The organism is Streptomyces sp. E-08 (assembly GCF_049913095.1).
Lineage (GTDB): Bacteria > Actinomycetota > Actinomycetes > Streptomycetales > Streptomycetaceae > Streptomyces.
This window is the reverse complement of sequence record NZ_CP183971.1, coordinates 281367-507565: the sequence shown is the minus strand read 5'-3', so window position 1 is coordinate 507565 and position 226199 is coordinate 281367. Positions and strand designations below refer to the sequence as shown.

The window sequence follows — 226199 nt, the reverse complement described above, 5'->3', positions numbered from 1 at the left end:
TCGGCTCGCGCGGCAGCTGCCGCGGGCGATCCCGCGTCTGCACGCGCCTTGGTGGCGGAGATGTACGACGACGCCCGAGAAGCTGGCCTTCCCTGGGCTCCCGTGCCGCCTGACCCCTGCGCGGCGGACCGGCAGGCGCGCGACTACGCCAAGGATGAATTGCGGCAGGTGCTTCCTGTGGACCTGCGCGAGGATCTCGATAGCATCGCGATCTACCTGAGCGTCACGGGTCGCCGCCTCCAGACCGTCCCCGGCCTGGACGCCGCCACCTGCCAGGACATCCTCTACATCTCGTCCCGCGCCGGGATGGCCCTTGATCTCGCCCATCCGACAGCAGCGCGACGGGAACTCGAACGCCTGAAGTCAATTGCGCGACGCTGCGGTGTGGAGCCCTGAGAACCGAGCGACAACGGCCTCAGTTGACGCGCGATGCCGACTCGGGCGCCCAGTCACATGAGATGATCTTGGTGGGGCTGGTGTGATCACGGCGTCGGAGCCGTCTTGGATAGCCGCGTTCACCGGGCTGAGCGCAGCTTCGGCAAGCTACTGACCGCCCTGCGGCGGCAAGGCGCGGATGCGGTCCACAAGGGTCGGCCGTGGAGCCTTCCGCTGGAGGGCAGGGCCCTGTTGGTCGGGCGTACTGGCGCACGAACTTGACGATGCGCCGGCTTGCTCCGCTGTTCGGGGTCTCGAAGTCGGCGGCGGACCGCGTCATCGACCACCTCGGACCCATGCCCCGCCTCGTTGTGGTGGTCGGCCGGCCGCTGGCGGGCAACCGGCACGGCTCCCGCGGCTGAGAGGAATCCGGCGCCAAGGCCGCCGTCGGCAACACGATCACAATCGCCGACGGCGGCTACCAAGGCACCAGGCTGGTCATCCCTCACCGTCGGGCGCCCGGCCAGACTGAACTTCCGGACTGGAAAGAGAAGCACAACCGTTCCCACAAGCAGGTCCGGGCCTGTGTTGAGCACGTCTTCGCCCGGATGAAAACCTGGAAGATCCTCCGCGACTGCCGTCTCAAGGCGACGGTGTTCACCACGCCATGCTCGGCATCGCACGGATGCACAACCTCGCACTCGCCGGGTAGGAGAGTGGCACGCACGGCGGGCGCCCAGGCCGACGTGGGCCTCGTGATCGGCACCGGCACCAACGTCGCCATCGAGTTCGCCGACATCACCCTCGTCTCCGGCTCCCTCGCCGGAGTTGTCACCGCCATCCGCCGGTCATGGTGCCGCCTCTTGTCGGTCGGCAGCGCGTCGAGCGGTGCCGTCTGTCAGATCGCCGGCCTCCCGCCGGGGCGGGCAGCGGGCGCGGTGGGTCAGTCGTCGTCCTGTTCCGCCGGACCACGGCCGAAGGTGGGCTCGTCGACCTCGGCGCGGTAGGCCTCCATGAGCGCGTTCGACCACGTCGCGCCCATCGCGGGGGCGCTGTCGAGATACTCGGAGACCTGCTCACCCCACTCCTGACTCGTCTTGCCGCGAGAGAGTGCTCCACGCTCCGGTGCACTCGTGGACCAGTCGGCGTCGCCTGCCGACTCATGGGCAGTGTTGACGAAGTCCGTGACGTCGGCCTCGGTCAGGGTCCACTCGAGCGCGCCACCCCGACCGCCGCTGTTGTCGATGCCCGTGGTCCGGGCGGCCTCCGAGAGGAGGCTCGGAACCACGTCGCCCACTTCGGCGGCCAGTTCCCGTACGAGGGAAGGGTGCCCCGTACGCTCCCGACGTTTCAGCCGGTCGGTCGCCACGATCACGGCGGCCCGCAGCTCCTGGGCGTGAGCCGACCCCTCCGCACCGGACCGACGGTAGATCCTCAGTTGAGCGACACTCGCCTGTAGCCACGCCACCCGACCGGTCGTTGTTTCGGCGGCCTTCCGGGCCTGGTCCAGCAGGTCGAGCGCCTCACCGTACGCTCCCAGGTCCTCGGCTATCCGCGCCCCCAGCACCGCCACGTCCGCGAAGGCCTCGGCGTCTCCCCGTTCGCCGGCACGCTCCAGCGTCTCGGTCACGAGACGCCGGGCCTCCGGCGCTCGCCCTTGTGCGGCCAGCGCCTCGATCTCCAGCGCGATCACCTTGGACGGGAGGAATCTCGCGGGACGTTCCCTGATGAACGCCAGCGCCGCGGCCGCCTGTCCCGCGTCGAGCAGCGTACGTGCCTGGCGGACCACCTGCCGGGCCCAGGCCTCGGTGTCCGCCTCGGCCAGCACCGCGGGGTCGATCGCGATGCCCAGCCGGTCGGCGAGGTAGGCCTGGCCGGATGGCGGCAGCTCTTCCAGCGCCGACTCGAGGAAGAGGCTTGCCTCGGGCACCCAGTGCTGATCCAGCGTGTCCGTGGACTGTCCGAGGGAGAGCCGGTGATAGAGCTCTTCGGCCCTCGCCTGCGGGCCGTCCGATGCGGCGTAGTGGCGGACGGCGCGACGGTGGATGCGGCGCGACGTCTCGGGATGCTCTCGGTAGAGCAGGGGCAACGACGCCTGCCGGACGTCCGCTCGGTGCACGAGCACGTCCTCGTCTTGTGCCACGTCGACGAGAGCCGCCTCCGTGGCGAGGAGGTGGAAGAGCCGCAGCGCTTCGTCCTCGGATATCTCGCCCAGGCCGCACGGCACCGCCAGCACCGTCCGGATCAGTCGAGGGGTGATGCGGCGGAGAGTCAGCCCCGGACTGGCGATGCGCTGCAGATCGGGGTCCTCCAGATCGTCAAGGATGCGCCGGTACAGCACGGCCTGCACTTCGGCGTCGCCGAGACGGAACAGGATGTCGCGGAGCTTCTCCGCGTCGCGCAGCGCGTCCTTCCCTTCGCGCCGGATCAGTTCGGCGGCCAGCTTGAGGCTGAGGGGGCTCGAGCCGACCTTGTGCGTGACCGAGATCAGGAAGGTGTCGTCCGAGGTGATGCCCGCCTCGGCGAGCCGCATACGAAGAAAGTCCAGCGCCAGGTGGGGTTCGAGGCCGACGAGGGCGATCTCGCGCGTCGGCCGGTGGACGGGAGCCCGTCCCGCGAACACCACGCGCGTCACCGGACAGGCGCGCCGAAGGGCTTCGACGAAGTCCCACAGCCGATCGATGACGTCCTTGCCGTGGCGCTGGGCCCGCTCCAGGGTGTCGAGCACGAGGAGCAGGGGACGCGGCCGGCCCTCCGACACCGCCCGTACCAACTGTGCGAAGCGGCGCATCAGGACCTCGTCGTCGGCGTCCATGACCGCGGGCAGGAGTCCCTCGTTCGCTTCGAGGAGCACCGCGGTCTGAGCCGTGACCGTCGAGCGGACGGCGTGCTCCAGCCGCTTCGCCTGTTCCGCGTACGCCGGGTAGAGCAGTCCGAGCTGGCGCGTCGCCTCGGCCAGCAGCGTGAGCGGTTGTTGCGGCAGGAGGTCGGCACGGTCGAACGTCAGGTAGGCGAAGGGAAATTCTCGTCCGGCAGTCGTCCCGGCATGGTTGAGCAGGTAGCGGGCGACCAACGTGGATTTCCCGACCCCACCGGGTCCGTGGACGAGGAGGGGCCGTCGGCCGAGCGTGCCGTGCTCGCTCCCGGCCGCCCCCTCCACGTAAGCGGCCAGATCTGCCAGCTCCTTCCGCCGGCCGACGAAGTGCTCGCCGGCGAGAAGGCGGAGGGGCTGGAACACGGTGGCCAGGTCGACCGTGTTCCCGACCTCTTCCGCTGCCGGCAGGAGGACGCCCTGCCGGCACAGTGCCTCCGCGGCGCGCCGTGCGGGTATCAGCCACTGGACGACGTGCAGGGTTCCCGTCAGCTGGTCCATGGTCTGCTCGTCGAGACGGGGCGCCTCTCCGCGCAGGTAGGCCTCCGCCATGGCACGGTCGATGTCGAGCGGGTCGGGTTCGATGGCGGCGAGGGTGTCGAGCAGCCGGTGCCGGTCACGGATCCGTTCCAGGACCGTGGTCCGTACGCCGGAGGTCAGCCTCCATCGGCTGCCCATGGCCGTGCTCACCCGCTCGCAGTCCTGGACGACGAACGTACGGAGATCCTCGGCGTCGAGGGAGCCGCTGGAGGCTGCCAGTGCGCCGGCATGGAACGAGCCGAGGAGCGTGGCCGCTTCTCGCAGCCTCCACCGGGCGGGAGAAACCGCCGGTGCCGGAGGTGCGGCCGCGAGGGCACCGCTGTCGTGTGCCGCCTTGAGGCGTTCGGCCACCTCCTGGGCGGACATCGGCCGGAGCTCAGCCATTGAAGTCCTCCGGAAGTCCGAAGGTCTCCCGGGCGATCTTCACGGCGTAGGAGGAGAGCCGTCCCAGAGGCGGAGGGGAGGGGAGCGGTCGGTGTTCCAGGAGTTCCTCGACCAGAAGGGTCACCGCTTCCTCGTCGACCGACTGACCGGCGGCTGCCGACACGCGCTCGAAGAAGGCTCTCAGGTGGCTCGTCTCGATGGGCGCGATGGGCTCGCGCAGCACGGACGGCTCGACTTCGGGCCGGAGCGGCTCGCGGAGGTCCGCGAGCACCACGCGCAGACCGGCTCCCACCTCGTGGCGTTCGGCCACGACGGCGATCTCCTTGACGAGGCTCACTGCGGCCGGGGTGAGGTGCTTCTCCCGCGGGCGGTCGAAGAAGATCCAGAGTCCCTCCCCCTGCGCGCGGACCTTGCCCTTGAACCACGCGAGCAGCACGCGGGCCTGGGTGTCCTCCGGCTCGTCGACGACGGGATCCCGCATCGGCCAGTCGAGCTGATAGCAGATGTCCCGCATGACATCGGCCGGTGTCGCCGCCGTCCCGGCCCATCGCTCGCAGTCGACCAGGACGGGCGAGACGCCGAGGCCCTGGAGTACATGGGAGATGAAGTACCAGGAGTAGCTCTTCCCGCATCCGTCGTCGCCGGTGAGGATCAGCACACCGCCTCCCTCTTCACGGGTGAGCTCCTTGAGGTGGGCACGGAGAGCGGCTCTGTCGAACAGGGCCCTCGATCCCGATTTTCCGAAGAGGCTGAGGTTGAACGCATCCGTCGTGGACTGCTGCGGAATCCTGAGAAGCCGCCCGAAGACGGGGTAGGCGGCGCTGCTCCGGTCCCTTTCCACGTAAGCGACCAGTGCGCGCAGGCGCCCCTTCGTGGCGGCGCGTTCCAGGATCCTCGGCCAGGTGTCCGCCATGCTGGCGGTCCATGCGTAATCGGAGGGATCCAGCCCCGCCCCCTGCACCACGACGGTCGCGCCGTCGGCCTTCCAGTAGATGTCGAGCAGGCTTGCCAGAAGTTCCTTTCCCTCGTCGTCATCGAACGGGAACACCCGCTGGTCCAGGATGTTCATCGCCGCCTCACAGCACCTTGGCAGCCGTCAGTCCGTCGAGCACTCGCCCTATCCGGACGCCTTGGTTGCGGTACTCCGGTGCCCCGGTGGTGCCACAGCGAACCCAGCGGTGGTGGAGGGCGACCAGGCGCCAGTTCTCGTCGAACACCGGGGAACCGGAGGAACCACGCTCCGTATCGGTCCAGTACTGGACGACGTCGTCGTCCGCGTGCCGCACCACGTTGTGGTGCACGCCGATCTTCTTCTGTCCTCCGCCGGGGTGCTGGATGATGTAGACCCGGTCCCCGGTGGCCACCTCGGCGGCGGCGTCGAGTCGGATCGCCGGAGGGTCGCCGGGCATGGGGGAGTCGGTCCGGATGACGGCCCAGTCGTACGCGCGCACGCCCTGGATGGTCTCGGGTCTCCCCATGACCACCGTGTGGGTCAGGTCGCGTCCGGCGAGGTCCCGCTCGTATCCGAACCACACCTCGACCCGGGTGGCCGGCTCGCCCCCGTGGTCGTCGTCATGGAGCACGTGGTGGTTGGTGAGCAGGACGTCCGGCGCGATGCGGAAGGCGGTTCCGTAGTAACGCCCACTGGGAAGGGTGACCAGTAGCCTCGCCACCGACGGCGCGAGTTCGACCCCGCGCCGGAGGAATGCCACATCGAGCAGCGAGTACTCCGTGAACATCTGGCGCTCCCGGGCACCCGGGTCGCTGAAGTCCTTCCAGACGCCTGCCGCCGCTGTCGGCGCCGGGGCCTCCACGACCGGTTCCGCCTGCATGAGCTCCTGCAGACGGATCGCCACCGCGCTGTCGGCACCGGCCACGATCTGGGCGAGGAGCGCTCTGAGCTTGTCCTGCTTCCGTGCCGCGTCGATCAGGTCGTGCCACACCAGGGACATCGGCCTTCCCCAGCCGATCGTTCCCGGCGGTATCCCGGCCTGCGTCACCTGGACGATGACACTGTCCTCGCGAAAGTAGGTGTCGCTGAGATAGTCCCTCAGCTCGCGGGCTGCCGGGCGCGTCCAGTCGAAGGGAAGCGTGTCGAGGAAGTGAGTCATGAGCGTCCTCCAGCACCAGGCCTGTCGCCACCCGCTCACACGCGCGCGGCACGCGACGCCCCACAAGCACCATTTTAGAACGGGTGAACGCCTTCAGCTCGTGGTCCTCCGATGCGGTCGAGGCGTCGCCGGAGGAGTATGAGAGGAGGGACGGAGCGGAGCCAGGGGAACGGCCCGCACATCGACCCGGCCGGGACGGTGGTGTCATGGGTGAGGAGAGCCGACTTCCCGACATCCCCGGATGGGTGCTCCGGAAGGAGTTGGGCCGGGGCGGCATGGGCGTCGTGTACGAGGCCGTGGAACCCACGACGGGCCGGCGCCGCGCGCTCAAGGCCGTCCACGTCCCGACACCCGCTCCCTCCCCGGACGCGACCGCGCTGTTCGAGCGCGAGATCAGAGTGTGCGGGCGACTGCGCCATCCGCACATCGTCCGCGTGGACGACGTCGGCCGGACGAGCTCCCTGTCCTACTTCGTGATGGAACTGTGCGAGGGCGGTTCCTTGATGGACCGCGTCGCAGCGGACGGTCCGATGCCCGCCGAGGAAGCGGTACCGCTCTTCCTCCAGGTGCTCGACGCCCTCACGTACGCACACACCTCGGGCGCGACCGTACACCGTGACATCAAGCCCCAGAACATCCTGCTGACCCGTGGCCAGGACGGCGGCCACATGGCCAAAGTGGCCGACTTCGGCCTGGCCAAGGCCTACCAGGCCGCCGGAACGAGCGGGCTCACCCGGACCGGCGCGGTCGCGGGAACGCCGGCGTTCATGCCACGCGTGCAGGTCGTCAACTACAAGTACGCGAAGCCGCCCGTCGACGTCTGGTCGGCTGCCGCATCCCTCTACTTCGTCGTCACCGGCCATACTCCTCGCGATTTCGTCCCCGGCCGCAACCCCTGGCTGACCGTCACCACATCCTCGGCGGTTCCGGCGCGAGACCGGGGCATCCCGCTGCCGGAGGACCTCGGCACCCTGTTGGACCGGGCTCTCACGGACGAGCCGGACAGGATGTTCCTCACGGCCGAGCAGCTCGCGGGTGAACTGAGAGGCCTGGACGTCCGGAAGGACAGGTCCGGTCATGCGAGCTGACTGGCTGCCCGGCACCACGGTGCTGAAGGAGTTCACCGTCGAACGGGTCCTGGGAGCCGGAGGCTACGGCCACGTGGCACTCGTACGCAGCCTGAGATCGGGGGAGCCCTATGCGGCCAAGCGACTGCACAGCGACGATCTCGCACAGCAGGGACACCTGATCGCCGAAGCACAGCGCTGGATCATGCTCCCGACCCATCCGCACATCACCCAATGCCGCTTCACACGGACCGTCGGCGACCAACTGGTGGTCTTCAGCGAGTTCGTGCCCGGCGGCTCGCTCGCGGAACGGATCCGGTCCGGACGACTGTACGACGACGACGCAGCGGCCACCCTGCGCCGGATCCTCGTCGTGGCGGCCCAGGTGGCGTACGGCCTCGACGCCGCCCACGCGACCGGGCTCCTGCACCTGGACGTCAAGCCGGACAACATCCTGTTCGGCGAGGACGACACCGCGAAGCTCACCGACTTCGGTCTCGCGGACATCCCACAGGAGAGCATGAGGGTGAGAACCGAACTGCGGCTGGTCGTCGACCACATCGTCGACGACGCGCGCGTGGACTCGAAGCAGATCCGAGCGATGAAGGCGGCGCTCAGCGAGAAGCTGATGCCCGAGTACCAGCAGCTGCCCGGGCTGACGGCACCGCGGCCACAGGGCCACAGTCCCGCCTACGCGTCGCCCGAACAGTGCGACGGTCTTCCGGTCGGACCGGCGGCGGACGTGTGGAGCTGGGCGCTCACGCTCCTTGAGATGCTCGTGGGGGAGCGGACCTGGCCGAACGGGGCCGTCGCTCCCTTCGTACTGCAGGAGGATTGCCGCACACGCATGACAGCCAACTCCGTGGACATACCCGTGAGTCTGGCCGAGCTGATGGAGGCCTGCTTCCACGAGGAACCCAGGGCCCGGCCCGCGTCGCTGCGCCGACTGGCGGCGCGCATACGCGACATCGCGGAGCAGGAGACGGGACCATGGACCGCGGGCGACGCGCCGCCCCGGCCGTCCCTGATGTCGTCGCTCAGGATGCAGGCGGACGCACGCCGCTCCGTGGACGGGGCGACGCTTCAGGATCCGGCGGGGTTCCTCCGCTACGCGTACACCACGGCCGGGCTGGACGAGAGCGAGACCGTCGCCTACTGGCCCAGCGGTTCGGGAAACCACAAGGCCCGACTCCTCGAGGACCTGCGGGGGCTGTCCGAGGCGTGGCGGGTCCTGGCGGACATACCCGACGGAGCCCGACCGGACCTGGGGATCATGCGGGCCCGGTGTGCGGCGGGGATGGGCGAGGTCCAGTCCGCGCTGGGAGATCTGGCCGGTGCCATCGAGCACTACCGCACCTCGGTCCGCGTCCTGGAGACCCTTCCGGAGACGGAGTCCCGTGAAGATCTGCCCAGGATCCTGAACGGTCTCGCGATCCTGTTGCGCCGTGACGGCGAGGTCGAGGAGTCGCTGCGGGTGGCCGACCAGGCCATCGAGGCCTCGAAGGCGCTGAACGACGGAACAGAGGCGAACGGTGTGCTCGGCATGGCTCTGATGACCAAGGCGAACACCCTGGTCGCCACCACCACAGACGCGGCCGAGTCGCTGTACGCGGCATCCCTGAGGGCCTGCCATGGAGCGGGCAGGGAGGAGCTCGAGGCGAAGGTCGTCGCGAACCTCGCCATCTGTCTCGAAGCGAAGGGCGCGAGCGATCGGGCCGCGGAGCTATGGGGCCGTGGCGATCGCATGCTCGCCGCATTCGACCCGACGGACCGCCCGGATCTGCAGGCCGTGCGTGCCTCGCTCTGGCTCCAGAGGGCCGAACTCGCCCCTGGTGACTCCGACGCCGTATGCCAGTACGCGCTGAGGGCGGCGAAGCTGTTGGCCCCCGTCGTGCGTGCCGGACTGCATTCCTACGCAGGGGAAATGGGCCGTGCGTTCTTCCTGCTGGGGTGGTGCGCGGAACGCGAGGAACGGATCCACAAGGCCCTCTCGGGTTACCGTCAGGCATCCCGGCTACTGGTTGCGGCAGTGCTGCGCGACGGGCGATCGGAACTGACCTCGCAGCTCGCGCAGTCGTACAGCAACGAGGCGACTCTGATCGGGACGGTCGAAGGCGCGGAGTCGGCTGTTCACCCGGCGCGGCGAGCGGTCGACATCTGGCGCCTGGCCGTTGACGGGGAGGGGGTGGGAGAGCGCGGAAGAGGACTGGCCGAAGCACTGCTCACCCTTGCGCAGATCCTCCAGGACCTCGGGCGCCTTGACGAGTCCGACTCCTGCACGGAGGAGGGCCTCCGCATCGTCGAAGACTCCCGGTACCGAGTGGCGGGCGGTGGCGCCGTGACCAAGGCCCGCCTCTACCGGAACCGAGCGGTGGTGCACCGACGGCGCGGCCGGCTCGACGAAGCGCTCCGCTGGTGCCGGGGCGCCCTCGGCGCACTGCCCGATGCAGAGGACCGCCCCGAGGTGCGGACACGAATCCTCACCCTGCAGACGATCGGAATCATCCACACGGACCGTGGTGCCTTCCGCTCGGCGTGGGAGGTGTGCGAGGCCACGACGGCTGTGATCGAGCACTACGTGCGGAGCGGAGTCCTGGCCGCGCCGGATCTGGCGGACGGTCTCCACCGGGTGGCTACGTCCCGGATTCGCTACGGTCTCGGCGAGGAGGGCGCCGAGGCTGCGCGCATGGCCCTGAGCGTGTACGAAAAGCTCGTCGCGCAGGGACGTACCGATCTCAGACTGGAGACGGCCAGGACGAGGACGGCATTGGCCTCCGCCCTGACGCGGATCGGCGCACTCGAAGACGCGGCGCTGGAGTGGGAGAAGGGAATACAGGCCTATCGGGAACTCCCCGACTCGGACGTGGCGTTGGAGGTGGCCACCAGGGAGGAATCCGGTCCGGGTCTCGGGGGCGTGGGAGAGGAACCCCCGAATCCCTCCGGCGCGCAATGGAGGGACCGACTCGTCCATCGCTTCTCCGAACGGCTCGCGGACCTGCGGAGAACGCTCGAATCCAGCCCCGACGACATGAAGGACCACCTGGCCTGGCACGAGTCCGTCCACTCCACGGCAGCGGCGCTTGCCGCCGCCGGCCACCCTGAGGAGGCCAGTGCTCTGTTGGAGATCAACGGCGGCGAAGTCGCCTGGCTGGCACGGAAGTTCCCCAGTGATGAAGTGGAATGGCTACGGGGAAGGAGCGGTCAACTCCTCGGCCTGTATTCCCTGCAGTGCGGTCGTGGAGGGGCAGCGGTGCGGGGATTCCGTACCGCGGTGGACAGTTTTCGCATCCTGCGGTGGGAGCGCGAGCGAGACGAGTTCGCCGAACCCTGGCTCGAGGCGTACATCGGCTGGGCGGCCGCGCGCGCGGCTGAGGGGGACGATTCCGGAGCGGAGGCGGTCGTCCAGGAGATGCGGCAGCGCGCGGGACGCATCCGCCCGCTCCAGGCCCCCGCCTGGGACCGGCGGACGGCCGAAACGCTCCGCTTCGTCAGGGAGCGCCGCGGCTGACGCGGTGATGGCCACCGAGTGGGGCTCCCCAGGCACGGCCCACCAGTGAGCGGTTGCCGGAGGCCGCCCGCAGGCCCTTATGGGGGCGCCATGACCGCCCCCCGGTCTGCTGCGGTTGCCTCCGGGCGGCTGGTGCGCGGTCGTGCTCTGCGCCGACCCCCGCCCGAGGGTCCCGTCTTCGACCCCTGGGTGGCTTCCCGGTGCGAGGCCGACGACCCGCTCCCGGGCCACGATGCCTGGCTGTCGGGACCGCGTCCCGAGGGATGCCCGACCCGCGAGGGGCCCGGACTACCGCGCCTACCGCGTGCGCGAACTCAAGGAGTGGTACGAGGACCAGTGCCAGATGTGCGCGGCTGTGTTGGTACTGCCCTCACCTCGGCACCCGTACGGCGAAGCCGCCGCCAGGGCCGTGGACATAGACGTCATGGAGCACGACATCACTGAGCCGGTCGCCGGCACCTACCCGGGCGAGTGCTGCCTCGCCCTGCTCACCGACACCGAGGCTCGCGGGGCGATCGAGTACCTCCAGCTCCTGGAGCAGCTCGACCCCGATGGGCGCGGCCCGGCCGCCGGGCAGCTCGCCGCAGACCTCGCCCGCCGCCTGCCAGCCCGGTAGCAAGGCTGGCCGTCTTGCTGCTGTGCCTGGCAGGGACGGCAGCACCTAGCCGCCGGGGCGCGGTCCCATCTGTGACTGAATGCGGACATGGTCGCTGACGGTTCGTAACTGACTGCGCGGTACAAATAAGTACGCACCACGGCATCACCCAGACCGCACAGATCGCACCGCATCCCGGGGGAATCATGCTGCACACCCGCAAGGCCGTCGCCGCCGCCATCGGCCTCGTGGCCGCACTTTCGCTCACCGCCTGCAACGGTGACGACAACAACGCGTCGGGCAGCACGCAGCCCAGCCCCACCGCGTCGGCGGACAAGGCGGGCGGCACCAGCGGGGCGGACCAGGCGGACCAGAGCGCTGGCACCGGCACCGGCGGGAGCGGCCAGGGCGCCGACACCGGCACCGGCGGGGCGGACCAGGGCACCGGCGGGAGCGACCAGAGCGCCGACACCGGCACCGGCACCGGTGACAACAGTGACGGCAAGGTCGGCATCTGCCGCACCGACGAGCTCGAGGTCGCCGCCGCCGACAACACCACGGACAAGACGGAAGGCGTCGTCACCGTCTCCTTCAAGAACAGCGGCGGCAGCACCTGCCGCATCAGCGGCTTCGCGGGTGTCGACCTGAAGACGTCCCTGGGCGACACCTTCTCCGTGGACCGCAACGGCGAGCAGGCCCTGCCGCAGATCCTCAAGGAGGGCGAGACCGCCGCCTTCAACATCACGTTCCCGGTCAACAACAGCGGCGGCTCTGGCGTGCAGCCGACCGACATCGTGGTGACACCTCCGAACGAGACGAAGCACGTCACCCTGAAGTGGCCGGCGGGCACGCTCCCCGTCACCGACGGCGAGGACAGCGGGAAGCTGGAGATCAGCCCGGTGGGCAAGGTCAGCGACTCACCGGCCGGCTGACCCCGTCCCCGCCCCGCTGGCCCCCACTCTGGAACTGCTGCGGGGAGGCGCCACCGTGATGTTGAACGCGTGCGCCCCCACCCCCTCCGCCACCCCGGAGAACAGCAGCGCGAAGTGCTCCTGCCGCGTGCGGTCCCGATGCCTCCCAGGTCGAACCGGGAGGCATCGGGTCATCCCAGGTCGCCGAGCAGACGCCCCGTGATCTCCTTGGTGCCGGCGTCGTCTCCCGAGAGGAAGATGGTGCTCGGCCCCTCTCCCAGGTTCTTCATCACGGTCGGTGTGCTTGCCGCTGCGAGGGTCGCTCCCGAGATCCGTACTGAGGCGATCGGTGCCTTCCTTCCTGAGCCGCCGCACTACGCAGGTGTCGGCGCTGACCAGTCGTTCCAGCTTGTCCCGAACCAGGGAAAGGGGCAGTTCTCCCAGGCCCGCTCGGCGTCGATCGCGCCCTCAACTCGAGCCAAGGTATCTGTCGTCTTCACCGCTCTCGCTGCCGGTATCGGGCTGCTGGTCACCGCTACACCGGCTCACGCCGCCGAATACACGATCAGCAACAGCCCGGATCTTGGTCGGCACAGGGTGGCCCCCTGGCCGATTGGCCCGTGGTGGCGGCCAGTCGGCACGCAAACGAGGGGTGGGCCGGCAGGTCTCCATGGAGCACGCCTCGATCCAACGAGCCACGAGGCAGAGTCGCCAGTGCTTGGACCGCGGAGCGGGCAGCCAGTCGGCTGCTGCGAAGCAGCAGAAGGCTCTCGAGTGGATGTCATGGCACAGCGAAGGACGAGGTCACCTGCGCGGGGACCGCCTGCGGGGATCAGCTTGGTGCGCTCCTGCCGACGGAACACCCCCGCTCGCGCGGGGAGCACGCTTCTCTGCACTCGGCTGGCCGCTGATGCCCTGGCGCGAGAGCTCACTCTTGGCCTTGCTCGGTATCGGGGCCCCCGGGCGCCGGAGGGCTCGAACCGGGCGACGGCGCCCGGCGGCGTGGGACCACAGTCCGGTCACGCGCGGGCGGTTGGCGAGAAGGAAGAATCCCTGGGAGCACGGGATTCGCCCGTAGGCGCCGCTGCTGTCGTTGACGATGACGGCGACCCGCAATCCCTCCCGGTGGCCGAGGACGTGGTTGAGCAAGGTGGTCTTCCCCGCTTCCCCGCGCCGAGGAAGCCGGCCGGGACGGTCACGGGCAGTCGGCCGTGCGTTCGTCACGGGGCGGGTCAGCCGTCGGGGCGGTGCAGGTCGCGCTCGTACGCCTTCGCCAGGCGCTGCCGCGCCGGGGCGGGCCGCGCGTGGGCTCGGCGGGTCCCGGGCGATCACCTCTCGCCGGGGGACTGCACCGCCGCGCCGAAGACCTCCTCGCGGGCGTCCGTGAGAGCCAGGTCCAGAGCGCCGCTCAGGACGGGATTGCTCTTGACGGCTGAAAGGCGGATGCGGGCCCGGGAGTGGGCCAGTACACGCAGTTCGCGCTCGACGAGCTCCCGCAGGTGGTCGCCGCCCGCAGCGCTCAGCCGGCCGGCGAGCACCACGAGCCCGGGGTCGACGACCGTGACGATGGAGGCGAGGCCGACGGCGAGCCGGGTCGCCACGGCCCGGAGGCCTGCCTCCGCCTTCTCGGCGCGGGTCCCCGAGGTCCTCGTGGCCAGACGTACCGCTTCCGCCACCACGTCGGGGAAGTCGGCGCCCGCCACGCCGTACGTGCGGAGGAGCGCGCACACGGCGTCGCCACCCGCAAGTTCCTGGTAACCGTGGTGACCGTAACGTCCCGCGTCACGGGCCGTGGCCGCGCCGGGGAGCGGAAGGTACCCGACCTCCCCGGCGCCGCCGAAGAAACCGCGGTGCAGACGTCCGCCGATGACGAGGGCGGCTCCCAGGCCCTCGTCCGCCCACAGCAGTACGAAGTCGGGGCAGTCGGCCGCGGTGTGCGCCTGCTCGGCCACGGCGGCGAGGTTCACGTCGTTCTCGACGCGGACGGGAATGCCGAGTCCTTCGCTGAGAAGCCGGTCCAGGTCGGGGACCAGCCATGCGGCCATGTCCTCCTCGCTGGCGTACTCGAGCCGCCCGGTCGTCGGATCGACGGCCCCCTGGACGCCGATGACCACGCTCCTCGGCGGCTCCGGAGTGGGCACCCGCGCGAGGGCCGAGCGCAGGGCCTCCACCAGCGGCTCCACGCCGGCGTCCCGGGGCTGTGCCGGTGCGCTCGGGACCGGCGACTCCGCTTCGCCGACGACCGTGCCGGTGATGTCCGCCGCCCGCACCGCGATCCACTCGGGGGTCACGTCGACGGCGGCGACGTACGCCGCCGCCGGGTTGATCCGGTAGGTCTCCGGCACGCGGCCAGGCTGCCCGGTCCTGAGGCCGTTGCCGACCACGAGACCCGATTCCTCCAGGCGGGCCAGCACCTGGGAGACGGTGGGTTTGGAGAGGCCGGTCAGCTTGCTGATCTCCGGGCGCGTGAGCGGTCCATGCCGGAGCAACAGGTGCAGTGCGGAGCGGTCGTTGATGGCGCGCACGAGGCGCGGGGTCCCGCGGACGGGCTCGGTCACTTGCCCTCCGCAGGCAGGTCAGGTCAGGTGGCGCTTCGCTCGGGCAGCCTACAGGCTTGGGAAACCTTCCTTACATGGGTTTTCGGGTTCGCGGTACGACATGGGGAAAGGCCGCCGGGCGCGGTGCCCGGCGGCCCTCCCTTCCGTCGTCCGGTCAGCGCGAGATCGAGAACGACTCGCCGTACACACTCCACGACAGAGGAGTGTTGAGGTGAAGGTTGCCCTCGTTGAGGAACTTGCGCTGTGCGGTGCTGACGCGGGTGGTGTCGCTGTGGGCCTCCTCCTTGCGCATCTCCTCCTCGCGGGCGTCGAGGAACGCGTGCAGGTAGGTGGTCTCGTTGCCGCCACGGGAGGGCGGGGTCGCCCGCGACAGCGCCACCTGGCGGATGCTGCGGAAGCCGTCCTCGCCGTGCATCACGGCCGCGTCGTAGTAGGCGAACTGGCCGAGCGCCTTGAGGCCGTCCAGCTTGGCCTGGGACACCGCCGGGTTGAAGTACACCCGGTCGCGCTCCTCCTCCTGCGTCTGCTGGAACACCGAGTCCTGGGCGGCCTGGCGCCAGGCATTCTCGAACGAGGTGCCCAGACCGGCGTGGGAGTCCGTGCCGTTGACGTTGCGCAGGGCCGGCAGGTAGGGCGCCAGCGGGTTGCTCGGCTTCTTCGCGGTGTACCGCTCGACGAGGTCGAGCATGTCGCCGGTGCCGGAACAGAAGCCGATGATCCCGGCGGTGTAGCCCCGGCCGTCACCGATGTCCTCGATGTAGGAGAACTGGGCCCGCCAGTCGAGGGAGGAGTTCTCGAAGGTCGACACCAGCTTCATGGCGACCTCCTTCTTCGCCGGGTCGTCGAGGTTGGTGCCGGTGGTGGGCGGCGGGGTGGTCGAGCCGCCGCCGTACGCCTCGACCTCCCAGAGCGAGTAGCCGTACGAGGTACCCCGCTGGGTGCCGTAGACGCGCAGGTAACGGCCGGTGCCGTTGACGGTCAGGTCGTCCGTGCCACCGTCGCCGCTGGTCGTCGAGTAGAGCCGGGTCCAGGTGGTGCCGTCGTTCGACACCTCGACTCGGTACGCCTTGGCGTAGGCGGCCTCCCACTTGAGGACCACCCGGCTCAGCGCGGTGCCCGCGCCGAGGTCGATCCGGATCCACTGGTTGTCCACGCCTTCGGCGCTGGCCCAGCGGGTCGACGTCGAGCCGTCGACGGCCTTGGCGCCGGTGAGCGTGCCGTCCTCGCTGGAGGAGACGCTGACGGGCTTGTTCAGGGCGAGGTTGCCGGTCGCGGCGGTCGCCGGAGTGAGGACGACAAGCGCGGGCAGCAGCGTCCCCGCGGTCACGGCGGCGGCCGCGATGATCGCGCGACGCCGAGTTCTGCTCAGGGGCATGGGATTCCTGTCGGTGTGGAGGGACGGGCGGGTCACCAGGCTTCTTGCGTGAGTCGCACGGCTGCCGTTAGGAAAGCTTCCTAACGATGCGGGGATGGTAGAGCCGCCCCTCCCCGTGCCGCAATGCCCGGACGCCCGAGCGATGCATTCTTTGCCAAGTGCCGTTGAGATCGCGTGAGTTGCCCAGGTAAAGGCGGCCGAGGAGATGGAGGCGATCGTCGCCGACTTCGGGCCGATCGCCGCCCGGTACCTCGCTGGCGACGCCGCTCGGGAATCGTGTGCGGTATGCCCCGGCGGCGGAGCCAGGCGCGGATCGCCTTCGAGCTGTAGGCCTTGTCGCCCAGGACGTGATCGGGCCGGACGCGGGGCCGTCCCGGTCCGGTCCGGGGCACCCGGATCGCTTCCATCACCGCGGTGAACCGGGTGCAGTGGTTGGTGTTGCCGCCTGTGACGACGAAGCCCAGCGGACGGCCCCGGCCGTCGCAGGCCAGGTGGATCTTGCTGGTCAGCCCGCCTCTGGACCGCCGAGGGCCGGGTCGTGGAGCCCCCACCGCACCCAGAGCGGCATCCAGGAGAAAGCTCTGGACGGCGGGTACGCCGGCGGACGCCCTCGCTACGAGTACCGGATCGAGAGCAAGGGGCAGAAGGGCGAGTCCACCCAGGTCGTGGACGAGTGCACCTGTTCTGGCAACTGCGCAACACTTCACGAGGCCGAGGTGCTGCCTGAGGGACGACGGCTCGTCGTCACTACGAGGGCAACTGGGTCAAGGCGGCGCTCACGCTCAACGCCGCAGGCCTGATGACCCGTTCGGGCAAGCCGTGGCCCGGCGACAACCTGCGGGCCAAGCTGAGGTGCCTGGAACTCTTGGAGCCCAGGGTGATCTGGCGCAACCCCGCCAACGCCAAGCGCGGCAGGCATCGCGGCGTGACACTGGGCGTCGATGGGAATTCCGCTTTCGGTGAGACCATCGAGATCCCGCTGCCGTCGATCTTCTCCTTCGAGGAGGTCATGGAGCTGAGGCGGGTCACGGTCACCCGCCCTCCAGTGACCAAGGGGCGCACGTACACGTTGTCCCGACGCCTCCAGAGCCCCTGCGGGAAGCACTACACCGGCGGAGGCGGAGCCGAGAGGGAATACCGCTGCTCCGGCAAAAAACCGGAGTACGCAGGCGCTCCGCGTTGCTCCTGCCCCAGCATGGATGCCGAAGCGGTTGAGGCGTACTTCTGGGACCAGATCCGCGCCATGCTGGGCGACACCGAGCGCCTGCGTCACCTCGCCTCCCTCCAGGCGGCCAGGCACGCCGGCAACAAGGTGGACTACGAGAAGCGGATTGCCGACTTTGAGCAGCAGATCGAGGAACAGCAGGAGTCGATCGATCTCACGATGACCGTGGCCGCCCGGCAGGCGGCCCGCAAGGGCCTCAGCCGCGCCGAGGCTGACGCGCACGTGGAGCGCGCCGTACGGCGACTCGAAGAGGAGCTTGCCGAGACGGAGAAGCTGCTTGCTGGATGGCATCCTCCACAAGGCCCGTACGGGCTCCAGCTGGCCTGAGATCTTTGCGCAGTTCGAGTCCAGGTCGGTGAAGACCTGTTGGGACCGCTGGCGGATGAACGGCCGCTGGGAGGCCGTCATGGCGATCCTCTCTGCCGATGGCGACGCCGTACACGCGGAGCCTGCGCGGGTGCCGCTTCTGGAGATCGAGGGGGCGATCAAGCCCGCCCCGTTCTTGTTGACCCCCATCGCGACATGCTCAAATCATGCGCTTCAGTTTCGTTGCCACGTCGCCGACCCTACGGTGCCGGACCACGGATGATCGAACGGTTTTCCCGCGGTCGTACCCCTGGTGAACCGTGGTGAATTCGGCAAGGCGCCGTCACAGAACCGTGAAGGACGCGCGCGAACCTGGTGTTCACCACAGCGCGGTTCGTGCGCTGACATCGGGGGGAGTACCGCCATGAGTACCGTTCGCAGAGCCGCAGTCGTCCTCGTCGCCGTGTCCGCACTGGCGCTGACCGCCTGCGGACCTTCCGAGGACGGAGCCGCGGGCGGGCCCGCCGCGCCGACCGCGACGCCCTCGGCCACCACCTCCCCCTCGTCGCCCGCGAAGCCGACGACACCGCCCGCGAAGCCGACGGCGCCGCCCACCGCGCCGTCGAAGCCGTCCACGCCCGCCAAGCCCCCGACGCCCGCCAAGCCCCCGACGCCCGCCACGTCGGTCCCGCCGTCGACCGATCCGGATTACGACGTCTTCCCCTGCAGCACCTACGACGTGACGTTCACCGCGAGCCTCGCCGAGCCGACGACCAGCAGCTACCTCCTGAAGATCACCAACAAGACCGGCAAGCCGTGCCGGGTGATCGGCCACCCCGTGGTGACGTTCGGCGGCCTCGACGGACACGCGACGGCGCGCGGCGCCGCACCGGCCCTTGAGGACGCCATCAAGCTCGCTCCGGGCCAGACGGCCTACGCGGGCTTGATGGGCGGCCTGAAGGGTGCCACGAGCAAGACCGTCTCCTCGATCGCGATGACCATGGAGACCGACTCCGACCTGAAGCAGGTGCCGCTCAAGGCCTCGACGCCCGGCTTCAACGTCTCCGGCGACAACTCCGTCACCGCGTGGATGGACAACGCCGAGGACGCGCTCAGCCTGTAGAGGGTCGCGTTCAGCCGCCGCCCACGACCGTCTCGTACGCCGCCTCGCGGACGTCCGGCTCCGGGTGGCGGCGCAGTTCCACGACGGCCGCGCGCCAGGCCTCCGGCCAGTCCAGGCGTGTGCCGAGAGCCGTGGCGAGGCCGACGGCGAGGAGGCCCTCCACGAGGCCGCCGTCGCGGCCGAGGACCCGGACCGCGGCCAGGGCGGGGCCGGGGTCGGCGAGCGGACGGCCGTACCGGTGGGCCTCCTCCATCTCCTCGGCCACCCGGGCCGCGAGGACGGGCCGGCCGTCGACCGCCGCGGTCAGCTCGCGGAGAGCGAGCAGCAGTTCGGGTTCCGTCGCGTCCAGATCGATCGCCCGTACGAGGAGGCTGGTGCGGGCGGTGACGACCGCGGGTTCGGACGCCAGCTGCCGGGCCAGGGCCGCGCACATCGCGTGGTCCCGGTTCGCATGGTCGAGGAGCGACCGCAGACGCCGGCGTGCCGGCAGGTCCCCGTCCCGCCCGCCGCCCTCCGGCTCTCCGGCCGCGACCGACGCCAGAAGCCGGTCCACGACACCGTGCAGCAGGCTGCCGGGCGCCACGCCACCGAGCGGGTGCGGCAGCCCGGACCGGGCGAGCTCGGTCAGTTCGTAGCCCGCCCGGTGGACGTTCCGGGGCTGGGCGAGGTCGACGTAGACGGCGGCGAGCGCCGTGCCGGCCGCGGGCGAGAACCGCGCCCAGTTGCCCAGTCCCGCCAGGGCCTGGTTCGCCGTGCCGTCCCCGGGGGCGAGGGCCAGCCGGGTGACGAGCGCGCCGTACCGCGACCGGTGGGCCGGGGCGAGGTCCGCCGGGCTCACGCCCAGGAGCGCGTCCCGCGCGGCGTCGGGACCGTCGGCGGCCGCCGACTCCAGCAGCGCCCACATCGCCTCGTCGGGCAGAAGCGTCGTGGCCAGACCGACGACGGTGGCGTGGACGTCCGGATGGATCCCCGGGGTGCGGGCCACGGTGGACAGGAGCGCGGTGGCGGCGCCCGGGGGCAGATGACGGGCGGCGAGCCGGGCAGCCGTCTTCCTGACGGTGACCTTCACTCCCGTCTCGCGGGTCAGGACGTCACGGAGCAGGGCGGCGACGTGGCTGGGCCGGGCGTGCGCGGCGGCCCGGCCGGCGGCGGACCAGGCGGCCGTGGCCCGGTCGTCGCCGGCGTGGTCGAGCAGGGCACCCAGGGCCGAGGCCGGGTCGTCGGTGCGGGCGGCCGCGTCCAGAGCGGCTGCCGCGAGAGGGGCGTCGGAGTCCCGGCCCGCCTCCTGCTGCCCGGCCACGGTCGGTGCAGCGGCGGTGTACCGCTTGAGCAGGGCCCTGCCGTACCGCGGGACGGGGGCCACCGCGCGGAGCAGCGCGGCGCGTTCGTCGAGACCCCGGCCCGCGTCGGCGACGACGGCCTCGGCCAGCCGGACGGCGGCCTCCTGCTGCCGGGGCAGCCACCGGTCGGCGTACCGGAAGGGGGGCAGCGGCCGGGGCGCGCCGACCGCGGGGAACCGGCTGCCCGGGGGAGGGCTCGCGGGCAGCGCGAGGTCCAGCAGGTCCGTGCGTTCCGCGGCGAGTATGGCGAGCACCTGGGGCACGAACGCCGCGGACGGCTCTTGCGCCAGCAAGGTGCCCACGCGCTCGCCCCGGGCCGCCGGGTCGGCCAGCCAGGCGGCGGCGACCTCGCCGAAGCGCTCGTCCGGGCAGGTGAGCAGGGCCAGTTCGAGCCGCTTCTGGAGATCCGGGATGCGGTGCGCGCGGCGTCCGGCGGAGCCGACCAGCGCGAGCAGGGGCCCGGGATCGCCGGAGGCGGCGGCCCGGTCCAGCCACGGTCCGAGCACGTCGAGCACAGCGCCCGCACCACCGCCGGCCAACGTGGTTCCCAGGGCGCCGAGTTCCATCGTGCCGGTGTGAGCGGTCAGCGCCTCGACGAGGCGCACGGCGGTCCGAGGGGCGGTGGAACCCGCGTCGCCGGAGAGCAGCGTCACGGCCAGTCTCCGGATGGTGTCCCGGGTCTCGTCCGAGCAGTCCCGGGCCCGCAGGGCGTCCAGGCACAGCCGTTCCACGGACACGGACACGGACACGGAGTCGGAGTCGGAGTCGGACACGGAGTCGGAGTCGGACACGGAGACGGAGTCGGACACGGAGTGGGGCGCGGACATGGATACGGACGGGGACACGGAGCGTGGCGCGGTGGAACCGGCGGAGGACGCCTCGGCCGCGAGCGCTGCGGCGAGCAGCGGAGCGGGCAGTTCCGCGACGGCGGACAGGGCCTCCCCGCGCACGGGGTCGCGCTCGTTGGCGAGCCGTCCGGCGGCCAGTGCCAGGACCTCCGCGATCTCCTTCGGATCGCGGGAGTGACGGGCGTTGGTGATCAGGTGGTCCCAGACCGCGCCGCGCTCCTCGGCGTTCCGGGTGCCGAGGGCGGCGAGCAGCTCGGGGCGGGCCTCGGCGGGCGGCAGCAGGGCGAGGAGGCCCCAGAGGTCCCAGCCCGAGTGGGGCTCGGCACGCACCGCCCCGATCCGGGTACGGGTCCGGGCGTGCCGTTCGACCGGCGGCAGCAGGGCGAGCAGCCCCTCGTGCACGCGGACGTTCCTGTCCTGGCTTGCCGCGGCGACGACGGCGTCCGCGAAGCGGGCCCGGCGCGCCGGGGGCACCGACCGCAGCAGGTCGCGGAAGGCCTCGCGGTGGAACCACCGGACGCCCAGCAGGGGGAGGGACGGCGGATCCGCCGCCACCAGCCGGCGTATGACCGCCCGGCCGGGTGTTCGTTCCCACCGCGCGGCGGCCCGGTCGGGGTCGGCGAACCAGCGCGCGACGCGCTCGGCGTCGACCGTGACGAGGTCGCCGAGGCGGTCGAGCACCGGACCGGGCGGGTTGGGGGGTCCGTACCGCTCCAGCAGGTCGAGTACGCGTTCCGGGGCGGCGGGCAGGGCCGCGGCGATTCCGGTGGCGCGCCGCCGCCACCAGAGATCGCGCAACCGCTCGGGCATGTCCTTGAGTTCCCGTTCCACCTGGTCGAGGACCGTGACGGGATGGCGTACGGCCAGCGTGCTCCAGTCCTCGGGGGCGAGCGCCCCGGCGAGTTCGGGCAGGAGTCGTGCGGTGAACTCCGTCGAGCAACCCGGTAGGAGGAGGGCCGCGTCCCGGTCGCCGTACTCCGTGCGCACCCGGAGCGCCAGCCGCTCGGCGAGTGCGGGCCGCCGTCCGTCCCTCAGGAGACGCGCGAGGTCGGCGCGGACCACGGCGGGTGCGTCGTCGTAGGCGGCCTCGACCGCGGCGTCCGCGACGGGCAGGCGCCGGGCCCCGCGGCGCGCGTACCGGCGGACCACGGGGTCCGGATCGCCGAGCCGTGCCGCGAGGTGGTCCAGCTCCCCGGCGGTCAGGGCCGCCAGCGCGGCGAGCCGGCGCTCGTACGGGCCGCGCGCGTCCAGGGCGGCGAGGAGGGGCCGCAGGTGATCGGATGCGTCGGGCCCGTCTGGTCCGCCCGGTCCGTCTGGTCCCGCTGATCCGCGCGGTCTGTCCGGTCCGCTTCGGGTGGCGAGCCGGTGGGCCGTGACGGCGGTGAGCCGGAGCCGGGCGGCGTGCGGCAGAGGTTCGAGGGCGGTGAGCAGCTGTTCAGCGGTCGAGATCATCGCGGGCATTGTGCCTGACGGCGTGACCCCGGCCCCACTGAATATCGCCGATACCCAGAGGGATGTCGATCAGGGGCCTGCGGTGGATTCCTTCCAGGACCGCCACGTCGTGCCGCTCCGGAGGGAACGCGTCGACGACCAGCGATTTGCCGGACCGGCAACAGCGGTGGCGTGCGCCGGACGCGGTGCGCGACCGTGGGTCCGTGACCGAGAACATCGCAGCGGGAGCGCCCGCGTCCGAGATCCCCCCGCCCGTCGACGGATACGTCGGAGACCCCGCGGTGCGGGCGAAGTGGGACGACCTGTACGCCGACCGGCACCAGCTGTGGAGCGGCCGGCCCAATGGAGCGCTCGTGGCCGAGGCCGCCGGCCTCGCGCCCGGCCGGGTGCTCGACGTCGGCTGCGGTGAAGGCGCGGACGCCGTCTGGCTCGCACGCGGCGGCTGGGACGTGACCGCGCTCGAGGTGTCGGGCGTGGCCCTCGAACGGGCGGCCGGGCACGCGCGGGACGCCGGTGTCGACGTGCGCTGGGTGCACGCCACCCTGACGGAGGCCGAGCTCCCGCCGGGCACCTTCGACCTGGTCTCCGCGCAGTACCCCGCCCTGCTCCGTACGCCCGAGGGCAGCGCCGAGCGCGCGCTGCTCTCGGCCGTGGCGGTCGGCGGTGTGCTCCTGCTGGTCCACCACGCAGGGATGGAGACCCGGCAGGCGGACGACGGCTTCGACCCGGCCGACTACGTGTTCCCGAAGACGGTCGCGGCGCTGCTCGACGACGACTGGGTGGTGGAGACCGACGAACAGCGCCCCCGGGTGTCCCCCGAGGGCGGAGCAGGCGCACACCACACCGACGACCTGATCCTCCGCGCCCGCCGCCTCCGCTGAACGCCCAGGCCCGGCGGCGCCGCCCGGCGCACCGGCGTCGAGCGGTCGACGGCCGGCGGTGAACCCTGTGATCGTGCCCGTGCGCGGGGCCGTGCGGCAGTATGAGGTGATGGATCATCGCTTCCTCGGCATACCCGAGTTGACCTCCGTTCCCCGCGTCGCCGTCGTCATCGACGTCATGCGCGCCTTCACCGTGGCCGCCTGGGCCTTCTCGCGTGGCGTCGAGAGGATCGTCCTGGCCCCGACGGTGAGTGGGGCGCTCGCTCTCAAGGAGAGCCACCCGGGCTGGCTGGCGCTCAAGGACGGTGCCCCGGCGGCCGGGTTCGATGCGGTGAACTCGCCCGGGCAGCTCAGGACCCGCGACTTCGCCGGACGCACACTGGTGCAGAAGACGACCGCGGGAACCGTGGGCGCGCTGGCCGTCGCGGACGCGCCGCTGGTCCTGTGCGCGAGCTTCGTGGTGGCCGGAGCGACGGCGCGGTTCCTGCGGAGCGAGGACTCCGGTCCGGTGACGTTCGTCGTCACCGGCGAGGAGGGCCGCGCCGACGAGGACCTGGCCTGCGCGCAGTACATCGGTGAACGCATCGCGGGAGAGGGCGTCGACGCGGCTCCGTACGTCCACCGCGCGCGGAACTCGCTCGCGGCGGCCGAGCTCTCCCGCGGGCAGCGGAGCGGATGCCACCCGGACGATGTCGAACTCTGCCTGGAAGTCGACCGGTTCCCCTTCGCGATGGTGGCCCGCAGGGAGGACTCTCTGACGGTGCTGCGGCCCGTCGCCGTGCCCGGGACGGCGGCACGCTGAACGGATGGAGCGCGGGTCAGGCGCCCGCGCCGAGATCCCGCGCGAGCAGTGCGGCGGTCTCCGCCACCAGCGGGTTGTCGGCCGCGGCGTCCTCCTCCGGCCGGGTGGTGAGCACGGCGAGGACGATCGGCGTGCCGTCGGGCCGCCACGCGATGCCCACGTCGTTGGCGCCGCCGTAGCGTGCCGAGCCCGTCTTGTCGGCGAGGCGCCAGTCGGCGGGCAGGCCGCGGCGGAACCTCTCGGCGCTCGTGGTGTTGCGCAGCAGCCAGTCCGTGAGCCGCTCGCGGTCGTGGGGCTCCAGCGCGTCGCCCAGCACGAGACGGGCGTGGTCGAGACCGATGGCGTACGGCGTGGTGGTGTCGGTGACACGCCAGGGCTCCGCCGAGTTGAGCGCGGGCTCCCAGCGGTCCAGCCGGGTGACGCGGTCCCCGATCGAGCGACAGAAGCGGGTGACGGCGGTCGGGCCGCCCAGTTCCTGGAGGAGCAGGTTGGCGGCGGCGTTGTCGCTGAAGCGGAGGGCCGCGTCGCAGAGTTCGGCGACGGTCATGCCGCGCGCGACGTTCTCGGCCAGGCCCGCGATCGGCGCGTACCCCGACGCGGCGGCGTACTCCGCGGTGTAGTGGACGCGCCGGGCGAGGAACTCCCCGTCGCGGTCCCGCAGTACGGCCGCGACGGCGAGCGTCTTGAACACGGAGGCCATCGGGAAGCGTTCGTGCGCCCGGTATGCCACGGTCCTGCCCGTGCGCATGTCACGGGCGAACACGCCGAGCCGTGCCGTGTGGGCCCGCTCCAGACGTCTCAGCCGCGCGACGACGCCATCCGCCCCGGGAAAGGCCTGGGCGGGTCCGCCGCCCAGGGCGAGCGCGGCGGTGAGTGCCGTACCGGCGCCCAGGGCGAGCGCCGTACGACGGGACGGGGCAGGTCGGTTCGCGCGCAAGGGTGTTCCTCCGTGAACGTCGATCGTCACTGTCGTACGTGTACACGCCCCGCCCGCCCGAGCGGTTGAGCGTGCGGGCCCGGGCGTGGCGCAGGACGCACCCGCCGGTCCGGCGCACGCGCTCACGGATGCCGGCGCCGCCGCGCGAACGGCCGGCGTCAGCCCAGCTGGCGCCGGACCAGCTCGTGGAAGAGTCCGGTCGTGTCGGCGAGGAGTTCGGCGGGGGTGCCTTCCTGGACGACGCGCCCGTCGGCCAGGGCGATCACCCGGTCCGCGTCCATGATCGTGGAGAGACGGTGGGCGATCACGACCCGAGTCGCGTTCAGGGCGCGGGTCGACTCGATGACGGTCCGCTGCGCCTCGTTGTCCAGCGCGCTCGTCGCCTCGTCGAAGAAGAGGACGCGGGGCCTTCGGATCAGCGCCTGGGCGATCATCAGCCGCTGGCGCTGGCCGCCCGAGACCGTGCCGCCGCCGTCGGACAGCATCGTGTGCATGCCCATGGGCATGGCCTTGATGTCCTCGGCCAGGCCCGCCATCGCGGCCGCGGCCCACACGTCCTCCAGGGGATACGTTCCGGCGCCGCGGATGCAGTCGAGGACGGAGCCGGAGAACGGCTGCGCGTTCTGGAGGACGACACCGCACTGCCGGCGCACGGCCGCCTGGTCGAGGCCGGTGAGGTCCTGTCCGTCGTACCGCACGACCCCGGAGACCGGCCGGTCGAAGCCGATGAGCAGCCGCAGGAGCGTGGACTTGCCGCAGCCGCTGGCCCCCACGACCGCGACGAACTCGCCCGGCCGCACCCGCAGACTGACCCCGTCGAGGACCAGCGGACCGTCCTCGTCGTAGCGGTACGAGAGGTTCTCGGCCTCGATCGACCCGGTCAGCTCGCCGGGCGGGGCGCTGGAACCGCGCACCTCCGGCGTCGCACGGAACACCGGCCGGATCTGCTCGAACATGGGCTGGACGGCGGCGGCGGACAGCAGCGCGCCGGTCAGCTGCGTGACCGAGGACAGCATCATCGTGACGGCGGTGCTGAACGTGAGGAACTCGCTCGCGGACAGGGTGCCGCGGGCCGGACCGGCCAGGAGCGCGAACATCACGAGCGTGCACAGCGGGAGACAGACCGCACCGAGGACCGCCAGCACGTTCTTGATCCGTCCCACGCGCCGGTGCAGCTCGCGGGTGCGGGCGAACCGCCCCGCCCAGGCCGCGTACGCGAAGCTCTCGGCCGCCGCGACCCGCAGCTTCGGCAGACCGCGCAGGGTCTGGTAGGCCTGGTTGTCGAGCTCGTTGCCCAGCCGGATCAGCCGCCGCTGGTAGCGCAGCTGCCACAGACCGAGGCCCAGGAAGAGCGCGGCCGTGGCGAACAGCAGGGCGAGCGCGACGAGAGCCAGGGGCACGCTGTAGACGAGGAGCAGCACCAGGTTCACCGTGCCCACCGTCCCGGCCTGGACGACGACCGGGCCGATGCCGGACAGGACCCGCCGGATGGCGCTGATGCCCATGGCGGAGGCGGCCAGTTCACCGGTCGAGCGGCCGCTGAAGAACGTCGTCGGCAGGCGCAGCAACCGGTCCCAGACGGCCGGCTGGAGGGTGGCCTCGACGCGGCCCTCCATGCGGAGGATCGCGGTGTTCTGGAGCAGCATGAACGCGGCGGACACGATGCTCGTCGCGATGATCGCGAGGCCCGCCTGGACGATGAGTCCGGTCTCGGCCGCGGGGACGTACGTGCCGAGGACCTTGCCGGTCGCCACGGGCACCAGCGCGCCGAGGGCGACCGCGACGAGCCCGCCGAGGAGCAGGTCCCGGAGCTCCGCCCGGGTGCCCCGCACGCTGAACCGGACCAGGTGCGCCAGACCGAGCGGCCGCTCGGGCAGCGGCCGGTAGAGCATGACCCCGCGCGGGGCGAAGGCCGCGGCACCGGTCCTGCCGAGGCGCTCCCGCTCGCCGGTGGCGGGGTCGAGGGCCACGTACCGGCCGCGTCGCCACAGCAGCGCGACGGGTGTCCCGTCCGTGCGGTGTCCCACGAGGGGGCCGCTGTCCTCGCGCCACCAGCGGTCGCCGAGCCGGACGCCCCGGGTGCGGATCCGGGAGGCGAGCGCGATGCGTTCGACGGGGTCGAGGTGCCCGGGACCGGCTTCCGTGCCGGTCGGATCCGCCAGGGTGATGCGCGCCTCGTGGGCGACGGCGCGGCACACGGCGTAGGTCGCGTCGTCGCCGGCGCGGTCCGGCGACGGCGCGCCGCCGGAGCGGCCGATGGAGGCGAGCAGGGTGCGGTCGGCCCGCGTCCGGGCCGCGCGCCCCGCCTCGATCCCCGCGGCCGCGCGGTCCTCGTGGTCGCGTTCGAGCTGCTCGATCCAGCCGTCCAGGGCGTACAGCAGCCGGTACTGCTGGTCGACCATGCCCTGCCAGGTCTCGGGGGCGACGAGGAGGGTGCCGGCGCCGTGGCCCGGATCCTGGGGGCTCGCGTACGCCGCTCCGTACGCGAGGGATCCCGGAGGGACCCGCATCCAGAGGACGTCGTCGTCGGCCGAGCCGGAGGCGCCGTCGTCCAGGGCCGCCTGGTACAGGACGCGCAGCCCGCGCCCGATGCCGAGCGCGAAGGCGTGTTCCAGGGGGCTGGGGGCGGGTTCGGCGGGGACCCCGCCGTACGCGCTCCGGTCCTCGTGCCACTCGTGCCCGTACCCCTGGTCCTCGTACCACCGGCCCTCGTGCCACTCGTGTACGTACCCCTGGTCCTCGTACCACCGGCCCTCGTGCCACCGGCCGCCCGGGCCGGGATGGCTGTATCCCTGCTCTCCGTACGATCCGCCGGCGACGTACTGCAGTTCGCGCAGCTCGACCCGGCGCAGCAGGCAGCCCTGCGCCGGCCGGCCGATCAGGGTGTGCGCCGCGCCGTCCACCGGGCCGAGCAGCAGCGTGCCCGGCCCGAGGCGGCCCAGGAAGTGCCAGGGGCCCAGCCGCGCCGTGTCGACGGCGAACAGGTCCATCGCGCCGTCGACGACGAGCCAGAGGACGTGCGGGCCTTCGAGGGCGAGGCTGCGGGATCCGGCGCAGTCGAGCGCGGTGCCCAGGGCGCCCAGGGCCGCGACGACCGGGTCCGGGGCACCGCTGCTCCGCCGTACACCGGCGAGGTCGGCGGGCGCGTGCGGGACGTTCACCTCAGTGCTCCTTGACCAGGGCGGCGTACGGGCCCCGTGCCGCGACGAGTTGCTCGTGACGCCCGCGTTCCACGACCGTGCCCCGGTCGAGCACGACGATCTCGTCGCTGTCGCGCACGGTGCTCAGGCGGTGGGCGATGACGACGCAGGCACAGCCGCGCCGCCGCAGGTTGTCGATGACGATCTGTTCGGTGGCCGCGTCGAGGGCGCTGGTCACCTCGTCGAGGATCAGGACGTTCGGGCGGCGCACCAGGGCGCGGGCGATCTCGAGGCGCTGGCGCTGGCCGCCGGAGAAGTTGCGGCCGTCCTGCTCGACGCGGCAGCGGATGCCGCCGGGGCGGCGGGCGACCTCGTCGTAGACCGCCGCGTCCCGGAGCGCGGCGACGACGGCCTCGTCCGGCACGGAGGGGTCCCAGAGCGCCACGTTGTCGCGGACGGTGCCCTCGAAGAGGAAGACGTCCTGGTCGACGAAGGAGACGGAGGTCGCGAGGGAGCCGCGGGGGATGTCCTCCAGGCGCATCCCGTCGATGCGGATCACGCCCTCCCACGGCGTGTAGAGGCCGGACATCAGCCGCGAGACGGTGGACTTGCCGCTGCCGGAGCCGCCGACCAGGGCGACCTGCTGCCCGGGGCCGACGGTGAGTGAGAAGTCCTTGAGCATCGGGGCGTCGAGGGGGCTGTAGCCGAAGGTGACGCCCTCCAGTTCGACGTGGCCGGTGAGACGGCGGGTGGGCGCGTGGGGGGTGCGCCGGGCGTGGACCGGATCGACGGGGAAGTCCTCGACGTCCCTCAGCCGGGCGACGTCGGCGGCGAAGTCCTGGATCCGGCCCGCGACGCCGTTGAGCCGGGTGATCGGTGCGGTGAAGCCGGTCACGAGGGCCTGGAAGGCGACGAGGAGCCCGACGGTGAGGTGCCCCTCCACGGCCCGCAGGCCGCCGATCATGAGGATCAGCGCGCTGTTCAGGGCGGCGAGGGTGGGCGCGACGACCGCCAGCCAGGCGCTCGGCACGCCGAGCCGCTGCTGTACGTCGAGGGTGGTGGCGTGCTGTCCTGCCCAGCGGCGGAAGAAACCGTCCTCGCCACCGGTGGCCTTCATCGTCTCGATGAGCTGGAGCCCGCTGTACGCGGTGTTGGTGAGCCGGGCGCTCTCGGCGCGCAGCTTCTGCGTGCCCGTGGCCCGCACGTGGACGACGACGCGCAGGGCGAGGACGTTGAGCAGGGCGATCAGCACGCCGACGACGGTGAGTTGGGGGTCGTACGTCCAGAGCAGTACCGCGTAGAGCAGGACGACGACGGCGTCGACGGCCGCCGCGGCCAGGTCACGGGCGAGGGTCTCGGCGACGGCGTCGTTGGACTGGAGGCGCTGGACGAGGTCGGCGGGGTTGCGCTGGGCGTAGAAGGCGAGCGGGAGCCGGAGCAGGTGCCGCAGGAAGCGGGCGCTGCCCAGGGTGGAGGCGATGATGCGCCCGCGCAGCAGATTGGCCTGCTGGAGGGCGGTGAGGATCGCGGTGAGGACGAGGGCGCCCGCCATCGCCGCGAGGACGACGCCGAGCAGCGAGGTCTGGTTCCCGATGAGGAACATGTCGATGTACGTACGGCTCAGGGCAGGCACCCAGGCGCCGACGCCCACCAGGAGCAGGCTGGCGACGACTGCGGCGGCCATCGTGCCCGAGGTGCCGCGCAGCCGGGCGGGCAGGGCGGCGAGGACGCCCGGCCGGCTGCCGCCGCGACGGAAGCCGGGGCCTGGTTCGAAGGTGAGCACGATGCCGGTGAAGCTGGTGTCGAACTGGTCCATGGGGACGAACCGGCGGCCGCTGCCGGGGTCGTTGACGTAGACGCCGGGACGGCCGAGGCGCCGGCCCGTGCCCTCGTAGACGACGTAGTGGTTGAACTCCCAGAACAGGACGGCCGGGGCGGCCACCTCGGCGAGCGCGGCCAGGTCCATCTGCATGCCCTTGGCCCGCAGTCCGTAACCGCGGGCCGCCTTGAGGAGGTTCCCGGCGCGGGAGCCGTCGCGGGAGACACCGCAGGCGATGCGGAGCTCTTCCAGCGGGACGAAGCGGCCGTGGTGTCCGAGCACCATCGCGAGCGCCGCGGCACCGCACTCGACCGCCTCCATCTGGAGCACGGTGGGGGTGCGGACGGTCCGCGGCCGCCGGCCCTTGACGGCGGGCGTGCGGCGGCGGCGCCGGTCGGCGGGGGCGCGGCCTTCGGACGTTCGGCTTCCGGACGGTCGGCCTCCGGGCACACGGCCCTCGGGTATGCGGCCTTCGGGGATGCGGCCTTCGGGCATACGGCCTTCGGGCATACGGCCTTCGGGTGTACGGCCCTCGGGTATGCGGCCCTCGGACATCCGGCCTTCGCGCGTACGGCCCCGGGGCGCGCTCATGGCAGCAGCCAGTCGACGGGGTGCTGGGCGGGGAGGTGTACGGAGCCGGTGACGGGTGTGCCGGACGCGGGGGCGTGCGGGGGGCCGTCCGGGGAGGACCAGGCGTAGCCGGAGGCGGTGGCGGGGGAGCGGTCCAGGGTCACGAGCACCGCGACCGGATCGCCCTGGCGGGAGAACCGCGCGGCGAGCCCGGGATCCCCGAGGAACGAACCCAGCTGCGCCTGCGTCTGGGGCGTGCTGCCGATGGCCGTGACACGCCCGCGGAGCACGCCGAACCGGTCGCGCGGGGCGGACTGCACACCGAGGTCGACGGGGGCTCCCACGCGGAGGGTCGCGGCGGTGTCGCCCGGCAGGTACAGGACGGCCACCAGCGGCGCCTTCGGGTCGGTCACGCGCTCGACGGTCGCCACGTCGGCTCCGGTGGTGACGACCGAACCCAGCCTGGCGTGGATCGTGGTGACGCGACCGCCGGCGACGGCGCGGACCGGCCGGTCGCCCCGGTCCGTGCGGACGGTCAGCAGGGGCGCGCCGGCCGCGACGGGCCGGCCCTCGTCGGCGAGGACCTCGGTGACCTGCCCGGCGACAGGGCTCTGGAGCAGGTAGGTGCCCTCGGCGTGGGTGAGGAGACCGGGCGCGTTCACCTTGGACGTCACCGTGCCGGTGAGGGCCCAGAAGCCCGCGGCGGCCATGACGACGACGGTGACGGCAAGCACGAGGCGGCCCTGGGGGCGCGCGAAACGCACGGGCACGTCGAGTTCTTCCGGTGATTGCAGCTTGGAAAGCGCATTGCGGCGGAACTGCACGGACTATTCCTTCTGCTGCGTTCTCTCACATGAGCCGCGGTGGGGAATTCCGCGGTCGGTGTCAGGGGTGGCCGTGAACCCCGGAACCGGGGTGGTTCCGGGGTTCACGGTCGGCGTTCGGCTCAGATGCCGGCGATGCCGGTGACGCCCGCGGTGTTCACCGAGACACCGGTGATGCCGGAGGCCAGGCCGGGGACGCCGCCGACGAGGCCCTCGACGCCCTGGACCGTCTGGAGAGAGCCGACGGTGCCGAGGAGGTTGGTGACGTCGCCGGTCAGAGCGCCGGCGAGGCCGCCGGAGACGGTGACGAGACCGCCGGAGACGGCGTCGAGGTCGGCGTCGGAGATCTCAGCGGTCTCAAGGTCGTGACGCATGATGCGCACCTTTCGTTACATGGGGGGAATCCGTCTTCTGCGGCCGCAGCGGGATTGATCCAACCATGTGAACGGGAGAGCGGAGAAATTTCGATCGGCGCTTTGTCGTAGGTGTTTCTGCACCGTGGCAGGCGGTCGTGCATTCAATTTCACCGAATGCCGACACCTTCTCCTCGGAACCGGGTAACAGATTCGGCCGTCCCGTCTCGCGCGCGGAACGTAAAGGGGCAGATGGGTACCCTCCGGGCGCCTTCGGTACCGCTCGTGTCGGCGAACGGTGAAGGCGCCGCCCCTCCACACGTACACGTTGTGCAGGTTTGCCTCAGGGAGTGACGGGCTTCGCCTCGGGGGCCACGCCGAGGACCCGGTCGAGGTAGGCGTTGGCGAAGACGCCGGAGGGGTCGAGGGTGTCGCGCAGGGCGGTGAAGTCGTCGAAGCGTGCGTAGCGCGGGCGCAGCTCCTCGGCGTCGAGGCCGTGCATCTTGCCCCAGTGCGGGCGTCCGCCGTACGAGCCGAGGATGGACTCGCACGCCCGGAAGTACGTGTCATGGGGCATGCGGTGGTACTGGTGGAAGGCGATGTAGCAGCTCTCGCGGTCGTACGCGGTGGAGAGCCAGATGTCGTCGGGCGCGGCGAAACGGACCTCCAGCGGGAACGACACCTTCGCGTCGTGCGTGTCGATCCAGCGCCCGATCTCGCGGAGCGCGTCCACGGCGTGCTCCTGCGGGACGGCGAACTCACCCTCGTGGAACCGTACGTCGCGGGGCGAGGCGAAGATCCGGTACGACAGGTCCGACCACTCGCGGGTGGACATCGCCCGGGCCGCGAAGCGCGTGATCGGCGGCACGAGCCCGGGGAAGCGGGTGCCGATCCGGTTGAGGCCCTCGAAACCGAGGCCGCTGACGGTCTCGTCGAGGCGGCGCGCGAAGGCGCCGATGGGCTTCAGCGGGGTGTCGGCCGGCGTCCGGCGGAAGCGGCGGGTGAGGGTCGTCGTGCTGTGGGGGAACCAGAAGAACTCGAAGTGGTCGTTGGTGTCGGCGAGTTCATGGATGCGGTCGAGGGTCTCCGTGACGGGCATGGCGGCGTCGCGGGCGTGCAGGGCGAACAGCGGCACGCACTGCAGGGTCACCGCGGTGATGACGCCGAGCGCGCCGAGACCGACGCGGGCGGCGGCGAAGAGCTCCGGCCGCACGTCGGGGGAGCAGGAGGTCACCGACCCGTCGGCGAGGACGAGTTCGAGTACCCGGATCTGCGTGGCGATGCCTCCGAAGCGGGTTCCCGAGCCGTGGGTGCCGGTCGAGACGGCGCCGGAGACGGTCTGGCGGTCGATGTCGCCGAGGATCTCCATGGCCAGGCCGTGTTCGGCGAGCAGCGGGTTCAGCCGCCACAGCGGCATGCCCGCGTCGACCGTGACGAGCCCGGTCTCGCGATCCACCGACCGCAGCCCCGACAGGCGGTCCAGGCGCAGCTGGACACCCGGGGCGACGGCGACCGGGCTGAAGGAGTGGCCGGCACCGATCGCCTTCACCCGGTGCCCGTCCGCGGCCGCGGTCCGCACGGCGTCGGCCACCTCGGCGGTGTCCGCCGGATGCAGAACGCGCACGGGGCGCGCCTGCTCGTTTCCCGCCCAGTTGCGCCACGAGCTGGTCATGACCGGAGTCCTCTCGGGTGGATCGACGGCGGCCGCGGCCCCGGTAGGCGGGCCGCGGTTCCCGGGCAGAGTGGACTTGGTCAGCCGTCCAAGTCAAGAGTCGGGGACGCTTGACTTGGACGAGTGACCAAGAGACCGTTGCGGGGCCGAGCAGGTCTGGAGAGAGGCCACAGGGTCATGACACAGCAGCCGTTTGCCGCAGGTACGACGACACCCGCTCCGCACCGGCCGGGAGGTGCGGCCGCACCCGCGGTGTTCCCCGGTCCCGCCGGGGTCCCGGGCCTCCAGGAAGCGACGGCCGGCCTCCAGCCGCCGTTCGCCGTCGTCGACCTCGGCGCGCTCCGGGCCAACGCCACGCAGATGACCCGGCGCGCCGGCGGCAAGCCGATCCGGCTCGCCAGCAAGTCGCTGCGCTGCCGCGCGCTCATCGGCGACACCCTCCGGCTCCCCGGGTTCAGCGGCATCCTCGCCTTCACCCTGCCCGAGGCCCTCTGGCTCGCCGAGGAGCACCACGACGTCCTCGTCGGCTATCCCTCCGCCGACACGGACGCCCTCGCACGGCTGGGAGCGGACGAGCGGCTCGCCGCCCGCGTCACCGTCATGATCGACTCGATCGAGCACCTCGACCTCGTGACCGCCGCCCTCGGCCCGGCCGGTGCCCCGGTCCGCGTCTGCCTCGATCTCGACGCCTCCCTGCGCCTCGTCGGCGGCCGCCTCCACCTCGGCATGCGCCGCTCGCCCCTGCATACGCCCCGCCAGGCCCGGGACCTGGCCCTGGCCGTCACCGCCCACCCGCGCCTCCGGCTCGTCGGCGTCATGTCGTACGAGGGCCAGATCGCCGGCATGGGCGACAACCAGCCCGGTCCGCGGGCCGCCCGCGCCGCGGTCCGGCTCATGCAGCGGCTCTCCACCCGCGAACTGCGCGAACGGCGCGCCGCCGCCGTCCGCGCCGTACGGTCCGTGACGCCCCTGGAGTTCGTCAACGGCGGCGGCACCGGCAGCCTGGAGAACACCTCCGCCGAACCGGCCGTCACCGAACTCGGCGCAGGATCCGGCCTCTACGCCCCGGCGCTCTTCGACCACTACCGCGGCTTCCGCCCGCACCCCGCCGCGTACTTCGTCCTTTCCGTCGTGCGCCGCCCCGGTCCGCGCCACGCCACCGTCCTCGGCGGCGGCTGGATCGCGTCCGGCGCTCCGGGAACCGACCGGCTCCCCGTGCCGGTGTGGCCGGCCGGCCTGCGGTTCCTCGCGCAGGAGGGTGCGGGCGAAGTGCAGACCCCTCTCACCGGCGACGGAGTGGCCGGCCTGCGGACGGGCGACCGGGTGTGGTTCCGCCACGCCAAGGCGGGCGAGCTGTGCGAGCGGGTCAACGAGCTCCACCTCGTGGACGGCGACCGGATCGTCGACGTCGTCCCGACCTACCGGGGCGAGGGCCGGGCCTTCCTGTGACCGCCCGTCCGGGAGACCTCCCTGCTCACCGGTCGGCGCCGGCGCTGGGATACGTTGATCCGGTTCACCGCCCCACCCCCGCCAGGGAGACGCCATGACCCGCCGCTCAGCCGACGAGCGCCGCGAGCAGCTGGTCGAGGCGGCCATCCGCGTCATGATCCGCGACGGGGTGGCCAGGACCACGACGCGCGCCGTCGTCAGCGAGGCGGGACTCCCCCTGGGAGCCTTCCACTACTGCTTCCGCTCCAAGGAGGAACTCCTGCACAGCGTGATCGAACGCATCACGCTGAGGAGCGTCGCCCCCGCCACCGCGACGCGGGCGGGCGAGGCGGAGGCCTCGACGCGCGACATCATCTTCCGCACCCTGCACGCCTACTGGGACCAGGTCCGCGAGCGGCCCGCCGAGCACATGGTCACCTACGAGCTCACCCAGTACGCGCTGCGCCAGCCCGGCCTGGCCGACGTGGCCCGCCGTCAGTACCAGCACTACCTCAAGGTCTACAGCGACCACCTCGAAGCCATCGCCCGCCTCGCGGGCTTCGGCTGGACCGTCCCGCTCCCGGCCCTGGCGCGCTACGGCCTGAGCGTCATGGACGGACTCACCCTGAACTGGCTGATCGACCGGGACGACGACCAGGCCCGAGCGGCCCTGGACGAGTACGCCGAACACCTCACCACCGTGGCCGCGCCGGGGACGCGCGGAGCCGGCGGCGTCGGCGCCCGGGAAGGCGCACCGGCCTGAGGGCCTGTCTTTCGGATCGTGCCGGGCCCGCAGGGCATCGCACGCGCGCTCGCCGCGTGGTGGTCGGGTGACCCCCGTGCCGGGTATGTCGCGACGCTTTTCGGACGTTCAGGCGACATCTGCACCTTGGTGTCATTTCGCGACGAAGCTGAGCGAAATCCGGTCATAGGCATGCGACGTCGTGTCGCCATGTGAACGAACTGCGTAGGTTCTGGGATCTGTTCGGGACGTTCTGTGACGCCCCGGGCCGCAGGGTTCTTCCACCCGAACCGGAGGGGACATCGCATGGCTGACATCGATCTCGGAGTGGCGTCGGACTGGGACGAGGGAGACACGCACGGCCGCGTCAAGCTGCGGCAGAACCAGGTCTACCCGGGCTCGCCGAAGAAGGACGTGCTCATCAGCTCCCCGGTGAGCATCGAGCTGTCCGTGAACACGAACCACTCCTCCTCCCAGGAGGCGGACAAGATCTACTTCACGACCCACCACGGCTCCACCAAGAAGATCATCGCGGTGCTCGACTCGGACGGGAACCTGCACATCGCCGGCCGCCTGATCACCGAGCAGAAGGACCTCGGGTACTAGGACGCCTGCGGGGTACGGCCGACACGCGCGGCCGTACCCCGGACGGAGCAACGGCCGTCCCCCTCGGACCGCCGCGCCGATCAGGTGCAGACCGGCGGGGTGGAGGGGCACGGCCGTCCGTCGACTCGCGGGCAGGGGCGTTCCGGACCAGGATGGCGAATCGTGGATCAGAACACGGCGCGCGGCGGCACGGTACCGAGGACCTTCCTCGGCGGTGGCGCCGGGCATCGGCCGACGGGTACCCCGTAGCGCCCCGCCGTCCCCCGCGAAACCTGCGAAAGGTGCACCCATGTACCCCGCGCTCAGTACCGACGCGCTCGCCAAGCTGCGCCAGCCCCGGCCGTACCCCGCCGTGTCGCTCGTCATGCCGACGCACCGCCGCGAGCCGGACGACGCGCAGGACCCCGTGCGCCTGCGCAACCTCCTGGCCCGGGCCGAGAAGGACCTCCAGGACGACCCCGCCGTGACGCGGGAGCGGCGTGCGGACGTGCTGAGCCAGCTGGAGCGGGCGGTCGCCGAGGTCGACCTGGTCCACGCGGAGGACGGCCTCGTGATCTACGTGGCGCCGGGCGAGCACCATGTGTGGACGGTGGCCAGGACCGTACCCGAACGGGTGGTCGTCGCCGACACGTTCCTCACGCGCAACCTCGTCGCCGCGCGCTCCGCCGAACGGCCCTACTGGGTCCTGACCGTGGCGGCGGACCGGGTCTCCCTGTGGAACGGTTCACCCGAGCGGGCCGCCGAGCACACCGGCGACGGCTTCCCGCTGACGCGGAGCCTGGCCGACCGGGACGCGGAGCGCAAGGAACGCGTCGGGGACCTGCCGAGCACCTTCCGGGACGAGGACACGCGCACCTTCTTCCGGGAGGCGCACCAGGCCCTCCGGACCGTCCTCGCCTCCGAGTCCCGCCCGCTGTACGTGATCGGCGAGCCGCCCGCGGTCTCCCTCCTCGAAGAGACGGGATCCCTGCCGCAGGGCACGGCCACCCTCCACCAGGGCGGTCTGGGACACGGGCCCGAGGAGGCCGTACGGAAGGCCGTGGCGCCCCTGCTCGCCGCCCACGAGGACGCCGTGTCGACCACCGTCCTGGCCGAACTGGACGCGGCCCGGGGCCGGCGCGAGTACGCGGGCGGTCTCGACGAGGTGCACGAGGCGGCGAAGGCGGGCCGGATCCGGCTGCTCGCCGTCGAGGAGCACTACCGCGCCGTCGTCCGCGACTACGGCGACCACCTCGAACCCGCGGAGGCGTCCGACCTGGACTCCCGCGACGACATCGTGGACGAGATCGTCGAACAGGCCCTGGAGACGGGCGCCGAGGTGCGGTTCGTCCGCGACGACACCCTGACCGAGGCGAACCGCATCGCCGCCGTACTGCGCTACTGACGACGACCGCACGCCCGGGAGGAAGCACCGTGAGCAACCCATCCCCCCGCGGGAGCCGCCCGGTCCGCACCCGGGCGGCGAGTGCCGCCCTGGCGGTCGTCGCGACCGCCCTCGGCGCCGTCGCCCTCGTGTCCTGCGGGTCCGACGGGGACGACACCGGACAACCCGCGTTCAGCGAGCGTCCCACCGCGCCCGACACCGCGTCGTTCTCCGGCGAGCACCCTTCCTCCGTCGCCTCGGCGGCGGAGTCGCGGATCGCGTCCGCGCAGGCCTCGGCATCCTCCGCGGCGGCCTCGGCCTCGGCTCGGGAGGCCGAGCGCAAGGCCTCGATCGGAGCCGAGATCGAACGCTCCCGGCAGGCCGCGGAGAACGCCCTGAAGGACGTCGAGGGCAGAGGGAACGCCCTGGGCGAGGTCGGTATGACCGGCAAGCCGAGGGCCGACACGAACGGCCTGCTCACCGTCGTCGTCACCATCACCAACAAGACGGACGCGACGGCCTCCTACGCCGCGCAGGTCGACTTCCTCGACTCCTCGGGCAAGGTCGTCGAGACCCAGTTCGTCGGCGCCGAGGACCTCGCGCCCGGTGAACGGAAGCAACCCCTGGTCATCAGCCGACAGCCTGCCGAGCCGGTGCTGACCCCGAGGCTCACCAAGGCGCAGAGGTACTGAGAGAGGATCACCGCATGTCCGAGCTCATCGTCATCGGCTACGACGACCACGCGGTCGCGACCAAGGCTTTCAGAGCTGTCCAGAAACTCCGCGCCGACCACGTCGTCGAGCTGAACGGCCTCGCCGTCGTCAGGGTCGACGAGGACGGCGACACCCATGTGGACACCCCCGCCCGGCAGGAGGAGATCGCCGTCTCCGCCACGGCCGGCGCGCTCTGGGGGATGGTCTTCGGCATCCTGATCCTCACCCCGGGCATCGGCGTCCTGGGCGCGGCCCTCGGCGGTCTCATCGGCAAGCTGATGCAGATGGGGGTCGACAGCGGGTTCCGCAAGAAGGTCAGCGACCTGCTGGTGCCCGGCTCGGCCGCCGTCGTGATCATGGCCTCCAAGATCACCGAGGATCGGTTCGCCGCCGCCCTGGAGCCCTTCGGCGGGACCGTCCTCAAGACCTCCCTGTCGGACGAGAGCGAGCGGGAGCTCGCCGAGCAGCTCGCCGGACCCACCCCCGGGACCTCGGGCTGATCCCGACCGCACCGCCGACCGGGGGCCGCCGAAGGCCACGGTCCACCGCAGCCCACGGGCCGCCGGCTTCCAGAGAGGAGCCGGCGGCCAGTGGGCGTCCGGAGGAACGGACGCGGCGGCCTCAGAAGTCGACGGCGTCGCGGATCAGCGGGCAGGTCATGCAGTGGCCGCCCCCGCGTCCGCGGCCGAGTTCGGCGCCCACGATGGTGATGACCTCCACTCCCGCCTTGCGGAGCAGGGTGTTGGTCTGGGTGTTGCGGTCGTACGTGAAGACGACACCGGGTTCGAGCGCGACGGCGTTGTTGCCGCTGTCCCACTGCTGGCGCTCGGAGGCGTAGACGTCCCCGCCCGTCTCGATCACCCGGAGCCCGGACAGACCGAGGCCCTTGGCGACGACGTCGACGAACGCGGTGCTGCCCTCGTCGGTGATCTGGACGCCCGTCGCCCCGTCGCCCGGCCGGAGCGAGAAGGTGTGGACGGCGTCCATGATGGTCGGATAGAGCGTGACGATGTCGCGGTCGGCGAAGGTGAACACGGTGTCGAGATGCATCGCCGCGCGCAGCTTCGGCATCCCCGCCACGATGACGTGCTCGGCAGCGCCGTTCCTGAAGAGGGAGGCGGCGACCTGGGTGATGGCCTGGCGCGAGGTGCGCTCGCTCATGCCCATGAGGACGACCCCGTTGCCGACCGGCATGATGTCGCCGCCCTCGAAGGTGGCCTGGCCCCAGTCCTGCTCGGGGTCGCCCCACCAGACGGTCGCGTCCTTGAAGCCGGGGTGGAACGTGTAGACGGCCTTCATCAGCAGGGTCTCGCCGTGACGGGCCGGCCAGTACAGCGGGTTGAGGGTGACGCCGCCGTACAGCCAGCAGGTGGTGTCGCGGGTGTAGAGCGTGTTCGGCAGCGGCGGCATGAGGTACTCGCGCGCCCCGACGCCTTCCCGGGCGAGGGACACGTACCCGGAGCGGTACGCGTCGGGCAGGTCGGCCGTGGACAGCCCGCCGATGAGGAACTCGGCCAGCTCCCGCGGGGCGAGGGAGTCGAGGAACGCACGGGTGTCGTCGACCAGTCCCAGACCGACCTCGTTGGGCACGATCTTCCGGTCGAGGAGCCAGGTTTTCGCCTCGGGGATCGCCATGGTCTCGGCGAGCAGCTCGTGCAGCTCGACGACCTCGACACCGCGCTGGGTGAGTTTGTCGACGAAGTCGGCGTGATCGCGCTGGGCGTTCTCCACCCACATCACGTCGTCGAAGAGCAGATCGTCGGAGTTGGTCGGGGTCAGCCGCCGGTGTGCCAGGCCGGGAGCGCAGACCAGGACCCTGCGCAGCCGTCCCACCTCGGAGTGCACGCCGAGCGGGGACGCGGAGGAGCGGGTCTCGGTGTCTGTCATGGTCAACCTTTCCGAGGGAAGCCGGACACGTGTCCCGACGGGTTCAGAGCTCGATCCAGCCGGCGGCGAGGGCGATCACGCCGATGACGGCCCCGACGACGGAGACCGCGCAGATGACGGCCTCGGCCGGGGAGAACGGGCGCCGGTTCTGCTCCCGCCTGGCCTTGACGAACAGGAAGGTGGCGGGGGCGTAGAGGATGAAGGAGACGAGGACGAACTTGAGCCCGGCCGCGAAGAGGAGGAACGCGGTGTAGAGGGTGGCGACCACGGCGACGGTCAGCTCGCCCCGGGTGGAGAGCCCGACGACCTGCTCCGTCCGCGGTCGCAGCGCGATCTTCATGGCGAACGCGGCGGCCAGGAAGAAGGGGATGAGGCTCAGGGCGCTCGTCAGGTCGAGTGCGAAGTTGAACGCGTCGTCGGAGAAGGCCGTGACGACCAGGACGACCTGGCTGAGGCACGTCGTCATCAGCAGGGCCGGGACCGGGACGTCGTCGCCGCTGGAGCGCCCGAGGAAGCGCGGCATGTCCTTGTCCTTGGCCGCCACGAACAGCACCTCGGCGGCCATCAGCGTCCAGGCGAGGTAGGCGCCGAGGACGGAGACGATGAGCCCGACGCTCACGAAGGCCTTGCCCCAGGTGCCGACGGCGGCCTCCAGCACGCCCGCCATGGAGGGCTGCCGGAGCTCGGCGATCTCGGCCATCGGCAGGATGCCGTACGACACGATGGTCACCGAGGCGAAGATCGCGAAGACGCTGAGGAAGCCGAGGATCGTGGCCCGTCCGACGTCCTCCCGGCGCTTGGCGTGCCGCGAGTACACGCTCGCGCCCTCGACGCCGAGGAAGACGAACACGGTGGCGAGCATCGTGCCGCGGACCTGGTGGAACAGCGAGCCCGCGTAGTCGGCGCCGGCGAAGTTGTCGGCGAAGACGGAGGGGTCGAGGTAGAAGAGCGCCAGGATGATGAAGACGATGATGGGGACGATCTTGGCGACGGTCACGATCCGGTTGATCGCGGCGGCCTCCTTGACTCCCCGGCGGATGAGGAGGAAGAAGCACCAGAGCCCGACGGAGGACAGGACGATGGCGAGGGCGGTGTCGCCGTCGCCGAGCGCTGGGGCGATGGCGCCGATCGTCGACATGATCAGGACCCAGTAGGTGACGTTTCCGACGCAGGCGCTGGCCCAGTAGCCGAACGCCGAGAAGAAGCCGAGGTACTCGCCGAAGCCGGCCTTGGCGTACGCGTAGACACCGGCGTCCAGGTCGGGGCGGCGGACCGCGAGGGTCTGGAAGACGAAGGCGAGCATCAGCATGCCGACGCCGGCGACCGCCCAGGCGATCAGCGCGCCCGCGACACCGGTCTCCTGGGCGAACCGGCGCGGCAGGGAGAAGACGCCCGCCCCGACCATGGAGCCGACGACCATGGTGGTGAGCGTCAGCAGCGTCAGCTTGGCCGTGGGAGGGGACCCGTCGGAGGAGGTCTCGGCCCGCCCGTACTCGTCGGTCTCCACCGATGCCCCCGCTCACTCTGATGTATCGACCCGCCTGCTGACACGGGAATCTAACGCCACGTAGGGGATTTTGTCCTGATTTGCACGCGCCTTCGTTCGGGCGGGCCGCCCCAATGGCCGAGTGCCGTGTGAGACTCTCCGCATGGACATGGGGCGAGAATCGCGGTGGGAGAAGGACGCGATGACGGTGGAGATCATGTTCGCGCTGGTGACGGCGGGCTTCCTGGCCGCGATCGTCTTCGGTGCGTTCCTGGTGCCCGCACTCGCCGTCGGTACGTCCGGGCCCGCCGGCAGGAGCCTGCTCGTCGTCGGGGCCGTCCTGGCCGCCGGCGCCGCCGTATGGCGCGTGGTGCGCGTACTGCGCCGGTTCGACGGGCGTCGGCACCAGGGGCGTTGACGCGCGGCAGGGTGAAGAAGAGAGCTGCCTCCCGCGGAACGGGAGGCAGCTCGGGGGCTGACCGGCGCCGTCGGGCGCCGAGAGTCGTGGGTTACCTTGCGAAGCCGTAGTCCAGCAGCTTCTTGACGTCGGTCGCCCTGTTCGCCTCGGACGGCGAGGCGAGCACCGTACCGATGACCGTCTTGCTGCCGCGGGTGGCCGCGAAGACGAGGCAGTACTTGGCCTGCGGGCCCGAGCCGGTCTTCACGCCGATCGCGCCGCTGTAGGTGCTCAGGAGCTTGTTCGTGTTGGTCCACGACATGTACCGGTAGCCACCGGTCTTCGTGGTCACCTTCTGCTTCGTCGACTTCGTCTTGACGACGGTACGGAACGTGGCGTTCTTCATCGCGCTGCTGGCGATCTTCGTCAGGTCGCGCGGAGTCGAGTAGTTCTGGCCACTCCCTATTCCGTCGAACGAGTCGAAGTGGGTGTTCCGCAGACCGAGCTTCCGCGCCTCGTCGTTCATCTTGCCGATGAACGACTTGACCCGGGCCGCACGCGTGGTGCCCGTGCCGAACTTGTCGGCCAGCGCGTAGGCGGCGTCACACCCCGACGGCAGCATCAGGCCGTAGAGGAGCTGACGGACGGTCACCTTGTCGCCGACGATGAGCCGGGCCGACGAGGCGTTCTTGGAGACGATGTAGTCGCTGTAGGCCTTCTGGATCGTGACCTTGGCGTCGAGGTTCAGGTTGCGCTGGGACAGCACCACCTTCGCGGTCATGATCTTCGTGGTGGAGCCGGTCGACCGGCGGGTGTCCGCGGCCTTCCCGAACAGCGTCGTACCCGTCCCGTTGTTCATGACGAAGCCGCCGGGGGCGGTGATCGACGGGACGGCCGGCGCGGCGTACGCCTGGCCGGCGAACAGGCCGCCGGCCAGCACGGCCGAGGCCGTCAGCGAAACGGTCACGGCGCTGCGCAGGCCGAGTTTCGGAGTCAGCAAAGTGTTCTGCCCTTGGTTGGAATCGATGTCGTCCGGGTCCGGACACGGACCCGGTGCATAGAAGACGCGCGACAGGGCTCCAGGGATGCACGGTGAAGGGGGTGATCTTTTTCGCGTTCAGGTGACGCGCGACACAGTCAGGGCCAGGAGGCCGGCCGAGCGTCAGGAACGCGGGCCGACCGTCGGATAGTACGGGCGGTGGTGGGCGGCCACCGGCGGCGACTGGTAGGTCCAGGCGCCGGTGGCCGGCGTGCCGTCCGGGAGTAGGGAGCGGACGTCGCGGCCGAGCTCGCCGTCCGGGGCGCGCACCTCCAGGCAGGTGCGCCCGGAGTGCTCGGGCGCGGTCAGGTCGTACCAGCCGTAGGGCTGGTACACGTTCATCGGGCCGGCGAGCAGGCGCCCCTCGCGGTCGGTGCCGTAGCCGGTGACGGGCGCGGAGCAGGCGGGGACGGCCGGGAGCCCGTCCAGCCTCACCGTGAGGTCGAGCAGCGGGTCCGGGGCCTTCTCCAGGGTGTCGTCGGGGGCGACCCCGGCGGCCTTGCAGCGTACGGTCCACGTCTCTCCCGCGGGCCCGTTGAGCGACGGCAGGCCGACCTCGAACCACCCCGGGTGCTTGGGCTCCGCGTAGAGCTCGCGCCCGGCCCTGATCGCGAACGGGTTGTCGCACACGACGTGGAGGCGGGCGATGCCGAGCAGTTTCGTCTGGTCCCAGCCCCGCGCGTACTCGGCGTAGGTCAGCCGCGGGAGGCGGTGCGCGTCCGCCGTCGGGAAGGCGATGACGTTGAGCTCGATCTCCTGCGTGACGCCGCCGCCGAACGCGTACTGCGCGAAGTACAGCTGGTAGTTGAGGGAGACCAGCGCTCGTCCGTCGTCGAACGTGGCCGCGGTCAGATCCGGGTGGTACTTGTCGAGGAGCCGGTGAACGGGCTCCGGGTCGACCAGCCAGTCCACACCGACCTGGTGCAGCGCCCCGTAGTGGAACGGGAGCTGGAAGGGCTCTGCCACGGGCGGCAGGGGAACGGGGCTCATGCGGGGGCTCCTGGGTCGGTGGGGGCGAGGTGGGCGGGGCGGTCGCGGGCCGTCAGGTCCGCCTCGACGCGCTCGGCGCTGCGCAGCGCCAGCGCGGCCATCGTCAGTGTCGGGTTGGACGTGGCGACCGAGGGCATGCTGCCGCAGCCGACCGCGTACAGGCCGGGGTGGTCCCAGCAGCGCTGCCAGGCGTCGACGACCGACGTGGCGGGGGAGTCGCCCATGATGTGGGTGCCGGCGGCATGACCGGCCCCGCGATAGCCGTACGCGCGCCCGCGGTGCTCGAAGCGTCCGGGCCAGGCCGCCGCCGGCGCGTAGTCCGTGTGGTCCTCGGCCCCGAGCAGCGCGAAGAGCTGGTCCGAGACGGACCGGGCCGCGGCCATCCCCTCCTTGACGTGCTCGTCGAGGTCGTAGGTGACGAGCGGCAGGGGCAGCCCCAGAGCGTCCCGCTCGCTCGGGTGGAGCGAGACCCGGTTCGCGGGGTCGGCACCCTGCTCCATCTCGAACTGGAGGGCGAACTGGCGGCGGATCCGGTCTCCGACCGCCCGGCGCAACTCCACACCGGACAGGCCCCGTTCGGTGAGGAAGTGGTCCACGTCCGACTCGACGGGACCCTGCGCCCAGATCCACCCCCAGGTCCCGAACTCGACGCGGAACGGTGCCCGCATCTTCCGTGCCGGGCCGGACCGGAAGCCCTCGAAGCCGGAGACGGAGCCGGGCCCCCGGTACACGCCGGCGTCCTGGCCCTCGGGCAGCAGCCCCCAGGTCAGCAGGACGGGATGGTCCATCAGATTGCGGCCGACCTGGCCGCTGCGATCGGCGAGCCCGGACAGGAGCAGCAGCCGCGCGTTCTCCACCGCGTGCGCGGCGAGCACCACGACATCGGCGCGCGCCACGGACACCGCGCCGTCGTACGACCGGTACTCCACGCCCGTCGCGCGCCCCCGCCCGTCCACGAGGACCCGGCTCACCACGGACCGGTCCCGGAGCGTGACCGAACCGCCCCACCAGCCCTGGGTCTTGAGCGGGGTGTACTTCGCGTACGAAGGGCAGTGCGGGATGCAGCTCGCGCTGCCCACGCACCGGCTGTCCGGGTCCGGCCGTCCGTCCCGCCCGCGGGGAACGTAGCCGCGACCGCCGTCGTACCGGGGATCGGGGACGCCGTTGCGCGCGTGCGGCGTGCCGATCACCCTCAGCTCCACCTCGCGCAGGGCGACGGGATCCTCCACCCGCCGCCCGTCGAGACGCGCCGCGAGGAAGCGGTCCAGGCGTGCGGCGGGCAGGGGCCGCATCGGGTACGCGTAACCGTCGGGGAAGCGCAGACCGAGGTGCGCGCGCTGCTCTTCGGCGTCGGCGGCCACACCCAGGTGCTCCTCGGCCGACCGGTAGTGGGGCTCCAGGTCGTCGTAGGTGAGCGGCCACCGCCGCCCGTATCCGAAGGGCTCGGTGTCGAAGTCCTCCGGCAGCATCCGGGGCGCGAGACCGGTCCAGACGGTGCCGGTGCCGCCGTTGGCGCGGACGTACCCGCTGGCGTACGGGAGCGGCCCGTCCTGGCGCAGATGGCCCGCCGCCCGGAAGCCGGGCGTCCCGTCCGTGCCCGCGAGGTCCGCCATCCCGGGCGACGCGGCGGCCGGGTGGGGCCGGTCGGGGGAGCCCGGCAGTCTGCCGGCGGCCGTCAGGTACGCGGTGAGAGGGTCGGCGGCCTCGTCCCGGCCGCCCCGGGCCGTCGCGCCCGCCTCCAGGACGAGCACGCGTCGGCCCTGCCGTCCCAGCCGGTGCGCGACGAGCGAGCCGGCGACTCCCGCACCCACGACGATCACGTCGTACCGCGTCATCGCCCGCTCCCCTCCGCCCAGCTCCCGTACCCTCCGGGCGCGGCGGCGGGAGCCGTGACACCGGCCGCCTTCCACACGAGCCCCTCCGCGTACGCGCGCGGGGACACCAGCCTCGGCGGCGGACCCGGCCAACTCCCGGTGTACCAGAGGTACGTGACGGCACGGGCCCCCGCGCTCAGCTCGCCGCCGGGGGCGTCCTCGGCCGCCCCCGGCGCGAGCGGGTCCCCGAACTCGCGCAGCAGCAGCTCGTACCGTTGCGCACCGAGCTCCTCCGCGGCCACGTCCCGGTACACCTCGACGAGCCCGGTGGCCGCCAGGTCCGCCGCGTCGAAACCGGTCAGCCGCACCGACAGGGCGGCGAATCGCTGTGTGTCGTCTGTGAGAGCCACGCGGGCATCGGTGCCCCGCCGCCCGCCGGGGCATGCTCCGCGCCCCCGGATCGGCTTGATCACGACGACGCGTGCTCCCACGGGCGGCTGGAGTCGCTCGCCGAGACGTTCACTGTACGAGCGGGCGTTCGCATCCGTCTCGGTGAGGACCCTTCGGCGGCCGCGTAGCACTTGAGGAGGACACGGAGCCCCCACGCAGACGGACATTGCGGCCGAGGCGGAACCCGCGCGCGTGCTCGACGTCTTGATCCCCGCGTCGGCTTGATCGTCGAGTCGACATGAGGAGGTTCTGATGGCAGGTCAGGTGAGCGAGCGGACGGCGAGGGCGTCCGCGCCGGAGTACCAGGGCACCCTGGGGTCGATGTCGGTGAACTCCTCCCTGCCCGACGTACTCGCCCGGGGAAGGGAAGGGCTCAGGGAGGCCGAGCGCTCGGGGGACCTGCGGGAGGTCGCGCGCTGCGCACTCGCCGTGGCGGAGGCGTGCCGCAGGCTCGGCCGGATCGCGGAGGCCGACCGGGCCTGGAAGACGAGCCATCGGGCGGCGCGCGAGGCCGGCCACGAAGGGGCGATGGCGTGGGCGCTGTGGAGCGGCGGCACGCTGGCCCGGCAGCGCGGCGAACTGAGGCTGGCGTACCGGTTGCTGAAGCTCGCGGCCGACGCGGGCGAGCGGGGCGGGGACGTCGTCGCGCGGGGCTACTCGCTGGCGGGCCTCGCCGAGACGGGGCGCATCCAGGGCGACTACGAGGCCGTCGGCAGGCTGCACGAACAGCTGCTGACCGAGGCCCGCCGCCGCGGCGAGGCCCGGCACACGGTGTGGGCGCTGGAGGGCATAGCCCAGATGCACCGCAACACCGGCCGCTACGACGAGGCCCTGACCCTGTTCGAGGAGGCGGCGGAGACCGCGTCGCGCGCCGAGGACCGGCGCGGCTGGGCGTGGGCCCTGCGGGGCATCGCCGACGTCGTGTCCGTACGGGACGGGGACGTGGAGCGCGCACTGACGCTGCTCTCGCAGGCGGAGGACGCCTGCCGGGCGATCGGTCTTTCGAGCGCGCTCGCCTACAACCACAAGATGCGCGGCAACGTGCTGTACCGCGCCGGGCGGTACGAGGAGGCGCGTGAGCTCTACGCGCGGGCCCTGGAGGAGTTCCGCGAGATGGACGAGCCGCGCGGGACGGCGCTGTCGAGGCTGGGCCTGGTGAAGTCCGAGGCCCGACTGGGCCGCGACGCCGCGCACACGGCCGCGGACCTTGCCGCCCTGCGCTCGACGCTCGACCGCATCGGGTTGCGCCACGCCCGGGACATGGTGGACAAGGCCGCGGCCGAACTGCAGGTCGGACAGCTGCCCGACCACGCCGGAGGCCGCGGAAGGGAGCCGGCCGACCCCGTACTGCCGGCGGGGGGCGCGGAGGCCCTGCGTGCGGCGGACGTGGAGGCGTTGCGTGCGGCGGACGTGGAGGCGCTGCGTGCGGCGGACGTGGAGGCGCCGCGCGCGCCCCACGCCGACGGGCTTCGGGCCGTCGCGGGGGAGGGGTCGCGGTGAGTGCCGTCCTCCCCACGCACACCTCGCCGGTCCGCCCGCCCGTCGCCTCGCCCGGGGGCACGGCCCCCGCCGCGCCGCGTACCCCTCCCGGTCACGCGGCACCGGCGGCCGGTGTCCTGGAGCGCTGCCGCGTACTCGTCCGGCCCGCCCTGGTCGAGGCGGTGGGCCGGCTCCACCCCTGGACCGGGGAGATGGCCGCGTACGCGCTGGGCTGGACCGATGCGTCGGGGCGCCCGGACCCCGCCGGATCCGAGGGCAAGGGAGTGCGCCAGGCACTCGCCGTGCTCGGCGCGGAATCCGTCGGTGCCGACGGAGCCGACGCCGTCCCGGGAGCCGTGGCCGTCGAACTCGTGCACACCTTCTCCCTGCTCCACGACGACATCATGGACGCCGACGCCCTGCGCCGGCAGCGACCCGCCGTCTGGAAGGCGTACGGCACGGGCCCGGCCGTCCTGGCCGGCGACGCTCTCCTCGCCCAGGCCGTGGGGACCCTGGCCGAGGCCGGGGGCGGCCACGCCGCCGCCGCGGTCCGGTGCCTCTCCGCGACCCTGAACACGCTGGTGTCGGGCCAGGCGGAGGACCTGCGCTTCGAGCACCGTCCCTGGTCGGGACCCGGCGCGGTCGCGCCGGAGGAGTACCGGTCGATGGCCGCCCACAAGACCGGAGCCCTGCTGGGCTGCGCGATCGCGCTCGGCGCGGTCCTCGGCGGCGCCCCGGAGGCGACCGTGGGCGCGCTCGATCGCGCCGGACGCCACCTCGGCCTCGCCTTCCAGGCCGTCGACGACGTCCTGGGCATCTGGGGCGACCCGGCGGTGACCGGCAAGCCCGTCCACGCCGACCTGCGCCGGGGCAAGAAGACGTACCCGGTCCTCGCCGCACTGGCCGGCGGAGGCAGGGCCGCGCGGGAACTGGAGGCGCTGCTCGGCTCCGCCCTGCCGATCGACGGTGAGGCCGCCGCACTCGCGGCGATGCTGGTGGAGGAGGCCGGCGGGCGGACCGCGACCCGTGAGGAGGCGCTCCGCCAACGGGACCTCGCCCACCGCGCGCTGCGCGAGACACCGCTGACGCGCGCCGCCGCCCGGGAACTGGACGCGCTGTTCACGCACGTGCTCGACCGCACCTGGTGAGCCGCGCCGCACGACCGGCCCCGCCGCGGAACGGCGGCTAGTCGGTGCCCGACGACGCGCGCTCGGCCCTGAAGCCCGTCACGACCACGGTGACGAGGCAGAAGGCGATGACGGTCTCGGCCCAGAGGAAGGCGAGGTAGTCCATGAGGCTGCCGATCGGCGGCGAACCCGGGGCCGCGTTGCGGAAGGCGGCGAGCGCGAAGAGCGTGGCGGCCATCCAGCCGAGGGCCGGCCAGGTCAGTCCCTTGCGGCGGGTGACGAGGAACCAGGTGCCGGTGAGCACCGAGACGGCGAGGGCCCACATGGCGGTCATCATGAAGACGGCGAAGACGAGCACGCTGCGGGAGCGCGCCAGACCGACGTCGAAGACCGCCGTCCCCATGTCGTCCGAGGCGTCCACGTCCGCGGCGAAGAGGGCGTCGCTGTTGGACAGCGTCATCCGGACGGGAACCTTCTCGCCGCCCTGGGTGGCGCTGAACTCGACGGCGGCGTCGTACGCGTCGAAGGGATAGTCCGTGATGGAGCCGCCCGTCAGAGTGACGGGCAGGTCCATCGTCGCGATGCGGCTGTGCGCCTTGAACGACAGGTCGCCCCGGGTTGAGGTGGGCGTCTGGAGCGTGAGGTCCTCGGTGGGCGAGACCCCGCCGGCCTCGGCCAGCTCCCCGCGGGGGGTGACCAGGACGCGCAGGATCAGCTCCCGGCCGGCGGCGTCGACGCGTTGGACCGAGGCGTCGACGTCCACCCGGTCGGGCGCCGAAGTCCCCGTGGTGTAGACGGTGTCCAGGGCCTGGCGTTCGCCGAACTGGAGCCACGTCCCGAGGACGATGGCCGCCAGGATCGCGAGGCCGGCCAGTACGGCGGGGAGGACTCTGCCCCGGCTGGGTGTGCGGCGTCGGGGGTCGGGCACGGAGGCTCCTGGGTTCGTGGTGCGGTCAGTCGACCGGCCGGCCGGGCTGGTCGTGGGTGGCGCAGTGGATACCGCCGCCTCCGGTGGCGAGGGTGTCGATCCTCACCTGGACGATGTCGCGCCGGGGGAAGAGCTCCTGAAGGATTCCCCGCGCCCGGTCGTCGGCCCTGCGGTCGCCGAACCGGGGAACGAACACGGCGTCGTTGCCGATGTAGAAGTTCGCGTAGGTCGACAGGAAGTCGTCGTCGTAGCCCCGGATCCGGTCGGGATCGGGCTGCGGGAGGTCGATGACCTCGAAGGCGCGCCCGCGTGCGTCGGTCGTCCCGCTCAGTACGGACAGGGCCTCGTCCGAGGAATGCGACCAGGAATCGGCGGGCATCCCGGGGAAGGCCCGGTCCAGGAGGATCACCCCGGGAGCGGCGAACCGCACGAGGCTGTCGACGTGCGCGTCGGTGATGTCCTCACCGCGTACGCCCCGCAGCCAGATCACCTTCTCCACGCCCAGGAGGGCCTTGAGCTCGGTCTCGATCCGGTCGCGGCTGCGGCCCGGGTTGCGGTTGTCGTTGACGATCGAGCTCTCGGTGACGAGGAGGGTGCCCTCGCCGTCGGTCTCGAAGGAGCCTCCCTCGGCGACGAGCGGGGCCTGGATCCACGGTGTCCCGTACGCCGGGAGGAGACTCCGCCCGACCAGGGCGTCGTTGTCGTGCACCTGTTTGGCGCCCCAGCCGTTGAAGTTGAAGTCGACCCCGAGGACGCGCCCGTCCTCCTCGACGAAGACGGGAACGGTGTCGCGGGCCCACAGATCGTCGACCGCCAGGGGGATGACCTCGACCTCGGAGCCGCACGCCCGCTGCGCCGCCGCGAGCTGGTCGGGCCGGGCCATCATCACGACGTACTCGTACTCCGCGACGGTCCGGGCGAGACTCGCGATGTCCTTCCGTACGGAGCGGAGGTCCTCCTCCCAGACGGACTCCAGCGCGGGCCACGACATGAAGGTGCGGGCGTGGCTCTCCCACTCGGCGCCCAGGCGGCGGGAGGGACGGGGGAGGGACATCGGGGTCTCCGATCGTGTGGGGGCACCGCGCGGGACTCACAGGGTGCATGCGCGACCGGCTGAACCGACGGCACCGCCTGGGTGAGCCCGCAGGGCGTGTCACCACTCTGACATTGACTGAAAATCCAGTCAAGCTTGGCGGGAAGTGGGCGCCTTTCGTGGTTCCCCCGTGGTGCTTCCGGCTCGCAGCGGTTCGTGCCCGAAGTACTTCCGGCCCGCGGTGGTTCGCGCCCGCGGTGGTTCCCGCCCTCAGTGGTTCCCGTCCTCAGTGGTTCAGTCGCTCGACCTCGACGGAGATCGCCTCCCGGACCAGCTCGCGGGCGTGGGCCAGGGGGAGCGCGCCGCTGAGCCAGCGGGTGCTGAGTCCTTCCAGGAGGCCGGTGAGCCGCTCCGCCGACGCCGTGAGCGTCGGGGCGGGCGCCATCGGCCGGACGCCGCTCAGCAGGTCCGCGACATCGTGGATCCAGGCGAGGGTGGCCCTGGCCAGATCTCCGCGCAGCTCGGGTTCGAAGATCGCGCTGGCACGCAACTCGCCCCAGGCCGTGCTGTTCTCGCGCACCTCGGGGACGTCCTGGAACTCCAGGAGCAGCGTTCTCTCCAGCTCCGTCCGGGCGTCGGAGGGTCCGTCGGCGCCGTCTCCGTCGGAGGTGTACCGGTCGGCCCGGTCGCTGATGAACTCCAGGGTGTGGCGCAGGATGCCGGCGCGGTCCTTGAAGTGGTAGTACAGCAGTGCGGTCGACACCCCGGCCTCGGTCGCGAGCTCTTCCATGCGCAGCCCGCGGACCCCTCGCCGCGCGATGACGCGCGCGGCGGCTTCCAGGATGGCGTTTCGGCGGTCCGTCGCCACGTGGTCCCCCTCGTGTGTGGTCTGAACCATCAGTGTCACATATTGACTGAAAATTTAGTTATGAACTCTGATCATTGACTGAATTTTCAGTCTGCGGCATCATGCCTGGAACACCCGCCTCCCTCCCTTCAGGCAGGAGTCCCATGGACGCCCCCACGGACACCCCCACGACGTCCCGACGCCGACTGCTCAAGATCGGCGCGGCGGCCCTGCCGCTCGCGGTCCTCGGGTCGGCACTGCCCACCGTCGCCCGTGCCGCCACCAGCCCCTCAGGCGCCACGCTGCGGATGCCCGCGGAGACCGACCACCACGTCCGGACCTTCATGGCCTGGCCCGCGCTGTCCTCCATCTGGCGCACGCAGCTCGACGGCGTCCGACGGGACATCGCACGCGTGGCCGACGCGATCTCCCGCTACGAGCCGGTCGTGGTGCTCGCCCGCCCCGGACAGGCCGCGGACGCCCGCTACGCCTGCGGAGCCGGCGCCGCCTACGGGATCGACGTCGTCGAGATGGCCAACGACGACCTCTGGATCCGGGACTTCGGCCCCACCTTCGTGGTCGCCCCGGGCGCCGTCGCGGGCGTCGACACCAACTTCAACGGCTGGGGCAAGACCGGCACCACGTACGCACAGCCCTACGCGAACGACGCCGCCGCGGCCGCCACCCTCCTCGAACAGTACGGCGTCCCCCGGGCGCGGGCCGGATTCGTCGGCGAGGGCGGTTCGCTGGAGACCGACGGTCAGGGCACCGTGCTCGCCACGGTCAGCTCGCTCGTCAACGACAACCGCAACCCGGGCATGAGCCAGGGCCAGGTCGAGCAGGCCATGAAGGAGGCGCTCGGCATCGACAAGGTGATCTGGGTGCCGGGCCTCGCCGGCCAGGACATCACCGACTGCCACATCGACTGTCTGGCCCGCTTCGTCGGACCGGGCCAGATCATCCTGGACCAGCCGGGGCCCCGCACCGACAGCAAGTGGGTCGCCGTCTACAACGAGACCAAGCAGATCCTGCAGGGCGCGACCGACGCGCAGGGCCGCCGCCTGAACATCACCGAGCTCCCCGGCCCCGACCGCGAGCGCATCCGCGGCAAGGACATGGGCAGCGCCTTCCTGTCCAGCTACACCAACTACTACACGACGAACGGGGCCGTCCTCGTGCCCCAGTTCGGCCACGCCGACGCGGACGCCGCGGCCTACGCGATCCTCCAGGCCGCCTACCCCGGCCGGACCGTCGTCCAGCTGAACATCGACAACATCGCGAGCGGCGGTGGCGGCATCCACTGCGCCACGCAGTCGCAGCCGGCCGTCCCCCCGGTCCTCTGACCGGCCGACACCGAACGACGCGCCGGTCGCCGCCCCTCGGCGCCGGCCGGCCCTGCTGGGAGAGTGGTATGCGGCGCCGGACGTTTCCGTGGGTGGCCGACCTCGCGCTGATCACTCGTGTCGGTCGGCCCGGCCGACGCAACGAAAGGTGCCCGCGCCCCGGATCGGCCGTCCCCCGGCGGCGCACCCGCCGGTGATCAGGTCAGTGATCCCCCGCCGGTGAGCGCCCGGTAAGGTTCGGGCCATGGCGTCTCGCAGCACTCAGATCCTGGAAGCCGCCGCCCGGGTGATCGCCCGGCGCGGGGTCCGCGGCCTGCGCGTGGAGGAACTCGCGGCCGAGGCGGGCGTGTCCACGGCGCTGATCTACTACCACTTCAAGGACCGCGCCGGGATCCTCAGCAAGACGCTGGAGTTCATCAACGACCGCGCCGAGCGCTACACCACCCACCGTGACCCTGACGCCGAACCGCTCAGCCCGCGCGAGGAACTGGACCAGACGCTCCTCCTCGAACTCCAGGACTCGACCGAGGTCAGGGAGAACAGCAGCGCCTGGGGCGAGTTGAGGGCGAGCGCCGTCTTCGACGACCTCCTGCGCGAAGACCTGGCGCGCGCCACCCTGGTCTGGGTCCAGGAGGTGGCGGCGCTGCTCGGCCAGGTCCGTCCGATGGCGACGGCCGTCGCCCTCACGGCCTCCGCCGAACGGCTCACCGCGCTCCTGGAGGGCCTGAGCATGCGCTGGCTCAGCGGAACGCTCCAGATCGCCCACGCCCGGACCCTGATGAGCGACGCCATCGCCGCCGAGATCGACCGGCTCGGCCGCTAGGGCCTGTCGTAGGGCGTCCTGTCGATCAGGCCGGGCTCACGGCGTGATCGACAAGCGTCCCCAGGGCGCCCACGGCAGCTCGACCCGCACGGCGAGGCCGCCGTGCGGGCGCGGCGTCGCGGTCAGCTCGCCGCCATGGGTGACGGTGATCGCGCGCACCACGGCGAGTCCCGGCCCCAGGCCCTTGCCCCGTCGTCGACCTGCTGCGCGCCCTCGACGACGGCGGCACCACCGTCGTCGCCACCACGCACGACCGCGATCTCGCCGCCTCCTTCCCCCGGCGCATCGGCATCCATGACGGACACGTCGACTTCGACCGGCCTCGTCCTCTCCCTCGCCGCGGTCGCCCGGTCCGTCCTGGTCGCGGCCGTCGCGGGCATCCACCAGGCCCTGCGCTCGGTGCGGGCGTCGCCGACGGACGCGCTGCGCTCGGCCTGAGGTCACACCCTCGGTCTTGACTGACATTTCAGTCAGTGCCACAGTGAGCCGCATACCCACTTCCGGCGTTCCGGAGAAAGGAAGGGACTTCATGCGTGCGAACAGACCCGTCCGTCAGGGGGCGACATGCCTCTGACGCCCACCGAGCGGGACCGGCTGCTGCTCTTCACCGCGGCCCAGCTCGCGCGGACGCGCCTGGAGCGCGGTCTGCGGCTCAATGTGCCGGAGGCGACCGCGCTGATCGCCGACACGGTGTGCGAGGCCGCGCGCGACGGCCTCCACCTGGCCGAGGCACTCGACCGGGGGCGCGGCGTCCTCGGACCCGACGACGTGCTTCCCGGCGTCACCGACGTCGTGACGGAGATCCAGGTCGAGGCGGTGTTCGACGACGGTACCCGGCTGGCCGTCATCAGTGCCCCCTTCGGCGACGTGGAGCACGACGACGGCGCCCCCGGGGCCGTCCTGCCCCACACGGACACCCTGCCGGAGCCGGCGCCGGTGACGACCCTCCGGGTCCACAACACCGCCGCCGTCCCGGTCAGCGTGACCTCCCACTTCCACTTCTTCGAGGCGAACCCGCGCCTCGACTTCGACCGGACCGCCTCCTACGGCATGCGGCTCGCCGCCCCGGCCGGGTCGTCCACCCGGTTCGACCCGGGCGCCGTCGTCGAGGTCGGGCTCGTCCCGATGGGCGGAGACCGGATCGCCATCGGCTTCGCCGGCCTGGTCGACGGGCCGCTGGACGCGCCCGGCGCGAGGGCCGAGGCACTGAAGCGCGCCGCCTCCTGCGGCTACCCCGGAGCGGAAGGGGCGGAGCGATGAGCAGGCCCACCAGACACAGCGACCACTGCGCGCCCGGCGACAGTCGGCACATCGACCCGCACGAGTACGCCACCGTGCACGGCCCCCGCGCCGGTGACCGGGTCCGGCTCGGGGACTCCGGTCTCGTCGTACGGGTGGAGTCGGACTCGCAGGCGTACGGCGACGAGTTCCTCGCCGGCTTCGGCAAGACCGCCCGTGACGGCATGCACCTCAAGGCCGCGGCCGTCCGCGAGACCTGCGACGTCGTGATCACCAACGTCCTGGTGATCGACGCGGTGCTCGGCATCCGCAAGGTGTCGATCGGCATCCGCGAGGGCCGCATCCACGCCGTCGGGCGGGCCGGCAACCCCGACACCCTCGACGGCGTCGACGTCGTCGTCGGCACCGGCACCACGATGATCCCGGGCGAGGGCCTGATCGCCACCGCCGGGGCCATCGACACCCATGTCCACCTGCTCTCCCCGCGGATCATGGAGGCCTCGCTCGCGAGCGGCGTCACCACGATCATCGGCCAGGAGATCGGGCCGAGCTGGGGTGTCGGCGTCAACTCGCCCTGGGCCCTGAAGCACGCCTTCAACGCCTTCGACGCGTGGCCGGTCAACATCGGCTTCCTGGCCCGGGGGTCCGCCTCCGACCCGGCGCCGCTGGTGGAGGCGCTGGCCGAGGGCGGGGCGTCGGGCTTCAAGGTCCACGAGGACATGGGCGCCCACACGCGGGCCCTGGACACCGCCCTGCGGGTCGCCGAGGAGCACGACGTCCAGGTGGCGCTGCACAGCGACGGCCTGAACGAGTGCCTGTCGGTGGAGGACACCCTCCGGGTCCTTGAAGGCCGTACGATCCACGCCTTCCACATCGAGGGCTGCGGCGGCGGACACGTGCCCAACGTCCTGAAGATGGCGGGCGTGCCGAACGTCATCGGCTCCTCGACGAATCCGACCCTCCCGTTCGGGAGGGACGCCATCGCCGAGCACTACGGGATGATCGTCTCCGTCCACGCGCTCAAGACCGACCTCCCGGGCGACGCCGCCATGGCGCGCGACCGGATCCGGGCCGGGACGATGGGCGCGGAGGACGTCCTGCACGACCTCGGCGCGATCGGGATCACCTCCTCCGACGCGCAGGGCATGGGCCGTGCCGGGGAGACGGTCCGGCGCACGTTCGCGATGGCCGGGAAGATGAAGGCCGAGCTCGGGCCCCTGGAGGGCGACGGCGCCCGGGACGACAACGCGCGCGTGCTCCGCTACATCGCCAAGCTCACCATCAACCCGGCGATCGCCCACGGCCTCGCGCACGAGGTCGGCTCGATCGAGGTCGGCAAGCTCGCCGACATCGTGCTGTGGCGGCCGCCCTTCTTCGGGGCCAAGCCGCAGATGGTCCTCAAGGCCGGATTCCCGGCCTACGGCGTCACGGGCGATCCGAACGCTGCCACCGACACCTGCGAGCCCCTGGTCCTTGGCCCGCTGTTCGGTGCCCACGGTGCCGCTCCGGCGGAGCTCTCCGTCGCGTTCGTCGCACAGGCCGCCGTCGACCTCGGCTCCGACACGATGAGGACGCGCCGCCGTAGGGTGGCCGTCCGGGGCACGCGCGGCATCGGCCCGGCCGACATGCTGCACAACGCGCGCCTCGGTCAGGTGGACGTCGATCCGCGCAGCGGGCTCGTGACCCTCGACGGCGATCCGATGCGTTCGGAGCCGGCGCAGCAGGTCTCGCTGAGCCGGCTGTACTTCCTCTGACCCGGTCGGCACTTCCTCTGACCCCGGTCGGCCGACCGGGCCCCGGCCCGGCTGACTGAACTTTCAAAACCCATGCCCCTCCTCTTGACTGAATTTTCAGTCGAGAGGAGGATGCTGTTCACACCGCGTACCCGTCCTGTACGACCGCCAGGCTGAGCCGGCCGCCGCCGACGGGTACTTCTGGCGAAACGAAGAGAGACCCGTGATGACTGCATTCCGTATGCCTGCCGAGTGGTCCGCGCACGAGGGGTGCCTGATGGCCTGGCCCGTACGGGAGGACCTGTGGGGCGGCGTGCTCGACGACGTCAAGGAGGAGTACGCGAACGTCGCCCGCGCCATCGCCGCCTTCGAGCCCGTGACCATGGTCGCGCCGCCCGGCCACGGCGACGACGCCCGCAAGAGGTGCGGCGAGAAGATCACCGTGGTGGAGCTGGCGCAGGACGACTCCTGGTTCCGCGACTCCGCCCCGCTCTTCGTGCTCGACGGCGACGGCCACCGCGCCGGAGTCGACTTCCGCTTCAACGCCTGGGGCCGCAAGCACAGCCCGTACGACTCCGACGACCGGATCAGCGGCCTCCTCCTGGAGCACCTGGGCGTCGAGCGCATCGCCTCCGACATGATCCTGGAGGGCGGGGCCATCACCGTCGACGGCGAAGGCACCCTGATCACCACCGAGCAGTGCCTGCTCCACCCCAACCGGAACCCCGGCATGAACCGCGACGAGATCGAGACGGAACTGAAATCCCAGCTCGGCGTCGACAAGGTGGTCTGGCTTCCGTACGGCGGTCTCCTGGACACCGAGACCGACGGGCACGTCGACGGCGTCTGCGCCTTCGCCGCTCCGGGCAAGGTCGTCGTCTCCCTGCCCGACGACCCCGCGCACCCCGACTACGCCCGGATGCGGGCCAACCGCGCGGTGCTGGAGGCCACGACCGACGCCCACGGCCGGCCGTTCGAGATCGTCGACGTCCCGCAGACCGCGTACGCCGACATCGCCGGCGGCCGGGTCGAGGTGTCGTACCTGAACTACTACGTGGCCAACGGCGGCGTCGTGGTCCCGGTGGCCGGCGTACCCCAGGACGACGACGCGCTCGCCGTCATCGCCGCGGCGTACCCCGGCCGCGAGGTCGTCGGGGTACGGGCGCCCGCGATCGCCTACGGCGGCGGCGGGGTCCACTGCATCACGCAGCAGGTCCCCGCCGTGCCCGCCACCGCCTGACCGAGAACGGACCGCTCCCGGAGGGCAGCTCCCTCTGCCCTCCGGCCCCCGCACCCCTCACGGAAAGAGAGCGCGACGATGACCACACCCCTGCCTCCCGGCAGCGGACGCCCGCGCGGCAGGCGCGGACGGATCGCCGTGACGACGGTCGCCCTGACCTCCCTCGTGGCCCTCGCGGCCTGCTCCGGCCCGCCGAAGGACGCCGGCATCGGCGGCTCCGAGGCCGAGCTCTCCGCCTCCACGCCGCCGGCCCGCGGAGAGATCGACTCCTTCACCTGGGCCCTCTACGCCGAGCCGCCCACCCTCGACTACACCGTCGCGTTCGACTACCCGCAGAACACGGTCCTCTCCAACGTGTGCGAGAGCCTGATGCGCTGGACGCCCGGCCTCACCCTGGAGCCCGGCCTCGCCCGCAAGGCGTCGAACCCGGACCCCACCACCTGGGTCTACGACCTGCGCGCCGGCGTCCGCTTCCACGACGGCAAGGTGATGAGCGCCGACGACGTGGTCTACAGCCTCGGCCGGCAGCGCGACCCGGACAACGCCGCCGCCTGGGCCCAGAACTTCCAGAACGTCGCCTCCATAGCGAAGACCGGCCCGCTCCAGGTGACGGTCAGGCTCAAGAAGCCCGACTCCCAGTTCCCCCAGTACATGGCGACCGCCGCGGGCGTCGTCGCCTCCAAGGCGGGCGTCGAGGCGGCGGGCAAGAACTACGGCACCACCGGCGACCTCGCCTGCACCGGACCGTTCAAGCTCGGCAGGTGGAGCAAGGGCCAGTCCATCGAACTCGAACGCTTCGACGGCTACTGGGGCACCAGGGCCAAGGCCGAGAAGGCCGTCTTCCGCGTCCTGACCGACCCCTCGGCCCGTACCAACGCCATGCTCAGCGGCGAGGTCGACGGCGGTTACCTCATCCCCACCGAGAGCTACGGCCGGCTGCGCGACAGCGGCCTCGGCACCCTGTACTTCGGCGAGGGCCTCAGCACGGTCAACGTCAACATCACCACCATGCACGGCCCGCTCGGCGATCTCCGGGTGCGCAAGGCCCTCTCCCTGGCCCTTGACCGGTCCGGGTTCGTCAAGGCCGGACTCGGCGGCGCGGGCACCGTCACCACCTCCCTCACCACCCGGGCGGCCTGGGCCGGCGCCTCGGAGAAGACCCGGCAGGCCGCGTTCGGCTCGCTGCCGCCCGCCGCCCAGGACATCGAGAAGGCCAAGGCGCTGATCAAGGAGGCGGCCGCCGAGGGCAAGACCCTGACCGTCGCCACCAGCTCCATCGGCCAGGACGTCTCCCTCCTCGCCACCGCCGTCCAGGCCGCGGGCACCCAGATCGGGCTGAAGATCAACCTCAGGACGATCGCCCCGAACGCCTTCACGGCGCTCTTCACCGACCCCGAGGCGCGCGAGGGCATCGACATGCTCCCGCTCACCTACTACGACTCGATCACCGACCCGCTGGACCTGCTGACCAACTTCAAGACCGGCGCCTACCTGAACTTCGCCGACTTCAGCGACAAGGGCTACGACGCTCTCGTCGACCAGGCCACCGCCGTCTACGAGCCGGACCAGCGCCTGAAGATCGAGGCCGAGCTGCAGAAGCGGGTGGCCGACCAGCTGCCGTGGATCCCGGTCGCCGAGTGGCCCACCGCCGTCTTCCTCAACAAGAGGATCACCGGCGCCCCCACCACCATCGCGTACATGTACTACCCGTGGGCCGCGGACGTCGGTGCGGCGGGCGCGGGGGCCGGCAGGTGAACTTCGTGAAATTCGCCGTACGCCGGGTGGCGGAGATGGCCGCCACCCTGCTCGCCGCGTCGTTCGTGGTCTTCGGCGCCATGTACCTGGCACCGGGCAACCCGGCCGGCTTCCTGCTCTCCGGCCGCTCCGCCTCGCCGGAGGCCCTCGCCGCGATCAACGCCCAGTACCACCTCGACGACCCGTTCTTCGTCCGCTACCTCAGCTGGCTCGGCGACATCGTCCAAGGGGACTTCGGGCGGTCCATCACCTACCGCACCGACGTCTCCAGGCTCCTCGCCGACCGCCTCCCCACCACGCTGCTGCTCGTCGCGATGGCCCTGGTCGTGGTCGCGGTGGTCGGACTCGCCCTCGGCTGGATCGGCGCCGTACGCGGCGGAGGCACCGACTCGGCCATCCTGGTCGGCACCACGCTCGCCGTCGGCACCCCGTCCTTCGTCGCGGCCGTCCTCCTCCAGGGCCTCTTCGCCGTCAACCTCGGCTGGTTCCCCAGCAGCGGATCCGGCGACGGCCTCCTCGACCAGGTCTGGCACCTCACCCTGCCGGCCGTCGCCCTCGCGCTCTACCTGATCGGCATGCTCGCCCGGGTCACCCGCTCCGCCATGGTCGAGGCCCTCGACAGCGAGCACGTCACGGTCGCCCGCAGCCGGGGCGTCCCCGAGCGCCAGGTCATCCGCCGCCATGTGTTCCGCAACTCGCTGGGCACCGTCCTCACCACCGGCGGACTCATCGTCTCCACCCTCCTGGTCTGCACGATCCTCGTCGAGACCGCGTTCAGCATCGGCGGCATCGGCCAGCTCCTGGAGCTCTCCACCACGACCAAGGACTTCCCGACCGTCCAGGCCATCTCCTTGATCATCGTCGCTCTCTTCATGACCGTGAACCTGATCGTCGACCTGCTGCTGCCCCTGGTCGACCCGCGGATCACCCTCGGATCGAGGAGTTCCTCCGTATGACCGCCGTCCTGACCCGCAGGCCCGGCCTCGCGAAGATCCGCACCGCCCGGTCCCCGCTCCACCTGGTCTGCCTCGGCCTCGTCGCCCTCGTCACCGCCGCCGCGCTCCTCGCACCCTGGCTCGTGCCGTACGACCCCAACGCCGTCGACCTCGGCAACGCACTGGCCGGGCCTTCCCCCGAGCACCTGCTCGGCGTCGACGCCGCAGGCCGCGACACCCTCTCCCGGCTGCTCCTCGGCGCCCGCACCTCACTCCTCGGGCCCCTCGGCGTCGTGGTCTTCTCCACCGTCGCCGGCGTCGCCGTCGGCATGGCCGCGGGCTGGCGGGGCGGCTGGCTCGACTCCGTCCTCTCGCGCAGCACCGAGCTGGTCTTCGCCTTCCCCGGCATGCTCCTCGCCATCCTGATCATCTCGATCTACGGCGAAGGACTGCTCGCCCCCGTCATCGCCCTCTCCGTGGCCTACCTGCCGTACGTCAGCCGGCTCACCCGCTCCCTCGTCCTGGCCGAACGCAAACGCCCCTACGTCAGCGCCTACCAGGTCCAGGGACACTCCGCCCTCCAGATCAGCCTGCGCCACATCCTGCCCAACATCGCCCCCGTCGTCCTCGCCCAGTCCACCATCAACTTCGGCTACGCACTGATGGACCTCGCCGGCCTGTCCTTCCTCGGCCTCGGCGTCCCCGCGCTCACCCCCGACTGGGGCCGCATGGTCTTCGACGGCCAGACCGCGATCCAGCACGGCTACCCGCTGTCCGCGATCCTGCCCTCCGTTCTCATCGTGCTCACCGTCGTCGCCTTCAACGTGGTCGGAGAGCGCTGGGCCGACCGCGTCGCCAGGAGAGACCGATGACCACCGACACCTCCCCGCACACGCTCCACGTCCAAGGGCTGCGCATCACGCTGCCCGGCACGGCCCGCCCCGTCCTCGACGGCGTCGACCTCCACGTCGCCGCCGGCGAGACCGTCGCCCTCGTCGGCGAGTCCGGCTCCGGCAAGACCCTCACCTCGCGCAGCGCCCTGAACCTGCTGCCGCCCGGAGCCGTCGTCGAAGGCGCCGTCCGGGTACGCGGCGAGGACGTGCTCACCATGGACGCCGACCAGCTGCGCGCCCTGCGCACCGGCACGGTGTCCATGATCTTCCAGGACCCGCGCGCCGCCCTGAACCCCCTGCGCCGGATCGGCGACTTCCTCACCGAGAGCGTCACCCTGACCGGGAGCATGAGCCGGGCGGACGCCACCGCCCGCGCCGGCGAACTCCTCCGAGCGGTCGGCCTCGACGACTCCGCCCTCGTCAAGTACCCCGGCCAGGTCTCCGGCGGCATGCTGCAGCGCGTCATGATCGCGGCCGCCCTGATGGGCGACCCCGCCCTCGTCCTCGCCGACGAGCCCACCACCGCGCTCGACGTCACCACCCAGGCCGAGGTCATCGCCCTCCTGGCCGAACTCCGCGCCCGCTTCGGCACCGGCCTGCTCTTCGTCACCCACGACCTCGACCTCGCCGCCGCCATCAGCGACCGCGTCTACGTCATGTACGCCGGACGGATCGCCGAGAGCGGCCCCGCCGAGACGCTCTTCGGACGCCCCCGGCACCCGTACACCGCGGCCCTGCTCGCCTCCACCCCCCGCCTGGAGGCACCCGCGGGGAGGCTCGCCGCCATCGACGGCCAGCCCCCGGACCTCCGGCAGGAGCTCAACGGCTGCCCGTTCGCCGCCCGATGCCACCTGGCCACCGAGATCTGCGACCAGCAGGCCCCCGAGCCGAGGCCCACACCCGGCCGACCGCACCACCAGGCCGCCTGTCACCACAGCGACCGTCTCGAAGGGAGCCCCGTCGATGCCTGAGCACGTCCTGGAGGCCGTCGGTCTCCACCTCACCTACGGGAGCGTCCGCGCCGTCGACGACGTGTCCTTCGCCCTGCCCGAGGGCGGGTCCGTGGGCATCGTCGGCGAGTCCGGCTCCGGCAAGACCACCACCGCCCGGATCGTCGTCGGTCTGGAACGGGCCGACTCCGGCGACGTCCTCGTACGGGGACGGGCCCGCGGCACTCGGCACCGCGGCCGGGCCGCCCGCCTGGCGCGGGCGCGCGAGGTCCAGATGGTCTTCCAGGACCCGTACCTCTCCCTCGACCCGCGGACCAGCGTCGAACAGGTCCTGCGCGAGACCCTGAGCCTGCACTTCCCCGGCACCGACCACGACCGGCGCGTCCGGGAGCTCCTCGACCAGGTCGGCCTGGGCACCCGCGCGGCCGACGCGCGGCCCCGGCAGCTCTCCGGCGGGCAGCGCCAGCGCGTCGCCATCGCCCGCGCGCTCGCCGTCGAACCCGCCGTCCTCGTCCTCGACGAGGCGGTCGCCGCCCTCGACGTCTCCGTGCAGGCGCAGATCCTCAACCTGCTCGCGGACATCCGCGAGGAGACCCGGATCGGCTACCTGTTCATCACCCACGACCTCGGCGTGGTCCGGTGCGTCACCGACGACGTCATCGTCATGCGCCGGGGCCGTGTCGTCGAGGCGGGACCCACGGCCGAGGTCCTCGCGGCACCCCGGCACCCCTACACACGGCTCCTGCTGGAGTCCGTGCCCCGCCCCGGCTGGGACCCCGAGGCGATCGCCTCGGCCCGCCGGGCGCTCTGACCGCACCCCCCACCGCACAAGCAAGCACGTTGACACAGGAGGTCACACCATGAACGAACGCACCGTCGCCCGCCACGCGGGCCCGGGCCTCAACCGGCGCCGGTTCCTCGCTGCGGCCGGCCTCACCGCCGCGGGCGCCGCCCTCGCCACGACGGCCCTCCCCGACAAGGCCACCGCGGCGCCGGGCACCTTCCGGGTGCCCGTCGAGGACGTCCGGCACACCCGGACCTGGATGGCCTTCCCGGACAGCGGCGCGATATGGGGCGGGAAGCTGAGCGGCGTCCAGGCGGACATCGCGCTGATCGCCCGTACGATCGCCAAGTACGAGCCCGTGGTCCTGTGCGCCAACTCCGCGAGCGCCGCCAAGGCCCGGACGATGTGCGGCCCCACCGTCACCGTCGTCAGCTCCATCCCCGTCGACGACTGCTGGATGCGCGACACCGGCCCCGTCTTCCGCACCGACGGCTACGGCGGCCTCGACACCATCGGCCTCAACTTCAACGGCTGGGGCGACAAGCAGGCCCACAACCGGGACGCGCTCGTCGCGGAACGGATCGCCGCCCACGTGGGCGTGCCGTTCACCTACGCCGACCTGGTCGGCGAGGGCGGCGCCATCGAACAGGACGGCGCCGGCACCCTGATGGCGACCCGCAGCAGCCTGGTGAACCGCAACCGGAACCCCGGGATGTCGGAGCGTCAGCTGGAGGCGGCGATGTGCGACGCGTACGGCGCGTCCAAGGTCATCTGGTTCGACGGCGTCAAGGGCCAGGACATCACCGACGACCACGTCGACGCGACCTCCCGCTTCCTCGCCCACGGCGAAGCACTGGTCCAGATGCCCGTCGCCGCCGACAACGACGCCTACGCCCGCGACGCCCGCCTGCAGTACAGCACCCTGTCCGCCTCGACGACCGCCAAGGGCCGGGCCATGGACGTGATGCGCCTCCAGGGCCCCGACTACAACAGGATCCGCTCCACCAACCGGGACTTCCTCGCCTCCTACGCCAACTTCTATCTCTGCAACGACGCGGTCATCTCCGCCCAGTTCGGCGACACGAGGGCGGACGAGGCGGCCCGGGCGACGCTGCAGCGCCTGTACCCCGACCGGTACATCGAGCAGCTGAACATCGACCGTCTGGGCACGGGCGGCGGCGGCATCCACTGCGTCACCCAGCAGCAGCCCGTCGCGTGACCACGCAGCTGAAATTCTCGTCAGAGAGTTGCGTCCCAGTCATTGACTGAAATTTAAGTCAATCCCTAGGGTGAGCGCACCGTACAGCGCGGCGGTTCCCGCGGCGCTGTACGGATTCATCGACGCACCCCTGAACAGGAGCCCACATGGGGCCAGTTGACTCGCCGGCGTATGACTCCGCACCGCACGCGGGCATCGAACAGCACTCCATCGACTGGGTGCCCCTCTCGGAACGGCACGGCAAACCGTCGAGCGTCGGGGCCATCTGGTTCGTCGGCAGCCTCAACCTCACCGGACTCGCGACCGGCGTCGTGACGCTGTCCATGGGGGCCTCGCTCATGTGGACGGTGGTCGCCACCGTGCTCGGCTCGCTCTTCGGGACGTTCTTCATGGCGTTCCACTCGGCCCAGGGGCCCCAGCTGGGCCTGCCCCAACTCGTCCAGTCCCGGCCCCAGTTCGGCTACCTGGGCGCGGCGCTCACCGTGTGGGTGTTCGCCCTGGTCAACTACGTCGCCTTCAACACCTCCGACGCCCTGCTGTCGGGGCAGGCCATGAACCTGCTCACCGGGATGCCCAACACCCTCGGGTACCTGCTCGCCGCCGCGGTGGCCACCGTGATCGCCCTCTTCGGGTACGCGTGGATCCACCGGCTCAACAAGTGGCTCACCTGGCCCTTCGTCGTGATCACCGCGGCCGTCACCGCCTCCGCGCTGTTCGGCGGCGGGCTGCCCGAAGGCGTCTGGGAGGCCGGCCCTTTCGAACTCGCGCCGTTCATGCTCGTGTTCGTCTTCGTCGCCGGCTTCCAGCTGGGCTGGGCGCCGTACGTCTCGGACTACTCGCGCTACCTGAGACCCGACGTCCCGGTGCGGAGCACCTTCTGGTGGACGTACCTGCCGAGCGCGGTCTCCGGGACCTGGGTCTTCGTCCTCGGTGCCGTGGTCTCGGCCGGCGCCCCCGGGGGCACGGATCCGGTCACCGCCCTGAAGCTGTCGGCCGACCGGCTGTTCGGCGGGTTCGGCACGGTCGCGGTCGTCGTCCTGCTGGTGGGACTGCTCTCCATCATGGCGATCAACCAGTACGGCGGCAGCCTCACGATGATCTCGATCGTGGACTCGTTCCGACCGGTCAAGCCGACGCGGACCATCCGGGTCGCGACGATCGGGATCATGCTGGCCGCCGTCGGGACGGTGTCCACCCTCGTCGGCATCGACCAGTTCAACTGGTTCTTCGCCAACGTGGTGGTGGTCCTGACGTACCTGTTCATCCCCTGGACGGCCATCAACCTGGTCGACTTCTTCTTCGTCCGCCGGGGGCAGTACGTCGTCAAGGAGATCTTCAACCCGCGCGGAATCTACGGCCGATGGGGCTGGCGCGGAAACCTCGCCTACGTGATCGGTCTGGCCTGCATGGCCCCGTTCATGGTCATCACGGGCCTCTTCGTCGGGCCCGTCGCGGAGCGCCTCGGCGGTGTCGACTGCTCGGTTCTCGTCGGCCTGCCGGCGGCCGGAGGCCTCTACTGGGCCTTCGCCCGAACTCTCGATCTGGCCACCGAACGCCGGATGGTCCGGGAGGAGGGGCTGCTGGACCCACTCCACTGAGCGACCCCGCGCCTGCACGTACAGAACCTTTGAGAGAAGGAGCACCACGTGAAGTCAGAGCACGACGGCGAGCGCCCCGGCATCAGCCGCAGAACCCTCCTGGCCAGAACCGGAGCGGCCGCGGCCGCCCTGGCGGCCGGGCCCGTCCTCGGCGGCATCCAGCCGGCGATGGCCGCGTCCTGGCGGGTCCCCGGTGAGGACGCCCCGCACCTGCGGACCTGGATGGCCTGGCCCTCCAGCTCCACGATCTGGGGCAACCTGCTGTCCAGGATCCAGGCCGACATCGCCAAGCTGGCCAAGGAAGTCGCCAAGTACGAACCGGTCATCATGTGCGCGGACGGCTCGTCGGCCGCCTCGCAGGCGAGGGCCGCGTGCGGCTCCACCGTCACGGTCATCAGCTCCATCCCCGTCTCGGACTGCTGGATGCGGGACACCGGCCCGCTGTTCCGGGTCGACGGGGCGGGCGGCATGGACGCCTTCGGCCTGAACTTCAACGCGTGGGGCGAGAACGCCACGACCTTCTACGGCCTCCCCGCCTCCGCGTACGCGAAGGACCGCACGGTCGCCCCGAAGGTCGCCGCCTACGCCGGCGTCTCCTTCGCGAACGCGTCCGTGGTCGGCGAGGGAGGTGGCATCGAGTACGACGGCGACGGCACCCTGATGGCCACCGAGAGCTGCTGGGTGAACAACAACCGGAACCGCGGCAAGTCGCGCGCCCAGATCGAGGCGGAGCTCCTGTCCCGCTTCGGCGCCTCGAAGATGATCTGGCTGCCCGGGGTCAAGGGGCAGGACGTCACCGACGGGCACATCGACGGGACCGCCCGCTACATCAGGCCGGGCGTGGTGATGGTGCAGCTGGCGGGCGCCGTGCGTCCCGACGTCTGGACCGCCAACGCGCAGGCCATCCGTGACGTCCTGGTCAACGCCACGGACGCCAGGGGCCGCCGGCTCCAGGTCCTCACCATCCAGGGACCCGACATCCTGCCCCGCATCCCGTCGGGCCAGCGGGCGGACTTCCTCAGCTCCTACATGAACTGGACGGTGACCAACCAGGCGATCATCACCACGCAGTTCGGCGACACCGCCAAGGACGCGGCGGCCAAGTCGGCGATCGCCGCCGCGTACGGCCGCCCCGTCGTCCAGCTCAACCTCGACAACCTCTACGGCAACGGCGGCGGTGGGGCCCACTGCGTGACGATGCAGGAGCCCAACCGCTGATCCTCGCTGATGCACCGCTGATCCCCGGACGAGCCCGGGTCTCTCCTCCGAGATCCGGGCTCGTCGTATGTGTGCCTGACGGACGTGGTCCGCTGGATGTCCGAGGCCCCGGCTCGCCTCGCGGGTCTCGGCCGCAAGGGTGCGATCGAGGCGGGCCGGGACGCCGACTTCGGGGTCCTGGCCCCGGACGCCGCCTTCACGGTCGACCCGGCGGAGCTCCAGCACTGCGACCGGATCACCGCTTACGCGGGCAGGACCCTCAACGACGTCGTCACCTCCACCTGGCTGCGCGGCGAGAAGATCGCCGACCACGGCACCCTCGCCGAACCCTCCGGTCGCCTCCTGGAGCGACGGGTCTCACAGGTGTCGGCCTCAGCCGCGTTCCCGCTCGCGGGCGGTGGCCGCCGCTCGCTCGGCGGCCTCGGCGACCATGACGGCGGCGCGGACGGCGCGCCCGCTCGCATGCCAGTCGGCGATGAGCGGGACGGTGGGGCCGGGGGGAAAGACGCCGAGCTGCCCGAGCAGGGTCAGGTCGTCGCGGATCGCCTCGTGCCGGACGATCCTGCCGTCCCGCAGGTGCAGGACGTGCACCTGCTCGGAGTCGATGTCGGCCCCGGTCGGCGGGATCGCCTCGCTGAGCACCCCGTCGCGGTATCGGACGAACGGGCCGGTGTGCCGGCCCCGCATGTGCAGCCGTATCCACACCTGGTCGCCGTCGTGGACCACGTCGGTGACGGGGAAGCTCAGGTCGGTGAACGCGGAGCGCAGCCACGCGCCCGACGCCAGTACGCCCGCCGGTCCGGGGAGCGAGCAGGCGGCGGGGGAGACGACCGCCTCGCGGTTGGTGAACTCCTCGTGCACGACCTCCGCGGCCAGCGCCGCGTCGCCGGTCGCCAGGACCGTGAAGAGTCCGCGGGCCACGTCCTCGGCCGACATTCCCATGGGGTGGTTCCTCTCAAGTGTGAGGCTGGATGGGGCGATTGGCCGCCCTGATCGATATTCAGGTTACATGTCGCCTATTGAATAGGTCAGTGGTTTCCGTGAAGGGGCTGCCCCCTCCGGACGCCGTGCCCCCTGTGTCCGCCTGCTGAGCATCGAGATCACGGCGCCCTCCTTACGGCGTGCGCCGACCGCACCTCCGCGGCGCCGGCGGCCGGCCCGGCGTCGCCCGGCCGCCCCACGGCGGCCGCCCCGGCGAAGTGGGCCGTCGCCAGGAGCGTGCCGTCCGCCGCCAGCAGGCGCGCACCGCTCAGCGTGGCGGGGTCCACGGTGGTCGGGGCACCCCAGTAGCCGTAACCGGCCCGGACGGTGAACGAGCCGAGCGGTACGGCGGAGCCGTCGGCCCGTACCAGGAGACACCGCACCGGACCGTCGGCCGCCCGTCCGTCAAGGAGGTCGACGGACATGTACACCCAGCCGTTCCCGCCCGTGGCGTCCGCCGGGTGCGCGTAGATCCGGCCCACCTCACGCCCGCCCCCGGGCCCGTCCGGGGCGACCAGCGCCGCCTCCAGGACGCGCGCCGCCGGGGCCACCACCGCCGGAGCGCCCTCCACCACCGTTCCCACCGCCCAGCCGCCGAACCCGAACGCCAGGGCCGCCGCCACGCCCGCCACCGCGATCCGGAAACGGCGCCCCCGCATCCGGTGCCGCGCCACCGCGGGTGCCGCCGCGTCGCGAGCGGACGGGGCAGGGGACGCCGTGCCCGGCGCCATCGCCCGTACCACCCGGCTCTCGAACCCCACCGGCGGCTCCGCTCCGGGAAGCAGCCCGAGCAGCCCGTCCCCGACCGCCGTCAGGCGCTCCACGTACGCCCGGCAGTCCGGGCAGTGGTCCAGGTGGGCCACCGCCTCGGCCCGCTCGCGCGCGGGAAGGATCCCGAGCGCCAGCTCGGCACCCGCTTCACGCAGCCGCTCGCACTCCATGCCGCTCACCGCGTCCCCTCGCTCTCCAGGAGCGCCCGCACCTTGATCGTCCCCGCCCGGATCCGGGTCTTCGCCGTGCCCAGCGGCACGCCCTCGAAGGCGGCGACCTCCCGCGCCGTCATCCCGTAGATCCCAGCCATCACCAGCGCCCGCGCCTGCTCCCGGGGGAGTGCCGCCACCGCGCGCCGGACCCGCTCGGCATCGTCGTCCGCGATCGCGCGCCGCTCCGGGGTCTCCGACACGATCCCCACCAGCGCCTCCAGGTCGTCCGGGGCCACCGGGGTCGCGCGCCGCGCCCGTACCGCGTCGATCGCCAGGTTGTGCGCGATCGCGGTCAGCCACGTCCGTACGGAACCGCGCCGGCCGTCGTACACCTGGGCGTGCCGCCACGCCCGTTCGAAGGTCTGCTGGGCCACGTCCTCCGCGAGCCGCGGATCGCCGACCACGGCGACGGCCACGCCGTACACCGAACGCTGGAAACGGCGTACGAACGCCACCGCGATCTCCGGATCGCCCGTGGCGAGACCGGAGAGCAGTGCCTCGTCGGGAACCCGCTCCAGCGGAAGGCCCATGCGTCCCACACCCGGGATACGTCCGACGACCCCGAAAGGATCGCCCGGACCCATTGTCCGTCCCGGCCCGCAATCCCCGCGCGGTCTCCCGCCGTACCCCCTGTGGGGGACGATCAGGAGGACCGAACGATGAGGGAACCACGGACCCGCGCGCTGCTCGCCGTGTCGGCCACCGCACTGGCCGGCCTCCTCGCCGCCTGTGGAGGCGGCAGCGGAGGCGGTTCGAGCAGCGGTACGACCACACCGCCGCCGCCCGCGCAGAAGAGCACGGCGCCCGCCGGCGCGACCCGGGTGACCGCGGACCTGGCCGACTTCAGGATCACGCTGTCCCGGCAGACCTTCACACCCGGCACGTACGCCTTCGTCGCGACGAACACCGGGCACCACGAGCACGCCCTGGAGGTCGAGGGGCCCGGCGGCGAGAACCGCTCGAACACCATCTCTCCGGGTGAGTCCACCACCCTCACGGTGACCCTCAAGGACGGAAAGTACGAGATCTACTGTCCGGTCGACGGGCACAAGGACCTCGGCATGAAGACCGAGATCACGGTGGCCGGTGCCCCGGTCAACACGTCCGGCACCACCCCGGTGACCCCCGCCACTCCCACCTCTCCCGGCAATGGTTACTGACCGGACCCGCCGCGTCGCCGCGCTCGTGCTGCGGGTGGCCGCCGCGGGCCTGACGGCGACGATGGGCGCGATCCACCTCTACCTGTGGGCCGACGGCTACCGGGACCTGGCCACCATCGGTGGCCTGTTCCTGCTAAACGGCGTCGTCGGCGTCCTCCTCGCCCTGGCCCTGCTCGCCGTCCCGTACTGCTGGCTCGGACCCGTCGCGACCGTCACCGCGCTGTTCACGGCGGGCACCCTCGGCGCGCTCTTCCTCAGCCTCACCACGGGTCTGTTCGGCTTCGAGGAATCGTCCGACGGGGAGCTGGTCCGCCCCACCGTCGCGGTCGAGGCGGCGGGCATCCTCGTCCTGACCACCCTCGCGGTGGCCGCGCTCAGCCACCGCCACCACCCCCGCGGGCAGGGGCAGGAGCGGAGCGCGGTCGACGGGGGAGCGGCCCGTACGAGCGCCGACTCGTAGGCACCGGCCACCCGTTGCGCACAGCGGCCCGGTGGCCGGATTACGCCTGCCGTGTGGACGTTGTGCGTGGCGGAGGAGGGGTACGAGGGGGACGCGGGCGGGAGCCGTAGCCTCGGGCCCCCTGATCAGGGGGTGGACGCCCCGCCGCACACCGACCCGAGGACCGGACAGACATGACCGCACAGGACACCGCCCCGCCCCTCCTCACGCTCGACCGGCTCGACGAGGTCGAGGGCTGGTTCTTCGCCGCCGACCGGTTCCTCTTCGACTGGCTCCTGACACACCAGCGCGACCGCGGCCCCCGCGGCGACCTGCTGGAACTCGGTGTCTACAAGGGCAAGAGCGCCATCGTCCTCGGCCACCACGCCGCCGACGGCGAACGGTTCACCGTCTGCGACCTGTTCGACGCCGGCGAGGCACCCGACGACTCCACGGCCACCGAGATGCGGGTGTACTACCCGACCCTGACCCGCCAGGTGTTCGAGGCCAACTACCTGCGCTTTCACCGCCGCCTGCCCATCGTGGTCCAGGGCTCCTCCTCCGAGATCACCCGGCACGTGCCGGCCCGCAGCTGCCGCTTCGTCCACATCGACGCCTCGCACCTGTACCACCACGTCCGCGCCGACATCGCCGCCGCCCGCGAGCTCCTGACCGAGGACGGCGTGGTCTCCCTCGACGACTTCCGCAGCCCTCACACCCCGGGGGTCGCGGCGGCCACCTGGGAGGCGGTCCTCACCACCGGCCTCAAGCCGGTGGTGCTCACCGAGAGCAAGCTGTACGGCACCTGGGGCTCGGCCGACGGCCTGCGCGACGCCCTCGCCGCCCACCTGACCACCCACCCCACCCTCTGGGGCGTGACCGAGGAGGTCGCCGGCCACACCCTGCTGCGGGTCCACTCCCGCTGACGCGGGTGGGGGGCCTCGACCGTCAGGACGGCGCTCCGTACCGCGCCGCGATCGCTGCGGCGCGGCCGTGCAGGGAGTCGCGCAGCCACTGCGGCGCCAGGGCTTCCGCGTCCGCGCCGAGCTGCCACAGCGCCCACTCGGCGTGCCTCGCGTCCTGGAAGGTCACCTCCAGGCGCGACCAGTCGTCCGCCCCGGACTCCTCGGAGCGTACGGCCAGTGCCGTGCCCACCAGCTCCTCCCGCCGGGCGGCCCGCATCCGCAGGCGTACGGTCACCTGGTCGCCGCCGTTCCGGAACCGCGCGCCGCGTTCCTGCCAGGCCCGGGCGAGATCGACCCGCTCCGGTCGCTGCGCCGGTTCGGCGAGCTCCTCGGCGGCGAGGACGCGGGACAGCCGGTACGTGCGGTCGTCACCGGACCGCGCCGCCAGCAGGTAGCCCTGGCCGCGGACGGTGACCAGCCCCATCGGGTCCACCGTGCGCCACGTGGCCCGTTCGCCGACGGCCGCGTAGTGGATGCGCAGCTTGTGCCCGGAGAACACCGCGCGCCGGACCTCCGCCACGACCGCGTCGGGCACCTCCTCGGTCTCCTGTCGCCGTGAGAGCAGGTCGGTCTCCGGGTCGATGAGCAGGCGCCGTACCGCGCCGGCCGCGGTGGCCCGATGGCCCTCGGGCAGGGCGTCGACCACCTTGCGCATGGCCGAGGCGAGCGGCGGTCCGAGGCCGAACGCCTGCGCGCCGCGGCGCGAACCGGCGACCAGCAGGGCGAGCGCCTCGTCGTGGTTCAGCCCGGTGAGTTCGGTGTGGAAGCCCGGCAGCAACGCGAAGCCGCCGTTCCGGCCGCGCTCGGCGTAGACCGGCACGCCGGCCGCGGAGAGCGCCTCGATGTCGCGCAGCACGGTGCGGGTGGAGACCTCGAGCTCGCGGGCCAGCGCGGTGGCGGACAGCCGACCGTGCTGCCGCAGCAGGAGCACCAGCGAGACCAGCCGATCGGCACGCATGCGGGAACTCTAGCGAGATACATGACACAGGGTGTCGCGTATGGGTTGCGAGGCTTCAGCACGACACAGGCCCCACCACTCGCATGAGGTGACTCGCATGGCACACACCCTCGTCAATCCGGACGGTCTGCACGACCCGGTCCCGTTCGGCTACAGCCACACCGCCGCCGTCCCCGCCGGTTCGGAACTGGTGCTCGTCGCCGGTCAGTACGGATCGGGTCCGGACGGCGCCGTGGTCTCGGCCGACTTCGCCGAGCAGGTCCGCCAGGCGTTCCGCAACGTCGGCGTCGCGCTCTCCGCCCATGGGCTCGACCTCGGTCACGTGGTCCAGCTCAGGACGTACGTGGTGAACCACGACGTCACCAAGCTGGCCCCGATCGCCGCCGCCGTGCAGCAGGCCTGGGGCAAGGAGCCGCCCACCCAGACCCTCATCGGTGTCGCGAGCCTGGCGGCGCCCGACGTGCTGTTCGAGGTCGAGGCCCTCGCCGTCCGTCCCTGAGGTCAGTGAGCGCGGGCCCGGGCGAGAGGGCGGCCCGGGCCGCCGGACCCAGAAGCCTGTCGACAGTTTTAACTGTCCTTCTCGACTCAAGACAGCTACGCTTGTCGCATGAGTGAGATGTCCGGGATCCCGACCCCCGAAAAGAGCGACGAGGACTTCTGGAGCTCCGTCGCGAACCTGGTGGAGCCCCCCTGGAACGAGCCCACCGCGGACGACGCGTGCACCATGGACGAAAGGGTCCTCGACGCCGTCCGCGCCCTGGCCGAGCGGATCTCGACCCGCGCGCTGGCCTACGGCGCCGCCGGCAAGCCCTTCGACCCCGTGCTCATGGCGGCCCCCGATGTGCAACTGGCCCTCCTGCGGGCGCTGTACGAGGCCAAACTCGCCGTGGACCGGCTGGCGGAGAGCGCCGCCACCGTCGCCGGCCGCAGCGGGGCGAACTACGCCCAGCTCGGCGCCGCCTGGGGCGGGATCAAGCGCCAGTCCGCGCGTCTCAAGTGGCCCCACGCCGTGGTCAGGAAGTCCGCGAAGGAGTCCATCCCGTTGCGCTACGCCGGCGGCACCGCCGTCGTGCACCACGATGTCGACGCCGACGCCTGGTGGTACACCGCCACCGGCGCCGACCAGCAGGGCGCGGAGTCCGAGCCCGTGCACGGCACCTACGCCGAGGCCATCGCGGGAGCCACCGAGTTCCTCTTGGCGCACGCCCTGCCGGGCAGGCCCTAGCCCGGGTGGACCCATCCCTGTCCACTCCGTGGACAGGCGTTTGGGACGCCTTCCGCCCGGTGCTAGCCTGCCGTCCATGCAGCGCACCACCACCCTCGCCATGATGCGAATGATGCCCCGACCTTCGGAGGCGCTTCGCTAGCGAAGCCGTGCGCGCACAGGATGCGACGGACCCTCCGGAAACGGAGGGTCCTTTTTTGTTGTCCCGGCAGCCGTGATCACCGCCGGCCCCAGCCCGGACCCCGTCCCACCCCCACTCGACAGAAGGCGAAGTACCCGCCATGACCCGTCCACCGGTCGTCTCCCTCACCGACTGTGCCGACCCCAACGCCCTCGCCCGGCAGTCCACCCGGATCGCCACCCTCTTCGGCGCCACCCCGACCGTCCTGCCCCTGGGCGGACCGGACCCGGAGGGCGCCGCCGCCCTCACCCTGCTCGACCTGCTGCGCTCCACGGATCTGATCGGCGGGCCGACACAGCCGGTGGTGGTCCTGGTGAACATCGCTCCGCGCGACGGGCACTGGCCCAACGGCGTGCCGTTCTGCTACTTCCGGCACGGCGACCACCTGGTCATCAGCACGTTGAGCCACCGGGTCCTCGCCCCGCTGGTCACGTACCTGGGTCTGACCGAGGTCCACGTCACCGACGTCCGCGAGGTCCTGGAGGCCGCCGCCGCCGGATGGGCGGAGCTCACGCAGGCCGAGATCGAGGAGATGGCGCGGACCCAGTTCCGGAGCCTGTGGTACGTGCCGCTGCTGGCCCGCTGGCTGGCGGACGGCCGCGAGGTCCCCGCGGTTCCGACGGCGGTGGACCAGATCGTCGCCGACGACGTGCGGGTCGCCGTCGTGGACAACTTCGGCAACTGCAAACTGGATCGGCCGGCCACCGAACTGCCCGGCTACGACACCGCGAAGGCGCTGCTCGTCCACAACCGGCTCCAGGGCCGGGACGTCCAGGTGCGCTGTTACGACCGGCTTCCCGACGTCCCTTACGGCGAGCCCGGAATCACCGTCGGCAGCTCCGGGATCGGTTTCGCCGAACTCGTGGTCCGTGGTGGTTCCGCGGCCCAGGTATTCGGTCTGAACCAGGGCGACCAGGTATTCCGTCTCACCAGCTGACATGTTATCAACGCGTTACGCAGGCAGTGACGTTCGAGATTGACGCGGCTGTCCGCGAACCGGAATGCTGAAAGGTATGTCCGGAAGTCTTTCGCTGGTACGCCGCCGCCACGTGGACCACGTGCGCTGTGCCGCCGACCTCTGTCGCTGATCCGCCTCGCCGACCTTCTCGCCGAGCGCACAGCACCAGCTTCTCCCTCTGTTCCTTTCCCGGACTCCCTTTCGAAGGACCCCTGATGTCCCGTACCCGAATAGCCCTTTCGGCTTCCGCCGCCGCTGCCGTCCTCCTGGCGGTGGCGGCCTGCGCCCCCCAGCCGCAGAGCACCCCCGGAGCCGCCGGCACCGGCAGTGCCGACTGCACCACCGACAGCCCGAGCCTCCACAAGCGCGGCCAGTTGACCATCGCGACCGATTCCCCGGCCTACGAGCCGTGGTTCGACAGCAACACCCCGTCCAACGGGAAGGGCTTCGAAAGCGCGGTGGCCTACGCGGTGGCCGACAAGCTCGGCTTCGGCCACGACCAGGTGAAATGGGTCGTCGAGCCCTTCGCCCATTCGTACGCCCCCGGGGCGAAGGCTTTCGACTTCGACATCAACCAGATCTCCATCACCCCGCAGCGCGCGAAAGCCGTTGATTTCTCGACCAGTTATTACACGGCCAACCAGGCCGTCCTGACGCTGGACAACTCGAAATTCGCGAAGGCCACCTCCCTGAGTGAGCTGAAGGGCGCGAACATCGGTGTGCAGGTCGCCACGACCAGCTACCAGGCCGTGCTCGAACGGCTCAAGCCCTCGGGCAAGCCGAGCGTCTTCAACACCACCAAGGACGAGGTCACCGCACTGACGAACGGTCAGATCGACGCCATCGTCACCGACCTGCCCACCGTCTTCTACCTGGCCGGTGCGGAGCTGGACAACGGCAAGATCGTCGGCCAGTTCGGGTACGCGGGCGGCACCCCGGAGGAGTTCGGGCTCCTCCTGCCGAAGAACAGCGGGTACACCTCCTGCGTGAACCGCGCCCTGAGCTCCCTCAAGGCCGACGGGACCATCGCCGAGCTCACCGAGAAGTGGCTGTCCGCCTCGGCGAACGTCCCCGAGCTGAAGCAGTAGCGGGCCGACCGTGGAACTCACGAAAACCACCGTGTCGCCGCCGCCGGACGACACCTACCGGCCCAGCGAGCACGAGCAGGAGCGGCAGCGCTTCCGTCGCTCCCGCAAACGGCGCCACACCTGGATCTCCTCCCTGTGCACCGTCATCGGCCTGGTGGCACTGGGAGCGGCGGCGGTCGCCTCGCCCGGCTGGGAGCGCGTCGACAGCCTGTTCCTCGACGGCGCCGAGTTCCGGGCCGCGTTCCCCGAACTCCTGCGCGGCTTCTGGCTCAACATCCAGATGTTCCTCATCGCCGAGGTGCTCATCCTCGTCCTGGGGCTGCTCATCGCCCTCGTACGCGTGACCAAGGCACCGGGACTGCAGCCGCTGCGGCTCGCCGCGACCGTCTACGTGGACGTCTTCCGCGGCGTACCGACCCTGCTCCTCGTCTTCCTCGTCGGATTCGGACTGCCGGCGCTGCAACTCCAGGGCACCCCCTCCTCGCCCTGGGTACTCGGCGTGATCGCCCTCGTCCTCTCCTACGCCGCCTACGTCGGGGAGGTGCTCAGGGCCGGACTGAACTCCGTGCACCCCGCGCAGCGCAACGCCGCCCGGGCCCTGGGCCTCAACGAACGGCAGACCCTGCGCCACGTGGTGCTGCCCCAGGCCGTCCGCAACGTGCTCCCGCCCCTGCTGAACGACTTCATCGCCCTGCAGAAGGACACCGCGCTCGTCGCCGTCCTCGGCCCCCTGGAGGTGCTGCGAGCGGCACAGATCAAGGCGGACTACGACTTCAACTACACCCCGTACCTGGGAGCGGCTCTCTTGTTCATCGCGGTCACCATCCCCCTGACCCGCTTCGCCGACCGGCTCCAGCGGCGAGCGGCGAAGCGCACCTGGGCGGAGACGGGCCGATGAGCGAGCCGCTGCTGCGCATCCGCGGCCTCCGCAAGCAGTACGGGTCCCGTCTCGTCCTGCGCTCCATCGACCTGGACGTCGCGGAGCACCAGGTCGTGTGCCTCATCGGCGGCTCGGGCTCGGGCAAGTCGACCCTGCTCCGGTGCGTGGACCTGCTGGAGGTCGTCGACGACGGCACCGTCCACCTGGGCGACAGCGAACTGACCGACCCCCGCCTCGACCCCGACATCGCCCGCAGACGGATCGGCATCGTCTTCCAGGCCTACAACCTGTTCCCGCACCTGAGCGTCCTGGACAACATCACGCTCGCGCCGCGCCAGGTCCACGGCGTCCCGCGCAGGCAGGCCGAGGCACACGCCCGCGAACTGCTCGCACGGCTCGGACTCGCCGACAAGGAGCGGGAACACCCCGACCGGCTGTCCGGCGGACAGCAGCAGCGCGCCGCGATCGCCCGCGCCCTGGCCACCGAACCGGAACTTCTGCTCTTCGACGAGATCACCTCGGCACTCGACCCCGAACTCGTGGGTGAGGTCCTGGACGTCGTCGCGGACCTGAAGCAGCGCGGCCTCACCATCCTGATGGCCACGCACGAGATGGACTTCGCCCGGCAGGTCGCGGACCAGGTCTGTTTCCTGGAGGACGGGGTCATCGTGGAGCAGGGCACCGCGGAACAGGTGCTCACCGCACCGCGGGAGCAGGCGACGCGGCGCTTCCTCGCCCGGGCGCTCGACCGCTCCTAGACCTGCTGCGCGGGCTCGCCCGTATGCCGGGCGGGCTCAGCCGTCGGCGGCGCCGAACCACGTGGGCAGCCGGCCGTACAGGCTCTCCTGCTCGTCACCGACCCACGCCACGTGCCCGTCCGGACGCAGCAGTACGGCGGGGACGTCGAGCTCGTCGGCTGCGTCCACGACGTGGTCGACACGGTCCGACCAGCGAAGTCCATCAGCTCCGACAGGAGACGGCGCACCGCCCGGGGGCCCGGCCCGTCGGACTGGAGCTCGACCTGCGCGCGGGTGGTGTCCAGTACGGCGGCGGCCACCGGATGCCGCTCGCTGTGATAGCTGTCCAGCAGCCCCTCGGGCGCCCAGCCCGCGACCGCGGCGGCCAGCTTCCAGCCGAGGTTGAACGCGTCCTGGATGCCGAGGTTCAGGCCCTGCCCGCCGTGCGGCGGATAGATGTGCGCCGCGTCGCCGGCCAGGCACACCCGGCCGACCCGGTGGGTCTCCGGCGGGACGGCCACCTCCGCCTCGCCCAGCAGCCGTTCGCGCCTGGCGGGTTCGCCGGGGAAGCCGACGCCGAGCAGCTTGCGCACCGCGCTGCGGCCGCCGTCGCACCCGACGAGGTGGCGTGCCCGCAGCCGGGTCCCGTCCGCCGGCTCGGCGGTCACGCCCTCGACGTCCTTGTCCAGTCCGACCAGGGCGCATCCGCGCCGGATCTCCGTGCCGAGCTCGACGGCGTGCTCGGTCAGCAGACGGTCGGTGGCGGTCTGGGGGATGCCGAGAACGTAGGCATGAGCGGTGTCCAGCCGGTCGGGCCGGGGTTTCCGGATGCCGGCGAAGGAACCGCCGAGCGGGTACTGCCTGCCGAGCGCGAGGAACCGGTCCAGGAGCGCCGGTCCATCACCTCGATGCTACGCGCGTGCAGGCCGCGCGAGCGGACCACCTCGGTCGGCTCCGTGTCCTACGGCCGGAGCATGGCCGGCCTACGACACCGACCTGACCACGACCGCGCCCGAAAGGAGACGGCCCCGGCGGAGGGCACGTTCCGGTCGCAGGTGCCGCGCCCGCCCACCGGCGAAGGCGTCGACTTCCCGGGTCCGCTCCGCCCCTTGCGCGACCGCACGCGGCGCTCCCGTCCCGAGGGACGGCGGTGACACCGGGCTGCACGGCGACACCGCGCCCCGGCGGCGAGGCGTCCGGGGGCGGGGCGTTCACAGGTGTCAGAGGGCGGAGACCCAGTATCGGTCGAAGGTGAACCTGCCGTTGCCGCCGGCTCCGTCCCGGGTGCCGGTGGTCTCCCGGGACAGGGTGTACCAGGCGTCCACGAAGTCGGCGTCGTCGGTCCAGAAGGAGGACGGGATCGCGTCGACGACCGGGTCGACCAGCGGGATGTACGCGCCGAGGTCGGCGATGGTCAGGAGGGCGGTCGCGATGGCCTTGGCCAGCGCCGAGTAGTTGGTGTCGCCGTCGTCCTCCATCATCACGACATCGGCCAGGTTGTACTTGTACTGCGACCAGTTCACCAGGATCTGGTTCGGGTAGTACGTGGTCCCGTCGTTGTTCAGGTACGGGTGGGTCACGGTGTCGACGCGGACCTTGCCGTCGAGTCCGAAGCCGCTGACGACGCTGAAGATCTCGGCATCGCCCTTGATCCAGGGCTCCTTGTCGTCATTGAGGCGCACCGAGGTGATGCGGGAGGTCCAGAAGCCGGTGCCCGCGGCCGTGGCCGCGGCCGGGGTGGCCGCCGTGGCGACTCCGCGGGCCGCGAGTTCACGGTCCAGGACCTTCATCCCGGCCTCGACCGCCTTGTCGCCGTCGATGCCGATCACGTACACCGGCACGTCAGGAGTCCGGGACGGGTCGAGGGCGTGAGCCCGGCCCTGCGTGTCGTACGCGGTGACGGCCGCGGCCTCGTCGTCGGACGGGGCGACGGCGACCAGCGGGGCGCGGCGCGAGTCCACGGCTCCGGTCAGGGTCACGGTGAGCAGCCCGCCCGCGCTCGCCGTCAGGCCCTTGGCCGCGAGCACGGAACGGTCCGCGGCGGCGACGTCGCCGCCCAGCGATGCGGCGGCCCTGGTACGGGACGTGTCGGCCAGGGCCTTCAGCCCGATCTCCTTGCCGCCCGCGACGGCTCGGCCGGCCTCGGCCCGCCAGGCGGAGTCGGCGAGCGAACGGGCCATCGAACGGGCGGCCGCGTCCTCGGCGGCGGCCACGGCCGACACCTTCGCCGCACCGTCCACCACGGGCGTCGCGGCAGCGGGGCCCTGGGTGGTGGTCACCACGACACCGGTGAGCGCGAGGCCGCACAGAGCTGTGCGGAGCTGCTTTCTGACGGACAAGACATCCTCCAGCGGAAGGGGGACGGCAAGCCCCGGTGTGCCGGGGCATGCCGGAGACACCGGCCACGGGTGTGCGGCCGGCGCGGTGGTGCCGGGGTGGAGCGCGACCATGATGGGGCATGGGGGGTCTACGCGTATAGAGCACGCCAACGACCGTGCGGTGTAGGGGTGTTGGTCGACTCCGCATGATTGCGAGCTTTGTCTTGTCGGCTCGGCCGCCTACCGTACGGCTGTGAGTAGCTCTTTTCAGACAGTCGTCGACCTGGACGCGACCGCGGAGGACGCCGTCGCGCACGGGGCGCGCGTGGCGGCGTGGCTGGTCGGCGAGGCGATCGTGGAACTCCCGCAGTACGGTCCGGGGCCCCGCTGGGAGCGGGCGACGGGGTTCCGGGAGGCCAGGGGGAGCGAGGGGCTGAGCGTCGTCACCGGCAGAACGGTGTTCTTCTCGCCACAGCACGTCGGGCCGCCGGTCTGTCCGCACTGCGCGGCCGTGTACGGGGAGGGGCACCGTGAGGTGTTCTCTGCGGTCATGGACGCCTGGTGGGAGACCGGACGGGCCGACGTCTCGTGTCCCGCGTGCGAACGGGTGGTGCCGCTGGCCGCATGGGAGTGGGCGGGCGACGGGTTCGCCTTCGCGTACCTGGGCTTCGAGTTCCGGGACGGACCCGCGCTGCTGCCGGAGTTCGTGACGGAGCTGGGCCGGCTACTGGGGCACCGGACGCGGCTCGTCCGGGGAAGGATCTAGGTCCCGCTCCGTCGCTCGGACCCTCGGCCCCGACAAGCCCATGGGGCCTCACCCGTCGTCAGGGCCGGCTCGTGCAGGTCGGGTCGTGGGCGGGGAGGTGTCCCGTGCTCAGGTAGGCGGTGACCTGCCGGTCGACGCAGGCGTTGCCGTACTCGCCGTACAGACCGTGCTGGCGTGCGCCCTTCACGGTGAGCAGCCGGGAGCTCGGCCACTGCTCGCGCAGGGTCTCTGCGCCGGCGTAGAGCGTGCGGGGGTCGCCGGTGGCGTTGACCAGCAGGGCCGGGACGTCGTTGTCGAGCACGGTCGGTGCCTCCACGGGCCGGTCCCAGAACTCGCAGGGCGTGATGTTGTTGGCGAGGGGGCCTGCGAGGGGGAATCGCTCGCGGGACTCCTCGACGGCCCGCCAGTAACTGCCCGTGCCCCGCCGCTCGGCCACGTCGCCGCAGATGATCGCGGTCATCTGGCTGGAGGGAGCCCCGCCTGCCTCGGTCAGCAGGAAATCCAGCTGCCCGGCGAGCGCCGGGGAGGGCTTGACCGGTTTCCGGTCCGCGGCGCGCGCCAGGAGCCGTACGGTCTCGGCGAGGTCGGCCCGCCGTGCGTCGAGGTCGCTGCCGAGGCCGCCTATGAAGAGGGACGGGAGCACGTGCTCGTCCAGCTCGTACGTCTTCCCGATCCGCAGCGGCCGGTCCTCGGCGGCGCCGAGAACGTGGTTCACCGTCTCCAGGACCTCCCCGCGCGTCCTGCCGAGCCGGTAGGTGTCGTGCCGTACCGCGGCCCACGACGCCCACGCGCGCAGGGCACCCTCGTTGGCCGCCTCCGCGCCGCGCAGCAGGGTCTGGCTGTAGTGCTCCGGGGAGTTGACGCCGTCGAGCACCATGCGGTTCGTGCGGCCGGGGAAGAGCTGTGTGTAGGTCTCGCCGAGATAGCTGCCGTAGGAGTAGCCGAGGTAGGAGAGGGTGTTCTCGCCGAGGGCGGCGCGGATGACGTCCATGTCCCGGGCGGTGTTGCGGGTGGTGACGTACGGCAGCACGGCGCCGTTGGTGCGCTTGCACTGGTCAGCCAGGCGGCGCGCCAGGGCGACCTCCTCGCGGTACGCCGCCCGGTCGGCGCCCGCGGAGCGGGCGAGGGCGGAGCCGAGGTCCCAGCCGCAGTCCAGCGGCGTGCTCCGGCCGACGAAGCGCGGGTCCATGCCGATCAGGTCGTAGTGGCCGGCGACCTCGCCCAGCACGCCCTTCTTGGTGAGCGGCATGTGGAGGCTGGGGCCGGCCGGCCCGCCGTCGTTGAGCAGGAGCGCGCCGATGCGGTGGGAGGTGTCGGTGGCCTTCAGCCGGGACACGGCGACGATGAGGGTACGCCCGGCCGGCTGGGTGTAGTCGAGGGGCACGGTGATGTCGGCGCAGTCGACGCCCGCGGCGTCCAGGGATCGGCCGAGCTCGTCGTCGGCGCCGAGCGCACAGGCGTGCCAGTCGACGGCCTGGCCGTGGAAGCGGGCCAACGGGTCCGGGGCGGTGGCGGAGACGGGTGCGGCGGCGGTGCTCGTCGCCGTGGCGGCCAGTATCATCGCGCAGGCTGCTAAGGCCTTGATCAGGCGTGAAGTTGACATGCCTTCACGCTAGGACGGCGGGCGACTCGTCGGCCTCGGGGAAGGCCCTGAATCCAGCTGGGGATGTCCCTGAGAGAACCCCGGTCCCACCCGCCCCTCGGCGTCCAGGGGATACCTGGACATAATTCGCGGGCGTGCAGCGGTGGTCAGTACCTAACCTGCCTGTCATGACTGACTGGAAGAGTGTGGAAGCCGCAGACTGTGCCGTGCCCGCCGAACGAACCATGGACGCCCTCGTAGGCGAGTTGTCCCTGGCCCTGGCCGATCCCGACCCGCTCGTCCGGGACGGCGAGCCCTACGCCGTCCTCGCGACCTGGATCGCCCGCGGCACGATAGGGACGTCCCGACGGCTGGAGTTGGGGGACGAGATGGCCGTACGGTTCACCGACCCGCGCATCGAGGCCCGTACCTTCGCACCCCTCGTTCTCGACATGCTGGTGACCGCGGGGGACTTCAAGGCGGGCTGGGTGGACGCCTTCGAGCGCTGGTATCCGGCGGAGCGGGACCTGCGCGGCCACGACGAGACGCTCGGCTGGCTGCACGCGGTGGCGCACGGCGCCGACCTGCTCGCCGCCTTCGGCCTCCACCCGGAGGTCGCTCCGGCGCGGATGCTGGAGATCGCCGCCGCGCGGCTGACGGCGCCCACCGACCACGTCTACGACCAGTTGGAGGACGACCGGCTGGCCCGGGCGATCGCCCGGGTCCTCACCCGCGCGGATCTGAGCGAACGCGACGCCGTCGGCTGGCTGGACCCGATCGGGGACCGCTTCGGGGCTGACCGCGTCAGCACTCCGGTGCCCGCCCACCTCAGCAACTGCCTGCGCACCCTGCGCCTGCTGTACGTGCTCGCCGACCGGGGTGTGCGTCCCACGAGCGAACGGCCCGCGGAACCCCTCCACCATCGCGACGCGGTCAAGGCCGCCGTCGCCGCCGTCCTCGACCGGATCGTCAGGCGCTGACCGACGGCTCCCCCTCCCGCCCGGCCCTGTCCCGACGCGTTCCCGCATCGGGCGGGTGCACGAGCACGCGGACCCTGGTGCAGGCGGCGGCATCCTCCCGCCTAGGCTGCTGCCATCGGCGAACTCGGCGGCTGACCAGGGGATTCGGGGGACGGTTACGCATGGACAACGCGACTGAGGTGTTCCAGCCGCTGGAGGCGGACGATCCGCCCCTCGTGGCGGGCTACCGCCTCGCCGCCCGGATCGGAGCCGGCGGCATGGGCCGGGTCTACCTGTCGCACACACCCGGTGGCCGCCCGGTGGCGATCAAGGTCGTGCGGCCGGAGCTGGCCGACGCGCCGGCCTTCATGCACCGGTTCCGCCGGGAGATCAAGGCGGCCCAGCGGGTCCGGGGCGCGTACACCGCCGAGCTGATCGACGCCGACGCGGACGGAGTGCCGCCCTGGCTGGCGACGCTGTACGTGCCCGGGCCGTCCCTGACCGAGGCCGTCGAGCGGCGCGGGCCGCTGCCGGTGGCGGCGGTGCTGTGGCTCATGGCGGGCGTCGCGGAGGCGCTGCAGGCCATCCACAGCAAGGGCATCGTGCACCGGGACCTGAAGCCGTCCAACGTACTACTGGCCGCCGACGGGCCGCGGGTGATCGACTTCGGCATCTCGCTCGCCTCCGGCGTCACCTCGCACACGGAGACGGGTGCCACGATCGGCACGCCCGCGTACATGGCCCCGGAGCAGGCGTCCGCGGGCGAACTCACATCGGCGACCGACATCTTCGCGCTCGGACAGACCGTCGCCTTCGCGGCGCTCGGCGAACCGCTGTACGGCGAGGGCCCGTCGGTCAGCGTGCTCTACCGCATCGTGCACTCCGAACCCGACCTGTCCCGCCTGCCGGTGCAGCTCCGTCCGCTGGTCGCCCGCTGCCTGGCCGCCGATCCGGAGGACCGGCCCACCCCGGAGGAGGTCGTCGAGTGGTGCCGGCGGCAACTCGGCCCGGACGCCGACGCGGGCGCGGGTCCGGCCGTCTGGCGGGAGGTCACGGGCCCGGAGCTCATCGTCCCCGGTCCTGTCCCCGAACCCACTCCCGTGCCCACACTGCCGCTGGTCCCCTGGCCGCTGCCCGCGGAGCCCGCCGTGCGGCGGCGGTCCGGGAGACGGCGCACCACGCTCGTCACGGCCGTCGCCGTCACGGCGGGAGCCCTCCTCCTGACGGGCCTGACATGGACGGTCATGGACGCCGTGGACCGGCTCCGCGACCGTGCGGCGTCGGCCTCCGGGACGCCCGGTCCGAAGGCGTCCTCCTCCGTCTCCGAGGGCGGCGGCCGGACCGAGGGGAAGGTGCGCAGCTCCGTGACCCCGACTCCCTCCGCCACCCCGAGCAAGGCACCTCAAGCCGTCGCGTACCCCTGGCAGATGCTGAGTGAGAAGAACTCCTTGAGCATCAAGGAGCCCGTCGAGCGAAAGAACCGCAACGGGGACATCCGCTTCGTCTGCGGGCAGACCTGCAGCCTGGAGAGCCGTACGAGCGTGATGAGCATGCACATGGGCAAACCGGGAGCCACCCTCGACGCGTGCCGTACCGACCTCGACATCACGCCGAGCCACCGGCTGACGCTGACCTTGGTGGCGGCCGGCAGCGAGATCTGCGTCAAGCATCCCTCCGGAGACATCGCACTGTTCGTCGTCCAGGTGAAGTCGACCGCCCTGCCGGACAGCGGGGTCAGCTTCCTGGCCGGGGACCTGACGGTGTGGCGGGCGCCCTGAGCACGCCCGCGCCCGCGGTCACTGGGCGTTTTCAGCGTTGACGCTCCAGAGTGAGGACCGCAGCGGCGATGGCGGTCATGCGATTGGGACTGCAGCGGGCCCGGCGGAAGATCCGCCAGGACTTCAGTCGCGCGATACTTCGTTCGACCGGTGCCCGTGCCGCCGACAGGGCCCGGTTGATCGTCCGCTGGGTCGTGGTGAGGTCCCGGCCGGGAAGCCGCCTGATAGGCGTGGTCACCCAGGATCCTGCGCCGATGTAGGCACGGTCGGCGAGAACGGGAACACCCTGGCGTTCGCAGATCCGCATGATGCGGTGGGTGCGGGCCGCGGTCAGGTCATGGGTGCGGCCGGGCAACGTGGGCGAGATCCATAGCAGCTCGCCCGCGGGATCGGCGACGACCTGCACATTCACGCCGTGAGGGCGGTGCTTCTGCGAGAAGTCGGCCCGGCTGTCGCCGACACGATCGCACTCGGCGAGGGTCCCGTCGAGCGATCTGCGTGAGCGTGTCGTGCCGGCGAAGGTAGACCAAGCCGACGAGGGCACGCTGGTGAGGCGGGAGTTTGCAGCGGCGGTCACCCTCAAGGGTGACGATGAGCATGGTTACCCACTCGACCAGGGCGTGCGGCAGGTCGAGTGCGGCAGGATAGGGAACCAACGAGGCACCTACGCCCATGAGTTCAGACCGTGTCCTATGTGGTGAGGCGGGCGAAGCGCTTGCAGCACAAAGGGCGGCGGCGACCCCAAGGAAGGACAGGTAGCTGCGGCGGTCCCGGGTTGCGGCCGGCCGCATCGGCGCGCCGGCCGCAGACCGGCCGAGGCGCTGGCTCATTCGGTCGCGGGGTACACATTCATGTCGATGCCCGCGGCGGCGTACTCGTTGATCACGTACGTGCTCGCGCCGTCGTAGAGGCCACGGTCCTTGCCCGTGCGGGCGTCGAGGACGACGCCGTCGGCGTCGGCGGTGGCGTAGACGGCGCCGTGGAAGGCGTTCTTAACCTCGGGCTTCTTCCGCGAGGGGTCGTCCTCGGAGATGGTCCAGAGCACCTTGCGGCTCTGGGCGTCGATGGCCCGAGCGGTCTCCTTGGTGTCGCAGACGATCACGGACCGCTGGTCGTTGAAGCAGTGGATGAAGCTGCCGTCCGGTGCGCTGGGGACGGGCTGGCCCGTGCGGCTGTCGCGCAGCGAGCCCGCGACGAAGAAGCCGCCGCCCACCTGCTCGACCTCCACGCCGGTACGGCCGTCCTGCTTCCAGCGCGGGGAGCCGTCCGTGAGGGCCAGGCCCGCGAGGGCGAGGTCATCGTCGTTGGCGTGCCAGCCGTCGATCGCCTGGAAGGTCGCGTCGTCGCCGAGCTGGGCACCGATGACGACGCCGCTGTCCAGCACGCCGCCCGCGAAGCCGTCCTTCTGCCAGGTCACCTGGCGGCTCTTCAGGTCGACAGCGTAGGTGGTGGCGCTCTGGCCGCCGTCACTGCCGGAATCGTCCGTGCGGGTGATGACTCTGACGGCCGCTGTTCCGTCCTCGGCGCCGATCACCGCGGGCTCCAGGTCCCCGACGGTCGCCCCCTTCGGCGCGGGCAGCCGGACGGTCCAGGACACCTTGCCGCTGTCCGCGTCGACGGAACGCAGGTAGACGTCGGTCCGGTCGTGTTCGGTGCCCGAGCCCTTCGTGTAGTCGGCGTACGCGAAGAGGACGCCCGTGTGCCCGTCCTGCTGGGCAAAGACCGGGGGGATGGTCTGGTCGTCACTCGGCACGCCCTCCTTGCCGGTGTACCAGTCCTTGCGGCCCAGGGCGGACGACCAGAGCTTCCGACCGGAGTGGGTGTCGTAGGCGTCGAGAGCCTCGGAGGTCCGGTGGTACAGCGTGGGCCCGAGAAGGGCGAACCCCCAGTCCTTGATGTCCTCGTCCACGGGCAGCGCGATCTCCTTGCCGAACTTCGCAGGAGGATCGAAAGCCTTCGCCTTCGCCGCAGCCGGAGGCTTGGCGCCGGAGGCCGCACCCGAGCCCCCGGCGTCCGCGTCAACCCCAGACGCACCATCGGAACAGCCCGCCAAACCGGTCAGCACGGCCACGAGAGTCAGATGCATGACGTGCCGGTGCGTCGCTCGCACAGTGATCCCCTCCGTTTGGACAACTCCGCGGCATCCTAGTGTCGTTGTCCTCGCGGCGCGTTCGTCGAACACCTCTCTCAACGGCACAGGAGCCTCGTGCGTTGCGACGCATCGGTCCGTCACCCGATCAGTGGCCCCTCTGAAAGAGCTCACTGACTCCAGCGGGCGGCGCTTGCCGCACGGCCCTCCGAGCCTCACGGAATCGAACAACCGCCACAAGGGGAGCTTCGGTCGACGTGCTCGTGAAGACCGTCCCTGAAATGTGGAGGACGTCTGGGAACTACGTGAGTCTTCCGTCGGTGAATCGCGTGCGGATTCGGGCCGCAGAGGTCGGCATGACCGGGCGACTCGCGAGTAACAATGCGCTGACCTGCAGATACGTGAATTTCGTGAGTGCCCGGCAGGCTCAACAGTGTGTTCGTTCAAGCGGGGTATGGTCGGCCCCGTTCACCTGACCGGGTGAATGAGGAGGGGGCGATTCAGCTCTTTCGGGCCCCGCGTGGCGGTCGGCCCGGGACGGAAGACCGACAGCACACGTTCGAGGCGAGGCAGACCGATGGAAGTTCCGGCCACCGCTTCGGCCGACGGCGACCGAACCGATGGAGGGGCGGACGGCGGAGGCTGGTTCGCACGCACTCCGGGCGGGGCGGCCTCGGTACCCGCACCTCGCAACGGCCACGAGTCCGCGTCCCGCTCCGTACCACCGCGGCACCACCCCCAGAAGCCGCCCGCCGCGCACGAGGACACCTCCGACGCCGCGCTGCTGCGCCGCACGATGGCCGAGATCGAGCCGATCGCCGACACCGTCACCTCGTACTTCTACGCGCTGCTCTTCCTCCGCCACCCCGATCTGCGGGCGCTCTTCCCCGCGGCGATGGACACCCAGCGCGACCGGCTGTTCAAAGCGCTGCTCACCGCCGCCACCCACGCGGACGACCCCGTCACCCTGACCACGTACCTGACCCACCTCGGCCGGGGCCACCGCAAGTACGGCACCCGGCCCGAGCACTATCCCGCCGTCGGCGAGGCCCTGATCGGCGCCCTCGGCCGATACGCGCCGTCGACCTGGGGGCCCAGGACCGAGGCCGCGTGGGTCGGTGCCTACACGACCATCTCCCAGGTCATGATCGACGCGGCGACCGCGGACGAGATGCACGCGCCCGCGTGGTGGCAGGCAGAGGTGGTCGCCCATGACATGCGCACGAAGGACATCGCGGTCGTCACCGTCCGGCCCGACCAGCCGTACCCCTTCCTCGCCGGGCAGTACACCGCCCTGGAGACGCCCTGGTGGCCGCGGGTGTGGCGGCACTACTCGTTCGCCTCGGCCCCGCGCTCCGACGGCCTGCTCTCCTTCCACGTCAAGGCCGTACCGGCGGGCTGGGTCTCCAACGCCCTCGTCCACCGCGCCCGTCGCGGGGACGTCCTCCGGCTCGGTCCCCCCACCGGCTCCATGACCGTCGACCACACCACCGACAGCGGGCTGCTCTGCCTCGGCGGCGGTACCGGGATCGCGCCCATCAAGGCCCTGGTGGAGGACGTGGTGCAGCACGGCAGGCGCCGCACCGTCGACGTGTTCTACGGCGCCCGCCGCAACGACGACCTGTACGACTTCGAGACCATGCTGCGGCTCCAGCAGACGCACTCCTGGCTCTCGGTCCGGCCGGTCGTCGACGACGGTCCGGCGGGGCTGTCCGGTGGACTCCCGGAGGCGGTGCGCGAGTACGGCTCGTGGCACACCCACGACGTCTACCTGTCCGGCCCGCCCGGCATGATCCGGCGCGGCGTCGACACCATGCTGGGCATGGGCGTCCCCTCCCACCGCATACGGCACGACTCCATCGAGGGACTGGTCGGGGCAACGACGTGAGCACATTCGAACAGGCCGAGCAGCGCCATGCGCTGACGGCGCCCCTGCGCACCGACCGCCCCGGCAGCGGTGGCGAACACCTGGTCCAGCAGCGCATGGGGACCGCGGAGCGCGCCGACCGCTTCTACGCCGAGCAGGTCCTCGATCGACTCAACCCGCGCATGCGGGAGTTCGTGGCCCGGCAGGAGATGTTCTTCCTCGCCACCGCCGACCGGCACGGCGAGTGCGACAACACCTTCCGCGCCGGCCCGCCGGGCTTCCTCCACGTCCTGGACGACATGACGCTCGCCTACCCCGAGTACCGGGGCAACGGCGTCCACGCCAGCCTGGGCAACATCGAGGAGAACCCGCACGTCGGCGTCCTCATGGTGGACTTCCTCCGCGACCGCATCGGGCTCCACGTCAACGGCCGTGCCGCGATCGTGGCCGACGAGGACATGCGGCGTGCCCACACCATGCCCGCCGCCGACCCCGTGCCCGGCCGCCGGGCCCTCGTCTGGGTGGTGATCACCGTCGAGGAGGCGTACATCCACTGCGCCAAGCACATCCCGCACCTGCAGAGGGTCCCCGCGCGGGGCTCCGGCCGCTCCTGGGGAACGGACGACGTGAAGCGCAAGGGCGGCGACTTCTTCGGAGCGGCCGCCGACGCGCCGGAGCGGGGACCGTTCCTGCCGCCGCCCCGTGCGAACGCGGCCAGCTGGCGGGCCGAGGCGGAGCGGGTCCTGGCGAGGGCGGTACGGCGCGACTTCGGCACGGACACGGGCGAGGGCACCGGTACGGGCTCCGACGCGGCGGAGACCGGCGCGGGCGCCGCGGCCGGACCGCGGGCCCGATCCGCGGCCGGGACTCCCGACTTCAGCGGCTGGTTCAGCAGAGGCGGCCCCGCCTGACCACAGGCCGTGGAGCCTCCGACGCGCCGAGCCCATCGCCGAGAGCCGAGAGCCGAGAGCCGAGAGCCGAGAGCCGAACGCCGGGCGCCGAACGCCGGGCGCCGGGCCGTCGGCCTGCCCGTACGCCCGCCCGCTCAGGCCGGGACGCCCGGCCCCCAGTACGGGCCGTCGTGCTCGCGGACCTTGCCGTCGTCGTCGAGGACGACGAACCGGTCGAAGGTGCGCGCGAACCAGCGGTCGTGGGTGACCGCAAGGACCGTGCCCTCGAACCGTTCGAGCGCGGCCTCCAGCGCCTCGGCGCTGTGCAGGTCCAGGTTGTCCGTGGGCTCGTCCAGCAACAGCAGGGTCGAGCCCTGGAGTTCGAGCAGCAGGATCTGGAAGCGGGCCTGCTGCCCGCCGGACAGCGAGTCGAAGGTCTGGTCGGCCTGCGTCTGGAGTTCGTAGCGCCGCAGCGCCGACACGGCCGCCCCGCGCTCCCGGCCGTCCCGGTCCCCGTCGCCCCGCCCCAGGATCTCCACCAGGGTGCGTCCGATCAGGTCGGGCCGCTGCTGGGTCTGCGCGAACCAACCGGGCCTGACCCGCCCGCCGAGCCGGGCGGTGCCCTCGTGGGCGACAGGCTCGCCGTGCCGGTCCGGGTCGTGGAGCTCCTGCTCGCTGCCGCCCGCCGCGAGCAGCCGCAGCAGGTGGGACTTGCCGGTACCGTTCGCGCCGAGCACGGCGACCCGCTCGCCGAAGTACACCTCCAGGTCGAACGGCTGCGTCAGGCCCCGGAGTTCGAGGCGCTCGCAGCGGACCGCGCGGACCGCCGTGCGGTCGCCGCGCAGCCGCATGCGGACGTTCTGCTCGACCGGGCGCTCCGGCGGCGGGCCGGCCTCCTCGAAGCGGGCCAGCCGGGTCTGTGTCGCCCGGTACTTGCCCGCCATCGACGCGGAGATCTTCGCCTGCTGCTGGAGGGTGCGGACGAGGTCCTTGAGGCGCTGGTGCTCCTCGGACCAGCGGCGGTGCAGTTCGTCGAGGCGTTCGAGACGCGCCTCGCGGGCCGCGTGGTAGTCGCGGAAGCCGCCGCCGTGCACCCATACGCCCCCGGCCTCCAGGGTGAGCACCCGGGTGGCGGTCGCGGCGAGCAGTTCGCGGTCGTGGCTGACGTAGAGCACGGTCTTCGGGGAGGCCGCCATGGTCTCCTCCAGCTCCCGCTTGCCCGGTACGTCGAGGTAGTTGTCCGGCTCGTCCAGGAGGAGCACCTCGGCGCTGCCCCGGAACAGGGCCTCCAGGGCGAGCCGCTTCTGCTCGCCGCCGGACAGGGTGCGCAGCTCACGGAACCGCGCCCGGTCGAAGGGAAGCCGGAGCGCGGCCTCGGTGACGAGATCCCATTCGACCTCCGCGTCGTAACCGCCGGCGTCGCCCCACACGGAAAGGGCCTCGGCATAACGGAGCTGGACGGCCTCGCTGTCCGATTCCATCATGGCGAGTTCTGCACGCTCCATGTCCGAAAACGCGCGCCGCAATTCCGGACGTGCGAGAGAGACGAGGAATTCGTGCACCGTGGTCGAATCCCGCACCGAACCGATGAACTGGGGCATCACTCCCAGTCCGCCGACCACCCGGACCGTTCCGGATTCCGGTTTCAACTCGCCTGTGACCAGGCGCAACAAGGTCGTCTTGCCCATTCCGTTGGCGCCGATCAGGGCAACCTTGTCGCCGTCCCCGACCCGGAAGGACGCATCGTGAAAAAGCATCCGACCATCGGCCAACCAGTATTCAAGACCGGAAACCTCCAGAAATCCCATCGATCTCCCACCCCTCGCCGACCGGTGTGCCGCACCTGGATCCGATCAATCTCTCACGGCGGTCTTGAGCGAGAGAAATTGGCATGACACCGTCGCCACCGACCGCCCGTTCGGGGAACCTCCCGTCCGGGTCGGCGGCCACTGGGTGGCCGGCCGCGGGCAACCCCCGCGTCCCCTGCCACCCGTCCACTCGATGAGAGGGGAACCACCATGGAGTCCAACGCACAGCGTCCGGAGACCGAGGAGACCGCCGAGCTGCGCCAGCAGGACACGGCCGGCACGCCGGAGCTCGAGACCGACGGTCTCGTCTTCAAGCGCGAACTGCTCAACGAGTTCCTCGGAAACCGCGTCCGCAGCTGATCACCGTCGCCGGACCCCGGGACCGAGCGCGGCCCCGGGGCCCGGTGGCTCAGCCGAAACGTCCGGCGCACCGCCGCCGACAGCCGACCGACCGGGGGGAGTTGTGGCCGAAGTGGGGAACCAGCGGGCCCGTGCCGACGGGCGCGACACCACCCTCGTCGTCGACCTCGACGCCTGGCCGCTCAGCCTGGACCCCTTCCACGTCGTGGACTTCAACCAGGCCCTCGTCCTGGACGCCCTCGTCGACCCGCTCACCCGCGACCGCGCCGACGCCCCCGGCACGGCACCGTCCGCGCTCGCCGCGCTCACCCCGCTCGACGGGGACCGGGTCTGGTTGCTGAGGCCCGCCCCCGGTCAGCACTGGGACGACGGCAGCCCGGTGCGGCCGGAGGAGATCGCCGCCGGAGTCCACCGGGCCTGGGGGCCCACCTGCCTGCCGCTGCCCGCCGCGTACGACCCCGAGGGCACCGGCTCCCCGGTCACCACCCACGTCGTCCCCGACCCGGCCGACGGCGCTCCCGTCGTCGAACTCCGGTCCCCGCTGCCGCTGCCGTACCTGCCGCAGCTCCTCGCCTTCCCCGGCGCCGCCCCGGTCCGGGAGACGCCCGACGGCGGTTGGACCGCGAGCGGCCCCTTCCGGCCGGTCCGGGCCGACCGGCCCCGGGGCCGGATCGAGCTGCTCCGCAAGCCGTCCCGCCGCACCGGGCCCGGGACCCCGGAACGGCTCGCCTTCCAGGTGCACGCCGACCGCGCCGACGCCTTCGCCGCCCTGGCGGACGGCCGGCTCGACCTCTCGCTCAACACCGGCCTCACACCGGACGAGTTCACCGCGGCCGCCGCGCGACCCGGCGCGACCGTACGCGGACTCTCCATGGCCTGCCAGCTGTGGGTGCGCCCCGGCCTCGACAGTCCCCTCGCCGGCGCGGCCGGACGCCGAGCCTTCTCCGCCGGCTTCGACCGGCACGCGGCGAGCACCCGCCTCCGGCAGGCGGCTCTGCCACTCCCGCGCTACTCGGACCTGTGGGAGCCGCGGGGGAGGGAGCCGGGCGACGACGGCCGGCTCGCCGGCCCACCCCATCCCGGCCACCTCCCACCACCGGGGCGACGGGCCGAACTCACCCTGACCTACGCCGACTTCCCGCCGAACGGCCACGCCGCCTCCCTCGTCGCGGCGGACATCGGCGAGCGCTTCGGCCATCCCGTACGGCTGCGCCCGCTGTCGTACGAGCGCTTCGCGCGGGCCGCCGCCACCCTCGACTACGAGCTGCTCTACGGCATCAACCCGGCCCCGCTGGCCCATGTGGCGGGCTTCCTCACCGGCTTCCACAGCACCGCCGGGCAGGCCCGCGCCCTCGGGTTCGCCGAGCCGGCCGTGGACGCCGCACTCGACCGGGCGCTGCGCGCGGCCGGGGGACCGGAGGCGGCGCGGGCCTGGCGGGAGGCCGAGGAGGTGGTGCTCGACCACGCTCCGGTGGTGCCGCTCTTCCAGGTCAACAGCGTCACCCTGACCGGACCCGGGCGCCCGGCGCCCGTCGTGGCGGCCACCGGCACCACGCACCTGGACGACCTGACCCGTACCGCCGTGCCCGACCGCGACCACTGAAGGGCCGAATCGCATGACGCACAGCCCGGTCACCACCGCACCCGGTGCCGACGACTCCCTCGCCGCGACCGGCGGACCCTTCCGTCCGACCGACCGCTCCCGCGCCGAACTCGACGCGCTGGACGCACTGCTGACCGCCGTACCCGCCCGCCCCGTCCACCTCGACGGCTTCCTGCCCGAGCGGCAGGCACGGGCTCTCGGCGAGACGGTGCGAGCCATGCCCACGTGGGAGACCTCGGCCGTCCTGTGGAACCCCGGCCGGCTCGCCACCCGGCCGGTGACCCCGGAGGAGTGGCGCGCCGCGGCCCCGGGGGAACGGGCCGCCGTCCGCGACGTCGCCCGGGACATCCCGGCCCTGTTCGACGACGGCTCGCCCTACCCGGCCGAGCACCGCGCCCGGCTCTCCGACTTCTTCGTCTTCGCCGGCATGGGCACGGTCCTGCGCGACCTGCTCGACCGGTGGACGTCCCCCGGCGGGCCGTTGACCACCAACGTCGAGTTCGCGCGGTACCGGTGCGGCGACACCCTCGGGGAGCATTCCGACGCCGAGTCGGACACCCTGTTCGTCCTCAACCTGTACCTGGACACCTCCTACCGGGCAGGTGACGGCGGCGTCCTCGGCTTCCGCGACGAGGAGGGCCGCGAGCACCTCATGCCGCCCCGGTTCAACAGCCTGTCCGTCATGCCGATCCGGCCCGGCTGCGTGCACTGGGTCACCCCCTGGCAGGCCGACCGGGTGGGGCGCCACACGGTCAGCATCGCCGCCGTTCCCGCGACTCCCGGTGAGGTGAAGTGACATGACACCCGGCACACCCGGTACACGTGACACGGAGGCGGGCCCTGCCCCGCACGGGGGACGGGAGCCCGACACGGCTGCCCGGCACACCGGCTCCGTCGTCCTCGCCTTCCCCCCTCTGGTCGAGTCCAGCTTCGGCCGCTACTTCCCGTCGACCGCCGTCCTCGCCGGCTTCCTCCAGAGCCGCAAGGTCCGCACCCACCAGTGGGACCTCAACGAGGAGTTCGCCCTGCACCTCCTCGATCCCGGCCACCTGGCCGAGGCGGGCGCGGGCCGGCTCGTCGGCCTGGAAGGCTGCTACCCCGAGGAGATGAGCGCCGTCGCGGGCCGCTGGCTCGCCCGCCACCACGACGCCCTCTTCGACGAGCACGGCCGGCACACCTTCGCCGCCGAGTCCGGCCCGGCGTTCCTGCTGTCCGCGCTGGCGCAGCCGTACCTGATCGACCCGGAGGCCGAGTGGCTGACCGATCCGGCGCTGCTGCGCTCGGACCGGACGCTGGTCTACCGCGCGTACTACGCCTCGCTCGACCTCGCCGCCCGGCTGCCCGCGGACGCCCGGCTCCTGGGCGTCTCCGTGCCCATGGGCCCGCAGCTGGTGCCCGCGCTGCTGCTCGCCGAGGCCGTCAAGAGGATCCGGCCCGAGGTGCGGATCGTGCTCGGCGGGCCGACGCTGTCCCTGATGAACGAGGACGACCTCGCCGGTCTGCTCGACGTCCACCGCCAGGTCGACGCGGTCGTCCGCTTCGACGGCGAGGCCCCGCTCCTCGCCCTCTACCGGCAGGCCGACACCGGCGACTGGCGGCCGACCGAGGTCGCGGGCGTCTCCGCCGTCGCCGAGGGCAGCCCCGTCCACACCCCGCCCACGGCGGGGCTGCACCCCAACGCGCTGCCGCCCGCCGCGTACGACCCCGCCCTCATGGCCAGGCTCGTCGGCCCCGAGATGGGCATCGTGCAGGCGCGCGGCTGCTACTGGGGCAAGTGCGACTACTGCGACTTCGTCGAGCTGTACGACGGCTCCCCGCCCTACCGGGGCCGCTCCGTGCAGAGCTTCATGGCCGAACTGGAGCACCAGGTCAGCACGCACGGGGTGCGCCGCTTCGAGCTGATCACCGAGTCCATCCCGCCCGCGTTCGCCCGCCGCTTCGCCCAGGCGGTCATCGACCGCGGCCTGGACATCACCTGGAACTCCTTCGCCATGGTGGACCGGCGCTTCGACGCCGAACTGCTCCAGCTGATGGTGCGGGCCGGCTGCGAGTACCTCGTCATCGGCATGGAGACCACCAACACCCGCGTCCTGAAACTGGTCCACAAGTCCGCAGACCGCGAGGAGAACCTCCGCTTCATCCGCGAGGCCCACCAGGCCGGCATGAAGCTGCGGATCAACCTGATCCCCGACCTGCCCTCCACCACCCTGGAGGAGGCCATGGAGTCCCTGCGCGACGTGGCCGAACTCGCCGACTGCATCGAGTCCTTCACCGTCTTCCCGTTCGAGGCGACCCGCTCCTCCGAGGTGGGCCGCCATCCCGAGCGCTTCGGTCTGGTCGTCGGGGACGACGGGCCCGGACTCGCCAACCAGGCGCAGTACGCGCTCAACCACCTCGGCAACATCGACCCGGCCATGACCCGCGAGGAACGCACCGGCGTCCACCGCGCCTACCAGGACTTCGCGATCGGCCACGGCTCCTCCCACATGCGCCGCACCGGCGACGAGTTCCTCGACCGGCTGCCCGGCGAGGACGAGGCGTTCCGACTGGGCGTCGCGTCCCTGGACGTCCTCCCGCGCGGTGACGAGCTGGTCGTCACCCACGTCCTGCGGCGTGAGCGCACGGTCCTGCCCGCAGCCGTGGCCAGGGGGCTCGCCCCCTGGCTGGACGGGACACCCCTGACACGGCGCGACCTGAGGGACGCGTACGGGACGGCCGGCGGTGCCACGGTCCTGCGGCAGCTCGTCGAGGCCCGCCTGCTGACCGCCGTCGCCGCCACCGGACGCCCGGAGCCGGCCCTGGCCTGACCCCGCGTCCCCACCCGCCCCGTCGTCCACCACCGTCCGTGAGGAGAACCATGTCCAGCACCACGACACGGCCGTCGTCGCCGGTCCCGCCGGCCCTCTCCGGCGCCGCGCCCTACGTCGCGCCGCAGTACCTGACCGAGTCCACGGTCGAGCGGCTGCGCGACTGGTACCACGGGGAACCGGTCCACCCCCTGCACCTGCGGGACTTCCTCCGCCCCGCGTTCGCCACGGACCTCGCCGCCGCGATGCGCGCCATCCCGACCTGGTCGCGGCACGCCGCCAAGTACGAAGGACGCCTGGGCAAGACCGAGTTCTGGGACGACGACGTCGACGAACTGGACGAGGTCACCATCGCCCAGTTCGTCGTCAAGGACATCCACGCCCTGCTCGACGAGGGGGCCATGGACCCCGCGCACCAGCGCACCCTCCAGGAGTTCTTCGTCTTCTCGGTGCTCTCCGACGCGCTCCGCGACTGGATCTCCTCCGGCACGGGTCTCGTCCTGCGCAAGCACACCACCATGGAACTCGCCGCCTACCGCCGCTCCGACGCCCTCGGCGCCCACCAGGACCTGGTGCCCGGCCGGGTCCTCGCGGTCAACTTCTACCTCGACGAGGACTACACCCCCGAGTCCGGCGGTCGGCTCGCCTTCCGCAACGGCGAGGACAAGGAGTTCTTCGTCGAACCCCTCTTCAACAGCGTCTCCCTGATGCCCATCCGGGAGGACTGCTGGCACTGGGTCGAGCCGTTCACCCGGGACGCCGTCGGCCGCTACACCATCGCCATGGGGCAGCACCTGGAGGGGAGCTGAGCACCGTACGCCTGCTGCCCGCCGTCGCCGTCCACGAGACCCCGGACGAGACGCTGCTGACCCTCGGCCCCCGGCTGCTCCGCATCGGCGGGGCCCGGCCGGGACTGGGCGAGGCGCTGCTGCGGCTGCGGGAAGGCACCACGCGGGAGGCGCTCGGGGCGGCCTGGCGCCCCGGCGCGGCCACCGCGCTCCTGGCCCAGCTCCGTGAGCTGGGCTGGGTCACGGCCGAACCGGCCGAGACCGCCACGGAATTCACCGGTGAGTCGTACGAACGCCAGGTCGACTACCTCGGCCTGTTCACCCCGGACACCGGCGCGGCCCAGCACCGGCTGCTCACCGCCCGCGTCGGGGTGATCGGCATCGGCGGTATCGGCGGCATCGTCGCCCAGCACCTCGCGGCGGCCGGCGTGGGACGGTTCTGGCTCGTCGACGACGACCGGGTGGCCCTGGACAACCTCAACCGCCAGTTCACGTACACCCGTTCCGACCTGGGCCGGCCCAAGACAGAGGCCCTGGCCGACTACCTGGGCGCGATCCGGGCCGGCGTGGAGACCGTCGGCGTCCGGAGGCGGATCACCACGACCGGCGACCTGGCCGCGTCCCTGCCCCCGGACCTGGACCTGGTGGTCGTCGCCGCCGACACCCCGCCCGAACTGCCCGCCGTGGTGGCGGACTGGGCGGCCGGCACCCTCACGCCGACCGCGATCGGCGCGGTCGGGGTCGGTGTCGGACTGTGGGGCCCGGTCGTCGACCCGGCCCGCGGCGGCTGCTGGACCTGCTTCGAACAGGCCCGGCGCACCGGCCTCACCGACGGCGAACGGGAGGTCGAGGACCGGTCCACCGCACCGGCCCCCTTCTCCTTCGGCCCCGCCAATACAGTGGTCGCCGCCATGCTCGCCCACGACATCGTCGAGTTCCTGTGCAGCGGCACATGCCCCACCCTGGGCCGACGGGCGGCCCTGGACTTCACGCGGCAGCAGATCACCCATAGCGAAGAGAGCACATGCACGTGTCCGACGACCTCATGACCGATCAGCAACAGGTACCGGAACAGCGGGCGGGCGACACCCCGATCCCCGAGCCCGGGAAGAGTGGGCGGCGGGACAAGCCGAAGAAGCCCCCGTTCCGGGGGACCGGCTTCCTCCGTCTGTGGACCGGCGAGACCCTGTCCCTCGCCGGCACCGAGATCACCTTCATGGCGATCGGCATCACCGCCGTCACCACCCTCTCCGCCACCCCCTGGCAGATGGGCGTCCTGGAGGCCGCCGAATCCGCCGCCGTGCTGCTGCTCGGACTGTCGGCGGGCGTCTGGGCGGACCGGTACGAGCGACGCGCCCTCATGATCGTGTCCAACGTGGCCCGGGGACTGCTGCTCTTCGCGATCCCGCTGCTGTTCTGGCTCGACGCGCTCACCATGCCGGTCCTGTACGGCGTCGTCTTCCTGGTCGGCGCCTTCACCCTGCTCTTCGACAGCGCCATGTCGGCCTACCTGCCCCGGCTGCTGCCGCGCCGCCAACTGGAGCGCGCCAACTCGTGGATGGAGGCCAGCACCTCCGTCGGCACCGTCGCGGGACCGGGTCTCGCCGGTCTGCTCATCCAGGTCATGAGCGCGCCCGTCGCCCTGGTCGTGGACACCTTCTCGTACCTGATCAGCTGCTTCACCCTGGCCGGCCTGCCCAAGGCCCCGCCCTCCGCCGACCCGGCGGACGACGAGCACGCCGACGGCGCGAAGGGCGAAGCAGGCGAGGCCGACGGGACCGGGACGCCGGAGAAGAAGGAGACGCACCGCAAGGCCGTCCTCAAGGGGCTGCGGGTACTACGCGACGACCGCATCCAGCGCCCGATGATCCTCGCGGCCACCCACTTCAACATCTTCCACGCGATGTTCTTCGCGGTGCACACCCTCTTCGTGCTCCGCGTCCTCGACTTCAGCCCCGGCCTGCTCGGCGCCACCAGCATGGCGGGCGGCGTCGCCGGTCTCCTCGGAGCGTCCAGCACCCCCTTCCTCACCCGGCTCCTCGGCCAGGGCCGCGCCCTCGTCGTGGCGTACGCCGCCCCCGGCGCCTCGGCCGTCCTCGTCCCGCTCGCCGCGCAGTGGGACAACCGCCCGCTCGCCATCCTCCTGGTGTCGGCCTCCACCTTCACCTGGACCTTCGCGGTCGTGGTCAACCTGGTCATCAGCGAGACCGTGAAACAGAGCCTGGTCCCCGACCACCTGCTCGGCCGGGTCACCGCCACCACCCGCTTCGTCAGCTGGGGCTGCCAGCCGATCGGCGCCCTGCTCGGCGGCTGGCTCGGCGGACGCTTCGGCCTCGCCGAGGTCATGTACGTGTCGGCCGCCGGCCTGCTCATGTCGGCCCTGTGGCCCCTGCTCAGCCCGGTCCGCGCCCTGCGCGGCAGCGACGACGAGGAGGACGGGGAGGGCGAGGAGGACGGTACGCCGACCGGGGCGCCCCCCGCCGGGGACGAGCCGCACGCCAAGACCGCGCCGCCCACCGAGCCGTAGGAGCACCGTGCCCGTCCTCAGCCCCGTCCGCCACACCCTGTCCAACGGTCTGCGGGTGGTCGTCTCCCCGGACCCGACCGTGCCGGTGGCGGCGATCTGCCTCTGGTACGAGGTGGGTTCCTGTGACGAGCCGCGCGGCCGGACCGGCCTCGCGCACCTCTTCGAGCACCTGATGTTCCAGGGCTCGACGCACGTGCCCGGCGGCGGACACACCGCCGCCGTCGAGGACGCGGGCGGGCACACCAACGCCGCCACCGGCTTCGAGCGCACCGCCTTCCACAGCCTCGTCCCGGTCGGCCAGCTGGAACTCGTCCTCTGGCTGGAGGCCGACCGCATGGGGGGCCTGCTCGACGCGCTGACCGCCGAGAGCCTCGCCACCCAGCGGGACGTGGTGCTGAACGAACGCCGCGAGCGGTACGACAACGTCCCCTACGGGACCGGCTGGGAGCAGCTCGTCGCCATGTCCTTCCCGGCCGGGCACCCCTTCCGCGCCATGCCGGCCGGCAGCCCCGAGGACCTGCGGGCGGTCACCCTCGACGACTGCCGCACCTTCTTCCGCCGCCACTACACCCCGGACCGGGCGATCCTCTCCGTCGTCGGGGACGTCGCTCCCGAGGAGGTCATGAACCTGGCGGAGCGCCACTTCGGGCACATCCCGCCGTCCGGCACGGGCCACACACCCACCGCCACCCGGACGCACACCCTCGCGCCCGGCGAGCCCACGGGCCCGGCCGAGGCCCGGCGCCACGTGGTGGAACCGGTGCCCGGCCCCGCCTTCATGGCCGCCTACCAGCTTCCCGCGTACGGCACACCCGGCTGCGCCGCCGCCGACCTGGCCCTGACTCTCCTCGGCGGCATGAGCAGCCGGGGTCTGCACGACCGGCTGGTGCGGCGCGACCAGCTCGCCCACACGGCGCGCGCGTCACTGATGCCCCTGGCCCAGGCACCGTCTCTCGGCCAGCTCAACGTGCGGGCCCCGGCCGGGACCGATCTCGCCGAGGTGGAGCGCGCGGTGGACGAGGAGATCGGCCGGCTCGCCGACGGCGGGGTCACGGAGGACGCCCTGGAGGGGGCCCGGGCCCAGATCCGCCGTGACTGGCACGACCGGCTCGCCCACCCCGCCGGCCGCGCCGACGAACTCTGCGCCCAGGAGGCGTACTTCGGCGACGCGTCCCGCTGCGACCGTCACCTGGCGAGCGTGCTCGACGTCGGCGCGGCGGAGGTCGGCGCGGCGGCGGCCGACCTGCTCGGCCCGGCGCGCCGGGCGGTCCTCATATACGAACCCGCGCGGGCCCCGGCCTGAGGAGCCGAGCCGTGCGCGTCCCTGCCGTTCCGCCCGGCTCCGTACCCGACGTCGACGCCGACTCTCCGCCCGGCTCCGTACCCGACGTCGACGCCGACTCTCCGCCCGGCTCCGTACCCGACGTCGACGCCGACTCTCCGCCCGGCTCCGTACTCGACGTAGACGCCGACTCTCCGCCCGGCTCCGTACTCGACGTAGACGCCGACTCTCCGCCCGGCTCCGTACCCGACGTAGACACCGCCTCTCCGCCCGGCTCCGTACCGACGTAGATACCGCCCCCCCCGCCCGCAGGTTCTGCCCGAAGGGTCCCCGCATGACCGCCCCCGTCTCCGCCTCTCTGCTCCGCCGGGCCCCCGGCCCGCGCCCGAAGCGGCCCGTGCCGGTACCGGTCGAGCCCTGGCTCTTCCCCGCGCTGCACGAGGACCTGCTCGCGAACGGCGTGACCCTGCTGACCTGTGACCGTCCCGGCCAGGAGGTGCTGAGCGTCGAGATCGTCGTGGCGGCGCCGCTCGCCCTCGAACCCCGCGACCTGGAGGGCGTCCTCGGCATCACGACCAGCGCCCTCGTCGAAGGCGTACCGGGCCTGAGCTCGCTCGACTTCATCCGCGAGCTGGAGAACTGCGGCGCGACCCTCGGCGTCGGCGCCGAACACGCGGGCCTGCGGATCACCCTGGACGTTCCCGCCACCCACCTGGAACGCGCCCTGTCCCTGCTGGTCCGCGCGATGCGCGAACCGCTGCTCCCGGCCGCCTCGGTGGACCGCCTGGTCCGCTCCCGCGTCCACGCCCTGGTCCGGCACCGGGCGGACCCCGAGCGCCGGGCCGCCCTCGAACTGCACGGTGCCGTCTTCGACCCCTCGGACCGGCGCAGCCGTCCCGCGCGCGGCGCGGAGGAGACCGTCCGCCGGATCGACCGGGACGCGGTCGTCGACTGCCACCGCCGCTTCCTGCGCCCCGCCGTCACCACCGTCGTCGTCGCAGGAGACCTGTCGGGCAACAGCACCGGGGAGACGCTGCGCCGGGTCCTGTCCGCGTGGGAGGGCGAGCCGGGTACGCTGCCGGCGCCGCCCGCCCCACCCGTACGGGACACTCCGGCGGTGATCGTGGTGGACCGGCCCGGGGCCGTCCAGACCAGGCTGGTCCTCGGCCGGGCCGCGACCGCGCGCACGGCGCCGGGCTGGGACGCGCTCCTCATCGGCAACCACAGTCTCGGCGGCTCGGTCAACGCCCGCCTCGACCGGGAACTGCGGGAGGCCAAGGGGTACACATACGGTTTCCACAGCCGGCTCCTCGCGGTCGTGCGGCACTCGCTCGCGGTGGTGACCGGGGCGGTGGAGACATCGGTGACGGGTCAGGCGCTGGGCGACGTCCGGCGCATCCTGCGGGACGTGGCCGAGCACGGGATCAGCGCGGCCGAGCGGTCCGCGGCGGTCGCGCAGATCGTGGACGCCGCGCCGCTGCGCTACCTCACGGCCTCCGCCGTCGCGGACGAGATCGCCGTGCTGGTGCTCGACGGCCGCGCGCCGGACACCCTGCCGGGCGCGTTCCGGCGGGCCGCGGCCGTCACCGTGGAGGAGGCGTCGGCGGCCCTCCGGGAGGCGTTCGCGCCGGACCGGCTGGTGACGGTGGCGGTCGGCGACGCCGCACTGATCGGCGAGGCGGTCCGGGAGGCGGCGGGAGCGCCCACCGACAAGGCCTGAAGCGCCCACCGACAAGGCCCGAGGCGACGGCCGCACCGCGCGACGGAGCGACGAACGGTACGGGGCGGGGTGCCCGGCGGCCTCGGACGCGGTGGAACCACACGTACGAACGGGTGAACCGAAGGGTGCCCTGCGCATCCTCGGGGCGGGTCACCGGCGAAGCATTCCCAGAGGTGCACACCGCCCACGCCCGACGGCGCCCGCTCCTCGCACCGGAAGAGGCGCGAGGACGGCACGCGCCGGGCCACCCGAGGAAACGGAACACTCCACCATGGCCACGTCCTCGACACCGCCGGCCGTCCTCCGCTGCCTGGTCACGGGCGCCGGCGGATACATCGGCGGCCGACTCGTCCCCGAGCTCCTGAACGAGGGACATCGCGTCCGCTGCCTCGCCCGGCATCCGTCCAAACTCGCCGATCTCCCCTGGGTCCGGCAGACGGAGGTCGTCCAAGGGGACGTCACCGACGCCGACAGCCTCAGGCCCGCGATGCGCGACATCGACGTCGCCTACTACCTCGTCCACTCCATGACCTCGGCGGCCGACTTCGAGCGGGCGGACCGGGACGCCGCGCGCATCTTCGCCGCCGAGGCCCGCGCGGCCGGTGTGAAGCGGATCGTGTACCTGGGCGGGCTCATCCCGCCCGACATCCCCGCGCACCAGCTCTCCCCGCACCTGGGCTCACGGACCGAGGTCGGCCGGATCCTGCTCGACTCGGGCGTCCCCACCACCGTCCTGCGCGCCGCGGTCGTCATCGGCTCGGGATCGGCCTCCTTCGAGATGCTCCGCTACCTGACGGAGCGCCTGCCGGTGATGGTCACCCCCAGCTGGGTCGGCACCCGGGTCCAGCCCATCGCCGTGCGGGACGTGCTGCGCTACCTCGTCGGCAGCGCGCGGATGCCGGACGACGTCAGCCGGACCTTCGACATCGGCGGCCCCGACCTCCTGACGTACCGGGACATGATGATCCGCTACGCGCACGTCGCCGGACTGCCCCGCCGGCTCATCCTCTCCGTCCCCATGCTCACCCCCCGCCTGTCCAGCCACTGGATCGGACTCGTCACGCCCGTGCCGGCCTCCCTGGCCCGGCCCCTAGCGGAGTCCCTGCGCTACGAGGTCGTGTGCTCCGAGGACGACATCACGCGGTACGTCCCCGACGAGCCCGGGTCCCCGCTGACCTTCGACCAGGCCCTGAAGCTCGCGCTCCAGCGCGTACGCGACGCCCAGGTCGTCACGCGCTGGTCCTCGGCGTCCCTGCCCGGCGCGCCCAGCGACCCGCTGCCCACCGACCCCGACTGGGCCGGCGGCAGCCTCTACACCGACTGCCGCTCCCGCACCGTCGACGCCGGCCAGGCCGCGCTGTGGCGCGTCATCGAAGGCGTGGGCGGCGAGAACGGCTGGTACTCCTTCCCGCTGGCCTGGGCGGTACGCGGATGGTTCGACCGCCTCGTCGGGGGAGTCGGCCTGCGCCGGGGCAGGCGGGACGCGGAGCGTCTGCGGGTCGGTGACGCCCTGGACTTCTGGCGGGTCGAGGAGATCGAACGGGGACGGCTGCTGCGCCTGCGGGCCGAGATGCGCCTCCCCGGCCTCGCCTGGCTGGAGATGGTCGCGGACAGCGACGACGAGGGGCGCACGTGCTACCGGCAGCGCGCGCTGTTCCATCCCCGGGGACTGGCCGGCCAGCTGTACTGGTGGAGCGTCGCGCCGTTCCACGCCGTGGTCTTCGGCGGCATGGCGAGGAACATCGCCCGGACCGCGGAGAAGACCGTCAGGACGGACGCAGAGGAGTACTCCCATGGCCGTGTCGGGTAAGGAACGCGTCGACGTCGTGGTCGTCGGAGCCGGTGCGGCCGGCCTGGCGTGCGCCGCCGACCTCACCGCCCGCGGGCTCTCGGTCCGGCTCCTGGAGGCGGACGCGGCACCCGGAGGCCGCATGCGCACCGACCGTGTCGCGGGCTTCACCGTCGACCGCGGGTTCCAGGTGTTCAACACGTCGTACCCGCAGGTCAAGCAGCGGCTCGACCTGCGCCGGCTGCGGCTTCGTCCGTTCACCCCCGGCGTTCTCGTGTGGACGGCACAGGGGATCCGGCGCTACGCCGATCCCATGCGGGACCTGCGACGCAGCGGCGACCTGCTGTCGGGTAGGGCGGGTTCGCCCAGGGACCTGCTCGCCGCGGGAGTGCTCTCGGCACGCGACATGCTGGAGCCGGCGGCCCTGCTGCGCTCCCGGCCCGACACCACCACCCGCATCGCACTGGCGCGCGCCGGGGTGTCCGGGAGCATGGTCGAGACCTTCTTCCGGCCCTTCCTGTCCGGCGTCTTCCTGGAGGAGGAACTCGCCACCTCGTCCCGCGTCTTCCACCTCGTCTGGCGCACCCTCCTGCGCGGCACGCTCTGCCTGCCTGCGGACGGAGCCGAAGCCGTGCCCGCACAGCTCGCCGCCGCTCTCCCGACCGACGTACTGTCCACGGCATCGCCGGTCGACCGCCTCACCACCGGCGGAGTACGCCGAGCCGACGGCACCGAGCTCGAGGCCCGCGCCGTGGTCGTCGCCACGGGGGCACCTGCCGCGGCCCGCCTTCTCCCGGGCCTGGACGTCCCCGCCGGCCGAACCGTCAGCACGGTCTACCACGCGGCCGAGCGGTCCCCGCTGACCGAACCCACCCTCGTCGTGGACGCGCGCCGCCGCTTCCTCAACACCTGCGTCCTCACCGAGGTGCAGCCCGGTTACGCCGAGGACGGCCGTGCCCTCGTCGCGACCTCGGTGCTCGGAGAGCTCCCGCCCGAGCGGGACGCCCGGCTCCGAGCCGCTCTCGCCGAGGTGTACGGGACGGACACGAGGCCCTGGGAGACCGTCCACCGGATCACGGTGCCCGACGCCCTGCCGGCCATGCCGCCCCCGTACCCCCTGACGCGGACCACCCGTCTGGGCGGCGGCCGCTACGTCTGCGGCGACCACCGGGCCACGGGTTCGCTGCAGGGCGCCCTCGCCTCCGGGGCCCGGGCCGCGCGGGAGATCCTGGCCGACCTCGGCCGCGGCGACGCCGCCTGAGTCCCGTGCTCAGAGGTACGGCGCCGGGGGCGCGTGCTCGGGCGGGCGGTGCCGGGGTGCATCGTCAGGCGGACGGCGCCGGGGGCGACGGCGCCGGGGGCGCGCGTGCTCAGCCGGACGTCTCCATCACCCTCCGCAGCGTCAGGATGCCGCGGCGGATGTGACTCTTCACGGTCCCGAGGGGAAGCCCCGTCTCGTGGGCGATCTGCGCCTGCGTCATGTCGCCGTAGATCGTCATGCCGACCAGGCGCCGCTGGACGGGGGACAGGAACGTCAGCTTCTGCAGCACCATGACCCGGTTGAGGGCCAGCTCGCTCTCGTCGCTGCTGAAGTGCCGGATCGCGTCCTCCTGCCTCCGGGCCACGGCCCGCTCGGTGTCCGTCCGCCGAGTGCGGCCGGCCAGAGCGTCGACGATGACGTGACGGGTGATCCCCACGATCCAGCCGGTGAGTGTGCCGCGCTCGCTCCGGTACCCCGCGCGTCCTCGCCAGGCGGCGAGGAAGACCTGCTGCGTGACGTCCTCCGCGTCCTGGACGTTGCCGAGGGAACGCCAGGCGAGCGTGTGGACCAGAGGTCCGAGCTGCTTGTACGCCGCGGCGAGCGCGTCCTCGTCCCCTGCGGCGAAACGGGCGGCGATGTCGGCGTTCATGGCTTGCTCCTCAGTCGGAAGGGCACCCATCAGCACGAACCTCCACCGAAACCGGGGAGGACGGCAACGCGCATCGAAACCGCGTCGAAACGAAGCCGCTGAGCGCCCGCCGTGACCAGCAGCGGACACGTACCGGCGAGGCGCATCCGATCGGGCCGCCGTCGCGGAAGGGACTTCCAGCCCAGTGGTCGGCCGGCTGGGCTTCCCGCACGTTCGACGGCCGATCACCGGGAGTTCGTCATGACTGTGTCCGTGGTCCTCTTCACGTCGGATCTCCGGGTCCACGACCATCCGCCGTTGCGAGCCGCCACGGAGGGCGCGCACGAGGTCGTTCCCCTGTTCGTGCGGGATCCCGCGGTCGACCGGGCGGGCTTCGCGGCCCCCAACAGACTGGCCTTCCTCGCGGACTGCCTCGCCGACCTGGACCAGGCCCTCGCGGACAGGGGCGGTCGGCTCGTGGTGCGCAGCGGCGACCCGGTCGCCGAGGTCCGTGCCGTGGTCCGGCAGGTCCAGGCCGACGAGGTGCACGTCGCGGCCGGCCACTCCGCCTTCGCCCAGGACCGCCAGGAGCGGCTCCGGCACGCGCTGGAGGCCGACGGCTGCCGCTTCTACGTGCATGACGCCGTGACCACGGTGGTGCCGCCCGGTGACCTCGTCCCGCAAGGGTCGGACCACTACGCCGTCTTCACGCCCTACTTCCGGCGCTGGTGCACGGAACCGCTGCGCAGGCCTTTCCCGACTCCGCGCGAGGTCAGGGTGCCGACCATGGTGCGTTCGGAGAAGCTTCCCGTGCGCTCCGCCGTCTCCGGAACCTCGCCCGGCCTGGCCGTCGGCGGTGAGAGCGAGGGCCGCAAGCGGCTCACGTCCTGGCTCGCCCGGCACCTCGACACCTACGAGGAACAGCATGACGACCTCGCCGGCGACGCGACGTCGAGGCTGTCGCCCTATCTGCACTTCGGAGCCCTCTCGCCCGTCGAGGCGGTGCACCGCGCGCGGGCGCGTGGTGGCGCGGGCGCCGAGGCCTTCATCCGCCAGTTGTGCTGGCGCGACTACTTCCAGCAGGTGCTGGCCGCCCGGCCGGGGACCGCGACGGACGACTACCGCCCCCGCCACGACGGCTGGCGCCGGGACGCGGACGCGCGGGCCGATCTCCAGGCGTGGCGCGAGGGCAGGACCGGATACCCGATCGTCGACGCGTCGATGCGCCAGCTCGCCCACGAGGGCTGGATGCACAACCGGGGACGCCTCATCACCGCCTCGTTCCTGGCCAAGACCCTCTACATCGACTGGCGGGAGGGCGCCCGTCACTTCCTCGGCCTCCTGGTGGACGGCGACGTGGCGAACAACCAGCTGAACTGGCAGTGGGTGGCGGGCACGGGCACCGACACACGGCCCAACCGCGTCCTCAACCCCGTACGTCAGGCGCAGCGCTACGACCCTGACGGCCGCTTCGTACACCGCTGGATCCCCGAACTCGCCGACCTCCCGGCACCCGCCGTGCACCAGCCGTGGACCCTCACCGGCCTGGACCGCGCCCGGTACGACTATCCCGACCCGCTCGTCGGGCTCGCGGACGGTCTGGCGCGCTTCCGGCTGGCGCGCGAAGCGGGCTGACCGGGCGGGCCGGCCCGCCCGGTCAGCCCGCGGCGGGCCGCGGCGGCGCACGCGAGGGAAGGCCCCGGCGCTCCCCTCGTACCTAATTCGACGCGCAACCGATGCGAGTTGTCGGCAGGTGTCGGCCGGCCGGAGCCTGGACGGGTGAAGAACATGAACCGCCGCAGCATCGCCGTGGTGGGGGCGGGAGTGGCCGGCCTGACGGCCGCACACCTCCTGGCCCGTGTCCACGACGTCACCCTGTACGAGGCCGACGAACGGCTCGGAGGCCACGCCCACACCCACGAACTGCCCCTGCGCGACGGCGGGACGGTCCGGGTCGACACGGGCTTCATCGTCCACAACGAGCGGACCTACCCGCATCTCGTGCGCCTCTTCCACGAGCTGGGCGTGGCGACCCAGGACGCGGAGATGAGCATGTCCGTCCGATGCGACGGCTGCGGCCTGGAGTACGCCGGCGCCCGCGGGCCACGAGGCCTGCTCGGCGGCGGAAACGTCCGGCGGGCCTCCCACCTGCGCATGCTCGCGGGCGTTCCACGCTTCCACCGGGCCGCACGCCGCCTCCTCGAAGCCGACGACGAGACGATGACGTACGGCGACTTCCTCCGCAGCCACCGCTTCACGCCGTACTTCGTCGGCCACTTCGCGATCCCGCTCGTCTCGGCCGTGTGGTCCTGCGCACCGGACACCGCGCTCCGGTACCCCGCGGGGTACCTCTTCCGGTTCCTCGACCACCACGGCCTGCTGTCGGTGACCGGGTCCCCCCGGTGGAAGACGGTCACCGGGGGCTCCGCCGCCTATGTCGCGCGCCTCGCGAAGGACATCACCGCCGTCCGGACCTCCACGCCCGTCCGGACCGTCGTACGCGGAGCCGACCACGCCCGCGTCATCACCGAGGACGGCGACGCGACCACCCATGCCGCGGTCGTCCTGGCCCTCCACCCCGACCAGGCGCTGCGGCTGCTCGCCGACCCGACCGAGCGGGAACGGCGCGTCCTCGGAGCGTTCACCTACTCACGGAACCCGACGTTGCTGCACCGGGACGCCACCGTCCTGCCGCGGAGCCCGCACGCGAGGGCCTCCTGGAACTACCGGCTCCCCTCCTGCACCGCCCGCCCCGGAGCCGTCCAGGTCAGCTACGACATGAACCGCCTGCAACAACTGCGCTGCGACGAGCCCCACATCGTCACGCTCAACCCCGGGACACGGGTCGACCCGTCCACCGTGCTGGCCCGGATGACCTACGAGCATCCCGTGTACACCCCCGCATCCGTCGCCGCGCAGCGCAGGCTCCCGGAGCTGAACACCCCCGTCACGGCCTATGCCGGCGCCTACCACGGCTGGGGTTTCCACGAAGACGGCTGCCGGTCGGGAGCCGAGGCGGCCCGGACGCTCGGAGTGGACTGGTGAACGGGAAACGCGCCGCGCGCGCCGCAGGACCATCCGTGGTCGCAGAGCCTCCCGGGCCCGGACGCGCCGATCCGTTCCCGCAGGTCCCCGCCCTGTACCCGAGCGAAGTCGTGCACACGCGGGTCACCCCGCTGCGGTACGGGCTCCGCCACCGCACGTACTTCTGGCTCGTCGACATCGACGACCTGCCCGGACTCCCCCGCGCCCTGCGTCCCCTCGCCCGCTTCGACCCCCGTGACCACTTCGGCGGTGCCGCGCCCACGCTGCGCTCCGGCGTGGACGCCTTCCTCGCGGCCAACGGCGTACCCGAACCCGTCGGCACGGTCCTGATGCTCTGCCACGCGCGCGTCCTGGGGCACGTCTTCAACCCCCTCACCCTGTACTGGTGCCACAGCCACGAGGGAAGCCTCGTCTGCGTGATCGCGGAGGTGCACAACACCTACGGGCAGCGGCACTGCTACCTCCTGCGACCCGACCCGCAGGGCCGCGACGAGGTCCCCAAGGAGTTCTTCGTCTCACCGTTCTTCGACGTCGAGGGCTCCTACCGCATGCGCCTGCCCCTGCCCGACGACCGGCTGGACCTCACCGTCCAGCTCCGCCACGCGGAGGGCCCCCACCCCCTGACCGCCACCGTCCGCGGCACCCGCCGTACCGCCGGGCCACGGACGCTCCTCGCCCTCGCCCTGCGCCACCCGTGGTCGACCGCCGCCGTCTCACTCGGGATACGCCTCCACGGAATCCGCCTCCACCTCAAGGGACTGCCCGTCCGTTCCCGGCCCACCCCTCCCACCCAAGAAGGAATGCTGTGACTCGCCTGCCGCGCGCGGTCGTCGTACCCGACGGTGCCAACAGCCCCTATCCGGTCGATCCCGAACGATGGCCCGACGTGGCCCGGCGCCCCCGCGCCTCCGCCCTGCGCACGGCCGTCGCGCGCACCGTCGTGGACCGGGCCCTCGCCCGCCTGGCGGTGCGGACGATCACGCCGTACAACGCCGGAACCACGAACGGGACGCCGGAGGGCCCGGCGAACACGCCGACGCTGACGCTCCACGACCCCCAGGCCTTCTACGGGAGGATCGGCGCGGACGGCCTCATCGGCTTCGGCGAGTCCTACATGGCCGACGAATGGGACAGCGACGACCTCGTCGCCCTGCTCACCACCCTCGCCCGCCATGTCGACGACCTCGTCCCGGCGCCGCTCCGCCGACTGCGCGGCGCATGGGCGCACAGGAGGCCTCCCCGCGACCGCAACTCGCTCGACGGAGCCCGTCAGAACATCCGCCGCCACTACGACCTCTCCAACGACCTCTTCGCCCTGTTCCTCGACCCCGGCCTGACGTACTCGTCCGCCGTCTTCGCCTCCTTGCCGGCGGACGGCGCGGATCTCACCGCGGCCCAGCACCGAAAGATCGACCAGCTCCTCGACCTGGCCCGGGTCGGCCCCGGCACCCGGCTCCTGGAGATCGGTACGGGCTGGGGCGAACTCGCCCTGCGCGCCGCCGCCCGCGGAGCCCAGGTCCGGACCATCACGCTCTCCGCCGAGCAGCAGACCCTGGCGACGGAGCGGATCCGAGCGGCGGGTCTCGCCGACCGGGTCGACGTCGAACTCCGCGACTACCGGGAGACGAGCGGCAGCTACGACGCCGTGGTCAGCGTGGAGATGATCGAGGCCGTCGGCCCCGAGTACTGGCGCTCCTACTTCACGTCCCTGCGCGGACTCCTGGCGCCCGGCGGCCGTGCCGTGCTCCAGGCCATCACGATGCCGCACGACAGGATGCTCGCCACCGCCCGGACCCACACCTGGATCAGCAAGTACGTCTTCCCCGGCGGCCTCGTCCCCTCCCGGGAGGCCATCGCCCGGCACAGCTCCGCGGCAGGACTCGACATCGTCCACGACGCCGGATACGGCGAGCACTACGCCGAGACGCTCCGGCTGTGGCGCGAGACGTTCCTGGACGCGGGCGAAGCCGTGGACGCACTCGGCTTCGACCGGGTCTTCCGCCGCATGTGGGAGCTCTACCTCGCCCACGCGGAGGCCGGCTTCCGGGCCCACTACCTCGACGTCCGCCAGCTCGTACTCACCGAGGACGGACGGCGCGGGACGGGAGACGACGAGGACGGGCGGCGCGGAACGGGAGACGACGAGGACGGGCGGCGCGGAACGGGAGCGGACAAGGGCGGCCGACTCGCGAACGACGCGGGAAGGGGACCCGCGTGACAGCCATCGACATCGGCGCCCTCGCGCCCCTCCTGGCGGCCTCGGCCGGTGCGGCGGTGACCGTCATGCTGATCACCTTCGTCATCGGCGACGCCAGAGGCCTCCACCGCATCGTCGACATCGCGTGGGGTGTCGCCTTCGCCGCCGTGGCCGCGGTCTCCTGGCTCCTCTCCGACGGATACGGTGACGACGGCCGCAGGGCCGTCGTCGCCCTCGCCACCGTCCTGTGGGGACTGCGGCTCTCCGTCCACATCGCCCGGCGCGGGCGCGGACACGGCGAAGACCCGAGGTACGCGCGCATGCTGGCCCGAGCCCGGGGGAGTCGGCGTCTCTACGCGCTGCGCACCGTCTACCTCCTCCAGGGCGCCCTGGTCTGGCTCGTGTCCCTGCCCGTCCAGGTCGCCTCGCTCGTGCCCACGCCCCTCGACGTCGCAGCCGTCGCCGGACTGACGCTGTGGGCGGCCGGATTGTTCTTCGAAGCCACGGGGGACCATCAGCTCGCCCGGTTCAAGGCCGACCCCGCGAACAAGGGCCGCATCATGGACCGGGGCCTGTGGAGCTGGACCCGCCACCCCAACTACTTCGGCGACTTCCTCGTGTGGTGGGGCCTCTACCTGATGGCGTGCGCCTCATGGCAGACCGCTGCGCTCACCGTGGTCTCCCCCCTGGTGATGAGCGGCCTCCTCATCTTCGGAAGCGGCAAGAGGCTCCTCGAGAACCACATGTCACGGCGCCCCGGATACGCCGACTACCGCGCACGGACGAGCGGCTTCTTCCCCCGTCCCCCGCGTCGCACGGAGGGCTCGCGCGCTCACCCGCCCGCCCCGTGACCGGGATCCCCGTAGACGCTGGAGATCACCGTGAGCGCCTCGCGCAGTCCACCGGGCCGCAACAGGCCGTCGCCGGGCGGCGGGCCCGCCCAGCCAGGACCCGCCAGGAGGACGAGGGGTGCCGTCCGGGCACCGCGCAGCCCGAACGACACCCCCGCCACGTGCCGGGCCAGCGCGTGGCTCGCCGTCGAGCGCGCCTGCGACCACAGGACGACGACCGCGGGACCGGATCTGCGTACCGCGGCGTCCAGGGCCTCGGCGGGAACGGCACCGCCGAACATCCTGACGGGCAGCCCCCGTTCGGCCAGGCCCGCGGCCAGAGCCTCCAGCGGCAGGGTGTGGGCCTCCGCCGGTACGCACGCCAGGACGACGGGCGGCCCCTTCACCGTCGGAGTCCGGGCCACCGCCGCCCGCCGCAGAGCGGTCGAGACCTGCCACGACAACAGGTGCTCGACCTCGACGTACCGGTCGTTCGACGACTCCCACTTGCGCCCCACGGCGTGCAGCGTCGGCACCATGACCTCCTCCCAGGCGGTGACAAGACCGTGCTCGTCGATGACCTGCCGGAGCAGGACCTCCATGGACGTGGCGTCGAGCCGTACCGCCGCGCGGGCCAGACCGCGGCACTCCTGCCGGACATCGCCGAGGGGGAGTCCGTTGCCCGAGCCCGGCTGCCGACCGTCCCCGTGCGCCACGGGCTCCGCCTCGTCGCCCGGGAGGGGGGCGGTCTCGGGGACGGGGAGGGACGCGGTCTCGTCGGCAAGTGCCTCGGGCCGCTGCCCGAGCACCACCCTCGCCGCCTCACCAGGAGGTACTCCCGTGGCCGTCAGACGGCACATGTCCTCGAGCAGCGCGATGTCCCCCGGCATCCACCGCCGGTGCCTGCCGCTCGACCGGACCGCGGGTCCGATCCCGTACCGCTGCTCCCAGGAACGGACGGTGGTCGGAGAGACGCCCAGGCGCCGGGCGACGGCTCCGGTCGTGACTCCGTGGGTCGCTTCGGGCATGTCACCCACTCTACGGCGCGAACGCTGCGCGAACGATGCGAGACGGAACCGAACGATGCGAGGGATGCGGCTCAGCCCTCCCCTCACCCGCCTCCCTCGGCCGTCCGGCTCGTCCAGCCGGGCAGGGACGAGCCGTCCGGGAGCCGTCCGCTCAGCCGGAACGGCGCGGACGTGCCCGCGCGCACGGCCAGGACCCGCCCCCGCGCCCCGGCCCTTACCGCACCGTCCGCGCTGACGCCCATGACGCGCCTGCTGCCCGCGGCCAGCAGGTAGCGCGTCCCGTGGGGCGCCGACCAGAACGTTCCGGCGAGGACGTCCTGACCGAAACGGCCACAGGCGGCGGTGTCGCGCACCGTCGTGACGGGGACGGCGCCGCCGGGCAGCTCCAGGGTGACGTCCGCCCGCCCGCGTCCCTCCCAGGTGTCGGCGCGCGAGCAGATCCACAGGGCCCGTCCCGCCCGTTCGGGAAGCGTCTGCGCGGCGAACTCCCACCGGTTGACGGCACGGACACCGCTGTCCCGCAGGAGCGGCAGGGAACACGCCGCGTGCGACCAGGCGGCCAGGCCGAGAGGCCCGGCGGCCTCGCGCGGGCTGCGCGCGGGGTCCCCCGGCACGGGGAGGGGCGTCCAGGTCAGGTGGACGGGGCTGAGTCCGCCGAGATCGGCGAGGAGGAAGGCGTGGTCCTCCACGATGCGCGTCGACGAGCGCAGCTGGAGGGCTGTCACGCCGGCGCAGGCGCCCGGTCCGGTCCGCGGTGCGGCGTCGCTCACGGGATCGGTGGCTCCGTCGGCCGACACCCGAAGGGGCCGGGCGGCGGTACGGGGATCCCGTAGGTCCCGCACTCCCGCCTCCGCGATCCAGGGGGCGAGGAGATACCGGGTCCGTCCTCCGGCCCGCGCGAGGACGACGGCCGCCGCTGTCGTCACGTCGCTGTCGTCGGCCCGCGTCACCACGACGGTGGGGCGGGCGTGCGCTGCGCCCGGTTCGGTGTAGCGGACGAGCGAGCGACCCGTGTGCAGCAGGACGACCCTGGTTCCGTCGACGTCCCCCGCGTACAGCAGCGAAGGCGGCTCCGATCCGGGTGTACGCCGCTCGGATCGATCGGATCCGGGTGTACCCGGCTCGGACCCGGGTGTACGCGGCTCGGACCCGGCGGTACGAGGCTCGGACCCGGCTGTACGAGGGGAGCCTCCCGTCCACGCGGCCACGGCCCGCCGGAGCAGCCCCTGGTCGTCGGCCCGGGCGCCGCGCGCCGGCCAGGCCGTGAAGTCGACGCGAGAGGTGTCCGCCCATCGCTCGGCCGGGACACGGACCGGAACCACTCCGGCGGGAGCGGCGGACACCGCCGGGCGCGGGGTGGACGCGGGCGCTCCCAGGGCGGCGACGGCTGACCCGCCGAGCAGGACGAGGACGCCCGCGAGGGCGGCGAACCGGACGCGCCTGCGGCGCCCCAGCAGGTCGGTGGGCCGCAGATGGACCGTGCAGGGATCGAACTCCGGCCCCCGCAGCAGTCCGGCCGTGCCGGGTCCGCAGCTCGCGCCCAACCGTTCGGCGCTGCTCACCGCCCGTTCGGGATCGGCCACGCCGACCGCGCGCAGCAGAGCGACGACGGACGTCGGGGCGAGGCCTTCGAGTGCCGTCAGGGCGAGGGCCGCTCGCGTCGCGGGATCCGCCGCGGCGAGCGTGCGGTCGAGGGCGAGTTCGTCCGTGCCGCCGGCCCGGGGAAAGACGCGCAGGCCGAGCGCCCCGGGCAGGGCCACCCCGATCGATACCGCGAGCGGCGGCCGCAGGGCACCGCGGACGACCCGCTCGCGGAGCCAGTCGTGAGCGGAGTCCTCCCCGCCGGTGCCGCGGCCTCCGGGGCGCGGTCCTCCCCGCCTGGCGAGGCTCCGCTGCACCAGGGCGTGGGCCGCCAGCACCCGGCGGTGGCGGCCGAGGGCCGGAGGCAGGACGAGGTGGGCCAGCCGGACGAGTGCGGGGTAGTGCTCGACCAGCGCCGCCTCGGCCGCGTCGCGGGAGGGCGACCGCGGGGCGGGTATGCGGGCGGTGCGGTCGGAAGTGCCGTTCGTCTGGGAGACATGCATACCGAGGAAACGACCCTGCGCGGGCGACGTCACCTCGATAGCGGCCGACCCTTGCTTCACCTATCGAGATTCGATAGATTCCCATCGTGATTCGATGGAAGGAGGGGCCGTGGGGAAGCTGACAGTGCGCGCGCTGCGCGCCGTGCTCGCGGTGGTGCTCACGGGCACCGTACTGGTGCAGGTCATGATGGTGTGGATGGTCGTCAGCGGTGGCGACCCGGAGGACGGGTCGCTCCCCCTCACCCCGCTGCGCCTGATCGTGGTCCTGGGGATGGCGGCGGCCCAGGTGGCCCTGGTCTGCGTCTGGCGACTGGTGGCGATGGTGCGCAAGGGAACCGTCTTCTCCCACGCCGCCTTCCGGTACGTGGACGGCGTCATCGGCGCGATCGTCGCCGCCGCCCTGCTGTGGTTCGCCGTCACCGCCCTCAACGCGCCGGGCCAGCGGGACGACCCCGGCGTCACCGTCATCATGGGCGGGATCGGCCTCGCCATCCTCGGCGTCGCGCTCATCGTGCTCGTCCTGCGGATGCTGCTGGCCCAGGCCGTCGCCCGGGACGTCGAAGCCGCGCGGATGCAGGCCGAGTTGGACGAGGTCATCTGATGCCCATCACCGTCGACATCGATGTGATGCTGGCCCGGCGGAAGATGTCCGTGGGCGAGCTCGCGGACCGGGTGGGGATCACGCCCGCCAACCTGGCGGTGCTCAAGAACGGCCGCGCCAAGGCGGTGCGGTTCGCGACGCTCGCTGCGCTCTGTGACGTGCTGGAGTGCCAGCCGGGCGACCTGCTCCGCTGGGAGCCCGAGGAGGCGTGAGGGCCTGACGGGCGGAGCGGCTCAGGCCCGCCCCCTGTCCGGGGACCCGGGCAGGGGGCGGGCCTTCTCCCGTACGGGAGTGTCAACTCCGCAGGTGCGAGGCTCCGTTGAGGTCGAGGATCGTCCCGGAGGACCACTCGGCGGCGGGGGAGGCGAGCCAGAGCACCGCGGTGGCGATCTCCTCGGTCGAGCCCACCCGGCCGAACGGGCTCTGCGCACGGATCGCTTCGCCCTCGGGGCCGTCCAGGCGCGGCGCGACGCGCTCGGTCGCGAAGAAGCCGGGGGCGACGGACGCGACGGCGATCCCGTGAGATGCGAGCGAGACGGCGAGCGACTGACCCAGGGAGTGCACGGCGGCCTTGGTCGCCCCGTAGGCAGGATGGTCGGGCTCCCCCCGGAAGGCGCCCCGGGAGCCGATGTTCACGATCCGCCCGCCCGTACCCTGCTCGATCATCAGCCGGGCCGCGAGATGGCTCAGGTTCGCGGTCGCGAGCAGGTTCACCGCGACGTGTCGCTGCCACACCGCCACCCACTCCTCGTACGGGGTCTCGGCCAGCGGGTGGCGGATGTTCACCGCCGCGTTGTTGACCAGCACGTCGATGCCGCCGAGCGCCTCCGTGGCCATCTCCACCACGGCGGCCGCCCCCGCCGGGTTCGCGAGGTCGCCGCCGACCAGCACGTGCCCCGTGTCGGCCAGGGACTCCAAGGTCACGCGCGCATCCTCGGCACGTGAGCCGAAGTGCACGGCGACCCGGTCGCCGTTGGCCGCGAACGCCTGAGCCACCGCACGCCCGAGGCCCCGCGACGCACCACTGACGAGGACGCGCCTGCCTGATGCGGGCAGATTCATGACGGTTCCTTTCGAAGGCGGCGAAAAGGGAGACCGTAACGCGTCCGCCGGCCCGTTGATCACCCACCCAGACGCTCCGCACGACGGTCAAGACACAGCTCGGCCGTTCACGCACGGGTGAGTGCGCGTACTCACGCGCGGGAGGCGTCGAACCGGCACCGTGTCCGTGTGGACGCCTGCTGTGGGCGATCGTCGCCGGCAGTCGGTGAAGCACCGCTGGACCGCGAGAACCGCCTACGGCTGCTGCCGGAAGGACCGGAGCCGGTCGGCCGTGTCGTAGCTCGTGAGCCGCAGGGCCTGGATGTCGCGGATGAGATCGCGCCAGGGCTCGTACGAGGTGTCGACCCGGTGGCCGGAGGCCTCCAGGTAGGCGATGGCGACCCCGTAGCCGTAGAGCTCGTTGCGGGTGGGCAGCGGGCGGAGCAGGACGCACTCCTGCAGGAAGACCGCGGCGCGCCAGAAGGCGTCGGGGTCGGCCTGGTCGAGGTGCGGGGTGTTCACCCGGTGCCGGGCGGCCATCCCGGCCAGGACCGAGTAGTCGCTGACCGTGAGGTCCCTGCGGAGGATCTCCTCCTGGCGGTCGAGCAGCCAGCGGGCGTCGACGAGCAGCCGCACGGGGTCAGGCCGCCCGCTCGGTCTCGTGCTTGACGGGCGGCAGCCCGCCGAAGTCGGCGTCGAAGCGGCCGGCGATACCGGGAGCGCCGATGGCGCGCCGGAAGGCGGCGGTGGCGGTGTCGAGGAGCTGCTCGCTCTCCTTCTCGTCGGCCACGCGCTCCAGGTAGTCCTTCACGGACAGCCCGGCGGCGTCGGCGAGGGCCTTGAACCGGTCCCGCGTCGCCTCGTCGATCCTGACGCTCGTGTCTGGCATACCGAAAGTATGCCGCAGAGCATGCAGGCGCCACCAGGGGTCGGAGGTGAGCGACATCCGAGCGACGACCGCCCGGCGGGCCCGTTCTCCCTGCCGGGCGGCCGTCGTCCGATGACGCTCAGCTGTCGGAGCGGAACGCCCCGTGGACCCGCAGGTCGCCCTGGATCGCCACCATGTCGTCGTTGACGTGCATGACCCACGCGTCCCCGGTCCGGACGGACAGGAGCCGGTTGGCGGTCAGCTTCCCCAGGAACAGGGACTCCCCGTGGACGACGAGCGCGAACCGCTCGTGGTCCGTCTTCAGCTTGTCCCTGACCGTCAGGTCGCACGCGGTCACCAGACCGGCGACGTCCAGGTTCCGCAGGGGCCGGACATCACCGTGGACGACGACGTCGCCGTCGACGGAGAGGTCGCCGCCGACGCCGACCTTCCCCGCGGCGTTCACCTCGCCCTCGGCGTCGAGCCGGCCGTGGACGACAAGCCGAGGGGGCCCGTCCTGCGTCTCCAGGACGTCGTCGACGGTCAGCCCGCCGTGGAGGGTGAGGCGCTCCTTGACCTGGGCCCGGTGGGTGACCAGGTCGTCGAGGTCCGCCGTACCGGCGGCGACGGTTCCCCACTGGCGGTTCCCGGCGCCCTGGAACACGTTCACACCGGCGGCCGGGAACTCGATCCAGCCGGCGCCGCCGTCGCGGCCCTGCACGCACTTGGTGTTGACGCCGTTCAGGCCGGCCTTGTCGGCGGCCACGGTTCCCCACTCCCGCTGTCCGTTCCTGCGGACGCTCACCCCGGACTGCGGGAACTCGATCCAGCCCTTGCCGGAGTCGTGGTCGCCCACCCACGTGGTGTTCACGGCGTTCGCGCCGACCTTGTCGGCCGTGACGGTCCCCAAGTCGCTTCCCGCGCCCCGCCCGACCTGGATGCCGCCAGGCTGGAGCTAGATCCACCCGGCGCCGTCGGCACGGCCCCGTACCCACGTCGTGCTGACGCCGTCCACCTCGGCCTTCGCGGCCGAGACGGTGCCGGGCGTGTGGGAGTCGTCGTGGACCTGCACGCCCTGCGTGGTGAAGGTGATCCGGCCCTTGTCCGCGGTGCCCTCCACCCACGGGGTGCGCACCCCGTGGGTGGAGGTGGCGCTGTCGAACTCGGGGTGGCGCAGGTGGACGGTCGTGGTGAGGAAGTAGCCCGGCTCCTGGTGCGGCGTCCGGGAGGTGGCCACCAGGGTGTAGGTGGCGTCCCGCTTCGGCTCCCTGCCCGCCTTCGGCGACCACTGCCACCCGGCCCCCGTCCGCTGCGAGACCGCCTCCGTCAGGCCGTCCGGCCCTGGATCGTGTACGCCATCGTGTCCGGTCCGTCCCACTGGAGGACGACGTCCTCGCCCGAGAGCACCAGGGAGTCCTTGAGACGACGGAGTCCCGATCCGTCAAATTCGGCGCGAACCTGATCGGTCATGGCTGAAACAGGCAAGCATGCAGAATCCGGGTCCGGGAGCGGGACTCGGTTGACTTCGAGTGCACTCCAATACCTAGCGTCCCGGGTGATGGATCCGAACGCAGGAGGCAGCATCATGACCGACGTTTCCACCCGACAGCTGGGCGACCTGGTGGTGTCCGCGCAGGGCCTGGGGTGCATGGGGATGAGCCACGGCTACGGCGCCTCGGACGACGAGCAGTCGCTCGCGACCCTGCACCGCGCTCTCGACCTCGGGGTGACCCTCCTGGACACCGCCGACTTCTACGGCGCCGGACACAACGAGGAACTCATCGGACGCGCCGTCGCCGGGCGCCGCGACGAGGTGGTGCTGGCCACGAAGTTCGGCTTCGCCAACCGCCTGGGCGAGCCCACCCGGGTCCGCGGCGACGCCGCCTACGTGCGGGAGGCGTGCGAGGCGTCGCTGCGCCGGCTCGGGGTCGACCACATCGATCTCTACTACCAGCACCGGGTCGACCCGCAGGTGCCGATCGAGGAGACCGTCGGGGCGATGGCCGAACTCGTACAGGCCGGGAAGGTCCGCCATCTCGGACTGTCCGAAGCCGGTACCCAGACGCTCCGACGGGCGCACGCGGTGCATCCGATCGCCGCGCTCCAGAGCGAGTGGTCGCTGTGGACCCGCGACCTGGAGGCGGAGATCGCCCCGGTCTGCCGCGAACTCGGCATCGGCCTGGTCCCGTTCTCCCCGCTCGGGCGCGGCTTCCTGACGGGACGGTACGCCTCGGTCGAGGGCATGGCCGAGACGGACGTGCGGCGCGGGCAGCCGCGTTTCGCCGACGGCAACCTCGAACGCAACCTCGCGATCGTCGCCAAGCTGAACGAGCTCGCCGAGACGAAGGGGGTCACCACCGGCCAGCTCGCCCTGGCGTGGGTGCAGCACCGGGGCGACGACGTGGTGCCGATCCCCGGCACCCGGCGGCAGCGGTACCTGGAGGAGAACCTCGCGGCGCTGACCGTGGAGCTGACGGCCGAGGACCTGGCCGCCATCGAGGCCGCCGCCCCGCCGGAGCAGATCGCGGGCACCCGCTACGACGCGACCAGCCTCACGTTCGTCGGCAACTGAGCCCGCTACGCCGCACGTTCGTCGGCAACTGAGCCCCTACGCCGCGGTCACGAACTCCGGGCCCTGCCGGCCGGGGACCCCCTCGCTCGTCCTGGCCCACAGCGTCAGCAGGCGCCGGTACTCGGTGGTGCGCCACTCGCTGCGCGGCTGTTCCATGAGTTCCCGGATGCGCGCGTTGATCAAGGGAGCTGTGGGGGTGGGACGGGGGAGCCCAGCGGGCGTCGGCATGGTGTCACCGTAGGGGGGACCACTGACAATCCACCGGGTCACGAATCCGCGTCGCCCTCCTCGGGCCCCCGGGGCTCCTCGGGCTCTTCGGGGAGGACCCGGCCGTCCTCGTCGAGGGGCGGGTGCATGGCACTCGGGGCGTGGTTGTCGATGTCGGAAGGCCGCGGCCCCTCCGGCCCGTCGGGACCCCAGCGCAGCAGGCGGCGGGTGCGGCCGATCCGGGAGGTGGTCCCGTGGACCTCGACCTGGTCGAGCCGCTCCGCGCGGAGCCGGTCGGCGGCTTCGGCGTACACCGCGAGCTCCGCGACGGCGGGGTGGGTGCCACCGGCGACCAGGGTGCGTGCGTCGCGGGGCGTGAGGAAGTCCTCCGCGGAGTCCTGGGAGATCAATCCGCGCGAGCGCGGTTCCCACCAGACCAGGGAGAAGTCCAGGGTCCGACGTGCGTCGTGGGCGGTGGCGTGCAGGCCGCTGCCCGGTGTCCAGGGCCCGCTGCCGGACCGCTCCACGATCCGGAACACGGCGGGCATGAGCAAGACGTCGGGGTGGCTGTCGCGGGCGCGCTCGGAGTCGCGCAGTACGCGGTGGGGGAACCTGCTCCCGGTGTAGACCAGGGACCGCAACGACAGCATCTCCGCCGCCTGGACGGGGGAGAGCGGTGCGTCCGGGTCCAGCACCAGTCCGTCGTCGATCTTCGGGCCACCCGCGCCGCGACCCCAGTCGGGGACGGGAGGTTCGGGGTCGGTCGGCCGCGGCATCTCGATGTCACCGTGGACGTCCATGCCCGCGTACTCCTCGGCCCGCACCACGCGGAAGCGGGTACCGAGCACGGTGAGCTCGTCGACGCACTCGCGCTCCAACCGGGCGACCGCCGCGAGCAGAGCCCGTCTCTCCGCCCGGTCCCCGGCCTCGTCCTTCGCCCGGTACCAGAGCAGCGAGTTCAGCCCGTCGCGGGCTTCTTGCGGACAGGCGTGCGTGACCTCGACGACCACCCGCCACCGACGCCCGTCCCCGGCGCCCTGCGCGGCCACCCCGAACAGAGGGCCTCGTACGGCCAAAGTGCTGTTGTGCAGCGCCGCGTCACGGGCATCGGCCTCCATGGCGGCCTCGACCGGCTCGACGGGGACCCTCACCACCACGTCGCAGCCCTCCGGATTCACGTCCTCTTGGTCCATGCGGCCATCCTTGCGGCCGCCAGGCGCTCGTCTCATGGTTTCACCGGATCATCCGCCGAAAGATGCCGCCTGACACGCCTGACACGCCTGACACGCCTGACACGCCTGACACGCCTGACACGCCTGACACGCCTGACGCCTGACACGCCCGTCGCACCGTGTCAGCGCCCGCACTCCGGAACCGCGTAGGCCCCGATGGGCAGATTTTTGCAGACCGTGCATTTTTGCGTAACATGCATGTATGGCAGAAGCAGGCCCTGCGTCGGGCGGGCTCAGAGAGCGCAAGAAGCGGGCGACCCGGGCCGCGTTGGTGGAGGCGGCGGTGCGTCTCGCGGCCGAGCACGGCGTCGAGAACGTCACCGTCGACGCCATCAGCGCGTCGGCGGGCGTCTCCACGCGCACGTTCTTCAACTACTTCGACTCCCGCGACGAGGTCTTCGTCATGATCGGCGCGGATTCCAGCGACCGCGTCCGGCGTGCCGTGCTCGCCGCACCCGCCGAGCTCACCCCCCTGGAGGTCCTCCGCGACGCCCTGGCGGCCGAGCTCGGGGAGATCGAGCAGCAACGCGAGCTGTGGCAGCTGCACGCCGAAGTCCTGCGCCGGACACCCCAGTTGCTCGCGCGAACCATCGGCGCCCACCTCACGGACGAGGTCGGCCTCGCCGAGACGCTCGCCGAACGCATCGGAGCCGGCTCACCGCTCTTCGCCGAGGGCCGTCCCTCACTCGACGCCTCACTCGACGCCGACGAGGACCAGAAGCGCCGGCGGGCGCTGGGGCTGTATCCCCGCCTGCTCGCCGCCGTCGGTACGACGGCCGTCCGCATCGCCGTCGAGCACTGGTCCGTCCGGCAGGACGAGGTCGCCTTCGCGGACGTCTTCCGCGAGACGTTCCAGCACCTTGCCGCCGGTCTCCCCGCGCCACCCGCGCCGCTCGGCGGAACCGGCGGAGCCGACGGAACCGACGGAGACGGCAAGGCCGACGCACCCGCCGGATCCGAAGCGCGCTGACCGGTCGGCCCCCGTCCCACCCGCCCATCGAACGCTTCCCCCCCCGGGAAGCACCGCCGCCCGCCGCTCGTACGACGACGCACGCGGTCCGGCGACCCACGAACACTGAGAGAGAAGCTGTGAAATCACCAGCGGCGCCGGCCGAGGCGGCCCCCGCATCCATGTCCGACCGTCAGATACTCCAAGCCATGTCCGGCCTGATGGCGGGCATGTTCGTCTCCATCCTGGCCGGCACCGTGGTCGCCAACGCGCTGCCCCGGATCATCGCCGACCTCGGGGCGAGCCAGTCCTCGTACACCTGGGTCGTCACCGCCGAGCTGCTCGCCATGACGGCGACGGTGCCGCTGTGGGGCAAGCTGGCCGACCTCTACAACCAGAAGCTGCTCCTCCAGATCTCCCTCGGCCTGTTCGTGGTCGGCTCCCTCGTCGCCGGGTTCTCCCACGAAGTCGGGCTGCTGATCTTCAGCCGTGTCGCCCAGGGCATCGGCGCCGGCGGTCTGACCGCCCTCGCGCAGGTCGTGATGGCGGCGATCATCCCGCCGCGCAGGCTCGGCAAGTACGCCGGTATATTCGGCGCCGTCTTCGCCGTCGGCACCGTCGCCGGACCGCTCATCGGAGGTGTCCTCGTGGACACCTCCTGGCTGGGCTGGCGCTGGTGCTTCTTCATCGGCGTCCCGTTCGCCCTGCTCGCCATCGTGCTCCTCCAGCGGACGCTGAAGCTGCCCACGACCCGCCGCGAGGCGAAGATCGACTACCTCGGCGCCTTCCTGATCGTCGCCGGCGTGTGCGCGCTGCTCATCTGGGTCTCGCTCGCCGGCAACAGCTTCGACTGGGCCTCCTGGCAGACCGCGGCCCTGACCGGCGGCGGACTGGTGCTGCTCGTCGCGGCGGTGTTCGTCGAGTCCAGGGTTCCGGAGCCGATCATCCCGCTCGGCATCTTCCGCAACCGCACCGTGGCGCTCACCACCGTCGCCAGCCTCTTCGTCGGCCTCGCGATGTTCGGCGGCACCGTCTTCCTCTCGCAGTACTTCCAGATCTCCCTGGGCAAGTCCCCGACGGTCGCCGGCCTCATGAGCCTGCCCATGATCATGGGGCTCCTGCTCTCCTCCACCATCGCCGGCCAGATCATCAGCAAGACCGGCCGGTGGAAGGCCTACCTGGTGGCCGGCGGCGCCACGATGACGGCCGGTCTCGGTCTCCTCTCCACGATCGGCTCCGACACGAGCTTCGGTCTGACCAGCGTCTACATGGCCGTCATGGGCGTCGGCGTCGGCATGCTGATGCAGAACCTGGTCCTGGCCGCCCAGAACGACGTGGCGGCCTCCGAACTGGGCGCCGCCACCTCCGTCCTCTCCTTCTTCCGCAGCCTGGGCGGCACCATCGGCACCAGCGTGCTCGGCGCCATCCTGGCCAACCGCGTCGCATCGGAGATCACCAAGGGGCTCGCCGACGCCGGAGTCCCCGCAGGCGGAGGCGGGGCCGGACACGGCGCGATGCCGGACATGGCGACCCTCCCCGCCCCGATCCGCGAGATCGTGGAGAGCGCGTACGGCGTCGCCACGGGCGAGATCTTCCTCGTCGCGGCCCCGTTCGCCCTGCTCGCACTGGTCTGTGTCGTCTTCGTCAAGGAGAAGCCGCTGAAGACCACCAGCGGTCTTCAGCGGCTCGCCGACGAGACGGACGGGACTGATGCGGCCGGCGGGTCCGTAGGATCCGCCGGTGCCCCGGCGCAGCCTGTCGAAGCCGGCTGACGCATCCGGGCGACGAGGTCGCCGGGACACACGCGGCGGCCTCGTACGGACACGGCCTCTCCCGCCCTTCAGGGGCGGGAGAGGCCTTCTTCGTGCGCGGCCGCCGCATCGGAGAGGACGACGTCGCGGCGGGCGTACCAGGCCAGCGAGTCGGCGATGCCGTGCTCGACGGTGAGGGCGGGTTCCCAGTCGAGGAGTTCGCGGGCGAGGGAGACGTCCGGGTAGGCACCGGCGTTGTCGCCGGGGCGGCGGTCCGCCCGCTCGGTGGCAAGCGGCTTGCCGGTGACGCTCTCGAACGCCTTGATCAGCTCGAAGACGGTGGTGCCCGTGCCGGAGCCCAGATTGATGGCGCGGTACGACGCGTCGCTCGACGTGATGGTGTCGAGGCGGCGGAGGGCGGCGACGTGGGCACGGGCGAGATCGTGGACGTGGACGTAGTCACGGATGCCGGAGCCGTCGCGGGTCTCCCAGTCGGTACCCGTGACGGGGAACGCCCGGCCCGCCTGAAAGGCGTCGATCATGACGCCGAGGGCGTGGGTGGGCTGCCTGACCTGGAGGCCCGAACGGAGGTCGGGGTCGCAGCCGATCGGGTTGAAGTACCGCAGGGAGACCGCGAGGTGGACGCGAACCGGACACGCCGCACGCGTACGGGCCCGGCAGGCGCCCGACACTAACAGTGGTTTGCCACCCTTCGTGCGGATTCGCCGAGAAGGAAGTCCCTCTGTGCGGCGGACTGTCGTCGGACCTGAGGCAGGACGGCAGTGGTGCGGGGAAGGCGGGGGAGCCCACACCTGTGCGCTCGTGGCCGGTTCCTGGCTACTGCAGTGACCAGTGCAGCGCCGTCGGCCCCGTGCCGGAGGTCACGGCCTGGGTGCCCGTGCCGTCGGAGAGGTCGACTCGGTACGTCTCCGGGTGGCCGGCCCGCACCCAGAGGGCGTGCACCGTCTCGAGTTCGGCCCAGACGTCGCGCCGGCCGTGGACGCGGACGGTCCCGTCGCCGGGGCCGGCCACGGCCCAGGAGTCGTCCTCCGGCGCGACGATCGTCATCGTCCTCGCCTGGAAGTCCCGCACGAGACCCGGAGCGAGATGGGCGGCGGCGAGCCAGAAGCCGTACGCGTCGTCCGCGAGCGGCGCGAGCCGGGTGGGCCGCACCGTGCCGGGGTCGGCCTCGATCCGGGCGCGGTGACCCAGGGCGCTGAGCCACGCGTAACCGAGCATCGGCCGGTATCCGCGCGGCCGGCCTCGCAGCACGGCTTCGATCCGGCCGGAGTCGGCGCGGGTGACGAGGAGTCGGCCGGGCCAGCTCGGCGTCCGGGTCGTGAGCAGTCTTCCCCCGGACGCCAGCTGCTCCACCCACGCCGGTGGGACGCACGGCACCCCGATGCCGGAGTGGATGAGGTCGTACGGGGCCCGGTGCTCGTGCCCGGCGAGCGCGTCACCCTCGACCACCTTCGCACCGACGCCGAGTCGGTCGAGGTTCCGCCGCGCGAAGGCCGCCATGGGCCCGTCCCGCTCCACGCCGACCGCGAGTCCGGAGCCGGTGACGGTGGCGGCGAGCGCGAGCGAGACCCCCGGCCCGGGCCCCAGCTCCAGGTAGCGCCGACCCGGCGCGAGTCCCAGCTCCTGGAGGGCTTCGACGGTGGCGGGGGTGAACGTGGACATCGAGGTCATGTGGCCGCCGGTCACCGGACCACGGCCGAGAGAGCCGAGGCGCTCGCCGTCGCGCTGGAGCAGGATCGAATCGTCGCTGTGGATCAGGTCGAGCCACTCCTCCCGGTCGTCGGGGTGGGAGCCGTCGAGGAGGCGCCAGTCGATCGGATCCGCGCCCGGGCCGCTGACCCGGACGTAGGCGTGCGGCAGCAGCACCTCGCGGGGCACACGGAGCAGTGCGTCGCGCAACAGGGGGTCGGTCAGGGCCTCTGAGGAGGTCAGGCGGTCGACCATGGCGGCACGACGTCCGCCCGTCGCGGCGAGCCGGAGGTCAGGGGACATGAGGGCCGCCCTTCGCGGGTGACGACGTGTCACGGGGGATGCCGGTGAGCGTCACGGTCGGCTCCGTTCCGGCCTGCGTGCCACGGTGTGGACGAGGCGGCCGATGTCCCTGTACGGGCTGCGCCAGGAGGCCGTCCATTCGAGTTCGAGCGCCGCTTCGTACGCGGCCCTTCCCGGGGCCCAGGTGTCGTCGAGGTGGTCGTGGAAGATCCGCACGCCCTGCCAGGGCAGCGGCGTGAGCCCGTGCCCGGCCGCGAGCGCGTCGAGGGCTTCGGCGGTGTCGCCGCGGGTCTCCAGACCGAGGTTGCCGGGACTGGTCTCCGCTCCCGACGCGATGAGCCGGTGCGCGCTCGCGTGGTCACCGGCCAGGGCCTCGCGTACCCCGATGGCCCGGCGGTTCTTGGCGAGGACGCTCAGCAGACCGCCGGGTGCCACGTGTCCGGCCAGCCGGGCGAGCGCCTCACCGGTTCGTCCAGGTACATCAGCACGCCGTGGCAGCAGACCCCGTCGAACGCCTCACGGCCGAGGGAGAGGCCGTCGATCCCGGCCTCGACCAGCTCCACGCGCTCGCGGAGCTCCGGCAGGGCCGTGAGCCGTCCGGCCGTGATCGCCAGCATGCGGGGGTCGGGGTCGACAGCGGTCACCCGGTGTCCTGCGGCGGCGAGCCGGATCGTCATCTCGCCGGTCCCGCAGCCCACGTCGAGGATCCGTGCGGGTGACGCGGGCAGTTCGGTGCGCAGGCGGCGCTCCACGAGGTCGTGGCGCAGCAGGCCCCGGGGGCTGCCGGAGTGCTCGGCGTAGGCGGCGCCGACGGCGGAGAAGCCGGTCACCGGGACCACCCCATCTCCGTGTAGGGGCGGCCGGCCCGGATGCCTTCGAGCGCCGCCCGGGTGTAGGGGACGATCGCGTCCGGCAGGCCGTCGACGTCCTCGTACCGCCAGGAGACGGTCTTGTCCGGTTCCCGCAGCTCGGGCGTGCCCTCCCAGGCGCGTGCGCGGAAGAAGAGCTGGATCCTGGGCCGGTCACCGGGGCGGTCGACGGCGTGCACGGTGTGGACGAGGGTGAGATCGTCCTGCCTGATGACCAGCCCCGCCTCCTCATATGCCTCACGTACCAGGCACGCCGTCGCCGACTCGTACTCGCAGTGACCCGCGAGGACGTGCCACATCCCGCCCGCGTACGCCGAGTCGGGATGACGCAGGCCCAGCAGGACCTTGCCGTCCTGTTCGAGGACGAGGTGGACGCCGACGATGTGAGGCTCGGTGCCGGGCGGCGCTGACGCGACCACGGTCCTCGCCCACCGGGCGCCGGCTGTACTGACGGTGTCGTCCGTGTGGCAGGCGAGGCGTTCGGCGGCGTGCCAGGCGAGGCGTTCGGCGGCGTGCCGTTCGAGCAGTTGCCGGGTGGAGGGGAGCATCGTCAGGTACGGCAGCTGCTCAGGGCTTCGCCAGGCGAGGAGTTGGCCCTCGGTCAACGTCAGTGTGCCGGGGTCACCGTGCCATTCGCCGGTGAACAGCTGCACGGGGACGAGGGTTCCGTCGGTGCCGGTCACGTGGTCGACCGCGTACGGCTGGAGGTCGGGGATCTCCAGTCCGGCCTCTTCGCGCAGCTCGCGGACGACAGTGTCGAGCGGGGTCGCGTCCTCCGGCTCCCTGCCGCCGCCGAGCAGGTCCCAGCATCCCGGTGCCCAGATTCCGGGCTTCACGTCCCGCAGGTGCAGCAGGTAGCGTCCCTGTCCGTCGTGGATCACGGCGCTCGCGTTCACGGGTGCGACCGTCCCCTCCAGGGCGGCGTCGTGGAGCTTCGCGCGCAGGGTCGGCGACCGGACCTCGTGCTGCGGCAGCCAGACGGCCCCCGAGACCTCCTCTTCCTGGAGTACGAGGTCGGGGCCGTCGGCCGCCGCCAGACGGAACGCGAAGCGGAAGTCGTAGTGCTCATGGGGACCTTCCCCCTTCGCCTCGTCGGCCTCGATCCGGTGGACGTCGACGTCGATCGGCGTGCGCCCGAACTCCGGCGTGAGGACGAGGCCCGTGGGCGGGATGCCGGTCTCCTCGGCGATCTCCCGCAGCGCGGCCGCGAGGAGGGTGGCGTCCCCGGCCTCGACGTGGCCGCCTGGGGTGAGCAGCAGCCCGGAGGCCTTGTGCTCGACGTGCAGGACCTGCCCGTCGGCGTCGATGACGACACCGCAGCACGTGATGTGGCCGGGCAGCGAGGCACGGTGCGTCGGGTCCTCTTCCCCTTCGAGCGCGGCGAGGAGCCCGGAGAGCGCGTCGCGCTCGACGGGGTGCCGGGCGAGGTACTCGGCGACGGTGGAGCGCAGGTGGTCGCGGGACGGGCGCGTGCCGGTACCGGGACCCGACGTCGTGACGAACGAGGTGGCGGCGGCCCGTGCGGTGGAGACGCGGTCATCGGCGGTGGTGGGGGATGGGAGCACGGTTCCTCCTTGGCGTTGCCTGCCCGTCGCGGGACGGGTGGGTGTAGGTCGAGCCGCTCCGTCGGCAGTGGGTCCTGCTGGGACTCCGGATTCCATGGTGCGTCAGCAGTGGGCCGATCGGCTGGCCTTCGGCCATCGTGTGGCCGCTGGGACGGACCGTCGGGCTGAGGTCCGGTGCACCAAGTCGGAGAACCTTTCCCGCCTCCCGGGGGCGTCGCCGAGCTCATGAGTCTGCTCGTGCTCGGCGACGCCCGCCGTTCGCTGTGGTCAGGCCGTAGGGGAGCGGGTAGCGGTGATCACGACGGATGTGTAGGGCATGGTGGCGTGGCCACCGAGCCTGTCGATCGCGGTCCCGGCGCTGTCCAGGACCTCCGCCATCTTGTCTGCGGGGAGTTGGGTGAGGCCGCCGAAGGTGGGGAGCTGGTCGAGCCACTCCTCTCGGGAGTAGGTGCGCTCCCAGGCGAAGTGCCACTGTTCCGGCTCGCTGAAGCTGCGGGCCTGCCGGATCCCGTCGGCGATTCTCGCGAACAGTGGCTGGTAGGCGTCCACGGCCGGGTCTCTGAGCAGGCCGGGGTTGAACGGGGAATCGGGGGCGACCCGTTGGAGTGCTTCGGCGAGGGCGTCGATCACCTCGGCCGGGAGCTGGGGGACGTGGTGGAAGGGGGCGAGTCGGCCGCCGGGCCTGAGCACCTGGGCCGCCTTGGCCGCGCCGGCGACGGGGTCCACCCAGTGCCAGGCGGTGCCGGCGATGACCGCGTCGAACTGCCGCCCGGCCGGCTGCCAGTCCTCGAACCTCGCGATCTCGACCTCGATGCGGCTGCGTCGCGCGAAGGCGGCCATCCGCTCGTCGGGCTCGACACCGAGCACCGTGCAGCCGGCCGCCTGGAACTGCCGGGCCTCGATGCCGGTCCCGGCTCCGACGTCGAGGATGTGCCGGCCGGGGCTCGCCGCGACGATCCCGTCCACCAGGGCCTGGGGGTACGGCGGTCGGGCGCGGTCGTAGCGTGCGGCGTCCACGCCGAACGACTCGGCCGTCTGCCGGTGGCGGTGGGGCTCGGGGCCGGACGGGTCCGGCTGTCCCTGCGATAAAGTGGGCATGCGCCCACACTAATGGGCGGCTGCCCACTTGTTAAGGCGGGGCGACGGAAAGGGAGACGATGCCGTCAGGGGTGCACATCCACAACGTGCGCGGCCAGTTGTTCGAAGCCGCCGAGCGCGTCCTGCTTCGGGGCGGGCCCGACGCGTTGACCAGCAGGGCGGTCACGGAGGAGGCGAACTGCGCCAAGGGTGTGCTGCACCGGCACTTCGACGACTTCGACGGCTTCCTGGCGGAACTCGTCCTCGACCGCGTCCGCGGCATCGAGGACCACACCGCGACGCTGCGCGCGGCCGCCGGGACCGGGAGTGTGGTGGACAACCTCACCGACGCGCTGCAGGACCTGTTCGGGCCGGTCACGGTGGCGATCGTCGCGCTCATCACCTTCCGCGACGGCCTCCGCGCCCGGCTGCGCGAGGCCGGTCTGACCGGCATCCCACTGGCCGTGCAGGGCACCGCCATGATCGCCGCGTACCTCACCGCCGAGCGGGAGTCGGGGCGCCTGGCCGGTGACGCCGACATCGACACCCTCGCCCCCACCCTCGTCGGGGCCGGACACCTGCTGTTCGCCGACCGGACAAGCACCCCGCCACGGAGCACCGCCCTCCGCAAGATGGTGACCACGGTCCTCGCCGGCGCCTTGCGACCACCCCAGTCGTAGGTCGGGCCGCTGGTCAGGTGACGGAGCACTGCGCTGCGTCCAAGAGGCTGGGCAGGTGCTCCGATTGGTGGGTGAGAGCGATCCCCGCGGGGGTGGCTGCGAGGGGCTGGTTCGTTGGCCGGGCAGTCGGACCAGGCGTCTGAGGCGTTCGACGCAGTTGCGGACGTTGCTGATGGCTGCCATCGACGCGTCTGGGGCCGATGCGTCCGGCAGGAGCGCGAACGGGTTGCCGATGGCGCTGTTCGGGCGGATCGCGATGCCCCCACTTCTTTGCCGGCAGGCGCGACCCGGAAGACTGTCGGCCGACTGGTAGAGGTCGACCGACACTGCTCCTCAGGTTGAACGCGCGATGTCGGTGATCAAGGTCAGGCGAGGGAGGTCTGTGGCATCCTCATGCGCGTGATCGATGCCCCGAACGATGGCTGGTCGTTCGCAACAGCGCGGGAGCCGGCCCGATTCGGTGCCTGCGAGGTGAACGGCGTTCCCGGCGTCGAGCACGCGGTGGGCGCGCGCGGGACCCTGTGCGGCATCTCGGCCCGGCATACCCCCTGCCATCTGTATCTGTTCGTTCCCGGCCCTGCAGTCGTGCCGACGGTGAAGCCAGGCGTCTGAGGCAGCCCCGAGGCAGCCATACCCGGACGACGGGCGTGCGGCCGCGGAGTCCCCAGTGCCCTGGTGGTAGATGTTGCCGTAGAGCTCGTGGATTCTGGACGCGGTCCAGTTCGGCCGGGGCTCTCATGGTCCGCGCTCCTCAGCTGATGCGCGTACGCGGGTAGCTGGTAGACGGTGAGCCAGTCCTGGGCGGCGATGAACTGGCAGGTCAGGGGTCCGAGGCCCCGTACCCGGACGATCTGGCCTGATCCCACCCCGGCGGTGCGAGCGGACGCGATGGTCGTCCTGACCCGGTTCGCGGCCGGGAGCCGGCTCCACTCGACGGCCCACTGCCCGAGGTCAGGCTCGCGGCGTCCCTGCTCCGTGCCGAGCGGTGACCGGCTGCGCGGAGCCGTCCCTGCGCTGCTGGTCCGGGTGGAAGCGTACGCATACGCGGAGGACGGGTTCTCGGACCGGCTAGCGGATTGACGGAGTACTGCCCGCTGTACGTGATCTCCGCAGGTGGAGGGGGCGGTGGCGCGGCGGCGGTCTGGTGTGCTGGGGCGGCGGCCGAGTTCAACGTTGGTCTCCCTGACGGTTGTCCGGCGTGGTCGTGAGGTTCAACGAGACCGTAGGGATATCGAACACATGTGTTTCGGTCGCCCTCGGAACCCCGGGATTCCGCGCGTGGCGGAGCATGCGGGATGCATCGACCCGCCTCCGGCAACAGGAGGCCCGTTGAGCGGTGTTGGCCGAAACGCCGGTGGTGGTTGCCAGGGAGTCCAGGATGCCGGCCCTGTGGGGGATCTGATGGCGATGTGGCTGAGCACCGTCGTCGGCGTCACGGTCCAATGCAGTCGCACGCCCCCATCGACGCGTACACGCCCCCGAGGACGATCAGCGTGTGACGACCCCGCGATCCGGAGGACTTCAGTGAGGACCCCGGGATCGGGATCTTCGGCGGTCTCGTCCTGCCGGCCTTCTCCGGCCCCCGGCCGTCATCGTCTCGTGGTGGCAGCTCCACTGACGCCGGACCCGTCCCGTTGCACCCTTCCGACTCCGCCAACGGGCCGGGTGATCATGTGGCGCAGGCCTCTCCGGGGCCGACGGGGTCGCCCTCGCCGAGTTCGATCCACCACACACCGTCGGCGCGTGTCAGGTACAGCGTCTGCCGCTTGCCGCCGGTGAAGAGGATGTCGGCGACGGCGAGACAGGGCACGGCCGGATCGTCGACGATCGCGTCGACGGGCTGCTCCGCGACGGCCCGGTAGTCGGCGACGAGGTCTTCGGCGGCCTTCCGCCTGCCGGTGTACCAGGGGGCGCCGAGGTCGGCCAGGCCGGCGGCGTCGCCGGCGGCGAGGCGCTGGACGTAGGCCCTGATGAGGAGTTCCGCCTCGCCGGCGACCTCCTCGGCGTCGGGGTACTCCGATTCGGCGGGGCGGACGGTGACGGTCACCGCGGGGGATGCGCGCAGGGTGTACGGAGCGGGGTCCCGGTACTGCCACCACGCGATCGCGGCCGCCCCCAGGAACAGCGCGCATGCCGTGGCCGCCACCCGTCGCATCCCCATGACCCCCCGTGCCGTCGGCCCTGATGGGCGCTCCGCACGATCCTCGGATGATCACGTCTCACGGGTTCGCCTTCACCCACGCGGTGAAGTCCTCGATACCGTCGATGAGCGCCTCGAAGCGGAAGGAGTGGAACAGGTCGAAGGCGTGGTGCCCGCCGGGGAGTTCGACGTACACCACCGGCGAGGTGGAGACCGAGCGCAGGGCGGTGACGAGCGCCCTGGGGTTCTCGGTGTCCACCAGCTCGTCCAGATCGCCGTGCGCGATCAGGAACGGGGGCGCGTCCGCCCGGACGAGGTTCACCGGCGAGGAGGCGGGATCCCCGTCGAAGTACACACCGAGATAGCCGTTCAGCGCGATGACGCCGGCCACGGAGGTGTCCGCGTCCTCGAATCCCGGCTGATAGACGGGGTCGTCGGGGGTGAGGGCGGCGAGCGCCGCCATGTGCCCGCCCGCGGAACTCCCCGAGACGAACACCGCCGCCGCGGGGTCCGCACCGTACTCATGGGCGTGTGCGCGGGCCCAGGCGATGACCTTCTTCGCGTCGATCAGGTGGTCCGGGTGCGAGAAGGCGGGCCGCAGGCGGTAGTTGGCGCTGATGCAGACCCAGCCCTGGCTCGCGAGCCGGTAGAGCAGGGGCAGCGACTGGGTGTTCTTCCGGCCTTGGTCGAAGTGGCCGCCGTGGAAGTGGATCAGTACGGAGCCGCCCTCGGGACGTGCGCGGTGGTGGTAGACGTCGAGGAGGTTGCGGCGGCCCGCGTCCCCGTAGCCGAGGTCGCCCACCCGCTTGACGTCGCCGCGCCTGCGGAGGAACGGCCTGAGGAGGATGCGGGCCAGCGGCGGTCGGCGGCGCGTCCCCGTCCCGGCGCCGAGCCCCTCGTCCAGGGCGAGCCTGACCACGGGCGCCGTGCGCATCCCGCGCCGTGCGACCACGGCGAGGCCGGCGGCCGAGACCGCGGCCGCACCGGCGGCGACCCGGTCGGCGCCCGTGGAGATGTCGCCCTCCGCGAAGGCCAGGGCTGTCGACGCCGCCAGGCCGTAGATGACGACGAGCGGCATCTCGTTGAAGACGAGACCGAGGCGGTAACTGAAGAAGAAGAGAGGTCGCGGCCCGCGGATGCGGACCAGACAGAACACCGTGATCAGCGCCGCGAGCACCACGGTCACCAGATAACCCACAGCCACCAGAACCACCCCGTTCGACGCCGGCTCCCGTCCACATGTACCCCATCCGTGGTACCCCATCTGTGGTACCACGGATGGGGTATTTTGGGTACGTGAATCAGGAAAGACGGGATCGCCTGGGCGATGCGGCCATCGGCGTACTGGCGGAATCCGGCAGCCGGGGTCTGACGCACCGGGCCGTCGACGCCGCGGCGGACGTGCCCCTGGGCACGACCAAGAACTACTTCCCCACCAGGGACGCGCTGCTGCGGGCCGGTGCGGAGCGCATCATCGAGCTGTACGCGGCCATCCCCAGGCCCGCGCCCGACGACCGGGCGGGCCTGACCGCGCTGCTGCGCACCCTCCTGGAACACGTCAAGGGACCCGGCCGCGTGCGGGTGGTCGCGCTCCTGGAGCTCCAGCGCGAGGCGGCGCGGACGCCGTGGCTGGCGGAAGCGCTGGACGGCTTCGCGGCCGCCGACTTCGTGTACTTCGAGCACGCCCAGAGAAGCGCCGGCCTGCCCGTCACTCCGCAGCGCGCGGCCACCGTCACGATGGCCCTGCACGCCGCGCTCCCTCACCTGGTGGCGACGGCCCCCGCCACGCGCGCGGCGGCCGGCCTCGACGACCTCGACGCCTTCGTCGAGGACCTCTTGAACACGGTCTACGGCGACACGGCGTGACGCCGCCGCCTCGCCGGCACCGGCCCCGGTGCTACCCCAGCCACACCCCGTCGCGCATCACGACCCTGTCGCGTAGTTCCGGTACTCCGCGCCAGACGCGGACCGTCCGCGGTGTCACGCGCAGGTACACGTGGGGGGCGTCCTCCTGGCGGGGGTCCCAGCCGAACTTGCCCGTGAACGCGTCCGCGGCCTTCTGCGGCACCTCCCGCGCGGGGAAGCACGTCGCCTCCCCCTGCAGCAGCACCACGTCCAGGGCGTCCGGCAGCGCCAGCCGTACGCGCGGTTCCTCGCGGGCGTTGCGCACGGTCGCGGACTTCGCGCCGGTGCACATCCATGCCGCCTGCCCGTCCCAGACGAACCACAGGGGAACCTGATGCGGGCCGTGGTCGGGGTGGGACGTCGACACCCAGATGTCGCGCTCCGAGCCGAGCCGTTCCAGGGTGTCCCGCCTGCGCTCCGCCGCGTCGCGGCGAACGATCTCTGTACCTTGCATGGGATCCGACCCTAGCCAGCAGGTTCCCGCCGCGCATGGGGCGCAGGTCCTAAGCCCGGAGACGGACCGCCGCCGTCACGCCCCGAACGCCGCCTCCGCCAGCGTGCCGTGGAGGAGGAGACCCGCGGCGTACGCGATGTCGTGGTCCATGCGGCGGTCGTGGTCGGTGAACGGGACGTCCGCCCGCACCAGGGCGTGGACGCGGCGGGCGGCCGGGCTCGCGCGGTGCAACCCGCGCAGTTCCAGGGCCTGGACCGACGCGAGGAGCGTGATCGCCGTGACCTGCCGGGTCAGTTCCACGACCGTACGGGCCTCGCGCGCGGCGATCGTCGCCATGCTCACCTTGTCCTGGTTGTGGGCCTCCGTCGACCGCGAGAAGACACTCGCGGGGCCCGCCAGTTTCAGCGCTTCCGCCGTGACCGCCGAAGCGGCGATCTGCATGCCCTTGAAGCCGTGATGCAGCCCGGCCCGGGTCCTGGGACCCGGCGGGACGAGGTTGGCCGGAAGACCCAGGCTGAACCGCTCGTCCACGAGCAGGGCGAGCTGCCGGTCGAGGAGGTCGCCGACGTTGGACACGGCGAGCTTCAGCGAGTCCATCGCCTGCCCGACATGACCGGCGTAGAAGTTGCCGCCGTGGTGCAGGCGCTCGTCGTCGGGTGAGAACAGCGGATTGTCGGTGGAGGAGTTCATCTCCGTGGTGATCCACGGATCCGCCCACTCCAGCGTGGACCGGAGGACACCGATGACCTGCGGTGCGCAGCGCAGGGAGTACGGGTCCTGGATGCGCCGCGCCTGCCGCGTCACCCCGCTTCCGGTCAACGCCCCTTCCCCGGCAGCGAGTTCTTCGTACGTGGTCGTCAGTCGAGAGCCGCTCAGCACCCGGCGGATCATGGCGGCGGACGTCCCCTGGCCCGGATGCGGCTTGGCGCGCTGGATGAACTCGTCGAAGTGCGAGGCGTTCCCGGTGAGCGCCTCGCAGGCCAGCGCCGTGGTGATCTCCGCGGCGGCGGCGAGACGCGCGGCGTCGTGCACGGCGAGGGCCGCGAACGCCGTGGTGAAGGCCGTGCCGTTGATCAGCGCGAGCCCTTCCTTCGCTTCCAGCTCCAGCGGGGCGAGCCCGGCCGCCCGCTGCGCGGCCGCCAGCGGCACGGTCCGGCCGTCGACCTGGGTCTCTCCGACGCCGAGGAGGGCGGCGGCGACGTAACACAGGGGCACGAGATCGCCGCTCGCGCCGAGCGAGCCGCGTTCCGGGACACGGGGGAGCACGTCGGTGGCCAGGTGCCGGAGCAGTCGCTCGATCACCAGCGGCCTGATCGCGGAGTCGCCGCGCGCGAGGCAGTTGGCCCGGATGAGGAGTGTCGCGCGGACGACCTCGGGCGGCGCGTACGGGCCCACCCCGTTCAGGTGGTACATGATCAGGTTGCGCTGGGTCTCGGCGGCTCCCTCCGGGCCGATCCGCATGTCCGCACTGCCCCCGAACCCGGTGGTCACACCGTAGACGGGGGCACCCCGCGCAAGGAGCGCGTCCCGCATCCGGACGCTGCGCAGCGACCTGTCGACGGCCTCGGGGGAGAGGACCACGGGTACGGAGGGCGCGCCGGGACCGGGCCGGGCGAGGCGTACGACGTCGGCGATGCCGAGCGACGAACCGTCCAGGGTGACGGCGCCCGCGCCCGTCGACTCCTCCTGCGCGGGAGCGTGGTGTGTCGTCATGAAGCCTTCCTCAGGCCCGGCCGGAAGCGGCCCCACAGCGCGCCGAGCGCGGCCAGGACGAAGAGCGCGAGGCCCCGGGTGAACTCCCGGTAGCCGACCAGGGAGCCGCCGAAACCGATGAGGAGCGACCCCAGGGGGATGGTGGCGAACACGGTGAGCCGGCGAAGGCTGAAGACACGCACCCGGATCGCCGCCGGAGTCAGCCGCAGCCAGATCGCGCCGCCGACCGCCACGAGGACCGCGAAGAGCGCCCCCGTCACCGCCATGGCCACCACGACCGCGCCCGGCCAGCGAACCACCGTGGTGATCAGGAGCGTTCCGCAGATCGCGGCGAGCGCGAGCGCCGCCGCGCGCAGACTGCCCGCCGTGCTTCCGGAGCGCCGCATCCGCACCAGTACCAGCGCCCCGGCCAGCATCCCCAGGCCGTAGGCCGAGGACGAGGCGCTGTAGAGACCTGCCTGCGCGGCCGCGGACAGGCCGTACTCCGCGTTGAAGGCGGGCAGCACCGAGTAGAAGGGAAACACGATCAGGTTGGCGAGGGCGCCGAACCAGACCAGGAAGCCGAGCTCGCGGTGACTCCGGATGAGCCGCACCGAACCCGCGGCGTCCCGCAGCACGTTCCGCAGCGGCCGCACGCCGCCGGAACGCCCGCCCTTGGTCGCCCGTCGTGGCGCGGGCGGGGTCAGGCCGTCGATGTGGCGCCGGAACCGGTACACGGCGGCGAGCGCCGCCAGCACGCAGCCCGCCGCGACGACGGGGACCACGGGAAGCAGGTGCAGTGCCAGGAGTCCGCCGGCCACCAGCGGTGCCACGGCCCGGGACACCTGGGTGTGGATCTGCGTCAGCAGGGCGGTACGGGCCTCGGGCCACGACGCGGGCGCCAGGTCGGCGCCGGTGTTCTCCATCGCCGCCGTGTAGAGCTGCTGGAGCGACTGGACGGCGACGTAACACACGCCGGCCACGACGACGGTGGCACCGGTCGGACGCAGAGCCAGTACGGCGACGAGCGCGGCCGTCGGTATCAGGAGGGCCACCAGCAGAACGACCAGGCTCCGCCTGCGGTCGGCCGCGTCGAGGACCCCGGCCAGCACCGTGACGCCGAGCAGCGAGACCGCGCTGGCGACACCGACGACCGTGCCCAGGCGCGCCCCGCCGTCGGGGGCCCTGCTGATCCACCAGCTCAGGGCGAAGACGCTCAGGCCGGTGCCGATCACGGTCACGATGCCGGGTGTCCAGACGGCGAGGAACGGCCCGGCCCCGGACGGCTCCGCCCCGACCGCCCGGACCCCGCCGCCGGTCCTGGGGCCGACCGGTGCGGGAGAGGCCGCCGTCACGAGGCCGTCCGTCCGGTCCGCGCGGGTGCGTGGGCACGCGGCATCCGCTCCATCCGGGCGATCAGGCGCGCCGCCTGCCGGCCGAACCGGATCAGTTCGGCCTCGCTGCCCGCCGGGCCGACGGCCTGGAGTGCGACCGGCGCCCCGTGCACCGGGTCCACGGCGACCGGGAACGCGAGGGCCGGCAGGCCCGCCCAGGCGGCCAGAGGGCAGTACCCGACACGCTGCTCGAAGTCCGGCTCGCCGGGCCGGGGCACGGCGGAGACCGGCCCGGCCGGTGCCCCGGCCGGCCGCGGCAGCCCCGGAGCCACCGGCATCAGCCAGACGTCCACATCCTGCGCGGCGAACCTACCGCCGACGCGCCCGCGGTCGTGCTCCAACGCGGCCCGGATCTCCCGGTACCGGCTCGGACCGATGTCCGCACCGGCCTCCAGCGCCAGCCGCGTGGCCGGGGCGAGCTCGTCGTCGAACCGCCCCCGCCACCGCTCGTACGTGTGCCACGCCTCGTACGCGCAGAGCTCGTACACCGCCGCGCGCTGCTCCCACAGCGCGCCGAGCCGCAGCGGTACGAGCTCGTGGCCCGCGTCCGAGAGCATGCCGAGGAAGGTGTCGAGCCCGTCGCGTACCGGGGAGGCGTTCGGACCGTCGAGCGCCTCCCGCACGACGCCGACCCGGTACGTCCTCCCGTACGTGGCCGGTGGCACGGACGTCCGGCCGGCGAGCCCCGAGCGGTCCCAGAAGTACGCGAGGTCGTCCGCGGTCCGGGCGAACCAGCCGCACGCGTCCAGAAGCGGGGACAACGGGAACACGCCCTCCATGAGGTGCGGCCGGTACGTGGTGCGCAGCCCCACCACCCCACAGGCGGCGGCGGGCATGCGGATCGATGCGACGGTGTCCGTGCCCAGGGCGATGTCGGTGAGGTGGGAGGCGACCGCGACCGCGCTCCCGGTGCTGGACCCCGAAGCTCCGAGGTGAGGGAACGCGGGGTTGCGGCACCCGTGCTCCAGCCCGATGCCCAGCTCGGGCGTCACCAGCTTGGCGATGGCCGCCACGCCCCGCAGCTGCTGTACGACGGGGGCGGTTCTGTCGGGATGGTGCCGGTGGCGGCGCAGGCCGAGGCGGGTCGCGAAGCCCGCCACGTCCACCATGTCCTTGACGCCGAGTCGGATGTCGCCGTCGGTCGGCCGCAGCGCCCGCAGTGCGGTGGTGGCGCGGTAGCGCTCGTCCGCGGTGCGCGCCCACGCGTTCGCCTCGGCACGCCAGGTCACCGGGTTGAGCTCGCCGATCGCGAGGAGCCGGGCCCTCTCCGCCAGGGGCAGGGCCAGCGAGCGGGGGAGCCCCTCGGCGGGCCCGGGCGGTGGCGTCGCCGCAGGAGGTGCGGGAGCGAAGGCCGTCGGGGAGGAGGGGTGGGGAATGCCGGGTTGTATCGCCGTGGTGTGCGGCATGACGGGACGGGCTCCTTCCCCCGCTAGGCCGCGTCGACCGCGGACTCGACGATGCCCAGTCCGAGCCGGAGGTCCGCGTCGGCGATGTCCAGCGGCGGCATCAGCTTCACGACCTGGTCGTCCCGCCCGCACAGTTCGAGGATCAGACCCTGCTCGAAGCAGTGCTTCTGGATGGCGGTCGCCCGTTCCGTCTCGCCGACGTCGATGCCGGCGAGCATGCCCCGCCCCCGAACGGTGATGTCCGGCCGGGCCTCGCCCAGGCGGCGCAGCGTGTCCTGGAGCGTACGGGCGTTCTCCGCGACGGTGTCGGTGAACTCGGGCCGGGTCCACAGGTCCAGCACCGCGGTCGCGGTGACGAACGCGAGCTGGTTGCCGCGGAAGGTGCCGGTGTGCTCGCCGGGCTGCCACACGTCGAGGTCGGGGGCGATGAGAAGCAGCGACAGCGGAAGCCCGAATCCGCTGATGGACTTGGACAGCGTGATCAGATCGGGGGTGATCCCGGCGTGCGAGAAACTGAAGAAGTCACCCGTACGACCGACTCCGGCCTGGATGTCGTCGCAGATCAGCAGGGTTCCCCAGCGCTCGGTGAGGGCCCGCAGCTCGCGCAGCCACGCGGCCGAGGCGGGATACACGCCACCGTCCACCTGGACCGGTTCGACGATGACGGCCGCCGGTGCCCCGACGCCTCCGGCCGGGTCGGCGAAGAGCCTCTCCAGGTAGCCGATCGAGTCGAACTCCCCGCCGGGACCGGTCTCGTACGGGACGAAGACCACGTCCTGGATCCCGACGCTGCCGGCCGCGCGCGCCCGCAGGCTGCCGGTGACCGACAGGGAGCCGCGCGACATGCCGTGGAAGGCCCCGGTGAACGCGACCACCGTCTGCCGGCCGGTGACCTTGCGGGCCAGTTTCAGTGCCGCCTCCACCGCGTCGGTGCCGGTGGGTCCGCAGAACTGGACCTTGTGGGGGAGCCCGTGGGGGGCGAGGACCACCTCGTGGAGCCGGGCCAGCAGTTCGCGCTTGGCGGCGGTGTGCGTGTCCAGGCCGTGGACGAGCCCGTCCCGGGTCACGTAGTCGAGGAGGCGCTGCTTGGCATGGGCCGGGTTGTGGCCGTAGTTGAGGGCGCTGGCCCCGCAGAAGAAGTCCAGGAACTTCCGGCCGTCCTCGCTGTACAGCCAGGCTCCGCGGCCGTGGGTGAAGACCGCGGGGAACTTCTCCGCGTACAGCCGGACGTTCGACTCGTGCTTCTCGAACAGGGACACGTCGCCGGGATCCGTCGCCAACGTGGCCGATGAGGTGCTCATGGCGTACTCGTCTCTTTCTCTTCGGGAGGGGAGGAGGCGGAGCTCCGCCGTGGGAGGGCAGCCGGGCTCGTCGACGCCCGCGCTCCGCGCCACGGTGGGAGGGCAGCCGGGTTCGTCAACGCCCGCGCTCCGCGCCACCGTTGACCTGGATGATCTGGGCCGTGACGTGGCCGCTCTCCGGTGCCGCCAGCCAGTGCACGGTGCGGGCGACGTCGCCGGGGACGCCGGCGCGGCCGTTGAGGGTCTGGCCGACGAGTGTGCGCTCGCGCTCCGGGGCGAGGGTGCCGCGGAAGAACTCGGTGTCGGCGACATAGCCGGGGGCGACGGCGTTGACCGTGACGTCCCGGGGGCCGAGCGCCGCCGCGAGGTCGTACGTGTAGGGGTGGAGCGCCGCCTTGCTCGCGGCGTACGAACCGGAGCCCGAGCCCCGGTAGGCGGCGATCGAGCTCACCAGGACCACCCGTCCGCCGGGGGAGGCCAGCAGATCGCGCAGGGCCTCGGTGAGCAGTACCGCGGTGAGGACGTTGGAGCGGAAGTTGCCCAGCCAGTGCTCGGCGGTCCGGTCGAGGGGGTCGCCGCTCCCGGCCGGGGAGCCGAGGGCGGCATTCCCGCCCGCGCTGTTGACGAGTACGTCCACCCGTCCGAAGCGTTCGGCCACGACGTCCCGCACGTGCCGCGCTCCGGCGGTCTCCGAGACGTCGGCGGCGATGGTGGTCACCTCGCCGGTGCCGACTCCGGTGCCGACACCCGTGCCCGTACCGACGGCGTGAGGGCCGTCGCCTCCGGGGTCCTGCCTGACGGCTTCCGCGATCTCGTCGGCCGTGCGCTTGAGGGGGTCGGCCCGCCGGCCGACGAGGACGACGCGGTCGCCCCCGCGGGCGAAGAGCTCCGCGGTGGCCCGGCCGATGCCGGTGCCGCCGCCGCTGATCACGACAACCCTGGACATGAGTGCCTCCTTACGGCCGGCGGTCCGGCTCGTCCGGACCGCCGGGTCGATGTTCGTGGACGACCTGCGGTGTCTTGTGGGTACGGGGGTTGACGGCGAGCCGCTCCACGACCCGTACCGAGAACGATCCGGGTGCCGCGGCCACCGCCCAGCCCAGCCGGTACACCCGGGTGAGGACGCGACGGCGGGTCTCCTCCTCGACCGCCGCCACGGGAGTGCCGGCGTCCACGACGATCCGCACTTCCATCCGCTCGTCGGGACGGCCGTGGCCGAACAGGGCGATCTGGGCGTCGCGCACCCCGTCGACCGTGCGCGCGACGTCGGTGATGTCACCCGGCATGAGGAGGATGCTCACGAACTTCAGCTGCGGGTCGTCCCGGCCGAGGACGCGCAGGGCGGGCTCCGGCTTCCCGCACGGGCAGGACACCAGGGCGCCTCGGTCGCCCACGCGGTAGCGGAGGATCGGATTGACCGACGAGGGATGGGTGTTGGTGACGAGGACGATGTCGTCGACGATCTCGACGTGCTGGTACGGCAGGACGTGGAAGGTGTCGACGGGGCAGCGCGGTCCGTTGAGCCCGATGACCCAGGTCTCCGTGGATCCGTAGACTCCGTACAGCTCCGCGTCCGGCATCAGGCGCTGGGTCAGTTCTCGTACGCGGGGACTGAATCCCTCGCCGGTCCACAGGAGTTTGCGGAACGAGGGCAGCGGATGTCCGGTCGATGCGCAGAAGTCGAGGATGTGCGCGATCTGACTGGGCGTCGAATCGAGCGCCGTCGCCCCGAGCCGTTCCGTGAACTCCAGCCATTCCGCCAGTTCGTCGTGGTCCACGGAACCCAGCGGAATGGTCACCGCCCCGGACCGGTGCGCGAGCATGTTGAAGAAGTTGTGCGAGGACCAGAGCCGCCCCGGCGTATTGAAATTGACGAGGACGTCGTCGGGGGCCAGGGGCTGCCAGTCCTTGAGGATGTCCTCGACGAACATGCCGGTCGGCACCAGGCTGAGCTTGGGTGCCGAGGTGGTCCCGCCACTGCCGTAGACGTAGGCCCCGTGGAGACGCCCGCGCGCCACCTGGACGAGGTCGTCGAGGAGCCCGGCCAGGTCCAGCTTGGTCAGCACGGGCAGGTCGGCCAGCGCGAGCGGACCACTGTGCTCGGCGAACTCCTCGTAACGGGCCCGCAGGCCCGGCACGGCCGCGACCTCGCCGACCAGCCTGCTCAGCGCGGCCGGAGACAGCTCCCGGATCTCGGTGCGCCGCCCCCTCCGGGAGGCGTCGGTGGTCGTGACGGACGGTGTGGTCGTCATGAGTCGTTCTCCTCCGTGGACGTGGACGTGGACGTGGACGGGAGACGTACGGGGATCGATGCGCCGGATGCCCGCAGGCGGACGGCCCGGGGCGCCTGCCAGGCGGGCAGCGCGCGCAGCGCCGCCGCCGCGACGGTCCGCCGCTCGCGCTCCGTACCGTCGACGAGGACCTCGTACCACTCGCCGCGCACCGGATCGGGCACCGCGACGCAGCGCAGGTCGGCTCCCGGGACGGATCCGCGCAGGACGGCCTCGATGTCGGCGAGCCCGGCCCTCCGGCCGTTGATCTTGATCAGCCCGCCGCGCCGCCCGGCGAGGCGGTAGGTCCGCGGGCCGGTGACGGTCACCAGGTCGTCCAGGACGTGCTCGGGCGCGGGCGGGCCCTCGGTGCGGACGGCGATCCGCGGGCTGCGGACGGCCAGGGGCACGGGCGACGGCGCCGCCACGGAGACCTCCCGGCGCGCCGCGAAGGTCACGTCGGGGGCGAGCGCGAAGTCCCATCGACCGTCCGCGCGGGTGCCGACCATGCCCGTCTCCGTGGAGCCGTGCACCTCCAGCAGGGCCAGCCGCGGAACGGCACGGCGCACGGCCACGGCGGCGTCCGGGAGGGGCGCGGTGCTGTGCGCCACCGTCAGCCGCTCGTACCCGCGCAGCTCCCGCAGCGAACGCCGCAGCTGCCACCAGGTCGACGGCACGGCCACGTACAGCGGACGGTGCGCTCCGCGCGGCAGCGGATCGACGGGCCGCGCGTAGTGGGCGCGGCGCCCGAGCAGCGCCGGCACCAGGCAGCCGAACAGCAGCCCGTACAGATGGCGCAGCGGGGCGTGGACGACGAAGAGGTCCGCGGGTTCGGCGGCCAGGAGATCCGCGATGTGCCGGGCTTCCCGGACGAGCTGTTCGCGGGTCCGCCACCAGACGACCGGCTCGCCCGTGGTGCCGGACGTTTCGAACGGCAGCCGGGGCGGGAGCGCGGCGAGCAGGTCGCCGTCGTCACGGATGCCGAGGTCCGACCACTCCACGCTGTGTCCGAAGGGGGTCGCGCGCAGGGTCAGCGCGTCTTCCATGCAGGCCGCGGCGGAAAGGCCCGTGGTGTCGGTCAGCATCAGAATCCTCCGCTCAGGACGGCCTGGTCGGCCAGCTTGCGCCGGACGAGCTGCTCGATGGACGTGACGCTGGCGAAGGTGGCGCGCAGGTCGTCGTCCACGAGGTCGACGGACACGCCGAACTCCTGCTCCACCAGGCCGACGGTGTCGAGCACGGTGAGGCTGTCGTACTGCTCGTAGCGGGAGCCGAGGGCGACGGCGTCCGCCGCCGGGTCGAGGTCGGCGTGCACGAGTCGGCCGACGATCTCCCGGATGCGCCGTCCGAACTCGTCCTGCTCGCCGTTCCGTACGTCAGCCATGTGACGCCACTCCGTTCAGTAACTCGGTTCCGACGCGGTGTAGTTCGGGCCGCACGGGCACGAACTGGATGAAGATGCGTTCCGGTGCGACATGGGGGGCCAGTTCCCCGACGACCCGTCCGGCCAGCCGGTCGAGGAAGGCCGTCGGCCGGGTCTCGCCGACGGTGCAGTGCACGAAGGCGAAGTGCGCCCCGGTCCCGCCGTCGAGCGGGAAGGGTCCGCTGAACACCTGGCGGGGGTCGGCCGTGACGAACTTGGTGATCACGTGATTGATGTCGACGCCTTCTCCGCGCAGCCACAGGCTGAGGTTCTTCGCGAACCGGCGGTGCAGGTGGGGGTCGTCGACTGTGGTCTCGACGGTGATGGTCGGCATGGGTTCCTTCGGGGGCGGTCGGCTGGTGGGGAAGCGCGTCCGGGCGGGGGTCAGAAGGTGCGGACGGCTTGCGGCCCGGCGGGTTCGGAGGCTGAGGGCGGGATGCGGCTCAGGCCGGGGGTCGGAGATCGAGGGCCGTCAGCGGCTAGGCGGGGGGTCAGAGATCGAGGGCGGGAAGCGGCCCGGGCGGGGTCAGAGGTTGAGGGCGGGAAGCGGCTCGGGCCGGTTGAGCAGCGTGCCGAGTGCGGCGGCCAGCGGTCCCGCCGGGCGGCGCCCGAGCGGACTCCAGGCATAGAGCCCCGCGTCCCGGCGGACCTTGGTCAGGAAGCGGGCGACGTCCGCGTCGTGCGCTGCGTCCTCGGGCAGCCGCAGGGTCTGCCGGGCGAGCACCGCCTGGTAGGTCGAGGACAGGTCGGGGATACCGCGTGGCGTGGCAGCGTAGCCGCCGAGGCGTGACCGGAACGCGTCGAGCAGGACGGACTGTTCCCGCGCCTTCTCGTGTGCGCCGAGCAGGCGGAGCACGCGCAGCGCCTGGGCCGTGCCGGCACAGGTCACCTTGCCGTCCGGCGCGTACCGGTACCCGGCAGCGTCACGGCAGGACGCGAGGAAGGCGTGGAGGGCGGCGGTGTCGAGCGCGTCCGGGCTACGGCCGAGGACGGAGAGGATCTCCACGGCGGAGGCGGTGGCCGCGATGTCCGAGGCCCGTCCGTGCCAGTACCCGAAGCCGCCGTCGGCGTTCTGGAGGCGCCGCAGCCAGTCGGCCAGCCGCTCGCCGTCGAGGCCGGTGATCCGCGCCGGGCCGGTGGTGCGGTCCGAGTCGGTGCCCTGCTCCGGGCCGCCGGTCCGATCCAGGCCCGTGGCTCGGTCCACGGACGTCGCGTCCCGAGGTGCGGTCGCCGACAGGGCCGATACGGCCCACAGTGTGCAGCGGATCTCGGCGCCCCGGCCCGGCATGTACATCACCCCTCCCTCGTACGGAAGGTGCGCCGCACGGAGCCAGCGCGCCGCGGCGTCGGTGTGTCCCCGGGAGGAGGAACCGGCCGTGCCCCGGTCGCCCGGGGACGCCGCACCTCCGGGTGCCGCTTCCGTCAGCAGGAGCGCCGCGGTGGCGAGGCTGTCCCCGGCGGCCTCCACGGCGCGGTAGGTGAAGCCCCCTTCGGGGAGCTCGCACTGCCGCAGGAAGGCGAGCACGGGAGCGGCGTACGGCACCTCCCGCCCCAGCGTCCCGAGGGCGCCCACGGCACTGAAGGAGGCCCAGACGTCGGGGTGCGGGTAGTCCTGCCAGCGGGTGAACGCGGTGTCCGGGCCCTGCCGGCCGGTGATCCAGCCGACGCAGTCGTCGGCCCGGACGGGCTTGGCGCCGAGCGCCTCCATCGCCCGCACGGCACGGAAAGTGGCCCACAGGCACGTGTCGGTGGCCGCCTCGTCGAAGACGAACCCTCCGTCGGGTGTCTGGCGGTCGCCCAGCCAGCCGACCAGCTCGGACTCGCGCCACACCGTGGGCGTGTCGCCGAAGGCCGCGCGCCAGGCCATGGAGCCGTAGTAGCAGGCCCGTACGTCGGACTCCGCCGCGCCCGGGTACCAGCCGAGGCCGCCGTCCGGCCGCTGGAGCGCGCCGAGCCAGTCACGCAGCGGTGACCCGTCCGGTACGGGGCGGCCCAGGATCTCGGCGAACGTCCGGGTGGCGTAGTACGTCGCCCAGACGTCGGGCTCTTGCCCCGGTGTCATGGCGAACCCGCCGGACGGGTGCCGGGTGCTGCTCAACCAGTCGGCGAGAGGGGCGAGTGCGGGGATCTCGCGCCCGAGGTCCTTGAGGGCCTGGGTGCAGTAGTACGTCGCCCAGACGTCGGAGGGCAGCCCCTTCTGCCAGGCGAACCCGCCGTCCGTGTTACGGCACGACAGCAGGAACCGCGCCGTCGCCTCCGGGTCGTCCGGGGCCTCGCCGAGCCACGTCAGGGTGCGGACCGCCGCATACGTGCACCACAGGTCGGCCCCGCCCTGGCGGGCGCCGCCGTCGGCGGTGCGGAAGGCGTCGAGAGCCATCGGTCACCGCACCCACTGCACGTTGGTCCGCTTCCAGTTCTTCTGGCTGCCGCCCGACTTGTTGAGCGCCGGAAGCTGGGCCACGGACGTGATCTGGGCCCAGGTCACACCGCGCTCGGCGAACCGGACGCGTACCGCCTCGTGCAGGTCCTCCGGGTCCGCCGCGTAGTCCACGTCCCGCTCAAGGACGAGCCGCGCCGTCGCACCGGCAGCCCCGTCGGGCCCCTGTTCCACCGCCTTGAGCTGGATCAGGTAGCCGGTCACCCCCGGCACGCTGTGGACGACGCTCTCGACGGCGGAGGCGGTCAGCGGAACACCGCCGACCGGGACCGACTCCGACTCCCGGCCGTGCACGGTCAGTACGGGCAGCCGCAGCCCGCAGGGGCAGCTGTCGCCCGCCGAGACGCTGACCAGGTCACCGGTGCCGTACCGCAGGAGCGGCCGGGCGAAGTTGTTGAGGGTGGTCACCACGAGTTCGCCGGTGCGGCCCGGTTCGGCGGGCACCAGCCCGTCGTCGCCCCTGACCTCGGCGAGGTGGCTCTGCGCCAGCAGGTGCAGCCGGTCGTGCTCGCAGCTCGCGGCGATGGTGCCGGTCTCGGTGCTCCCGTACGACACGTCGAGCACCCGGGCGTCCCAGGCCTCGGCGAGGCGGGCGCGCAGCGGCGCCGTGCTGACCTCGCCCAGCAGCATCAGGGACTCGACACCCCTGCTGATCTCGGCGAGGCGGCCGTGCCGCTTGAGCAGCCGGGTCCACTGGAGGGCGACGCCGGGGGCGACGAAGACGTGCTGGGGCCGGTAGCCGGCGAAGAGGGACTCGACGCGGTCCCAGTCGCAGATCCCCTGGGTGAACGGGTAGCTGCGCAGCATGGTGCAGTCCAGGTACTCGGCCACGCTCGCCACCAGGTCACAGACGGGCGCGACGTCCGAGGGCAGCAGGGCGGCGACCCGGTCTCCCGGCCGCAGCGTGCGGGCCCAGACAGTGGCCACGGAGACCGAGTTCCACGCCATGTCGGCGGGCAGGCGCGGTGTCGGCGTCGGAGTCCCGGTCGAACCGGAGGTCTCGTAGTACTTGTGGAAGCGGTCGGCGCCCTGCCGGAGGAAGAGTTCGGGGCGTTGCTTCAAGGAGGACTTCTCGGTCACCGGAATCGCGTGCAGGTCCCGGTTCTCGACGTCGGGAAGGTCCTGGAAATAGGGGACGTCAGCCACTCTCTTCCACAGCAGATCCAGCTTCTGCCGCTGCCGTAACGAGAGGAAATCCGGTGCGAAATCCCGTTCGAGCAACTCCAGTCGTTCCTGGTGTGCGTCGGTCAGGGATTCGTATGCCGCCGAGCCTGGTGACCACAAGGCGCTCAGCCCCTCTCGTGAGCGGAGATTCGGAAAACGGCCGGGATCAAGCACGGACGACCCTGCCTCACGAGGAGCGGGAAACGACAGGGCGGACAGACGACTGCAACGGCAGGCAACGCGATTGCAATAACTGATTAACAGTCAACTGCCTTGATTTATATACGGTGTTGTCATGACGATCCGCCAACAGGACGTGCGTCGACAGGAGATCGTGATCCGGGACGTGGCGAAGGAGGACGTGCCCGCGTGGAAGCGAGCCGTCTCCTCCGCCTTCCTCCGTACCCCGATCGAGGGTGACCAACGGCTCCGGGAGCTGTCGGGGACCGAGGGCCGCCTCGTCGGCGCCTACGACGCGGCGGACCGGTGCGTCGCCACCCTGCGCGGATTCCACTCCGAACTGACCGTCCCCGGGGGCGCGGGCCTGGGCGTCCTCGCGATCGCCAACGTCGGTGTCCTGGCGACCCATCAGCGGCGCGGACTGCTCACCCGGATGATGCGCCGCGAGCTGCGCCGCGCCGCCGACCGGAGCGCGGCCGCCGCCGTGCTGATCGCGGCCGAGCCCACGGTCTACGGCCGCTACGGCTTCGGCCCGGCGACCCGGCTCGCCGGGTACGAGGTGGACGTCACCAGGGCCCTCGGCCTCCGCACACCGCAGACCGCCGCGTCCGGCACGGTCCGGATGCTTCCCTGGACCGAGGCCCGGGACATCGGCCCCGCGCTCTTCGAGCGCTTCCGGCGACGGCAGGCCGGCGTCGTGGCCCGCGACCCGGCGTGGTGGCGCGTCGACACGGGTGGCCTGCGCCACCCCCTGCGCGAGTCGGCCGAACCGTTCTGCGCGGCCCACGTCAACGGGGACGGCCAGGTCACCGGCCTTCTGACGTACCGGATCGCACACGGCTGGGACGGCGGACTGCCCGACGCCAGGCTCCACGTGCTCGACCTGATCACCCTGGATGCCACCGCCTCCGCAGCCCTGTGGCGGCACTGCCTCTCGCAGGGCTGGGTGTCCCGAGTGAGCGCCCCCAATCTGGCACCCGACGACCCGCTCCCGCTCCTCCTCGGCAACCCGCGCGCCGCCCGTCGCGCCGAGACGGACTGCGACTTCCTCTGGCTGCGCCTCCTGGACCTGCCGCGCACCCTGTCCTCCCGCACCTATGCCGGCGCCGGGCGCCTGGTCCTGCGCGTGACCGACGACGCCGGGTACGCGGACGGCTGGTTCGCCCTGGAGACGGCCGAGGACGGCACCGGCACGTGCGTCCGCGTCGCACCCCGGCGCGCGGACCTGGCGCTCGACGTGAGCACCCTCGCGAGCCTGTACCTCGGGCACGAGACCGCCGCACGCCTCCACGCGGCCGGGCTGATCGAAGAACTGACCCCCGGCGCGACGCACCGCGCGGACTCGGTCTTCCGTACCCCGCTCGGACCATGGTGCCCGGACGGGTTCTGACGCGCGCTGCCGCTCGGGGGAGCTCCTGAACAGGCGGGCGGTGAGCGGCCGTTGGACTCGGCACACTCCTGGCGGCGCTGGCCTGCCCCGTGGCTGGCGGAGGCGTGGAGCGCGCGGACGGCGATCGCACCCGACGTCCTCTGCGAACCTGGGGTCATCGAGCGTGAGGAGTACCGGACCGACGGATCACCGGGCCCGGGCCCGGCGCGCGGAGGGAAGGACCATCCCATGACGACCTTCGTGTTGATCCACGGGGCCGAGGACGGCGCCTGGAGCTGGCACCTCGTGGAAGCCGCGTTGCGCGAGCGCGGCAACGACGTGGTGGCCGTGGACCTGCCCAGCGAGGACGAGACGGCGACCTGGAACGAGTACGCCGACACCGTCGTCGAGGCGATCGCCGATCGGACGGACCTGATCGTCGTCGGCCACTCCCTGGGCGGCTTCACCGCGCCCCTCGTGGCCGAACGCGCGGGCGCCGACCTCGTCGTGTTCGTCGCCGGAATGATCCCGCGGCCCGGCGAGAGCGCGAACGAGTGGTGGGCCGCCACCGGCCACAGCGACCTCGTCCGCACCAGCGAGGAGGAGTTGTTCTACCACGACGTCCCACCCGCGCTGGCCGCGGAGGCCCGGCGGCGCGCACGGATCCAGCGGGAGACCCCGATGGACCGTGCCTGGCCGCTGGAGCGGTGGCCGTCCATCCCGTGCCGGGTGCTCGTCGGGCGCGACGACCGCTTCCTGCCCGAGGAGTGGAGCCGCCGCGTCGCCAGGGACCGCCTGGGCGTCGAGGCCGACGTGATGGACGGCGGCCACTGCCTTCCCCTGAGCCGACCGGAGGAGTTGGCCGAGAGACTGGAGCAGTACGCCGAGGCCCGGTAGGGGAGCGTCCGCGGCGGCCCGACACGTCGGGTCGGGCCGATGGTCGCCCGCCTACGGGACGCGATGCACCTGATGATCGTCGCTCTGTGAATCCACCTGATCACTTACGGCTAGAATCGCGGGTGCGCCGCAGCCGTGCGGCGGACCCGGACAGGGGGGCATTCACATGGCCATCATCGTCACCTTCACCTTCCCCGGCGCGGGACAGGAGCTCTACGACGCGGTCATCGAGCGCGTGACCGACGGGCAGGGCTTCACGCAGTTCGCGGACCTCGGGAATCCGGGTCTCATCTCGCACGCCGCGGGCCAGGGCGACGACGGGTTCCATGTGACCGAGGTCTGGGAGAGCGTGGAGGCCCTCGAAGCCCACGCGAAGACCTTCGGCCCGATCCTGGCCGACCTCGGCCACGCCGACGTACAGCCCACGATCCTCCCGGCGCACAAGGTGGTCGTCCACTAGCACCCTGACCGGAATGATTTGCCGGAACTGGTCAGGCTGCGCCGGCGGGAGACCTCGGTGCCAGGCGTCGGACGCCGCACACGGCCCCCAGAAGCCGCGCTGCCAAGAGTCGGAAGGATGAGTTCGTGACGTCGTACGTCTGCCCCAGCTGTGACATCGACTTCGGCTACCCGCAGGGCCTGGCCGTCCATCAGGAGCTCGGCTGCGACTGGGGCGACGACGGGACCCAGGGCGACGCCACGTACTGCTGCGGCATGGTCTATGAGGAGGGCGAGTCCACCTGTCGCAGCTGCGGTGAGCCGCTGTAGCTCTGATCCCCGGCTCCTGTGCGGAAGGGTCCGGTGGCCGGAAGGCTTGAGTCTCCGGTAGGGGGAGACGCGAAGCTGGGGCCATGAACGGCGAGACGCTCCACTCGATCGGTGACCTGGCACGGCGGACGGGTCTGACGGTGAAGGCCATCCGCTTCTACGCGGACACCGGGATCGTGCCACCGACCGACCGCACCCCTTCCGGATACCGCCGGTACGGCTCCGATGCCGTCGCGCGCATCGAACTCGTACGCACCCTCCGCGAACTCGGAATCGATCTGGCCACGATCCGCAAGGTCATGGACCGGGAGGTCTCGCTGACGGACGTCGCGGCGACGCACGCCGAGGCACTGGACGTGCAGATCCGCGTCCTGCGGCAGCGCCGCGCCGTGCTGACGTCGGTGGCCCGGCGCGGCTCGACACCCCAGGAGATGGAACTCATGCACCAGCTTGCCCGTCTGTCGGAATCCGAACGGCACTGCCTGATCGACGACTTCCTCGATGCCGTCTTCGACGGCCTGCGCGACAACCCCGTCTTCGCGGCGGCGACCCGGTCGCTGACACCCGAGCTTCCCGACGACCCCGAGCCCGAGCAGATCGAGGCGTGGACGGAGCTGGCCGAGCTCTCCCAGGACGACGACTTCCGCTCCGCGTTGCACGGCATGGCGCGGGATCTGGCGACGGACCAGGCGCCGGACCATGCCACGGGGCTGCCCCGGATCCTCGCGGAAGCCGTCCGGGCCCAGGTGGCGCCGGCTCTCGAGGCCGGTGTCGAGCCGGACTCGGCCGAGGCGGAGCCGATCGTGGCCGCGCTGGTGCTCTACTACGCGCACATCCTCGGGCGCGAGGCCGCACCCCCGGCTCCCGCCCTCCACCGAGGCCTCGCCGCCCGGCTGGAGCAGATGAACGACCCGCGCCGGGACCGGTACCTGTCGCTGCTGGCCGTCGTCAACGGCTGGCCGGCCCCGGAGAGTCTGGAACCCGTGCTGACCTGGGCCGCTGAGGCCCTCCGTAGCCGCATGGACGAGCAGCGGTGAGCCGATCACGAGCACACCGTCCTCGACGAAGGAAGGGACGACGGACCTCGTGACGAACGGGGCCTGGCTGCGGCGGGTCGCCGTGTGTAGCGTCGCTCCATGACCGACGAGATCACGGCCAGGCTGGGCAGAGACTTCTACGTGTTCGACGGCCGGATCCTGGAGGTCTTCAGCAGCCATCCGCACCGGTTCCACATCCGGAACATGGACCTGAGGGTCACGGGCCCGGACCGGAAAGGGAGATGGACCGTCGTGATCGTCGCCGGTCCGCCCGAAGCCCCGGCGACGCAGCACACATGGCACCACTCGGCGGAGGACTGGCAGCGGGCGCAGGGCTTGGAAGCCCTGCTGGAAGCGGTACGGGCGGGTATAGCGTCGGCCCGGGAAGGCGGAGCCTGAGGGCCTGACCAGGCACCCTCACCCTCGCGGGCAGCCCGGAGGTCCCGCCCCGGCGGCACGTGGAACGCCTGCCCCGTACTGTCGCGTTCGCCCACATGGGTCGGCACGGACCTGGAGGTCGTCCACCGTGTGGTGGACGACCTCCGGGTCCCGGTCCTCACGCCCCGGTGTTCCCGCTCACCCGCTCGACCGGGATCCACAGCTGGGAGCCCGTCTCCGTGCCGATCTCCACCGGCTGCGTCCGCAGCAGCTCCGGACCCGGCCGGCTCGCGTACGGGTTCGACGGGAACCACTGCGTGAACACGTCCCGCCACAGCTCCTGGAGGGCGCTCGGATACGGCCCGTGGTTGTCGAAGACCGCCCACGTCCCGGCCGGCACGTCGAGAGCTTCGAGCTCCTCCGCGCTCGCCTCGGGCCCGGCGACCACACCGATCCAGTAGTCCACCTCGGCCCCTTCCTCCCGGCTGTCGGTCAGGTGCTCCACCGCCGACAGCACCCCCTTCGGCTCCCCGTCGGCCAGCTCCTTCATCCGTACGATCGCCTGCATGTCCAGACTCTGGACGTGCGCGGCGGCCGCCGCGTTGACCCCCTCGTGCACGAGAGGCACCCGGGCCTTCCTGCCGACGACCCGAAACGCCTCCTTCTCGACGATCCGGTACCGCATGGTCGTACTCCCTTCGACGACGACACGGAAGGACATGCGCGGCTGCGCCGTGAGCGTCGCACCCGTGCGCCGGGCCTCGCCGGGCCCGATGCCGTGCACCGACCGGAACGCCCGGGCGAACGCCTCGCCCGAGCCGTACCCGTACCGCACGGCCACGTCGAGCAGCGTCCGCTCCCCGCCCAGCACCTCGGCCCCGGCGAGCGTCATGCGCCGGCGCCGTACGTACACGGAGAGCGGCATGCCGGCGAGCGCCGAGAACAGGCGCCGGAAGTGGTACTCCGACGCCATGGCGATCCGGGCGACCTCGGCGACGTCGATCTCCTGGTCGGCGTCCGCTTCGAGGCAGCGCTCGATGTGTTCGAGTGCCTGGTTGAGCTGCTCAAGCACGGCTGCTCGTCCTTCCTTCTGATGTCTTCACCGTAGGAATCGCCACCCTTCCAGCACCCGATGATCCGTGCCCGGAACGATCGGGTGACCAACCGCGTCGCGAGGCGTACGTGGCGCGCTCGCCCAGGAAGGGCCCTCCGGCACGGTGACGGCATGTTCGAGCTGTCGGCCCGCGCTCCTGCCCGTCCTAGCGATCGTGGTGCGCGAGGAGTCCATGGAGCAGTTGCTCCACGTGGCCGGGGGCCTGCTCCGGCTGGAGTGGCGCGTGGCCGACCAGGAGGCGGTACCAGAACAGCCCGAAGAAGTGGTCGGTGGCGGCGGCCAGATCGGCGGTGGCCGGGAGTTCGTCGCGGCGCACGCCCCGCGCGAGCAGGGCGAGCACCACCGCGCGTCGGCTCTCCACCCACTCTTGGAACGGTTCGGCGAAGGCGGGGTCGAGCTGCGCCTCTGCCATGAGCCCGCGGAGAGTCCTCACCCGGACGGGGTGCGCGGTGACCCCGTACAACGCGATGGCGAAGGCGGTCAGGTCGCCGGCGAGCGACCCGGTGTCGGGTTCGGGCATCCGTTGTTCGACGGCCGTGCGGTACGCGTCCATGACCAGGGCCGGCTTCGACTTCCACCAGCGGTAGACGGTGCTCTTGGCGACATCGGCACGCGCGGCGATGCGTTCCATGGTGACGGCCTGGTAGCCGAGTTCCTCGACGAGTTCGATCGCGGTGGCGAGGACGGCGTCGTGGGCGTCCTGGCTGCGGATCCGTCCGCCGGTCCGGCGGCCTTGGGATTCTCCGGTGGGCACGTCGTTCACGGTAGCAGCGTGCTTTCGTGAATCGAAACGATACGGAGCGTTTTGATTGGGGGAGTGGATCATGAGTGAGATCGTGGTGTCGCACGGCTACGGCGCCGGCGACGACAGCGTCTGGTTCCCGTACCTGACCGAGCGGCTCGCGGCAGCAGGACACCGAGTGACCGTGCCCCGCCTGCCGGACACCGCCACCCCCCGGCTGGAGCCCTGGCGCAAGACCTACGGCGAAGCGGTCCTGGCCGCCGGTCCGGCCGAAACCACCGTGCTCGTCGGGCACAGCATCGGCGGGGTCAACGTGCTGCGCTTCCTGGAGCAGTACGACCCCGAGACCCACGGCTTCTTCGCGGGGGTGCTCCTGGTGGCGACGTCCGCCCACGAGGTCGGGTACGACGCGCTCGCCGAGTTCTTCGAGGGAGGCTTCGACTGGGACCGGATCCGTCGCTCCGCCCGTCACTTCCGCGTCCTCCAGGCCATGGACGACCCGGTCAACCAGCCGGACCCGACCGAACATGTCCGGCTGCTCGTCGACGGCCTCGGAGCGACCGCCGTGGTGACGGCTGCCGGAGGACACTTCGGCGCGACCCCGGATGACCACGTCGAGGTACCGGAGGCCGTCCGGCTCGTCACGGAACTGATCGCGACCTGACCGGCCGGCGGCCGAACGCAACCGCCCCGGCCCGGCGGGACCGGCCGACCCTGATGCCTCCGGGGACCGCTGCCGGACCGTGCCAGTCGTTGCGGAGGAACCGTCCGATCGACGGCCGCGCACCCGTGGTGCAGAGCCCGGGCAGGCGCCACCCGGCCTTCACCCCGGCAGATGCCACCCGGCCTTCACCCCGGGCAGGCGCCACCCGGCCTTCACCCCGGCAGATGCCACCCGGCCTTCACCCCGGGCAGGCGCCACCCGGCCTTCACCCCGGGCAGGCGCCCCCCGTCCTTCAACCCCGGCAGGCGCCACCCGGCTTCTTCCCGAACGGAGCGGCCGGGCAGCGGCCGGTCGATCTCAGACCACCGAGAGCAGGTCCACCACGAAGACGAGCGTCGAGTTCGCCGGGATCAGCGACGAGGGCGACTGCTTGCCGTAGCCGAGGCGCGGCGGAACGACGATCTCGCGCCGGCCGCCGACCTTCATCCCTCTGATCCCCCGGTCCCAGCCCTTGATGACCCTGCCACCACCCACGGCGAACTTGAACGGCTGACCCCGGTCCCAAGAGGCGTCGAACTCCTTCCCGGACGCGAAGGTGACCCCGACGTAGTGAACCTGGACGACCCGGCCGGGCTTCGCCTCGGGCCCGTCCCCGACGACGAGGTCCCGGATCGTCAGCTCGGTGGGCGCGTCACCCTGCGGAAGGTCGACCTCGGGCTTCGTCAGTTCACTCATTGCAGCCTCATCACTCTCCGCCGGAAGTCCTCGTACGGACCAGCCGGTCGCATGGTCACTCCACGCGGTAGACGATCACGCTACCGAGAACGCGGACCCCTGGAGTGCGGCAGCTCCGGCACCAGCCCTCTGCTACGGCCAGAGGTGCGCCACCGCTCCACCCCGCCTGCGCGCACTTCAGGTGGTGACGGTCGCGGCGTCGATGACCTCGTCGAGCACGTCGCGCGAGCGGATGAGGTCGAGGATCATGCGGTCGATGCGGTCGCGTTCGGCGGTCAGTTCCTCGACCAGCTCGCCGGTGGTGATGGCGGTCGGGCCGCCGTCGCTGTCCCGCATGCACGGAAGCAGCAGCGCGATCTTCTTGCTGCCCAGGCCCGCCGCGTACAGGGCCTGGATGCGGACGACCCGGTCGACCGCCCACTCCCCGTACGCCCGATGGCCGCCGGGGGTGCGCTCGGAGAGCAGCAGGCCCTGCTGCTCGTAGTAGCGCAGGGAGCGCTCGCTCACTCCGGCGCGTCGTGCCAGTTCGCCGATCCGCATACCCACTCCCCGTTCCCGCGGTCTGCTCTTGAACCTGACATTGGTGTCAAGTTCTACGGTACCGGCATGACGAACAACGCAGGCGGATCCCGCCTCTTCGAGTCGACCACCCTCGGCCCCCTCTCCCTGCCCAACCGGCTGGTCATGGCCCCGCTGACGCGCAACCGCGCCGACGCCGACGGAGTACCGACGCCGCTCATGGCCGCCTACTACGCCCAGCGCGCCTCTGCCGGCCTGATCATCGCCGAGGCCACCACACCGAACGCCGTCGGCCAGACCTACGCCGACATCCCCGCGCTCCACACGGCGGCCCACGTGGCCGGATGGCGACGGGTCACCGATGCGGTGCGGGAGGCCGGCGGACGGATGTTCGTGCAGCTGCAGCACGGAGGGCGGGTCGGCCACCCCGACACCAGCGGGCACGTGCCCGTCGCGCCCTCGCCGGTGGCGCTCCCGGAGGAGATCCACACCCCCGGCGGACCCCGGCCGTCCGTCGTCCCCCGTGAGCTGACGGTCGAGGAGATCCGCTCGACCGTGGCCGACTTCGCCGCCGCCGCACGGCGGGCCGTGGACGCGGGCTTCGAGGGGGTCGAGGTGCACGCCGCCAACGGGTACCTGATCCACCAGTTCCTCGCGAAGAACACCAACCGGCGCACCGACGCGTACGGCGGTGACGTAGCACACCGGATCCGGTTCGCGGTGGAGGTGGTACGGGCCGTGGCCCATGAGATCGGACCCGAGAGGGTGGGTGCGCGCATCTCTCCCGGAGTCGGCGTCAACGGCATCGAGGAGGGCGACACCGACAGCATCTACCCCGCTCTCGTGGCCGCCCTGGCCGACCAGGGACTCGCCTACCTGCACGTCGTGTTCGCCGACCCGGACCAGCCGCTGTTCCAGGAGATCCGCAAGGCCTGGCCGGGCACACTGGTCGCCAACCCCGTCCTGGGATGGGGCGGACCGCTGCCCGCCGACGGAGGCCGTGGCGCCGCCGAGCGGCTGCTCGCCGCGGGGGCCGACCTGATCTCCCTCGGCCGCGGCTTCCTGGCCAACCCCGACCTGGTCGAACGCCTGCGCGTGGGTGCGTCGCTCAACGCCGTACGGGACCAGTACCTGATGTACACGGGCGGGGCGACGGGCTACACCGACTACCCCACACTGGCCACGCCCGTGCCGGCCGCGCTCTGACGAGAGGGCGCACCGTGTGCCGACTCGTCATCCGGCGGAAGAGCCGGGGCCGGCCGGGCAGAGTCTCCTGCCCGGCACGGCTCACGGTCTGTCGTCGGTGCGGTGAGCCGGTGTCACCTCAGGTGTCGGGTGAAGAACTGGTCTGCGGCGTCGCTCGCGTACTGCGGGACGCCGGTGTGCCCGCCCATGTTGGCGTGGAGGGTCTTCTCTTCGGAGCCGAGGGCGTCGAACAGGTCCAGGGACGCCTGTCGGTCGTTCCCCTGGTCGTCCCATTGCAGCAGGACGTGAAGGGGAATGGTGACGTGGCGGGCTTCTTCGAACATGGCGCGGGGCACGAAGCTCCCGGCGTACAGGACGGCGGCGGAGACGCGCGGTTCGACCACCGCGAGCCGGACGCCGATGGAGATCACGCCGCCCGAGTACCCGACGGGTCCGCTGATGCCAGGCAGCGACAGCAGCGTGTCGAGGGCGGCCTGCCATTCGGGGACGGCCTTGTCGACGAGGGGGAGGACGAGGGCGTCGATGATCTCGTCGGTGACCGGTTCGCCGGCTTCGATGGCCTGGCGGAGGTCGGCGCGGGCCTGGTCGACGGCGGGCAGACGAGGACGGTCGCCGCTTCCGGGGAGCTCGATGGTGGCGGCGGCGAAGCCCCGTGCGGCGCAGTGCCGGGCCCGGTCCAGAAGCCGCGGGTACATGGTGCGCAGCCCGAGGGGAGGGTGGCCGAGCAGGATCAGCGGTGCCGGCGTGGACGCGGATTCGGGCGTCCACAGGATGCCGGGGATGTCGCCGAGGGTGAATGCGCGCTCGAGGAGGTTGTCGGCGAGGCGCTGTTCGGAAGTGAAATGCATGGTCGTGCCTTTCGGAGTGCACAGTGACGGCGCTCCCGGACGACGACCTATCGCCCGACCGTGACCCCGGAGGGGAGCACCCATGTCGATACGTTCACGGGTACCACCTCCTTGTTCTCTCGCACGGCCATCGAAAACGTAACAGCGGCCGCCGCGCTCCGGCAAACGGGTTTTGGCGAGTACGAGGACACACGGGGCGGCACCCACTGCGCCGGACCGCGCTCGGGCCGGCGCCGCAGGACCCGCGATCGGTTCGTCGCGGAGGTGACGAAGCAGTTCTCTCGAGAGGGTGCAAACTGCGGTCGCCCGACATGAACCCTCACCTCGTACTCTCCGCACACGACTGCTGATCCGTTCCGGTTCTCACGTGGTGGTGCGGGCCTGCTGCGCCGGGTTTCCCCGGAGGCCCCGGTATATGAGGCCGAGGACGAAGGACTGAAGCAGCGCTGCGAGGGACAGCGCCGCGTAGAAGTACCCGATCGCCAGGCCCGAGTCGCCGTCCGCGAAGTCGGGGAGGAGCAGGAGCATGCTGGTGGGCGCGGTGATCAGGAGCATCCAGACGGCCGCGAAGCTGTTGTCTGCGGTCGCCGAGGCGAACACCATGGGGAGCGCCGCCGCGACCACCAGGCCGAGGTAGACCAGCGAGGCGGGGTTGGCGAACGTGAGCCGGACGAAGGTGCGGGGGCGGCTGTCTCGCATGATTGATTCCTCCTGGGCGGATCGGTTCCGCCGTGTCGACGAGGGTTCCATCGTGCGGCGCGGCGGCCGCCGGCGCCTGAGTAGCGCTACTCAATCCGTTGTGGGGGCCTGCGCGTTGGGGGTCGTGTAGTTGATCACGGCGGCGGCAGTCGTGAGGGCGGCGCGGTGGCCGGGGTGGGCGTCGGTCGGCGTCGGGGGCGCGGCCCCCTGCGGGCTCGCGGGGCGGTGCTGGACCCAGAACTCGTCTATGACGTGCCCTCCGTCGGCCAGTCCTCGCTGCGTTCCGGAAGCAGCAGGACGTCGACGAAGCCGCCGACACCCAGGCCGATGTCCACGAAGATCCCGATCGCACCGGGGCGAGGAACCTTCACGACGACACCTTCGACAACCTGCCCGAAGCGGAGGCCCCTCCGCATCCGAGCCCACGCGACATCTGTCACCACGAAGGCATCTTTGGACGGTCGTCCGGCGTCGACCTCGCCTGCTCCGTTCGCGCTGATGGCCGTCAGGGAAGTGGCGTGCGGTGCAGGTTGATGAGGAGTCGCCAGACGCGGTGCGCGATCTCGGGCGGGGTGGCGTCGATGAGGCCGTGCAGCCAGTCGGCGAGTACTCCCGCGAACGTCGCTGCCACGGCGGAGGCGACCAGGTCCGGTTCCGGGGCGCCGGCCAGGGCGCGCTCGGTACGGCTTCGGGCCCGCAGGTCCTGGTGGAGTACGACCCCGAGGGGACCGCTTCCGCCCGGGCGCAGCAGCTCGCGGTAGAGCACGGTGTGCGGGGCGATGCGCTCGAAGAACGCCAGCAGGGCCGCGGGAGGAGCCTCGGGGTCGGGCGTCCCCCGCCATGCGTGCAGGGCGTCCACGGCTTCGCGGACGATGTCCGCGCAGGCGTCGACCGCGAGGGCCTCCAGGTCTGTGTAGTGGAGGTAGAACGTGGCGCGGCCGACGCCCGCCCGGCGTACGAGCGCGGCGACGCTCACGTCCGCCAGCGGGCGCTGGGCGCATTCCTCCAGGAGTGCCCGGCCGAGCTTGGCCCTGGTCCGTGCCGTACGGGGATCGCCGGGGGACGCGGCGTTCATCGGGCGATCAGCACGGCGGCGAGCGCCAGGGCGCCCGGAGTCGCCTGGGCCGTGAGAATCCGTCGATTGGTGGTGAGTCCGCCGTACAGGCCGGCGACGACCACGCAGACGAGGAAGAAGACCTGGACCCGGAACCCGGTGGGGTCATCCGCGATCAGGCCCCAGACGAGCCCGGCGGCCAGGAAGCCGTTGTAGAGGCCCTGGTTCGCGGCCAGCGGCGCGGTGGCCTTGGCCATGGCGGCGTCGAAGCCCGAGAGCTTGCGGCCGGGCCCCCGCTGCCACAGGAACATCTCCAGGACCAGGATGTAGGCATGCAGGGCGGCTACGAGCCCGACCAGGACGTTTGCGGTTGATTCCATCGGAATACGGACCTCTCGAATTAGTGGACAGGTGTCCATGATACCTGGACACCTGTCCATCAATTCTCGATGACTGCTCAGGCCGTCCGTGATGTGTACGGCACGGGCCTCGTGTCACCGGCGGTGAAGATCACCGCGGCGGGCGCGGAAGTACGCATTCGCGGCAGGGAGGAACATCAACACGACCGCGCCGAGGACGGCTGCCGCGTGCAGCGTGCGACTGGCGCCGAATGCCAGGTCCATCGCTCCCGCCTCCCTCCATGCCGTACCGAGGGAGTGGCCCTGGGCCAGGGCCCGGATCGGCTGGGCCACCATCGACGCGGTTCCCGCGACGCCGAGGCCGAGCGCCAGAGTCATCCGTGCCCAGTGGTGTCCGCGGCGCATCTGGACCGCGATCAGCAGTGCCGCAGTGAAGACGGGCAGTCGGATGGCGAGACCGACGGCGATCTCGCCGGCGGAACCCGAACCGTCGCCCGCCATCTTCACTAGGGCCAGCGCGGTTTCGAACACGCCGGCCGCAACCGCCGTCACCCATAAGGCCAACGCCCCTCGCACCACCGTCGGCGGTGTCGAGGCGCCGGCCTCGACGGAACGGGCGCGGGCGGGGGAGTGGGAGCGGGTCGACGATGTCTGCTGCGCGGCGTGTGTCATGTGGAGTCTCGATCCGTGACGGGAGGACTGTCGTTTCCGTGGTCCTGATCCTTCCGTCCCGCACCGCGCGTGGCCTGCCCGCTATCTGGCGGAACCCTCCGGGGGTTGTCCCCATGGCCTCGGGCGCGCCCACCGGTCACCAGGCATGTCGAGGGGAGTGGTTGCGTCGCGGAGCGAGTCGGACCGTCGCGCGCGTGATCACGTCATCGAGGTGGAGCCGGGCCGAACGTCGCTTTGCTCAGTGCGAGTTGACGTGTGAGAGGGCTTGACGGAAGGTCTGGCGCCTCCATAACTTCACACCTTGATAAAAGCCTTGCCGTCGTCTTGTGGCGCGCGCACGACGGACCGGCCCGCCGCGGCCGGGCCGTCCGTAGCGGCGCCGCGAGCGTCCCCACCGAAAGGCATGTCAGGTGCTGAGCAGTTCTTGGTTGTACGCGGGACGCGGGCGGTCGCGCCCCCGTCGTCTCGCCGCTCTCGTATCCGGCGTCCTGCTCGCGAGCGGTCTGGTCGTGACCGGCCCCGGCGTCGCGCAGGCCGCCGGTGAGCGGGTCGACGTCTGGCTGACGACCACCTCCGACGCCGGAGGCCGTACCGTGACGCGGGGTCTGGCCCCGCAGGCGCCCCTCGCCTTCGGCCCCGCCGGAGGCAGCGCGAGCCACACCATCACCGTCGACGATTCCGTCACCTACCAGCAGTTCGAGGGTGCCGGCGCGTCCATCACCGACACCACCGCCCATCTCCTGCGTGGCGGGGCGGTCAGCGCCGCCACCCGCGACGAGGTCATGCGCAAGCTGTTCTCGCCCTCCGACGGGATCGGCCTGTCCTTCGTCCGCAATCCGATCGGCGCCTCTGACCTCTCCCGGCCCGGCAACGTCTCCCTCGACGACACCTGCTGCGACCTCGCCGACTTCGGATCCAACGGCTACGACACGAACGTGCGGCTGCTGACCGCCCAGGCCAAGCAGCTCAACCCGGCCCTGCGGGTGAAGGCGGTGCCGTGGAGTGCCCCGGGATGGATGAAGGACAACGGCCGGATGGACCAGATGGGCTGGCTGAAGTGGGAGTACTACCCGCTCTACGCCCAGTACCTGGTCAAGTACATCCAGAGCTACCAGGCAGCCGGGATCAAGGTCGACTACCTCTCCGTCCAGAACGAGCCCAACTGCTGCCAGGCCGGCAACCCCACCGCCATGAACTACCCGGGCATGAGCTGGAACCCCTCCGGCCTCGTCGAGTTCACCAAGAACCACGTCTACCCGGCGTTCCGCGCCGCCGGCATCACCACCAAGGTCCTCGTGCACGACTGGAACTACGGCGACTACGCGAACTTCGGCGCGGCCGTCCTGGGTGACAGCGGTGTACGGAACGACCCCCTCTTCGGCGGCATCGCCTGGCACGGCTACGCCGGGGACCCGGCCGTCGGCAGCCAGGTCCACGACCAGTACCCGTCCGTACGGCAGTTCAGCACGGAGCACTCCGGCGGCACCTGGATCACGAACCAGCACGACGAGGATCTCAAGGACCTCGTCGGATACGCCCGGAACTGGAGCAGCAGCCTCGTGAAGTGGAGCCTGGCGCTCAACCAGGACATGGGCCCGCACAACGGCGGCTGCGGCACCTGCACCGGGCTGATCACCGTCCAGGAGGGCGGTCCGCGCGCCGGACAGGTCGACTACACGATCGAGTACTACACGACCGGTCACCTCACCAAGTTCGTCCGGCCCGGCGCGTACAGGATCGCCTCCACCGACGACTCCACCGTCCCGAACGTGGCCTGGCGCAACCCGGACGGCTCGAAGGCGCTCATCGCCCACAACGCCGGCTCCTCCGCCCAGTCCCTCCGCGTCGACTGGGGCGGCCAGTCCTTCACGTACACCCTGCCCGCCCGCACCACCGCCACCTTCACCTGGTCGGGTACGACCACGGGCGCGCCGACCGGACCGCTGACCGGCCTCGCCGGGAAGTGCCTCGACGTCGCCGGAGCGTCCACCGCCGACGGCACCCCCGTCCAGCTCTACACCTGCAACGGAACAGCGGCCCAGCGCTGGACGCTCGCCGCCGACGGCACCGTCAGGGCCCTGGGCAAGTGCCTCGACGTCACGGGAGCCGGAACCGGCGACGGCGTCAAGGTGCAGCTCTACACCTGCAACGGGACCGGTGCGCAGCGCTGGTCGTACAACCCCACGACACACGACGTCGTGAACACCGCCGCCGACAAGTGCCTGGACGTCACGGGCAATTCCTCGGCCGACGGCACCCGCGCCCAGATCTGGACCTGCACCGGCGCCGCCCATCAGAAGTGGACCCACCAGCCCTCCTGATCCGTTCGGCCGTCCGTGACGCTCCTCCCCGGACACCGCATGCCGCGCCGGCGCCACCGGAGAACCGCCGCCCCCCGCCCCCGGCGCCGAGGCGGACCACTTGATCCGCACCGGTGATCCGACCGCAGCCGCCGCCGTCGTCGTCACCATGACGGCTGTCTCCTGACCGGTGGGCTCCCGCCGGACGGCGCCCCCACGGGTGCTGTCCGGCGGGGAACCGGGCGCGTTCTCGGCGAGCCTCGGGACGGGACGTCCCTGCCCGGGCCGGCTACTCGGCCGAGGGCGGTCCCACTGTCGGCAGGTACCGGGGTGCCTGCCAGGCCTGGAGGCGCTGTTCCACCGCCGCTCCCAGCGACAGCAGGTCGGTGTCCTGATGGTCGCCGGCCATGAGGAGCAGGCCGACCGGCAACTCGCCGACGAACCCGGCGGGTACGGACAGCGAGGGGTACCCGGCTACCGCCGCCGGGGTGGAGGACGGGATCACGTCGTTGTCGCCCCGCGCGCAATCGGTGGTCCACGCCGGCGGGTTCGCCGGGGAGGCGATGGCGTCCAGGTCATGAGCGGTCATGGTCTCGTCGATGGACCGCCGGGACAGGTCCTTCAGCTCGGCTCGCACGGCCCGGTAGCGCGGGTCCGTGGTCGACGGCGCGGCCAGGGCCTGCTCGAACAGTTCCTGGCCGGCGAAGCAGGCCCGCTCGGCCGGGTGCGTACGGTTGAACTCGATCAGCGCGGCGAGGTCGCGAGGCCCCTCGCGTGAAGCGAGGTAGGCGTCGAGGTCCCGGTGGAACTCGCTCAGCAGGGCCGGGAACTCGAGCTCGGCGAGCCGGTCCTGGTACGGCGGTGTCACCTCGACGACGTGGGCCCCGGCGGCACGCAGCTGTGCCCCGGTCCGGGTCATCAGGGCGTCCACGTCGGCGCCGAGTGAGGGGAGCCGCCACAGGCCGATGCGTTTGCCGCGGAGACCGCCGTGCGGACCGCCACGCAGACCGTCGGCGCGCGTGACCGCCTCCGTGGGGCCGAGGGCGCCGCCGGAGCCCGCGACCTTGTGGCCGCTGAGCACCGCGAGGGTGAGCGCGGTGTCGATGACGTTGCGGGCCATGGGGCCGGCCGTGTCCTGCTCGGCGGAGATCGGGACGACGCCTGACTGGCTGACCAGTCCGAGGCTGGGCTTGTGGCCCACGACCCCGTTCATCCCGGCCGGACAGACGATGGAGCCGTCCGTCTCGGTGCCGATCGCCACCTGCGCCAAGGAGGCGGCGATGGCGGCGGCCGAGCCGGACGACGATCCGCACGGATTGCGATCCAGGACGTACGGGTTGTGCGTCTGTCCGCCCACCGCCGACCAGCCCGACGTCGGCTTGGCCGCACGGAAGTTGGCCCATTCGGACATGTTGGTCTTGCCGAGGATCACCGCCCCTGCCGCACGCAGCCTCCCGACCAGTTCCGCGTCCGTGTCCGGCGGGCTTCCGGCCAGGGCCACTGACCCGGCCGTCGTCGGCATGTCGCGGGTGTTCACGTTGTCCTTGAGCAGGACGGGGATGCCGTCGAGCGGGCCGCGCACCTTCCCGCTGCGATGCCTGAGGTCGCTGGCGGCCGCCTGACTCAGCGCCGTCGGGCTGGTGCGCAGCACCGCGTCGATCTTCGGGTCGACCGTCTTGATCCGCCGCAGGTACGCCCGTGTCAGTTCGGACGAGGTCAGGGACCCGCGCTTCATGTGCGCCTGTAACTCGGGGATCGTGACCGTGTCCAGGTCCAGGCCGCGTACGAGTGCCGACTCGACGGGGAGCGAGGAACTGTCGGTGCGTGCTTCGACGGCCTGCGCGGACGGCCCCGGCACGCCCGCCGCAAGAAGGGGTGCCACCGCCAGAGCCGTGGTCAGTGCCCTCACACTTCTCTTCTTCATGGGGGACAGACCACTGCAGGAGGAGCACCCGCGCAAGACCGCCACGGCCGGGTACGGGAGAGCGCGGCGGAGGCTGTGACTCCGTTCACCTTCTTTCACGCCACCCGTGCCGACCGTTCGCGTCGTCAAGGCCGACGGCCGGGCGGGCCCGTGTCCCACGCGGGAAGAATCGTTGCCCCATGCATCGATGCGCGTACGCGCGTGCGAGGCGAGTGGGGCTGCCGGGTCGCCAGTTGCAGGCGGTGGAGGGCGAGGTCCTGTATCGGCGACCGATTTCGTCCTTATTGGGCTGCTCTGCCCGTGGAAGGCTGGGCGGCGATATCCGGGCGGACCGTCGTGGAATCGGGCCGCCTTTCCGCTGGTAGCAAGCAGAGGGGATCCATCATGCCCGCGCGCAAGACTCTGGCGATCATGACCGCCGCAGCCGCCCTGATCGCAGGACCCGTCCTGTCCGCACACGCCACGACCGCTCCGGCCGGTCAGCGGGCCGTCTACGCCGGGCAGGCCCGTGCCGCCGGGCTGTCCGAGGGGCAGACGGCGGAGCTCCGGCGCCAGGTCGACTCCTTCCTCGCGCAGGATCCGCAGGCCCGCCAGATCTCCGCGAACCGGATCGCCACCGCCGGCGGCACCGTCACCCTCGCCGTGCCCGGCCGCTCCGAGACCCGCGACCTGGCCTCACCCGAAACGGCCCTGGCGTGCGGGGACGGTCATCTGTGCATCACGGATGGGCGCGGCCGGAACTACGACTTCTACCGCTGCGGCTACTACGACTTCGACGGCATCGGCGACGGCACCTTCAACAACAACCAGACCCCGGGCACGCGAGCCCGCTTCTACAACTCGGACGGCAGTGAACGCTGGTCGAACGTGGCCAAGTCCACGGGGACCGCGAGCTGGACCCCCGTCTTCCATATCCGGCCCTGCTGACCGATCGCCTCTGCCCCGTCCCCGTCCCCGACCCCGCCCGGGGCCGGGGCCGGGGGCGGCCGCGTTCACCGGCGCGCCGCGGACGGTGCGGCGGTGCAGAGGGGGTGCGGTCTGTCAGTACGCCGTGGCGGGCTTCGGGCTGGGGCCGTACGCGTTGTCGTTCCGCTCGCCCTCGGTGGCGAGGAAGACGACCAGGATGACGGCGCCGACCAGGGGTATCAGGCCGAGGAGGATCGACCAGCCGGAGCGGCCGGTGTCGTGCAGGCGGCGGACGGTCACGCCGAGGTGGGGCAGGAGCACGGCCAGGAAGTAGATCGGGTAGAGCAGCGGGAAGGTGCCGAGTGCGAGATCGATCGCCACGACGATGATCACCGCGATGATGTTGAACAGTAAGAACATCCAGTGTTCCTGTCGGCGCGCACGCCCACTGAACGCGACGTACTTCTTGAGGACTTCGAGGTACCAATTCACTTATTTCCCCCAACGGTCAGGTGGTGCGAGCGGGATTCTGTCCCTGTGGAGCACAGCTTTGCGCAGGATCGATCGGATTGCTTTCGCTTCAATGAATCTTGGTGTGGCGCTCCTCCGTTCTTGGTGTCCTGGCGTCCGGGCAGCGAGGTGCCGTGTACCTACCATGACGCGTTAGGTTAGGCTGACCTTGCCTGGCGTGCGGGACTCGGGCGTGCGGGTTCGGGTTCCGATGCGGCGGGCGGGAATCCAGACGGCACGACGGGCAGAGGCGGGCGCAGGTGAGAGACGACGACCGGGCTTGCGCGCATCGTGCGCCCGGCAGGACGGGGCGCCCGGGGCGGATGACGGGGCACGCGGGTCTCGGCCCGGTGCCCGGGGCGAGGCGTCGTGGATAAGGTCGCGCTCACGGCCGGGGCCCTGTACGTCATCATCCTGCTTCGCGCCGGAGGGACGTTCGCCGTCGGGTGGCTCGCCGGCGCCGGGGCCCGGCGCAGCAGGTTCGCCGGGCGGATCTCCTCGGCGAAGTTCCTGCGCGCCGAGCGGGCGATCCAACGGTGGGGAGCGCCGGTGGTGGCCGTCTCCTTCCTGACCGTCGGTTTCCAGACCGCCGCCAACTTCCTCGCGGGCAGCATGCGCATGCCGTTGCCGCGCTACCTTCCCGCCCTGTTCGTGGGCGGAGCGGCCTGGGCACTGATCTATGCGACCGCGGGGCTCGGCGTGCTCGAAGTACTGGGACGGCTCTTCGCCGAACGGACGGCCCTCGGGATGTCCGCAGTGGTCGTCCTCTTCCTTGCGGTGTGCGGGGTGGTGGTGTACCGCCGAAGAAGGCCGGCCCAGTCCGCCGATGTCACCGTGCCCGACCACTCCTGAGCCGGTTCTGCGATGTGGCCTCTTCCTCTCGTCGGACGGCGGTCCTGCGACGGTGACCGTGTGGATTGCAGAGCCGTCAACGAGTCTGACATCGAGCGATCTTGGATCTCTTCGGCTGCGCCGAGCACGCCGCAATCGGGCGCCGGGAGACGACGCGAGCAGACGTGCGTGACCTGCTCGCGAGCCCCGGCCTGGATGTGGCGTCGCGGACGATGGTCGTGGAGTCGAAGGAGGGTCGGCTCAGCGGCTTCGTCGCCCTTCATCCGGCACCGCAGGCCGGCCAACTCCGGGCCCATCTCATCCTTGCACCCGCAGACGGCGCTATGGACACGGCCCGAGCACTGCTTCACCTGCTCGACGAGTGGGTGCTACGGGACGCGCCACACCCCAACACCCCCGTGACCATGTTTCAGCTGCCCAACTGCCCGGCCCATGACCTCATGGCCGCCGAGCGCTGGAGCATCGTGCACAGCTACACGCGCCTCAGAGTCGACCTGGACACCACCGAGTTCCCTGAACCGGCTCAGCCACCCCTCGGTGTGCAACTGCGCGTCGCTGCCGATGACCAGGACCGGCGCGCCGTCCACTCTGTACTGGAGGACGCGCTGGCCGGCCACTGGAACCACCAACGGCGTACCTTCGCCGAGTTCGACCGTGACCAGCGACAGCGCGGCAGCTACGACGCGGCCCTGTGGTGGCTGGCCGAGGTCGATGGGGTCTGTGCGGGTGCTGTCATCGCTCGCGACCCGTCAGAGCGCGCATGGATCGCCTGGCTCGGAGTTCTCGATGCCTACCGCGGCCGCGGCATCGGCACGCAGTTGATGCGCACCGTCTTCCGGCTCCTCCGGGACCGTGGCCATCACAGCGTGGGCGTCGACGTCGACACCCACAACTCTGCCGGCGCTCTCAGCGTCTACCGGGCCGCCGGGATGAGCGAGCGGGGCACCGATGACCAGTGGCGCAAGCTCTACGCCCACCAGCCTTTCTGACCAATCAGGTGACCCTCGGATCTTGCGCTGACCGAGTTGCGCCGCGCCGATCTGCTGGACTTGGACGACTGCCCACGGCTCCGGACTGGGCAGGGTCCTTTGGGTCGTCGAGCGCGCCTTCGCCTGGCTGCATCAGTTCAAACGGCTCCGCACCCGCTACGAACGACGAGCCGGCCTCCACCAGGGCCTGCTCGAACTGGCCTGCAGTGTCATCTGCCTCCGTCGCCTACGAACCTCATTCTGAAACGATCAGTTAAGCCCTGTCTTCCTGACCGTTTTTAGGCTGGGGCGTCGGCGAGTGGTCGGTGGTCGTGCCGTCAGGATTCCGCCCGAAGGCGGCCTCTAGAACGGCAGGGAGGTCTCCTTCGGGGACTGCAGTGCGCACGTCTGCAAGAACCTGGGGAAAGTCGGCATCGTCGAGGACGCCCATGTGCTCCTGGCGGAGCTGGTGGATGACCTCGACGAGTTCCGGTCTCAGCCGCATCCAGGCACGAGAGGTACGGATCTCTTCGTCGACCTGGTGCATGAACCAGCGCATGACCTCGTACGGGACGTCAACATCCCCTCCGTGCGGGTTGAAGCAGACCGTCGGTTCCCGTGCCGGATCCTCGTCGGGGACGATTGCGGTGACGAGAGTCCGTTGCCCGGCTACGAGATCCAGTTCCAGATACCAGGCGTCATCGGGCACGGAGTACATCACCGTGATGGCGTAGTCGCCGTCGGGGTGTCGAAAGACCATTGCCGCATGCTGCCATGCTGCGGTGACGAGGCGCCTGTGCATGGTCGTCGGGCTCGGTCCGATCCGGCGCCCCCTGCCTTCTGGATCCGACGGCGTGCTGGTTGGCCTGGCGGACGGACAGTGAGGCGACAGGCGAGGCGACAGGCGACAGGCGAGGCGACAGGCGGCAGGCGACAGGCGACAGGCGGCAGACGGACGGGCTCGTCCGATCGGTCGGATCTTGTGATGGTCGCGCCGGTAGGCGGCAGCGCTGTGGTTATGAATGCGTCACCAGACCACGCACGACCAACAACCCCAGGAGCCACTTGATGCGCCCCCCCAGAGCAGCCTGTCTCGGCACGGCCACCGCGCTCGCCGCCCTTCTCGCCTGCGCCCCCGTCGTGAACGCCGCCGCGTCCGACAACGACTCCGCCCACGCCAAGGGAAAGGGCCGGATCATCACTCTCACCGGTCGGCTCGCGCAGCAGTCGCGGTTCCCCGTCAATCCCGGCGGCAGCCCCGCCCAGGGCGACCGGACCGTCTTCCGCTCGGTTCTCTTCGACCAGAAGGGCACGCAGGTAGGCGAGACCGGGGGTGTCTGCACCACCACACGGGTCGAGGACGGTGGCGCAGAGGAGTGCGTCGTGACCTACACCCTCCCGGGAGGCCAGCTCTCCGTGCAGGGGATGGTCTTCGGGATTCTCATCCCGGGCCCTCCCCCTTCCTTCGACAACGCGATCACCGGCGGCACCGGCAAGTACTCCCGGGCTCGTGGCTCGGTCCACGCCGACACGATCGCTCCGGGCACGAGGCGATTCACGATCGACCTCGACTGATCGACCGCCCCCGGCCCTGACCCCGACCCAGCCCCCGCCCGGTGAACTCTGGCGGGGGCTTTCAAGGCCCCTTACGAGCCGAGGCCGCCGATCTCCTCATCGACCAGACAGGTCAGGAGACGAGGCCGAGAAGGTGTGTGTCGAAGGGGTCAGTGGGCACCGTACGCCCGCTGGATCAGAGTCTGGCGGGCTTGGAACCGTTCCTCGGGCGTGAGTCTCGTATTCATCGACAGCGCGTCCAGATCCGCATTCAGCTGTTCCAGCCAACCGGGGACCCCCACCCGCGGGCCGGGTGCCGGTGGCGGAGCCGTCTGCTGATGCCAGTGGTACCGAGAGGCCTCCTTCAACGGCGAAGCGAATCCTCACCGTACGGTCCGCTGCCCACGGCTCGGGCTGCGCAGCGCGGCGATCCCTGCCGGCGGTATCCGGATTTCACCCCGCCGTGGATTCGGCCGCCGCGGGGATCTGGTGAGTGCCGTTCCTTCCCCGGCCACAGGAAGTCACGTTCCTGTGAGGTCAGGCCGTGAGGGTCCTGTGGAGTGCTTCGAGGCCGTCGCGGTAGATGCCGGCGAACAGGGCGACGACCTCGTCGTCCGTGGTGTTGTGGGGGGTGAAGCGGCCCGACCACTGGACCTCGGCGAGGTCGTCGCGGCCTGGGACGGTGTGGACGCGGAGGGTGGAGACGTAGCCGTCGACCGGGAACGGGGCCTGGAGGATGGCGTAGCTGTAGTGGCGCTCGGCCTCGTTGAAGTCCACCAGGCGCTCGACGATGACCTCGCCGTTCGGGTTCTTCAGCCGACGGACCCGGCCGCCTTCGAGCGGAGTGCTCTCGGGGATGAAGGGAAGCCAGTCCGGGAGGGCGTCGAAGCCGCCGATGAGGTCCCAGACCTTCTGGGGCGAGGCTGGTACGACGCGGGAGACGGACGTGGAAGCCATGGTCTTCTCCTGTTGCAGTGGGGGAGAGGGGGCGCGGGGTGATCAGGCGCCGTGGGGGAGCGGTGCGGCCGGGCTGACCAGGCCGGCGGCGCGGAGGTCGGTCCAGAACGCGGCCGGGACGGGCTCGTCGAGGGCGGCGGCGTCCTCGGCGATCCGGCTCGGTCGGGTGGCGCCCGGGATGACGGCTGCCGCGACCGGGTGCGCGAGGGAGAACTGCAGGGCGGCGGCCTTGACGCCGACGCCGTGGCGGTCGGCGAGAGCCCTCAGCCTTCCGACGCGCTCGATGATCTCGGGCGGGGCCTGCTGGTACTCGAAGTGGGTGCCGCCGGCGAGGATGCCGGAGCTGTACGGTCCGCCGACGACCATGTCGACGCCCTGCTCCTGCGCCGCGGGCAGCAGCCGCTCCAGGGCGTGCTCGTGGTCGAGCAGCGTGTAGCGGCCGGCGAGCAGGAAGCCGTCGGGGCGCGGCTCGTCTAGCGCGAGGGTCAGCTCGATCGGCTCGGTCCTGTTGACGCCGAGGCCCCAGGCCTTGATGACGCCCTCTTCGCGCAGCCGGGACAGTACGCGGAAGGCACCGGTACGGGCCTCTTCGAACTTCTGCAGCCACAGGTCGCCGTGGAAGTCCTGCGCGATGTCGTGGACCCAGACGATGTCCAGGCGGTCGGTTCCGAGGCGCTTGAGGCTGTCCTCGATGGAGCGCTCGGTGGCCTCGGCGGTCCACTCGTGGACCATCTTGTTCGGGTTGCCGTGCTCGAAGAGCCCGCCCTTCTCGCCGAGGGAGCGCGCGGCGGTCTCGTGCTCGTCGAGGATGACCCGGCCGACCTTGGTCGACAGGACGTAGGAGTCGCGGGGCTTGCCGGCGAGCACCTGGCCGAGACGCTCCTCGGCCAGACCCGCTCCGTAGAACGGGGCGCTGTCGTACAGGCGGATGCCCTGGTCCCAGGCCGCCTCGACGGTGGCGAGGGCCTCGTCGTCGGGGATGGCGCGGAACATGTTGCCGAGCGGAGCGGTACCGAAGCCGAGTCGGCCGGGGATGATTTCGGTGAGTGACATCGCGATTGCCTTCTGAGTTCTCAGTGGGGGAGCGGATGCGCCCGGTGGGCGACGAAGCGGGTCAGTTCAGCTCGTCGGGGTGCGGGCCGGTCCGCAGGTCGCGGTCGAGACCGGCGATCGCCGCCATCTCCTCGTCCGTCAGGACGAAGTCGAAGACGTCGAGGTTGGCGCGGATACGGGCCGGGGTGACCGACTTGGGGATCACCACGTTGCCGAGCTGAAGGTGCCAGCGGATGACGACCTGGGCGGGCGTCTTGCCGTGGGAGGCGGCGATCGCGACGATCGCCGGGTCGTCGAGGACCGCGCCCTGCGCCAGCGGGCTCCACGCCTCGGTCGCGATCCGGTGCTCGCCGTGGAAGGCGCGCAGCTCCGACTGCTGCAGCGCGGGGTGCAGCTCTATCTGGTTGACGGCCGGGGTCAGCGCGGAGCCGTCCATCAGCCGGCGCAGGTGCTCGGGCTGGAAGTTGGAGACGCCGGCGGCGCGGATCCGGCCCTCCTCGGCGAGCCGCTCCAGGGCGCGCCAGGAGTCGCGGTACAGGTCGCGGGCCGGCGTCGGCCAGTGGATCAGGTACAGGTCGACGTAGTCCAGGCCGAGCTTGGCCAGGCTGGCGTCGAAGGCCCGCAGGGTGGCGTCGTAGCCCTGGTCGGCGTTCCAGAGCTTCGTGGTGACGAACAGCTCCTCGCGGGCCGTCCCGGAGGCTCGGAGGGCGCGGCCGACACCGGCCTCGTTGCCGTAGACGGCGGCGGTGTCGATGCTGCGGTATCCGGCCTCGAGGGCGGCCGTGACGGCGTCGGTGGTCGCGTCGTCGGCGACCTGGAAGACGCCGAATCCGAGCTGCGGGATCTCGACGCCGTTGTTCAGCGTGACGGCGGGGACGGCGGGGACGGTGGACGGTGCCATGGTGAGCGGGTGCTCCTTCACTTGGTGAGCGCGGTGCGCTCGGTGGTGCGGGGGAGGGCGTAGCGGACGGTCTGGGGGATGCCCGGGACGGTGTTCCTGCTACGGGTGGGTTCAGTGATGTACGTGTACGGGGGCGGGTGCGGACGCGGACGCCGTGACCCCGGCGGCCCGGTCTCGACCGGCCCTGTCCGTACCCGACGGATCCGCTTCGGCGCCCTTCGCGGGTCCTCGGCGCTCCAGCGCTGCCGACCAGAGAGCGAGCAGCAGTGCGGCGGCGGCGAGGACGGCGCCGACCCAGTTCGGGGCGGTGTAACCGAGGCCGGCGGCGATGACGAGGCCGCCGAGCCATGCGGCGAGGGCGTTGCCGAGGTTGAAGGCGCCGATGTTGACGGCCGAGGCCAGCGTCGGCGCGCCGTGCGCCTGGTCGAGCACGCGCTTCTGCAGCGGCGGCACGGTGGCGAAGCCGAGCGCCCCGACGAGCAGGATGGTGATCGCGGCGAGCACCTTGTGGTGTGCGGTCACGGTGAAGAGGGCGAGCACGACCGCGAGGCCGCCGAGCGTGGCGTACAGCAGGGGCATCAGGGCGCGGTCGGCGAAGTGCCCGCCGAGCAGGTTGCCGAGGAACATGCCGACGCCGAACAGTACGAGCAGCCAGGTCACGGCGCCGTCGGAGTAGCCGGCGGCGTGCGTCATCATCGGCGCGATGTAGGTGATCGCGGCGAAGACTCCGCCGAAGCCGAGTACGGTCATGGCCATCGCGAGCAGCACCTGCGGGTTGCGGAACGCCTTCAGCTCCCGCCGCAGGCGGGTGCCTTCGGGGCGGGGCATGGCCGGTACGAGACGGGCGATGCCGAGCAGCCCGATCACACCGAGCGCGGCGACGAGCGCGAAGGTGGTGCGCCAGCCCACCGCCTGCCCGATGAACGTGCCCAGCGGGACGCCGACGATGTTGGCGACCGTCAGTCCGGTGAACATGGTGGCGATGGCGCCGGCCTTCTTGTCGGGGGCGACGAGCCCCGCGGCGACGACGGAGCCGATGCCGAAGAACGAACCGTGTGCGAGCGAGGCGATCACGCGGCCCGCCAGCATCAGCTCGAAGCTCGGGGCGAGGGCGGAGACGAGGTTGCCGAGGACGAACAGGCCCATCAGCGCCATGAGCATCTTCTTGCGGCTGACCCTGTTGCCGAGGACGGTCAGCAGGGGCGCGCCGATGACGACGCCGAGCGCGTAGCCGGTGACCAGCAGGCCGGCGGTGGGGATGGAGACGCCGTAGTCGCCGGCGATCTCGGGCAGCAGCCCCATGACGACGAACTCGGTGGTTCCGACTCCGAAGGCCCCGACTGCTAGAGCGAGGAGTGCGAGCGGCATGGCGCAGCCCTTCCGTAATTGATTGAGTGAGCTCTTTGCGTGCCTTCACAATAATTGCATGCGCGCGATAAGTGCAAACGCGGGTAGTGCGTGGGCTCTGGATGCTGGTGGTCGCAGCACGCGGGCCCGGCTCCGGCGGAGAAGATGAGCAGCCACCGGCTCGGGTCGTCGTCGACCAGGTCCTCGACGAACCGCGCGAGCAGCGCGGCGCCCATGGAGAAGATGTCGGGTACGACGCCGTCGGCGCTCGCCCGTCCGGCGCCGAAGAGGATCAGCAGCTGCCCGAGCGAGTAGAGGTCGGCCCGGGCTATCTCGGTCTCGCCGGATTTCACCTCCGGAGCGATGTAGGCGGCCTCGGCCCCGCCGTCCCGGTGACGGTGTGGGTGTACAGGTAGTTCCGGCCGAGGTCGATGAGCTTGAAGGCGCCGTCGGCCGCGGACACGATGATGTTGGAGGGTGCGAGGTCCGCGTGCACGCTCTTGAGCCGGCCGCGGACCGGGTCGTCGCGCGCGAGGCCCTGGAGGACCTCCAGGGCCTCGAAGAGCAGCAGCCCCTTCTCCCCGGAGCCGGTCCAGGCGAAGGGAGGCGGCCTGGCCCGCGCCGGCCGCCTCCGGCCCCCACTCCTCGCGGACGAGCTCGGCGAGCGTCCTGCCCTCGATGTAGTCCATGAAGATCCAGCTGTCCCAGCTGGCCCACACCCGCACCAGGTGCCGGGGCCCGGGGCTCGACGTGCCGTACGTCTTCGCGTAGCTGCGGGTGGCCTGCGCGAGGGTCCCGATCCGGGTGAACGGGTAGAGGATCGGTTTGAGGACGAACTCGGGACGGGTGCCGTGCCCGGCGTCCGCCGTGGCACCGCGCAGGATCATCGAGGTGCTGCCGTGTCGATGGAACCGCAGCTTGCGCTGCATGGCGTCCCATTCGCGCCGGGCGGGTTCCACCGCCTCGGCCGCGCTGCGCCTGGCGGGCCGCCGCTGCGGGCTGTAGACGTCGGCGATGACCTCTGCGACCGTGACCTCGGCCACGAGTACACCGCAGACGCCGTCGCAGTCATGAGTCAGTGCCTGGCCGCTCCGGCCGGTGACGGTCCCCTGCTGCGGGAGCGAGCGCTGCGCCTCGGATTCGGCGAGGCCGAGCAGGGTCAGCAGGAACAGGCTGACGAACCGAACAGCTCGCCCGGGCCTGCCGGGCGTCCGCCGTTCGGGTCTCGGTGTCCGAGGCACCAGGCTTCGAGGTGCGCGATCGTCGCCCGCCTGCCCGCGAGCCCCAAGCGGTTGTCGAACGATCGCTCGTCGAGAGGGATGTCCTGCAGCAGGCGCCAGCACAGGTCGAGCCGGCGGGTCCGCTGCCGGGCGGCTGCCGGCCGGCCGTCGGCGGGCAGCTTGAGCAGGTCCTGTAACCGTGCCAGGCTCCCCTCGTCAGAGCCCGTCAGATCGGACAGTGCTGCGAGCAGCAGATCCAGCGTCGCGCCCCGGTGCTCCATTCGCGCTGTCAACCACCCTCAGTCTCGGCATGGCACGGATTCCGCCCTGGCGCATCAGCTCGGCCGGTCTTCTCTCAGTGGCGCAGAACGCGATTCCGTAGGCCATCCGCGCGTGGTGGAGAAGCCGGCCCCGGTTCGGCTCGTGTCGCTTGAGCTGCCGGCCGGTCCCAACGGCCGGGTACTGAGCGACAGGACGTGCGTACAGCCGTCCCCGACGGCGAGCCGGAAGGGCAGGGCGGTGAGGACGTCGCCGTCGACGGCGCGTCTCCCGTCGGGCGTGGCGAAGGTGCCGGGGACGGAGATGGGCAGCCAGGCGGAGGCGCGTAACGCGGCCTTGAGGTCGTGCCGGGAGGCGAACTCCCGCAGCATCACGGTCCGCAGGGCGTCGACGTCGGTGATCGGGACGGCCAGGGATATCGGCGAGCGGAGGACGGCCTCGTAGTCCAGGGGCTTGACCCGCTCCATGATGTGGTCGAAGGAGTAGGCCAGGTTCAGGATCGGTTGTCCGCGCAGAGCCCGGGAGAAGTCGACGAACTGCTTGTTCGTCAGGTCGTCGTAGTAGATCGACAGCGGGTACCAGGTCCCGCCCGCGAGGAAGCAGGCACCGTTGATCCCACCGGCGGAGCACCCGTCGACCAGCCGTAGTCCTCCAACTGGGACAGCATCGCCGCGGAGATCACCCCGCGCATGCCGCCACCCTCGACGGCGACGGCGACGGTCGCACCGTCCGTACGCTGCCCCGGTAAGCTCCCGGACTCCCGGCGGGCGCGCAGGATCTCCAGGACGGGAGGTGTCCTCCGCCGGACGGGGTACTTCACCAGCGTCGTCGAACGCCGCGCACGGCATCGGTTCACCGAATCGGTAGCTTCTCGACCACGTGCTCTCACGCAAGGATGCCCATCGGTGCCCCCCCGTGAGGGCCTGTCGACGATGGCCCGAGGCGAGGAGAGCAGCGTGTCCCGACCTGTCACTGTGGGAGTGGACGGCTCTGAAGGAAGCGTGGCGGCTGTGGACTGGGCCGCCGACGAGGCAGCGCTGCGCGGTGACGCCCTGCGGCTGGTGTACGCCACACGGTGGGCGGAGCATCAGTTGGGGGCGATGAAGGTGTCGCACGAGGACCGTGCCGACGCGGCGGAAGGCGTGCTGGCCGAGACCGAGCGGCGTGTCGGGTCCCGGCGGCCGGGCCTCACGATGACCGCCGACGAGGTCGAGGACGCGCCCGTCAGCGTGCTGCTCGCCGCCGCTGCCGAGGCGGAGCTGCTCGTCGTGGGCTCTCATGGGCTGGGTAGCGTCCGCGGCTTCATCGTCGGTTCGGTGGGGCAGGAGGTCATCGCGGCAACAGAGCGCCCAGTGGTTCTCGTGCGCCCCGGATACGAGAAGGACAGCCGCCCGAAGGTGGTCCTCGGTCTGGACGTGACCGAAGCCGGTGACGAGCTCCTGAACTTCGCGTTCGATTTCGCCGGGCGGCACCGCGTCCCGCTGGACATCGTGCACACGTGGCACGACTCCTTCGTTCACCACGCCGGCGCAGCCACCAAGGACGAGAAGGCGGCCGCACTAGCCGCCGCGGTTCGACCGTTCCGGGAGAGGTTCCCGGCGACGGAGGTGACGGAGGTGTCCGCTCCGGGACGGCCGGCCGAGCATCTCATCGAGGCCGCGTCGGATGCGCGCCTCGTGGTCGTCGGCCGGCGCAGGGCGGCCAGGGGCGCTCACATCGGATCGACGACCCACGCCGTCATCCATCACGCCTCCTGCCCTGTCGCAGTCGTACCGCACGCCTGACAGAGAGGACACGGGCCTTCAGGGAGACGGGACGTTCGTGCTGTTCACCGGGGCTCCGTCAACGCTGAGGCGTCCCGCCGTCCCCGGCGGCGAGCAGCGCGAGCAGGGCGGGGAGGTCGGCGAAGGAGTCGAGGACGTGGTCGGGTGTGCCGGAGGCGTCGCGGTGCGTCTCGGGAAGGTACTTGCCCGTCCTGACCAGTACCCCGGTGATGCCGGACCGTTGGGCGGCCAGGACGTCGGATTCGATGTCGTCGCCGATCATCAGCGCCTCCGCCGCGTCGACGCCGAGATGGGCGAGGGCGCTCGCGAAGAACGCGGGCGCCGGCTTGCCCGTCACCTCGGCACGGGTGCGGGCGGCTTTCTCGATCCCTTCGAGGAAAGCCCCGGTGTCCAGGTCCAGGCCACCTTCGGTGCGCCAGTACAGATTGCGGTGCATCGACACCAGCCGGGCGCCGCGCTGCAGTTGCCGGAAGACCCCGTTGAGGGCCTCGTAGCCGAACTCGGCCCCGGCTCCGCCGAGGACGACGACGTCGGCGTCACCCTCCTCGACGAGCGTGACGCCCGTCAGGTCGTCCCGTACGTCACCGCTGTTGAGCAGAAGGCAGCGTGCGCCGGGAAACCGATCGCGCAGATACGCCGCGGTGGCCGCCGGTGCGGTCAGGATGTCGCCCGCGTCGACGGGGAAGCCCAGGTCGGCCAGACGCGAGGCGATGGCGGCCCTGGTGCGGGAGGTGTTGTTGGTGACCAGCGCGACGCGGAGTTCCGCGCCCCGGAGCTGTTCCATGGCCTCGGCTGTTCCCGGCAGGGCCTTCCCGGAGACGGTGAGGACGCCGTCGATGTCGACCAGGACCGCTCGGATTCGTCCCATGGAGCCGATGGTAGCCGCGGTGCCGAGTGCAGCGCCGAAGGCGCAGGACCGTCCACCACTCGGCTCACCCGGCACCGGCGCTCTTCTCTCATGGCTGGGACCGGATCACCGCGACGCAGCACAGGGCCGCGAGTGCCAGGCCGGCCGCCGCCGGTCCCGCGAGGGCTGTTGCGGCGGAGGAGGGAAGGACGCGGTCGGTCGGCGGGACGGCGCCCTCCGGGTCGAAGACCATCGTGAGCCGCCGGCCCGGGCGGGCGTCGGCGGCGCAGCTGCGCCAGGCTTCGGTGGGGACCGGGGCGCCGTCGGGGAGACGTACGGAACACGAGTTCTTGAGGTAGTTCCGTCCTTCGTAGCGGTGGACGTGGACTTCGGTCACCACCACCGTACGGCTCTCGCCGCGCGCCGCCAGGACGGCCTGCGCGGTCTGGCCCGGTATCCACCAGGCGAGGAAGCCACCGGACAGGGCGACCACACCGACCAGGACGCGTCCCGCGTTCGTCGAGAAGAGATAGACGGCGGAGGCCAGGGCCACGACGGCTCCCACCACCGTGCCGACCGTGAGGACCCCCGTCAACACGCCCGTCACCGCGGCAGCCGCGACCAGACCGGCCGTCACCACGCCCACGACGAGGCCCTCCACCACCAGCCGGGCCGGTGGCCGTCCGGAGAAGTTCGCCGGGCCCCACAGGGATGCCCTGTCGTAGGACATGGTGCTCCTTCGTCGCTCAGGGATCGTGGACAATGCCACCCGCAGGCCGCGAGGCCGATCAGCCGGATGCGGGACACGTCTGCTCGCGCCTGTGGCGGCTCTCGGTCTGCCGATGGCCGGACCTGGGGCACTCGGGTCGATGCGGCCACTTCCGCACGGGTCAGTCGGCGTTGCCCTGGGAGCAGATACCGCACCTGGTTCGGCCTCGCCTGATGTCGGTCAACGTCACCGTGGCTTCACTGCCGCAGGAACAGCGGCAGCGCCACCGGTCGGTGGTCCTTCCGGGATAGGTCTCCAGGGGCTCGAACCCGGCCTCTCTGACCTCGGCGGCGGCCTTCGAAGCGTCGGTTCGGCCGCCGGCCCGGGGGCACTTCTTGCACCCCGTAGTCCCTGACCGGACGAAGCACAGACGCGTCATGACGTCGTTCCCACAGGAGCAGCGGCAGTGCCACGGATCCGTGGTCCGGCCGGGGTAGGGCTCCAGCGGTTCGAAGCCGGCCGCGCGCATCTCGTCCGCGGCCTGCTCGGCGTTCGACGACTTCGAGGAGCAGAAGCGGCAGCGGCTCCTGCCGTTGTGGACGTTGGAGTACGTGGGGGTGCTCTCGCGGCCGCATGTGGTGCAGCGGCAGCGCCAGGGAGTCTGACTGGTGGGATAAGGCTCCAGCGGTTCGAAGCCGGCCGCGCGCATCACTTCAGCCGCCTTCGGCGCGGTCGCCGCGGCACGTTTGGCCTGCGCGGCTCTGGTCCGGCAGATGCGGCAGCCCTGGCCTCCGTTGCGTACGGCGTTGAAGGTGGGCCGGCCCTCGTGCCCGCACGTGGTGCAGCGGGAGGGCCAGGTCGTGTTCGTGCGGCCCGGGTAGGGCACGAGCGGCTCGTACCCACGGGCGCGCATCTCCTCGGCTGCGGCATCGGCGTCGATCAGGACGGCGGCGCGGGGCCGGGCGCCGGCCCGGGGAACGTAGGCGTCGGGTGCGCGGCGGGTCTCCTCCTCGACCATGGCCCACACCTCGCCCGCGGTGACGCGGTCGATGGAGCAGGTCTCGCTCCATCCGTTCGGCATGACGTCCTTGGTGAGGAACGGACACAGCTTGGCGCCGCGCAGGCGGTCCAGGACGGCCTGCTCGACGTCGTAGGCGGCAGCGCCGGTCGCGTAGTCGCCGGCCCGGTACAGCTCCCACCCCTGGCGCACGTGCTGCAGGAGGCGGGAGGTGTAGCCGGTGCAGGCACCGATCCCGACCTTGACCGCGTTCCACTCCCGGTGGGTGATCACGTAGAGCTTCGCCGGCCCGGCCAGGTCGATGCCGTGGGTTGCGCACATCCGGCATCCCTTGCCGGTACGGACACCGGTCAGCCGAAGAGGTACTTCGTGGCCGACGGGGCAGCGGCACAGCCACCGCTTGTCACTGCCGGGGTAGGGTTCCAGCGGCTCGAACCCGGCCGCGCGCATCTCGGCCGCGCACGCCGCGGGGTCGAGCGGCGCGCTTCCCGCGCAGTGACCGCAACGGTGCCCGCGGCCCTTGACCCCGGAGTACAGAGGCTTCGACTCCTTCCCGCACGTGACGCAGCGGCAGTGCCAGCCCACCGAAGAGCCGGGATACGGCTCCAGCGGCTCGAAGCCGTGCGCCCGCATCAGGGTGGTGGCCTCGGCCGGGTCGGTACGGCGGGCAGCAGCCCGCTGCTTGTACCCCTGCGCCCGGCAGACCGGACAGGGGTCGTAGCCACTGCGGATGCTCGACGCCTTCACCCGGACCACCTCGCCGCACGCCGCGTGACGGCAGCTCCACGGCGCCGCGGCGGACAGGTAGGGCTCCAGCGGCTCGTACCCGGCCGCGCGCACCATGACCTCGGCGCTTCGGGCGTTGGCCTCGCGCTGGCGCCGGCCGCGGGCCCTGCGATTGCACGTGGCGCAGCCCGACGCGACCCCGTCCTTGATCAGGTTCCGGACCGCGGACAGCCGTGGGGTGCCGACGGCCCCGCAGGCGGTGCAGCGGCAGCGCCACGGCTTCCCACTACCGGGGTAGGGATCCAGCGGCTCCAGACCGACCGACCGCAGGTCCGCCTCGGCCCGCTCGGCCCCGCCGGCGCGCTGCTGGAAGGTCGCCCGGCGACTTTCCTTCGCACACTCCGTGCACCCGACCCGGCCGGTGCTGAGGTACGCCGGTCTGGGGGAGACGATGCTTCCGCACGCCAAGTGCCGGGACCGCCACGGCTTCCCGTTTCCGGGGTAGGGCTCCAGCGGCTCATATCCGGCCGCCTCCATCGCGGCGGTGTGCCTGGCCTCGGCCGCTTGGCCGCGCGGGCGCGCTGCGTCCGCGCGGTCGGGGACAGGGCTGCGGAGGAACGAGCGAACCATGCGCCGATTCTCGCGCTTCAGCGCGAGCAACGAGCCCTGGTTCGTGATCCTCCTCGCGAGTCGGCTTGAAGGCTGAGCAAGTGGGGGAGGGGGACGGCACGACCCGCGGTCCATGCCCCGCGGGACGATGCGGGAGGACACGTCCATGGCACAGGCCCACCGGCCGACCGGCACCGACTCCGGCGCCCGTTCCCCGGGAACCGCCCCGGCGACCTGGCGCACGTGGCTTCTCCGGATGGGCGCGTCGTCCATGGCGGCGACCGCGCTGACGGCGACCGTCGCGCTGAACATGACCCTGGTCGCCTTCGGGAACATCACGGACTTCGGGACCAACCAGCAGTTCGTCCAGCACGTCCTGAGCATGGACACCACGTTCAAGGACCCCGACCTGATGTGGCGGGCGGTCGATTCCCCCGTCCTGCAGAACGCTGCCTACGTCGCCGTCATCGTCTGGGAGACACTGGCCGCGGTGGTCCTCCTTGCCGCCACCTGGTTCTGGATCACGGGGCTGCGCCGCGACGCGTACGACCGGGCCCGCGCGGCAAGCACGGTGGGGCTCGTGATGGTGCTGCTGCTCTTCGGGATGGGCTTCCTCGCGATCGGCGGCGAGTGGTTCGCCATGTGGCAGTCGTCCGACTGGAACGGTCTGGACGCCGCTGCCCGCAACGTCGCGTCGGCCGCCTTCACGCTCCTCGTGGTGCACCTGCCCGGCGTTCGCCGGCCAGGTGCCGGACGGTCCTGACGCGCCTTGCGTCACACGGGGTCCGCGGTCTGCCCGTCAGGGGCGGGCCGCCGCCGGCCGAGTCCTCGTTCCGGTGTTCGTGTGCCATCACACTCCACTTCCCTTCGGCTTGAGCAGGTGCCCTCGGTGTCGTCCCGAGCCGGGTCGGACGGCGCCGACGCGGGTCGGGCTCCCGGTCTCCATCAGCGCCTCGAACAGCGCACGTGCCTCGACCAGCGCCTCCCTCAGCTCCTCGGTGGAGGCCGTCGAGGAGCCCGCCGCGCGACGTAGCGCGCGCAGCCCCTCCACATGGTCGGGATGGTGTACGGAGAGGGCGACGAGCTGCATTTCGCGCCGGTCCGTGTCCGGGAAACCCTCGGTCGCCGCGACCCGTGCGAGGAGCTCGTCCGCGTCGGCGACGGACTGCCGCGGCGCATCGACGAAACCTTCCTGGAGCTGGGTCCACTGGGCGGTGTAGTGCGCGCGGACCGCCGGTTCCAGCGGCAGGGCACGGATGCCCCCGTACGCGTCGAGCCGCTCGCGCAGATCGCGGTGCGCGGACTCGGTGTCGCCGCCGTGCCAGGCGAGCGTGCGCGCGTACTCGGGGCCGAAGCGTCGTTCGAGTGGGCTCGCGCCTCTGTCCGTGCCCGAGAGGGCTCGGACCAGGAAACCGGCCGCCACCAGTACGGCGACCGCCGCCGCGAGGATGAGAAGTGCGTTCTGGGTCGACATGACTGCTTTCCTTTCCGTCTCGCGCCCGCCGGGTCCGGCTATGCCGCAGCCGCCTCGGTCCCCGTGGACGGCTCACGCTCGCTCACCGTGCGGCCGCCCCAGACGCCGTACGGCTCGGCCACGCTGACGGCGTGCTGCAGGCACTGGACCCGCACGGGGCACAGGTCGCAGACCGCTTTGGCGGCCCTTTCGCGTTTCACCCGGCTCTCGCCGCGCTCACCCTCCGGGTGGAAGAACACCTCGGTGCCCAGACCGCGGCACGCTGCCGCCCTCTGCCAGGCCCACTGATGCTCCGCGCGCCCGGGGAGGTGCGATGTCTTCGACATGTCAGTCCACTCCTTCGCTCCGGTGGCCGAACGGTTCTCTCCTCCCGTCTGGCCGTGAAGCCCCGCTCGAAACGTGCCGAGGGTTCGTCCGCCTGGTCGGAGTGCCGTCGGGCGGGGCCATGGGGTCAATCGGTTTCGACGAAGCTGTACGGCGGCAGCGGCCCGGTCGCCCGGGTCCGGAGGTGCGCGTGCTCCTGGTGGAGGCCGCGCAGCGCCTCCTCGAACTCGTGGCGGCGTTCTCGTTCCACGAGGAACGAGAGGTCGGCCAGTCGGCCGACGGCCCTCGGTCCGCGGACCACTGCCGCCGCATGGGCGCCGAGGACGCGCTCGACGAGCGCCGCGTCTGACTTTCCCCGCTCGAACACGGCCCGGGCGACCAGTTCGCCGAAGGTCGCCTTGTCGTGGTTGTCGCCGCCCGCCGCGCGGTCGGACGGACGCCGGTTCACCAGGTCGGGTTCGTCGGCCAGTACCACCCGCCGTGCGGCGTCCTCGTCGTGATGCACCTTCACGTTGAACTCGTCCTTGCCGGCGAGCTCCTCCAGCCGTGCCAGGTAGCGGTCGTGGCGCTCCTCCAGGATCGCGGCGACGGTCTCGTCGTCAGGAGAGATCCCTCCGAACCTCAGCGGCAGGACCGTGCCGTCCTTGCCGGCCTCGATCACGACGTGCAGATGCGCCAGCAGATCGCTTCGCCGCGGAACGAGTTCGGCCGGGGCGTCGCTGCACAGGGCCACCAGGTCACCGCTGCGTACGGCGCGCACGGGCCTGGGCGGGTCGCCCACGCCCTCGATGTCGCCGGACAGCTTCCGGTCGGCCGGGGCTATGCCGTAGACGTACGTGGTCATGGTTTCTCCTCTCGTCCGGCGCGTGTCCCGTCCCGTCGGTACGGGGCCCGGCGGAAGGCCCCGGGTGCGTCCGGGACCCCGCTCGGGCGTCCCGGGTCTGGGGAGCACGCGTCGGACCGGGTGACGTCGTGGGGGCGGTTCGGTGTCATGGCCCTTTCCCGTCTTACCGGCCGGCGTGCCTCGAAACCGGGCGGGGTTCTCGGTCGGTGACGGAGTCTTGTGTCCTCTGGCCGGAGCGGGTAGATGTCGAGCATGAGCATGCCAATTCAGGAACCCCGGCTCGATGTGGGTCCGCGGGCACAAGTGCGCCTGGCCGGGACCGCTTCCTCCCGCGGGACCGGACCGCTCGCCGTGGTCCTGCTCCTCCTGGTGGGCCTCCTCGCCATCCCGGCCGTGGCCAGTGCCGCGCCGCCCGGCGCCCCCGCCTACTCGGTGACGTCGGACGCGAACAGCGCGGCCGTGGCCCAGGCCCGGGCGCGCTGGGGCGACCGGCGGCTCGACGAGGTCTCCTTCCTCGGCACCCACAACGCGTTCACCAACTACGAGGACTCCCGCTGGAGTTCCGTGTCGCAGTCCGAGTCCCTGCGCCATCAGCTCGACAACGGGGTACGGGGCCTCAGCCTGGACACCCATTGGTATGAGCGCAGCACCTGGCTCTGCGTCATCAGCTTCGGCAGCGACTGCTACCCGAGCGACGTCTACCTCTGCCACGGCGACTGCAAGACCTTCGCCGGGGCCACGTACGCGCTGCCCCGGCAGTCCTTCCAGAGCAGCATGCAGACCGTGGTGGACTTCCTCGCGGCGAACCCCCAAGAGGTCGTGACCGTCTTCCTGGAGGACTACGTCAGCGCCCAGCAGCTGGGCGACTCGCTCGGCCGGGTACGCGGCCTCGACCAGCTGCTCTTCCGGCCCGACGCGTGGAACGTACGCCAGCAGGGGTGGCCGAGGATGACCGAACTCGTCGGCGCGGGGAAACGCCTGCTGATCTTCAGCGACGCGCCCGACCGTGAGCACCTCGGCGTCATGTACGACAAGGCCTGGACCGTCAGCAACTACTGGAGCCTCGGCGACCTCGGCAACGACCTCTCCTGCGTCAGCCGGTGGTCCGACGTGCCGCTGGACCGTCAGGAGCCCGGCTTCCGGCGGCTCTTCACCATGAGCCACCACCGGAACGTACCCACGGTCATCAACGCCGCCCTCGACAACGGGACCAAGCTGCGGGACCGCGTCACCCAGCAGTGCCGCGCGGCGGCCGGCGGCCGCGACCCGAACTATGTCTCGGTCGACTTCCACCGGGTGTCCGACAATAGCGGCCACACGCCGGCCTCGATCGTCGCGGAACTGAACGCCCGGAACTGAACGCCCGGAACCGGAGCCGCCCCGTTCACCTGCTGCTCCGACAGGGCGCGGTCCCCGTGCGGGGACCGCGCCCTGCGGACGCCGCACGGATCCCCTGCGGATGCCGGCGGAGCGCGATGCGGATAGTGTCGATGAGCGCGCCGCGACCGAGGAGGTGTTCCGTGCGGCCGCGGCGACGGCAGCGCCGGTTCGTCGTGGAGCGGCCCCCAGGCTACGGACTCCCTGTGCTTCCGCATCCTCACCTGGTCAAGGAGCGTGGTCGATGTGGCCCGCAATCGCCGTCTGATCCTCAGCTCGCCGTCCGAGGTCTGGAACCTGCTGTCCGACGGCCATCGCTACGGAGAATGGGTGACGGGCACCCAGCAGGTCCTCGCGGCGGACACGCACTGGCCCCAGGTGGGCGCACGCCTACGCGTCCGGGTCGGCATGGGGCCTCTCACCCTCGACGACACGTGCGTCGTCCGTATCTGCGATCCGGGACACCGGCTGGAGCTGGAGGCCAGGGCCCATCCGTTCGGTGCGGCACGCATCGCCATGAAACTGATCCCCTGGGGCGACAACACACTGTTCATCCTGGACTGGCATCCGCTGCGCGGTCCCGGAACCCGGATGCATGGACTGCCCGTGGACTACATCGTCGCGGTCCGCAACGGCATGATGCTGACCAAGCTGTCACGGATCGCGGTGCGCGAGCACGGCGAAGTCGGCAGCCGCCTCACCGAGGACGCGCGCGGCTGAGAGACGCCGGGACGACAGCGAGCCGGTGACGTGCTGGACGTCGGCGGAGATGTCAGCTGTGGTCGCGGCGCCTCTCGTAGCGCCACACGGCTTCGAGGTAGCCCTCCTCTTCCAGGGCCGTACGCGGGTCGGCGGCGAAGTGGGGGAGTGGTTGGGCGGGAGCCGGCCCGCCGCGGCCGTCCACTGACGACCATCCAGTAGACGAGGGGGACGTCCTTCCCGCCGTACAGCGGGAAGTCCTCCGAGGCCGGCGACGGCGGCCAACGGCAAAGAACGGCTGCTTCCCCACCGTCCGGCATCGGCCTCCGTGGCCGTGAACGGCAGCGGCCCCGGGGGTTCCTGGGGCGGGGGCCTCGTCACCCGCGCCGGGCGGCTCAGCCCGCCGCCCGTGACCGGCGTGAACGACGCATCTCGACGAAACGTCCCACACGCGAACAGTGGATGAGCCGGGCCCCGCCGCCTCCTCAGGCCCCCGGAAGGTCAACGACCCCGGGGCACGTCCGGTGACTTCAGGCCAACAGGGCCGGATGCGACCGCCGGGGCCGGCCGCGGGGCCTTGCGGGCATGCAGGACGTGGGCCTCCAGGGGCAGGGGAGTGCGGTCGAGGAGCTCGAGACCGGCGTCGGCGAGCAGCCGGGCATAGTGCTCGGCACTCCGCTCGCGGCCTCCGACGTTGCACAGCATGTGCAGGTCCCAGGCCATGGCCAGCGAGGGGGAGCCGTCGGTGGGGAGGAGCCGTTCGACGATCAGCAGGTCGGCGTGGGCGGGCATCGCGCGGGCGCAGTGACGCAGGATCTCGCGGCACCGGTCGTCGTCCCAGTCGTGCAGGATGCGGGAGAGGACGTAGACGTCCCCGCCGTGCGGCACATCGGCGAAGTCGCCGCTCCGGTAGTCGCAGCGGGCGCCGCACTCCATGGAACCGAGCGAGAGTCGGGCGGCTTCGACCGCGTGGGGGCGTTCGAGGAGCGTGCCGCGCAGGGACGGATGTGCGGTGAGGATGCCCCCGAGCAGTTCCCCGTTGCCGCCGGCCACGTCCACGACGGTCCGGGGCGTGGGGGCCTGGGCCGCCGCAGTGATCACCGGGTGGGCGGGGAGCGGCTGGAACATGCGGGAACTCGCGGCCATGGAGCGGTCGAAGAGGTCGGCCAGTTCGGGGTCGCGGGCGAAGTGGTCGAAGTGACTCTCGCCGAAGAGGTGGTCGAAGGCGGGCTGTCCCGTCCGTACGGAGTGGTCGAGTGCGGCGAAGGAGCCGTAGAACGGGCCTCCGTACATCAGCGCCAAGGCGCGCATCGAGTCCGGGCAGTCCGCGCGGAGCAGACGGCCGAGAGGAGTGAGGCGGAACGCGCGCTGTCCGTCGGTGGTTTCGGTGTCCTCGGCCACGGCACCGAGCATGGTGAGGTAGCGCAGGAGCGTGCCGAGGCCGTCGGGGTGGGTGCCGGTGCGCCGGGCGAGTTCCCGGAGGCCGGTGGCGCCGGCGGTGTCCATGGCCTCGGGCAGCCGGAGGCGTGCGAACGCGGCGAGGGCCTGTGTGGTCCAGGCTCCGGTGAGCAGGTGGAGGAGCGTTTCGGCGGGTCGCCTCGTACCGGGGCGTTCCCCCAAGTGCGCGGTGAGGACCTCGCGGTGGTCGCCGGGGGCGTAGAGCTCGAGCCGTCGATAGCCGCACGTCGAGTCCGGGGTGAGGAAGTAGAGGACGGTTCCGTTCTCGTGCGGGTTGTACCCGCCGCCGTCCGGGCGGGCGCCGTGGCTGCTGAGCACCGCGCACACGCCGCGCAGCACGAGCGGCTCGGGGTGCTCCAGTTCGAAGGCCAGGTGGGTCTCGTGGCCGAGGGCACGCTCGTGCGCCGCGATCGGCTCCAGGCCGGATCCTGTGGGTACGGCGAGGGCGAACACCTCCACCGCGCGGGGCTCGTCCGCCGGGCCGTGGACGCGGGGACGCAGGATCCGGACGTCGAGATCGGCCACGTCGCGGCGGTGGCGGCGGGCGAGACGTTCCCGTACGACGACGCTGGGGCGGGACGGGGTGTCGGCGGCGAGCCCGCTCATCACCAGAAGATCCCGCAGGTGCTGCGGGTCCCGGGGAAAGAGCAGGATGCCGACGTGGGCGAACCGGCAGTACGCGGCGACGGATGCGAGTTCCGGACCGTGCAGGCCCGGCAGGAGGAGGGACAGCAGGGTGGCGCTCTCGTGTCGCCGTACGAAGGCCGCTGCCGCGCGCAGGCGCTCGGCGTCATCGAGAAGCATCGTTTCACCGGGCAGCGGAGCCGGGCCGGGGAAACGGGCTTCCGCGGGGAGTGTCGTTGTCATGACGGCGGTGTCCTCAGGTGGGTGCTGGGGCGGGCGGAGGGGCACGGTGGGGCCAGGGGGCGGCCCGGCGAGGGGGAGCGGCGTTCGGGAATTCGGGACCCGGGACGACACCCGGGACGGAACCAGGAAGGGCACGGGGTACGGGGACGGCCCTCAGGAAACGGAATTCGGACCGGCACCCGGGGCACGGTGGCTCAGACGCCGACGTAGTTCTCGGCGAACCAGTCCTGGTGCGCGCGAGAGGTGCGCAGGGAGTCGAGGCGGGCACGGCGCAGGGAGGCCTGGAAGAACGATCCTCCCGACCGGTCCTGCCCCGGCAGCGCGTGGAGCAGCCCGGTCATCCACTGGGTGAACTCCTGTGCCCGCCAGATGTACGCCAGCGACTGCGTCGAGTAGCGGTCCAGGGCTCCGGTGTCCTCTCGGCGGAGGGCCTCGGTCAGGGCTCCGGCAAGGAGCTCCGCCTCCAGTACGGCGAGGTTCGCGCCCTTCGCGGCGGCGGGGGCGGTCAGGCTCGCCGCGTCACCGGCGAGCAGGAGCGAGCCGTGACGCAGGGGTTCGAGCACGTCGCACGCCAGGTCGACGACGCCGCGCTCGACGATCGGCCCCCTGCGCAGCGGGCCGTACTCCTCGGCGCGCATCCTCAGGTCGAGTTCGTCCCAGATCCGCTCCTCGGACCAGGCGTCGGCAGCGGTACCGCGTCGGCATTCCAGGTAGTAGCGCGTGACCTGGGGTCCGCGGGCCATGTGCCCGGCGAAGCCGCGGTCGTGGACGGCGTAGCCGACGGCGTCGAGGCTGGGCGGCGCCTGGGCGAGCAGGCCGAGCCAGCTCACGCCGTGGTCGTGACGGTGGCGGACGGCGTCCGGCGGCAGCGATCGGCGGGCGGCGCCGTGGCGCCCGTCGCATCCGGCGACGTAGCGCGCGTCCCACCGGACCGGGCGCCCGTCGGACTCCCGCGTGGTGACGTGGGGGTGCGTGCCGTCGGCGTCGTGCACGGCCAGTGCCTCGGTGCTGAAACGGATCTGCCCGCCGGCGTCGGCGTAGCGCTCCAGGAGGTCGGACACCAGGTTCTGTTGCGGGTAGACGGTGTGCCGCTCACCCTGGCCGAGGGTGCCGTAGTCGAGTCGGAATCCGCCGTCAGTCGTTCGGAACTCGCAGCTGCCGTGGGAGCGTCCGTCGCGGTGCAGTCCGTCGGCGAGACCGTGGCGGTCCAGGATCCGTACGGTGTTCGGCGCGAGGAATCCCGCCCTGGCGCGGGTCCGGATGTGGGAGCGCGTGGCCCGTTCGAGGACGACGCAGTCGATTCCCGCGGCCACCAGGAGGTTGCCGAGCACCAGGCCGGCGGGGCCGGCGCCGAGCACGACCACATCCGCTGACGCCCGTGACGCCAGGGCATTCTGATCTTCTGTCATAGCCAGGGAATGATAAGCACGGAGAATCCCGCGGATGATCATGGGTAATTCGAATGCCGTAATAGGGAGAAGATCGGAAGAGTGAATTCTGCATTCTGTGAAAGGGCAGGGCCCGGCGGCCCTCTGCGGCCCGGGCCGGCGGTGGGGCGAGGCCTGGCGCCAGGGGAGCGGACGGTAAAACGGCACGTCGCGTTCTCCACCTCGGGAACCATTCCTCCCGGCGCTCTCCTCCTGTGGTCGGACGCGATCCCGTCCGGGGGAGGGATGTGCTCAACTGCGCGCTGCACAAGGGTGCATGAGACGGATCATCCACCTCCCGCAAGGATCTGACTCACTGTGCGAAGCAGACGAATAGCACCCCTCGTGGCCATCAGCGCGGTCGCGACCCTCGTCCCCGCTCTCACGCCCGCTGTCGCGTTCGCCGAAGCCCCGGCACCCCGACGGGCGGTGTCCGCCGACCCCTTGAAGCAGTACACCCAGCAGACACCGCACTGGAAGCGCTGCGAGGCCGGGGCACCGGCGAACTTCCAGTGCGCGACGCTCAAGGTGCCGCTCGACTACAGCAGGCCCTGGGGCAAGAAGCTCGACGTCGCCGTGTCCCGGATCAAGGCGACGAATCCCCAGAAGCGCCACGGCGTCCTGCTGCTCAACCCCGGTGGTCCCGGCGGCCCTGGACTGGACATGCCCCTGTGGATGGGCCCGGAGCTGCCGACGGCGGTGAAGGAGCGGTACGACCTCATCGGCTTCGACCCCCGCGGCGTCGGTCAGAGCGCACCCGTGAGCTGTGGTCTGAACGACGACGAGCGGAACTGGCAGCGCCCGTACAAGGCCGCGACGTTCGCCAAGGACGTGCGGTGGGCGCGGTCCGTGGCCGACAAATGCCGGGCGAAGGCCGGTGACGTCCTGCCGCACCTCACCACCCGCAACACCGCGCGCGACATGGACGTGATCCGCGCCGTGCTCGGCGAGCGGAAGATCTCGTACCTGGGGTACTCGTACGGCACGTACCTGGGCGCCGTCTACACGCAGATGTTCCCGAAGCGCTCCGACCGCTTCGTGCTGGACAGCGCCGTCGACCCGCAGCGGATCTGGCGCGGCATGATCCAGGTGTGGGCGGAGGGCGCGGAGCCCGCGTTCAAGCGCTGGACCACGTGGACCGCCGAGCGCCACGCCACCTACGGGCTCGGCGACACTCCGGCCGAGGTCGGCAAGACCTACTGGGGCCTGGTCGCCCAGGCGGACCGCACGCCGATCGACTTCCAGGGCACGCCGCTGACCGGCGACGACATCCGGGCCGGACGGGCCATGTTCTTCGATGTGAAGGGCGCCGCCGAGGCGATCGCCGAGCTGAAGAAGGCCGCCGAAGGGGTTCCCTCCGTGGCGCCGTCGAAGCAGAGCACGTCGCTCCGCCCCGTTCCGCCGTCGTTCGCCCGGGCCGTCCCCTCCGACAACTCGGACGCGGCCTTCTGGGCCGTGGCCTGCGCCGACACCCGCGCGTGGCCGCGCGACCCGGAGCAGTACCGCCGCGACGCGATCCGCGACAAGGCCCGGTACCCCCTGTACGGGGACTTCGCGTCGAACATCATGCCGTGCGCGTTCTGGAAGAACGGTTCCGAGCCGGCCACCAGGGTGAACAACTCCGTCGGCGCGCTCGTCCTGCAGAACGAGTGGGACTCCCAGACCCCGCTCGTCAGCGGACAGGGGCTGCACCGGAGCATGAAGGGTTCCCGGATGGTCACCGTCCTCGACGGTCAGGGCCACGGCATCTACGGTTCGAAGTCCTGCGCCGACAAGACCGCCACCGCCTATCTGACGACGGGCCGGCTGCCGGCCGCGGACCTGACCTGCCGGGCCACGCCCGCCCAGGCGCAGAACGGTCTCGACCTCCCGCTGCCGACGCCCCCGGGCCTCCCCGGGCGGCAGGACCGCTTCTGACCGACACGGCTCACCACGCATGACACGGGGCCCCGCAGTGCTGCGGGGCCCCGTTGTCGTCACCGGTGCGACGAGGGCACGTCCGGATCCCCGGCTCCCGCCGGGCCCGTCGTCCTCAGTTCCGCCGGGCCCGGCGGAACGAGGTCGGGGCGTAGCAGCCGAGCAGGACGACGGTGAAGGTGAGACCGACGCCGGCCGCCTGGCGCATGTCCGGGACCTCGATCGCGGTGGCGGCGACGGCCAGGACGCCGGCCCCGGCCACGAGGGCGAGCTTGCTCCCGCCGGGGACGCTGAACCCCGTGAACTCCTCGGGATGCGCGTTCCGGTGGCGCCGGAAGGCGACGTACGAGGCGAGGATCAGCAGCCAGACGAGCAGCACGGCGAAGAGCGCGATCGACATCAGGATGCCGAAGATGCCGCCGACGTCGTAGAAGGCGAGCAGCGCGGCGGCCGCGATGCCCAGGGTGGAGGCGGCCAGGGCGTTGGCCGGGACGCCGCCCGAGGTGAGGCGGGCCACGGGCGCCGGGGCGAGACCGTCGTCGCCGAGGGAGTGCAGGAGCCGGGAGGCGCCGTACAGATGGGCGTTTACGCATTCCGGTCCTCTCGTACTGCGAGACGTCGATGTTGTCGCCCTCGGTGCCCGAGACGGACGGCGGCAGGTCCAGGTGGCTCACGGTCCTCATGTCCGCAGGGTTCGAGATGTCGAGGACGGTCAGGCCGTAGCCCCCATGGCCGCGAACGCGTAGCGTCCGCCCTGCTCCACGGGCTTGGGGATGAACAGCGGCATGCGCGCGCCCATCCAGCTGGTGCGATTGCCGCAGCGCGGGTTCTTCCGGTACGCCGCGTCCAGCTGCATGCCGTACGCGCCTGGGTCCGCCGGCTCCGGGCGCCTGTCGGCGCAGACCGTGGGGATGTTCGGGTCGGCGGTGGCGGTGGTGGCGCCGGAGCTGCCCGGCACCAGGGGGGTCGCGGCGGTGGCGGCGGTCACGGCCGCGGCCAGGGTCGCTCTGGTGTGGAGGAATCGCATGGGCTGTCCTCGGGTTCTCGGCGGCGGAGAGTGGACGTGCGAAGGAGGTGCCGGCCGCGCGGGGGCACGGCACGGCTCGCCGGTGCGGAGGGGACCGACCGGCGTGGACCCGGTCGCGCGGTGGTCACGCGGGTACGGTGACCTCGGGGATCGCGCGGGCCGGGTGGTCGTGCGGACCGGTCAGGTGACCGTCGGGCGCTGCTGGAACGCGGCGGCCCGGTGGGCGCCCGTGGACACGATGTCCCGCAGCGTGCACACGGCGTACAGCACGTCCGCGTGCGTGACGTAGAGGGCATTGAAGCCGAACCGGAGCAGGTCCGGGGCACGCGTGTCGCCGATGATCCCGCGCGCGGTGAGCGCGGCGACCAGCGGGTACGCCTCCGGGTGCCGTGGGGCGACCTGGCTGCCCCGCCGCCCGGGTGGTCGAAGTCCCGCTGGTGGCGGTCGGCGACGTGGGCGAACGCCGGGGCGCCGGGGCCGCCGGAGACGTCCTCAGTGGACATCCGGTCGTCCGCTCGCTCGCCTCCGACGAGGACTGGGCCTGGTGCTTCGCCGACGAGGTGTTCCTCGTGCACGGCACCGAGAACCGGTCGGGGCGGTCGCGGCAGTCGGGGCGGGCGCCGGGCTGACCGCGCCGCCGGCCGGCCGCGGAAGGCAGCCGTGCGGGCACGTCGATTGGCTTTTCAACAACGCCGTGGTGTAGAAAGCCCCGTCGATCAATCATGATCACGTCACAGAGCACTCTCATTCGGGGGAATGGAAGAATGACCTCAACTCGCCGTGTCCTCAGCGCCATTGCGCTTCTCGCCGCCCTTGGCGGAATCGCCGCGTGCGGCCCGGAAGACCCCAGCGCGGACGGTCTCACCGGAGGCGCCGGCACCACCGCCGCCCCGTCGGCCACGGCCTCCAAGACGTCGGACTCCGGCGAGGCCGGAAGCGGCGATCCGACCGATGACGTCGATGGCGACGGAAAGGGCGGGGACTGCGGCAAGCCGCCGGTCCTGCCCGCAGGTCTCCTGAAGCTCAAGGTCCAGCTGATGCGTGACTCGGGGGGCTTCGAGGCCTCGGAGGCCAAGCCGCACTGCACGCCGAACGACTGGATCTACGGCGCCGACGAGGGCGACGCGACCAAGCACTACGTCCTCCCCAAGAACGTCAAGGCGTTCCTGGCCACTGGCCCCGGCCAGACGAAGCAGGTCGACCACGAGCAGCTGGCGCTCCACATCGACCGCTGCCACGCCCAGGAGATCGGGGCGCCGACCGACGACTACCCGAAGGTCGAGGCGCCCTACGGCTGCTACAACAACGTCTACGAGGTCACGCTGAACTCCCAGGGCGAAGTGGACACGATGAAGGAGATCTGGAGCGTCTGACGACGCCCCTCGCCCCGGTCGGAGCCCAGCCTCCGACCGGGGCGCTCCGGTGTTCCCTAGGGGGGAATCGCGGCAGCCCGGAGGACGCGGAGGCGGCAGGCCTCTCCGACCGTCGCGACCATCGAGGTCGTCGCGGGACCGCCGGCGGCCTTTTCCGGCGCCTGGCGCCGCGCCGGTCGGCACGCACGGGGAGGGGCCGTCAGCGTGCCGCCGACCCCTGAGTGCCCGGTTTGCGGCCCCAGGCGGTGAGCATTCCGGCGGACAGGGCCGCGCACGCGTCCGAGTCCAGATAGCGGACCGCCGCGTCGATCCCGGCGCCGTCGATCAGCCCGGTGGCCACCATCGACGCCCGGCTCCGCTCCCACGTGTCGGCCCAGAAACGGCTGATCGGGCTGCCGCGCAGGAGGGGCGGGACGTACATCTCCGCGCCGACCGTCGTCAGGCCGGCCCCGCGCAGCAGCTGCGGATACGACGGCACCCAGGACACGTCCGTGCCGATGGAGCCGCGCAACCCCTGCCACATCGCGCGCATCGCCGCGGCGTAGGGCGTGTCGGCGGCTGCCCCGCCGTCCGGGGCCCGGTCCGGGGCAGCCGTACGGTCGCTGGTCAGATCGACCGCGTCGCCGAGGACCAGCATCCCGCCCGGCGCGACCAGCCCGGCCAGCACCGACACCATCCGCTCGGGCTCCGGCAGGTGCATCAGCACGAACCGCGCGTGGACCAGATCGAACCGGCCCGGCGCGAAGGCCGGGGCGGTGATGTCGGCCTGGAGGACGTCGAGCCCGGGTACGGGCCGTTCGGCGAGGAACCGCACGTCACGGTCGACGGCCAGCACGCCCGCCACCCCCGCTTCGCGCAACAGGCGCCGCGACACCGTGCCCGTACCGGCGCCGATGTCCAGGCAGCGCCACCCGGGCCCCACACCGAGGGCGCGCAGCCGTGTCAGGGTGAGGTCGTCGTACGCGAGCGCCCCGAGATCGATCCGCTCGGCCTCCCCTGGCTGCTCCGGCCGGAACACGTCCTGGCCGTAACGGCCCGCGTCCACCCCGTCGCCCCCGGCGCGGGGACTCACCCCGCCACCTGGGTGCATGCGGCCGGTGGGAGGGCGATGTCGTCGACCGACATCCTCGACATCATGGTCGGGCCCCTTCCTCGGAGCTGGGATGGTACGGAGCGGGACGAGCCGAGCTGTATCCATCGTCGGCGCGATCGAGGTCCCACGCGAGTTCCGCCGAGCACCGCGCGACCGGACCGCCCGCCCTGCACGGCTCAGGTGGCCGCCGCCCGCTCGTGTCAGGGAGACCGCGGTGGTCGACAAGCGTCACGCCGGCCGCGCGCCCGCCACGCACGCGGGGAGGAGCCAGGTCCTTCGCTACGCGGCGGAGGTCAGCCGGCTCGCGGCCTGGTCCCATGGCCGAGGCTCGACCAGGTCGTCCCTGTGGTCAGCGTCCTCCTCGAACCAGCCGTTCCCCGAGAGCCACGTCTCCAGCCACGCCGCGAGGCTGCCGGAGTCGAGGAACCAGCACGGCTCCCACGATCCGCCGCTGTACGGGTTCGGCTCGAACAGCAGGACCTGACCGTCCTCGCTGAGACAGTCGACCCCCGCGTACATGCCACAGCCCCAGGTCAGGATGGGTACGACGCATTCGGGCCATTCGGGGTGCTCCACCCCGACGGACGCCTCACGACGCGTCAGGTACTCACCGACGACGGCGGAGCCCGGACCGAGCAGGGGCAGCAGTCGATAGTCGGGGCCGAAGCCACCGTCGGCGACCTCGCGGTACAGCCGCGCGAGCAGTGGATGCAACGCGAAGCCCAGCTCCTCCTCGGCCTGCGTGATCCGGTCATCACCGAGGGGCGCGGGAAGTCCGGTGCTGTCGGAGGCGGCCCGCTGGGCGACACGTCGCACGAGGTCATCGATGTCGGTCGCCGGTGCGTCGACCAGGTGCCAGCGGCGCCACTCCTCCCCGTCCTGGGTTTCGCCGGCCAGGGTGACGACAGCGACTCCACGACCTCGTCGTCGGCGCACGGCTGGAACACCGCGGCGGGCTTCAGCGCCCCGAAGGCAAGGGAGTCGGCCACATAGGCATGGATCCGCCCGTCGCGGTGGCGGGTGATGACCTTCGAAGTCTCGTGAGGAGACATCCTCTGAGGCCAGGGCCCGGCTCGGCCCGATCGGCACGGGAGCCGGGGCGTTCCGCCGACCCGGACACGCCACCCGGCCCCCGGGCACGGCCTTCCCCGGTTCCTACGAGGACTGCTGGGCGCGGACGCCCTCCATGATGCGTTTGCCGAGAGTCGTGTCGATGTTCGTCCAGTACGTGAAGGCGCGCTCCAGGACGGGTTCGCTCACGCCGTCGAGGAGGTGGCCGACCACGTTGTCCACGAGACGGTCGCGGGCCGCGTCGTCCAGGACCTCGCGCACGAGGGTGCCGGGCTGTCCCCAGTCGTCGTCCTCCGGGTGCGAGACGTAGGCCGTCCGGGTGATCTCCCCGTCGGCCGCCCAGCCGGGCGGGGTGCCGTACCGCTCGGTGTCGGCCGCCGGTCCGCCCTTGGAGTTCGGCGCGTAGACCGGGTCGGAGGTCTTGCGGTACGCCATCGCCCCGTCCTTGGAGTACGTGTGGACGTCGACGACGGGCGCGTTCACCGGCAGTTGCTGGTAGTTGGTGCCGAGCCGGGCCCGGTGGGCGTCCGCGTACGAGAAGAGGCGTGCGAGCAGCATCCGGTCGGGGCTCGGCCCGATGCCGGGGACGAAGTTGTTCGGCTGGAAGGCGGCCTGCTCGATCTCGGCGTGGTTGTCGGTCGGGTTGCGGTCCAGTGTCATGCGGCCGACGGGGATGAGGGGGTAGTCGCCGTGCGGCCAGACCTTCGTGAGGTCGAACGGGTTGAACCGGTACCCGGCCGCGTCCTCGTACGGCATGACCTGGACGTGCAGCGTCCACGACGGGAAGTCCCCGTCCCGGATGTGCTCGAACAGGTCCCGCATGTGGAAGTCCGTGTCCCTCCCCGCCGTCCGGTCCGCCTCGTCCTGGGTGAGGAACTCGATGCCCTGGTCGGTCTTGAAGTGGTACTTCACCCAGAACCGCTCACCGGACGCGTTGATCCACATGTACGTGTGCGAGGTGTAGCCGTTCATGTGGCGCCAGGTCCGGGGGATGCCCCGGTCACCCATCAGCCAGGTGACCTGGTGCGCGGACTCGGGCGAGAGGGTCCAGAAGTCCCACTGCATGTCGTGGTCGCGCAGGTTGCTGTCGGCCCGGCGCTTCTGGGACCGGATGAAGTGCTGGAACTTCATCGGGTCCTTCACGAAGAAGACCGGCGTGTTGTTGCCGACCATGTCGTAGTTGCCCTCGGACGTGTAGAACTTCACCGCGAAGCCGCGCGGGTCCCGCCAGGTGTCCGGGCTGCCGCGCTCGCCGGCCACGGTCGAGAAGCGCGCGACCAGCTCGGTGCGCGTACCCGGCTGGAACAGCGCGGCCTTCGTGTACCGGCTGACGTCGTGGGTGACCTCGAAGCGGCCGAACGCTCCGCTGCCCTTGGCGTGCGGCTGGCGCTCCGGGATGCGCTCCCGGTTGAACTGCGCCATCTGCTCGATCAGGTAGGCGTCCTGGAGGAGGATCGGGCCACCTGCCCCCACGGTGAGCGAGTGCTCGTCGCTTTCCACCGGGGCCCCGGAATCGGTCGTCGTCCCAGGTCGGCTCTCGGTCATGGGTCTGCCTTTCGTCGTCGCATGCCCACCCTCTGCCCACTCGACGAAAGCCGCTACCTGAGGAGTCGCGCTCCGCTGCCGACCGGGGGACGGTGCGGGTCGCTTCCGACGGGGCTGGGCGGCTTCACCGCTGCTCATCTCTCCCGGGCCCGGTAGACGGCCACCGTCCGCTCCAGCGCCTCCTCGACCGGGGTGGCGACGGCTCCCAGCCGGTCACGGATGAGGGTGGAGTCGACGATGAAGGGTTCGGCGAACTCGTACTGCATCTCGATGAGCTCGCGCACGGTGCGGTTCACGGCGCCCATGGCGTAGAGCGCCAGGGTCGGCATGCGGCGCAGGCGGGCGGTGCCGGGCCGGCCGGTGGCGCGGTGGGCGAGGCGGACGAGCTCGCGGGTGGTGCGGGTGTCGGGGTCGTTGGGCAGGTGCCAGACGCGGCCCGCCGCGTCGGGGTGGCGTCCCAGGAGGGCGAGGGCTTCGCCGATGTCGGGGATGAAGCTGTACGTGTGGGGCTGGTCCGGGTCGCCGAGCACGGTGGCGGTGCGCCCGGCGAGGAGCGCGGGGAAGACGAGGTCGCCGAGGTTGGACTGGGCGCCGCCGCGCGGCCCGAAGTAGTCGGAGGCGCGGCCGATCGCCACCTCCACGCGCCCGGCCGCGTGCGCGGCGAGCAGGTCCCGCGCCATCGCGCCCCGCAGTCGGCCCTTGCGGGTGGTGGCGGCGTCGGGCGTCTCCTCGGTGAACGGGCGGCCCCCGGGCGGCCCGTAGCTGTAGACGTTGTCCATCGAGACCATGCGGGCACCGGCCGCCTCGGCCGCGGCGAGCACACCGGCCTGAAGGGCGGGGAACTCCTGCTGCCAGCGGTGGTACGGCGGGTTGAGCGCCTGGTAGACGACGGCCGCGCCGGCCGCGACGGCGGTGGTGAACGCGGGATCGGCCGCGTCGCCGACGGCCACCTCGACGCCGTCGGGGACGTCCGCGCGGCCGGACCGGTTGACCACGCGGACCGACTCGCCTCGGCGTACGAGTGCCTCGGCGACGGCCGTACCCACGGCGCCGGAGCCGAAGATCACGTGACGGGGTGCGGTGGTGTGCTTCATGCGTCGACCTCGCGGAGGGAGTCAGGGCCGGTGGTCCGGCCGGGAGCGGTGGCGGGCAGGAGCCGGAGGAGCAGTACGCCGGAGAGGGCGGAGAACGTGACGGCGGAGAACGTGAGGGCGCCGGTGGCGCCGAAGACGGTGAACCGCGCGTCCACCCCGACTCCGGCCAGGGTGGTGATCGTCCGGCCCGCCGCCCACAGGGCCGGCAGCGCCGCGGCCCAGAGCGATCCGGCCGTCCACAGGACCCAGGTACGCAGGGGACCGCGCATGAGGGCACCTCTCATTTCTGTACGCTGTGCAATTAATGTACGCCGTGCAAAAATGAAGCGTCAAGGTTGTCGAGGATCAGGACGCGCGAGGAGGCGTACGGATGGCACAGGACACGCCGTCGGCGAAACGGGGCCGTAGGCGCGCGGTCGCCGAGGACGAGGTGGTCGCGGCGGCCATGCGGCTGCTCGGCACCCGCGGTGCCGACGCGGTGAGCATCCGGGGGATCGCCGCCGAGCTGGGACTCGCGCCGAACGCCGTCTACACGTACTTCCCGGACCGTGCCGCGGTGGTGGGCGCGGTCGTCGAGCACCTCCTCGGCCAGACGGACCTCGAAGCGCTCACCGCCCGGGACACACCCTGGCGGGACCGCGTCCACACGCTCGCCGACGACCTGCGGCACCGCTTGCTCGCCCACCCCGGCGCGGTCCAGCTGCTGCTCTCCGGTCCGATGGACGGCCCTCACGCGCTCGCGCTCGGTGAAGCCCTCCTCATGCTCCTCGCGGACGCCGGGCTCGACCCCGCGGAGGCCGCGCGTGCCTCGTACCTGCTGATCGTCCAGGTCCTCGGAGCGATCGCCCTGGAAGCCGCCGAACTCCCCGCACCCCTGCCGCCCCCGCCGGTCGACGAGCGCGTCGCGACCCGCCGGGAGCAGCTCCGCGCCGTTCCCGCCGACCTCTACCCCCGTACGGCCGAGGCGGCGGACACGATCGCGCGGTTCGTGTCCGACGAGCAGTACGCATGGGGGCTCGACCGGGTCCTGGACGGCATCGCGGAGCGGGCGAAGCACTGACACGCCACCACCCGCACGGGCACGCGGCCGGCTCAAGGACGGTCCGCGACCGCCGGACGAGGCTCCCCCGTTGTTCAAGGGCGGCCCACCGCCACCGACAGGCCTGCATTCCCCCGAAGCGGGGGGTGTCCCTGGTCCGCCCGGCCGCACCCGGGCATGAGCCCGGGGGAGTCCGGGCAGGCGGACGTCCAGACGGCCCCTGCGGGGCGGCGACGGGACGAGGTGGGGCGTGGCACGCGGCCGAGGACGGCACGACCGGGACGACGGGCTGTTCGCGCGCCTGCGGCGCGACCCCTTCGCCGTCCAGACCGTACGGTCCACCGCGGCGGCCACCCTCAGTTACGTCGTCGCCCTCCGGCTCAGCAGCGAACCGGTCCCGCTCACCGCACCCCTCACCGCGCTCCTCGTCGTCCAGGTCACGCTCTACTCGACCCTCACCACCAGCCTCCGCCGGGTGAACTCGGTCGTCGTCGGCGTCCTCATCGCCATCGCGTTCAGCGTCGTCGTCGGCCTCTCCTGGTGGAGCCTCGCCCTCGTCATCCTCGCCTCGCTGCTCGTCGGCCGGATCGTACGAGTCGAGGAGTTCATCCCCGAGGTCGCCATCAGCGCGATGCTCGTCCTCGGCGTCACCCAGGTCTCCGACACCGCCTGGGACCGCGTCCTGGAGACCCTGATCGGCGCCGTCGTCGGCATGCTGTTCAACCTGTTCCTCGCCCCGCCCGTCTGGGTCGACACCGCCGGCGACTCCATCGAGGACCTCGCCCGGCGGATGCGCCTGCTGCTTCTCGACGTGGCGGACGAGTTCACCGGCTCGCCCCCCGTCGAGCAGGCCGCCGCACGGCTCCACGAGGCCCGCCGCCTCGACAACGACGTCGCCGACGTCGACGGGGCCCTGCGCACCGCCGAGGACAGCCTGCGGTTCAACCCCCGCGTCAAGGAAGGTCTCCTGCACCGGGTGGTGCTGCGCACCGGCCTCGACACCCTGGAGATCTGTGCCGTCGTCCTGCGGGTCCTCGCCCGCACCCTCACCGACCTGGCGAAGCACCGCGCCGGGCACCAGCTGCTGCCCGAGCGGGCCGCCCTCGCCATCCGGGAGACCGCCCAGTACACCGCCGACGCCCTGGTCAGTTTCGCCGTCCTCGTCACCGCGCGGGGCAGCGAGGGCGCCGAGGCCGCGGAGACCCGGCTGGCGGGGGAGCTGCGGGCGGCCAGGGCCTGCCGGGACGCCGCCGCCGACCGGCTGCTCGCCCTCGCCCTCGCCGACCCCGGCAGCTGGCAGCTGTACGGGGCGCTGCTCGCCGAGGTCGACCGGATCCTCGACGAACTCGACCCCGAGCACCGGGGCCGCCGGCTGATGGAGGAGCTGGACCGGCGGGTCCGCGAGAAACACGACCGCCGCCGCCGGCTCACCCTCCGCGACCGGTGGGACACCCGCCGACCCACCCGTGCCGACGCATGACAACCCACCCGGTGCGGGGTACCCGCGTACCGGCGAAGAAAGGAGAACCGTGGGCGCAACGTCTCCTGCCACGGGAGCCGGGAACGGCACGGTGACCACTGCCGTTCCGGCCCGGCTCGACCGGCTTCCCTGGTCCCGCTGGCACTGGATGATCGTCATCGGCCTCGGCACCGTCTGGATCCTCGACGGTCTCGAGGTCACCATCGTCGGCAACATCGCCGGACGGCTGGCCGAGGAGGGCAGCGGCCTCGACATCACCGCGGCCCAGGTGACGGGAGTCGCCGCCGCCCTGTACGTGGCGGGGGCCTGCTCGGGTGCCCTGTTCTTCGGGTGGCTGACCGACCGTCACGGCCGCAAGAAGCTCTTCATGATCACCCTGGCCGTCTATCTGGGCGCCACGGCGATGACGGCCCTCTCCTTCGAAGCCTGGTGGTTCTTCCTCTTCCGCTTCCTCACCGGCTTCGGCATCGGCGGAGAGTACGCGGCCATCAACTCCGCGATCGACGAGCTGATCCCGTCCCTCTACCGCGGACGGGTCGACCTGATCATCAACGGCAGTTACTGGCTGGGCGCCATCGGCGGCGCCCTGCTGTCGATCGTCATGCTGGACACGGACATCTTCCCGCAGGACGTGGGCTGGCGGCTCAGCTTCGCCCTCGGCGTCGTCCTCGGCCTGGTCATCCTGCTGGTGCGCCGGCACGTCCCGGAGAGCCCGCGCTGGCAGTTCATCCACGGATACGGCGAGGAGGCCGAGGAACTGGTCACCTCCGTGGAGCGGGAGATCGAGGCGGAGAAGGGTGCGGAGCTGCCGCCGCCGGCCGGCGAGATCACCATCCACCAGCGCAAGAGCATCGGCTTCGGCACGATCGCGAAGACCGTCTTCGGCCGCTATCCGCGCCGAGCCGTCCTCGGGCTCGCGCTCTTCATCGGGCAGGCCTTCCTCTACAACGCGATCACCTTCGGCTTCGGCACCATCCTCATCACCTTCTTCGACGTTCCCACCGGCAGCACCGGCTACTACTTCGCGGTGATCGCCGCGGGCAACTTCCTGGGGCCGCTGCTGCTCGGGCGACTCTTCGACACCGTCGGCCGCCGGATCATGATCGCGGGCACGTACCTGCTCTCGGGCCTGCTGCTCTTCGGGACGGCCTGGCTCTTCGACCGCGGCTCGCTGTCGGCGACGACGCTGACGGCCTGCTGGTGCGTGGTGCTGTTCTTCGCCTCGGCGGGCGCCTCCAGCGCCTATCTGACCGTCTCCGAGATCTTCCCGATGGAGACCCGCGCCATGGCCATCGCCTTCTTCTACGCGCTGGGCACAGCGGCCGGCGGCATCACCGGCCCGCTGGTCTTCGCCGAGCTGACCGAGTCGGGTGTCGTCGGGGACACGGTCCTGGCCTTCCAGATCGGCGCCGCGCTGATGTGCGCGGCGGGGATCGTGGCGGCCTTCCTGGCGGTCGACGCGGAGCGCCGCTCGCTGGAGGACATCGCCGAGCCGCTCTCGGCGGTACGGGACGGAGAGGACTCGGGCAGGGGTTGAGCGGGCCCGCTCCCCGGACGACGGGTCAGGTCGTGCGTGCGCCGCTGCGGGCCAGCGCGAGGACCCCCAGGACGATCAGTGCGATGCCCGCCAGCTGGGGCAGCAGCCACCAGCCCGACCGTACGTGTTCCTCGTACAGCAGGACGCCGAGGGTGAGGCTCACGGTGGCGTCGCCGAGGGTCAGGGCGGGCTGGGAGGCGACGAGGGGGCCGCCCTGCATGGCGTGTTCGAGCAGCAGGATGGCGGCGATGCCCGCCGCGCAGAAGGCGTAGGTCTGCCAGGCCGTCAGGAAGCCGCCGATGCCGGCGTCGCCGAGGATGTGCATGGACGTCTTCATGAGGGCGGCGGTGAGCGCGTAGCAGATGGCCGTCGCGGCCCCGAGACAACCGGCCCGCGCGCGCCCCGGCGGTCTGCGCAGTCCGACGGCGGCGAGGGCGGCCACGGCGACCGCGCAGGCCACCAGGACCGGTACCCAGCGGTCCAGTTCCACATGGGTGCGGTTGCCGGTGGGCGAGGCGGCCGCGAGCGCCACCCCGAGCCCGGCCACCACCCCGGCCACGGCCGCCCAGAGCTTGGCGGGCAGGCGTTCGCGCGTCAGGAGCGAGGCGATCAGAAGGGCGAGGGGAAGCTCCAGTACGAACAACGGCTGCACCAGGGCCAGCGGTCCGGTCGCGAGCGCCGCCGCCTGTCCGACACCGGCGGCGATGACGGCGAGGATGCCGGCCAGCCACAAGGGTCGGTGCAACAGGTCGAGGATCAGCCCGGGACGAAAGGAGTCGGACTGCGGGACAGTGAGCGCCGCACGCCGCTGGAGCACTGTGGCCAGTGCGTTGCTGAACGCGGCGAACAATGCGAAGAGGACCGGCAGGACGACGCCCATGCACCGATCCTCACCGCGGCGGCGTCCACCCGGAGGACGACACCGGCGTCCGCCCGTACGGAGGACCCGGTCGGGCCAACGGTGGGGGAGTGGCGGCCGGAACGGGCGGCCGGCCGCCGAGACGGGGTCGTGGGCGCACCCGCGACGTGGGATCTCAGGCTTCGCCGCGGTGGGTGAGGTGGTTGGTCGAGCGGCCGGGGACAGTGCCGGCGGTCGGTGGGAGGGGAGGCAAAGCCAAGGCTACGTGAACATCGGAGACAAAGAGCCACTGTAATCAGGGAGTTGTACGGCCGCTGCGTTACGTTGAGGCGGTGACCGACATCGAATCGCGCATCGACACCTCCCGGCCGCACACCGCCCGGATATGGAACTACTGGACCGGAGGCAAGGACAATTACCCGGTCGACCGCGAGACCGGCGACCAGATCAGGGCGTTGCATCCCGGGATCGGGGACTACGCGAAGGCGGACCGGCTGTTTCTGGGGCGGGCGGTGCGGCACCTGGCGCAGCAGGAGGGCATCCGGCAGTTCCTGGACATCGGGACGGGGCTGCCGAGCGCTGACAACACCCACGAGGTCGCCCAGCGTGTCGCCCCCGACGCGCGGGTCGTGTACGTGGACAACGACCCGCTCGTCCTTGCGCACGCCCGCGCCCTCCTGGTCGGGACGCCCGAGGGCCGCACCGACTACCTGGACGCCGACCTGCGGGACGTCGACACGATCCTGACGGCGGCGGAGAAGACGCTCGACCTCTCGCAGCCGGTCGCGCTGATGCTGCTCGGGGTCGTCATCTTCGTCGAGGACGACGAGGAGTCGTACGCGATCGTCCGTCGCCTCATGGACGCGCTCGCCCCCGGCAGCCACCTCGTCCTGTCCCACACGGTCACGCACCCGGACATGGCGGACGTCGACGCGGCGGTGGCGTTCTGGAACGAGCACGGCACGCCGAAGCTCACGCAGCGGACCCCCGACGCCGTCGCCCGCTACTTCGACGGCCTGGAACTGCTCGAACCCGGCGTGGTGTCCTGCTCGGCCTGGCGCGCGGAGAAGCCGACACCGGACGTCGCCATGTACGCCGGCGTCGGCCGCAAGTGACGGCGGGGCGGGGGCGGATACTGCGTCGCCAGATCTGTCGGGGATCATGCCCGCATGGACTTCGACCTCGCCCCACCCACCGGCATCGGCCCGCTGCGGATCGGTATGACGCGGCACGCGGCCGACACGGCGCTGGACTCGCTCCGCGACCCCTCCGCGCTGTCGGACTCGGATCGGCCGGGGCAGCACGTCTTCCGTCCCGGCGGGCTGATGATCAGCATCCACTGCATGCGCGACGCCCTGGAAGCCATCGAGCTGGCAAGGCCGACGTCGTCCCGGACGGACCGAGTGTTGTTCCAGGGCGTGGACGTGTTCGCGCTACCGGCCAGCGAGGTTGTACGGCGCGTCGCCGAGCTGACCCCGATCGCTGAAGATCCCGACGACGATGCTTCGTTCATCGCCCCGGACCTGCTCCTGAGCTTCTGGCGTCCGTTCGCGGCCGACGACGACCCGGAGGACGAGCAGGGCTACTACTTCAGCACGGTCCTGCTGGCACGACCTGGCTACTACGACACCCCTGCTCAGGCTGCGGAGCGCCTCAAGCAGAGCTCGTGACGGGCCGGTCGGGCGGCAGAGTTCTCGACGGGCCGGTCAGGAGGCCGGCAGGCCCACCGGCGCCGCCGGCGGCAACGCCGAGGACGGTCGGTCGGCGATCGGCCGTCAGCCCGGTCGAGGCCTTCACGGGTTCCGGCCGAGGCGCGGGAGAGGCGGCCTCGCGCCCGGAGCCCGCGGGCCGTGCTCAGATGCCGGCTTCGGCGGCGATGCGATCCATCCGTGCCGTGGGCAGCGCCGGGTTGGCCGCGGCGTGGTCGACGACGTCGGGATCCGGATCGGCCAGCAGTCGGTCCAGCAGGGCCGCGCTGACGTGGGGGTGCCGGGCCACTGCCGCACGGAGGTACGTCTCCTCGCTCTCGCCCAGCCGACTCAGCTCAGTAGCGGGCAGCTGGGGGTCCTCCAGCGCGAGGAGGCGTACCCGAGGGTCCGGCTCGTCCACGAGGCCGCGCAGTTCCTGGCGCGGGAAGCCGGGGTGCTCCACGAGCCGGGGCCGGCAGGCGGAGGGATCGCCGTGTTCCCGGATCAGCCGCAGCAAGACCTCCGCCGGGGTGTCGGGCCGGAGGGCGGCGGCGTACCGGACGGACACGTCGGGGTCGTCGTCCAGCCGCTTCCACGCCTCCTCCGGCAGGTCCGCGCTCTCTGCAAGGGTTCGCCGGAACACCGCGTGGGGGCAGTTCAGGTAGGTCAGCCGTTCGGCGAGAGGTGCGTCCCGGAGCCAGGCGGGGCGGTAGGGCGACCAGTGGAGAGCGACCTCGGCATCGATACTGCCGGCTGCGTGCTCGGCCGCCACCCGTGCGAGCAGCCTGTCCCGGTTCTCGGGTGTGGTGTGACGGCTGTAGGCCACCGCGACGCGTACGGAGGCGTCCTCGCTGTCCTGAAGACGGGCCACCATGGCGGCGGTCAGGTACGGGTTGCCGGCGACCGCGTGCAGGACCGACGTGTCCCCGGTCGCAAGGAGCCGGTCGAACTGCGCGGTCGTCAGGGGGAGACGGTCCGCGATGTTGGCCTGGACCGCCGGATCGGCGAGGCAGTGCTCGTGGAACTCGTCAGGGATGCCAGGGTGTTCGGCCCGCGTCGCCGCAGCCCTCACGTCCGGATCCGGATCGTCGAGCAGCATCTCCTGCACGGCGGGGGGCCGGTCGTGCCAGTCCCGTGCGATGGCCGCGCGCACGGAGGGGTCGGGGTCGGCCGCGAGTTCCGCCGGCGGCCGACCGTACGTCTCGACCAGGGCATCGACGCCCAACCCGACCCCGCCCGCCACCATGCTGCGAACGAAGTCCGCACGGGCGTCACGAATCGAGGGGTCGGGATGTTCGGCGATCCGGCGGCGCATGGCTCGGGAGAGCCGGCGCGCAGGCAGACGGATCGCCGCTTCGCCGCGACCGTGGATCAGCAGGGCCTCGACGACCGCGTCCGGCAGCTGCCCCTCGCGCATCGGCAGCCCGTGCCGCCCCGCGGTGTGCGCGGCCAGGCGTACCAACATGCCCGTCGGGGCGGCCGGGTTGCGCGCCAATCCGGACAGCTGCGGCTGCTTGAGATGCACCATGCGCTCACGCTATCCGAGCAGCGGCGAGGGCAACCCCGGTGCCGGCCGCGACGTGAAGCGGTCCGCCGACGCAGTGGGTCGTCACGAACACCGACCGGCGACGACATCCGCCACGCGTTCGTCACCTTCGGCTGCGCCGTCATCGGAAACGCGTATGAAGCGGTCGTACTCGCGTAGCCTCACATCCGGGATCTCAGCACGTCGACCTCACAGCCCGGCGCGAACGGGTCGAAGCCGTGCTCGACCAGCCAGCGAACCGCCAGCAGGCTACGCAGCGACCACCAGGCGTGGATCACGTCGAGGTCGATGTCGGTGCCATAGCCCGCGAGGACGTCGTCGAGGTGCTCCTCGTGTCCGAGTGTGAAGGTCGCGAGGTCGTACAGGGCATCGCCCTGACCCGCCTCGGACCAGTCGATGATGCCGGTGACCTCGTCGCCGTCGACGAAGACGTGCGCGATCTGCAGGTCGCCATGGGTGAACGCCGGAGTCCACGGCCGGAGCGCGGCCTCGGCGACCTGGCGGTTTCGGGTGACCAGCTCGGCGGGCAGGAGGCCGTTCGTCACGAGCGACTCGCACTCGGCGTCGAGTTCCGCCGCCAGCGCGGCGGCCGTCCGGCCGGCGCGGCCGGACCAGGGCGGCAGCGGCGCGTCGTGCAGCTTCCGGATGGCGGCGCCCGCCGCGGCCCACGACGCCGACGCCCCGGTCGACGGCCCGCCGAGGCTCCCGAGCGTCGTCCCTGGGACCGCGGCGATCGCGAGCACGGGCGGCTCGCGCCACAGGACCTTCGGGGTCGGGACCGGCGCGCGGGACATCGCCTCGACCTCGGCGTCGATACGCGCCTGATCGGCGTCCACCTTCAGGAACACGTCCCCGACGCGGAGGGTTGCGCGCTCGGAATGGGCGACGACGACCTTGACCTCATCCATGGGCGACCACTATTCCGGAGATGATCGCCGACGGCGCCGGACTTTTCCTTAGGTGCGGTTGACGCGGATCGCCTTTGGGGTGGCAGCGGCAGCAAGGCGGGCAAGCCGATCAGCGGAAGTGGTCCACAGTGCGACGGGGTTCTGCTCATGCCGTCTCGCGGTGGAGGCGGTCCAGGACGGCGAGTTCCTCCTTCGACAGGCGCAGGGAGCCGGCGGCCACGTTCTGGGCGAGGTGGCCGAGGTCGCCGGTGCCGGGGATGGCCAGGACGTGAGGGCCCTGGTGGAGTGTCCACGCCAGCCGGATCTGCGCTGCGCTCACCCCGCGGGCGCGGGCGACGGCGTGCACCTCCGCACTCTGGTCGGTGGTCGCGCCGGCGGTACGTCCGGTGCCGGCGATCGAGTAGAACGGCACGAACGCGATGCGTTGGTCACCGCAGAGGTGCAGGAACTCCTGCTGCTCGGGGGATGCGCCGAGGCCGTACATGTTCTGGACACAGACCACCGGTGCGATGGTCTGGGCCTCGGCGACGTGGTGGCGGTGGACGTTGGACAGGCCCAGGTGACGGATGAGTCCGGCCTCACGCAGTTCGGCCAGCGCGCCGAAGCGTTCGGCGATCGAGTCGGTGCCGACGATGCGCAGGTTCACCACGTCGAGGTGGTCGCGGCCGAGCTGGCGGAGGTTCTCCTCGACCTGGCCGCGCAGCTGCTCGGGGGTGGCGTGCGGCAGCCACCGGCCCGAGGGGTCGCGGCCCGGTCCGACCTTGGTGGTGATCACGAGGTCGTCCGGGTAGGGGGCCAGCGCCTGGTTGATCAGCTCATTGGCGGAACGCAGCGATGAGAAGTAGAACGCAGCGGTGTCGATGTGGTTCACGCCGAGCTCGACCACCCGGCGCAGCATACTGATCGCCTGGTCGCGGTCGCGGGGGACGGCATCGGCCGTCAACGCCTCGCCGTGCTGCGGCAGGCGCATCGCGCCGAAACCGATCCGGTTGACCGTCATGTCGCCGAGATTCCAGGTGCCCGATGCCGCCGCGGTGATCGTCTGTGAAGTCATGGCGGGATGATCTCCGCACGGTAGATTGGCCGCCAGTGATTCACACATACCTGAATCCATCGAGGGTGGTTGTCCTGGCAGAGCTGGCGTTCTCGACGAGTGATCTGGCGCAGGTGCGGTTCGCCGTCTCCCCGATGTGGGAGGTCGCACCCAGTTACCGGCTGCTGAGGTCCGGCACCACGCATCCGGTCCACCGGCCCTGGGCCGACCAGGTGCGCCCGCGTATGGTGGCCGCCGGGCTGGACCGGGGCTGGCTCTGCGAGCTGATCCCGCTCACCGGCGGCTACGTCCCCGACTTCCTCAACCCGGCCCCCGCCGGACCGGCCCCCACCGTGGCGGCGGAGCGGGACGCGATCCGGGCCTCGCCCGCCCACCGGGTGCGCCAGGACCTCGACCACCTGGCCCGCCATCAGGGGAACCTCGGCCCCCGGCTGCGGACCCTGCGCAACGACCCACAGGGCCTCCTGGCCAAGGTCACGGAAGAGCTCGAAACGTACTGGGAGCTGGCACTCGCCCCCTACTGGGCACGCATCCGGGCAGTCCTGGACGCAGACGTCCTCTACCGGGCCCGCATGGCTGCCGAGCACGGTGCCGGACACCTCCTCAACGACCTGCACACGTCCCTGAGCTGGGACGGCAGCGCGCTCCGGATGGCCCGCCGAAAGCAGCCGTTGACCCGTACGACGGCAGGAACAGGACTGCTGCTGATCCCCTCGGCCTTCACCGGACCGGGAGTGCGTACCCGGACAACGCTGCCGGACCCACCTCAACTCGCCTATCCGGCGCGCGGTATCGGTACGCTGTGGAAGCCGCGCTCCGCAACCCGGGCCGACTCTCTCTCCGCCGTACTGGGTCGCTCGCGGACCCTGCTGCTGACCGAGCTGGAGATGCCGGCCTCCACCACGCAGCTGGCCCACCGCACCGGACTCTCCACCGCAGGGGTATCCCAGTACCTCACGGCGCTGCGCAACGCGGGCCTGGTCAGTGCCCACCGCGCCGGCCGCTCCGTCCTCTACGCCCGCACCACCGCAGCCGAAACCCTCCTCGGAGCGGCCTCCGCCTGACCTCACGTCCCCCCCCCGAAGACGCTCAGGTCCCCCATGGTTCCGGCCCTGGCGAGGGTCACTTCCTCCGGCGTGGTGTCCCGTGCAGGGCGTCCAGCACCAGGTCCAGCAGCAGTTCGGGCTGCCCGGGCTGATCGCTGTGTGCCGTGGACAGCGCGATCCCGATGACGAGTTGGAGGAGGTCGTCGGCGGTCAGGTCGGCCCGAGCCGTACCGTCTTTCTGCGCTCGGGCGAGCAGGCCGGCCGCCATGTCCAGGATGCGTCGATGGCAGTCGAAGTCCAACTCACCGGCTGATTCCATCAGCAGCGCGCTGCCCATGCCCTGGTTCACGCGGGCATGGGTGAGGAAGGCTCGAAGCCATTGCTCCAGGGCGTCGTCGGCGTCCTCCGAGGCGAGCAGCCTCTCCGCGTGCGCACGCAGTGTCTCGATCCGGTCGGCGAGGACCGCGGTCAAAAGCGCCGTGCGGTGGGGGAAGTGGCGGTACAAGGTGCCGGGGCCCACCCCCGCCCGGCGGGCGATCTCGTTGAGGGACGCGCCGGGCCCGGCTTCGGCGAACACCTCTCGCGCCGCCGCCACCAGGCGTTCCCGGTTGAGGCGGGCGTCCGTGCGCTGCGGAGGCTCGGCCGAGGTGAGTCCAGGCCTGTTCGTCATCGTCCCGCCCTTCGGTCGGCTCCCGGGATGGCAAACCGGAGAGGTTCTCCGTATTCTAGCCGACAGGTAACCGGAGAACCTCTCCGGATAGCTGTCTGAGGAGTACGAATGACTGACGACGCGCGGACCGGCCTCGGCCGGGTCGGCATCTGGACCTTCGCCTACGAGGGACAACCCGCCGGACGCGTACGGGAATCGGCCGCAGAGCTGGAGGAGTTGGGCTACGGAGCCATCTGGCACGGTGAGGCGTTCGGCCGCGACACGGTGGGCCAGGCGTGGTTACTGCTGTCCGCGACACGCCGGATCACCGTCGCGTCCGGGATCGCCAACATCGCCTTCCGGGACCCGATCGCCACGGCCAACGCGACACGCACACTCGGTGAGGCGTTCCCCGGACGCTACCTGCTCGGCCTGGGTGGGCATCGGGTCGACGACACGGTGCACGAGGTGGACGGCTATCCCGTCCCGGCCCGGGGCAAGGCGCTCACCACGATGCGCGCCTACCTCGAAGCCATGGACACCACCCCCGCCCACGGGCCCGTACCGGACCCGGCCCCTCGTCGCGTACTGGCCGCCCTCGGACCGAAGATGCTCGCGCTGGCCGCCGAACTCACCTGGGGCGCGCACCCCTACTTCGTGCCGGTCGAGCACACCTCGCTGGCCCGGACGATCATGGGCCCGGATGCCTTCCTCGGGGTCGAACAGGCCGTCGTCCTGGACACCGACCTCGGCCGGGCCCGGGAGGTGGCCGCGGCACACGTCGCCGGATACGTCGAGATGGCGCCGCACCAGCGGGCGAACGTCCGAAGGCTCGGCTTCGGCGACGAGGACGTCACGGGCGGCCCGAGCCGCAGACTGGTGGACGCGATCGTCGCGTACGGCGACACGGAGGCCATCCGCCGCCGCGTGCAGGACCACCTCGACGCGGGAGCCGACCACGTCTGCCTGCAGGTGCTGAGTGCCGATCCGACAGCGCTGCCGGAGCGGGAGTGGCGTGAACTCGCCTCCGCTCTCGTCGCGCCTTCTCCGTAGCTGAATCCACGCTGACCGAGGGACAGTCGGCCTCAGGGCAAGGACCAGTCACCGGTCACCGAGCTCGCAGAGTGAGCGGAGTGGTCGGAGTGAAAGGTGGGGAAACTGGATCCACGCATACTGACGACCAGGACGTCGACGCATACTGACGAACATGACGTCGACGATCCCGCCCGAGCCGAAACGCGCGGCCTTCACGGTGGCCGGGCGGCGCCTGTCCTTTCTCGACTTCGGTGGATCGGGCCGTCCTCTGCTCGCCCTGCACGGGCACTTCGGAGAAGGCCGCACCTTCGCGCCACTGGCTCGGGAGCTGGGGGACTCCTGGCGGATCATCGCGCTCGACCAGCGCGGACACGGCCTCTCCGACCGTGCTCCAGACTTCTCCCGCACCGGCTATGTCGAGGACGCCGCAGCGGTGTTGGAACATCTGGGGATCCCCGGCGCGGTCGTACTCGGCCACTCCCTCGGAGGCGTCAACGCCTACCAGCTCGCCGCGCGGGTTCCCGGGCTCGTGGATGCACTGATCGTCGAGGACATCGGCGCCGAGGTCGACGGCGACCTGTCCTTCGGCCTGTCCTGGCCGCGTCGGACGCAGACTCGGGCCGAGCTGTTGGAGCAGCTCGGCCCGTCGGCGCGCCATCTCATGGAGGCCATACGTGAGTACCCCGACGGATGGGGCCTGGCGTTCGATCCCGAGGACATGAACGCCTCGCAGCAGCACCTCGACGGAGACCACTGGAACGACTGGCTCGCCGGCGACTGCCCGGCCCTGCTCATCCGCGGCAGCCGCAGCGCGGTACTCAGTGCGGAGCACGCGAAGGACATGGCGGCACGGCGCCCCCGTACCCGGCTCGTAGAACTCCCGGCCGGACACACCGTGCACGAGACCGTCCCCGTCGAGTTCGCCGCCGCCGTGAGCGCATTCCTCGGCGCGCTCTGAAGCCACCGAGGGGCGCTTGGCGCCGGCAGTACCCGACCGTCCGCGACGGCGCGCCGGTGGGGAGAGCCCCGGGCGCGCCGCCGGTAACCGCTACCTGTAACGGAGCCGGACGACGGCACCGCCTGTCGCCCCATGGGCATCAGCGTTGCCGTCCATCGTGCCGGAGCCGAAGCCGATGTTCTCGTAGTGCCACAGGAGGTTCTTCCAGGTGACCGGCCCGACGACGCCGTCCGCGCCCAGGCCCGCGTGGGACTGGAAGGCACGGACCGCGGCATCGGTCCCGGGCCCGAAGGCGCCGTCGACCGCGAGGCCGGACCCCCGCTTGGCATCGAGCAGCGACACTATGCGTACGAGACGTCTCATGGCTGCCTCCTCACGGTTGCCGCCCCATGGTTGGCGCCTCACTTTCCGGACTGGAGGGCGCCCCAGGTGCCGGAGCCGACGATGCCGTCCGCGTCCAGTCCGCGTGAGGACTGGTAGTCGCGCACGGCCTGATCAGTGCCCGCCCCGAAGACGCTGTCGACGGACACGGTCCGGCCGAGGGCGGCGGTCAGGGCGCGCTGAAGCCGGGCGACGGACTCTCCCGTCGAGCCGTTCTGGACGGTCGGGGTCGATCCGTGGGACAGCAGGGCGGTCCAGGTCTTCGGCCCGATCACACCGTCCGCGGTGAGTCCCCTGCTGTTCTGGAACTGACCGGTGGCCGCGGTCGTCGAGGGACCGAAGGCCCCGTCAGCGGCCCCCGGGTCGTATCCGGCCGCCGTCAGCAGGCACTGCGCCGCGGCGACCTGCTCGCCGGTCGAGCCGCTCTGGACGGTGGGGTACGCGGTGAAGGCGAGGTCCGTTCCCGAACAGCTGGACGGCTGCGTGCCGGCGGCCACGTCCAGGTAGTCGCGGTCGATGGTGATCGAGTAGCCGCCGTAGGACTCCTTGACCTCACCCGCGTACTGGTGGATCCGCTGGTGTGCGGCCCAAGAGGTGGACGGCACGTAGGAACCGGTGTTGACGTCGGCGGCGCCGTTCCACCATCCGTAGAAGATGTGGTCGACCCGCGTGTAGGCGCTGTTGCCGTACGCGCCGGCGGCGTCCTTGATGCCGGAGGAGGCGCTGGAGTAGAAGCCGGACAGATAACCGCCGCTGTGCAGCCGCTCGGTCCAGCCGGACAGGTACGACAACACGGCCGCCTTGCAGGAGGCCGTGGAGGCGTAGGACTCGATGTCGCTGTAGATCGCGCTGCCCGCGGGGATCCCGAGACCGGTCGCGGCGGTGATGGCCGTGGCGGCCGCGCTGACGCCCTGGGACTTGGCCGTGGCGGGGTCGGCGGACATCCTCTGCGAGAAGGTGGTGCACGGGGCCTGACGGCCGACGTCGAGGGGGATCAGCCGCCATCCGTTACCGGTCTGGTGCGTCACCCAGCTCGCGGTCAGATTCGGCTGCGCGCAGGCGCGGAAGGAGCCGCTGATGTAGACGCCGACCGCCCTGTACGGCGAACCGGCCCGCCAGGCGTCCATGGCGGCCTGGGAGGGCGCCGTGCAGGTGTCGAAGCCCTTGCCCAGGTAGCTTCCCGGCTGCGGCCCCGACGCGGCCGACCGGGTGGCGTCGGGCTGCTGCCGCAGAGGTGCCAGCTCGGTGCGCTCGGCGCCCGCGGTCAGTTCGGCCGAGCCGAGTGAGGCGCGCACCAGGCTCTCGGTCTCCGGGGTGTGGACCGCGGTGACCAGCACACCGGCATCCTCGACCGCGACCTGGATCGTGTCGCTGCTGGACTTCGCGGTCGGCGCGGACGCCTTTCCGCGCAGGGCCCGCGCGGTCGCCGCCGTCGTACGCGCGGCGGAGCCGGCCGTGATCGGCTCGACCACGATGCCGGCCGTGCGGCCGACGATGTGTGCGGGGCAGTCGTTCTCTTCGCCGGGCTCGCCCAGGAAGACGGCGGGGGTGTCGAAGCGGAGGCAGGCGCGTGGGTTCGCGGTCAGATCGACGACCCGCCAGTCGGCCGGCACCTCGATGCGGTAGCCGTGATAGCTGACGACCTGCCGGCCCGTCGAGGGCGGGGAGCCGGCCGCGGCGAAGCCGGGCGCGGTGGCCGCGCCGATACCGGCGAGCACCGCCAGTGCGGCCGTCCCGGCGCGGGCCGACCAGGTGAAGCGTGACGACATCAGAGCACTCCTACTCGGGTGCGGGAGAGAGGGAGAGGGGGAGGGGAGAAGAGGGAAGGGGGGAGCGGCAGTCCTGCTTCGTACGGACTTGAGGCCCCCGGGGGTCGGAGCATGCGGCCCAGGTGCCGCGCGGGCGGCGCGCACCGGCCCCCGGTAGAGTCCTCCGTCGGGCGTACTCGACGTTCAGACGCCGCAGTTGGGCGCGGACCAGGAGCGTGCGGAGCGTCCGTCGACGTGGGTGTGGTCGTTGTGGTCGGGGTAGCCGGGGCCGAAGATCCCGCCGAAGCCGTGGCTCCGAGCCTGCTGGGCGAGGCGGCAGAGCGACGGACTGCCGACCAGATCGGCGGCGTCACCGTACAGGTGCCGGCTGTTCGAGGCGCCGCCCACCGCGCTGTTGCAGGAGTGTGAGCGGAACCCGCTGGTCACGGTGAGCGGAACGTCGCCCATGGCATGCCGCATGGCCTCCAGCTTCCACATGGTGCGCAGGCCGTTGGCCTTGGCCGTCGCCGCGCTGACCGCGCCACCGGACCAGTCGGAGTTGCACTTGTTCAGCTCGGCGTAGGTGAAGTGGGCGGGGGTGCAGTCCGGGTCCTGGAGGGCGTAGATCTTTCCGAACGTCTGTGAACCCGCGATGCCGTCGGCAGGCAGGCCGTACGCCTGCTGAAAACGGGTCACCGCGGCCTTCGTGGCCGGGCCGAAGGCACCGTCGACGGCCATGACCTCGCCGTACGCCGCGTGCCCCGCGACCCGGATCTGGAGCTCCGTCACGTCGGATCCCGACATCCCCTCCGACAGGGTGCGGCCCCAGGTGTAGCACTCGTCGGCCTGGGCCGGTCCGGCCGTCGCCAGCATCCCACCCGTCAGGGCTCCTATGGCCATGGCCAAAGTGAGGGCGAGTGGGATCATGCGTCGCAGCATCGCGTCTCCGTCCTGAGTTCTGATTCCCCATCAGGGGCCGAGCCGAGTGTGACGGCCGGGAACGGTGCGTGTCCACATCGTCACCATCTGCCACAGGATCAGACCATCGGAACAACTGCCCGCCGAGCAAGGGCACGGCGATGGCGATCCCGGGCATCGCGCTGCGGCCCGATGGTTTGTGGGGCCCTGCTGCCGACGGGCTTGGAGAGCCCGCCGATCACGCGCTCGGCCGTTGCCGGGGGGCCCGCGTACGAAGGTTCACATGGCCTGTGGTGGCGGTGACCGCCATGTCCGGTCCGTCATCCGCGAGCCCGCCGACCGCGTCCGCCTCCTACGACACGCGGCCCACACGGCGGCAGACCGTCGCCGAGCCGGCCGTGGTGGGGCCTCGGCGTGGGGCCTGGCGGCGCTCGCTCAAGCGTCAGGGCCGGAGTCCTCGGGCGACTGGCCGCCTCGGGAGTGCGGCGGTCGGTACGTCTTTCCGGGAGGCAGATCGCCCCCTACGTCGCGACGGTAGTTCTCTTGGGCCTGAGGGCTGGCCTGACGGCCGCCGAGGTCCACCAGCGCGCCCTTCACCTGGTGCTGCGCGCGCTTCGAATCCTCGCCCGCAGGAGGCTCGGGGGACTCCCCGCCGTCCTCGGCGCCCTCGGCGACCCCCTGCTCCCCGCTCTGACGGACGGCACTGGCGGCCGCCACGACGGCAAGGACTGTGCCGCCGACGGCAAGGATCCTCGGCCCGTTCCTCTTGACGAAGCCCTTCACCTTCTCGACGACGGGAACAGCTCGGCCGTCCTCGGGGGCGGCCTGGTCCTTGGGGTCGGGGTCAGATTCGATGGAGGTATTCACCCGCACAGACCTACCGGACATGCTCCTCACTTGTCAGGTGATCGCATGACATCGGCAGTCGAGGGGCGACTCCGGACGCCTGGCCCGTACCGAGGTAGGTGTGCGCCTCCAGAGCTGGTCGTCGGGGTCGGAAACCTGCCAGAGATCGGCGCCCGTTCCTGCTGGACTACTGGTCACACCCTGCACGCGATGCCCCCCTCAGGACGGGATTCATGTCCACAGCAACCGCCCCTTCTGTCCCCTCTCCCGCACCGCCGGACCGCTCGCCCGTGGTTTCCTGGCTGGCCGTCATCTCGGTGATGCTGGGCATCTTCTCCATCGTCACCACCGAGATCCTGCCGATCGGCCTACTGACCTCCATCGGGTCGAGTTTCACCGTCTCGGACGGAAGGGCCGGTCTCATGATGACCATGCCAGGATTCCTGGCCGCGCTCTCGGCACCCCTGGTCACGGTGGCCACGGGGCGCGTCGACCGCAGGGTCATGCTGGGTGCGTTCATCCTCGTGCTGGCCCTGGCCAACTTCCTGGCCGCCGGCGCGTCGAGCTACTGGCTGGTCCTGGCCTCCCGCGTCCTGGTGGGGGTCACCATCGGCGGCTTCTGGTCCATCGGGGCCGGGCTCGCCCGCCAGTTGGTGCCCGCCGAGTCCGTGGGCCGCGCGACCTCGGTGATCTTCTCCGCGGTACCGCTCGGCTCCGTACTCGGGGTACCGCTGGGCACGTTCATCGGTGACCTCGCCGGCTGGCGCACCGCGTTCCTCGTCATGGGCGGCTTCACCCTGGCCGTCCTCACCCTGCTCCTCCTGGTCGTTCCACCGCTCCCTGCTCAACAGGCGACGCGACTCGATCTGCTCGGAGGCATGTTCCGGAGCGTCCACACGCGCTTCGCCCTGGTGATGACCTTCCTCGTCGTGCTCGCTCACTTCGGCACGTACACGTACGTCACTCCGTTCCTGGAGCAGGTGACCCAGGTGAGTTCGGGGCTCGTCACTGTCTATCTGCTCCTCTACGGCGCAGCCGGAATCGCCGGCAACTTCCTCGGTGGATCCACGGTGGGGCGATATCCGCGGGCCACGTTCGCCGCGGCTGCCGCGTTGATCGCCGGTGCGACGCTCCTTCTGCCGGTCCTCGGCGGGTCGGAGGGAGGAGCGGTGGCACTGCTGGTCGTCTGGGGCGTCGCGTACGGAGCCGTACCGGTCTGTTCACAGACCTGGTTCGCCAAGGCGTCGCCGGATTCTCCCGAGGCGTCCTCGGTCCTCTTCACCGCCTCCTTCCAGGCCACCATCTCCATCGGGGCCCTGGTCGGAGGCGCCGTCCTCGACCGCTCCTCGCCCTCGACGGTCATGGTGCTGGGCGGAACGGCGGCCGTCCTGATGGTGCTGGTGGCCGGGGCCCACCGGGCGGGGAGGTTCCCCTGGCCCAAGGCGGCATAGCCGCTGCTGCGGGCCCCGCCCGCCACGCCACTCCGCCTGTGGCGTCGCCACTGCGGCTCAGCCGGCCGTGGTCGAGCGAGGTGACGTCGGCAGGTCCGAACGGATGCCGCCTCTGGTCGGTGTTCTGGAAGACAAGGGGACCCGGGTGCGCGGTACCGACGGAGGAATCCGCGGTCAGCGCGTTCCGACCGTCGCCGTCGCCGTCGTCGACAAGCGGAGCCGACCGCCGGCCGGATCGGCGGCGGCTGGGCCAGGGGCGAGCATCCGCGCGTACCCAGGTGCCGTCCGCCTCCCAGCGAGCGAAGCGCGGCTGTCGGGTCAGTAGCGAAGGCGAGCCTCGGACCCGTCGATGCGCAGCATGCAGTTCTTGAAGACCTGCAACGGAGGCTGTCGGCCGTCGGCCGGAGCCAGCGTGAGTTCCAGGTCCTGCAGCGGCTTGATCACGCCGAGAGTGCGAGACCCATCCGGGTCCGGGCCCTTGAGGGCGGCCCGTGCCTCGAACAACGCCCTCACGCCCTCCCAGCCCGGCCCCGGGGTGAAACGCGCCAGGAAGCACGGCTGATCGCAGCCGTACTCTCTGAGCTCACCGACCAGAACGTCCCCGAGCCAGAGCCGCCACTGCGTCATCAGGTCCCCCCCGTAGCCCTCCACCGCCCAGTCGATTTCACATCCTCGCAGAGCACCGTTGCCCGCACCCTGGGGGCGACCGCTGAGAGCGGCGCTTCGTCGAAGGCGTGCTGGGGCCGGAAGCAGCGGTCAGGGGATACGAACGGTGGCGCAGGTGGAGGTCGTGGCCTGGAGCAGCGTGGCAGTGACGGCGACGCCGGTCAGGTGCTCGGCGAGGGCGAACGCAGCTGGTGAGGAAATTCCGTCTCGGGATCGTCAGTCCCTGTCCAGGGGCCGGCGACCGCGTCAGGGGTGGGTCAGTTCCAGGACCGCGATGCCCGTCACCACCAGGGCGCCGGCCGTGATGCGGCGGCGCCCGAAGGGCTCGCGGAACATCACCAGACCGATCAGCGTGGCGAAGATGATGCTGGTTTCGCGCAGGGCCGCGATCGTGGCCAGGTTGCCTCGGTTCTGCGCCCACACCACGAGTCCGTACGCCAGCAGGGACAGCACGCCTCCGATCAGGCCACGCCGGAGCACCGGCCTGAGCCGGGCGGTCAGGGAGCGGCCGCGAAGCGCCCACGCGAGCAGCGGCAGGACCGGACCCTGACACAGGAAGAGCCAGGCGACATAACCGGTGACCGCCGTCGGGGACTGCCGCACTCCGCTGCCGTCGACGAGTGTGTAGGAGGCGATCATCACTCCGGTGCCCAGGGCTGCGGCCAGCGCCGGCAGCTGTGCGCGACCGGGCAGGCCGTCGGCGAACGCCAGGCTGACGAGGCCGAGGGAGATCACCAGCACGCCGACAGTCTCCAGCGCGGACAGCGGCTGGCCGAGCGCGGTGGCGGAGACCAGCGCCACGAGCAAGGGCGAGGTGCCGCGGGCGATCGGGTACATCTGGCCGAAGTCGCCGAGTCGGTACGCCTGCAGGAGCAGCGCCTGGTAGGCGACCTGCAGGGCGGCCGAGGTGGCGAGGAACGGCCAGGCCCTCGCGTCCGGCAGAGGGGTGAAGCACGCCACGACGGCGGCGCACCCGGTCGTGGCGAGGTTCATCAGCACGAAGACCGCAAGCCGGTCCTCGGCTCCGTGGGCCAGCGCGTTCCACACCGCGTGCAGCAGCGCCGCGGCGAGCACCACCACGGGCACGGCAGCCGCGCCGGTCAGCGGCGACATGGCCAAGGACATCGACGTCCTCCTCATCCTCGTGGAATGTGATTCCGCGATACTATGTCGTCATGGAATCTCATTCCGCGTCGGGTCCGCAGCTCGCGGCACACATCCGCGCTCATCTGCCGCAACTGCGTGACGCCGAGGCCCGCGTCGCCCAGGTCGTCCTCGACAAGGGCGCCGAGCTGGTGCATCTCAGCGTCAGTGACGTCGCCGTCCTCGCCGGGACCGCGCCGTCGTCCGTCGTCCGCGCCTGCCAGCGACTGGGCTTCCGCGGATACCAGGAAGTGAAGATCGCGGCGGCCCGACAGGCCCCGAATCCCCATCCCTCCCACGATCCGGACCCCGCGGCCCGAGCGCTCGGCGACACCGTGCGGGCCGCGAAGGAAGCCCTGGACGGGCTGGCCTCCACCCTCTCCCTGGATGAACTGCGCACCGCGGCCAGGACTCTCCACCAGGCGCCGCGCGTTCTCGTCGTGGGGGCGGGCCTGTCCGGCGCCGTGGCCGCGGATGCCGCCTATCGACTGCGCGCCCTGGGCTGCGCCGTCGACGCGCCGTCCGACGCGATCACCGCACAGCTCTCCGCCGGCCTGCTGCCCGGGTCCGGCGCCTGCCTGGCCATCAGCCACACCGGCGCCACCCGCAGCACGGTCGAGGCCGCCCGCCGGGCCCGTGCGGCAGGGGCCGACGTCGTCGCCCTGACCAGCTACGCCAACTCCCCGCTGAGCAACACCAGCACCTGCACGCTGGTCGCGGGTGGTCAGGACCTCATTTTCGGGCTCGAGACCGTCGCGTCCCGACTGGCCCATCTCGCCGTCGTCGACGCCCTGACCCAGACCCTGATGACCCTGCGCGGCGCCGACGCCGAGAAGGCCCTGGACCTGTCGGCCGACGTCACCGCCGACCACACGTACTGACCCGGACGCCCGCAGCGGTGGCCGGTCCCGTCCGCACCTCTCGCAGGAGAGCCGGCCCGCCGCTTCCAGAAGAGCCGTCCCGCCGCTTCCATGAGCGGCGGGCCTTTCCGGTGTCGTTCCGATGCTCCAACCGCTCAGGTCGGCCGGTGCCTGAACGACGCGCCGCCCTCGGACCCGCGCCTTCTCCCGCAATATTGCGGATTCCTGTCCTGCCCGTGTCGGCGCGTATCGCGGCCTTGTCGTTCCCGTGAAGGGGCAGTCGGCAAATCCGGCATGAGGGGCCGAACTCGTACGTGTGGCACGTGACATGTGCGCGGCGGAATGCGAACGTCCCTGCTCAGCAAGGCAATCCACCTTGCAGCGGTGGGCGGTGATCCCGCCCCACTCCCCACGAACCTGCGGAGAAAGCACATGTTCTCGCTTCCCCCCGTCGGCGGCAGGGCCCGTCGTCTCGCCCTCACGTCCGGCGCCGCCGTCCTCACCGGCAGCCTGCTCGCCGCCGGCGTCACCACAGCGTCGGCGGGCGCGGCTCCCGCGCCCCACGGCGACACCTCCGTCGCGGCCACCGCCCAGTCGCTCGGCCTCGACGCCAAGGAGAAGCTGGTCGTCAAGGACACCGTCAAGGACGCCGACGGCACGGTCCACACCCGCTACGAGCGCACCTACGCCGGTCTTCCGGTTCTCGGCGGCGACCTCGTCGTCCACCGTGCCGCCGACGGCGCGGTCAAGGACGTCACCAAGGCGGTGAGGACCGGCGTCAGGGTCGCCTCGCTCACCCCGAAGCTGACCCCGACCGACGCCAGGTCCGCCGCGTTCAAGGCCGCCAAGGCCGCGAGGACCACGGGTGCCGCCACCGACGACGCCCCCCGGAAGGTCATCTGGGCCGTCGGCGGCAAGGCCGTCCTCGCGTACGAGACCGTCGTCAGCGGCACCCGGGACGACGGTGCCACCCCGAGTCTGCTGCGTGTCGTCACCGACGCGGACACCGGCAAGAAGCTGTACGAGCAGCAGCTGATCAACGACATAGCCGGCGGCATCACGCCCCGGGCGGAACAGGGAGCCGCCAAGCCGGGCAGCCCCCAGGCCGGCGCCGCCGGTACCGGCGTGAGCCAGTACAGCGGCACCGTAGCGCTCGACACCACCGAGTCCTCGAAGGGCTTCACCCTCGTCGACAGCGTGCGCGGCGGCTCCAGCACCGTCGACCTGCAGCACCGCACGAGCGGCAAGGGAACGGTCTTCACCGACGCGGACAACGCGTGGGGCAACGGCACCGCCGCCGACAACCAGACCGCCGCCGTGGACGCCGCCTACGGTGCCGCGCAGACCTGGGACTTCTACAAGAACGTCCTGCACCGCAACGGCATCAAGAACGACGGCCGGGCCCCCGTCTCCCGGGTCCACTACGGCAAGGCCTACCAGAACGCCTACTGGGACGACCAGTCCTTCACCATCACCTACGGCGACGGCGCCGCGAACCAGCACCCGCTGACCCAGCTCGACGTGGCCGGCCACGAGTTCAGCCACGGCGTCACCTCCGCCACCGCGAACCTGCAGTACTCCGGCGAGTCCGGCGGCCTGAACGAAGCCACCTCGGACATCTTCGGCACCGCGGTGGAATGGAACGCGAACAACGCCCAGGACAAGGGCGACTACGTGCTCGGCGAGAAGATCGACATCTTCGGCAGCGGCAAGCCGCTGCGCTACCAGGACCGGCCGAGCAAGGACGGCCGCGGTTCGGCCGACTACTGGAGCGCCGGTGTCGGCGACCTCGACGTGCACTACTCCTCCGGTGTCGCCAACCACTTCTTCTACCTGCTGTCCGAGGGCAGCGGCGCGAAGGACATCAACGGCGTGCACTACGACAGCCCGACCGTGGACGGCTCCACGGTCACCGGCATCGGCCGCGACAAGGCGGTGCAGGTCTGGTACAAGGCGCTGACCACGTACTTCACCTCCACGACCGACTACCACGGTGCCCGCGTGGGCACCCTGAAGGCGGCCGCCGACCTCTACGGCGCGAACAGCGCCGAGGTCGAGGCCGTGGACGCCGCCTGGGCGGGGGTGAACGTCAAGGCCTGACGCCCGCGGCGGTGAGCGAGGGTGCGCAAGGGGCGGTGTCCGGGGTGCCGGGCACCGCCCCTTGCGCGTGCCCGCCGGGCGTCGCCCCGTGCGCGTGCCCGCCCGGCGTCGCCGTTCACGCAGTCTCCCCACGCGCCCCCGCCCGGCCTCGCCTTTCGCGCAGTCCCCCCCCACACGCCCCCGCCCCCGTCGCACCGGTGGAGAACCGGTGCGACGGGGGCGGGAGTCGGGTCGAGTCGTGATGCTGCCGGGGAGGCCGCGAGGCTACTTCTGCCAGCCCACCGTCTCCGGCAGCGGGGTGCCGAAGATGGTGGCGCCCACGTTGGCCAGGCCCTTCTTTACGCCGTAGATGGACGGGCCGCTGAACAGGGGCAGGTATCCGTACTGCGCCAGGGCCTTGCGCTCGACGGCGTTGGCCCGGTCGGTCTGCTCGGCCGGGTCGGAGATCGCGGAGACGGCGTGGATCTCCTTGTCGAGCTCGGGGCCGCCGATCCCCACGATGTTGGAGCCGCTGTCGGAGCAGTAGAACTCGCACAGGTAGCGGGCGCCGAACGGGTCGGGCGAGCGGTTGCCGACCAGGAAGATGTCGAAGCTGCGCTCCGTGAGGATCTTGGCGAAGTCGGACTCGCTGGAGGTCTTGAGCTCCACCTGGATGCCGACCGGCTTGAGCATCTGCACGAGGGCGCCGGCGGTGGCCTTCTCCAGCGGGTCGCCACCGCGCAGGGTGTACGTGACGGTCAGCTTCTTGCCGTCCTTCTCGCGGATGCCGTCGGCACCCGGCTTCCAGCCGGCCGCGTCCAGGGTCTTCCTGGCGCTCTCCGGGTCGTGCTTGATCACGGCGCCGACGTTGTCGGCGTACCCCTTCTGGAAGCTGAAGAGCAGCAGGGACCCGGGCAGGGGTTCGCTGTAGTCGCCCAGGCCCTGGAACTGGATCCTGGCGATCTGGGTCCGGTCGATGCTCTCCAGGAGTGCCTTGCGCACCTGGACGTCCTGCAGAGCGGGCGACTTGGCGTTGACGTAGAAGGAGTACGCGAACGGGCTCCCGCCCTGGCGTATCTCGGTGCCCTGGACGCCGGAGAGGCGCTTCAGGCCCTCGGCATCACCGGCGGAGGTGTAGTCGACCTGGCCGTTCTTGAAGGCGTTGGCCGCGGCGTCCGACTCCAGGTTGACGTAGACGCGCTTGTCCAGCTTGCCCTTCTTCCCCCACCACTTGGGGTTGCGTACGAAGGTGAGGTCGCCGGCCTTGGCGTCGTACGTGCCGACGGTGTACGGCCCGGCGCCCCACTCGGGGTGGACCTTCTTGACGTAGGCGTCGTTGTAGCCGGTGAGGGTGGCGGCCTTGGGGTGCAGGAACGTGATGAACAGGCTCGACCACCAGGGAGCGGTGCCCTTGAAGTCGATGACGGCCTGCTTGTCGTCCTTGCCGCGGGTGACCGAGGTGATGTGGCTGAAGCCCTCGGTGTCGGTCGCGATGAACTTCTTGTCCGTGCCGTTGTTCGCCTGCCAGGTCGCCTTGACGGCCTTCCAGTCGATCGGGGTGCCGTCGTTGTAGGTGGCCTTCGGGTTGAGGGTGAGCACCACGCGCTGGTTGCCGCCCGTGACGCTGACCTTCACGTCGCTCAGGTAGTCCGGGTTGTACTGGGCCTCACCGGTGGGGGAGTAGGTGATGACGTCAGGGTTGTACCAGAACCAGACGCGCTTGGCGGTGAGGGTGGCGTTGGCGTTGAACGGGTTGCCCTGGTCGTCGATGGTGCCGGCGGTGGTGTAGGTGCC

Annotated in this window: 214 protein-coding genes and 7 pseudogenes (2 of these 221 cut by a window edge); 106 read left to right on the top strand and 115 right to left on the bottom strand. The window is 71.8% G+C overall.

The features are described 5' to 3' along the window. Both ACN9MM_RS02500 and ACN9MM_RS02495 read left to right on the top strand, forming a co-directional pair. Nucleotides 1-396, top strand: the 3' portion of a protein-coding gene (locus ACN9MM_RS02500; protein ID WP_426362085.1) for a hypothetical protein. The gene continues 129 nt to the left of window position 1, outside the view; only the last 396 of its 525 coding nucleotides appear in the window; the start codon falls outside the window, past its left edge; it ends in the stop codon at nt 394-396. A gap of 82 nt (nt 397-478) precedes the next feature. Continuing rightward, nucleotides 479-1087, top strand: a pseudogene (locus tag ACN9MM_RS02495) (transposase family protein). 231 nt (nt 1088-1318) lie between these two features. Here the strand turns inward: ACN9MM_RS02495 and ACN9MM_RS02490 are convergent. Genes ACN9MM_RS02490 through ACN9MM_RS02480 form a run of 3 tightly spaced genes read right to left on the bottom strand, consistent with a single transcriptional unit; the run spans nt 1319 to nt 6282 of the window. Then, nucleotides 1319-4171: an AAA family ATPase gene (locus ACN9MM_RS02490; RefSeq protein ID WP_426362084.1), complete on the bottom strand. Its 2853-nt coding sequence runs from the start codon at nt 4169-4171 to the stop codon at nt 1319-1321. Continuing rightward, nucleotides 4164-5240 (bottom strand): effector-associated domain EAD1-containing protein, encoded by a 1077-nt coding sequence (locus ACN9MM_RS02485; RefSeq protein WP_426362083.1) that lies wholly within the window; start codon nt 5238-5240, stop codon nt 4164-4166. Before ACN9MM_RS02485 ends, ACN9MM_RS02490 begins: the two co-directional genes overlap by 8 nt. Before the next feature lie 7 nt (nt 5241-5247). Continuing rightward, entirely contained in the window at nt 5248-6282 is a 1035-nt protein-coding gene (locus tag ACN9MM_RS02480; RefSeq protein ID WP_426362082.1) for a trypsin-like peptidase domain-containing protein, read from the bottom strand. A gap of 206 nt (nt 6283-6488) precedes the next feature. Between ACN9MM_RS02480 and ACN9MM_RS02475 the strand changes: the two genes are divergently transcribed. From ACN9MM_RS02475 to ACN9MM_RS02460, 4 genes are all read left to right on the top strand, one after another. Next, entirely contained in the window at nt 6489-7370 is an 882-nt protein-coding gene (locus ACN9MM_RS02475) for a serine/threonine-protein kinase (RefSeq protein ID WP_426362081.1), read from the top strand. Next, entirely contained in the window at nt 7360-10857 is a 3498-nt protein-coding gene (locus ACN9MM_RS02470; protein WP_426362080.1) for a protein kinase domain-containing protein, read from the top strand. Before ACN9MM_RS02475 ends, ACN9MM_RS02470 begins: the two co-directional genes overlap by 11 nt. A gap of 304 nt (nt 10858-11161) precedes the next feature. Next, nucleotides 11162-11473, top strand: coding sequence for a hypothetical protein (locus ACN9MM_RS02465; RefSeq protein WP_426362079.1), 312 nt, complete (start codon nt 11162-11164; stop codon nt 11471-11473). Nucleotides 11474-11658: 185 nt separating this feature from the next. Next, the gene (locus tag ACN9MM_RS02460) at nt 11659-12384 is read left to right on the top strand and encodes a DUF4232 domain-containing protein (RefSeq protein ID WP_426362078.1); all 726 of its coding nucleotides are present in this window, start codon (nt 11659-11661) and stop codon (nt 12382-12384) included. Between the two features lie 783 nt (nt 12385-13167). On the opposite strand, the gene ACN9MM_RS02455 is transcribed toward ACN9MM_RS02460, so the two are convergent. The 4 genes and pseudogenes from ACN9MM_RS02455 to ACN9MM_RS02440 all read right to left on the bottom strand — a co-directional run. Next, complete coding sequence (locus tag ACN9MM_RS02455) at nt 13168-13587, bottom strand: GTP-binding protein (protein WP_426362077.1); 420 nt, start codon at nt 13585-13587, stop codon at nt 13168-13170. A gap of 104 nt (nt 13588-13691) precedes the next feature. After that, on the bottom strand, nt 13692-14921 hold the full coding sequence (locus ACN9MM_RS02450; protein WP_426362076.1) for an ROK family transcriptional regulator: 1230 nt from the start codon (nt 14919-14921) through the stop codon (nt 13692-13694). Between the two features lie 154 nt (nt 14922-15075). Then, nucleotides 15076-16296 carry a chitosanase gene (locus tag ACN9MM_RS02445; RefSeq protein WP_426362075.1) on the bottom strand — a complete coding sequence of 407 codons (1221 nt, stop codon included), beginning with the start codon at nt 16294-16296 and terminating at the stop codon, nt 15076-15078. A gap of 80 nt (nt 16297-16376) precedes the next feature. Next, nucleotides 16377-16820, bottom strand: a pseudogene (locus ACN9MM_RS02440) (transposase); the annotation flags it as partial. A 353-nt stretch (nt 16821-17173) separates the two neighbouring features. Here ACN9MM_RS02440 and ACN9MM_RS02435 point away from each other — a divergent pair. The 3 genes from ACN9MM_RS02435 (at nt 17174) to ACN9MM_RS02425 (ending at nt 18950) form a co-directional block, all read left to right on the top strand. Continuing rightward, a complete protein-coding gene (locus tag ACN9MM_RS02435) occupies nt 17174-17848 on the top strand; it encodes a recombinase zinc beta ribbon domain-containing protein (RefSeq protein ID WP_426362074.1) in 675 nt (224 codons plus the stop codon). Then, nucleotides 17799-18110, top strand: a complete 312-nt coding sequence (locus ACN9MM_RS02430; protein ID WP_426368954.1) for a hypothetical protein — start codon at nt 17799-17801, stop codon at nt 18108-18110. Before ACN9MM_RS02435 ends, ACN9MM_RS02430 begins: the two co-directional genes overlap by 50 nt. 141 nt (nt 18111-18251) lie before the next feature. Then, the gene (locus tag ACN9MM_RS02425; RefSeq protein WP_426362073.1) at nt 18252-18950 is read left to right on the top strand and encodes a DUF4232 domain-containing protein; all 699 of its coding nucleotides are present in this window, start codon (nt 18252-18254) and stop codon (nt 18948-18950) included. Nucleotides 18951-18960: 10 nt separating this feature from the next. Here the strand turns inward: ACN9MM_RS02425 and ACN9MM_RS02420 are convergent, their stop codons facing one another. Further along, nucleotides 18961-22590 (bottom strand): hypothetical protein, encoded by a 3630-nt coding sequence (locus tag ACN9MM_RS02420; protein WP_426362072.1) that lies wholly within the window; start codon nt 22588-22590, stop codon nt 18961-18963. A gap of 203 nt (nt 22591-22793) precedes the next feature. Here ACN9MM_RS02420 and ACN9MM_RS02415 point away from each other — a divergent pair, with 203 nt between their 5' ends. Together ACN9MM_RS02415 and ACN9MM_RS02410 are read left to right on the top strand one after the other, a co-directional pair. Beyond that, nucleotides 22794-23471: a class I SAM-dependent methyltransferase gene (locus tag ACN9MM_RS02415; RefSeq protein WP_426362071.1), complete on the top strand. Its 678-nt coding sequence runs from the start codon at nt 22794-22796 to the stop codon at nt 23469-23471. Between the two features lie 109 nt (nt 23472-23580). Beyond that, nucleotides 23581-24273: a 2-phosphosulfolactate phosphatase gene (locus ACN9MM_RS02410; RefSeq protein WP_426362070.1), complete on the top strand. Its 693-nt coding sequence runs from the start codon at nt 23581-23583 to the stop codon at nt 24271-24273. Nucleotides 24274-24289: 16 nt separating this feature from the next. Here ACN9MM_RS02410 and bla read toward each other — a convergent pair whose 3' ends face one another. The 6 genes from bla to ACN9MM_RS02380 form a co-directional block, all read right to left on the bottom strand. Further along, complete coding sequence (bla, locus tag ACN9MM_RS02405) at nt 24290-25210, bottom strand: class A beta-lactamase (protein WP_426362069.1); 921 nt, start codon at nt 25208-25210, stop codon at nt 24290-24292. Between the two features lie 158 nt (nt 25211-25368). Then, nucleotides 25369-28371, bottom strand: a complete 3003-nt coding sequence (locus tag ACN9MM_RS02400; protein ID WP_426362068.1) for an NHLP bacteriocin export ABC transporter permease/ATPase subunit — start codon at nt 28369-28371, stop codon at nt 25369-25371. A 1-nt stretch (nt 28372) separates the two neighbouring features. Continuing rightward, the gene (locus tag ACN9MM_RS02395; protein ID WP_426368641.1) at nt 28373-30490 is read right to left on the bottom strand and encodes an NHLP family bacteriocin export ABC transporter peptidase/permease/ATPase subunit; all 2118 of its coding nucleotides are present in this window, start codon (nt 30488-30490) and stop codon (nt 28373-28375) included. A gap of 266 nt (nt 30491-30756) precedes the next feature. Further along, nucleotides 30757-31563 (bottom strand): HlyD family efflux transporter periplasmic adaptor subunit, encoded by an 807-nt coding sequence (locus ACN9MM_RS02390; RefSeq protein WP_426362067.1) that lies wholly within the window; start codon nt 31561-31563, stop codon nt 30757-30759. A gap of 122 nt (nt 31564-31685) precedes the next feature. Next, nucleotides 31686-31937 (bottom strand): hypothetical protein, encoded by a 252-nt coding sequence (locus ACN9MM_RS02385; RefSeq protein WP_382871266.1) that lies wholly within the window; start codon nt 31935-31937, stop codon nt 31686-31688. A 322-nt stretch (nt 31938-32259) separates the two neighbouring features. Beyond that, nucleotides 32260-33588 (bottom strand): D-arabinono-1,4-lactone oxidase, encoded by a 1329-nt coding sequence (locus tag ACN9MM_RS02380; protein WP_426362066.1) that lies wholly within the window; start codon nt 33586-33588, stop codon nt 32260-32262. A 252-nt stretch (nt 33589-33840) separates the two neighbouring features. On the opposite strand from ACN9MM_RS02380, the gene ACN9MM_RS02375 reads away from it, so the two are divergent. The 6 genes from ACN9MM_RS02375 to ACN9MM_RS02350 all read left to right on the top strand — a co-directional run bounded on the left by ACN9MM_RS02375 (nt 33841) and on the right by ACN9MM_RS02350 (nt 38940). After that, nucleotides 33841-35037, top strand: coding sequence for an amino acid deaminase/aldolase (locus tag ACN9MM_RS02375; protein WP_426362065.1), 1197 nt, complete (start codon nt 33841-33843; stop codon nt 35035-35037). 94 nt (nt 35038-35131) lie between these two features. Then, nucleotides 35132-35779 carry a TetR/AcrR family transcriptional regulator gene (locus tag ACN9MM_RS02370; protein ID WP_426362064.1) on the top strand — a complete coding sequence of 216 codons (648 nt, stop codon included), beginning with the start codon at nt 35132-35134 and terminating at the stop codon, nt 35777-35779. A gap of 285 nt (nt 35780-36064) precedes the next feature. Further along, nucleotides 36065-36364 carry a DUF6342 family protein gene (locus tag ACN9MM_RS02365; RefSeq protein WP_426362063.1) on the top strand — a complete coding sequence of 100 codons (300 nt, stop codon included), beginning with the start codon at nt 36065-36067 and terminating at the stop codon, nt 36362-36364. A 289-nt stretch (nt 36365-36653) separates the two neighbouring features. Continuing rightward, a complete protein-coding gene (locus tag ACN9MM_RS02360; protein ID WP_426362062.1) occupies nt 36654-37748 on the top strand; it encodes a chemotaxis protein in 1095 nt (364 codons plus the stop codon). Between the two features lie 29 nt (nt 37749-37777). Further along, the gene (locus ACN9MM_RS02355) at nt 37778-38419 is read left to right on the top strand and encodes an FxLYD domain-containing protein (protein ID WP_426362061.1); all 642 of its coding nucleotides are present in this window, start codon (nt 37778-37780) and stop codon (nt 38417-38419) included. 14 nt (nt 38420-38433) lie between these two features. Beyond that, complete coding sequence (locus ACN9MM_RS02350; protein ID WP_426362060.1) at nt 38434-38940, top strand: DUF1269 domain-containing protein; 507 nt, start codon at nt 38434-38436, stop codon at nt 38938-38940. A 121-nt stretch (nt 38941-39061) separates the two neighbouring features. On the opposite strand, the gene ACN9MM_RS02345 is transcribed toward ACN9MM_RS02350, so the two are convergent. Both ACN9MM_RS02345 and ACN9MM_RS02340 read right to left on the bottom strand, forming a co-directional pair. Then, nucleotides 39062-40327 carry an arginine deiminase gene (locus ACN9MM_RS02345; protein ID WP_426362059.1) on the bottom strand — a complete coding sequence of 422 codons (1266 nt, stop codon included), beginning with the start codon at nt 40325-40327 and terminating at the stop codon, nt 39062-39064. 43 nt (nt 40328-40370) lie between these two features. Then, on the bottom strand, nt 40371-41834 hold the full coding sequence (locus ACN9MM_RS02340) for a basic amino acid/polyamine antiporter (RefSeq protein WP_426362058.1): 1464 nt from the start codon (nt 41832-41834) through the stop codon (nt 40371-40373). 142 nt (nt 41835-41976) lie between these two features. On the opposite strand from ACN9MM_RS02340, the gene ACN9MM_RS02335 reads away from it, so the two are divergent. After that, nucleotides 41977-42231: a DUF6332 family protein gene (locus ACN9MM_RS02335; RefSeq protein WP_426362057.1), complete on the top strand. Its 255-nt coding sequence runs from the start codon at nt 41977-41979 to the stop codon at nt 42229-42231. A gap of 91 nt (nt 42232-42322) precedes the next feature. Here the strand turns inward: ACN9MM_RS02335 and ACN9MM_RS02330 are convergent, their stop codons facing one another. The 4 genes from ACN9MM_RS02330 to ACN9MM_RS02315 form a co-directional block, all read right to left on the bottom strand. Next, nucleotides 42323-43189 (bottom strand): D-alanyl-D-alanine carboxypeptidase family protein, encoded by an 867-nt coding sequence (locus ACN9MM_RS02330; protein WP_426368640.1) that lies wholly within the window; start codon nt 43187-43189, stop codon nt 42323-42325. A gap of 183 nt (nt 43190-43372) precedes the next feature. Continuing rightward, nucleotides 43373-44239, bottom strand: a complete 867-nt coding sequence (locus ACN9MM_RS02325; protein WP_426362056.1) for a hypothetical protein — start codon at nt 44237-44239, stop codon at nt 43373-43375. Then, nucleotides 44236-46074: a GMC family oxidoreductase gene (locus ACN9MM_RS02320; RefSeq protein ID WP_426362055.1), complete on the bottom strand. Its 1839-nt coding sequence runs from the start codon at nt 46072-46074 to the stop codon at nt 44236-44238. The genes ACN9MM_RS02325 and ACN9MM_RS02320 overlap by 4 nt, the downstream gene beginning before the upstream one ends. Next, on the bottom strand, nt 46071-46463 hold the full coding sequence (locus ACN9MM_RS02315; RefSeq protein ID WP_426362054.1) for a hypothetical protein: 393 nt from the start codon (nt 46461-46463) through the stop codon (nt 46071-46073). The genes ACN9MM_RS02320 and ACN9MM_RS02315 overlap by 4 nt, the downstream gene beginning before the upstream one ends. Nucleotides 46464-46755: 292 nt before the next feature. Between ACN9MM_RS02315 and ACN9MM_RS02310 the strand changes: the two genes are divergently transcribed. Then, nucleotides 46756-48003: a tetratricopeptide repeat protein gene (locus tag ACN9MM_RS02310; protein ID WP_426362053.1), complete on the top strand. Its 1248-nt coding sequence runs from the start codon at nt 46756-46758 to the stop codon at nt 48001-48003. A gap of 116 nt (nt 48004-48119) precedes the next feature. After that, entirely contained in the window at nt 48120-49130 is a 1011-nt protein-coding gene (locus ACN9MM_RS02305) for a polyprenyl synthetase family protein (protein WP_426368639.1), read from the top strand. Nucleotides 49131-49167: 37 nt separating this feature from the next. On the opposite strand, the gene ACN9MM_RS02300 is transcribed toward ACN9MM_RS02305, so the two are convergent. The 3 genes from ACN9MM_RS02300 to ACN9MM_RS02290 form a co-directional block, all read right to left on the bottom strand. Continuing rightward, nucleotides 49168-50037: a DUF4436 domain-containing protein gene (locus ACN9MM_RS02300; protein ID WP_426362052.1), complete on the bottom strand. Its 870-nt coding sequence runs from the start codon at nt 50035-50037 to the stop codon at nt 49168-49170. 25 nt (nt 50038-50062) lie between these two features. Next, nucleotides 50063-51091, bottom strand: a complete 1029-nt coding sequence (locus ACN9MM_RS02295; RefSeq protein WP_426362051.1) for an agmatine deiminase family protein — start codon at nt 51089-51091, stop codon at nt 50063-50065. A gap of 265 nt (nt 51092-51356) precedes the next feature. Continuing rightward, nucleotides 51357-51968, bottom strand: coding sequence for a TetR/AcrR family transcriptional regulator (locus ACN9MM_RS02290; protein WP_383672203.1), 612 nt, complete (start codon nt 51966-51968; stop codon nt 51357-51359). Between the two features lie 113 nt (nt 51969-52081). On the opposite strand from ACN9MM_RS02290, the gene ACN9MM_RS02285 reads away from it, so the two are divergent. Next, nucleotides 52082-53260, top strand: coding sequence for an agmatine deiminase family protein (locus ACN9MM_RS02285; protein WP_426362050.1), 1179 nt, complete (start codon nt 52082-52084; stop codon nt 53258-53260). Nucleotides 53261-53504: 244 nt separating this feature from the next. Next, nucleotides 53505-54083, top strand: a complete 579-nt coding sequence (locus ACN9MM_RS02280; protein ID WP_426362049.1) for a TetR/AcrR family transcriptional regulator — start codon at nt 53505-53507, stop codon at nt 54081-54083. A 36-nt stretch (nt 54084-54119) separates the two neighbouring features. Here ACN9MM_RS02280 and ACN9MM_RS02275 read toward each other — a convergent pair whose 3' ends face one another. Next, nucleotides 54120-54245 carry a hypothetical protein gene (locus ACN9MM_RS02275; RefSeq protein ID WP_426362048.1) on the bottom strand — a complete coding sequence of 42 codons (126 nt, stop codon included), beginning with the start codon at nt 54243-54245 and terminating at the stop codon, nt 54120-54122. Nucleotides 54246-54377: 132 nt separating this feature from the next. Here ACN9MM_RS02275 and ACN9MM_RS02270 point away from each other — a divergent pair, with 132 nt between their 5' ends. The 13 genes and pseudogenes from ACN9MM_RS02270 to ACN9MM_RS02210 all read left to right on the top strand — a co-directional run. Then, nucleotides 54378-54521 carry a hypothetical protein gene (locus ACN9MM_RS02270; protein WP_426362047.1) on the top strand — a complete coding sequence of 48 codons (144 nt, stop codon included), beginning with the start codon at nt 54378-54380 and terminating at the stop codon, nt 54519-54521. A 126-nt stretch (nt 54522-54647) separates the two neighbouring features. Next, nucleotides 54648-55343, top strand: a complete 696-nt coding sequence (gene ureA / locus ACN9MM_RS02265; protein WP_426362046.1) for an urease subunit gamma — start codon at nt 54648-54650, stop codon at nt 55341-55343. Continuing rightward, the gene (locus ACN9MM_RS02260) at nt 55340-57076 is read left to right on the top strand and encodes an urease subunit alpha (protein WP_426362045.1); all 1737 of its coding nucleotides are present in this window, start codon (nt 55340-55342) and stop codon (nt 57074-57076) included. Before ureA ends, ACN9MM_RS02260 begins: the two co-directional genes overlap by 4 nt. Before the next feature lie 205 nt (nt 57077-57281). Then, entirely contained in the window at nt 57282-58295 is a 1014-nt protein-coding gene (locus ACN9MM_RS02255) for an agmatine deiminase family protein (RefSeq protein ID WP_426362044.1), read from the top strand. Between the two features lie 78 nt (nt 58296-58373). Next, complete coding sequence (locus ACN9MM_RS02250; protein ID WP_426362043.1) at nt 58374-60050, top strand: ABC transporter substrate-binding protein; 1677 nt, start codon at nt 58374-58376, stop codon at nt 60048-60050. After that, entirely contained in the window at nt 60047-61006 is a 960-nt protein-coding gene (locus tag ACN9MM_RS02245; protein ID WP_426362042.1) for an ABC transporter permease, read from the top strand. The genes ACN9MM_RS02250 and ACN9MM_RS02245 overlap by 4 nt, the downstream gene beginning before the upstream one ends. Next, complete coding sequence (locus tag ACN9MM_RS02240; RefSeq protein ID WP_376507862.1) at nt 61003-61857, top strand: ABC transporter permease; 855 nt, start codon at nt 61003-61005, stop codon at nt 61855-61857. Before ACN9MM_RS02245 ends, ACN9MM_RS02240 begins: the two co-directional genes overlap by 4 nt. Next, entirely contained in the window at nt 61854-62849 is a 996-nt protein-coding gene (locus tag ACN9MM_RS02235) for an ABC transporter ATP-binding protein (RefSeq protein WP_426362041.1), read from the top strand. Before ACN9MM_RS02240 ends, ACN9MM_RS02235 begins: the two co-directional genes overlap by 4 nt. Further along, on the top strand, nt 62842-63639 hold the full coding sequence (locus ACN9MM_RS02230) for an ABC transporter ATP-binding protein (RefSeq protein WP_426362040.1): 798 nt from the start codon (nt 62842-62844) through the stop codon (nt 63637-63639). The genes ACN9MM_RS02235 and ACN9MM_RS02230 overlap by 8 nt, the downstream gene beginning before the upstream one ends. A 49-nt stretch (nt 63640-63688) precedes the next feature. Continuing rightward, nucleotides 63689-64831, top strand: coding sequence for an agmatine deiminase family protein (locus ACN9MM_RS02225; protein WP_426362039.1), 1143 nt, complete (start codon nt 63689-63691; stop codon nt 64829-64831). Between the two features lie 146 nt (nt 64832-64977). After that, nucleotides 64978-66429: a purine-cytosine permease family protein gene (locus ACN9MM_RS02220; RefSeq protein WP_426362038.1), complete on the top strand. Its 1452-nt coding sequence runs from the start codon at nt 64978-64980 to the stop codon at nt 66427-66429. Nucleotides 66430-66477: 48 nt separating this feature from the next. Further along, complete coding sequence (locus tag ACN9MM_RS02215; protein WP_426362037.1) at nt 66478-67647, top strand: agmatine deiminase family protein; 1170 nt, start codon at nt 66478-66480, stop codon at nt 67645-67647. A 75-nt stretch (nt 67648-67722) separates the two neighbouring features. Next, a pseudogene (locus ACN9MM_RS02210) lies at nt 67723-67998 on the top strand (amidohydrolase family protein); the annotation flags it as partial. 21 nt (nt 67999-68019) lie between these two features. On the opposite strand, the gene ACN9MM_RS02205 reads toward ACN9MM_RS02210, so the two are convergent. The 3 genes from ACN9MM_RS02205 to ACN9MM_RS02195 all read right to left on the bottom strand — a co-directional run bounded on the left by ACN9MM_RS02205 (nt 68020) and on the right by ACN9MM_RS02195 (nt 70141). Continuing rightward, the gene (locus tag ACN9MM_RS02205; protein ID WP_426362036.1) at nt 68020-68589 is read right to left on the bottom strand and encodes an ester cyclase; all 570 of its coding nucleotides are present in this window, start codon (nt 68587-68589) and stop codon (nt 68020-68022) included. Nucleotides 68590-68747: 158 nt separating this feature from the next. Next, on the bottom strand, nt 68748-69569 hold the full coding sequence (locus ACN9MM_RS02200) for a hypothetical protein (protein ID WP_426368638.1): 822 nt from the start codon (nt 69567-69569) through the stop codon (nt 68748-68750). Nucleotides 69570-69574: 5 nt separating this feature from the next. Continuing rightward, nucleotides 69575-70141: an RNA polymerase sigma factor gene (locus ACN9MM_RS02195; RefSeq protein ID WP_426362035.1), complete on the bottom strand. Its 567-nt coding sequence runs from the start codon at nt 70139-70141 to the stop codon at nt 69575-69577. A gap of 129 nt (nt 70142-70270) precedes the next feature. On the opposite strand from ACN9MM_RS02195, the gene ACN9MM_RS02190 reads away from it, so the two are divergent. From ACN9MM_RS02190 to ACN9MM_RS02180, 3 genes are all read left to right on the top strand, one after another. Further along, the gene (locus ACN9MM_RS02190; RefSeq protein ID WP_426362034.1) at nt 70271-70771 is read left to right on the top strand and encodes a plastocyanin/azurin family copper-binding protein; all 501 of its coding nucleotides are present in this window, start codon (nt 70271-70273) and stop codon (nt 70769-70771) included. Next, entirely contained in the window at nt 70761-71231 is a 471-nt protein-coding gene (locus tag ACN9MM_RS02185; protein WP_426362033.1) for a hypothetical protein, read from the top strand. Before ACN9MM_RS02190 ends, ACN9MM_RS02185 begins: the two co-directional genes overlap by 11 nt. A gap of 173 nt (nt 71232-71404) precedes the next feature. Then, nucleotides 71405-72136 (top strand): class I SAM-dependent methyltransferase, encoded by a 732-nt coding sequence (locus ACN9MM_RS02180; RefSeq protein WP_426362032.1) that lies wholly within the window; start codon nt 71405-71407, stop codon nt 72134-72136. Between the two features lie 22 nt (nt 72137-72158). Here the strand turns inward: ACN9MM_RS02180 and ACN9MM_RS02175 are convergent, their stop codons facing one another. Further along, the gene (locus tag ACN9MM_RS02175) at nt 72159-73133 is read right to left on the bottom strand and encodes a helix-turn-helix transcriptional regulator (RefSeq protein ID WP_426362031.1); all 975 of its coding nucleotides are present in this window, start codon (nt 73131-73133) and stop codon (nt 72159-72161) included. Nucleotides 73134-73230: 97 nt separating this feature from the next. Here ACN9MM_RS02175 and ACN9MM_RS02170 point away from each other — a divergent pair, with 97 nt between their 5' ends. From ACN9MM_RS02170 to ACN9MM_RS02145, 6 genes are all read left to right on the top strand, one after another. Beyond that, nucleotides 73231-73632 (top strand): RidA family protein, encoded by a 402-nt coding sequence (locus tag ACN9MM_RS02170; RefSeq protein ID WP_426362030.1) that lies wholly within the window; start codon nt 73231-73233, stop codon nt 73630-73632. Nucleotides 73633-73740: 108 nt separating this feature from the next. Then, entirely contained in the window at nt 73741-74358 is a 618-nt protein-coding gene (locus tag ACN9MM_RS02165) for a hypothetical protein (RefSeq protein ID WP_426362029.1), read from the top strand. Between the two features lie 281 nt (nt 74359-74639). Then, nucleotides 74640-75476 (top strand): SAM hydroxide adenosyltransferase, encoded by an 837-nt coding sequence (locus ACN9MM_RS02160; RefSeq protein ID WP_426362028.1) that lies wholly within the window; start codon nt 74640-74642, stop codon nt 75474-75476. A gap of 236 nt (nt 75477-75712) precedes the next feature. Further along, on the top strand, nt 75713-76585 hold the full coding sequence (locus ACN9MM_RS02155; RefSeq protein ID WP_426362027.1) for an ABC transporter substrate-binding protein: 873 nt from the start codon (nt 75713-75715) through the stop codon (nt 76583-76585). A gap of 10 nt (nt 76586-76595) precedes the next feature. Beyond that, the gene (locus tag ACN9MM_RS02150; RefSeq protein ID WP_426362026.1) at nt 76596-77483 is read left to right on the top strand and encodes an amino acid ABC transporter permease; all 888 of its coding nucleotides are present in this window, start codon (nt 76596-76598) and stop codon (nt 77481-77483) included. Continuing rightward, nucleotides 77480-78223, top strand: coding sequence for an amino acid ABC transporter ATP-binding protein (locus tag ACN9MM_RS02145; RefSeq protein WP_426362025.1), 744 nt, complete (start codon nt 77480-77482; stop codon nt 78221-78223). The genes ACN9MM_RS02150 and ACN9MM_RS02145 overlap by 4 nt, the downstream gene beginning before the upstream one ends. A 36-nt stretch (nt 78224-78259) precedes the next feature. Here the strand turns inward: ACN9MM_RS02145 and ACN9MM_RS02140 are convergent. After that, nucleotides 78260-79163 (bottom strand): annotated as a pseudogene (locus ACN9MM_RS02140) (FAD-dependent monooxygenase); the annotation flags it as partial. A 259-nt stretch (nt 79164-79422) separates the two neighbouring features. Beyond that, complete coding sequence (locus ACN9MM_RS02135; protein WP_426362024.1) at nt 79423-80541, bottom strand: DUF3103 family protein; 1119 nt, start codon at nt 80539-80541, stop codon at nt 79423-79425. Between the two features lie 232 nt (nt 80542-80773). Here ACN9MM_RS02135 and ACN9MM_RS02130 point away from each other — a divergent pair, with 232 nt between their 5' ends. After that, nucleotides 80774-81286, top strand: coding sequence for a hypothetical protein (locus tag ACN9MM_RS02130; RefSeq protein WP_426362023.1), 513 nt, complete (start codon nt 80774-80776; stop codon nt 81284-81286). A gap of 58 nt (nt 81287-81344) precedes the next feature. On the opposite strand, the gene ACN9MM_RS02125 is transcribed toward ACN9MM_RS02130, so the two are convergent. Next, nucleotides 81345-82847 carry an alpha/beta hydrolase gene (locus tag ACN9MM_RS02125; protein ID WP_426362022.1) on the bottom strand — a complete coding sequence of 501 codons (1503 nt, stop codon included), beginning with the start codon at nt 82845-82847 and terminating at the stop codon, nt 81345-81347. A gap of 209 nt (nt 82848-83056) precedes the next feature. On the opposite strand from ACN9MM_RS02125, the gene ACN9MM_RS02120 reads away from it, so the two are divergent. Further along, complete coding sequence (locus tag ACN9MM_RS02120; RefSeq protein ID WP_426362021.1) at nt 83057-83848, top strand: DUF2785 domain-containing protein; 792 nt, start codon at nt 83057-83059, stop codon at nt 83846-83848. A gap of 161 nt (nt 83849-84009) precedes the next feature. Next, nucleotides 84010-85605 (top strand): serine/threonine-protein kinase, encoded by a 1596-nt coding sequence (locus ACN9MM_RS02115; protein WP_426362020.1) that lies wholly within the window; start codon nt 84010-84012, stop codon nt 85603-85605. A 31-nt stretch (nt 85606-85636) separates the two neighbouring features. Here ACN9MM_RS02115 and ACN9MM_RS02110 read toward each other — a convergent pair. Both ACN9MM_RS02110 and ACN9MM_RS02105 read right to left on the bottom strand, forming a co-directional pair. Further along, nucleotides 85637-86261 (bottom strand): annotated as a pseudogene (locus ACN9MM_RS02110) (transposase family protein). 170 nt (nt 86262-86431) lie between these two features. Further along, on the bottom strand, nt 86432-87514 hold the full coding sequence (locus ACN9MM_RS02105) for a hypothetical protein (protein WP_426362019.1): 1083 nt from the start codon (nt 87512-87514) through the stop codon (nt 86432-86434). Nucleotides 87515-88271: 757 nt separating this feature from the next. Between ACN9MM_RS02105 and ACN9MM_RS02100 the strand changes: the two genes are divergently transcribed. Both ACN9MM_RS02100 and ACN9MM_RS02095 read left to right on the top strand, forming a co-directional pair. Next, on the top strand, nt 88272-89582 hold the full coding sequence (locus ACN9MM_RS02100) for a globin domain-containing protein (RefSeq protein ID WP_426362018.1): 1311 nt from the start codon (nt 88272-88274) through the stop codon (nt 89580-89582). A 95-nt stretch (nt 89583-89677) separates the two neighbouring features. Further along, nucleotides 89678-90472 carry a pyridoxamine 5'-phosphate oxidase family protein gene (locus ACN9MM_RS02095; RefSeq protein ID WP_426368637.1) on the top strand — a complete coding sequence of 265 codons (795 nt, stop codon included), beginning with the start codon at nt 89678-89680 and terminating at the stop codon, nt 90470-90472. 134 nt (nt 90473-90606) lie between these two features. Here the strand turns inward: ACN9MM_RS02095 and ACN9MM_RS02090 are convergent, their stop codons facing one another. Next, on the bottom strand, nt 90607-92259 hold the full coding sequence (locus ACN9MM_RS02090) for an ABC-F family ATP-binding cassette domain-containing protein (RefSeq protein WP_426362017.1): 1653 nt from the start codon (nt 92257-92259) through the stop codon (nt 90607-90609). 210 nt (nt 92260-92469) lie between these two features. Between ACN9MM_RS02090 and ACN9MM_RS02085 the strand changes: the two genes are divergently transcribed. The 5 genes from ACN9MM_RS02085 to ACN9MM_RS02065 all read left to right on the top strand — a co-directional run bounded on the left by ACN9MM_RS02085 (nt 92470) and on the right by ACN9MM_RS02065 (nt 97838). After that, nucleotides 92470-92619 carry a hypothetical protein gene (locus tag ACN9MM_RS02085; protein WP_352023053.1) on the top strand — a complete coding sequence of 50 codons (150 nt, stop codon included), beginning with the start codon at nt 92470-92472 and terminating at the stop codon, nt 92617-92619. Nucleotides 92620-92722: 103 nt separating this feature from the next. Beyond that, nucleotides 92723-94222 carry a hypothetical protein gene (locus ACN9MM_RS02080; RefSeq protein ID WP_426362016.1) on the top strand — a complete coding sequence of 500 codons (1500 nt, stop codon included), beginning with the start codon at nt 92723-92725 and terminating at the stop codon, nt 94220-94222. A gap of 13 nt (nt 94223-94235) precedes the next feature. Then, complete coding sequence (locus tag ACN9MM_RS02075; protein WP_426362015.1) at nt 94236-95018, top strand: hypothetical protein; 783 nt, start codon at nt 94236-94238, stop codon at nt 95016-95018. Nucleotide 95019: 1 nt separating this feature from the next. After that, nucleotides 95020-97029 (top strand): B12-binding domain-containing radical SAM protein, encoded by a 2010-nt coding sequence (locus tag ACN9MM_RS02070; protein ID WP_426362014.1) that lies wholly within the window; start codon nt 95020-95022, stop codon nt 97027-97029. A gap of 50 nt (nt 97030-97079) precedes the next feature. Further along, nucleotides 97080-97838 (top strand): 2OG-Fe(II) oxygenase, encoded by a 759-nt coding sequence (locus ACN9MM_RS02065; RefSeq protein WP_426362013.1) that lies wholly within the window; start codon nt 97080-97082, stop codon nt 97836-97838. Here the strand turns inward: ACN9MM_RS02065 and ACN9MM_RS02060 are convergent. Further along, complete coding sequence (locus tag ACN9MM_RS02060) at nt 97799-98164, bottom strand: hypothetical protein (protein WP_426362012.1); 366 nt, start codon at nt 98162-98164, stop codon at nt 97799-97801. The genes ACN9MM_RS02065 and ACN9MM_RS02060 overlap by 40 nt on opposite strands. Between ACN9MM_RS02060 and ACN9MM_RS02055 the strand changes: the two genes are divergently transcribed. The 7 genes from ACN9MM_RS02055 to ACN9MM_RS02025 all read left to right on the top strand — a co-directional run bounded on the left by ACN9MM_RS02055 (nt 98048) and on the right by ACN9MM_RS02025 (nt 106396). Beyond that, nucleotides 98048-98866, top strand: a complete 819-nt coding sequence (locus tag ACN9MM_RS02055) for a ThiF family adenylyltransferase (protein WP_426368636.1) — start codon at nt 98048-98050, stop codon at nt 98864-98866. The genes ACN9MM_RS02060 and ACN9MM_RS02055 overlap by 117 nt on opposite strands. After that, complete coding sequence (locus ACN9MM_RS02050) at nt 98842-100344, top strand: MFS transporter (protein WP_426362011.1); 1503 nt, start codon at nt 98842-98844, stop codon at nt 100342-100344. The genes ACN9MM_RS02055 and ACN9MM_RS02050 overlap by 25 nt, the downstream gene beginning before the upstream one ends. 7 nt (nt 100345-100351) lie before the next feature. Continuing rightward, nucleotides 100352-101647 carry a M16 family metallopeptidase gene (locus ACN9MM_RS02045; protein ID WP_426362010.1) on the top strand — a complete coding sequence of 432 codons (1296 nt, stop codon included), beginning with the start codon at nt 100352-100354 and terminating at the stop codon, nt 101645-101647. An 11-nt stretch (nt 101648-101658) separates the two neighbouring features. Continuing rightward, nucleotides 101659-101916: a hypothetical protein gene (locus tag ACN9MM_RS02040; protein ID WP_426362009.1), complete on the top strand. Its 258-nt coding sequence runs from the start codon at nt 101659-101661 to the stop codon at nt 101914-101916. A gap of 44 nt (nt 101917-101960) precedes the next feature. Beyond that, entirely contained in the window at nt 101961-103346 is a 1386-nt protein-coding gene (locus ACN9MM_RS02035) for a M16 family metallopeptidase (RefSeq protein ID WP_426362008.1), read from the top strand. Between the two features lie 271 nt (nt 103347-103617). Beyond that, entirely contained in the window at nt 103618-105156 is a 1539-nt protein-coding gene (locus tag ACN9MM_RS02030; protein ID WP_426362007.1) for an SDR family oxidoreductase, read from the top strand. After that, complete coding sequence (locus ACN9MM_RS02025; protein WP_426362006.1) at nt 105140-106396, top strand: NAD(P)/FAD-dependent oxidoreductase; 1257 nt, start codon at nt 105140-105142, stop codon at nt 106394-106396. The genes ACN9MM_RS02030 and ACN9MM_RS02025 overlap by 17 nt, the downstream gene beginning before the upstream one ends. 109 nt (nt 106397-106505) lie before the next feature. Here ACN9MM_RS02025 and ACN9MM_RS02020 read toward each other — a convergent pair whose 3' ends face one another. Then, nucleotides 106506-107045, bottom strand: a complete 540-nt coding sequence (locus tag ACN9MM_RS02020) for an RNA polymerase sigma factor (RefSeq protein WP_426362005.1) — start codon at nt 107043-107045, stop codon at nt 106506-106508. Between the two features lie 240 nt (nt 107046-107285). Here ACN9MM_RS02020 and ACN9MM_RS02015 point away from each other — a divergent pair, with 240 nt between their 5' ends. The 5 genes from ACN9MM_RS02015 (at nt 107286) to ACN9MM_RS01995 (ending at nt 113117) form a co-directional block, all read left to right on the top strand. Continuing rightward, nucleotides 107286-108659, top strand: a complete 1374-nt coding sequence (locus ACN9MM_RS02015) for a cryptochrome/photolyase family protein (protein WP_426362004.1) — start codon at nt 107286-107288, stop codon at nt 108657-108659. 153 nt (nt 108660-108812) lie between these two features. After that, complete coding sequence (locus tag ACN9MM_RS02010; protein WP_426362003.1) at nt 108813-110069, top strand: NAD(P)/FAD-dependent oxidoreductase; 1257 nt, start codon at nt 108813-108815, stop codon at nt 110067-110069. 35 nt (nt 110070-110104) lie between these two features. After that, a complete protein-coding gene (locus ACN9MM_RS02005) occupies nt 110105-110878 on the top strand; it encodes a DUF1365 domain-containing protein (protein WP_426362002.1) in 774 nt (257 codons plus the stop codon). Next, nucleotides 110875-112287 (top strand): class I SAM-dependent methyltransferase, encoded by a 1413-nt coding sequence (locus tag ACN9MM_RS02000; protein ID WP_426362001.1) that lies wholly within the window; start codon nt 110875-110877, stop codon nt 112285-112287. Before ACN9MM_RS02005 ends, ACN9MM_RS02000 begins: the two co-directional genes overlap by 4 nt. Beyond that, nucleotides 112284-113117: a DUF1295 domain-containing protein gene (locus ACN9MM_RS01995; protein ID WP_426362000.1), complete on the top strand. Its 834-nt coding sequence runs from the start codon at nt 112284-112286 to the stop codon at nt 113115-113117. Before ACN9MM_RS02000 ends, ACN9MM_RS01995 begins: the two co-directional genes overlap by 4 nt. On the opposite strand, the gene ACN9MM_RS01990 is transcribed toward ACN9MM_RS01995, so the two are convergent. Then, nucleotides 113099-114124: a MerR family transcriptional regulator gene (locus ACN9MM_RS01990; RefSeq protein WP_426361999.1), complete on the bottom strand. Its 1026-nt coding sequence runs from the start codon at nt 114122-114124 to the stop codon at nt 113099-113101. The genes ACN9MM_RS01995 and ACN9MM_RS01990 overlap by 19 nt on opposite strands. Before the next feature lie 83 nt (nt 114125-114207). Continuing rightward, nucleotides 114208-116208, bottom strand: coding sequence for a hypothetical protein (locus ACN9MM_RS01985; RefSeq protein ID WP_426361998.1), 2001 nt, complete (start codon nt 116206-116208; stop codon nt 114208-114210). A 109-nt stretch (nt 116209-116317) separates the two neighbouring features. Here ACN9MM_RS01985 and ACN9MM_RS01980 point away from each other — a divergent pair, with 109 nt between their 5' ends. Then, on the top strand, nt 116318-116809 hold the full coding sequence (locus ACN9MM_RS01980; protein WP_426361997.1) for a DUF2975 domain-containing protein: 492 nt from the start codon (nt 116318-116320) through the stop codon (nt 116807-116809). Further along, nucleotides 116809-117021, top strand: coding sequence for a helix-turn-helix domain-containing protein (locus tag ACN9MM_RS01975; RefSeq protein ID WP_426361996.1), 213 nt, complete (start codon nt 116809-116811; stop codon nt 117019-117021). The genes ACN9MM_RS01980 and ACN9MM_RS01975 overlap by 1 nt, the downstream gene beginning before the upstream one ends. An 82-nt stretch (nt 117022-117103) precedes the next feature. On the opposite strand, the gene ACN9MM_RS01970 is transcribed toward ACN9MM_RS01975, so the two are convergent. From ACN9MM_RS01970 to ACN9MM_RS01945, 6 genes are all read right to left on the bottom strand, one after another. Then, nucleotides 117104-117871 carry an SDR family NAD(P)-dependent oxidoreductase gene (locus ACN9MM_RS01970; RefSeq protein ID WP_426361995.1) on the bottom strand — a complete coding sequence of 256 codons (768 nt, stop codon included), beginning with the start codon at nt 117869-117871 and terminating at the stop codon, nt 117104-117106. Between the two features lie 234 nt (nt 117872-118105). Beyond that, nucleotides 118106-118486 (bottom strand): toxin Doc, encoded by a 381-nt coding sequence (locus ACN9MM_RS01965; protein ID WP_426361994.1) that lies wholly within the window; start codon nt 118484-118486, stop codon nt 118106-118108. A gap of 4 nt (nt 118487-118490) precedes the next feature. After that, on the bottom strand, nt 118491-118739 hold the full coding sequence (locus ACN9MM_RS01960; protein WP_426361993.1) for an antitoxin MazE7: 249 nt from the start codon (nt 118737-118739) through the stop codon (nt 118491-118493). Between the two features lie 118 nt (nt 118740-118857). Next, nucleotides 118858-119628 (bottom strand): hypothetical protein, encoded by a 771-nt coding sequence (locus ACN9MM_RS01955; protein ID WP_426361992.1) that lies wholly within the window; start codon nt 119626-119628, stop codon nt 118858-118860. 45 nt (nt 119629-119673) lie between these two features. Further along, the gene (locus ACN9MM_RS01950) at nt 119674-119955 is read right to left on the bottom strand and encodes a hypothetical protein (RefSeq protein WP_426361991.1); all 282 of its coding nucleotides are present in this window, start codon (nt 119953-119955) and stop codon (nt 119674-119676) included. Between the two features lie 89 nt (nt 119956-120044). After that, nucleotides 120045-120188, bottom strand: coding sequence for a hypothetical protein (locus ACN9MM_RS01945; RefSeq protein WP_426361990.1), 144 nt, complete (start codon nt 120186-120188; stop codon nt 120045-120047). A gap of 115 nt (nt 120189-120303) precedes the next feature. Here ACN9MM_RS01945 and ACN9MM_RS01940 point away from each other — a divergent pair, with 115 nt between their 5' ends. Then, nucleotides 120304-121290, top strand: a complete 987-nt coding sequence (locus ACN9MM_RS01940; RefSeq protein WP_426361989.1) for an aldo/keto reductase — start codon at nt 120304-120306, stop codon at nt 121288-121290. A gap of 36 nt (nt 121291-121326) precedes the next feature. Here the strand turns inward: ACN9MM_RS01940 and ACN9MM_RS01935 are convergent, their stop codons facing one another. Then, nucleotides 121327-121518 carry a hypothetical protein gene (locus tag ACN9MM_RS01935; protein WP_426361988.1) on the bottom strand — a complete coding sequence of 64 codons (192 nt, stop codon included), beginning with the start codon at nt 121516-121518 and terminating at the stop codon, nt 121327-121329. 38 nt (nt 121519-121556) lie between these two features. After that, a complete protein-coding gene (locus ACN9MM_RS01930) occupies nt 121557-122690 on the bottom strand; it encodes a DUF5954 family protein (protein WP_426361987.1) in 1134 nt (377 codons plus the stop codon). 241 nt (nt 122691-122931) lie between these two features. Between ACN9MM_RS01930 and ACN9MM_RS01925 the strand changes: the two genes are divergently transcribed. Both ACN9MM_RS01925 and ACN9MM_RS01920 read left to right on the top strand, forming a co-directional pair. Further along, nucleotides 122932-123699 carry a TetR/AcrR family transcriptional regulator gene (locus ACN9MM_RS01925; RefSeq protein ID WP_426361986.1) on the top strand — a complete coding sequence of 256 codons (768 nt, stop codon included), beginning with the start codon at nt 122932-122934 and terminating at the stop codon, nt 123697-123699. 161 nt (nt 123700-123860) lie between these two features. Further along, the gene (locus ACN9MM_RS01920) at nt 123861-125450 is read left to right on the top strand and encodes an MDR family MFS transporter (RefSeq protein WP_426361985.1); all 1590 of its coding nucleotides are present in this window, start codon (nt 123861-123863) and stop codon (nt 125448-125450) included. Between the two features lie 68 nt (nt 125451-125518). Here the strand turns inward: ACN9MM_RS01920 and ACN9MM_RS01915 are convergent, their stop codons facing one another. The 6 genes from ACN9MM_RS01915 to ACN9MM_RS01890 form a co-directional block, all read right to left on the bottom strand. Beyond that, on the bottom strand, nt 125519-126121 hold the full coding sequence (locus tag ACN9MM_RS01915) for an NAD-dependent epimerase/dehydratase family protein (RefSeq protein ID WP_426361984.1): 603 nt from the start codon (nt 126119-126121) through the stop codon (nt 125519-125521). A 145-nt stretch (nt 126122-126266) separates the two neighbouring features. Then, the gene (locus ACN9MM_RS01910) at nt 126267-127442 is read right to left on the bottom strand and encodes a protein-L-isoaspartate O-methyltransferase family protein (protein ID WP_426361983.1); all 1176 of its coding nucleotides are present in this window, start codon (nt 127440-127442) and stop codon (nt 126267-126269) included. Nucleotides 127443-127493: 51 nt separating this feature from the next. Next, a complete protein-coding gene (locus ACN9MM_RS01905; RefSeq protein ID WP_426361982.1) occupies nt 127494-127877 on the bottom strand; it encodes a hypothetical protein in 384 nt (127 codons plus the stop codon). Further along, nucleotides 127856-128272, bottom strand: coding sequence for a class I SAM-dependent methyltransferase (locus tag ACN9MM_RS01900; protein WP_426361981.1), 417 nt, complete (start codon nt 128270-128272; stop codon nt 127856-127858). The genes ACN9MM_RS01905 and ACN9MM_RS01900 overlap by 22 nt, the downstream gene beginning before the upstream one ends. After that, nucleotides 128269-129876 (bottom strand): NUDIX domain-containing protein, encoded by a 1608-nt coding sequence (locus ACN9MM_RS01895; RefSeq protein ID WP_426361980.1) that lies wholly within the window; start codon nt 129874-129876, stop codon nt 128269-128271. Before ACN9MM_RS01895 ends, ACN9MM_RS01900 begins: the two co-directional genes overlap by 4 nt. A gap of 267 nt (nt 129877-130143) precedes the next feature. After that, nucleotides 130144-130974 carry a class I SAM-dependent methyltransferase gene (locus ACN9MM_RS01890; RefSeq protein ID WP_426361979.1) on the bottom strand — a complete coding sequence of 277 codons (831 nt, stop codon included), beginning with the start codon at nt 130972-130974 and terminating at the stop codon, nt 130144-130146. A gap of 59 nt (nt 130975-131033) precedes the next feature. Between ACN9MM_RS01890 and ACN9MM_RS01885 the strand changes: the two genes are divergently transcribed. Beyond that, a complete protein-coding gene (locus ACN9MM_RS01885) occupies nt 131034-131633 on the top strand; it encodes a TetR/AcrR family transcriptional regulator (RefSeq protein ID WP_426361978.1) in 600 nt (199 codons plus the stop codon). 399 nt (nt 131634-132032) lie between these two features. Next, nucleotides 132033-132245, top strand: a complete 213-nt coding sequence (locus ACN9MM_RS01880) for a hypothetical protein (protein WP_426361977.1) — start codon at nt 132033-132035, stop codon at nt 132243-132245. A 1057-nt stretch (nt 132246-133302) separates the two neighbouring features. On the opposite strand, the gene ACN9MM_RS01875 is transcribed toward ACN9MM_RS01880, so the two are convergent. Both ACN9MM_RS01875 and ACN9MM_RS01870 read right to left on the bottom strand, forming a co-directional pair. Then, nucleotides 133303-133779: a hypothetical protein gene (locus ACN9MM_RS01875; protein WP_426361976.1), complete on the bottom strand. Its 477-nt coding sequence runs from the start codon at nt 133777-133779 to the stop codon at nt 133303-133305. 73 nt (nt 133780-133852) lie between these two features. After that, on the bottom strand, nt 133853-134977 hold the full coding sequence (locus ACN9MM_RS01870) for an alpha/beta hydrolase (protein ID WP_426361975.1): 1125 nt from the start codon (nt 134975-134977) through the stop codon (nt 133853-133855). A 92-nt stretch (nt 134978-135069) separates the two neighbouring features. Here ACN9MM_RS01870 and ACN9MM_RS01865 point away from each other — a divergent pair, with 92 nt between their 5' ends. Then, on the top strand, nt 135070-135639 hold the full coding sequence (locus tag ACN9MM_RS01865; protein ID WP_426361974.1) for a TetR/AcrR family transcriptional regulator: 570 nt from the start codon (nt 135070-135072) through the stop codon (nt 135637-135639). Between the two features lie 31 nt (nt 135640-135670). Here the strand turns inward: ACN9MM_RS01865 and ACN9MM_RS01860 are convergent, their stop codons facing one another. The 12 genes from ACN9MM_RS01860 to ACN9MM_RS01805 form a co-directional block, all read right to left on the bottom strand. After that, complete coding sequence (locus tag ACN9MM_RS01860; RefSeq protein ID WP_426361973.1) at nt 135671-136132, bottom strand: pyridoxamine 5'-phosphate oxidase family protein; 462 nt, start codon at nt 136130-136132, stop codon at nt 135671-135673. Nucleotides 136133-136207: 75 nt separating this feature from the next. Then, nucleotides 136208-137845 (bottom strand): HAL/PAL/TAL family ammonia-lyase, encoded by a 1638-nt coding sequence (locus ACN9MM_RS01855; protein ID WP_426361972.1) that lies wholly within the window; start codon nt 137843-137845, stop codon nt 136208-136210. Beyond that, entirely contained in the window at nt 137842-139179 is a 1338-nt protein-coding gene (locus ACN9MM_RS01850) for a hypothetical protein (protein WP_426361971.1), read from the bottom strand. Before ACN9MM_RS01850 ends, ACN9MM_RS01855 begins: the two co-directional genes overlap by 4 nt. Beyond that, nucleotides 139176-140624, bottom strand: a complete 1449-nt coding sequence (locus tag ACN9MM_RS01845) for an amidase (protein ID WP_426361970.1) — start codon at nt 140622-140624, stop codon at nt 139176-139178. Before ACN9MM_RS01845 ends, ACN9MM_RS01850 begins: the two co-directional genes overlap by 4 nt. A 23-nt stretch (nt 140625-140647) precedes the next feature. Beyond that, on the bottom strand, nt 140648-141904 hold the full coding sequence (locus tag ACN9MM_RS01840; protein WP_426368635.1) for an aspartate aminotransferase family protein: 1257 nt from the start codon (nt 141902-141904) through the stop codon (nt 140648-140650). A 136-nt stretch (nt 141905-142040) separates the two neighbouring features. Next, nucleotides 142041-142871, bottom strand: a complete 831-nt coding sequence (locus tag ACN9MM_RS01835) for an SDR family NAD(P)-dependent oxidoreductase (protein WP_426361969.1) — start codon at nt 142869-142871, stop codon at nt 142041-142043. Between the two features lie 10 nt (nt 142872-142881). Continuing rightward, on the bottom strand, nt 142882-144177 hold the full coding sequence (locus tag ACN9MM_RS01830) for an AMP-binding protein (RefSeq protein ID WP_426361968.1): 1296 nt from the start codon (nt 144175-144177) through the stop codon (nt 142882-142884). Continuing rightward, a complete protein-coding gene (locus ACN9MM_RS01825; protein ID WP_426361967.1) occupies nt 144174-145280 on the bottom strand; it encodes an AMP-binding protein in 1107 nt (368 codons plus the stop codon). The genes ACN9MM_RS01830 and ACN9MM_RS01825 overlap by 4 nt, the downstream gene beginning before the upstream one ends. Next, a complete protein-coding gene (locus ACN9MM_RS01820) occupies nt 145280-145579 on the bottom strand; it encodes a hypothetical protein (RefSeq protein ID WP_426361966.1) in 300 nt (99 codons plus the stop codon). Before ACN9MM_RS01820 ends, ACN9MM_RS01825 begins: the two co-directional genes overlap by 1 nt. Continuing rightward, nucleotides 145572-145952, bottom strand: coding sequence for a hypothetical protein (locus ACN9MM_RS01815; RefSeq protein WP_426361965.1), 381 nt, complete (start codon nt 145950-145952; stop codon nt 145572-145574). The genes ACN9MM_RS01820 and ACN9MM_RS01815 overlap by 8 nt, the downstream gene beginning before the upstream one ends. 192 nt (nt 145953-146144) lie before the next feature. Next, nucleotides 146145-147995 (bottom strand): prenyltransferase/squalene oxidase repeat-containing protein, encoded by a 1851-nt coding sequence (locus tag ACN9MM_RS01810; protein WP_426361964.1) that lies wholly within the window; start codon nt 147993-147995, stop codon nt 146145-146147. A gap of 3 nt (nt 147996-147998) precedes the next feature. Then, on the bottom strand, nt 147999-149201 hold the full coding sequence (locus ACN9MM_RS01805) for a phenylacetate--CoA ligase family protein (protein WP_426361963.1): 1203 nt from the start codon (nt 149199-149201) through the stop codon (nt 147999-148001). Between the two features lie 313 nt (nt 149202-149514). On the opposite strand from ACN9MM_RS01805, the gene ACN9MM_RS01800 reads away from it, so the two are divergent. The 6 genes from ACN9MM_RS01800 (at nt 149515) to ACN9MM_RS01775 (ending at nt 153869) form a co-directional block, all read left to right on the top strand. Then, nucleotides 149515-150789 (top strand): GNAT family N-acetyltransferase, encoded by a 1275-nt coding sequence (locus ACN9MM_RS01800; RefSeq protein WP_426361962.1) that lies wholly within the window; start codon nt 149515-149517, stop codon nt 150787-150789. Between the two features lie 228 nt (nt 150790-151017). Continuing rightward, entirely contained in the window at nt 151018-151665 is a 648-nt protein-coding gene (locus tag ACN9MM_RS01795; RefSeq protein ID WP_426361961.1) for an alpha/beta hydrolase, read from the top strand. Between the two features lie 166 nt (nt 151666-151831). Beyond that, complete coding sequence (locus ACN9MM_RS01790; protein ID WP_383662351.1) at nt 151832-152125, top strand: hypothetical protein; 294 nt, start codon at nt 151832-151834, stop codon at nt 152123-152125. A 125-nt stretch (nt 152126-152250) separates the two neighbouring features. Continuing rightward, complete coding sequence (locus ACN9MM_RS01785) at nt 152251-152433, top strand: hypothetical protein (protein WP_426361960.1); 183 nt, start codon at nt 152251-152253, stop codon at nt 152431-152433. 83 nt (nt 152434-152516) lie between these two features. Beyond that, nucleotides 152517-153470: a MerR family transcriptional regulator gene (locus tag ACN9MM_RS01780; protein WP_426361959.1), complete on the top strand. Its 954-nt coding sequence runs from the start codon at nt 152517-152519 to the stop codon at nt 153468-153470. Between the two features lie 99 nt (nt 153471-153569). Beyond that, on the top strand, nt 153570-153869 hold the full coding sequence (locus ACN9MM_RS01775) for a hypothetical protein (protein ID WP_426361958.1): 300 nt from the start codon (nt 153570-153572) through the stop codon (nt 153867-153869). A gap of 157 nt (nt 153870-154026) precedes the next feature. On the opposite strand, the gene ACN9MM_RS01770 is transcribed toward ACN9MM_RS01775, so the two are convergent. Continuing rightward, nucleotides 154027-154920 (bottom strand): AraC family transcriptional regulator, encoded by an 894-nt coding sequence (locus tag ACN9MM_RS01770; protein ID WP_426361957.1) that lies wholly within the window; start codon nt 154918-154920, stop codon nt 154027-154029. Nucleotides 154921-155107: 187 nt separating this feature from the next. Further along, complete coding sequence (locus ACN9MM_RS01765) at nt 155108-155725, bottom strand: TetR/AcrR family transcriptional regulator (protein WP_426361956.1); 618 nt, start codon at nt 155723-155725, stop codon at nt 155108-155110. A 61-nt stretch (nt 155726-155786) separates the two neighbouring features. Between ACN9MM_RS01765 and ACN9MM_RS01760 the strand changes: the two genes are divergently transcribed. Continuing rightward, nucleotides 155787-156368, top strand: a complete 582-nt coding sequence (locus tag ACN9MM_RS01760) for an RBBP9/YdeN family alpha/beta hydrolase (protein WP_426361955.1) — start codon at nt 155787-155789, stop codon at nt 156366-156368. A 357-nt stretch (nt 156369-156725) separates the two neighbouring features. Here the strand turns inward: ACN9MM_RS01760 and ACN9MM_RS01755 are convergent, their stop codons facing one another. Further along, entirely contained in the window at nt 156726-157103 is a 378-nt protein-coding gene (locus ACN9MM_RS01755) for an FKBP-type peptidyl-prolyl cis-trans isomerase (RefSeq protein WP_426361954.1), read from the bottom strand. A 177-nt stretch (nt 157104-157280) separates the two neighbouring features. Then, complete coding sequence (locus ACN9MM_RS01750) at nt 157281-157643, bottom strand: MerR family transcriptional regulator (RefSeq protein ID WP_426361953.1); 363 nt, start codon at nt 157641-157643, stop codon at nt 157281-157283. Nucleotides 157644-157709: 66 nt separating this feature from the next. On the opposite strand from ACN9MM_RS01750, the gene ACN9MM_RS01745 reads away from it, so the two are divergent. Next, the gene (locus ACN9MM_RS01745; RefSeq protein WP_426361952.1) at nt 157710-158828 is read left to right on the top strand and encodes an alkene reductase; all 1119 of its coding nucleotides are present in this window, start codon (nt 157710-157712) and stop codon (nt 158826-158828) included. 113 nt (nt 158829-158941) lie between these two features. On the opposite strand, the gene ACN9MM_RS01740 is transcribed toward ACN9MM_RS01745, so the two are convergent. The 6 genes from ACN9MM_RS01740 to ACN9MM_RS01715 all read right to left on the bottom strand — a co-directional run bounded on the left by ACN9MM_RS01740 (nt 158942) and on the right by ACN9MM_RS01715 (nt 162460). Then, a complete protein-coding gene (locus ACN9MM_RS01740) occupies nt 158942-159676 on the bottom strand; it encodes an alpha/beta hydrolase (protein ID WP_426361951.1) in 735 nt (244 codons plus the stop codon). A 363-nt stretch (nt 159677-160039) separates the two neighbouring features. Next, nucleotides 160040-160375: an SCO4225 family membrane protein gene (locus ACN9MM_RS01735; protein WP_426361950.1), complete on the bottom strand. Its 336-nt coding sequence runs from the start codon at nt 160373-160375 to the stop codon at nt 160040-160042. Nucleotides 160376-160620: 245 nt separating this feature from the next. Then, nucleotides 160621-160746, bottom strand: a complete 126-nt coding sequence (locus ACN9MM_RS01730; RefSeq protein ID WP_426361949.1) for a hypothetical protein — start codon at nt 160744-160746, stop codon at nt 160621-160623. 134 nt (nt 160747-160880) lie between these two features. Next, nucleotides 160881-161450 carry a TetR/AcrR family transcriptional regulator gene (locus ACN9MM_RS01725; RefSeq protein WP_426361948.1) on the bottom strand — a complete coding sequence of 190 codons (570 nt, stop codon included), beginning with the start codon at nt 161448-161450 and terminating at the stop codon, nt 160881-160883. Continuing rightward, nucleotides 161447-161809, bottom strand: a complete 363-nt coding sequence (locus ACN9MM_RS01720) for a DUF1304 domain-containing protein (protein ID WP_426361947.1) — start codon at nt 161807-161809, stop codon at nt 161447-161449. The genes ACN9MM_RS01725 and ACN9MM_RS01720 overlap by 4 nt, the downstream gene beginning before the upstream one ends. 114 nt (nt 161810-161923) lie before the next feature. Further along, on the bottom strand, nt 161924-162460 hold the full coding sequence (locus ACN9MM_RS01715) for a hypothetical protein (RefSeq protein WP_426361946.1): 537 nt from the start codon (nt 162458-162460) through the stop codon (nt 161924-161926). Nucleotides 162461-162870: 410 nt separating this feature from the next. Here ACN9MM_RS01715 and ACN9MM_RS01710 point away from each other — a divergent pair, with 410 nt between their 5' ends. Beyond that, a complete protein-coding gene (locus tag ACN9MM_RS01710) occupies nt 162871-164781 on the top strand; it encodes a ricin-type beta-trefoil lectin domain protein (protein ID WP_426361945.1) in 1911 nt (636 codons plus the stop codon). Between the two features lie 268 nt (nt 164782-165049). On the opposite strand, the gene ACN9MM_RS01705 is transcribed toward ACN9MM_RS01710, so the two are convergent. Then, on the bottom strand, nt 165050-166684 hold the full coding sequence (locus tag ACN9MM_RS01705) for an amidase (RefSeq protein WP_426361944.1): 1635 nt from the start codon (nt 166682-166684) through the stop codon (nt 165050-165052). A 384-nt stretch (nt 166685-167068) separates the two neighbouring features. Between ACN9MM_RS01705 and ACN9MM_RS01700 the strand changes: the two genes are divergently transcribed. Next, complete coding sequence (locus tag ACN9MM_RS01700; protein ID WP_426361943.1) at nt 167069-167611, top strand: hypothetical protein; 543 nt, start codon at nt 167069-167071, stop codon at nt 167609-167611. Nucleotides 167612-167725: 114 nt separating this feature from the next. Here ACN9MM_RS01700 and ACN9MM_RS01695 read toward each other — a convergent pair whose 3' ends face one another. Then, nucleotides 167726-168082 (bottom strand): DUF805 domain-containing protein, encoded by a 357-nt coding sequence (locus ACN9MM_RS01695; protein WP_426361942.1) that lies wholly within the window; start codon nt 168080-168082, stop codon nt 167726-167728. A 387-nt stretch (nt 168083-168469) separates the two neighbouring features. Here ACN9MM_RS01695 and ACN9MM_RS01690 point away from each other — a divergent pair, with 387 nt between their 5' ends. The 3 genes and pseudogenes from ACN9MM_RS01690 to ACN9MM_RS01680 form a co-directional block, all read left to right on the top strand. Further along, entirely contained in the window at nt 168470-168952 is a 483-nt protein-coding gene (locus ACN9MM_RS01690) for a DedA family protein (RefSeq protein ID WP_426361941.1), read from the top strand. Between the two features lie 101 nt (nt 168953-169053). Beyond that, nucleotides 169054-169941: a GNAT family N-acetyltransferase gene (locus ACN9MM_RS01685; RefSeq protein WP_426361940.1), complete on the top strand. Its 888-nt coding sequence runs from the start codon at nt 169054-169056 to the stop codon at nt 169939-169941. A 70-nt stretch (nt 169942-170011) separates the two neighbouring features. Next, a pseudogene (locus tag ACN9MM_RS01680) lies at nt 170012-170185 on the top strand (transposase); the annotation flags it as partial. 9 nt (nt 170186-170194) lie between these two features. Here ACN9MM_RS01680 and ACN9MM_RS01675 read toward each other — a convergent pair. Further along, the gene (locus ACN9MM_RS01675) at nt 170195-170680 is read right to left on the bottom strand and encodes a hypothetical protein (protein ID WP_426361939.1); all 486 of its coding nucleotides are present in this window, start codon (nt 170678-170680) and stop codon (nt 170195-170197) included. Nucleotides 170681-170988: 308 nt separating this feature from the next. Here ACN9MM_RS01675 and ACN9MM_RS01670 point away from each other — a divergent pair, with 308 nt between their 5' ends. Then, nucleotides 170989-171495: an allene oxide cyclase barrel-like domain-containing protein gene (locus tag ACN9MM_RS01670; protein WP_426361938.1), complete on the top strand. Its 507-nt coding sequence runs from the start codon at nt 170989-170991 to the stop codon at nt 171493-171495. A gap of 516 nt (nt 171496-172011) precedes the next feature. Here the strand turns inward: ACN9MM_RS01670 and ACN9MM_RS01665 are convergent. The 7 genes from ACN9MM_RS01665 to ACN9MM_RS01635 form a co-directional block, all read right to left on the bottom strand. Further along, entirely contained in the window at nt 172012-172431 is a 420-nt protein-coding gene (locus ACN9MM_RS01665) for an SRPBCC family protein (RefSeq protein WP_426361937.1), read from the bottom strand. 42 nt (nt 172432-172473) lie between these two features. Beyond that, nucleotides 172474-173484 (bottom strand): aldo/keto reductase, encoded by a 1011-nt coding sequence (locus ACN9MM_RS01660; protein ID WP_426361936.1) that lies wholly within the window; start codon nt 173482-173484, stop codon nt 172474-172476. A gap of 61 nt (nt 173485-173545) precedes the next feature. Beyond that, a complete protein-coding gene (locus tag ACN9MM_RS01655) occupies nt 173546-174385 on the bottom strand; it encodes an aldo/keto reductase (protein WP_426361935.1) in 840 nt (279 codons plus the stop codon). Between the two features lie 111 nt (nt 174386-174496). Next, nucleotides 174497-175753 (bottom strand): MFS transporter, encoded by a 1257-nt coding sequence (locus tag ACN9MM_RS01650; RefSeq protein ID WP_426361934.1) that lies wholly within the window; start codon nt 175751-175753, stop codon nt 174497-174499. Further along, complete coding sequence (locus tag ACN9MM_RS01645; RefSeq protein WP_426361933.1) at nt 175729-176775, bottom strand: hypothetical protein; 1047 nt, start codon at nt 176773-176775, stop codon at nt 175729-175731. The genes ACN9MM_RS01650 and ACN9MM_RS01645 overlap by 25 nt, the downstream gene beginning before the upstream one ends. 116 nt (nt 176776-176891) lie before the next feature. Further along, nucleotides 176892-177233, bottom strand: coding sequence for a hypothetical protein (locus ACN9MM_RS01640; protein ID WP_426361932.1), 342 nt, complete (start codon nt 177231-177233; stop codon nt 176892-176894). 54 nt (nt 177234-177287) lie between these two features. Next, the gene (locus ACN9MM_RS01635) at nt 177288-178079 is read right to left on the bottom strand and encodes a patatin-like phospholipase family protein (protein WP_426361931.1); all 792 of its coding nucleotides are present in this window, start codon (nt 178077-178079) and stop codon (nt 177288-177290) included. Nucleotides 178080-178163: 84 nt separating this feature from the next. Here ACN9MM_RS01635 and ACN9MM_RS01630 point away from each other — a divergent pair, with 84 nt between their 5' ends. Next, nucleotides 178164-179015: a universal stress protein gene (locus tag ACN9MM_RS01630; protein WP_426368634.1), complete on the top strand. Its 852-nt coding sequence runs from the start codon at nt 178164-178166 to the stop codon at nt 179013-179015. A gap of 58 nt (nt 179016-179073) precedes the next feature. Here ACN9MM_RS01630 and ACN9MM_RS01625 read toward each other — a convergent pair whose 3' ends face one another. The 3 genes from ACN9MM_RS01625 to ACN9MM_RS01615 form a co-directional block, all read right to left on the bottom strand. Continuing rightward, the gene (locus ACN9MM_RS01625) at nt 179074-179883 is read right to left on the bottom strand and encodes a TIGR01458 family HAD-type hydrolase (RefSeq protein ID WP_426361930.1); all 810 of its coding nucleotides are present in this window, start codon (nt 179881-179883) and stop codon (nt 179074-179076) included. 88 nt (nt 179884-179971) lie between these two features. Beyond that, nucleotides 179972-180592 carry a hypothetical protein gene (locus tag ACN9MM_RS01620; RefSeq protein ID WP_426361929.1) on the bottom strand — a complete coding sequence of 207 codons (621 nt, stop codon included), beginning with the start codon at nt 180590-180592 and terminating at the stop codon, nt 179972-179974. Nucleotides 180593-180752: 160 nt separating this feature from the next. Further along, on the bottom strand, nt 180753-182945 hold the full coding sequence (locus ACN9MM_RS01615) for a hypothetical protein (RefSeq protein ID WP_426361928.1): 2193 nt from the start codon (nt 182943-182945) through the stop codon (nt 180753-180755). 235 nt (nt 182946-183180) lie between these two features. Between ACN9MM_RS01615 and ACN9MM_RS01610 the strand changes: the two genes are divergently transcribed. Then, the gene (locus tag ACN9MM_RS01610; RefSeq protein WP_426368633.1) at nt 183181-183687 is read left to right on the top strand and encodes a DUF2165 domain-containing protein; all 507 of its coding nucleotides are present in this window, start codon (nt 183181-183183) and stop codon (nt 183685-183687) included. An 87-nt stretch (nt 183688-183774) separates the two neighbouring features. Here the strand turns inward: ACN9MM_RS01610 and ACN9MM_RS01605 are convergent, their stop codons facing one another. From ACN9MM_RS01605 to ACN9MM_RS01595, 3 genes are all read right to left on the bottom strand, one after another. After that, entirely contained in the window at nt 183775-184398 is a 624-nt protein-coding gene (locus tag ACN9MM_RS01605; RefSeq protein ID WP_426361927.1) for a hypothetical protein, read from the bottom strand. Nucleotides 184399-184436: 38 nt separating this feature from the next. Beyond that, nucleotides 184437-184724: a WhiB family transcriptional regulator gene (locus ACN9MM_RS01600; RefSeq protein WP_383695846.1), complete on the bottom strand. Its 288-nt coding sequence runs from the start codon at nt 184722-184724 to the stop codon at nt 184437-184439. Between the two features lie 125 nt (nt 184725-184849). Further along, a complete protein-coding gene (locus ACN9MM_RS01595; protein WP_426361926.1) occupies nt 184850-185566 on the bottom strand; it encodes a GvpL/GvpF family gas vesicle protein in 717 nt (238 codons plus the stop codon). A 252-nt stretch (nt 185567-185818) separates the two neighbouring features. On the opposite strand from ACN9MM_RS01595, the gene ACN9MM_RS01590 reads away from it, so the two are divergent. Next, nucleotides 185819-186925 (top strand): PI-PLC domain-containing protein, encoded by a 1107-nt coding sequence (locus ACN9MM_RS01590; protein WP_426361925.1) that lies wholly within the window; start codon nt 185819-185821, stop codon nt 186923-186925. 264 nt (nt 186926-187189) lie between these two features. Further along, nucleotides 187190-187663: an SRPBCC family protein gene (locus tag ACN9MM_RS01585; RefSeq protein ID WP_426368632.1), complete on the top strand. Its 474-nt coding sequence runs from the start codon at nt 187190-187192 to the stop codon at nt 187661-187663. Nucleotides 187664-188143: 480 nt separating this feature from the next. Here ACN9MM_RS01585 and ACN9MM_RS01580 read toward each other — a convergent pair whose 3' ends face one another. Then, nucleotides 188144-189904 carry a methyltransferase gene (locus ACN9MM_RS01580; RefSeq protein ID WP_426361924.1) on the bottom strand — a complete coding sequence of 587 codons (1761 nt, stop codon included), beginning with the start codon at nt 189902-189904 and terminating at the stop codon, nt 188144-188146. 257 nt (nt 189905-190161) lie between these two features. Beyond that, a complete protein-coding gene (locus tag ACN9MM_RS01575) occupies nt 190162-191376 on the bottom strand; it encodes a 4-hydroxybenzoate 3-monooxygenase (protein ID WP_426361923.1) in 1215 nt (404 codons plus the stop codon). Nucleotides 191377-191712: 336 nt separating this feature from the next. Here ACN9MM_RS01575 and ACN9MM_RS01570 point away from each other — a divergent pair, with 336 nt between their 5' ends. Continuing rightward, nucleotides 191713-193311, top strand: coding sequence for an alpha/beta hydrolase (locus ACN9MM_RS01570; protein ID WP_426361922.1), 1599 nt, complete (start codon nt 191713-191715; stop codon nt 193309-193311). A gap of 115 nt (nt 193312-193426) precedes the next feature. Here the strand turns inward: ACN9MM_RS01570 and ACN9MM_RS01565 are convergent, their stop codons facing one another. From ACN9MM_RS01565 to ACN9MM_RS01555, 3 genes and pseudogenes are all read right to left on the bottom strand, one after another. After that, nucleotides 193427-193867, bottom strand: a complete 441-nt coding sequence (locus ACN9MM_RS01565) for a hypothetical protein (protein WP_426368631.1) — start codon at nt 193865-193867, stop codon at nt 193427-193429. Nucleotides 193868-194023: 156 nt separating this feature from the next. Then, nucleotides 194024-194338, bottom strand: a complete 315-nt coding sequence (locus tag ACN9MM_RS01560) for a hypothetical protein (RefSeq protein ID WP_426361921.1) — start codon at nt 194336-194338, stop codon at nt 194024-194026. 306 nt (nt 194339-194644) lie between these two features. After that, a pseudogene (locus tag ACN9MM_RS01555) lies at nt 194645-194707 on the bottom strand (hypothetical protein); the annotation flags it as partial. A gap of 20 nt (nt 194708-194727) precedes the next feature. Here ACN9MM_RS01555 and ACN9MM_RS01550 point away from each other — a divergent pair. Together ACN9MM_RS01550 and ACN9MM_RS01545 are read left to right on the top strand one after the other, a co-directional pair. Continuing rightward, complete coding sequence (locus tag ACN9MM_RS01550) at nt 194728-194967, top strand: hypothetical protein (RefSeq protein WP_426361920.1); 240 nt, start codon at nt 194728-194730, stop codon at nt 194965-194967. 135 nt (nt 194968-195102) lie between these two features. After that, the gene (locus tag ACN9MM_RS01545; protein WP_426361919.1) at nt 195103-195711 is read left to right on the top strand and encodes a hypothetical protein; all 609 of its coding nucleotides are present in this window, start codon (nt 195103-195105) and stop codon (nt 195709-195711) included. A 199-nt stretch (nt 195712-195910) separates the two neighbouring features. Here ACN9MM_RS01545 and ACN9MM_RS01540 read toward each other — a convergent pair whose 3' ends face one another. From ACN9MM_RS01540 to ACN9MM_RS01520, 5 genes are all read right to left on the bottom strand, one after another. Next, on the bottom strand, nt 195911-196801 hold the full coding sequence (locus ACN9MM_RS01540) for a class I SAM-dependent methyltransferase (protein WP_426361918.1): 891 nt from the start codon (nt 196799-196801) through the stop codon (nt 195911-195913). 282 nt (nt 196802-197083) lie between these two features. Further along, nucleotides 197084-197656, bottom strand: a complete 573-nt coding sequence (locus ACN9MM_RS01535) for an SMI1/KNR4 family protein (protein WP_426368630.1) — start codon at nt 197654-197656, stop codon at nt 197084-197086. A 303-nt stretch (nt 197657-197959) separates the two neighbouring features. After that, nucleotides 197960-199420, bottom strand: a complete 1461-nt coding sequence (locus ACN9MM_RS01530; RefSeq protein ID WP_426361917.1) for a catalase — start codon at nt 199418-199420, stop codon at nt 197960-197962. Nucleotides 199421-199554: 134 nt separating this feature from the next. Further along, the gene (locus ACN9MM_RS01525) at nt 199555-200514 is read right to left on the bottom strand and encodes an NAD-dependent epimerase/dehydratase family protein (protein WP_426361916.1); all 960 of its coding nucleotides are present in this window, start codon (nt 200512-200514) and stop codon (nt 199555-199557) included. Continuing rightward, nucleotides 200511-200783 (bottom strand): hypothetical protein, encoded by a 273-nt coding sequence (locus ACN9MM_RS01520; RefSeq protein WP_426361915.1) that lies wholly within the window; start codon nt 200781-200783, stop codon nt 200511-200513. Before ACN9MM_RS01520 ends, ACN9MM_RS01525 begins: the two co-directional genes overlap by 4 nt. A gap of 101 nt (nt 200784-200884) precedes the next feature. Here ACN9MM_RS01520 and ACN9MM_RS01515 point away from each other — a divergent pair, with 101 nt between their 5' ends. From ACN9MM_RS01515 to ACN9MM_RS01505, 3 genes are all read left to right on the top strand, one after another. Beyond that, nucleotides 200885-201574, top strand: coding sequence for a TetR/AcrR family transcriptional regulator (locus tag ACN9MM_RS01515; RefSeq protein WP_426361914.1), 690 nt, complete (start codon nt 200885-200887; stop codon nt 201572-201574). A gap of 229 nt (nt 201575-201803) precedes the next feature. Beyond that, nucleotides 201804-203033 carry an FUSC family protein gene (locus ACN9MM_RS01510; RefSeq protein WP_426361913.1) on the top strand — a complete coding sequence of 410 codons (1230 nt, stop codon included), beginning with the start codon at nt 201804-201806 and terminating at the stop codon, nt 203031-203033. Between the two features lie 91 nt (nt 203034-203124). After that, a complete protein-coding gene (locus ACN9MM_RS01505; protein WP_426361912.1) occupies nt 203125-204570 on the top strand; it encodes an MFS transporter in 1446 nt (481 codons plus the stop codon). A gap of 25 nt (nt 204571-204595) precedes the next feature. Here the strand turns inward: ACN9MM_RS01505 and ACN9MM_RS01500 are convergent, their stop codons facing one another. After that, the gene (locus ACN9MM_RS01500; protein ID WP_426361911.1) at nt 204596-205450 is read right to left on the bottom strand and encodes a DMT family transporter; all 855 of its coding nucleotides are present in this window, start codon (nt 205448-205450) and stop codon (nt 204596-204598) included. A gap of 311 nt (nt 205451-205761) precedes the next feature. On the opposite strand from ACN9MM_RS01500, the gene ACN9MM_RS01495 reads away from it, so the two are divergent. Beyond that, nucleotides 205762-206544: an SAM-dependent methyltransferase gene (locus ACN9MM_RS01495; protein ID WP_426361910.1), complete on the top strand. Its 783-nt coding sequence runs from the start codon at nt 205762-205764 to the stop codon at nt 206542-206544. 54 nt (nt 206545-206598) lie between these two features. Continuing rightward, nucleotides 206599-207099 carry a hypothetical protein gene (locus ACN9MM_RS01490; RefSeq protein WP_426361909.1) on the top strand — a complete coding sequence of 167 codons (501 nt, stop codon included), beginning with the start codon at nt 206599-206601 and terminating at the stop codon, nt 207097-207099. 184 nt (nt 207100-207283) lie between these two features. Here the strand turns inward: ACN9MM_RS01490 and ACN9MM_RS01485 are convergent, their stop codons facing one another. The 3 genes from ACN9MM_RS01485 to ACN9MM_RS01475 form a co-directional block, all read right to left on the bottom strand. After that, nucleotides 207284-208645 (bottom strand): hypothetical protein, encoded by a 1362-nt coding sequence (locus ACN9MM_RS01485; protein WP_426361908.1) that lies wholly within the window; start codon nt 208643-208645, stop codon nt 207284-207286. A gap of 179 nt (nt 208646-208824) precedes the next feature. Continuing rightward, nucleotides 208825-209571 (bottom strand): phosphotransferase family protein, encoded by a 747-nt coding sequence (locus ACN9MM_RS01480; protein ID WP_426361907.1) that lies wholly within the window; start codon nt 209569-209571, stop codon nt 208825-208827. Nucleotides 209572-209716: 145 nt separating this feature from the next. Further along, nucleotides 209717-210625, bottom strand: a complete 909-nt coding sequence (locus ACN9MM_RS01475) for an oxidoreductase (protein WP_426361906.1) — start codon at nt 210623-210625, stop codon at nt 209717-209719. 65 nt (nt 210626-210690) lie between these two features. Between ACN9MM_RS01475 and ACN9MM_RS01470 the strand changes: the two genes are divergently transcribed. After that, nucleotides 210691-211689: a DUF5937 family protein gene (locus tag ACN9MM_RS01470; RefSeq protein WP_426361905.1), complete on the top strand. Its 999-nt coding sequence runs from the start codon at nt 210691-210693 to the stop codon at nt 211687-211689. Nucleotides 211690-211747: 58 nt separating this feature from the next. On the opposite strand, the gene ACN9MM_RS01465 is transcribed toward ACN9MM_RS01470, so the two are convergent. Next, nucleotides 211748-212341 (bottom strand): TetR/AcrR family transcriptional regulator, encoded by a 594-nt coding sequence (locus tag ACN9MM_RS01465; protein WP_426361904.1) that lies wholly within the window; start codon nt 212339-212341, stop codon nt 211748-211750. A gap of 108 nt (nt 212342-212449) precedes the next feature. Between ACN9MM_RS01465 and ACN9MM_RS01460 the strand changes: the two genes are divergently transcribed. Further along, complete coding sequence (locus tag ACN9MM_RS01460) at nt 212450-213373, top strand: TIGR03620 family F420-dependent LLM class oxidoreductase (protein ID WP_426361903.1); 924 nt, start codon at nt 212450-212452, stop codon at nt 213371-213373. Between the two features lie 154 nt (nt 213374-213527). Then, a complete protein-coding gene (locus tag ACN9MM_RS01455; RefSeq protein WP_426361902.1) occupies nt 213528-214313 on the top strand; it encodes an alpha/beta fold hydrolase in 786 nt (261 codons plus the stop codon). A gap of 90 nt (nt 214314-214403) precedes the next feature. On the opposite strand, the gene ACN9MM_RS01450 is transcribed toward ACN9MM_RS01455, so the two are convergent. From ACN9MM_RS01450 to ACN9MM_RS01435, 4 genes are all read right to left on the bottom strand, one after another. Continuing rightward, on the bottom strand, nt 214404-214676 hold the full coding sequence (locus ACN9MM_RS01450) for a peptidoglycan-binding domain-containing protein (protein ID WP_426361901.1): 273 nt from the start codon (nt 214674-214676) through the stop codon (nt 214404-214406). A 38-nt stretch (nt 214677-214714) separates the two neighbouring features. Next, nucleotides 214715-216463, bottom strand: a complete 1749-nt coding sequence (locus ACN9MM_RS01445) for a glycoside hydrolase domain-containing protein (protein WP_426361900.1) — start codon at nt 216461-216463, stop codon at nt 214715-214717. A gap of 183 nt (nt 216464-216646) precedes the next feature. Beyond that, the gene (locus tag ACN9MM_RS01440; protein ID WP_426361899.1) at nt 216647-217381 is read right to left on the bottom strand and encodes a D-Ala-D-Ala carboxypeptidase family metallohydrolase; all 735 of its coding nucleotides are present in this window, start codon (nt 217379-217381) and stop codon (nt 216647-216649) included. Between the two features lie 414 nt (nt 217382-217795). Beyond that, complete coding sequence (locus ACN9MM_RS01435) at nt 217796-218257, bottom strand: hypothetical protein (RefSeq protein ID WP_426361898.1); 462 nt, start codon at nt 218255-218257, stop codon at nt 217796-217798. 182 nt (nt 218258-218439) lie between these two features. Here ACN9MM_RS01435 and ACN9MM_RS01430 point away from each other — a divergent pair, with 182 nt between their 5' ends. Continuing rightward, entirely contained in the window at nt 218440-219657 is a 1218-nt protein-coding gene (locus tag ACN9MM_RS01430; RefSeq protein WP_426361897.1) for an MFS transporter, read from the top strand. A 318-nt stretch (nt 219658-219975) separates the two neighbouring features. On the opposite strand, the gene ACN9MM_RS01425 is transcribed toward ACN9MM_RS01430, so the two are convergent. The 3 genes from ACN9MM_RS01425 to ACN9MM_RS01415 all read right to left on the bottom strand — a co-directional run bounded on the left by ACN9MM_RS01425 (nt 219976) and on the right by ACN9MM_RS01415 (nt 221436). Further along, nucleotides 219976-220284, bottom strand: a complete 309-nt coding sequence (locus ACN9MM_RS01425) for a hypothetical protein (RefSeq protein ID WP_426361896.1) — start codon at nt 220282-220284, stop codon at nt 219976-219978. A 129-nt stretch (nt 220285-220413) separates the two neighbouring features. Continuing rightward, nucleotides 220414-220488, bottom strand: a complete 75-nt coding sequence (locus tag ACN9MM_RS01420) for a hypothetical protein (RefSeq protein ID WP_426368629.1) — start codon at nt 220486-220488, stop codon at nt 220414-220416. 81 nt (nt 220489-220569) lie between these two features. Then, on the bottom strand, nt 220570-221436 hold the full coding sequence (locus tag ACN9MM_RS01415; protein WP_426368628.1) for an EamA family transporter: 867 nt from the start codon (nt 221434-221436) through the stop codon (nt 220570-220572). A gap of 62 nt (nt 221437-221498) precedes the next feature. Here ACN9MM_RS01415 and ACN9MM_RS01410 point away from each other — a divergent pair, with 62 nt between their 5' ends. Beyond that, on the top strand, nt 221499-222347 hold the full coding sequence (locus tag ACN9MM_RS01410; RefSeq protein ID WP_426361895.1) for a MurR/RpiR family transcriptional regulator: 849 nt from the start codon (nt 221499-221501) through the stop codon (nt 222345-222347). A 411-nt stretch (nt 222348-222758) separates the two neighbouring features. Continuing rightward, entirely contained in the window at nt 222759-224426 is a 1668-nt protein-coding gene (locus ACN9MM_RS01405; RefSeq protein WP_426361894.1) for a M4 family metallopeptidase, read from the top strand. A gap of 264 nt (nt 224427-224690) precedes the next feature. Here ACN9MM_RS01405 and ACN9MM_RS01400 read toward each other — a convergent pair whose 3' ends face one another. Further along, nucleotides 224691-226199 carry the 3' portion of an ABC transporter family substrate-binding protein gene (locus ACN9MM_RS01400; protein ID WP_426361893.1) on the bottom strand. 189 nt of this gene lie beyond the right edge of the window, so 1509 of the gene's 1698 nt are visible here — the last part of the coding sequence; its start codon lies beyond the right edge, outside the window; the stop codon is at nt 224691-224693.

Excerpts from the sequence above, each read along its gene's own strand:
- ACN9MM_RS02490 (WP_426362084.1), bottom strand. The coding sequence starts at position 4,171 with ATGGCTGAGCTCCGGCCGATGTCCGCCCAGGAGGTGGCCGAACGCCTC.
- ACN9MM_RS02485 (WP_426362083.1), bottom strand. The coding sequence starts at position 5,240 with ATGAACATCCTGGACCAGCGGGTGTTCCCGTTCGATGACGACGAGGGA.
- ACN9MM_RS02480 (WP_426362082.1), bottom strand. The coding sequence starts at position 6,282 with ATGACTCACTTCCTCGACACGCTTCCCTTCGACTGGACGCGCCCGGCA.
- ACN9MM_RS02475 (WP_426362081.1), top strand. The coding sequence starts at position 6,489 with ATGGGTGAGGAGAGCCGACTTCCCGACATCCCCGGATGGGTGCTCCGG.
- ACN9MM_RS02470 (WP_426362080.1), top strand. The coding sequence starts at position 7,360 with ATGCGAGCTGACTGGCTGCCCGGCACCACGGTGCTGAAGGAGTTCACC.
- ACN9MM_RS02460 (WP_426362078.1), top strand. The coding sequence starts at position 11,659 with ATGCTGCACACCCGCAAGGCCGTCGCCGCCGCCATCGGCCTCGTGGCC.
- ACN9MM_RS02445 (WP_426362075.1), bottom strand. The coding sequence starts at position 16,296 with ATGCCCCTGAGCAGAACTCGGCGTCGCGCGATCATCGCGGCCGCCGCC.
- ACN9MM_RS02425 (WP_426362073.1), top strand. The coding sequence starts at position 18,252 with ATGAGTACCGTTCGCAGAGCCGCAGTCGTCCTCGTCGCCGTGTCCGCA.
- ACN9MM_RS02420 (WP_426362072.1), bottom strand. The coding sequence starts at position 22,590 with ATGATCTCGACCGCTGAACAGCTGCTCACCGCCCTCGAACCTCTGCCG.
- ACN9MM_RS02410 (WP_426362070.1), top strand. The coding sequence starts at position 23,581 with ATGGATCATCGCTTCCTCGGCATACCCGAGTTGACCTCCGTTCCCCGC.
- ACN9MM_RS02395 (WP_426368641.1), bottom strand. The coding sequence starts at position 30,490 with ATGGAGGCGGTCGAGTGCGGTGCCGCGGCGCTCGCGATGGTGCTCGGA.
- ACN9MM_RS02385 (WP_382871266.1), bottom strand. The coding sequence starts at position 31,937 with ATGCGTCACGACCTTGAGACCGCTGAGATCTCCGACGCCGACCTCGAC.
- ACN9MM_RS02380 (WP_426362066.1), bottom strand. The coding sequence starts at position 33,588 with ATGACCAGCTCGTGGCGCAACTGGGCGGGAAACGAGCAGGCGCGCCCC.
- ACN9MM_RS02370 (WP_426362064.1), top strand. The coding sequence starts at position 35,132 with ATGACCCGCCGCTCAGCCGACGAGCGCCGCGAGCAGCTGGTCGAGGCG.
- ACN9MM_RS02365 (WP_426362063.1), top strand. The coding sequence starts at position 36,065 with ATGGCTGACATCGATCTCGGAGTGGCGTCGGACTGGGACGAGGGAGAC.
- ACN9MM_RS02360 (WP_426362062.1), top strand. The coding sequence starts at position 36,654 with ATGTACCCCGCGCTCAGTACCGACGCGCTCGCCAAGCTGCGCCAGCCC.
- ACN9MM_RS02350 (WP_426362060.1), top strand. The coding sequence starts at position 38,434 with ATGTCCGAGCTCATCGTCATCGGCTACGACGACCACGCGGTCGCGACC.
- ACN9MM_RS02345 (WP_426362059.1), bottom strand. The coding sequence starts at position 40,327 with ATGACAGACACCGAGACCCGCTCCTCCGCGTCCCCGCTCGGCGTGCAC.
- ACN9MM_RS02335 (WP_426362057.1), top strand. The coding sequence starts at position 41,977 with ATGGACATGGGGCGAGAATCGCGGTGGGAGAAGGACGCGATGACGGTG.
- ACN9MM_RS02325 (WP_426362056.1), bottom strand. The coding sequence starts at position 44,239 with ATGAGCCCCGTTCCCCTGCCGCCCGTGGCAGAGCCCTTCCAGCTCCCG.
- ACN9MM_RS02320 (WP_426362055.1), bottom strand. The coding sequence starts at position 46,074 with ATGACGCGGTACGACGTGATCGTCGTGGGTGCGGGAGTCGCCGGCTCG.
- ACN9MM_RS02310 (WP_426362053.1), top strand. The coding sequence starts at position 46,756 with ATGGCAGGTCAGGTGAGCGAGCGGACGGCGAGGGCGTCCGCGCCGGAG.
- ACN9MM_RS02295 (WP_426362051.1), bottom strand. The coding sequence starts at position 51,091 with ATGTCCCTCCCCCGTCCCTCCCGCCGCCTGGGCGCCGAGTGGGAGAGC.
- ACN9MM_RS02290 (WP_383672203.1), bottom strand. The coding sequence starts at position 51,968 with ATGGTTCAGACCACACACGAGGGGGACCACGTGGCGACGGACCGCCGA.
- ACN9MM_RS02285 (WP_426362050.1), top strand. The coding sequence starts at position 52,082 with ATGGACGCCCCCACGGACACCCCCACGACGTCCCGACGCCGACTGCTC.
- ACN9MM_RS02280 (WP_426362049.1), top strand. The coding sequence starts at position 53,505 with ATGGCGTCTCGCAGCACTCAGATCCTGGAAGCCGCCGCCCGGGTGATC.
- ACN9MM_RS02270 (WP_426362047.1), top strand. The coding sequence starts at position 54,378 with ATGACGGACACGTCGACTTCGACCGGCCTCGTCCTCTCCCTCGCCGCG.
- ureA (WP_426362046.1), top strand. The coding sequence starts at position 54,648 with ATGCCTCTGACGCCCACCGAGCGGGACCGGCTGCTGCTCTTCACCGCG.
- ACN9MM_RS02260 (WP_426362045.1), top strand. The coding sequence starts at position 55,340 with ATGAGCAGGCCCACCAGACACAGCGACCACTGCGCGCCCGGCGACAGT.
- ACN9MM_RS02255 (WP_426362044.1), top strand. The coding sequence starts at position 57,282 with ATGACTGCATTCCGTATGCCTGCCGAGTGGTCCGCGCACGAGGGGTGC.
- ACN9MM_RS02250 (WP_426362043.1), top strand. The coding sequence starts at position 58,374 with ATGACCACACCCCTGCCTCCCGGCAGCGGACGCCCGCGCGGCAGGCGC.
- ACN9MM_RS02240 (WP_376507862.1), top strand. The coding sequence starts at position 61,003 with ATGACCGCCGTCCTGACCCGCAGGCCCGGCCTCGCGAAGATCCGCACC.
- ACN9MM_RS02235 (WP_426362041.1), top strand. The coding sequence starts at position 61,854 with ATGACCACCGACACCTCCCCGCACACGCTCCACGTCCAAGGGCTGCGC.
- ACN9MM_RS02230 (WP_426362040.1), top strand. The coding sequence starts at position 62,842 with ATGCCTGAGCACGTCCTGGAGGCCGTCGGTCTCCACCTCACCTACGGG.
- ACN9MM_RS02225 (WP_426362039.1), top strand. The coding sequence starts at position 63,689 with ATGAACGAACGCACCGTCGCCCGCCACGCGGGCCCGGGCCTCAACCGG.
- ACN9MM_RS02220 (WP_426362038.1), top strand. The coding sequence starts at position 64,978 with ATGGGGCCAGTTGACTCGCCGGCGTATGACTCCGCACCGCACGCGGGC.
- ACN9MM_RS02205 (WP_426362036.1), bottom strand. The coding sequence starts at position 68,589 with ATGGGAATGTCGGCCGAGGACGTGGCCCGCGGACTCTTCACGGTCCTG.
- ACN9MM_RS02200 (WP_426368638.1), bottom strand. The coding sequence starts at position 69,569 with ATGGAGTGCGAGCGGCTGCGTGAAGCGGGTGCCGAGCTGGCGCTCGGG.
- ACN9MM_RS02195 (WP_426362035.1), bottom strand. The coding sequence starts at position 70,141 with ATGGGCCTTCCGCTGGAGCGGGTTCCCGACGAGGCACTGCTCTCCGGT.
- ACN9MM_RS02190 (WP_426362034.1), top strand. The coding sequence starts at position 70,271 with ATGAGGGAACCACGGACCCGCGCGCTGCTCGCCGTGTCGGCCACCGCA.
- ACN9MM_RS02185 (WP_426362033.1), top strand. The coding sequence starts at position 70,761 with ATGGTTACTGACCGGACCCGCCGCGTCGCCGCGCTCGTGCTGCGGGTG.
- ACN9MM_RS02180 (WP_426362032.1), top strand. The coding sequence starts at position 71,405 with ATGACCGCACAGGACACCGCCCCGCCCCTCCTCACGCTCGACCGGCTC.
- ACN9MM_RS02175 (WP_426362031.1), bottom strand. The coding sequence starts at position 73,133 with ATGCGTGCCGATCGGCTGGTCTCGCTGGTGCTCCTGCTGCGGCAGCAC.
- ACN9MM_RS02170 (WP_426362030.1), top strand. The coding sequence starts at position 73,231 with ATGGCACACACCCTCGTCAATCCGGACGGTCTGCACGACCCGGTCCCG.
- ACN9MM_RS02165 (WP_426362029.1), top strand. The coding sequence starts at position 73,741 with ATGAGTGAGATGTCCGGGATCCCGACCCCCGAAAAGAGCGACGAGGAC.
- ACN9MM_RS02160 (WP_426362028.1), top strand. The coding sequence starts at position 74,640 with ATGACCCGTCCACCGGTCGTCTCCCTCACCGACTGTGCCGACCCCAAC.
- ACN9MM_RS02155 (WP_426362027.1), top strand. The coding sequence starts at position 75,713 with ATGTCCCGTACCCGAATAGCCCTTTCGGCTTCCGCCGCCGCTGCCGTC.
- ACN9MM_RS02145 (WP_426362025.1), top strand. The coding sequence starts at position 77,480 with ATGAGCGAGCCGCTGCTGCGCATCCGCGGCCTCCGCAAGCAGTACGGG.
- ACN9MM_RS02125 (WP_426362022.1), bottom strand. The coding sequence starts at position 82,847 with ATGATACTGGCCGCCACGGCGACGAGCACCGCCGCCGCACCCGTCTCC.
- ACN9MM_RS02120 (WP_426362021.1), top strand. The coding sequence starts at position 83,057 with ATGACTGACTGGAAGAGTGTGGAAGCCGCAGACTGTGCCGTGCCCGCC.
- ACN9MM_RS02115 (WP_426362020.1), top strand. The coding sequence starts at position 84,010 with ATGGACAACGCGACTGAGGTGTTCCAGCCGCTGGAGGCGGACGATCCG.
- ACN9MM_RS02100 (WP_426362018.1), top strand. The coding sequence starts at position 88,272 with ATGGAAGTTCCGGCCACCGCTTCGGCCGACGGCGACCGAACCGATGGA.
- ACN9MM_RS02095 (WP_426368637.1), top strand. The coding sequence starts at position 89,678 with ATGGGGACCGCGGAGCGCGCCGACCGCTTCTACGCCGAGCAGGTCCTC.
- ACN9MM_RS02090 (WP_426362017.1), bottom strand. The coding sequence starts at position 92,259 with ATGGGATTTCTGGAGGTTTCCGGTCTTGAATACTGGTTGGCCGATGGT.
- ACN9MM_RS02085 (WP_352023053.1), top strand. The coding sequence starts at position 92,470 with ATGGAGTCCAACGCACAGCGTCCGGAGACCGAGGAGACCGCCGAGCTG.
- ACN9MM_RS02075 (WP_426362015.1), top strand. The coding sequence starts at position 94,236 with ATGACGCACAGCCCGGTCACCACCGCACCCGGTGCCGACGACTCCCTC.
- ACN9MM_RS02070 (WP_426362014.1), top strand. The coding sequence starts at position 95,020 with ATGACACCCGGCACACCCGGTACACGTGACACGGAGGCGGGCCCTGCC.
- ACN9MM_RS02065 (WP_426362013.1), top strand. The coding sequence starts at position 97,080 with ATGTCCAGCACCACGACACGGCCGTCGTCGCCGGTCCCGCCGGCCCTC.
- ACN9MM_RS02050 (WP_426362011.1), top strand. The coding sequence starts at position 98,842 with ATGCACGTGTCCGACGACCTCATGACCGATCAGCAACAGGTACCGGAA.
- ACN9MM_RS02035 (WP_426362008.1), top strand. The coding sequence starts at position 101,961 with ATGACCGCCCCCGTCTCCGCCTCTCTGCTCCGCCGGGCCCCCGGCCCG.
- ACN9MM_RS02030 (WP_426362007.1), top strand. The coding sequence starts at position 103,618 with ATGGCCACGTCCTCGACACCGCCGGCCGTCCTCCGCTGCCTGGTCACG.
- ACN9MM_RS02025 (WP_426362006.1), top strand. The coding sequence starts at position 105,140 with ATGGCCGTGTCGGGTAAGGAACGCGTCGACGTCGTGGTCGTCGGAGCC.
- ACN9MM_RS02020 (WP_426362005.1), bottom strand. The coding sequence starts at position 107,045 with ATGAACGCCGACATCGCCGCCCGTTTCGCCGCAGGGGACGAGGACGCG.
- ACN9MM_RS02015 (WP_426362004.1), top strand. The coding sequence starts at position 107,286 with ATGACTGTGTCCGTGGTCCTCTTCACGTCGGATCTCCGGGTCCACGAC.
- ACN9MM_RS02010 (WP_426362003.1), top strand. The coding sequence starts at position 108,813 with ATGAACCGCCGCAGCATCGCCGTGGTGGGGGCGGGAGTGGCCGGCCTG.
- ACN9MM_RS01990 (WP_426361999.1), bottom strand. The coding sequence starts at position 114,124 with ATGCCCGAAGCGACCCACGGAGTCACGACCGGAGCCGTCGCCCGGCGC.
- ACN9MM_RS01985 (WP_426361998.1), bottom strand. The coding sequence starts at position 116,208 with ATGCATGTCTCCCAGACGAACGGCACTTCCGACCGCACCGCCCGCATA.
- ACN9MM_RS01975 (WP_426361996.1), top strand. The coding sequence starts at position 116,809 with ATGCCCATCACCGTCGACATCGATGTGATGCTGGCCCGGCGGAAGATG.
- ACN9MM_RS01970 (WP_426361995.1), bottom strand. The coding sequence starts at position 117,871 with ATGAATCTGCCCGCATCAGGCAGGCGCGTCCTCGTCAGTGGTGCGTCG.
- ACN9MM_RS01960 (WP_426361993.1), bottom strand. The coding sequence starts at position 118,739 with ATGCCAGACACGAGCGTCAGGATCGACGAGGCGACGCGGGACCGGTTC.
- ACN9MM_RS01945 (WP_426361990.1), bottom strand. The coding sequence starts at position 120,188 with ATGACCGATCAGGTTCGCGCCGAATTTGACGGATCGGGACTCCGTCGT.
- ACN9MM_RS01940 (WP_426361989.1), top strand. The coding sequence starts at position 120,304 with ATGACCGACGTTTCCACCCGACAGCTGGGCGACCTGGTGGTGTCCGCG.
- ACN9MM_RS01935 (WP_426361988.1), bottom strand. The coding sequence starts at position 121,518 with ATGCCGACGCCCGCTGGGCTCCCCCGTCCCACCCCCACAGCTCCCTTG.
- ACN9MM_RS01930 (WP_426361987.1), bottom strand. The coding sequence starts at position 122,690 with ATGGACCAAGAGGACGTGAATCCGGAGGGCTGCGACGTGGTGGTGAGG.
- ACN9MM_RS01925 (WP_426361986.1), top strand. The coding sequence starts at position 122,932 with ATGGCAGAAGCAGGCCCTGCGTCGGGCGGGCTCAGAGAGCGCAAGAAG.
- ACN9MM_RS01920 (WP_426361985.1), top strand. The coding sequence starts at position 123,861 with ATGTCCGACCGTCAGATACTCCAAGCCATGTCCGGCCTGATGGCGGGC.
- ACN9MM_RS01910 (WP_426361983.1), bottom strand. The coding sequence starts at position 127,442 with ATGTCCCCTGACCTCCGGCTCGCCGCGACGGGCGGACGTCGTGCCGCC.
- ACN9MM_RS01890 (WP_426361979.1), bottom strand. The coding sequence starts at position 130,974 with ATGCCCACTTTATCGCAGGGACAGCCGGACCCGTCCGGCCCCGAGCCC.
- ACN9MM_RS01885 (WP_426361978.1), top strand. The coding sequence starts at position 131,034 with ATGCCGTCAGGGGTGCACATCCACAACGTGCGCGGCCAGTTGTTCGAA.
- ACN9MM_RS01860 (WP_426361973.1), bottom strand. The coding sequence starts at position 136,132 with ATGCAAGGTACAGAGATCGTTCGCCGCGACGCGGCGGAGCGCAGGCGG.
- ACN9MM_RS01855 (WP_426361972.1), bottom strand. The coding sequence starts at position 137,845 with ATGACGACACACCACGCTCCCGCGCAGGAGGAGTCGACGGGCGCGGGC.
- ACN9MM_RS01845 (WP_426361970.1), bottom strand. The coding sequence starts at position 140,624 with ATGCCGCACACCACGGCGATACAACCCGGCATTCCCCACCCCTCCTCC.
- ACN9MM_RS01835 (WP_426361969.1), bottom strand. The coding sequence starts at position 142,871 with ATGTCCAGGGTTGTCGTGATCAGCGGCGGCGGCACCGGCATCGGCCGG.
- ACN9MM_RS01830 (WP_426361968.1), bottom strand. The coding sequence starts at position 144,177 with ATGACGACCACACCGTCCGTCACGACCACCGACGCCTCCCGGAGGGGG.
- ACN9MM_RS01825 (WP_426361967.1), bottom strand. The coding sequence starts at position 145,280 with ATGCTGACCGACACCACGGGCCTTTCCGCCGCGGCCTGCATGGAAGAC.
- ACN9MM_RS01820 (WP_426361966.1), bottom strand. The coding sequence starts at position 145,579 with ATGGCTGACGTACGGAACGGCGAGCAGGACGAGTTCGGACGGCGCATC.
- ACN9MM_RS01815 (WP_426361965.1), bottom strand. The coding sequence starts at position 145,952 with ATGCCGACCATCACCGTCGAGACCACAGTCGACGACCCCCACCTGCAC.
- ACN9MM_RS01810 (WP_426361964.1), bottom strand. The coding sequence starts at position 147,995 with ATGGCTCTCGACGCCTTCCGCACCGCCGACGGCGGCGCCCGCCAGGGC.
- ACN9MM_RS01800 (WP_426361962.1), top strand. The coding sequence starts at position 149,515 with ATGACGATCCGCCAACAGGACGTGCGTCGACAGGAGATCGTGATCCGG.
- ACN9MM_RS01795 (WP_426361961.1), top strand. The coding sequence starts at position 151,018 with ATGACGACCTTCGTGTTGATCCACGGGGCCGAGGACGGCGCCTGGAGC.
- ACN9MM_RS01790 (WP_383662351.1), top strand. The coding sequence starts at position 151,832 with ATGGCCATCATCGTCACCTTCACCTTCCCCGGCGCGGGACAGGAGCTC.
- ACN9MM_RS01780 (WP_426361959.1), top strand. The coding sequence starts at position 152,517 with ATGAACGGCGAGACGCTCCACTCGATCGGTGACCTGGCACGGCGGACG.
- ACN9MM_RS01775 (WP_426361958.1), top strand. The coding sequence starts at position 153,570 with ATGACCGACGAGATCACGGCCAGGCTGGGCAGAGACTTCTACGTGTTC.
- ACN9MM_RS01760 (WP_426361955.1), top strand. The coding sequence starts at position 155,787 with ATGAGTGAGATCGTGGTGTCGCACGGCTACGGCGCCGGCGACGACAGC.
- ACN9MM_RS01755 (WP_426361954.1), bottom strand. The coding sequence starts at position 157,103 with ATGAGTGAACTGACGAAGCCCGAGGTCGACCTTCCGCAGGGTGACGCG.
- ACN9MM_RS01750 (WP_426361953.1), bottom strand. The coding sequence starts at position 157,643 with ATGCGGATCGGCGAACTGGCACGACGCGCCGGAGTGAGCGAGCGCTCC.
- ACN9MM_RS01745 (WP_426361952.1), top strand. The coding sequence starts at position 157,710 with ATGACGAACAACGCAGGCGGATCCCGCCTCTTCGAGTCGACCACCCTC.
- ACN9MM_RS01740 (WP_426361951.1), bottom strand. The coding sequence starts at position 159,676 with ATGCATTTCACTTCCGAACAGCGCCTCGCCGACAACCTCCTCGAGCGC.
- ACN9MM_RS01735 (WP_426361950.1), bottom strand. The coding sequence starts at position 160,375 with ATGCGAGACAGCCGCCCCCGCACCTTCGTCCGGCTCACGTTCGCCAAC.
- ACN9MM_RS01725 (WP_426361948.1), bottom strand. The coding sequence starts at position 161,450 with ATGAACGCCGCGTCCCCCGGCGATCCCCGTACGGCACGGACCAGGGCC.
- ACN9MM_RS01720 (WP_426361947.1), bottom strand. The coding sequence starts at position 161,809 with ATGGAATCAACCGCAAACGTCCTGGTCGGGCTCGTAGCCGCCCTGCAT.
- ACN9MM_RS01715 (WP_426361946.1), bottom strand. The coding sequence starts at position 162,460 with ATGACACACGCCGCGCAGCAGACATCGTCGACCCGCTCCCACTCCCCC.
- ACN9MM_RS01705 (WP_426361944.1), bottom strand. The coding sequence starts at position 166,684 with ATGAAGAAGAGAAGTGTGAGGGCACTGACCACGGCTCTGGCGGTGGCA.
- ACN9MM_RS01700 (WP_426361943.1), top strand. The coding sequence starts at position 167,069 with ATGCCCGCGCGCAAGACTCTGGCGATCATGACCGCCGCAGCCGCCCTG.
- ACN9MM_RS01675 (WP_426361939.1), bottom strand. The coding sequence starts at position 170,680 with ATGGTCTTTCGACACCCCGACGGCGACTACGCCATCACGGTGATGTAC.
- ACN9MM_RS01670 (WP_426361938.1), top strand. The coding sequence starts at position 170,989 with ATGCGCCCCCCCAGAGCAGCCTGTCTCGGCACGGCCACCGCGCTCGCC.
- ACN9MM_RS01665 (WP_426361937.1), bottom strand. The coding sequence starts at position 172,431 with ATGGCTTCCACGTCCGTCTCCCGCGTCGTACCAGCCTCGCCCCAGAAG.
- ACN9MM_RS01660 (WP_426361936.1), bottom strand. The coding sequence starts at position 173,484 with ATGTCACTCACCGAAATCATCCCCGGCCGACTCGGCTTCGGTACCGCT.
- ACN9MM_RS01655 (WP_426361935.1), bottom strand. The coding sequence starts at position 174,385 with ATGGCACCGTCCACCGTCCCCGCCGTCCCCGCCGTCACGCTGAACAAC.
- ACN9MM_RS01650 (WP_426361934.1), bottom strand. The coding sequence starts at position 175,753 with ATGCCGCTCGCACTCCTCGCTCTAGCAGTCGGGGCCTTCGGAGTCGGA.
- ACN9MM_RS01640 (WP_426361932.1), bottom strand. The coding sequence starts at position 177,233 with ATGGAGCACCGGGGCGCGACGCTGGATCTGCTGCTCGCAGCACTGTCC.
- ACN9MM_RS01635 (WP_426361931.1), bottom strand. The coding sequence starts at position 178,079 with ATGCCGTGCGCGGCGTTCGACGACGCTGGTGAAGTACCCCGTCCGGCG.
- ACN9MM_RS01630 (WP_426368634.1), top strand. The coding sequence starts at position 178,164 with ATGGCCCGAGGCGAGGAGAGCAGCGTGTCCCGACCTGTCACTGTGGGA.
- ACN9MM_RS01625 (WP_426361930.1), bottom strand. The coding sequence starts at position 179,883 with ATGGGACGAATCCGAGCGGTCCTGGTCGACATCGACGGCGTCCTCACC.
- ACN9MM_RS01620 (WP_426361929.1), bottom strand. The coding sequence starts at position 180,592 with ATGTCCTACGACAGGGCATCCCTGTGGGGCCCGGCGAACTTCTCCGGA.
- ACN9MM_RS01615 (WP_426361928.1), bottom strand. The coding sequence starts at position 182,945 with ATGGTTCGCTCGTTCCTCCGCAGCCCTGTCCCCGACCGCGCGGACGCA.
- ACN9MM_RS01610 (WP_426368633.1), top strand. The coding sequence starts at position 183,181 with ATGGGCGCGTCGTCCATGGCGGCGACCGCGCTGACGGCGACCGTCGCG.
- ACN9MM_RS01605 (WP_426361927.1), bottom strand. The coding sequence starts at position 184,398 with ATGTCGACCCAGAACGCACTTCTCATCCTCGCGGCGGCGGTCGCCGTA.
- ACN9MM_RS01600 (WP_383695846.1), bottom strand. The coding sequence starts at position 184,724 with ATGTCGAAGACATCGCACCTCCCCGGGCGCGCGGAGCATCAGTGGGCC.
- ACN9MM_RS01595 (WP_426361926.1), bottom strand. The coding sequence starts at position 185,566 with ATGACCACGTACGTCTACGGCATAGCCCCGGCCGACCGGAAGCTGTCC.
- ACN9MM_RS01590 (WP_426361925.1), top strand. The coding sequence starts at position 185,819 with ATGAGCATGCCAATTCAGGAACCCCGGCTCGATGTGGGTCCGCGGGCA.
- ACN9MM_RS01580 (WP_426361924.1), bottom strand. The coding sequence starts at position 189,904 with ATGCTTCTCGATGACGCCGAGCGCCTGCGCGCGGCAGCGGCCTTCGTA.
- ACN9MM_RS01575 (WP_426361923.1), bottom strand. The coding sequence starts at position 191,376 with ATGACAGAAGATCAGAATGCCCTGGCGTCACGGGCGTCAGCGGATGTG.
- ACN9MM_RS01560 (WP_426361921.1), bottom strand. The coding sequence starts at position 194,338 with ATGCGATTCCTCCACACCAGAGCGACCCTGGCCGCGGCCGTGACCGCC.
- ACN9MM_RS01545 (WP_426361919.1), top strand. The coding sequence starts at position 195,103 with ATGACCTCAACTCGCCGTGTCCTCAGCGCCATTGCGCTTCTCGCCGCC.
- ACN9MM_RS01540 (WP_426361918.1), bottom strand. The coding sequence starts at position 196,801 with ATGCACCCAGGTGGCGGGGTGAGTCCCCGCGCCGGGGGCGACGGGGTG.
- ACN9MM_RS01530 (WP_426361917.1), bottom strand. The coding sequence starts at position 199,420 with ATGACCGAGAGCCGACCTGGGACGACGACCGATTCCGGGGCCCCGGTG.
- ACN9MM_RS01525 (WP_426361916.1), bottom strand. The coding sequence starts at position 200,514 with ATGAAGCACACCACCGCACCCCGTCACGTGATCTTCGGCTCCGGCGCC.
- ACN9MM_RS01520 (WP_426361915.1), bottom strand. The coding sequence starts at position 200,783 with ATGCGCGGTCCCCTGCGTACCTGGGTCCTGTGGACGGCCGGATCGCTC.
- ACN9MM_RS01515 (WP_426361914.1), top strand. The coding sequence starts at position 200,885 with ATGGCACAGGACACGCCGTCGGCGAAACGGGGCCGTAGGCGCGCGGTC.
- ACN9MM_RS01500 (WP_426361911.1), bottom strand. The coding sequence starts at position 205,450 with ATGGGCGTCGTCCTGCCGGTCCTCTTCGCATTGTTCGCCGCGTTCAGC.
- ACN9MM_RS01490 (WP_426361909.1), top strand. The coding sequence starts at position 206,599 with ATGGACTTCGACCTCGCCCCACCCACCGGCATCGGCCCGCTGCGGATC.
- ACN9MM_RS01485 (WP_426361908.1), bottom strand. The coding sequence starts at position 208,645 with ATGGTGCATCTCAAGCAGCCGCAGCTGTCCGGATTGGCGCGCAACCCG.
- ACN9MM_RS01480 (WP_426361907.1), bottom strand. The coding sequence starts at position 209,571 with ATGGATGAGGTCAAGGTCGTCGTCGCCCATTCCGAGCGCGCAACCCTC.
- ACN9MM_RS01475 (WP_426361906.1), bottom strand. The coding sequence starts at position 210,625 with ATGACTTCACAGACGATCACCGCGGCGGCATCGGGCACCTGGAATCTC.
- ACN9MM_RS01465 (WP_426361904.1), bottom strand. The coding sequence starts at position 212,341 with ATGACGAACAGGCCTGGACTCACCTCGGCCGAGCCTCCGCAGCGCACG.
- ACN9MM_RS01460 (WP_426361903.1), top strand. The coding sequence starts at position 212,450 with ATGACTGACGACGCGCGGACCGGCCTCGGCCGGGTCGGCATCTGGACC.
- ACN9MM_RS01455 (WP_426361902.1), top strand. The coding sequence starts at position 213,528 with ATGACGTCGACGATCCCGCCCGAGCCGAAACGCGCGGCCTTCACGGTG.
- ACN9MM_RS01450 (WP_426361901.1), bottom strand. The coding sequence starts at position 214,676 with ATGAGACGTCTCGTACGCATAGTGTCGCTGCTCGATGCCAAGCGGGGG.
- ACN9MM_RS01445 (WP_426361900.1), bottom strand. The coding sequence starts at position 216,463 with ATGTCGTCACGCTTCACCTGGTCGGCCCGCGCCGGGACGGCCGCACTG.
- ACN9MM_RS01440 (WP_426361899.1), bottom strand. The coding sequence starts at position 217,381 with ATGCTGCGACGCATGATCCCACTCGCCCTCACTTTGGCCATGGCCATA.
- ACN9MM_RS01430 (WP_426361897.1), top strand. The coding sequence starts at position 218,440 with ATGTCCACAGCAACCGCCCCTTCTGTCCCCTCTCCCGCACCGCCGGAC.
- ACN9MM_RS01425 (WP_426361896.1), bottom strand. The coding sequence starts at position 220,284 with ATGACGCAGTGGCGGCTCTGGCTCGGGGACGTTCTGGTCGGTGAGCTC.
- ACN9MM_RS01415 (WP_426368628.1), bottom strand. The coding sequence starts at position 221,436 with ATGTCGCCGCTGACCGGCGCGGCTGCCGTGCCCGTGGTGGTGCTCGCC.
- ACN9MM_RS01410 (WP_426361895.1), top strand. The coding sequence starts at position 221,499 with ATGGAATCTCATTCCGCGTCGGGTCCGCAGCTCGCGGCACACATCCGC.
- ACN9MM_RS01405 (WP_426361894.1), top strand. The coding sequence starts at position 222,759 with ATGTTCTCGCTTCCCCCCGTCGGCGGCAGGGCCCGTCGTCTCGCCCTC.